Genomic DNA, 230,686 nt, shown 5'->3' with positions numbered 1-230,686 from the left:
TCGATAATGTTCAATACCATATGTTGGACAACCCCAGTAAATTGTAATCTAGTGCAATTACATAACAAGTCGTGACAAAAGACTACCTTAATTTGCAAAATTGACAGGATTTGCTAACAATTGAGGACATCCACGCAGCTAAATAGATAGATATCCATTTAGAACTGCAACCAATTATTTACAAGTTAGAAGAAGGATATAATATCAGATTGGTCCTTTACACAACTGACTTTGAAATGACAATACGTGACAATACCGCTTACCACCTGACTGTCGATCTCGCTCAGTCCATGCTTACTTTACCTTGTCAAAAGGAGTAAACACTTTATGAATAAATCAGAACACAGACATCAACTTATTCGGGCTCTAGTTAGCAAAACTAAAATACATACTCAAGCTGAGTTACAGTCTCTTCTTGCTGATAATAATATTCAAGTTACACAAGCTACTCTCTCACGAGATATTAAGAGTATGAATTTATCTAAAGTAAGAGAAGAAGATAATTCTTACTACGTACTTAATACTGGATCAACCTCAAAATGGGAAAAGCGCCTTGAAATCTTCATGGAAGATGGCCTTGTTTTAATGCGTCCAGTTCAACACCAAGTCCTATTAAAAACCCTACCTGGCTTGGCTCATTCATTTGGCTCTATTATTGATTCTCTAAATTTCCCTGATTCTATTGCAACACTTTGTGGAGATGATGTTTGCCTAATTATCTGTGAAGACGCTGACGCGGCTCAAAATTGTTTTAATGAACTTAAAAAATTCGCTCCACCTTTCTTCTTTGATGAATAATAATAAATACCCGTGTCTAGACTGACACGGGTATCTCTATCTTCTTAACTAAGATTGATTTTCTTGTTTTGTTCGAGCTAATCTAAGAGCACGATTAGGATTGAGACGATTAAACAATTCTTCTAATTTTTTTTCATTCCAAACATCTGCTGCTGAAACAAAATTACCATCAGCATCACGAAAAGATATCGGTTTATCTCCCATGTTATTCTCCTAATCAACAAATTCAAACTCAAACTTACCAATTCTAACTAGATCACCATCTTTAGCTCCCCGCGCACGAAGGGCTTCATCAACACCCATACCACGTAACTGACGAGCAAATTTCATCACGGATTCGTCACGATCAAAATTGGTCATGTTAAAGAGTTTAATGAGTTTTTCACCTGAAAGTACCCAAGTAGCATCATCATCACGGCTGATTTCAAAGGCCTTTTCTTCTTCATCAAATCCGTAATATACTTCTTCTTCCATATCAGACTCATCATAAAGAAGAAATTCTGGAGTTTTATCTAGCAATTCAGCTGTTGCATCTAGAAGTGTTGCCAAACCTTGCTTGGTCAAACCAGAAATAGGGAAAATAGCAGGTAATTCTTCAAATTCATCAAAGTTTTCAGAAAGTTTTTTCTTGAATGCTGCTAGATTTTCCTGACTTTCAGGCATATCCATTTTATTAGCTACAATGATTTGAGGACGTTCCATTAATCGAAGATTGTATGACTCTAATTCCTTATTAATAGCAAGATAATCTTCATAAGGATCACGCCCTTCGCTAGCTGACATATCAATAATATGAAGGATGACACGGGTACGCTCAATGTGACGGAGGAACTGAGTTCCCAAACCAACACCTTGACTAGCCCCTTCAATCAAACCTGGCAAGTCAGCTACTGCAAAGGATTCACCTGATTGGGTACGAACCATACCTAGATTTGGCACAATAGTCGTAAAGTGGTAGGCACCAATTTTTGGTTTAGCGGATGTGATAACACTTAAAAGGGTTGATTTCCCAACAGATGGGAAACCTACTAAACCGACATCTGCCAAGATTTTTAGTTCCAATTGTAACTCACGCTCCTGACCTGGTTCTCCATTTTCAGAGATTTCAGGTGCAGGATTTTTTGGTGTCGCAAAGCGGATATTTCCACGTCCACCACGACCACCGTGGGCTACAATAAACTCTTGCCCATGTTCAATCAAATCTGTCAAGACCTTGCCTGTCTCAGCATCACGAACAGTCGTACCTTGTGGCACTCGAACTCTAAGATCCTCGGCACCACGACCATGCATCCCTTTGGTCATTCCTTTTTCACCAGAATCAGCCTTGAAATGACGATTGTAGCGGAAATCCATCAAGGTACGTAATCCTTCGTCTACAACGAAGACCACATTGCCTCCACGACCACCATCACCACCCCAAGGACCGCCATTAGGGACATATTTTTCACGGCGAAAGGCAACCATACCATCGCCACCATTACCAGCCTTGACCTTAATCTTGGCTGTATCTAAAAACATACTCATTTTTTTCTTCTCACTTTAAAAAAGGGCTGGGAAAACCCAGTCACAAAAATTATTTATAAGTAATCCAACTTATAGATTACTCAAGGCACCAATTGCAGTTGCAAAGATCCCAAGTAAACTTGCAACCAACATAATAAACACAATCAATAACGTTAATTTTTCAAACATTGTTTTTTTACGGTTTCCATTATCACCAAAAGCCATTTCATACTCCTTATTAACATTCTATTTTCTATTATCTTAGCACGAATTATTCTAGTTTTCAATAGTCAGATGAGACTGGTGCAACAATCAATAAGATAATATAAGCCAATATACTGACACCATAAAATAGTGCTAGGACACCCCAAATTACTCGTACAATGGTTGGATCCATATCGAAATAATGTGCAACACCTGCACACACACCGCCGAGCATCTTATCACTACCACTTCGCATTAATTTTTTCATCTCAATTTCCTCCTATCAATCTACTTCTTTCCAGTAGTCTTTAATCTTTTTTAACTTTGTTTTAGAGGTCTTTAACATCCGTCTTGAACCTTTAACGGGTACTGCAACAACTTTCTGTGGCAAGTATAAAACTGTCTTAAAAATTCGCTTGCCGACTGTATCTTCTTTAGCCAATTCCTTTTGAAAATTATTCGATATGATAGCATCCAAGTAAAATTCATGAACCCGTTTTCCGAAGTTCTCCGCAGAAATCTCATATAACTTATCAGCCAATTTAAGTTGATTCATATCAGGTGTGACTAACAATGCTTCTAAAATTGCTCCTGCTAAATCACTATCTACATAATACAAGGTACCAAACATCTTATCATTGATCAAGTTATCTAAATAGGGATTGCCATGAGCAATAACAGGGGTACCACTTGCTATGCTTTCCAAAAATGTTAAACCTTGAGTCTCACTTGTAGATGCTGAAATAAAGAAATCTGCTGCCTTATAGTAAAGGGCTGTTTCACTAGGAGCAATCATACCTGTAAAAATCACAGAATCTTGAATTTCTAATTCTAAAGCCTGCTCTTTTAAACTATCAAGGTATGGACCATCACCAGCCACAACCAGTTTTACCTGGTTTTCTTCTTTTAAAACTTCTGCAAAGGATTTTAGAACTGCTTGAATATTTTTTTCATAAGAAATTCTAGAAAGGCTCAACAACATTTTTTCATTAGGATGAATGCCTAATGTCCTACGTAAGTCATTCAGATGTTCTTTCTTGATTTCAGGGCGTTCAAATTTTGCCAACTCGATGCCTGTAGGAATGACTCTTTTTTCAACATTGACCTTATAGTCAGACAGTAAATCACAAACAATCTCACTTGGACAAATCACGCCATCAACATCATGCAAAAATCCTCTGACCAAATACTTAACCATACTCGGACGAATCAATAAACCTTTGGCGATATAGTGAACATAGTCCTCATACTGAGTATGATAGGTATGAATTACAGGTATTTTTAGTTCTCTTGCAATCCAAATCCCTAATAAACCTAGAGAAAATTCTGTCTGTGTATGTATAATATCTAATTGGTATTGCCTAGCAATTTCAAGAGCCTTGCTAAAACCTCGATAAGCAAAACGTCTATCTTTAAATGCAAAGAAAGGGACACTCGGTATTCGAATAATTTGCCAATCTTCATATCGATTGACATCTTTATCAGTCGTAGTAAAAATAAAGACTGAGTGACCTTCCTTTTCTAATTCCATTTTCAAGGTTCGAATACTGGTTGCAACACCTGAAACTTGAGGAAAATAGGTATCTGTAAATAAACCAATTCGCATAGATTACCTCACTTCTTACTTTCTCCCTAAAGCTGCTTGTTTTTCATAAAAGTCCAACCATATTTGTAAAAGGTGCTCTTCTGAATACTCTCTAGAAATCTCCTTAGCCTTTTCCTTCAACTCTTTCAGAGTCTTAGGATTTTCTTGATATTCTAAAATAGCTTGTTTCATCTCTTCTTTATCTGCTGTAGCATGATAATTACCTTCAAGAATAACCTTGTAAAGATCCAAGTCACGCAACATAATAGGAGCATTACAACTGGCTGCTTCTAAAATAGTCATAGGAAATAACTCATTGTAACTAGGTAGTAAGAAAAGGTCAGCTAAGGCGTATAGCTCACGCATTCGTTCTGGCGACACAATACCTGGAAAGAGCAGATTCTTTGGTGGATTTTCCATAATTTTTTTATACTTTTCATAACCATCGGTCATACCACCAAAAGAAAAACCTCCGGCCCAAATAAAAGTTACCTGGGGTAATTCTTCGGCCAATTGAATAAAATCGTCAATCCCTTTACGTTTTTGGACTTGTCCCGCACCAACAACTACAAATTGATTCTCTTCAAGACCTAATTCCTCTCGAAGTTCTAGGACTTGATTTTCAGGTAACGGATGCCATTTTTCCTTGTTTACAAAGTTTGGAATGTAGGTAATTTTTTCTCGTGGAATCCCTGCACCTACTAAATCCTCAATAAACATAGGATTAACAACTACCAAGTGTTCCATACGATTGTAAAAAGAAAAAACGTAACGTTTCACAATTCCTTTTAAGAAAAAAGGAATTTTTAAACTTCCCTCCAGAGTGTCCGGTAAAAAATGAACATAGCCAATTTTTCTACCTGAACGTCTTTTTTGAAATGTAGATAAATAATAAGGTAAATCAATTGTATGAAAATGTGTCACATCAGCTTCAATAGGAAGATTTTCTGTAACAATCAATTCTTCTTTTGCATCACGTTGGAGAAGATGAACTAATTCACGGTATGCACCTGAAACACCTTGACCTGCTACTTTTTCACTTGAGCTCAACATATTGATACGTAATTTCTTTTTATTCATAGCTACTATTATATCATTTTCTTCAATGAAAATCAGCTAAAGTAAGAAAAGACGATTGAAAAATTCGGATATTTCCTCTTTTTCAATCGTCTCTTACTACTCAATCGTAGACTACTTAATACCCAAGGCGATACGCGCGTAACGACTCATTTTTTCAACTGTCCAAGCTGGATACCATACCAACTTGACCTCAGTATTAGTTACTTCTGGTACATCCGTCATAGCATCATAAATCTGATCTGTTAACAAATCTGCCAAGGGGCAACCCATTGTCGTTAAGGTCATATCGATTTCAGTATGACCAGTGTCGCCGTCAAAACGAATTTCATAGATCAATCCAAGATTTACAATATCAATCCCCAACTCAGGATCTATCACGTCTTCTAAAGCACTTAAAATTCGGGTCTTAATAGTTTCTATTTGTTCTTCAGTATAAGCCATATGTATCCTCACTCTTAATCTTCAATAAAATCACGAAGCGGTTTGCTGCGACTTGGTTGACGCAATTTTCTCAAAGCTTTAGCCTCAATCTGACGAATACGCTCACGAGTGACGTTAAAAACTTTACCAACATCTTCAAGGGTACGCATTTTACCATCATCTAGTCCAAAGCGCAAGCGCAAGACGTTTTCTTCACGGTCTGTAAGAGTATCCAAGACCTCATCCAACTGCTCACGCAAGACGATACGAGTTGTATAGTCCACTGGATTTTCAATCACTTCATCTTCGATAAAGTCCCCAAGATGGCTATCATCCTCTTCACCGATTGGAGTTTCAAGAGATACTGGTTCTTGGGCAATCTTCAAGATTTCACGAACCTTGTCAGGTGTCATATCCATGCGTTCAGCAATTTGTTCTGGAGTAGGATCTTGCCCCAATTCTTGAAGAAGATTACGTTGTTCACGAACCAATTTATTAATAGTTTCAACCATGTGAACAGGGATACGGATGGTACGGGCTTGATCAGCGATAGCACGTGTAATAGCCTGACGAATCCACCAAGTTGCGTAAGTTGAAAACTTGAACCCTTTAGAATAATCAAACTTATCAACTGCTTTCATCAAGCCCATATTTCCTTCTTGAATCAAATCAAGAAACTGCATGCCACGACCGACATAGCGTTTGGCAATAGAAACAACCAAACGGAGGTTGGCTTCAGCCAGACGTTGTTTAGCTTCTATATCTCCAGCCTCAACAGCAAGGGCCAATTCTTTTTCTTCTTCATTGGTCAAGAGAGGTACAACCCCAATTTCTTTCAAGTACATACGAACAGGGTCATTAACCTTAGCAGAAGTTGAGCCAATCAAATCCTCATCGCTGAGTTCTGGTTCTTCTTCAGTGCTAAGCACACGCGCACTTGGATTTCCCTCATTGTCTGTGATAGAAATCCCCGCATCCTGAATTCGTTGCAAGAGATCTTCAATCCCATCAGCGTCAAGTGTAAAAGGAATTACCAAACTTGAATTGATTTCATCATCTGTTGCTGTTCCAGTTTTTTTATGATTACGGATAAATTCTGCTACTTGTACGTCAAATGTCGTTACTTCTTTTTGTTTTGTTGCCATTATTACTCCATTCTTCTCTTTTGGGAAATTAAACGTTCCAATTCTTCTAAGGCTGTGTCAGTATCTCCTACATGGCTAGCTTCCTGCACCTTCTTTTTGATTCTCATGTTGTCCTTATTTAATAGAGCCCTATTACGAGTCAATTCAACTTCACTTAATTCCTGAGGTGACATCTCAGTTGGTAAATCCAATGCTAATACTTGGTACCAAGCTTTCTCTATCTCCTCTGTTTGTTCTGCTAAAACTTCTGAAGGAATACTTCCATACTGGCTAAGTATCTCATATAGCGACTGAAACTCAGGAGTTTCAAATGAAAAATCCTCTCTCAAACGATACTCATTCAAAATAAGAGGAGATTCCATCATTCGATAGAGTAGATGAGCCTCTGCTCTTATAAGGACAGATAGTTGCTTGGTAACCGGCACTATGATAGGCGTTGGTCTGTAAACCCCATCCATACGATTTTGTCGATCTATTAAACGATTCTCATTGACTATTTGTTCAATCTGTGAATAGTCAAAAGAAGGAAGACTATCCGCTAAAATATGAATATAACTATTCTGTGCTGTTATGGACTTCTCCTTAATAATCAAAGGAGCAATTTTTTCAATAAACTCAATCTGTGCCTGTAGATTTTCACTATTTTCAGGTTTATAATGGTGAATGTAAAATTCAATCGGACTAATACGAGTTTTTGTCAATAAATAGGCTAATTCTTCTGTACTATGTTTTTGCAAATATTCATCTGGATCAAGACTGTCAGGCATACTAACAATCTGTACAGGCATGTCACCTATTTCATCTAAAGCTTTCAATGTCGCAGCTTGCCCTGCCTTATCACCATCATAAACTAGTATTAACTTTTTAGTTAACCTTCTTAGATGATCAACATGTTCTCGACTCAGTGCGGTCCCCATTGATGCGACAGCATTTTCTATTCCTGAACGATAAGCGGCAATAACATCCATGAAACCTTCCATGAGATACATCTCACTTGCTTTACCTGAAGATTTTTTCGCCCTGTCCATATGATATAATTCGTAACTTTTATTAAAAATTGCTGTCGATCTACTATTTTTATACTTAGCAGTCTGTGAATCTGTTTTCTGCCAGATGCGACCAGAAAATGCAATGACTTTTCCTTGATCATTTGTTAAGGGAAACATAATCCGATTATGAAAGGTATCCAGGAATTGATTGGCATCCGAAAGGTAAAAAAGGCCCGAATCTAGAAAATCCTCTTCACGATACTGACCTGATAGGCGTTGGTAAAGGTAGTTTCGTTCCCTTGGTGCGAATCCAATCCGAAAATGGTTGATCACATCATCTGTTAGCCCGCGCTGATAAAGATAGTTTCTTGCCTCTTGACCCATGGTGGTTGTCATGAGTATGGCATGATAAAACTTAGCTGCATCCTCATGCATATCATACAAGTTCTGATGAGGAGATGACGATTTCTGATTACTATGAAGTGGTTTTTCAACCTCTATCCCGACTCGGTCCCCAAGAATTTGAACAGCTTCCATAAAGGAAACACCTTGGTATTCTTCTACAAACTTAAAAACATCTCCTGAACGACCACAGCCAAAACAGTGGTAAAACTGTTTGTCTTCTACCACATTAAAAGAAGGTGTTTTCTCACCATGAAAAGGACAGAGCCCCAAGTAGTTCCGTCCTGCCTTTTGTAAAGAAATCACATCTCCTATGACTTCCACAATGTTGGCATTGTTTTTGATTTCTTCAATGACTAGTTTGTCAACCATACACAATACCTCCATGTTATCATAGTTTACTTTATATAGTATACTTTATTTCAGAAAAAAAGTAAACCATTTCACTCATTTTCCCAACTTTATTCAAAGAGTTGATAATAATCAGAGATTTTCATTTTTGATTTTTCTAATTGATTTAAATCTTGAATGATTCTCCCTTCTTTCATGACGATTAATCGATTGCCATATTTAAGGGCATCTTCCATGTGATGGGTAATCATTAAGGCTGTTAACTGATCCTTCTTGACAAATTCATCTGTCAATTCCATCAAGGCCACACTGGTCTTTGGATCCAGGGCTGCAGTATGCTCGTCTAATAAGAGTAATTCAGGACGCTTCAAGGTTGCCATCAAGAGACTCAAAGCCTGTCTTTGTCCACCTGATAAGAACTCAATCGGTGTATTCAAGTGTTTCTCAAGACCGTTTCCCACTTTTTCAATAGTTGCCTGAAACTCATCCTTATAACTAGTCAAGCGTCGTGGTAACAATCCACGCTTTTCACCACGAAACTTGGCAATCAAAAGATTTTCAGCCACCGTCATACGAGGAGCTGTCCCCATCTTTGGATCTTGGAAGACACGAGACAGATACTTAGCGCGCTTCTCTGGTGAAAACTTGGTAACATCCTCACCTAAAATACGGATAGTTCCACTGGTTAGTGATAAAGTTCCTGCAATAGTATTAAAAAGAGTTGATTTTCCAGCACCATTTCCACCTAAAATCGTGATGAAATCCTGTTCAAAAATTTCTAAGGAAACATCATTTAAAATAATCTTTTCTTCATCAAAGCCATTTTTAACAACTTTGGTTGCATTTTTTAATTCTACAATTGCTGTCATTTGCTTAATTTGGCTCCTTTCAAGATTTGTTGCTTAAATGTTGGAATCATGAGGCAAACTGCTAAAATCACGGCGCTGTACAAACGAAGGTAACTTGTATTAAAGCCGAGTGCAATAACTCCCCATACTAAGAATTGATAGGCTATTGAACCCACGACAATAGCTATTAACCGTTCTGCTAGGGTTAAACTCTTAAAAATTACTTCACCAATGATCAAACTAGCTAAACCAACAACTATGACTCCAATTCCTCGAGAAACATCTGCATAACCCTCTTGTTGAGCGATTAAAGCCCCTGCAAGAGCGATGACACCATTAGACAATACTAGACCCAAAAGTTCCATACGACCGGTATGTATCCCGAAACTTCTTGCCATGTCTGGATTATCTCCAGTTGCAATATAAGCTTGCCCAAGTTTAGTATCTAAAAAGAAAAGTAGGAGTCCAATAACAATACTAACAAAAACAAGTCCGGTCACTAATTGATTCAAATCAGAATCAAATGGCAGTACATCTTGAATTTGTTTGGTGCCAAGTAAACCTAAATTCGCACGCCCCATAATCAAAAGCATAATCGAATGACAAGAAGTCATTACTAAGATACCTGACAACAAAGTCGGAATCTTGCCCTTTGTATAGAGAAGTCCGGCTGCCATTCCTGCCAAACAACCAGCTCCAACAGCAATAAGAGTCGCGAGAAAAGGATTAACTCCTTTTGTAATCAAGGTTACTGCTACTGCTCCACCAAGTGGGAAAGAGCCCTCTGTTGTCATATCTGGAAAGTTTAAGATTCTAAAGGTCATAAAGATTCCCAAGCCTAAAATAGCCCAGACAAAACCCTGAGAAACAATGGATACTATCATAATTTTTCACTCATTCCTTTCGTAAAAATGGGAGGAGATGTCCCCAACTCCTCCTTTTATCTTATTCAATCACTTGTCCTGCTTCTTTTAAGATAGATTCTGGAATAGTGATACCAAGTTCTTTGGCTAATTTTTTGTTAACAACAGACTTACCAGTTGAGAAAACATTAACTGGTGTATCAGCTGGTTTTGCCCCTTTCAAAACTTGGGCAATCATTTTACCTGTAGCCACTCCAAGATCACGTTGATCAACAACCACTGATGCCAAACCACCAGCTTCTACCATGGCTGTTGCACTTGGGTAAATTGGTTTTTTGGCTGTTTGATTGCTAGATACAACTGTTGGAAAAGCTGACGCAATAGTATTGTCAATTGGAACCCAGATAGCGTCTACTTTACTTGTCATAACATTAACAGTGGAAGCAATTTCGTTTGTTGAAGGTACTGCAAATGTTTCTACCTTAAAGCCTGTTTTCTCAGCGTATTCTTTAAATTCTTCTACCTGTGTTTTTGAGTTATCTTCACTACTTGAATAAAGAGCTCCAATTGTTTTAACATCAGGTGTTAGAGCTTTAATTAGTTCAACTTGCTGTTGAGCAGGATTATGGTCAGAAACACCTGTAATATTTCCACCAGGATTTTTCAAATCTTTAACCAAGTTAGCTCCGATTGGATCTGTAATGGCTGCCATAATAACAGGTAAATCTTTTGTTACACTAGCTAATCCTTGAGCCGCTGGAGTTGCAATACCTACTACAATATCGTTGCCATTTGAAACCAATTGCTTACTCATTGTAGCAACTTTACTTTGATCCCCTTCTGAGTTCATAAAATCAAGCTTCAATTGGTCATCTTTGTAACCTTCTTCTGCTAATCCCTCTTGAATCCCTTTATAAATCAAATCAAGAGACGGATGGCTTACAAACTGAAGCACACCAACCTTAGCAACTTTCTTTTCATTCTTAACATCTTGCTTCACTTCTTGTTTATTCACCGAAGAATAAATCAAGCTTCCCACTACTAAAGCTACCATAGCAGCAATCATTCCAATCAATCGTTTATTTTTCATTTTATTTCTCCTTTTTCAATCACTTATATACTAATTTAATTAAGTTAACAAGCGACGCCATCGTTTACATTCCATAATTGTCCTCCTAAAATAAAAAGTCCTCACACAAAAATACTTGTGTGAGGACGTCGATGCGCGGTACCACCTCAATTATAGGGAATATCCCTACCACTCTGTCTCGCAATTACGAGATGCACTGTAAGGTGTGCTCACCGAATTCTTATGATTTCAAATTCTATTTAGTATTCAGCCCAATTTTCATCATTTTTGTTTATCTGTTTTCACCAAGCACAGACTCTCTAAAAAACTCTTATGATTACTTTCTGAATGCTTACATTATATCATTTTTCAATTACTTGTCAATACTATTTTAAAAAAACTTTAAAAAAATCAAAAACTTCCCCTTACAAAAGAGGAAGTTTAAATACAATCAACCTGAGTTACGAAGTCCTGTCGCAATTCCATTGATAGTTGTATGAATTAATTTTTCTTGATCGCTTGATAATTCTCCTCGGCGTTGGCGTTTAATCAATTCTAACTGGATGTAGTTAAGAATATTAAAGTATGGCATACGATAATCTAGACTGGCTTTTAGGTATGAGTTTTCAGCTAGTAGCTCATCATGATTTTCAATGGCTAAAATAACCTCTTTCGTCACTTGCCATTCATCTAGTATCGTTTCATAAACCGCTTTTACTTCTTCATTTTCACATAACTTAGCATATTCAAAAGCAATATTCATATTTGATTTTGATAATACCATATCTACATTAGATAGAAGAGACTGGAAGAAAGGCCAATTTTGATACATATCTCTTAAAATTGTGATATTCTCAGGATTTTTATCGATAAATTCTTTAAAACTAGAACCAACTCCATACCAACCAGGGAACATCACGCGGCTTTGTGACCAAGAGAAGACCCAAGGAATGGCACGTAAACCACCAATTTCTGTAATAGTTTTTCGAGCAGCAGGACGAGAACCAATATTAAAGCTAGAGATGGCCTTGATAGGACTTGATTCGAAGAAATAATCATAAAAATGTTCATTCCCAAAAACTAAATCACGATAGATATCATAACTGCGGTCCACCACCTGATCCATAATAGCTTCATAACGATTTGAAGTATTTGTATCACTCTTCCACTGGGTAATCATACGATTAATGGCTGCAGAGACTAACATTTCAAGATTATAGTAGGCAGCATCTTTGTTTCCATATTTATTACCAATCACTTCTCCTTGCTCTGTGAGACGTATACGATCTTTTATAGATTTAAGCGGTTGAGATGTAATTGCTTCATAAGTTGGACCACCACCACGGCCAACAGTACCACCACGCCCATGGAAGAAGGTCACCTTGACACCAAATTCATCTCCAATAGCTGTTAATTGTTGTTGGGCTTTATACAGTGTCCAACAAGATGATAAATAGCCACCATCCTTGTTACTGTCAGAGTAACCGAGCATGATCTCTTGATAATTGTTTCGAGAAGCAATCCACTTCTTAGCAAGGGAAAGAGAAAGGTATTTTCTCATTGTTTCTTCCGAATGATCTAAGTCTTCAATGGTTTCAAAAAGTGGAACAATTTGTACTCTTGCTCTCTCTTTATCAACTAGACCAACTTCTTTAAGCATGATAGCAAGCTCTAGCATGTCGGAAACGCTAGTTGCATGGGAAATGATTGTCTGACGAATCACATCATCTCCTAATTTGTCTTTTAAGCTACGTGCCGCTTTAAAAATTGCTAACTCTTTCTCTAATAGTTCTGATTTTTCAACATTAGTCGCTGAAAGAATTCGAGGATCCTCCTCCAACTGTTTCAACAAAAGATTACATTTTTCTTCTTCAGTCAGTTCACTATAGTGAGAATGAATGCCTGCTGATTTTAATAGTTCTGAAACGCAGGCCTCATGAACACTTGAATCTTGTCGCATGTCGATGGAAGCTAAATAGAAACCAAAGATTTCTACTGCTTGAATTAACTCAACAAAATCTCCAGAAATAAGTGATTCCCCCTTGTTCTCCAAAAGTGAGTCACGAATCGTAATTAAATCTTTATAAAAATCACTTGCAGCATTATAGCGTGGCCCAACTTCTTTTTCTTCAATTAGATAGGTTTTTGTAGCCTGTATTTTTGATTGAATATCAAACAAGGCGCGTCTATAGGGCTCTTTTTCTCTGTAAATCGAATTGTCCATAGATTGGCGAGCCATTTCTCGTACTTGCTTGCTAACATTTACAATACTTGATGAAAGTGAAAATTCACGGTATAGTTGATAGACTTTTTCATCATAGTAATCCATGATGACTTCGCATTGTGTCATTGCAGATTGCTTTAAAGTTTCCGCTGTTACGAATGGATTACCATCACGGTCACCACCAATCCACATTCCCATGGTAATAGGTTTTGGATGTTTTAATTCTAATCCGTGTTTTTTTGCTAAGCGCTTGTATTCCGCTGTCAAATGAGGGACAGCCTTCAAGAAAGAACTGTTGTAATATTCCATCACGTTCGTGATTTCATTGGTTACTTTCAATTTTTTCTCACGAATCATATCCGTCTGCATGATGATTTCAATATAGCGACGAAGATCATTATGCCATTTTTCTTTATTAATTAAGCCTAACTTCACATCTCTATATTTTCGGAGTAGATTGTGGATGTGGTTCGTTAAATCCAACATACTCTTACGTTGTACTTGGGTAGGATGGGCTGTAAGAACGGGTACCACATTCAGGTGTTCTAATATTTCAACAGCATTTTCTTTTTCGGCAACCATTTTAATAGTTGCTGAGAGTTTGCCAAGATAATCTTGATCAATATTATTTTGGTGATTAATTTCATAAGCTAAATCAACATCTTCTGAAATATTAATCAGGAGTGGTAAAATGGAGAAATAACGTGAAATATAAGCCATTTCATCGTTTGTTAAACTAGTAACCAACTCATTTAAACCTTGATAATCTTCCTGCATTGACAATTCTTTCAACTGCATGATTTTTTCAAAAGTCTCTGGAGCAAGCATATTTTTAGTAATATCTTCTAACAACTCAGTTAAAATTAAAACTTCTTCTTTGACGACAACTTTATTACTATAGTTTTCTAATTTTTGAAGAGACATAAAGGATCCTTTCTTCACTATGTTCTACATATAATTATAGGACTTATTTTCTAATTCTCGATAAATTTTTGCACGTTTTTCACTAGCATCAATATTCAAGACAAAGGCAACGGCTACAGATAAGACCAAAAGACTATTCCCTCCTTGTGAAAGAAATGGGAAAGTAACTCCAGTCGAAGGAATAATACCCGAAATACCACCAATATTAACAAAGACCTGTACTAACATCATTCCTCCAACTCCAAGAGCAACCATGGAATTGAATGGGCTTTCTGCTTTAATTCCAACAAGAATAATCCGTAAAATGAGGAAAAATACAAGTGCTAAAATGAGACTGGCTCCTACAAATCCGAATTCTTCGATTACAATGGAGAATACAAAGTCGGTATGGGCTTCAGGTAAATACCCTCGTTTCTCTATTGAATTACCTAATCCTAAACCAAACCAGCCTCCATTTACCATGGCGTAATAGGAATTTGCAAGCTGATGCCCTGCATCTGCTAAGTCATTAAAGGGATTAAAGAAAGCACTGAAACGCTTAGCTACATAGCCGAATACAGGAATTCTAGAAAATTTATCCACACCAATAAAATAAATTGAATATAAAAATAAAGCTGAACTCCCCGCTAAAAAAGTAAGAAAAGTGAAAAACCAACGATAGGCAATTCCACTAACCGTATACATGATTAAGGCAACTAAAACTAAAATAGTAGCATTACCTAAGTCAGGGAAAATTCCTAGACTTCCAATTAAAATCAAAAGAACAAAACGCCAATCATTAAAAGCTCTAGGAAACAATTGGTTTTGAGTTAAAACTTGGAAATCATAAACCTCAATCGCATCTTGTTGCTTGGAAAAATAGTTGGCTAAATACCAAATAATAATAATTTTTAGGTATTCAGCAGGCTGAATCGTTAAGGGACCTACTGAAATCCACCCGTAGGCACCATTAACACGAATTCCAACCAAACGTGCTAAGATCAATAAAATCATCTCAATAAAGATAACCATCCTAATCAATCTATCATTTCTTAGGAATCCTAGTTTCAATTTATAAATAATGGCAATCAATATCAAACTGAGGACCCAAAAGATACCTTGATTTCGAACCAATTGTAGGGCGCTTTTACCTTCTTGAACCAAGGTAGCACTGGTCGTCGAATAAACAACAATCAATCCAAGAATAGATAACAATAAGTAAGGAATCAGGATGGAAAAGTTTAACAGATGCCTTTTGCTAATTTTCATATATCACACTCTAATCGGATAGAGACCTATCTGTCTCCAAATTCCGTTTATTTTCTAGTTTTGTCTGCTATTATACCATTTTTTCCGAAAGAAAAAAACTCTTATCCATCAGTTAGTTAATTTTAGTAATAAAAAAGAGCACTAGGCTCTTTTTTATTATTTTATTTTGAAGAACTACTTGAAGTTGAATCTCCACCACCAATATATTGAGTAAAGATATTTTGGAAAGCTTGATCCTTCACTTTGATATTAGCAGCTTGTAATTCTTTTCCGATAATACTCTGAACAAAAGTGGCATCATTTTGTTTTTGAGTCAAAATATAAGTTTTTAATTTTTCTTTGTAATCATCTATATTTGATGATTTTTCTGTTTTCTTAATTAATTTAACTATGTAGAATTGACTCGTATATGCTTGTGTTCCTGATGCTTTAATGACATCAGAGACACCATTTACTTCTAAAGCAAATGCTGCTTTTTTAACTTGCTCAGGGACTTCTGTTGACGCAGAGTCAAACGTGATTTCACCACCATTTGCTTTAGTCTTTTCATCATTTGAATTATCTTTAGCTAATTGAGCAAAGTCTGCATCACTAGCTTTGGCTTTTTCAAGAATTTCTTTGGCCTTGTCTTCATTGTCCAAACGAATGATTTGAGCCGTTACATCAGGTGTGTACTCATCAAAGGCTTTTTTATAAGCTTCATCTGTCAATTCAGCTTCTGCTGCTTTTTTAACTGCCAACTCAACCAATTTACTTGTTCGAATCTGAGCCTTACGTGTTTCAAGAGTCATTCCTGCTTGAGATAAAACACGTTGGTAATTTTCACCGTATTGTTTTTCTTCTTCAGCAATCACATCATTAACCGTTTTATCATCAATTTCTGAACCATATTGTGCTTCAAATACTTTTTGGATAGTCATGTTTAATAAGACTTGTTGTGCTGAAGGATTGCTCTTTACTTGTTCATAAAATTGATGTTCCGTGATGACATCCCCTTTCATGCTAATAAGGTCTGCACCTTCAGAACCTTGAGAACATGCAGCTAAGGTTGCTACTGATAATAATGTAATGGCTCCTGCCAATAGTTTTTTCTTCATGTTTACTCCTTTAAAGTAAGTGTTACTACTTCTATTTTACTATATTTTCTTAAATTTTTCTGAAAATCATTCACTCTCTGGTAATTGAACATCCTCTATATTTTTTCGTATCATCAGAATGCCATCACCAAGAGGTACCAATGTAGCTGTCAAACCTGGATTATCTAAAGTTGCATCAAATAGTCTTTGGAGACCTCGATAAATAGTTCGTTGACCTCGGCGGACTTCCATGATATCTTTTGCAACATCTCCTCCTTGAAAAATATCATCTAACAGCACGACACCACCAACATCTAAGTGTTTTAGGATTTCAGGTAAAAAGATAATATATTTGGACTTGGCTGAATCCATAAAGACAAAGTCATAGGTTTCTGTCAAGGTAGACAATACATCTACTGCATCCCCTTCTAGTAGTGTGATCTGCTTGCGACTGTCAAACTGAGCAAAATTTTCCTTAGCAAAACCAATCATCTCAGGATTACGATCAATAGTTGTAATCTTGGCATTTGGCGCATGCTCAGCCATTAAGAGAGCCGAAAATCCAATTGCTGTTCCAATCTCCAAAATATTTTTTGGTTGCATGGTTTCCATAAGAAAACGGAAATAAGCAACCGTTTCATGGGGAATAATAGGAATATTTTCCTTGCGAGCAAAGTCTTCCAATTCTTTCAAATAGCCTGTGACTTGCTTTTGGCGCTGGCGCATTAAGTCCACAATTTCTTCCTTGACAACAGGACGACGCATGTTATGGTTGGCATTCTTACTATATGATTCAACCATCTTATGCCAATCCCAATTTTTCTACAAGGGCTTCAAACTCATTTAAGCGACGTTCAAAGACAGCAAAGGCATCGTTTAGGTAATCTTCCTTCTCCATATCAACACCAGCTTTTCTCATGACATTAAGTGGATAGTCAGACTTACCTGCCTTGAGGTAGTCGATATAGCGGTCACGGTCTTCTTGACTACCATGGACGATTTTTTCAGCCAAGGCTGAAGCTGCTGCAAAGCCTGTTGAATATTGGTATACATAGTAGTTATAGTAGAAGTGTGGAATACGTGCCCATTCGTATTGGATTTCAGGATTGTCTTCCTTGCTCAATCCATAATATTCTTGGTTCAAGTCTGCGTAGAGTTTATTTAGGAAATCGCTTGTCAACACTTCACCATTTTGATCGGCTTGGTGAATAGCGTGTTCAAATTCAGCAAATTGAGTTTGGCGGAAAACTGTTCCACGGAAGCCATCTAGGAAGTTATTAAGAATAGCAAAGCGCGTTGCGTCATCTTCCACTTCTTCCAATAATTTCTCCGTCAAGATATTTTCATTGGTCGTTGAGGCAATCTCAGCCAAGAAGATAGAGTAATCTCCGTAAACATAAGGCTGAGTTTCACGAGTATAGCTTGAGTGCATACTGTGACCTGTTTCATGAACAAGGGTAAAGAGATTGTCCAGATTGTCCTGCCAGTTAAGGAGCATAAAGGCATTGGTGTCGTAAGAACCCCCAGAATAGGCCCCTGAACGCTTGCCTTGGTTTTCGTAAACATCAATCCAACGTTCGCTGAAGGCACGTTTAACACGGCTCAAGTAATCCTCACCCAAGACTGCCAAGGCATCTTCTGCCTTTTTCAAGGCTTCTTGGTAAGTAAAACTAAATTCAACAGATGAAAGCGGTGTGTAGACATCGTACATCTTGAGATCTGAAATCCCCAATATTTTTGATCTAAGCTCAAGGTAACGATGCAAGAGTGGCAAATGCTTGCGAACTGCTGCTACCAGATTGTCATAAACACTTTCTGGAACAAAATTTGCCGCTAGGGCTGCATGACGAGCACTTTTGTAGTTACGAACTTTAGCACGATAGTTTTGCACCTTAACATTGGTTTGCAAGGTTTTAGCATAGGTATGTTGGAATTGTTCATAAGTCGCATAAAGAGCTTGATAGGCACCACGACGCACCTCACGATTTTTAGACTCCATCAAACGTGTGTAGGTTCCGTGAGATAGCTGAACCTCTTTACCATCATCATCCAATACATAAGGAAAGACGATGTCTGCATTATCCAAAATCGCGAAGGTTTCACTTGCCGAACCAAAGATTTCTCCAGCTCCAGCCAATAATTCTTCTTCACGTTGTGAAAGCACATGCTCTTTCTCTTGTAAAAGCTTATCAAAATAGTGTTGATAAACCTGCAATTTTGGCTGAGCTTCTAAAAAGTCAGCATACTGCACTTCACTGATTTCCATAAATTCAGGCTCATAGAATGAAAAAGCTTGGTCTAGCTGACTGTAGAGTGTCATGGCCTTGGCATAGTACTCTTGGTACTTGGCTTCACGGGTGTCCTGATCATTCTTCATATGAGCATAAACGTAAAGCTTCTCCATTTGGCGTTCCATTTCAAGAGACAATTCAGTGATTTCTAGTAGACTATCCGCACTATCCAAGAGATGGCCTTCAAACTGGCTTACTTTCTCCAGTTGTTCTGTTAAGCCTTTTAAGGCTTCTTCCCAAGCCTGGTCAGTTGGGTAGATCGTTGATAGATCCCATGTATCTTTTTCATTTATTTCATGTCTTTGTAATACCATTAGATTCCTCCATTCTATCTATTTTACCACATTTTCTCTGAAATATTGGTGATAAAAAGCTGGTGGATAAAGGTTTTGAAAATCATTTTGCATCTTTGTTTGGTAATAGGTCTGAAAGTTCGTATAGTAGGAACTTAAATCTTGACTTATTTGACAAAAATCATTTGCTAGAATTGGTTTCACTTGAGGATACCAGTCTTTCAAACTAAAGGTTAAAAGATTTTCCCCCTTCTGATAAGCTTCAGCTTGCTGTTTCATCCAAAATGGATTTTGATAGTACAATTGTTGCTGTATATAGTGACAGATTTGTTTATCTTCAAAAACTCGAAAGTTGCTAATTTGTTGTCTCTTAAAGGGGACTCTAAAAATTTCTAAAAGGCTCCCCTTGTAAAAGGCAAATTCTTTAATTTTATAATAAAGTTTGCCACGTAAATCTTGATGAAGAAGATATTTAAGTCTTAAAACCTGCTTATCTTGATCCAACTCCCAAGCATAAAAGCCCATATTTTGACTAAAATAAAGAAAATGATACTGCAGAGGTGTCAAACGTTCCTTAAGCCAAAGTTTTTTTCCCAATAACCAAAGAACCTCAAATCCTTGACTTCGATATCCCTCACTTCTCTCTTTAAGTTTTTCTTGTGGCAAATAACTACACTGAACTTCTAGAGCTAGATTGTTATTTACAAATACATCTGCAATTTGTTTAATTTCATGAATTGGATATTCTAATTGGACTTTTGTCTCATTTTTTAACCATTGGTACAGAACTTCTTTGTTGTTTAGGTGCTCTGGACTTTCATTTTCAAAGACAAATAAGCAATCTTTTAAGGTTTCATGTGCAAAATGTGTTCGCACCCTTTTCCCTTGACGTAAAATGACTCTCCCCCCACATGCTGGACAAAAATAATCTTGCTTCTCACACTTTTCCTCTAGTACATTAACTATTTTTCCTTTAGTTTCTCTTGCTACAAACATATCTCACTCCTTTTCTATACTATTCGAAAAATGTTCTAATTAGACAAAAAACTCCCCATATAGTTTCTAGTGACATTTTCACTATCCACTGTAAAGGGAGTTTATAATTCATAAAATAATGCTTGAGTTTCTTTATTTCTTAAAGTGTTTCAAAAAGTTCTTGCATCTGAACATCATCCGGTACCAGTTTTAAGTAGGTATGGGCATTGACTTTTGCTTCTTCGAAGTAACCCAACTCACGTAGGAGATAAATATAGTGTTCCAGAAATTCGGGATTATCTTTCAGATCACTAGCCAAATCCCTGTAATGTTTGTAGGCAGTATCCAAATCCTCTAACTCCTTATAAGAACGAGCTATCATCCACTTGGTCAAAAGATTCTCTGGCTCCTCACTTTGTAAGTCTAGTATGTCTTCATACCTTTCCTGCTCTAGGTAAATTGTTGCTAAACGGAGTAGTATTTCCTCCGTATCTTCTGCATCTTCTTTAGCAGTTAAAAGATAGTTTTCCGCAGAACTGGAGTCGTGTAATTCATAAGAAAATTGTGAAGCAGCCAGCAAGAGTCGAGTTTCAAATGGATTTTTCTCTAAGCCCTGCTTAGAAATGCAAAGCGCTTCTTCTATCTGGTGTTCCTTGTGCAAAGCCTGACTGTATCCATACTCATAGCCTTCAAAGTCAGGTGAAATGGTATCAATCTGCTTAAAGTAAAGAACAGCCTTTTGATACTCTTCCTGATCAAAGTACAGACTAGCCAATTCATAGGCTGTATGATCATCGTATTCTAACTCTAAAGCTTTTTCAAGAAACTCGATCGCTACTTCAAATTTTCCTAACCGGGCATAGGCAAAGCCTATCCGTTGATAGGTAGAAATACCTGTTTGCTCGTAAATCAAACGATTATCTAACTGAGCATATCCTTGAATAGCTTCTTGGTAATTTTCTAACTCACTATCTAATTCAGCTAATCCAAAGATTAGGAGTGGATCATCTGAGTATTTCAAAGCCTCAAGCAATTTCTCACGCGCCACATCCGTCAAACCTTCCATCTGATAGAGGTCTGCTTTAAGAGCTAAAGATGAAACATAAAAGTCACTATCAGGCTTGATTTCTTCTAAGTAAGAAAATGCTTCCTCCACTTGACCATCTTCACTCGCGATAGCTGCCAGATTGAGATAAATCTCTGGGAACACGTCTACTATTTGCAAATAAACTTCCTTGGCTTGAGGATAAAAACCAATTCCTTCTAGATAGGTTGCTAATTCGTAGAGAACTTCACTAGAGTCTTGTTCTAAAGCATTGTAAAAATAGTGATCTGCTTTTTCTAAATCTTGTTCCTCTAAAGCCATTAACATCTTTTGACTATTGTTCACTCTTGTCTTCCTCACCTTCTAATTCGTACAAGCCACTGACTTTCTTATACCATGTAAAAATAGCTGAAATAACGACTTTGGCAGAAGCATAGACAGGAATTCCTAGTAAAACTCCCCAAATACCAAACATAGATCCAGAGGTTAACAAGACAAAAAGGACATTTATAGGATGGATATTTAACTGACTTCCCAAAATTAATGGAGAAACAAAACGCCCCTCAATAGTTTGCTCTACGATAAAGACAATGACTACCTTCAATAACATGACAGGTCCAGCAATCAAGCCCAAAACCAGAGCAGGAATCATGGCAAGGAAACTACCTAAATAAGGAACCAAATTCAAAATACCTGCGGAGACACCAAGTGTGACAGCATAGCGTAAGCCTATTATCTTAAAGAAGATAATAAACATAAAGGCTACTATAATGGCAACTGTAACTTGACCACGCACGTAATTAGATAACTGTTGGTTGACATCGGATAAAACTTGCCCAACTGATTCTTTTAATTTTGTAGGTATAAATTGGGTCAAATAGTTACGCAAGCCTTTCCCATCACGCAAGAGATAAAAGAGCATGAAAGGAACAATAATCAAGGCAACAATCACTTGAGACGCCCCGCTAATAAAGGCACTCACCCAGTTGACTGCCTGAGATGAAACCTTACTTGCCCAAACTGTAGCCTGACTTGAAAAGTTTGTCAAAACTTGCTCTAACTGAGGTCTGAAATCATCTGGTAAACGCTTGGTGACCAAATCATTAATCACTCTATCAGCATCTTCAAGGTAAAGTGGAACATTTCTTGCAAAAGTTAAAACCTGACGTTGTAGATTTGGAATTGCAACCGCCAAGCCCCAAATAATAAAAAGAGCAATGATTACAAAAACAATACTGATAGCAATAACTCGATTGATTTTATGTTTCTCCATCCAATCAACAATGGGATTCAGTAAATAATATAGTAGACCAGATAAAATAACTGGTAACATAACAACCCCTAAAAAATCTAAAACAGGTAGAAATATAAAGCTAATCTTACTTAAAATAAAAATATTAAGCCCTAATAATAAGGTTACTAAAAATACTGTGATTGCTTTATTATCCAAAAACCACTTAAAAAACCAAGATAGGCTAAAATGTTTCTCTTTTTGATCCATAAATACTTCCTTTCTTTTGTCCTTTCATTATATCATTTTCAAATAAAAATAACTCTTTTTTAAAGTGCTTACATAAAGTTTAAACAAAAATCTCCTCAAAAGAGGAGATTCCATTAGTCCTGAATATGACGATCTAAGTTCATTTGATAATCTGCATTTGATTTAGCTTTTTCGTCAGCAAATTTCTTACGGAACTCATCCATTTCTTTAGTAGTTACAATCTTATCTTGTAATTTTTGATACTTATAACTATTGTCACTTGTCTTATCACCAACCCAACCATAGGCACCTGTTCCAAGAACTTTCTTAGTAAGAATCATTTGAGCACCGTCTGAGTGTATAGGGATAATCAAGGAGCTATCTGACAACCAAGCTTGAGCTTTAGCATATTTTTCATAGCGTTTTTGTAGGTCTGTTTTTTCACTATTTGCATCATCTATTAAGGCTTTAAATTTATCTAAGCCAACCGCTTTAATTACTGGATTATCTGTACCTGGTGCAACCCCTAGTGAGCTAAGAAGCAGAGGTCCAGATGTTGGATCAAATGTATCAAGGTAAGTTGATGGATCATCATAATCTGGTGACCAACCATTGTTGACATTTATATCCCAGTCAGTATTTGCGTTAGATGTAGCTAAACCGGTCATATTTCCTAATTCATCATCAGAAACTTGTTGAATATCAATCACTAGATTATCAGCTCCCAAAGCTTCTTCAATTGATTGTTTATACGATTGAGCTTGTTTTACAAAACTAGTTTGAGTTGAGGAAACTGGCAAGTCAAGATGAATTGGGAACTGTACTCCATCAGCTTGAAGTGCTTTCTTGGCAGCTTCAAATTTAGCTTTAGCTTTATCTACATTGTGAAGTGTATCTTGAGCATCCTCAAGACTAACATCTTTCCAAACACTATCTAGTTTATCTAACTCTGTTTTAACTACTTGACCAAATGTTTGCTCACCAACTTGGACAAATGTAGGAGGAGTAAAACTTGAACGTAATTTACGAGGGGCTAATTCATCACCAAATACTTGAGCAAGAGCTGCCTTACGGTCTGCAGCAAAAGCCAAGGCTTGACGGAAATCTTTATTCAACAAGGCCTTCTTGGTAGATGATTTTTCTGCGTCTGTTTGTTTAGAAGTATGACTATAAGAAACACGGTCAATGTTAATTGACATAAAGTTGCTACCACCTCTTTGTAAACTATATACAACATTGTCCTTATATTTTTCTTTCAGACGTTCATAGTTTGCAGAGTTTTTAAAGAGCGGAGCTGCTGGATAGTGACCTTCATCAAAACCACGTCCTAAAGAGTCCGCATCCTGACCATCAAAGAAGGATAATTTGATATCATCGATAAAGACATTTTCTTTATCCCAATAGTTTTTATTTTTGGTCATCTCGATAGAAGATTTCGATGTAAGCCCTTTAAGAATGTAGCCACCATTATATAAAATACTTGTTACATCTGTGGCTTTACCAAAATCATCCCCTTTAGAGGCTAGAAAATCTTCACTGATTGGGGCAAGAACTCCCATGGTTGTTTTAGAATTCCAAAATGATTCTGGATGATTCAAAGTATAGACTACAGTATGATCATCAGTAGCTTTGATCCCTACTGTTGAGAAATCAGTGGTTTTTCCGTTTACATAGTCATCCAATCCTTTAATAGAGTCCTGTACGAGATACAAGGCTTGGGATTTCTTATCAGCAGCATGTTTCAATCCAGCTACAAAGTCCTTAGCCTTGACTTCACCATACTCTTCTCCTTCATTGGTATACCATTTAACACCTTCTCTGATTTTATAAGTATAGGTCATACCATCCTTAGAAACCGTCCAGTCTTCTGCTACAGATGGTACGAGATTGCCATACTCATCATTTTCAAGCAATCCATCAATCACATTACCTGTAATTTGTTTGGTACTCTTATCGTTAGACACTGTATAATCCAAAGAGTTTGGATCAGATGCAAAGACATAGTTATAAGTTACCGGTTTAGTGGTATCTTTACTTGCTGTTGAACAGGCTCCTAAAACAGCCGTTGATAAAACAACAATTCCTGCTGTTAACAATAAACGTTTTTTCATAGCCATACTCCTTTTAAATTTTATTAAATTTATTATATCACTTTACTATAGGAAATCAACGAAAATACCAAAAAATATGTTTAATATAGTGTTTTGCTTTATAGACTGTTCTGATTGATTTATAGGTTATCTTTTGTGGTATAATAGTTTTATCTTTATTTAGAGGTATAGACATGAAAGAAACAGTTTATTTTGGAACCTACACACGCCGCTTATCAAAAGGAATCTACAAGGCCGATTTTGATACTGAAACAGGACAACTATCCAACCTTGAACTCTTTGCACCTGAACCAAGCCCAACCTATCTTGCATTTGACCAAGATCGACATCTATATACAGTTGGTAGTCAAGATGGTAAAGGCGGAATTGCAGCCTATCAAACTGACGGAACCTTATTAAATCATGTCGTTGAAGAAGGGGCTCCTCACTGCTATGTTGCTGTTGATGAAAAGCGTTCTATGGTCTATGCAGCCAACTACCACAAGGGACAGGTTTTTGTCTATCAACGTTTAGATGACGGCAGTCTCCTTTTGAGTGATACAGATCAGCATATTGGTCATGGTCCCCATGAAAATCAAGCCTCTCCCCACGTTCACTTTACAGATTTGACACCAGATCACTACTTAGTGACTTGTGATTTAGGAACCGATCAGGTCATTACCTATGATGTTGACCAAAATGGAAAATTATCCAAACTCTATACCTATCATAGTGTTCCTGGAGCTGGTTCTCGTCATATTGTTTTCCATAACCACTATAAAATTGCTTATCTGATTTGTGAACTCAATAGTACTATCGAGGTTCTAATCTACGATGGTGTTGGCGAATTTGAGCGCATGCAAGTTATTTCAACTCTACCAGACGGTTATGAAGGTTTTAATGGTACTGCTGCTATTCGTCTCTCTAAAGACGGTAAATACCTCTACGCTTCTAACCGTGGACATGATTCCATTGCTGCTTATAGCGTCCTTGCTGACGGTAGCCTCGAACTTTTGGAAATAGTAGCAAGTCATGGAAAAACACCTCGAGATTTTGATTTAACACCTGATCAAGAATTTCTCATTGCAGTCCACCAAGATTCTGATAATGCTACAATATTTAAACGCAATCCTGAAACTGGACGTCTAGCAGAGCTTTCAAATGAGTTCCATGTTCCAGAAGCAGTTTGTATTAGCTTTGCCAATTAAGAAAAAATGAACTTGATTTCTCATCAAGTTCATTTTTCTTACAATTTATTTCCGACATTAATACGGTTAATGGCACGTTGCAAAGCAATTTTAGCACGACGTTCTTGATCAATCAAGTGTTTATCTTGTGCTTCTTCAATTTCTTGCTCTGCACGAAGTTTGGCACGTTCTGCACGGCTAACATCGATATCACGAGCACGTTCTGCAGAATCAGCAACGATTGTGATGGTATTATTGGCAATTTCAATAACGCCTCCGTTTACTGCAATCCAGTTCACGTGATCTTCATCATCAATACGTTTTACCTTTACTTCATCAACTGCTAAAACCGCAATCATATTTTCATGTCGTGGCAAGATCCCCATCTCACCATCCAGAGTTCGAACTGATACATAGCTGGCATGGTGATCATAGACGAGACCATCTGGTGTCACGATCTGGACAGTTAACTGAGCCATAGATCACCTCTTAAAATCCCATTTTTTCAGCTTTTGCAATCACATCTTCGATAGAACCTACACCACGGAAGGCATCTTCTGGTAACTGGTCATGTTTACCATCAAGGATTTCCTTAAAGCCACGAACAGTTTCAGCAACTGGAACATAAGAACCTGGCTGACCAGTAAATTGTTCCGCAACGTTGAAGTTTTGTGACAAGAAGAACTGGATACGACGTGCACGAGCAACCAAGGTCTTTTCTTCATCAGAAAGCTCATCCATACCAAGGATAGCAATGATATCTTGCAATTCATGGTAACGTTGAAGAACTCGTTTCACTTCCGCTGCAACGGCATAGTGTTCTTCTCCAACGATTTCAGGTGCCAAGGCACGTGAGCTTGAAGCAAGTGGGTCAACGGCTGGGTAGATACCCAATTGTACCAACTTACGTTCCAAGTTAGTTGTTGAATCCAAGTGAGCAAAGGCTGTTGCTGGCGCTGGGTCAGTATAGTCATCCGCTGGCACATAGATAGCCTGGATAGAGGTTACAGAACCCTTTTTAGTTGATGTAATACGCTCTTGCAATTGACCCATTTCCGTAGCAAGTGTTGGTTGGTAACCAACGGCTGATGGCATACGACCCAAAAGGGCAGATACTTCAGATCCAGCCTGAGTGAAACGGAAGATATTATCGATAAAGAGAAGCACGTCTTGGCCTTCCACATCACGGAAATATTCAGCAATTGTCAAACCAGTAAGGGCAACACGCATACGTGCTCCTGGTGGCTCATTCATCTGACCAAATACCATGGCTGTTTTCTCGATAACGCCTGATTCTTTCATTTCCCAGTAAAGGTCATTCCCCTCACGAGTACGTTCCCCAACACCAGTAAATACTGAGATACCACCATGTTCTTGGGCAATGTTGTGAATCAACTCTTGGATCAAAACGGTTTTACCAACTCCGGCACCACCGAAAAGTCCAACCTTACCACCTTTTAGGTAAGGGGCAAGAAGGTCGATAACCTTAATCCCTGTTTCAAGGATTTCAGAAGAGGTAGACAACTCATCAAAAGTTGGAGCTTTTTTATGAATTGGCTGACGCTCTGCATCTTCTGTAAAAGGAGCTTCCAAGTCAATGGTATCTCCCAAAACGTTGAAGACACGTCCCAAAGTTTCTTTACCTACTGGTACAGAGATTGGACGACCTGTGTCCAATACTTCCATTCCACGAGTCAACCCATCTGTTGATTCCATGGCGATAGTACGAACCATACCATCTCCCAACTCCAAGGCTACTTCAAGGACGATTTTTGTTTTTCTTTCGTCATTTTTGTAGACGACAAGTGCATTGTTAATCTCAGGAAGTTTTTCCCCTGCTGCAAACAAAACGTCTACAACAGGACCGATAACCTGAGCAATTTTACCTGAACTCATCTCCTTCTCCTATTCTATATAAGATACTGTCGGTTCCTAGCTCAACTAGGTCCTAAGTTCATTTCATACGAGCTGTACTAGTGCCTATTCTAAGGCACTAGCTCCTGCTACGATTTCTGTAATTTCTTGTGTAATCGCCGCCTGTCTGGCACGGTTATACTGAATTGTCAAATCATTAATGACTTTCTTAGCATTATCAGTCGCTGTTTGCATGGCTGTCATACCTGCAGCATTCTCAGCTGTCTTAGCATCGATAATAGCACCGTAAATCATACTTTCTGCAAACTGAGGCAACAACTGCTCCAAAATTTCTTCTCGGCTGGTTTCCAATTCAAAAGTCAAGCTATACTCTTCATCCGCTTCATTTGGATCCAAGTCAACAATCGGAAGCATTTGTTCCACACGCATTTGACTGGTTAGCGTATTGACATGATGGTTGTAGCAGACATAGAGTTCATCAAAAAGTTCATTTTGGTACATTTCAACCGTTTTTGAAATAATCTTACGAACTTCATCAAAGCTTGGTTGATCTGCCAAGCCACGTAATTCATAAAGTGGTTGAATACCACGAGCTTTAAAGAAGTCAGCTCCCATTCCACCGATACAGATCATTTCAAAGCCTTTACCGTCTGGATGGTATTCTTCCTTCAACTCCATAACGGCTTTCAGAATTGAAGAATTATAACCTCCAACCAAACCACGGTCTGAAGTAATCACGATATAGCCTGTCTTCTTCACTGGACGGCTAATCAACATCGGATTAGTTGAACCACCAGCTCCATTACCATGAAGGATATCAGTCAAAAGTTTGCGCACTTTCTGAGCGTATACTTGGAAGTTACGAGCAGCTTCCTCAGAACGACCTAGCTTAGCAGCTGATACCATTTGCATGGCATTGGTGATTTGACTCGTATTTTTTGTTGAGGCGATTTTTGTTTTAATATCATTTAGAGATACTGCCATCTGACACCTCTATTCTTATTGGAAGCTGGTTTGATTAAGAAACTCTGTAATCGCAGCATCCAAGACTGCTTCTTCTGGCAAGTCTTTTGTATCACGAATGGTTTCTAAAATCTCTGGATGTTGAGCGTCAAAGAAGGCATGGAACTCTTCCTCGAAACGAACAATATCATCTACTGGAACAGTATCCAAGAAACCATGTGTCAAAGCATAGAGAATGGTTACTTGTTTCTCAACAGGTAATGGCTTGTGAACAGGTTGTTTCAATACCTCAACCGTACGACGACCACGGTTCAATTTAGCCTGTGTTGCAGCATCTAAGTCAGAACCAAACTTAGTGAAGGCTTCCAACTCACGATAGGAAGCAAGGTCGATACGAAGAGTACCAGCTACCTTCTTCATGGCTTTGATTTGTGCAGAACCACCTACACGAGATACAGATGAACCCGCATCAATGGCTGGACGAATACCCGCATTGAAGAGACCATCACCAAGGAAGATTTGTCCGTCAGTGATAGAAATCACGTTGGTTGCGATATAGGCAGAGATATCTCCTGCTTGTGTCTCGATAAATGGCAAGGCTGTAATAGATCCACCACCAAGTTCATCAGAAACTTTGGCTGAGCGCTCAAGCAAGCGACTGTGGAGATAGAAAACATCCCCTGGAAAGGCTTCACGACCTGGAGGACGACGAAGCAAGAGAGACAGTTCACGATAAGCTACCGCTTGTTTTGAAAGATCATCATAAACAATCAAAACATGCTTTCCTTGGTACATAAACTCTTCTGCCATAGCAACCCCAGCATAAGGAGCTAGGAATAACAATGGAGAAGGTTGTGAAGCAGAAGCAGTCACAACGATAGTATAGTCCAAGGCACCGTACTGACGTAGTGTTTCTACTTGTGTACGAACTGTTGATTCTTTTTGTCCAATCGCTACGTAGATACAGATCATATCTTGACCTTTTTGGTTCAAGATTGTATCAATCGCAATGGTTGTTTTCCCTGTCTGACGGTCACCGATAATCAACTCACGTTGACCACGACCAATCGGTACAAGGGCGTCGATAGCTTTCAAACCAGTTTGCAATGGTTCTGATACAGACTTACGTTGCATAACACCAGGAGCTGGTGCTTCTACTGGACGAGTTTTATCAGTGTGGATTTCTCCAAGACCATCAACTGGACGACCAAGCGGATCCACAACACGACCAATCAGACTTTCACCTACTGGGACTTCCATGATTTTACCTGTACGGCGGATAGTATCCCCTTCACGGATATCTGTAAAGTCACCCAGGATGATAATACCAACGTCTGTTGACTCCAAGTTTTGAGCCATACCATAAGAGCCGTTTTCAAAGATCAACAACTCTCCACTCATGGCATTTTCAAGACCGTGAGCACGCGCGATACCGTCCCCGATATAGGTTACAACACCTGTTTCAGTCACATCAAAATTGGGTTTGAAATTTTCAATTTGTTGCTTAATTAAAGCGCTGATTTCTTGTGCGTTAATTGCCAAAAGAACACCACTTTCTATTTCAAATTTTCTTTAACAACTTTAAGTTGTTGTTTAATACTCACATCAATTGTCTTGTGATTGGCAAAAATGACAAAACCACCAATGAGACTTTCATCGATTTGTTCTTTTACACTCCTTACTTTCAGAGACATTTTTTTCTCAATCAAAGGGAGCAAACGACTCTTCTGTTCATCTGTTAGAGGATGAGCAGAAGTAATCGTCACTTCAAATCGATTTGTTTCTTTTTCAAGTCGGTTCAAGCAATCTACAAGCACATCATAAAAAAGATTTGCTCTGTGGTTATATGCCAGAACCTGGATCAAGTTTTGCAATAAAGGTGACACTGAGTCTTGGAAGAAAGCAATCGTTTTTTCCTTGTCAGACTCGTCTACTGCCACTTTTTTTAAAAAAGAAGGTAAACCTGTTTCTTCAGCAACTTGCTTGATTTGAGTCAAGTCTGAAAAAATACGGTCTTCTTCTCCTTTTTCAAGTACCAATTGGACAAAAGGCATGCTGTATTTTTCAATTACCTTTACTGTTTTCTTGTCCATTAAGCTTCTCCTAGCTGATCGATATACTGATCAATGAGTTCTTTATGGGCATGACCATCAAGGTTTTGTGAGATGATTTTACCAGCCAAGCTGATTGTCAAATCTGCTACCTCACCCTTAATGCTTTGTAAAGCTTCAGCTTTGTTTTGAGCAATTTCTTGGTTTGCTTTTTCTTTTAAGCGTCCTGCTTCTAGTTTAGCATCTGCTAAAATACTAGCCTTACTTTTCTCAGCTGTTTCTTTCGCATTCTCAATGATTGTCTTAGCTTCTTTACGGCTACCAGCCAATTCATCTTCGCGTTTTTGAGCCAATACTTCCGCTTTTTGACGTGCTTCTTCAGCTCTGTCAATATCTGAAGCAATTTTTTCAGCTCTTTCTTCGAAAATGCCTGTAATATTAGACCATGCAAATTTTTTAATCAAGACTAGCAAAAGGATAAAAGAGCCAGCGATTAAAATAAAATTACCAATTAATTCACCTACTGTTACGTGCATCAGTTACTCCTTTCTACTCTTCATCATTAATTTTATTTCCTAGGTACATAGAGGATAATAGTGTAAAGACATAGGCTTGTACACAAGAAATGAACACGGAAAATGCAGTCCAAACTAAGTTTGCCCCAAATGCTACTGGATACCAAAAAATAGCCTGATGTGAAAGTAAGATAAGCAAGCTTGTCATTACTTCACCTGCAAAGATATTCCCAAAAATCCGCAAAGCAAGAGAAAGGAAATTCGTGACTTCTTCAAGTAGATTCATCGGTGTCATAAATGCAGGAGTTACATAACCTTTTAGGTATTGTTTAATCCCACGACGACGAATCCCCTCAATGTGCGCCATCACAATAATACAGAAAGACAAGACAAGGTCAAATGAAAGATTTGCAGTTGGCGATGTCCAAAGGTTTGTCCCATCTGTTGTTTGAAGTTTAGCCATCAAACCAAGATTATTGGCGATGACCATAAAAAGAAATAAACATAAGTAAAAGAGTGAGTAATCTTTTATGTAGTGGGAACCAAGGTTAGGTTCTGTAAATCCAATTACAAAATCATAGAGATACTCTAGTACATTTTGTTTACCTTTGGGTTTTAATGTCATATTACGACTTGCCCAATAGATAAATGCAAAAATCAGAAACACAGACAGCAAAGTCAAGGCTGTCAAAGTTAAATCAAAGGTAACAGGACCAATATTGATGGTTGGATTGATACTTTCTTCCATCTAACATTCTCCCTTCTCCAATTTATATTTCGTTATTTAATAATAAATGAGAAGACAAGAGTTACGAAGAAAGTTCCTTCAATAAAGGCAACCCCTAAAAACATCAAGCTACGGAACTCAGCGATAATATCTGGTTGGCGAGCTACTGATTTCAACAAACCATTCATCAATAACCCTTCACCAAGAGATACGCCCATACAGGCAAGACATAGACCGAAAAATGTTAAATTCATGACGAATTCTCCTTTTAAATAAAATTTACTTAATTAGTTTAGTCCTAAAATTTCGATTTGTCAACTTTTTACTAGCTTTGTAAGCGTTTAATGAAAATAATTTACATTTTTACTATTTACTTGTTTATTATATGGAAGACTTTGGAAAATTTTTGCAATAAATTTCTCTCTTGTCTGTTACTTTCTGAAAAATAAATGAAAACCGAGAAATAAAATCACGGTTTTCGTATATCATATTTTTTAAAAAAAAAGAGACTTTGAATCATTTTTTCTAAAAGATCTTAGGCACGAACTGTAACACTTGTTCCATCTTCCTTGTAGAGGTTGATAAGTCCTTCTTTAAGAGCACGAACCATGTCGCCTGCTTGAACAGGTTGTGGGACTTTGATTGTCAAGAGTTCCATTGGATTTGGAGCACGGTCGATTTTATTGCCCTTGGCATCGTGTAAATCTTCGATATACGTTTCAAAATGACGGAAACCTGGACCGTAAAACTCAACTTGATCCCCTTCATTAATCACGTTCCGTTGGCGAATAGTTGCTGTTTGTGTCGCTTCATCATACGAAACCACTTCAGCGACAAACTTGTACTCAGGAATTTTACGACGAGCACCAAACAACTGTTCATTTTCAGATGGTGTACCGTAGTAGAATCCTGTTGCCAATTCACGTTGGGCAACCTTCCACATCTCATCAATCAAGTCTTGCTTAATTGCTTCGAATTTTTCTGGACTTTCTAAATAAGCATCCACAGCTGCCTTATAGCAGTTGGTCACTGTTGAAACATAGTGAATAGACTTCATACGTCCTTCGATCTTCAGACTGTCAACACCATTTTCAATCATATCTGGAATATGGTCAATCATAGACATATCAACGGCTGACATTGAAAATTCTTCAGGAATTTCACCTTTAAGGCTCTTACGTTCTTGACCAAATGGCATATCGTAAAGGTCGTATTTCCAACGGCATGATTGAGAACATCCACCACGGTTGGCATCACGCATACTCATATGATTTGAAAGAGTGCAACGACCAGAGTAAGAAATACACATAGCCCCATGTACAAAGGCTTCAATTTCCACATCTGTACGCTTACGAATTTCTGCCAACTCTTCCATCGAAACTTCACGCGCCAAAACGACACGAGTTAATCCCAATTCTTTCCAGAACTCAAGAGTTTCATAGTTAGTGGCACTAGCTTGGGTAGAGAGGTGAATTTCAAGACCTGGCGCTTCAGTCGCTGCAATCATAATCAAGGCTGGGTCAGATACGATAACTGCTGCAATCCCGATATCACGCAGCTTACGGAACCATTCACCAGCTCCAGCTTCATTTCCTTCGTGCATAACCATGTTGGCAGCCACATAGACCTTAGCACCATACTTGGCAGCAAACTGGACACCTTCTTCCATCTGTTCAAAAGTAAAGTTCCCTGCACGGCTACGAAGGCCATAGGCCTGACCACCGATAAAGACAGCATCTGCTCCATATTGAACAGCTACTTTTAACTTCTCTAAAGTACCTGCAGGTGATAAGACCTCAGGACGTTTTAATGTTTTTGTCATGTTTTCTCCTATTTGCAATATAAAAGTTTGACGTTTTTCCTTCTCATTTTATAGTAAATAAGCGATAAAATCAAGCCTAGACAGATTGTTTTGACAATTCTAATCTTTTAGATTATTAAATCAAAAAGATTGTCAAAGAGAAAAGCCCACAGATGTGAGCCCTTTTCTAATATAGGTTAGAAAAACTATTTCTCCACTTCTTTTTTCTTGTGTGCCAGAAATCCACTCAAAATTCCTAGAAGTCCTAAGACTTCAAGATTAGCATGATCTTCTGTACCTGTATTAGGCAATTCCTCTCTCTTACTTGCTACAGAAGTCGGAATTGGGGAAGTTTCTTTTGTCGATTGTGCAATTGGTGTCTTTGATTTTGGTACTTCTACCTTAGGTGCTTCAACTTTTGGTGCCTCAACCTTTGGTGTTTCTACTTTTGGTGTTTCTACTTTTGGCGTTTCAACCTTTGGTGCCTCAACCTTTGGTACCTCAACCTTTGGTACCTCAACCTTTGGTACTTCAACTTTTGGTACTTCAACCTTTGGTACTTCAACCTTTGGTACTTCAACTTTTTGTTTAGTACCTACTGTGATAACTTCTTCTACTGGTTGTTCTACAATTTTTTTAGGTTCGTTCGGTGTTACTGCACCTGTCTTAGGATCCAAGACATAAGTTGTCGTAGTAGTTGTTTTTCCGACTTTACCAGGTCTTGTTACTTCACGATAATCTTTGTCTTTTGTATTATCTTCAACATAACGTGTTGTATATGGAATGGTTGTTTCGACAACCTTAGGTTTAGTACCTACTTTAATAACCTTAGGTTGCATTTCAGTACGTTTCTCAGTCGGTTGTCCATCTATTACTTCTCCTGTTAATTCATTTACAATCTTAGGAGTTGAAGTTACAATTTTACCCACAGTTCCATTTTCAACTGTCTCATTGTCACCTACTTCCATCGTTGGGTCTTCAACATATGTAGTCTCAATCGGAATAGGTGTTTCTGTCTCTACAGGTGGTAGGTTGTTCTCATACTTTTGTTTATAAACATAAGTAATGACAGTTTCACCTTTCACAATCTCTGTAATATCTTGTTTGTCTTGTTCTTTAAAGGTATAACGCTTATTCTCAAAGTCAATATCTGTAGGATGAGTTAATGTAATTTGCTCCCCTACTGCTTTTACCTCACTTGTAACAGACGGTTTAACCTCAGCACCTTGTTCATTGACAAACTTTTGAGTAACCTTACCTTTGTTTTGGACTTCTGTATAAGTCACCAAATGATAGTCACGAGATACACCTTTCAAAGCCTTATCTAGATCTATTATCTCAATCTTAGGAATCTTATTGGTGAAGGTATTTTGACTTAAATAAGCAGATGTTTGTCCTCTTGGCATACGCGCATTTAGATAATTACTTGATGAAATCGTATTTTCACCTATAAGAGAATTTTCTCTCCTTAACTCGTATACTACCTGTCCTGTTGGGCTAATAGGTGACCTTAATTCGAAATCTCTAATTTTTTTCTCAGGTACATCTGATGGTTTAATTACAGATTCACCACCGAAAGCCTGTTCATTTATTATTGTAGAGAGTAATTTATCTAATGGAATTTCTTGGCCTTTAGCATCTTTATAAGTAAATGTCTTAGTGTACTTAACTAAGTCCGATTGACCTGCAACCCGTCTAGATAAGTTTTTAACGAAAATTTCTTGTAAAATTGCTTGACCACGAATAATTGCATAGACTTTCGTTTCCTCGGGTAGAGTGTAGTTCAAACGGAGACTTATATCAATGCTTGCAACACCATATTTAGATGTTAATACACTGGTTGGGTCTAAATTCACTGTGTAAGTAAAAGTTTCATCGTTTTTCGCTTCTACAATATATCCGCTATAACCAGCACTACTATCCTTAGCTCTAAGTTTCTCCAATCCCGGAAGATTAGCTGCTCCAGTTTTAACAGTTACGTGTGGGTCAGTCGTAGTTACATCACGACCTAAAGCATCTGCAACGCCATTTCTAGTTCTTACATCGACTGAGTCTGTGTTTAAATAACGAACTTCACCTTCAGAAGAAGTCAAATTACTGAGTGTCATTTCTTTATTGACATCATCGGACGCTAATCTTGAATTCACTTGACTTGAAATCTTATCTTTTACGTTGACATAATTTGCAATAAGGTGATTATTTTTAATCTCTTCAATTTTAGCTCTATCAGCATCAGCTTGTACTTTCTCTGCTTTTGCTGATTCTAAAGACTGAATTTCAGCGTCAACTTTTTCTTCAGCAGTTGTTCGTAACGGATTTACTTCAGAAGGAGTATTAGCTGTACCAACATTTTCAACTGGTGTTTCATTTACAGTGATACCTAGCGCCTTTACTTCTTCTACTTTTGCCTTCAACTCTTCTTCTTTTACAGCATGCGATGTACTTGTTTCAAACTCTTTTTGTGAACTTTCACCTGCCGGTTGAGTTGGTTGGACGCTTGTTGTTGGATTAGTAGGTTGCTCGTTAGCGCTTACAACACCATTTAAAAACAAACTCCCTAAAGCCATAGTTAGGATAATACCACTTAACAAACCTAACTTAGTTTTACGGAGATAACCATGACCTTTTTCTTGTTTTACTGCTTTATGCAATAGAAACACCTACTTTCATATTTATACTGTTAACATTATTACATAATTAACTAAAAAAGTAAAGGTATAAACTAAAGAAATCTCTACAATAAATTTAAAAAAATTTTAACCTACTGTTGTTGACTTTTATAAAACCTCAAGTTAGTTGTCTTAAATCTTTGTTCTGAATTTGAAAATTAGTTTAGTAATTAAATATATATATCAATCACAACAATTTTATACTATCTTATTCCTTTCGTAATGAATACATATAACATAAATTTATTGAAAAGAGAGTTAATGAGCAGGAAATCAAGTTTTTTTTAAAATATTTAAACAACAAATTAAACAGGCTCTAGGTTATACAACCTAAAAGAACATAGAAGTAGCTCGTATTTTAATGAGAAAGTCTGATTGAAAGGAACTCTATCGTCTATTTCAATAACAAATTTCAAAAAATTTAGCTATTAAAAAGAGAGAACTTAAATGTTCTCTCTAAAGATTAAATTTTTATTTGCTATAAGTGAGTCTAGAATGTAAGATTATTCCCACTCAACTGTTGCTGGTGGTTTACTTGTGATATCGTAGACGATGCGGTTAACGTGATCAACTTCGTTTACGATACGAACAGAGATTTTTTGGAGCACTTCCCAAGGGATTTTAGCAAAGTCAGCAGTCATCCCATCGATAGAGGTAATAGCACGGATAGCTATGGTGTAATCGTAAGTGCGGCCATCTCCCATAACACCAACTGAACGAACGCCTGTGTTCACTGTGAAGTATTGCCAGATATCACGGTCAAGACCTGCTTTAGCAATTTCTTCACGAAGAATAGCGTCTGACTCACGAACGGTTTCTAGTTTCTCTTCAGTGATTTCACCCATGACACGAATAGCAAGTCCTGGTCCTGGGAATGGTTGGCGCCATACGATATGGTCTGGCATACCAAGTTCTGTACCAAGAGCTCGAACTTCATCTTTATAAAGAGTGTTAAGTGGTTCGATCAATTCAAACTGCATGTCTTCTGGAAGACCCCCCACGTTGTGGTGTGACTTGATAGTTTGAGCTGTATCCGTACCAGACTCGATAACATCTGTATATAAAGTACCTTGAGCAAGGAATTTCACATCCTTGAGCTTGCTTGCTTCGTCATCGAATACATAGACAAACTCATTACCAATGATTTTACGTTTTTGCTCAGGGTCAGAAACACCTGCAAGTTTGTCAAGGAAACGTTTAGCAGCATCTGCTTTGACGATATTTAAACCAAACTTACCACCAAGCATTTCCATAACTTGATCAGCTTCTCCTTTACGAAGAAGACCGTGATCCACGAAGATACAGATCAATTGATCGCCAATTGCTTTTTGGAGAAGAACTCCAACGACAGATGAATCAACACCACCTGATAAACCAAGAAGGACACGTTTATCACCAACAGTTTCGCGGATTTTTTGGATCTGCATGTCGATAAAGTTATCCATTGTCCAGTCTCCTTTTGCCTTACAGATATTTAAGGCAAAGTTTCGAAGGATGTCATTACCATATACAGAATGGCGAACTTCCGGATGGAATTGGATACCGTAGATGTTTTTTTCTGGATTTTCAATAGCTGCATAGGGGCAGTCTGCTGATGTTCCTGTACGAACAAAATTAGCAGGAATTTCTGTTACAGCATCACCATGGCTCATTAAAACAGTTTGTTCATCTGGTGTTGATTCAAAAAGAGCAGATGGTGTATGAGTTAGAGTTGATTGACCGTATTCACGATTTCCAGCGTCCCCTGCTGGTACAACCTTTCCTCCTAGTTTGTGGGTCAATAGTTGCATACCATAACAGATACCTAAAATTGGAATCCCAAGTTCAAAAATTTCTGGATCAATATCAAATGATCCCTCTTCATAAACAGAGTTAGGCCCACCTGAAAGAATAATTCCTACTGGATTAATAGCACGAACTTCTGCAGCTGAAATTTTATGGCTTTTTAGTTCTGAAAAAACACCAATTTCACGAATTCGTCGTGAAATTAACTGGTTGTATTGGCTACCATAGTCCAGAACGATGATTTTTTCGACATCTTGCATATCAGTTGAAATATTGCTCATCTTTTTCCTCTCTCAAAAAAAATATCTTTTTTCAATATTTTATCACAAAGAAAGGTAAATTACCAACTAAACAAAGTAAAGTTTGACTTTTTATTATAAATTACGGTACAATAAAGAAAATATAGAAAAGAAGTGAAAAGCATGCTACCAGCTTATATGAAAATTCATGACCATATAAAAAAGGATATAGATGAGAAACGTTGGGCGATTGGGCAAAAACTTCCTAGTGAAAGGGATTTAGCTGAACAATTTATGGTTAGTCGTATGACCTTACGCCAAGCTATCTCTCTTTTGGTAGAAGAAGGTGTTTTAGAACGACGAGTAGGAAGTGGTACCTTTGTAGCGAGTACAAGGGTCCAAGAAAAAATGCGGGGAACAACAAGTTTTACTGAGATTGTCATCTCCCAAGGAAAAGTCCCCTCTAGTCAGTTAATATCTTATCGAAGAACCATTCCAAATGAACAGGAAGTTGCCAAACTTGGCATTTTACCAACCGAAAATATCATCCGAATGGAACGAGTTCGTTATGCCGATAAAGTACCTTTGGTTTACGAAGTTGCTTCCATTCCAGAAAAGTTTATCAAAAACTTTAAAAAAGAAGAAGTCACTAGTCATTTCTTCCAAACCTTGCAAGAACATGGTTATCGTATTGGTAAATCACAACAGACTATTTATGCTCGTCTAGCTAAAGAAAAAATTGCTCACTACTTACAAGTTGAAAAAGGACATGCTATTTTAGCCTTAACTCAGGTTTCTTATTTTGACGATGGGACAGCTTTTGAATATGTAAAAAGTCAATATGTGGGTGAACGCTTCGAATTTTATCTTGAAAATAACTAAGCCCACAAAAAAATCTCTTTATTTTAACAATAAAGAGATTTTTTTATTTTCCCATGATTAAGTCTTTTAAGGATATGATAGTCACGGCACATAAAATCATAGCCATCCCTACAAAATCAATAGGAAAAAATTGTTCTTTCATAATTAAAAAAGCAAAGAATACTGCTGAAATTGGTTCAATAGAAGCTAACAAGCTAGACTTAACAGGGCCTACAATACTTGCCCCTTTTAGAAAAGCCGTATAGGCAAAAACAGTTCCGATGAGAATAATACCAGCAAAAGCAAAAAGAAAATCTAAACTAGTTGGAATACTAGCTCTTAAAACACCTGTGAAAGGTATAGCTACTAAACCTGAAATAACCATTCCAATACCTATCACCAAGCTACTGCCCCATTTTTTAATTAATGTAATAGGTAAAATGATATAAAGTGCATAGGTAAGGGCTGAAAAAAGGCCCCAGAAAAGTCCTGCCGGGGTTACAGATAATTGGTCAAACTGACCATGAGTTGCAATCAGATAGGTACCACCTATCGCTAATAGAATAGAGATAATTTCTGCAAAAGTGGGAGCCACCTTATCCTTGATGCAGCTATAAACTAAGATTCCTACTGGACATACATACTGAAGAACTGTAGCTGTGCCTGCATTTGTTTCCTGAATAGCAGTAAGGTAGGCGAACTGGTTTAAAAAAAGACCAATTAAGGCAAAAATAAGAAGAGACAGGATACTTTCTTTGTCCTTTAAGAAGGCCTTCATCTTTTCCCTTGCCGATATATAGGATAGCATCATCAAGATACCTCCAGCGATTAAAAGGCGTAGATTTGTCAATACAAGAGCTGAAATTCCATGCACCATCAGGTATTGACCACTGGTTCCTGATAAGCCCCAAGCAATACCAGCAATGATTGTCAATAAAAATCCTTTAAAACTCCTTGACATCTATTCCTCCCTCTTCCTTTCGAATCAAGTCCATGACCTGATTACGATCTAAAATCCACTGGGCCCTCTCATCCTTTTCATAGGTACGATTGGATAGGAAGATGGCTGCTTCCTGTTTTTTACGATTCCACATCACAAAGGTTCCTGTATAACCTGTATGGTCCAGCCAATCTCCCTCTAAGTTCCAAGCAAGGGAGCGATCTTTATCTTCTAAAGGAGAAAAATTCTGACTTAAACCATCCGCAAAATCATCCTTTAAATAATGCTCTAAAAAGATTTTCAAATCTTTAACGGTAGAAAATAAACCTGCACTGCCAGCATGCTTCCCTAAAAGAGTGGCCTTAGGGTCATGAACCAAACCTGCTTTTACACCTCTAACCGTTGGAACAGCTTGAGAAACTGGACCGAATGTTGTTTCCCTCATTCCCCATAGATTCCAAACTTTTTCCCGTAAGAGAGTATCCAAATCCTCATCAAACATTTGCTCCAAGACAAATCCCAAAATCAAAAAATGAACATCTGAGTATAGAAAGGATGGCTTTTCCCGTCTATTAAGATGAAACATAGCTTTCTTTAATTCATCAGCTGTTAACTGATCACGATTAGGGATAAAAGGGTCTAGGTCTGTAGCGTGAGTCAGTAGTTGACGAATACTGATATCAGGATAGTCACTGTCAGGTAAAAAATCTGTCACAGGACGTTCCAAATCTAATTTTCCCTGATGACAGAGAAAGATGAGAAGCGTTCCTACTCCAACCACCTTGCTCACACTAGCTAGGTCATAGACAAGACCTGCCTTTGTTTTAAAACCATGCTCTGGATCACTCTGACCTAAGTATACTTCTCTCCACTGTTGATCCTTAAAATACGCAAAAGAGGCTCCGGGATAAATCCCTGCCTCAAGTTGTTCTTCTATTTTTTTTATTATCTTGGTCCACTTCATACTTCTTCAAACCACAATTCAACATTATTACTGTCTTTAGCAAGGAAAAATTTTTCTGACTTAGGTACAAAGTAATCTACAGAAGCAAAACGTTGTCGTAAACTATCAATATCAAAATTCTTGACTTGTAATTTCAGCATAGACAAATCCCAAGTAACGTTATTTTCAACAGCTAAATCTTGACCTTCCGTATGGATAAAACCGAGAGCTGAGGCAACTTCTGAGTCATGTAAGAAACTGCTACCACCTATTGGAAGATTTAATTCCATTGAAATTTCGAACTGGCTTAGGTACTTCTCTTCTAAGTTGGTTTTAAAAACAGGTTTTTCGTCGATAACTTCTAAACTATCTCTATTTTCTTCCCCATGAATCAAGATCAAATCATTCTCTGGTGATAATATCTCAAAAGCATAGCCATTTTGTCCTTTATATAAACGGAGAATCGAATCAGTTTTAGATAAGAGTCCTTCTATTTCAACAGGATTTTTTACTTTTACAACTAATCTAGATAGTTTTTTATTTCCTTCAACCTTACGAGTTCGCATACTTGGTGATTCTTCTAAAACTAGCTTTTCAAGACCTGTCTGATCTCCTAATGAAAGAAAGGCTGATTCTTCTAACAAGGGCTTCATTCCTAACGTTTCAGTGTAAAATGTTTCATTTAAGTTTCGATTATTGACTTTTAAAGTTGGAATAATCCCTACAATCTGATTTACATTCATAAATTCCTCCATCACTCTATTATTTTAATGGATTTTAGTTTTTTTTACAAGATATTATGCTCAAATTGAGGATTTTTTCATGATTTGAGTATAGAAAAAACCGGGTGTTCCCGGTTTTAAGTTCTTATAAGTAAAGGACTTTAAATACTGCTACTGCAGCAATTGCAGCTAGGATTGGAGCTACTACTGGTACCCAAGCATACCACCATTTTGAATCACCTTTGTGCTCACCAAGAACTGATGTTGGAAGGAAAGCGTGAAGGAGACGTGGTCCTAAGTCACGAGCTGGGTTTAATCCAGGTCCTGAAGGGCCACCAAGTGATGTTACCAAGGCCATAACAAGGAATCCAAGTGCCAAGTGAGCAATTCCAAGACCTGAAGCTGTATGAGGTGCTACTTGTGCTTTGATAGCCAATTCAGAAAAATCAACTGTTTGACCAGCTTGAGTTGCTGCTTGTTTCATAAATTGAAGAACTTCAGCACCAAAGAAGTTTTTAGTTAAACCAAGTGCGGCAAAGAAAAGAACAAATGATCCAACAAACTCGTTTACAAAACCATTAACAGTTGCGGCATAGCGAGATTCTTTTGTACCTTGATCCAAACTTGAGATAGTTGAGAAACTTCCCAAAATGTTGTTTGGATTTTCTGTTTGCAAGTAGTATGGGCGGTGTGTCGCTACTACTAACGCTTGACCAAAGATTGCTCCCAATACTTGAGCGATGATGTAAAATGGTACTTGTGCCCAAGGGAATAATCCACTTACAGCAAGTCCAAGAGTGAATGCTGGGTTGATGTGGTTACCAGATACATTACCAAACATCAAGGCAGGAATCATAACACCCATACCATAACCAACAGCGATAACAAGCCAGCCACTTTGGTGACCTTTTGTACCCTTAAGTTCAACGTTAGCAACTGCACCATTTCCAAGAATGATCAAAATAGCAGTTCCTAAAAATTCAGTGGCATATTTAATAGCCCATGTGAAATCCATTTGATAGATTCTCCTTAAAAATTTTTTAGACAATCTTTATTCTATCAATTTTTAGGGGTTTTAGCAACCAATTTTGAGAAAGAATGTCTGGAAAACGCTTTATTGGACTAGTTTTTGAGCAAAGAATAAAAGAATCCAAATCAGATTTATCCTCAATTTTATTATTGACGTTGTCCAAAATCGGCAATCATCTGCTCCATTTCTTGTCGACTTGGAGTTGTCAGCATATAAAGGTAATCTCCTTGAAGTTCCGCAAAGGCCGCTGGCATGATTTTTTTAACCTTGAACTGCTGACTGTATTTGGCAAGCAAATCCTCTTCTGAATAAACATAGTGGGCATTTGCACGGCGAGAAGTAGCCAAACAATACTGCGGTTCAAACTCTGACATTGGGAACTCTACTCCTGCTACAATAGCAGCATATCCACGATAAAGATCCAAGGAATGAGCAAAGTTATAAACATCAATAGTGAAACCACCTGCAGGGCGGTTATTGTACTCAATGGCGATGTAATCATCCCCCTCGCGGAAAAACTCAATATGGAAAAAGCGTTCTTTCATATCAAATTCCTTGACAATCGCTTCACCATACTTGCGAAGTTTGGGATCCATATCCTTGAGCACATAGTAGGAATTGTCCATCTTGTAAATCATGAGATCCAGCGGTGTATAGGCGTAGTCAAATGTCGTTGAAAAGACGATTTTTCCATCCTTGTCTACGAGCCCGTCAAAGGTACAGATTTCACTAGAAGTGACAAATTTTTCAAAGAAATAAATAGTTGAATGGTCCCACTCTTGCTTGAAGTGATTGATATCGTCTTCTGTTTCAAGCTTAAAGGTCGCGGCTGCTCCCACTCCATTGTCAGGTTTGGCAATCATTGGAAGGCCGATTTCATTCACAGCCTGATCCACATCTGCTTCCGTCTTGATAACAGCTCCAGGTACCACTGGGACACCTGCTTTTTTGAAGAGTTTCTTCATTTCAGACTTAAATTTCGTCTTTTTGAGATCCTCTGGTTTGGCACCAAAGACATTGAATTGTTCTCTGAGTGTTGCATCCAGCTCAAGCCAGTATTCATTGTGGGATTCAATACGGTCAATGGGACCATGTTTATAAAAGAGAAAAGCAACTGCACGTTTGACTTCATCTATATTTTCAAGATTATCTACACGGAAATACTCGGTCAGGCTATTGCGTAAAGGTTCATCCAATTGCTCGTAAGGTTCCTGACCAATTCCCAAGACGGTAATGCCTTTATTAGCTAGCTCAATAGTAAACTGTTGAAAGTTTTGCGGATAGTAGGGAGAAATAACAAGGTAATTCATAGGTAACTCCTTTTATAAATAGAGATTGCCGAGGAAATAAGGCATTTGTTTGCGCCACCATTCCCAGTCGTGGGCGACATCGTGTCCCCATTCAGCAAACCAGGCTGGAATTTGTTTCTGGTCAAAGGCTTCTTTAAGCTTGTAGAAGGATGGTAGACCGTCTTGTTCCCAGGCCCCAAGACCCGTACAAAGAACAATCTCTGCCTGACGGTAACGATCGATAAACCATCCGTCGTTCTGATTCCATATATAATCTACTGGCGAGTTTTGGTAAATGACATCATCATTGTAGTAATCGCCGACAAAGAAACGAGCGTCGTAAACACCACTAAGAGCTATCACCTTGGTAAAGACATCTGGATGCTGGAGGAAAAAGTTGACTGCATGGTAGGCTCCCATCGAGCAACCTGTCGTCATCATGCCATCAAACCAACCTGTCTTGTGCTTGATAAAAGGAATAGCCTCTTCAATCACATAGCGTTCGTAGACACGGTGCATTTCCGCCTGATCATGACCGTTTTTCCAAGTGGCCAACCAGCTCTCACTGTCAACACTAGTTAGGGTAAAAAACTGCACACGCCCTTCTTCGATGAAGGAAGAACAGGCATCAATCATGCCAAAATCATAGTATTCGTTGTGACTACCCCCAGATGATGCAAAAACCACAACTGGAATCCCAGCATGTCCATAACGATTAAGGTACATTTCACGGTTAAGATTGCCACTCCAGTGGCTAAGGTTTTCAATATGCATTGGCTTTCTCCTTTCTTACTTTACCATTTTTCTGCAAAAAATCGAAGACAAGCTGGAAGATTTTCTGACCAGGGTATCTCGCTATGAATAGCACCCGATTGCACCTTTAGCATTAAGTTATCCAAAGCAACTCCCCCTGAAATCAAATCATGGTAATAGCGAAGTGACGAGTCAATATAAGCTTGCTTGATATTGCCAGCCATCAAGGTCTTGTCCGTATCATCTGCTTCTTCCGTTCCTACATAGATAAAGATACGCTGGTCAGGCGACAGTTTCTGGCGCTCGATGTAGCGGTTAAAAGCTTCTTGATGGAGCCAGTTTGCAGATGAAAAGACACCAAGACAACCAATTTGGTCTTGGTATTCCAAACCGATGAACTGGGTAATATTGCCTCCTAGTGATGAACCAATCATAGCTGTATGTTGGCGGTCAGCTTTTGTACGGTAGGTCTCATCGATAAAAGGTTTGACCACCTCCATCACAAACTCAGCATACTCCACACCTTTACCTCCAAACTGCTGACCCGGAATAGGAGATTCTTGGAACTTCCAAGCTGCATACTCATTCATCCGCCCCATCCCATCATTGTCAATGGCAACGACAATCATGCGACTGATATCGGGATTGCGCTTAATAGCTGGGATAATCTTCCACGAGTGACCAATGAAAGATTCTTTACTATAAAAGACATTTTGCCCGTCATGAAAGTAAACAACAGGATAGGAACGATCCGTATCTTTCTCATAATCTTTAGGCAGAAGAACACGTACACGGCGTTCCTTACCTGTATAAGGAACCTTGAGTTTGTGTTCTTTCATTTTTAAATAAAAGTAGGATTGATTCATTGTCAGAAAACTCTCTATATTCAAAATTTTATCTAATTATAACATAAAAATAGAAAAAAAGTCAGTCTTTCCTCCATTTTTGGATTAAAAACCAACTTTTTCATTTATTTTTTCTAAATTCTTTTGGATTTTCTGATTAGAGCAGATTGTCAATCAAGTCATCTACTTCATCTTTTTCAACTTGAGGTGTAATTTCAGTAATCATGATTCCAGCTACCGCTCGCTCAACCAAGCCTTCAACATCCATCCGTTTTTCGTACTGCTCTGCATTTTTAATCTTAGGATTGGTCTTAGGACGGTCAGGTGCAAAAATGGTACAGCAGTCTTCAAAAGGCTGGATAGAAATATCAAAGGTATCGATCGCCTGAGCGATGTCAATGATTTCCAACTTGTCCATAGTAACCACGGGACGAATGATTGGAGTGCTGGTCACAGCGTTGATAGTCTGCATACTTTCCAAGGTCTGGCTAGCTACTTGACCAAGACTTTCCCCATTAATGATAACTAAACCATTTCGTACTTCACGAATACGATCGGTAATTCGCATCATAAAACGGCGTGTCAAGGTCATGAGGTAGGCTTCTGGTGCTTTAGCCTTGATTTCCTCTTGAATCTCTGTGAAAGGTACTTCGATAAATTGGATATTGCCCCCAAACTTGGTCAATTTACGGGTCAAATCTTGGGCTTTTTTAAGAGCACCAGGACTCGTGTAAGGTGGACTGGCAAAGTGAACTGCCTCAATATCTACCCCTCGTTTCAGAGCTAGATAACCTGCCACAGGTGAATCAATTCCTCCTGACAACATGAGCATGCCTTTACCAGAACTTCCCACAGGTAATCCTCCTGCTCCACGAAAAGTTTCATAGGAAAGATAGGCAGCCTCCTCACGAATCTCAACCTGAAGATTAATATCTGGATTTTTCATCTGAGCTTGCACGTTTGGAATAGCCTTAAAAACAGCACTACCAAGAGTTTGATTGAGTTCACGACTGTCAAGTTCAAAGTTGTGGTCACTTCGCTTACCAGTGATTTTAAAGGTCATACCTTCCTTGTAAACTTCTTTCATAATTTCTTGGACTGCTGATTTAAGAACTTCAACAGATTTTTCAACCTTATAAACAGGAGAAAAATTTTGAATCCCAAATACTTGTTTGAGCGATTCTGCTACTGCTGTGTAATCAGCTCCATTGAGGTAAGCGTGGGCACGGTCGCGATCTGCGGTTACCTTAACTTGGGGATAAATAGACAAAACGTCTGAAATATTATTACGAAGCTTATTGATGAAACGCATACGATTTTTGTGTTTGGTTGATAATTCTCCGTAGCGAATCATAATTTCTGAATACTGCATAAATGCTCCTATCTTACTTTTCTAGTTTGATTGTAAATTAATTTTAGCTTGGTCAAAAACTGCTCGACCTGACTCATATCATTTTCAAGGTCTAGGCTAAGACGCACAGCTGATTGGGCCTTATCTTTATCTACTCCCATGGCAATCAAGGTACCTGCAGGTTTCCCAGCCTTGGATGAACAAGCAGATGTTGTGGAGATAAAGATATCATAGTCTTCAAAGGCGTGAACGATGACTTCTCCTCGAACACCCTTGATTCCAAAAGTTAGGATATGAGGGGCAAAGTCTTCCATTTCTGAAAAAACAATAATGTCTGTGTAATCAAGCAAAGCCTGACGAATAATTTCCTTCATTTGTATAGTTTTATTTGTAAACAAGTCTAGCTTTTCCATAGATAAACGGAGAGCCTTGGCTGTCGCTGCAATCCCTGCCACATTTTCAGTTGTCGAACGATAGTCGCTCTCTTGACCACCGCCTGTTAAAAGAGGCGTGATCCTTTTGCCAGATTTGATATAAACAAAACCAACACCACGGACACCATGAAATTTATGACTCGAGAAGGTCGCGAAATCCACTCGGTCAGTCAAATATTTTTCAGTTGGAATCTTAGAGAGTGCTTGAACCGCATCAACGTGGAAGGAAATAGTTGGCTTATCTTCTAGGAGTTCTGAGATAGCTTTAATAGGTTGAATCGAGCCGATTTCATTGTTAACTGCCATGATAGAAACGAGGGTCGTATCAGGTCGTATCAAATCTGCTAACGCTTCAACATCTACAAATCCCTTCTCATCAACTGGAGCAAAATCTACTTCAAATCCTTGATTTTTTAACCATAGAGCAGATTCCTTTACCGCTGGGTGCTCAATATCTGATACGATGAGATGCTTGCCAAATTGGGCTTTTTCAAATGCTACACCCTTTACGACCCAGTTATCGCCTTCTGTTCCTCCAGAAGTGAAGTAAATCTCATCACTTTTCTTACCAATCAAATCTGCTATTTGCTTACGAGAAGCATCTAAGATTCTAGTCGCTTGATCTCCTAAGCGATGAAGGCTAGAAGGATTCCCTAAAATTTTAGAAGCAACCTGCATATAGGTCTCTAGCGCTTCAGGATAAGGCTTTGTCGTTGCAGAATTATCAAAGTAAATCATGTTATCTCACACTTTCTAAAATCACTCCTTCTATTGTATCATGAAACAGTTCAGGCGACAAGAAAGGCAGTTCAGGTTCATTTAAGTTTTTTTAAAAGATTTTCGATATAATAAAGCATAGTAAAGGAGTGAAATTATGTCTAACTATCGTAGAAAATCAAAACCAAAAAGCGAACAGATTAAAAAAGGATTTACTGTCTTTCAAAAAACTATTGCTACTATAGGGAGTATCCTCGGTCTTATTACTGCAAGTATTACCATCATGAATTTCATTGATAATAAAAATAACAGTAAAAAAGAAACTACTGAAACTACTATTATTAAAGAAGTTCAAAGAGATAATTCAGGAGCAAACAATATTCCTGCGCAAAACCAAAATAATCATCAGGAAACAACTCCAAATGAAAAAGTGCAAACTCCTGAAAGCAAAGAAGATGCAAAGACTGATAAAAAATCATCAACGACTGAAGTACCAGAAATTTCACCTTCACAAAATCAACCATCAGATACTGGTACTACAGTAAGTAACGGAGCTTCCTAAGCTAATTATTAAAAACATTCATTAAAACTTTGAAAACTAGGAGCAAAAGTTCCTAGTTTTTTAGTATCAAACTAAAAATACCAATGTATCATTTCTAGATACAATTTTTTCTCCAAGACTTTTTTATTCTTCACAATTCTTCCAAAATTGTCTGGAACAACTAAAACTTGCTTCTCTGTAACTAGGGAAATATTTTTAAGCATTAGGAGTTCTACATAGCATTTTACTTGGTAAGTAGATCGGCTAATAAATGCTTAAACTCATTTATGAATGACTAAAAACGCAACCCAACCACAATAGAAACTGCATGAGAAAAACCTGAAAAATTATTTTTTCAGGTTTTCTGTATTATAGACCTAACGAATTTAAAATTCTATCAGGGAAAATTTTCTGTATATAGAAAATTACTCTTTTTTTCTTTTAGCAACAAGCATAGTAGATAAGGCTAGACCAACACTTGCTAGGAAGATAGCTGTTTCAGATTGGTTTTCCCCAGTTTCTGGCAATCTCTTTTCTTCCTTAACATTTTGTACTGATGATTCAGATCCCTTAACATCTTGCATTGTTGGTTTTGCAGTCTCAAGATTTTTAACTCCTGATTCTAAGTTATTGCCTTCTTCCAATGAAGATAGCTTAAACTCAGGTTTTTCAACTATTGGTGCTGCTTGATCTCCTACAGTTGATAATGGACCTGTATAGGCTGGAAGCTCATGTTTTAATGCTAGAACAGCATTGACGCCTCCCTTGAATTCTGGTTTCTCTACTATCGGTGCCGCTTGATCACCAACTGTTCCAAATTTTTCCGTATATTCTGGAAGCTCGTGTTTCAAAGCCATCACTGCATTGACACCTCCAGTAAACTCAGATTTGTCAAGTGTTGGTGCTGCTTGATCTCCTACAGTTCCAAATGGTTGCGTATATTCTGAAAGCTCATGTACCAATGCTTCTACTGCATTGACTCCTCCAGTAAACTCAGGAACATCAAGAACTGGTGCTGGATCTTCACCTTTACTTGATTGAACAGGTTCTTCTGTTAATTCTTGATAGAAGCTAGCTAACTCATAAAACTCAGCCTTACCACCTTCCCAGACAAGTTTAACATCTAGAAGTGAACCACCATTTCGAATTGCAAATGTTTGGAGACTTGAAGAAATTGCGCCAAGATCTGTCCAACTTTCTTGTCCATCCTTAAGTGTTCTAACCTGAACACGTGCCCTAGCATCTTCTGGAAGACTTGAAACGAGACGAAGATGGTTAGCATTGGTTGGTTCAGACAAGTGATAAACCATTTCTCCCTTATCTTGTTCTGCTTTGTAGCTGGTCAACACTTTTCCATCAACGAGGTTTGTATAGAAGTTTCCACGGCTTTCGCCACCTTTTCCTTCTACTGTTGGATCATTGATTGGTTTGACAAATTCGCCATCATTAATGACTAATTCTGTAAATCCTACAAAACGAGCATCATAGTCAGCAGTGTAGAGGACACGGAGATAATTAGCCTTAACTGGAGTTGCAAGCTCACCTTCAATGTAACGGTTACCTGGCATCTTAGAGTCATGTGTCCAACCATCAGTAAGCGAATCATCTTGTTGGCTATTGGCTACACCATCACCAACTGTAACGACATCTGTCCACGTTTTACCGTCTTGACTGACTTGGATTTTACCATCACGAAGATAGTTTTGAGTTCCGTCTTGGATATAAGCTCGAATTTTCTTGATGGTGCGCTCGCTACCAAGTTTTAAGGTTACATGGCCATCTTTATGAGCATAGTCAGAAAACTCAACAAAATTGTTGTAAACACCGTCAAACAATTGATCCAGGTTATTTATCTTACGGACATCATTGCTTCCGTATGTTGGATGAATACCCATAGTTGTTGATTCTAATTTTGTTGGTTGGACTTCTTTGGTAGTTACTAGAAGAGAAGTAGATGGAACAGCTTGCTCTTGATCTGTTTTATTAACAAGACGAACGTAACGTACCAAATGTGTTGCTACAGATCTATCAGTCAATTGACTAGCTGGTGTCCATTCTTGAGCATTAGCAGAGTATTCCAAGCTAAGAGCTGGATTTGTTTGACCTTGAAGTTGAATACTGTTCACTTCATGAATACGGTCAAGTTTCATTCCCAAATAACTATTTGCAGGAAGTTTTGTACCAGAAGGAATCTGAAGATCATAACGTCCTAGGCTATCAAATACTGGAGTTTCTTTGAGAGCATCAACATTGGTGTCTGTTAATTCACTATTTCCAGAACGTGTCTCAACAGAGAAATCTGCAATGCGCCACCAGAGATCGATAGCTTTGGTATTACGTACTCGGACATAACGAGCGTTAATAGTTCTTGTGACTTCCTTAGTTTGCTCACCTGTTAAACTATCCAATTCTTGCCATGCTTTTCCATCAGTAGAGTACTCAAGTACACCTGAAGCTAATTTATCTCCTGAACCTTGGCGAAGACGAACTTTTGTCACTGGCTTAACTTCACCAAGATCAAGTTGTGCCCAAGCATCAACTGGTGTAGTATTGCTACCATCAGCATTTGCCATCATAGCTTCTGTATTATCTTTACCATCAGTAATTTGACTTGCTGATGTTCTCAGTTTATAAACTAGATTTGAGCTGAGGCTAATTGTAGCAGTTTGTTGTTTACGAGCGTTCTCTACTGGACGATTTACTGCAATCTCGCGAACTGCAAACCAAGTGTTATCACGATCTTCTGTTGCAATCATACGTACTGCTTTAGCTTTGATATTAAGATTTTCAAACTGAACAAGTGACTCATTACCAACATATGCTGGTTCTTTCAAACTTACCCAATTATCTTTTTCATCTTGATACTGAACTTCAGCCTTGCTAAATGTATCACTAGGATTTGATTGAGTTCCCATGGCGAAGGTCAAATTTTGAATAGCAACTGGCTTGTTGAACTTCATACCAATGTAATCACCTGTCTTGATACTATTTGGTGATTTAATGAGAGCATGTGTTGCTAGATCACCATCTGTTACTTCTGCTAAACCACCTTCGACACCCGTTCTATTAGTAATAAAACTACTAATGATTTGATCTGGATGCAATACTTTTTGAACTTCAGAAGCAAGAACTTCTTTCAAGGAAAGGATGAATGGACGGATATGTTGTACACCCAACTCAGCCTTTTCAAGATGGTCTACATAATGGAATGTATGAGTTTGAGACTGTTCGTATAATTTCAAACCTTTATAATAACTATCCCAGAGTTTAGCTGCATCATTTGACGACATCGCTTCTGTTCCTGTAAGGAAGGCGTCTAAAGCTTTCATTTGATCAATTGTATTATCCAACCAATAGTGAATTTGGTTAACCATTTTTGGATCACCAGAAGCTTTATAAACTTCAGCAGCTTCTTTTAACTTAGCAAATTCAGCACGTAAAGCTCCACGTTCTGCAGTCACATCCTGACCTGCTTTTAGCTTGGTTACAAAGTCTGTCAATTTAGGAGCCAATTCAACTGATTCTTCAAGTTTTACTACACGACCATCCATATTTTGGTTAATCATGTGCTTACCAAGTTCACGGAAAGCAGCCGAAGTTTTACTATCTTCAAAGTGCCCATTTTCTACAAAATTGAAGGCGACATCATTAACTTTCTTCGCTTCTTCTTCAGTCTTCCACTGTTTCCAAGCATATTGAGCTCCTGCAAAAAGGGCAATCTTAGATGGTTCTGACTGTTGCATTGGGTTCAACATAATACCAGAAAGGAGACTTGGATCCACATTCGGATGAAGGAATTTCTCACCACCACCGAGAATCAAGTGTTGTTTAGAGTTATCTGTAACAGGCCAGTTAACCCAAAGAGATACTGGACGATAAGTTTTACCACCTGCTGTCAGATTATTCTTAAGTGTTGATAGGAAGTTCTCAGAAACTTCACCCCAAATCTTACCACCAGTCAAAGTCATAGATGCGGAACTTGGAAGATTTTCATTGAGAGCTTTCAACTCTGCTTCACGACCATTACCCCAATACTGACCTGGTACAAAGATCATTTCTTTGCGAAGACCACTATAGGTTCCCTGCATTTCTGTTAACCAGTTGGTCATGTCATTCATCAGACGGTTGTAGCTATTGTAACCGCCTACTGGGCTTGGTGCATCATCTGCTAGAATACCAAACTCACGCACCCCAACTTTCATTAATTGAGTAAATTTAGCCTTAATGGTTGCAAGGTCTTGCTGGTACTGAGTCTCATTACCAAAACGAATGCGGTTATTCATGAATGGATGGATTGTCCAAACATAACGAGTTTTGTTTTGATTTCCAACACGAGCAAGGTCACGAATTTCAGCTAGTTTTTCTTCTGGATAAAGTTCACGCCATTTTTTGTTGTGATATGGATCATCTTTTGGTGCAAAGAAGTATTGAGTCAACTTCAAGTCACCACCATAGCGCATGAGTTCCGCACGGTCTGCATTAGACCATGGATTTCCATAGTATCCTTCGATGAAACCACGGTTTTTAATTTCAGCGTAATCCTCAACTGTCACATTGCGTAGGACTGGCGCTGGGCTTTCTTTAAGCATGTGTTTCAAAGTTGTCAAACCATAGAAAACTGCATCCGTATCTTTTCCGACGATAGAGATAGAGTTATTCTTGATAGATAATGCATAAGCATCAATCTTATTAAAAAGTTCTGATTTAACGTTGGACAATTGCTTTTCAGCTTGTGACTCTTGTCCATGTACTCCGAGATAGATATTAGTTGCACCAGCAACCGCTGATTTGCTTGTTGTATATGAAACTTGGTTGTCCTGCAAAACGCTCTTCAAACGATTACGTGTATAAACATCAAGTTGATCTCCCATTACAAGGTTGACTGTCTTACGAAGGGCTGTGACTCCTTCTTCATAAGTTACTTTTTGTGGAGTTGGGAAGACCTTATACTCTTTCTTAAGATAGTCGTCACTCTTACTTGCTGCAACAATGCTTTCTTCACTAGCTGGTTTACTTGCTGTGAACTGATCTGCTAATTCAACTGTTCCATCACCGATTTCTTCTACTCTTGGTTTTTCAGGACTAATCGGTGTCTCAGGTTTCGTTGATTCAGAAGTTTCTTGTCCTTCTTTGATAGGTTTCAACAAATGAACTTCCGCAGCACTTGCAAATCCACCTACACCTTCCAATACTTTCAAGTCAATCTTGTTTGTATGAACAGGGGCAAAGTTTACAGTTTTTTCTTGGGTATTATTTTCCCATTTACCTTCTGAAACCTTCACCATTTGACCATCTTTTTGAGCAAAGATTTCGTAACGAGTGACAATACCATTTCCACCATTCGGACGCGGTAAATAAGATAAACCATTAACTTTTTCCGCCTCTTTCAAAGTCATCGAAAGCGTGTATGGTGCAGCATCACCAGTCCATTTTGTATGCCAGAAAGTATTTGGATTATTATCAAAGGCTTTATCAACTGATCCTTCATCCGGTGTTCCAGGTAGCTCTTGACTACTTGCTGTAGCAGTAACTTTGTCATTTGAAATCAAACGTGGATTGACAAACGGTTTATCTGTTAACTCTGCACTGTGCAAGATTCCTTTAAAACCACCAATGCTTTCAAGCGGTAGTACCAAACTATTGTGGGCAAAGCGAGGGTGTTCAGGATTTGCGATACGTTCAATCTTTTCTCCATCCACATAAACTTCAGTTGATTGTGGCTTAGTCACAATAGAAATTTGATAACGGTTGTTCTTTTCAAGTTTCTTCTTAAATTGAATATGGAATTGTTCAAATTGATAAGCTAAGTAACCATCTTTATCAGCTAGATAGATACGATTGTTGCCACTTGATGAGAAGGTTTGTTCACCATCGCCAGTAACCGTCACATCAAACTTCAAGACATGACTTGGACCAACGTCACCAGCTAGTCCTTCAATACTACTGTCTTTATCAAATGCTAAACCTTGATCAGTTGCTTTTACTTTCTTACTTGCATAGTTTTTCACTGATTCAGGATTGATAGTAAATAAATCACTTTGATCAATTTCTTTTTCAGGATTTGACTGTGGTGCGTAAGGGCTGGTTGGCAAGGTACGTTCTTTAAAGGTTGCTGCAGCTCTGTCAGAACCCCAAGTACGTTCTGCAGTTGTTTGCATGCTCTTGAAGAAGCGTTTGAAGATATCATAGGATGTCAAACCTGTCTCATGAAGATCAATATTATCATTCCAAACTGCGTGACCACCACCAATTACACTTGGATTTGATGCTTCTAGAAGTGGACCATGACCTGTTCGGAAATCATTTGGTGTCCACCTATTGTATTGTGTTTCATAGTTAGCATAGTCACCATAAGCTGCTTGTCGATTATCACCATTAGGTACACTATAGGTTGGAATATCTGTTATGTTGATGATCTTAGCTCCCTGAGCAATAGCTTCTTTTGGTTGTTGCCAACCGACACTCCAAATATCAACTTCTACATCTTTCCAGTCAACTGCTGTTTTACCTCGTTTTGCACTGAGCGATCCCCAAATACGTGGTGTATAGCCTTTTCCTTTTATGTACTTGATCATATCATTGACATAACGGCGATAGCTCTCTCTACTACCATAATATTCGTCTGTACCAATATGAACGGTAGATACGCCATGAAGCGGTGCATCTGGTCCATCTAGGAGTTTGTCATAAATTGATTTGACAAAGGCTAAGGTTTCATCATACTTTTTATCTAAGTCAAGCATGGCAACACGCTCTACGTTATGTTTACCTCTGTAATCACTTAGACTACCTTGATACATAAGATCTGGACGCACTTTAACAAAGGACAAAGCATGACCTGGTGTATCGATTTCTGGCACTAGGTTGATATGCAAAGTCTTAGCAAGCTTAATGATATTTTGCATTTCTTCCTTGGTGTAGTGCTCATCTGATGTTAATTTTTGCCCATTTTTACCAACAACATCTGTCTCCACACGAAAACCTGTTTTGGCATGTTCTAGAACATATTTAAGCTCTTCTTCTGGCGTTAAATTCTTACCTTCCAAGTGTTCTTTTAAGAAGATATAGTTATCGTTGAGGTGCAACTGCAAGTCATTCATCTTGTAGTAAGCCATGTTTAACATCATATCTACAAGCGTGTCATACGGAATAAATTTACGACCTGTGTCTAACATGAACCCGCGATGGCTGAAACTTGGGAAATCACGAATTTCTCCATTTTGTAGATTATTTTCACCCATTTGAAGAAGGGTTCTTGTTGCATAAAAAGCACCTGTATTTGTAGCAGCTTCGATCGTAATGACACCATCTTGGATAGCTATGCCATAACCTTCCTTACCATACCCCTTGTTTTCAACCTTCTTAAATTCGATTCTTTTCTGAGCTTGTTTATCACCTGATGTAAGTTCTAAACCTCGACTAGCCAAATCTGATTGATAGAAAGTTGCTGCCTGATCAAAACCAGAATCTCCTGTCGCAAGGACAGTATCTGAAGTGATAGATGATTGTCCTTCTTTTCCATACCATTGTTGAACAGCTGGAGCTACTTTAGGTTTAACTCCTACTCCTTCATCCTGATGGACACCCTTGATTAGAACTTCAAACTCCTTAGTAAAAGTATGAGAATCTTGGACTTGCTCCACCATAACTTTCACTCGTTGATCAGTCAGAGGTTTATAGATATGATTTTGAAGATCGATAACACCTTGCTTATTGCTTCCGATGAGGCTAACTTTTCCTGGTAAAGTTGGAAGTACTAAAGATTGTCCATCCTTAGCGACTGTCAATTCCGTAACTTGGCGAATATCTGTCACTTTAGTTGGATCAGGGATATTTGAATAAGCCCGAATTTCTTGAATCCCAGCGTTTCTCCAACCCATCGTACCAGTTTGATAATCATTGATTTCTAACTTGAGATATTTAGCTTGGATACTATTTGCTAGGGTTGCTTTCTCATCTAAAACCGGTTCTCCAGTTTTTGTATAAGCTAATTTCCATTGTTTTTCACCCCCAGCATTCACATCATCTTGACCTGCATAGTAGAGACTCCAAGATTTGATATTCGGATCATTTTGACCTTTTCTCACTCGTCTATCCCAATCAATCTCTACGTGTCTAATAAGTGTAGTTTTAGGAAGAGTTAATTCGAAAGTTGGTTTGTTAATATTTGGATTTGTTGCCCAACGAGTATCAGGATCCCCATCTACTGCCTTGTCAGCAGTAAAAGGAGTTCCAGTTTCTGAGTCGTTTGCTTGGACAGTGACACCTTCTAAATGATTACGGTCTTCCCTATCTTCGATTTCCTTTTCTACAGGTGATGTAGTAGCCGGTTTGTTTTCTGATGTTGGTTTATCAGCAGGTTTTGTAGTTTCAGTCGGTTTTGGAGCTACAGGACTTGTTGCTGGTTTTTCTGTTGCTGGCGCTGTAGGTTTGGTTGTTTCTTCACCTCTATGATTTTCATCATGGCTTGTATCTGCTGCTGCCTCTGACTCAGCTTTCTTTAAAAGAGCTGTTAAATCGTCTGGCAACTTGTCTAAAGGCTGGGCTTGTGTGACAGTACCTTCTTTCTCAGGTGTTCCATTTGTTTCCGCGGCTTGTACTACATTTGCACCAAAGATACTAGCACCAATCATCACTGACGCTGCACCAATTGCAAATTTTCGAATACTATAGTGACAGCGTCTTTCAAAAAAATGTCTATCCATCTTTCTCCGTTTCCTTTCCTCCACTTATTTCATTGAAGTAAGCGGTCTCATTTCTTATTTAAAAACGGAGAGAACCTAGAGGTCCTCTCCAGCTAATGAATGTTTATCTGAATTCTTGTACTTTTTAGTCTAAAATTCTAAGATATTTAATTTTCTTTACGTTTTGTGGCAAGGACAGCAGCAGACAAAGCGAGGCTAACACTAGCAAGGAAGATAGCTTTTTCAGACTTGCTTTCGCCTGTTTCTGGTAATGCCTTTTGTTCTGTTCTTGATGGAGAAACTTTAGATTCTTCAAGCTTACCTTGGCTCATTTGACTGATTTGATAATCTTCTTTTCCAAGCATTGGAGTGGCTTGATTACTTACGTTAGCTGGGCTGCTAGTATAAGCTGGTTTTTGATTTACCAAAGCTTCAACTCCATTTACTCCACCTTTATATTCAGGTACTTCATTAACTGCTGCTTTAACAAAGTTTGCACCGCCCTTATATTCTGGTACTTCGTTTACTGCCGCTTCAACAAAGTTTGCTCCACCTTTGTACTCAGGACCTTCATTTACTGCTGCTTCAACAAAGTTTGCTCCACCCTTATATTCTGGTACTTCATATACTAAAGCTTCTACCGCATTTACTCCACCAGAAAATTCTGGTTGTACTTCTAGTGTAGGAGCTGCTTCATCACCTACTGTAGCAAGTGGTCCTGTGTACTCAGGAACCTCAAGAGTTGGTGTAGCTTCATCACCCTTACTGCTTGAAGGAGATTCAGGTTGAACTGCTTGATCTTTTAACTGGTTGAGATAATCAGCAAAGAATTCAACAAGTCTGTCTGTCAAGAGATGATTGTCAGTTGCGTATTTCATACTTGTAGCTACACTTGCAACCTCTTCTTGATTTTCTTTACTTGTCAATTTTTGTGCTTTTGCTAAAGCTGTTTCATAAGCTGACAAATCAAGAGGTGTTTCTGCAACCTGTGGACGACTAAAGATAAGTTCAGCAGCGGCTTGATATTTATCACCACCGTCTCCATAAGTCTTAGTACCTGTCAAAACAATTTTCTTAGCTTTGATTGTTTTACCAAAATTAATATCTTTTGGTTTGTTATCATCTGCCCAATCAGTTGCATTGAAAGTATGTTCTTTACCAGACTCATCTGTCACAACCAATTTCACATCTCGCAAGTTACCATTTGATCCTGATCCACGTGGCACATAACGGAATCCAGTGATTTCTGTCGCTTCTTTCAATACCATTGTTGCAGGTTTGCCGACATCTCCACCATTCCAAGACGTGTGCCATAGACTTGATAAGTTACCATCAAAGGCATTGGCCAAATCTTCTCCCGCTTGAGCTGGAGCATTCAAACTTTCAAAGTCTTCTGCTACCAAGGCTGTTTTCTTCTGAACCAAAGCGTTCTTAAGAGTTTCAATCTTCGCAATCTCAGCACGTGCCTCATCCACACTAATATCGTCATCTGCTTGACTGAGGTTATAGACAGCCTCTTTCAATGCATCCATAGACTCCTTAGTATAGTTGGTCATAGCAACAGTTGGTAAGTAGTTCTTCAAGGCATTATCAGTTAACATCTTACCTGTTAAGGTAATTTCCTCAATTTGAAGTTTATCCATGATGAAATCGTTATAACCGCGGAAGTTTGCATTTCCACCAGAGTCACCACGTGTATTGCTTGGATTACCAGTTGAGTAGATACCAACCCAAGTATCGCCTGTTTCTGCACCTGTTACGAGGAAGGTTACTTTCTTGGCCTTATTAGAATCTGTCCAAGTATTTGGTAATTCATGCATTTCTAAGTTGCTCATTTGATTACCACGGCGTCCAGATTGGAATTCACCCTTACCGACTACAAAGGCATAGGTATTATCAGATCCTGATTCATATTCAAATATCACTCGGTAAGTCTTACCAGCTTCGAAGCGGAAGTTTTGTGGAATTGTTTGGTAAACCAAGTTACGACGGCTAACGAGACCATTTGTCTTAAGTGACCAATCTCCCTCGATAACATCATCAACTTTCTTACCGTTCCATACACGCTGTGTATATGGATCATGTTTTTCAGATAAGTGGGTACGGTTGTCTTCAACACCTTCAATACCACCAATTACAAATGGAAAGATACCTTGTGCAACATTTTCAAAGTCTTGTTTAAAGGTTCCTTTTCCAGTATCGTGACTATTTCCGTACATGCTTGAATTATTTTCAAAAGTACGAATTTCATCAAAGTAAGTTGCTTCTGATCCTGCTTCACGGCTCAAAGTTAAGGTAACATTTGATACATCAGAACCTGTTGTGAAGAAGGCATACATATTTTGGAAGTAACTTGTATCATCTACAGTAGCATTGTCACGACGAGTATTATGGGCATAGGCTTTAACATAGTTAATAGCTAATGACTTATTGGTATAGCTAGTCACTTCTTTTTCACCAGTATTCACTGTGATACTTGCCTTAGCATTACTACGGTTATCAACCCCAACGTAAACTGCATACTTGGTATTTGGTTTCAATCCAGTTAATTTCTGAGTGAGGCTGACCGTGCTCTGATTGCCTTGAATCCGAAGCATTTCATTTGCGCCTTGAGATTTGACAATTTCTGCTTTAGAAGCATCACCTGAAATAGTCCAATGTTTCAAGCTTCCACTGTTAAATCCTTGGTCATAGATATGCATACCTTCACTCCATGACATTTCAGGATTTGTTTGTTTCGAACGATAAAGCACATACGGTTGATTTGCTAGAAGGTCTAGCGTAATTTTTCCATTTGTGGCTGATAATTCTTTTTCTTCTGTTTTACCTTGGTCTGTTAACTTGTAAAGGTAAACCTTACTGTTTGCCCAATCATTAGGAAGTGTCCAAGTTGTCGCACTAGCTTGCGTATTGAAGTAGTACATTTTTTCCTTATCAGCAGGAAGTTTCTTACCATTTGCATCCCAGTTCCAAGGTGTCAAGTAAGCTGAACCATCTTGGATGACACGTCCATTGAGAGTTACTGTACGTTCACGGTATTGTGGGCTATTGACATCATTTGATTTACGAGTCACAACTACCTTATTGTTATCAGTATCTACCAACTCCACTTTCATTTCTGGAGTCCATTTATAGGTGCTACCATTGTCAGACATTGTAACAGGTGTACCATTTTCCCATTTGCTGACAGTGAAGTGTTGGAAGTACTTGGTCATGACGTCATGTGCAAACAAGTTAGTGACATAACCATTGTAGTCACTTCGCCCTTGCCAACCTTCAAAGTCTTTCATGCTGTAACCACCTAGAAGTGGATAGTTGGCTGCTCCACCGTAACTTATGTAATCACCAACCCAAGAATCTTTTTGGTGGTTACGGATAAAGCGCGTGATAGCACTGTTAATACCTTTATTAGTGTAGCCACCGTAGGTCAAGTCAGCTGCCCAGTGTTGGAAGGTTGAATCATATTCACCGCCATGGCCCCATTCAATTGCAAAGCGCCATCCTTGCTTATTGATTTCTTTTGCAAGAACGTGGGTAGCCCAGGCTCCATTATCACCTGATTGGCCATTGCCCCAAACGTCCACATAGATAAAGTCAAGGCCTTCACCAAGTTTGTTCTTCAATTCTTCCCAGCGGGCCAAACGTCCATGTGCTAGGTCATATGCAGCATCAATATTAATACCTTGGTCTAGCCAGTTCCAACCATAGCTGTAACTTCCATCAGCATTCTTACGAAGAATATTTTCGTTAAAGTATTTAGACTCAGGATAAGTCTCTGAAGCATTAACGTGGATACCAAGATGAGCTCCATATTTCTTAGCCTTCTCAATCAAGGCTTTGAAATCTTCAACACCACCAATACGTTTACCAATATCAGCATAGTTCAAGTGACCAGAGTCATGACCTTCACTACCATAACCTTTAAGGAGAATACCTTGTCCAAGACCATCTGTATGAAGATTAATCTTCTTGATACCATCCAAAGTCATAAGGAATGGGTTTTGAGCTTGAGAACCAAAGTTCATAGCGATACGATAAGCAGTGATATCCTTAACTTTTTCCCAACCTTGAGGGTTGTTCATAATGCTACGATAAGCAATGGCACCATCTTGCCAGTCTACTTTCTTATCTGCATTCGCATCTTCGGTGATCACTACTTTAGCACTTGGGAGTTCTTTCGTGTATTCTGGGAAAACAATACCTTTATAAGCTTTTTCCCATTGCCACTCAGAACTATGAATTCCTACGTAGTTCTCATTACCAATCGTTTCTTTATAAGCTGTTAAGCGCGTCCAGTCATTAGATCCACCGCCATAGCTATTTTGTGAATTACTCCAAACACCTGCGGCTAGCTTATCTGTAGAAACAAAACCATACATATAACCTTTAGCCAAATCTTTCATTGGATTAGTTACTTCAATATGATCATCTCCACTTACGTGAGTGTTGTTTGACATAGTCGCACCATCAAACTTAGCTCCAGCTTGATCGCTTGAAACAGAGACCAGTGCATTACCTAGGAAGCTAATTGAAGAAAGCAATTTTCTTTCGTCATCAATCTTTTGACCTGGAACAACCTTGTTGTGATTTACAATCTTAGTTACATCAAAGTGCAATTGATTATCCACAACTTGCAGACGAACTGTCATATCTGCGTTAATGAGGTTTTCCGCATCACGAAGTTTCATGTCGTATTCAGCAGTTGTAGCATTTACTTTTTTATAGGTAACTTCAGGTGTCACTGCATGCTTATTGATGAGAACTTGATTGAGAGGTTGAACTTGTCCTGGTAGTTTATGACCATTTAAACTATATTCTTTAACCCGTGGAAAAGCTTGGTCAATTACTGCTTTTAGTACTTTTGACTCAATAGTATCGTACTTAACGTTACTGTCATCAACCACTTCGCCTTTTTCTTTTTCAACAGGTTCCTGATTCGTTTTAACGCCTTCTTGATTATCTGTTTTAACGTTTACAATAGTTCTCTCACTACCATTGTAAGTACCAGCTTTAATTAAGATTTTCTTTTCATTCTTGAGATTTTCATTTACAGCAGCTGGTAAGGTTACAGTGTCAAAAAGCTTCACATCATTATTTGTAGCATTAAGCTGACCGTCTGATTTCAAGCTAATATTCAAATGATTGACTGATCCATTCACTGGAGCAGCTACACGTCCACCTTGATACCATGTGCTATTTCCAGGTGTTTTATATTCCCAGAACCAACCACCTTGGTCATAACCTACAAAAACATTGTTTTCAGTATCCTTATATTTCATAAAGACACCAAAACGTGATTTGCCTGTTTCAGACTCTTCTTTAAATGTTAAATCAACCGTTGCATTACCATTAGCATCAACTGCCAAACCTTTCTTTTCAAACAATGCTGGTTTTTTAGCATTGTCATTTTGAGCAGTAGATTCTAGTCGATTATAGCGAACACCATTCTCTTCACGAATGCTAACTGTTCCCTGTTGATCCTTTGTTGCAACAGTTTGCCACTCAGGAGTAATTTCCTTCGATGTCTCTGGCTTAGCTGTCGCAGGTTTTTCTTCTTTCGGCTTATCTGCTTTTGGCTTTTCTTCAACTGGTTTTTCAGTTTCTTCTAAATTCGCAGGTTTTGAACTATTAATTCCATTGATATGGTCTTGTATCCATTTTAACTGGGCTGGAGAGAAAAGAATTCCACCACTACGTACACCTTCTACACCATTTTGATGTACTCCAATTAATTTTCCATCAGTATCAAAGATACCACCACCACTTGCTCCTGGTTTCCCTCCTTGATAACCAACACCTTGAACTCCTTCACCATAAGGTTCAGCAAAATCTACAGCAGCGTTAATAACTGGGGCTAACTTACCGGCAGGGTAGCCGAACATATTAACCTTATCCCCGACTTTTTTAACTATTGGCTTTTCAGTAACTTCAACTGGAGCATTCTCAAGTACTGTACGCAATCTTACAAGAGCCAAATCGTTTTTATAGCCTTTTAGATATCCATCACGATCCCAATGAATAACATCTTTCTTACTGAATTTCACATCTTCTAGGCCTTGATAGGATATGCTGAAAATATCCCCATCCCCTGCATCATTATCCACAACCTTACGGTTGTTTCCATCTGGAACATCCTTAATAAAATTATGGGATACAGTCAAAACAAGGTCCTTACCAACCACAATACCACTACCTTCTCCAGATGGAGTTTTAATTTTAACAGTAGCACCATAGTTCAATTCACCATTTTTGCTTTTAGCTACATCATCAGGGACCAGACTATCTGTATCTTTAGCCAATTGATCCTTGTTAACTTCTTTGCCATTATCAGTTGCATGATCTAATTTGCCAGCTCCATCTTTAGGTGATGCATTTGTGTTTTCTTTCTTTTCCTTTTCAAGAGCAAGTAACTCTTCCTCAGTTTTTGGACCATCCGTTGTTTCAGCAGAACCTGGATTTGTTGCTGCAGCGTCTTTATCGAACTCTCGTCCATTATCGCTCGCTTTTTTATCCAGATCAGCCAGCTCACTTGGCAAATTATCTGTTGAACCAACTGTTGGTGTGTCAGCCATTACTGGGGAAGTAGCAAAAAAACTAGCCCCAATCATGACAGAAGCAGCACCTAGTGCAAATTTGCGAATGCTATACTTGCAACGTTTTTCAAACAATCTTTTATCCATCTGTTGAATCGTTCCTTTCAGTTTATATAGTAAGCGTTTCCATTTTTCTTTAAAAAAATAACCTCCCTTTATTTTAAACACTTCCGAATAAACATATTATTTTTTATTTAAATTTAATATAACAAAAATGGTTTGAAAAATCAATAGTTTAATAGGTAAATTTAGTAAAAGTATAATCCCTTTAGTAGTTTTCCCTAAAATTACTTTCAATATCTATTTTAGATTAAAATACTATAGAAAAAAAAAGAATTACCACAGAGACATTAGGAAACAGCTCCTAAATGATCATGGGTAATTCAGTAAATTTCATTCTAGTTTTTCACTTTTATTCTTGTAATACTTTACGTGGTTTAGTGCCTTCAGCCGGACCTATAACCCCTGCCATTTCAAGTTCTTCCATGAGGCGAGTTGCACGGTTAAAACCAACTGATAAACGGCGTTGAATCATGGATGCACTAGCTTTCTGAGTTTCGATAACTAAAGCTTTGGCTTCTTCAAAAAGAGGATCTCCTCCAGGTTCACCATCAGAAAATTCTCCATCATTTTCTGAAACTTCTCCCGGATCAAAGCTATCATCATAGTCTGCATCAGCCTGTTCCTTGATAAAGTTGACGATGCGTTCAACATCATCATCTGAGATAAAGGAACCTTGGAGACGAACAGGATGATTTTCATCGATTGGTTTAAAGAGCATATCTCCACGTCCAAGGAGTTTCTCAGCTCCATTTTCATCCAAGATAGTACGCGAGTCTGTACCTGATGAAACGGCAAAAGCAACACGAGATGGGACATTAGCCTTAATCAATCCTGAAATAACGTCGACTGATGGGCGTTGGGTGGCAAGAATCATGTGAATTCCTGCGGCACGCGCCTTTTGCCCAAGACGGATAATGGCATCTTCCACTTCTTTGCTAGCCACCATCATAAGGTCAGCCAACTCATCCACAATCACGACAATGAGAGGTAGTGGAATCTGTTTATATTCAGATTGGGCATTGAATTCCTCCACTTTAGCATTGAAGCCTGCGATATTGCGAACACCGACCTTTGCAAAGAGTTCATAGCGATTTTCCATCTCATCCACTACCTTTTGCAAAGCCTTGCTGGCCTTACGTGGATTGGTCACAACTGGAATCAAGAGGTGGGGAATATCATTGTAGACAGACAATTCAACCATCTTTGGATCAACCATCATAAACTTGACTTGATCAGGCCGTGCCTTCATGAGAATACTTGCGATAATGCCGTTAACTGCGACCGACTTACCAGAACCAGTCGAGCCTGCAACGAGCAAATGAGGCATTTTCGAAAGGTCAAAAGCTCTAGCTGTTCCGTTAACTGCTTTTCCAAGAGGAATCTCTAAGAGATTTTCTGCTTTCGTTTGCGATTGTTCCCAGAGCTCACGGAAAGAGACAGTTGCAATCTCAGAGTTAGGCACCTCGATACCAACTAGGGATTTTCCTGGAATAGGTGCCTCAATACGGACATCTTTTGCTGCTAAAGCTAGAGCCAAGTCATCTGCTAAGTTAGAAATACGGTTAACTCTCACTCCCACTGCTGGCTTGATTTCATATTTGGTAACAGATGGTCCAATTTCGGCCCGTTCAACTGTCACCTTAATACCAAAGCTGGCAAAGGTTTCTTCGAGGATTTTAATATTTTCACGAACGATTTTCTTTTCTTTGGACTGGTCTTTTGGTTTATCAGGAGCAAAGAGTTGTAAACTTGGAAGTTTGTATTCGATTGCTTCCTTTGCAGAAAAATCAACCTGTAGGTCTTGATCCTCAAATTCTTCCTCCACATCTAGAATTTCAAATTCGGGTTGAGGAAGGATAATCTCTGGCTCAATCCATTCTTCATCAGGAATTGGTGGAACGTCCTCCATCGAAATGTCTGGTAAGATTTCACCAGTTTCTATATCAACTGGAGGCATAGTGATCAAGGCCTGTTCTGCCTCGATTTTTTCTCTTTCTAGTTTTGCTTCCTCTTCAGCTTTTATGCGTGCCTTTTCTTCTTGTAGGACAAAACGTTCTTGTTTTCGTCTTTCATGACCTTCCAACCATTTTGAAACCCCATTACTAATAAAGTCCGCAATGTCATAAATGGACCAAGGGCTCATGATAAGAGCTCCAGTTAAAATGAATAAAGCCCCAACAAAAAATGTTCCGATATTAGAGAAAAGAAATGCAATCGGAAGATAAAGTCCAACACCAAGCAAGCCACCTCCAGCAAAACTGCTAGTACGAAAACCAGTTAAATCAGTTACAATCTGAGCCATGGTTCCTTTGAAAATAGACTGCTCTATGCCGTACTTCCAAACCAGATAGGCTTCAAAAATCAGAAGCAAACCTGCAAATATAGTAAAAAATCCAGATAGGAGCCCTTCATGCCTTCTTATCCATTTAAATAAAAATAGATAGATCAAAAGAGCAAAAATTGCCAGATAGGCCAGACTTCCAACTAAAAGCCTAATGAGATTATAAAGGGTGATTCCAGCTGCCCCTAGCTTTAGGGCTGCAAAAATCAACAAGAAGGTGATTCCTAAGGAAATCAACATCCTCTGGATAGCCTGCTTTCTTTCCAGTTCTGCTTTAGACGGTCTCCGTCTCGTTTTTGTAGAATTCTTATTTGCCATTCTTCTATTATACCACATTTGACAGGTATTTCAGTATGTGAAAAAGATTGCCTCATATAGTGACAATCTTTCTTGTTTTATACTTTATTTTTCTGCTTGAGGTTTGCGTAGGTAACCGTAGACCACACCACTTACGATTGCTCCTACCAAGACAAAGACAAGGTATAAAAGCGCATTTGAAGTAAGGGCAATGACGAAGATTCCTCCGTGTGGAGCCATGAGTTTGATACCTGCAAGACCAACCAATCCACCTGCTACTGCTGAACCAAGGATGAAACTTGGAATCGCACGAGCTGGGTCTGCTGCACCAAATGGGATTGCTCCCTCAGTAATAAACGATAAGCCCATGATGATGTTTGTCAAACCAGAGTTGCGTTCTTCTTTGGTAAATTTATCTTTGAAAAGAAGAGTTGCCACAAAGATGGCAAGCGGTGGAACCATTCCTCCAGCCATTACTGCTGCCATAGCTACTGAACCACCTGTAGAGACAGTTGCTGCAAGTGTACCAGTACCAAAGACATAGGCAGCTTTGTTAACTGGACCACCCATATCCACAGCCATCATTCCTCCAAGAACGATTCCGAGAAGAACAGCTGAGCCTCCTCCAAGACCACCAAGGAAGTCATTCATAGCAGTGTTGATTGCTGCCATTGGAATGTTAACAGCTAGCATGACAAATCCTGTCAAGATTGTTCCAAGAAGTGGCAAAAGAAGGATTGATTTTGCACCTTCAAGTGAACGAGGAACTTTAACGTATTTCTTGATACCAAGAACCAAGGCACCTGCGATAAATCCACCAACAAGGGCACCTAGGAAACCAGATGATACACCTGCAAGAGTTGACGTTGCTTCACCACCTGCTGCGTAAGGGATTTTACCAAAGGCAAAACCTTCTTTAGCAATAGCACCAGCCACGAAACCTGCTACCAAACCTGGTTTTTCAGCGATAGAGTAGGCAACATATCCTGCAAAAACTGGAAGCATCAATCCAAAGGCTGCACCACCAATTTTCATGAACATAGAAGCAAGTTCGTGGTAAGAACCAAGATTACCAAGGTTTTCATTTGGAACACCTAAAGCACCGTCAATCAAGAAGGCAAGTGCAATCATGATCCCACCACCGATAACGAATGGTAACATTTGAGAGACACCACTCATCAAGTGTTTATAGAAGGCACCTCCAAGGCTTTGTTTTTCGTTAGACACCGTTGCAGCTTTTGCTCCATTTGCAGCACGATAGATTTCAGCATTGCCAGAAAGAGCCAAATTGATTAACTCTTCTGTCTTACGGATACCGTCAGCAACTGGACGATTAATCAATGGTTTGCCATCGAATCGATCCATTTCAACAGCCTTGTCTGCTGCGATGATAACAGCTTTAGCCTTACGGATGTCTTCAGCAGTTAGTTGGTTTCCAACGCCGCTAGCACCATTGGTTTCAACCTTAATTCCAACACCCATTTCAGCAGCCACTTTTTGAAGGGCTTCTTGGGCCATGTAAGTGTGGGCAATACCTGTTGTACAAGCTGTAACTGCTACGATAAAGTCACCAGAGTCATTGGCAGGTGCTTGAACAGACTCTTCAGTTTTTTCTGAAGCTTGGTCAAAGAGTCCAATGACTTGGTCAGCAGATGTTACTTGTCGAAGTTTGTCAGCAAAACCATCTTTCATCAAGTATTGAGATAATTCTGCCAATGCTGCCAAGTGAGTGTCATTGGCACCTTCTGGAGCCGCAATCATGAAGAAGAGGTCAGTTGCTTGTCCATCCAAACTTTCGTAATTAACACCCTTGTTTGACTTTGCAAAGAGAACTGTCGCTTCTTTGACAGCAGCATTTTTGCTGTGAGGCATTGCGATTCCATCACCCAAACCAGTAGAAGTCAAAGCTTCACGCGCCAAAATTCCTTCTTTAAATGTTTCAAAATCTGTTACATAACCGTGGTCTGTTAAACTTTTAATCATCTCTTCAATGACAGCTGTTTTTTCAGTCGCCTGCAAATCCAGCAACATAACATCTTTTCTTAATAGGTCTTGAATTTTCATCGTTTTTCTACCTCAACTTTTTCATATGTTTCTTTAATAAATTCCGCTGTTGCCAAGTCATCCGAGAAGGTGGTTGCCGTTCCGCAAGCCACTCCCCATTTGAAGGCTTCTACTGCATCTTTTGATTTGACAAATTCACCTGTGAATCCAGCAACCATAGAGTCACCAGCCCCAACTGAATTTTTAACTGTTCCCTTGATAGGTTTAGCAAAGTAAGCTCCCTCAGATGTGACAAGAAGAGCACCGTCACCAGCCATAGAGATAATCACGTTTTGAGCACCTTTAGCCAATAACTCTCGCGCGTATTTCTCGATTTGGTCCAAACTTTCGAGTTTAACCCCAAAAATCGCTCCAAGTTCGTGATTGTTTGGTTTGACCAAAAGTGGCTGGTAGTCCAAACTATCAATCAAGGTCTTTCCTTCAAAGTCACAAACCACTTGCGCACCAGTCTGGCGCGTCAAGGCAATTAGATCCTTGTAGATGACATTGCCTAGATTTTTAGCACTTGAACCAGCAAAGACAACCGTGTCTTCTGCAGTCAGACTCGATAAAATAGCTTTCAATTCTTCTAACTGAGCTAGCTCAACAGTTGGACCAGTCCCGTTGATTTCTGTTTCTTGGTCCGCTTTAATCTTGACATTGATACGAGTGTCTTCTGCTACTTGGACAAAACGTGTCTCGATTTCTTCCTCTACCAAAGTATCAGTGATAAATTTACCAGTAAAGCCACCGATAAATCCCGTAGCAGTATTTGGAATACCCAAGCGTTTCAAGACACGACTGACATTGATTCCTTTCCCACCAGCAAACTTATCATCACTGTCCATACGATTGACACTACCGACATGGACTTGATCCAAACGCACGATATAGTCAATGGATGGATTGAGTGTGACTGTATAAATCATACTTCTATTACCTCCGTTTTCTCCTTAATAGCCTGCAAGAGCTCATTCCCTTGACTTGTGACAATAATTGCTCGTTTGAGTGGTGCTACCTTGGCAAAGCAAGTTTGTCCAATTTTTGACGAATCCACCAAGACATAAGTCTGTTTGGCATTTTCTAAAATAGCACGCTTCACAGCCCCCTCTTCCATATCAGGAGTCGTATAATAGCCATCGTCCACACCATTCATCCCGATAAAGGCACGGTCAAAGTGCAATTGGTTAATCTGGTTAAGAGCAACGCCCCCGATGCTAGCATCTGTCGCCATCTTGACACTTCCTCCAACCATGACAGTTGGAATCTGCTTTTCAACCAACTGAGCAGCATGGTGAATCGAGTTGGTCACGACTGTAATATTCTTATTGACCAATTCATGAATCAAAAAAGCAGTTGTTGTTCCTGCATCGATAAAGATGACATCTTGTTCCTTGATGAGAGAGGCTGCTTTCTGAGCTAACAACTTCTTCTCTTGAAGGTTTTTGACAGATTTTTCTTGAATGGTTTCTTCTTCCTGCAAGGAGTGGGGTAATTCTGCTCCACCATGCACGCGACGAAGCTTGTTTTCAGACTCCAGCTCATCCAAGTCTCTTCGTACCGTTGATTCTGAGGTCTCTAGCAAACTAACTAATTTTTCTAGTGAAACTACATGATGTTGATTTAACTCCTCTAAAATCAGTTGCTTACGCTCTGTTTTTAACACCAAACCACCTCCTGATATCGTTTACACTATTCATTCTATCATACTATTTTTAAAAGTCAATCATTTTTTATCACTTTCTTTCAAAAACTATCATTTTTCTTATTTCCAGAATTTTTATTGCAAGATAAGAACCTTTATGGTAGACTATTTTAGTAAGTATTGGAAGATTACTCAAGAGGCTTAAGAGGCCGTGTTGGAAACGCGGTAGGCGTGTAACAGCGTGCGTGGGTTCGAATCCCATGTCTTCCGTAAATGATTCAAACTGCATCTTGGTGCAGTTTTTTTATACCTTTCTTTAGTAGTTCCTCTATCTATAAACTATCAAAAATGTCCTTATTGAGATAATAGAAAAACTAAGTCATTAAAAGATAAAATTTTTTATCTGAAAATAGATAACCTGTATCTAAAAATTAGGAATTTATCTAACTTTTAGATACAGGTCATTTTTTATTAAATTTTACTTACGTTTCTTCTTAGCTTTTTTCATTTTGTTTGCCATTCGTTTCATGGACTGTTTCATAGCAAATTCACCGATTTTACCTTTGATACCTCCACCAAACATCTGGCTCATATCTGGCATTCCTGCTCCTCCAAGAGCTGACAAGTCAGGCATACCACCTTGTCCCATCATTCCTTCAAGGGCAGACATATCCATGCCTCCCATATTTGGCATATTTTTAGGAAGGTTGTTTGGATTGATTCCCATCTGCTTCATCATCTTGTTCATATCTCCAGACATAACACCTTGCATGAGTTGTTTAGCCTGGTTAAAGTCCTTGATGAATTTATTGACTTCGACAAATGTATTTCCAGAACCTACAGCGATACGACGGCGACGGCTTGGATTTAACAAATCTGGATTTTCACGTTCTTCAGGTGTCATAGAAGATACAATGGCGCGTTTGCGAGCAATCTGGCGCTCATCTACCTTCATATTTTGAAGGGCTGGATTGTTAGCCATACCCGGAATCATCTTGAGCAAGTCTTCCATTGGTCCCATGTTTTGCACCTGATCTAACTGATCAATGAAATCATTGAAATCAAAGGTGTTTTCCCGCATCTTCTCAGCCATTTCAAGGGCTTTTTGTTGATCATATTCTTGAGAAGCTTTCTCAATCAATGTCAACATATCCCCCATGCCAAGAATACGGCTTGACATACGATCTGGGTGGAAAGTTTCAATGTCCGTAATCTTTTCACCCGTACCAGTGAACTTGATAGGTTTTCCAGTTATGTGACGAACAGACAGAGCTGCACCACCACGAGTATCGCCATCAATCTTAGTAAGGATAACCCCAGTCACCTCTAACTGAGCATTAAACTCACGCGCAACATTGGCCGCTTCCTGACCAATCATAGCATCAATTACAAGCAATATTTCATTTGGTTGAGCCAGCGCTTTGACATCTCGAAGCTCATTCATCAAAAGCTCATCAATCTGCAAACGCCCTGCCGTATCAATCAAGACATAATCATTGTGGTTTACTTGGGCTTGTTCCAAACCTTGACGGACAATCTCAACAGCTGGAACCTCTGTTCCAAGTGCGAAGACAGGCACATCAATTTGTTGTCCCAGTGTCTTCAGCTGATCAATGGCAGCTGGACGATAAATATCCGCCGCAATCATCAAAGGACGAGCATTTTCTTCTTTCTTGAGTTTGTTAGCCAATTTACCAGCAAAAGTTGTTTTACCAGCCCCCTGCAAACCAACCATCATAATGATTGTAGGAATCTTAGGTGACTTGATAATCTCTGCTGTATCAGATCCTAAAACAGCTGTCAATTCCTCGTCAACAATTTTGATAATCTGTTGCGCAGGATTAAGGGTATCAATGACCTCATGCCCGACCGCACGCTCACGAACTTTCTTGATAAAGTCCTTCACAACTGGTAAAGCAACGTCGGCTTCCAACAAGGCCAAGCGAATCTCTTTTGTTGCTTCTTGGACATCAGCCTCAGAGATTTTTCCTTTCTTACGTAGATTTTTAAAGACGTTCTGCAAACGTTCTGTTAAACTTTCAAATGCCATGTTTTACTCCTCTATTTAATCAATTCAGTGGAAATCGACCGAAATGCTGCAAACACTCAAATTCTTCAGGTGTGACTGCTTTCATGATTTCAGTTGGATATCCCCAACAGCTAAAGCCTATCTGCAAATCTCTAGAGAGATCGTCACGCGAGAGAATTCGTAATCTAATCGGGAAGGGTTCCTCAGCAGGTAATAGCTCACAAGTTATTCCTTTATAAATGACAAGACTACCTATGGTTACTCCCTATTATCAATACTTGTTAAAATTTCGACTTGCTCCTGCAGAAAGTTATCCTTGGGATAGCGCTCCAAAATCTGGTCAAAAATCTGACTGCGGACAATGTAGTCCGAGTACATGTGCAATTTCATCTCATAATCTTCCAGAATCTTTTCTGTCCGCTTGATATTATCATAGACTGCTTGTCGACTAACACCGAACTCTTCAGCAATTTCAGCAAGACTATAGTCATCTGCATAATAAAGTTCAATATAGTTCATTTGCTTGTCCGTCAAAAGTGCAGCATAAAATTCAAAAAGCGCATTCATGCGATTGGTTTTTTCAATTTCCATAACCTATATTATACCAAAAAAACTAATATACCGCTACAGCAGAGGGGCTTCTATTGTAGTTATAAAAAAAGAACCTTGCATAGCAAGATTCTTCTAGTGTCTGACTTAAATAATTGTTCTTCTGGGAACTAAATCGAATTAAGCTTCGATTTCTGTAACCATACCTGAACCAACAGTACGTCCACCCTCACGGATAGAGAATGTAGTACCTTGTTCTACGGCGATTGGGTGGATCAACTCAACGTCGATTGTCACGTTATCACCAGGCATTACCATTTCAGTACCTGCTGGAAGTTCAATTGAACCTGTAACGTCAGTAGTACGGAAGTAGAATTGTGGACGGTAGTTGTTGAAGAATGGAGTGTGACGTCCACCTTCTTCTTTAGAAAGGATGTAAACTTCACCTTTGAATTTAGTGTGTGGGTTGATTGAACCTGGTTTAGCGATAACTTGTCCACGTTCGATTTCGTCACGTTGAACACCACGAAGAAGGACACCTACGTTATCTCCAGCAAGACCTTCGTCAAGTTGTTTACGGAACATTTCAACACCAGTTACAACTGCTTTATGAGTTTCTTCTTTAAGACCAACGATTTCGATTTCGTCGTTGACTTTAACGATACCACGGTCGATACGTCCTGAAGCAACTGTACCACGTCCAGTGATTGAGAATACGTCTTCGACTGGAAGAAGCAATGGTTTGTCAGTATCACGCTCTGGTTCTGGGATGTACTCATCAACTGTGTTCATCAATTCCATAACGATGTCTTCGTATTTAGTGTCACCTTCAAGGGCTTTAAGAGCTGAACCTTGGATAACTGGAAGATCGTCACCTGGGAAGTCGTATTCTGACAAGAGGTCACGGATTTCCATTTCAACCAACTCAAGCAATTCTTCGTCGTCAACCAAGTCAACTTTGTTCATGAAGACGATAAGGTGTTTAACACCAACCTGACGTGAAAGAAGGATGTGCTCACGAGTTTGAGGCATTGGTCCGTCAGTTGAAGCTACTACAAGGATAGCTCCGTCCATTTGAGCAGCACCAGTGATCATGTTTTTAACGTAGTCCGCGTGTCCTGGAGCGTCGATGTGAGCATAGTGACGTTTTTCAGTTTCGTACTCAACGTGCGCAGTGTTGATAGTGATACCGCGTTCGCGTTCTTCTGGAGCAGCATCGATAGACGCATAGTCTTTAGGTTGGTTAACTGATGAAGGCAAGCGACGTGCCAAAACAGTTGTGATTGCTGCAGTTAGGGTAGTTTTACCGTGGTCAACGTGTCCGATAGTACCAATGTTAACGTGCGGTTTACTACGATCGTATTTTTCTTTTGCCATTTGAGTAAAAGCCTCCAATAAAATATATTTTATAGATAGACAGTAGGCAATACAGTCTAACTTTCCTTACTATTTTATCAAATTTCAGCTAAATTGCAAGTGTTTTACAAAGATTTTGCGAATTATTCTTATTCTACCAATCCTTCCAACAATTTCCATCCTATTCTAGGCTTCTAAAAAAATAAAAATCAGGTGACCCTGATTTTTACTTAGATAATTCTCTCTCTCGCTCTTGCATGATTTTATGATTTTCATACAAACGTGATAAAAACTTAGAAATTTCTTTTAAGATAGAATAGGTTGGTACTGCAACAATCATACCAATGACACCATAGATATTACTTGATAACAAAAGTAATACTAAAATCGTAATTGGATGGACCTTCATCACACCACCTACGATACGAGGGTAGAGAATATTTCCATCCACTTGTTGAATGATTAGCATGTAAACAACTGCAATTAGCATTCTATGAGGATCAGTAAAGACATTGGCAATAATCATCGGAATCAAGCCAATACTTGGTCCCACATAAGGGATTAAATTTGCTAAACCAGAAAAAATAGCAAATACCAATGCATATTTTAACCCTATAACACTGTAACCGATATAAGCTAAACATCCAATGATAAAAGCATCAATCGAAACACCACTAATATATCGAGCAATTGTAGCATTCAGATTTTTTAACAAACCAGCGATACGCAATCGATCATTCTTTAATATAGTTCTTTCTAGCATAGGTAAAAATTTATTGCCATCTAGTAAAAAATAAATCAAAAATACCGGAGTCATAATAATAATCAACACAGTACTAAAGAGAGCTGATATGATACTGCCTACACTATTGGTAACACTATTTAAAATATTTTGCAAAATGTCTACATAAGAAAGATTTAGCTGTTGAATACTTGCTTGAATATCCAAATTTTTGAAGGCTGGATAAGTAGACAAATCGATAATTAAATCTTGTATTCTACCGTAAATAGTTTGGCTTGTTGCAATCAAACTAGTCAACTGATTGATCAAAATCGGTAACAGATAAATAAAGCCAATAACTAGTCCAAAAATGAGTGCACACAAGGTCATTAAAATACCAATTAAACGATTAATTTTGAGATATTTTTCTAAAAAATTAACAATTGGATTGGTCAAATAATATAAAAAACCACCTAATAAAAAAGGAATCATAATCGTATTTGCAACAGTTACAAAAGGTGTGATAATTGCCCCCATCTCTCTCCATAGATAAAAGATGATTGTTAATAATAAAATCTCACTTGTCCAAAAAAATAATTTATTTTTACGAAACATGTGTTACCTCCATTTATCTATTTTACCACACTTTCAAAAAAGCTTCTTTCTTATATCATGAAAGTGGGAATATTTTTTTCTTTATGATAGAATATTCTTACTATGAAAAAATTTATTTTAACACTGTTAAGTCTTACATTTATCAGTTCCGCTTCTACTGTTCATGCTCAAGACTTAAATATTCCAGCTAAGCATATCATTGCCGTTGAAGCCAACACAGGTAAAATTCTTTATGAAAAAGATGCTACTCAACCTGTTGAGATTGCTTCAATTACAAAATTACTCACAGTTTATCTTGTTTATGAAGCCTTAGAAAATGGTAGTATCACTCTCTCAACCCCAGTTGATATTTCAGACTATCCCTATAAGTTGACTACTAATTCTGAAGCAAGTAATCTTCCAATGGAGGCCCGAAATTATACGGTAGCGGAATTGTTAGAAGCTACTTTAGTTTCGAGTGCTAACAGTGCAGCTATTGCCTTGGCTGAGAAAATTGCTGGTTCAGAAAAAAACTTTGTAGATAATATGAGAGCCAAACTTATGGAATGGGGTATAAAAGACGGGACTATTGTAAATACAACTGGTCTTAATAACCAAACATTAGGCGATAACATCTACCCAGGGTCAAACAAAGATGATGAGAACAAACTAAGTGCTTATGATGTTGCTATTGTTGCTCGTAATCTAATTCGAAAATATCCTCAAGTATTAGAAATTACTAAAAAACCTTCTTCTACTTTTGCTGGTATGACCATAACATCTACAAACTATATGTTAGAAGGAATGCCTGCTTATCGAGGTGGATTCGATGGACTAAAAACAGGTACAACTGAAAAATCAGGAGAATCTTTTGTCGGCACCACTGTTGAAAAGGGAATGAGAGTTATTACGGTCATTCTCAATGCAGAACATCAAGATGGCAATCCTTATACTCGCTTTACCGCTACTTCCACACTAATGGACTATATTTCCTCTAATTTTGCACTTCGCACAATCGTACAAAAAGGAGAGGCTTATAAAGATAGTAAGACTCCTGTACAAGATGGAAAAGAAAATGCTGTTGCTGCAGTTGCCCAAGAAGATATTTCTCTTGTTGAACGTTTAGGAACACAAGCTAAACCATCAATCCAATTCATTCCATCTACACAGACAATTGCTGCTCCCCTTGAAGCAGGTACAGTTGTTGGAAATCTAATCTATGAAGATAATGATTTAATCGGACAAGGGTATATCACTACCGAGCGTCCAAGTTTCGAAATGGTATCTGAAAAAAAAGTTGAAAAAGGTTTTTTCCTAAAAGTATGGTGGAATCAATTCATTCGCTTTATCAATGAAAAACTATAAAAAAATCGCGATTAAATCGCGATTTTTTTATATTCTAGTTGAGTTATATTGGAAACTTATCCAACAGAACCTTCCATCTCATAGCTAATCAAACGGTTCAGCTCAACAGCATATTCCATTGGAAGTTCTTTGGTGAATGGTTCAACAAATCCCATGACAATCATCTCTGTTGCTTCTTGCTCTGACAAACCACGACTCATAAGATAATACAATTGCTCTTCTGAAATCTTGGAAACCTTAGCTTCGTGCTCCAAAGCAACTTGAGAGTTGTGAATTTCATTAAACGGAATGGTATCTGATGCTGACAAGTCATCCATGATAATGGTATCACATTCGATGTGAGAGACAGATTTCTTAGAGTTTTTATTAAAGGTTACTTGTCCACGATAGTCAACCTTTCCTCCACCTTTAGCGATGGATTTAGACACGATAGACGAGCTTGTATGTGGAGCGTTGTGGATCATCTTAGCTCCAGTATCCTGGTGTTGCCCTGCATTTGCAAAAGCGATCGAAAGCATGGTACCACGCGCACCTTCTCCATCTAAGTAAACAGATGGATACTTCATAGTAGTCTTAGCGCCCAAGTTACCATCAATCCACTCAACAGTGGCATCCTTTTGAGCCTTCGCACGTTTTGTCACTAAGTTATAAACGTTATCAGACCAGTTCTGGATGGTTGTATAACGCATATAAGCTCCATCCAAGGCAAAGATTTCTACGATGGCCGCATGCAAGCTGTTACTTGAATAAGTTGGTGCTGTACATCCTTCAACGTAATGAACACTTGCTCCTTCATCAACGATAATCAAAGTACGTTCAAATTGCCCTGTATTTTCATTGTTTATACGGAAGTAGGTTTGAAGCGGAATATCAACTTTGACACCTTTTGGTACGTAGATAAAGGTTCCACCAGACCATACTGCTGAGTTAAGGGCAGCTAACTTGTTATCTGTTGGCGGTACCAACTTAGCAAAGTACTGTTTAAACAAGTCTGGGTATTCCTTGAGGGCAGAATCCGTATCTGTAAAGATAATCCCCAATTTCTGGAATTCTTCCTTCATGTTGTGGTAAACCACTTCTGATTCATACTGGGCAGAGGCACCTGCTAGATAAGCACGCTCAGCTTCCGGAATCCCAATTCTTTCAAAGGTTTCTTTGATTTTTTCAGGAACATCATCCCATGAACGAGCTGGTTTATCAGATGGTTTTTGGTAGTAGATCAGGTCATCAAAGTCAATCTCTGACAAATCTGCTCCCCAAGTTTGCATGGGCATTTTTTTGAAGGTTTCATAAGACTTCAAACGGAATTCTAGCATCCACTCAGGTTCTCCCTTTGCAGCTGATAGTTCACGAATGACATCTTCATTCAATCCTTTTCCTGTCGATAGGACAGGCTCTACATCATCATGGAAACCAAATTTATATTCACCAAGGTCAATTGGTTTTGGTTCTACTCTTTCTTCAGCCATAATATCCTTTCTTTCATTCTTCATTTCTACTGATTTATAAGACAAAAGAAACTTGTCTTAGTAATTTTTTTGATTTTCAATTGTTTTCTTTAGGGCGTTCCAAGCTAGGGTTGCACACTTTATTCGTTGCGGGAATTTTGCAACACCTGACAAGAAAGCTGCATCTCCAAGACTATCTTGTCTGTCATCTTTTTGCCCTTGAACCATTTCAGAAAAAATAGTCGCAAGTTCTAAAATTTCTTGTTTGGTTTTTCCTAAAACTGCATCTGTCATCATGCTAGCAGAGGCAGTTGAGATGGTACAACCTGAGTTTAGAAAAGCGATATCTTCCAAACGATTCTCTGCATCAAACTTGACAGAGAGATTGATAACATCTCCACAGGTCGGATTGTTGAGACTGATTTGCTCAGCATCTTCTAACTTCCCTTGGTGATGTGGATTTTTCGAATGGTCTGCTACCACTGCCATATAAAGACTATCTAGTTTAGAAAGTGCCATTGAAAAACTCCTTTGTCTTTTGTAAGGCATCGACTAGTTTGTCGCAATCTGCCTTGGTATTGTAGATATAAAAACTTGCACGAGCTGTTGCTGGAACATCCAAATACTGGAGCAAGGGTTGAGCGCAATGGTGACCTGCTCGAACAGCCACTCCTTCATAATCCAAAGCAGTCGCAAGGTCGTGCGGATGAAGATCACCTAGGTTAAAGGCAATGACACCTGAACGTTGAGCCAAGTCCTGCGAACCATAAATGGTCAATCCTTCAATCGCCTGCAGTTTTGGAAAGACATATGCGATCAATTCTTGTTCATGGGCTTCAATCGCATCCATACCAATCTTTTCAAGATAATCTACTGCCGCAGCAAGTCCAATTGCACCTGCCATATTGGGAGTTCCTGCCTCGAATTTCCAAGGTAATTCCTTCCAACTAGCAGATTGTTCATAAACGAAATCAATCATTTCGCCGCCAAATTCTACTGGTGACATTTGTTCCAGATACTTTTCTTTACCGTAAAGAACACCGATACCAGTTGGACCCGCCATCTTGTGACCTGAAAAAGCAAAGAAGTCCACATCCAAGTCCTGGACATCGATCTTCATATGAGGCGTAGATTGAGCACCATCCACCACCATGATGGCACCAACTTGGTGGGCCAATTGAGTAATTTCTTTGATTGGATTGACCACACCCAGGACATTTGAGGCGTGAGCAAGGGAGACAAACTTAACTTTATCAGTCAATTTAGCGCGCAAATCATCCATATCCAGAGCTCCATTCTTGAGATAGACATAGACAAGCTCTGCCCCAGTCTTACGGCAGGCTTCCTGCCATGGAATGATATTGGAATGGTGTTCCATGACGGAAATCAAGACCTGGTCTCCCTCAGTCAACACTTCCTCAGCGTAACGTGCTACCCAATTAAGACTGGTTGTCGTTCCTCTTGTAAAGAGAACTTCCTTTGTAGAGACTGCATTGATAAACTTACGAATGGTTTCACGAGCCGCCTCATAAGAAGCTGTCGCCCTTTCTGCCAAGGTATGAACGCCACGATGAACATTGGCATTGTCCTTCTCATAGTATCGGTTAATCGTCTCCAGAACTGCTAGTGGTTTTTGTGTCGTCGCAGCATTGTCCAAATAAACCAATGGTTCATCATTAACAATCTGGTCTAAAATTGGAAAATCCTTGCGAATCACTTCTACATCTAACATAGGCTACCCCTTAGCGTTTTGACAATTTTTCTTCTATAGTTGCAATCATTTCATCACGAACTTCCTTGACTGGAATCTCAACGATAACTGAGCCAAGGAAACCACGGACAACCAAGCGTTCTGCAGTTGCCTTATCTAAACCACGGCTCATGAGGTAGTACATGTCTTCTGGATCCACCTGACCGATAGAAGCTGCGTGACCTGCAGTAACGTCATTTTCATCAATTAAAAGAATTGGATTGGCATCTGAACGTGCTTGGTCTGAAAGCATAAGAACACGGCTCTCTTGTTGGGCATCTGCTCCCTTGGCACCCTTGATAATGTGGCCAATACCATTGAAGGTCAAGGTTGCTTTTTCAAGAATAACCCCATGTTGAAGGATATTTCCGATTGAGTTGCAACCATAGTTAGTTACTCGGGTATCAATCCCTTGTACCTGACGACCACTTGAAAGAGCTACAACCTTGAGATCTGCATGGCTACCATTTCCAATCAAGTCGCTATCAAAGTCAGCAACGACGTTTCCTTCGTTCATAACACCAATCGCCCAATCAATGCTTGCATCGTTGCCTAATTTACCACGACGGCTAATGTAAGCAGTGACGTTTTCACCTAGACGGTCGATAGCCGCAAACTTCACTTGCGCACCAGAACGTGCAATCACTTCCACTGTGATATTGGCAGTTGCTTTGGCACTTCCTTCACCGCGTGACTCTAAACGCTCCAGATAACTAATCTTAGAGTTTTTACCAGCGATAATCATAATATGCTTGTTAAACGGCACATCACTATCGCTGTCTTGATAGAAAATTCCTTCGATTGGTTCAGCAATTTCCACATTATCAGGAATATAGAGAACAGCACCACTATTGAAATAAGCTGTATGGTAGGCTGCCAACTTGTCATCGTCATACTTAACAGATGACATGAAGAATTCTTCGATCAGCTCTGGAATTTCTTCTAAAGCTGAATGGAAGTCTGTAAAGACCACACCTTGCTCAGCCAATGGTACTGGAATCTGTTCAAAGACAGTTTGTGTTCCAACTTGCACTAACTTCAAATGATTATCAACAGCTGTAAAATCTGGTACATTTGCTGTTGGCTCACTCTCTGTAATGGTTCCATCTCCCAAATTCCAACGATGAAATTTCACACGTTCAATAACTGGTAATTCCAAACTTTCAATCTTATCGAAAGCTTGTTGACGGAGGTCATATAGCCAGCTAGGTTCAGCATGCATTTTTGAAAAAAGTTTAATATTTTCTTTAGTCATTTACTTCTCCTAAAAGATACGAGGGAATTACAATTCTTCCTTGTAGTCGTAACCAAGCTCATCAGCAAGTTTTGCGTATCCTTCACGTTCCAAACGCGCAGCCAATTCTGGACCACCTGAAAGGACAACACGACCTTCCATCATGACGTGTACCACATCAGGTGTGATATAGTTGAGAAGGCGTTGGTAGTGAGTGATAATCATAGCTCCAAAGCCTTCCCCACGCATAGCATTAACACCTTTAGAAACAACTTTAAGGGCATCAATATCAAGACCAGAGTCAATCTCATCCAAAAGTGCAAAAGTTGGTTCCAACATCAAAAGTTGAAGAATCTCATTACGTTTTTTCTCACCACCAGAGAAACCTTCGTTGAGGTAACGCTCAGCCATCTCTTCTTTCATGTTGAGCAATTCCATTTTCTCATCTAATTTAGTGATAAACTCACGAACTGAAATCTTTTCATCGTCTTCTTTACCTGCATTCATGGCTGCTCGAAGAAACTCAGCGTTGGTAATTCCAGGAATTTCTGATGGATATTGCATAGCAAGGAAAAGTCCCATACGAGCACGCTCATCTACTTCTAACTCAAGAACGTTAACGCCGTCAAATAAGACTTCACCCTTTGTAACTTCATAGTTCGGGTTCCCCATGATGGCTGCAGAAAGAGTTGATTTACCAGTACCATTTGGTCCCATAATGGCTGCAATCTCTCCTGTTTTCAGAGTCAAATTGACCCCTTTTAAGATTTCTTTCCCTTCGATCTCAACGTGAAGATCTTTGATTTCTAATACTGACATGATATTTCCTTTCTTTTCCAAGGTCTTTATCATTTTCAAAAATGAACTTCCATTCTTAGAAAATATGATTAAAGTCCCATAAATATTCTTTACTAGTATAACAAAAAAAAGCCTAAAAGGCTTTGATTTTGTTTAGAAGCTATAGGCTAGTCTTTTTCTTTTAGATGTTGGTCAATGACATCAATAATCTTCCCCATCACGTAAGTCACTCGGAAATTTCTAAAAAGTAAAATTGCCCAAAAAGCTGCCAATACATAACGTCCAGACATCCATGATTCATTAAAGAAATAGGTCTCAGCAGCTGTAAAAAGTGCGATAATCATAAATTGTTTTCTATTCATAGAATTATTGTACCATGAAATCTTTCTTTAGTCTTCCTCTACCTTCACTTTATCAGCTAAAAATTCAAATCCTTGAGGGATTAGACTGTTTTCTGCTTCCTTTTCTGTCTGAGAAGATTTTGATTTTGCTGAAAATGCTGCTCGAACTTCTTTCCATTCCTCCATAGAAATAGCTAAAATTTCAGGTGAAAATCCAGCTGCTTGACTCAGAATATTTCCAAACATAGTATTGAGATTATCTCTCTTCATTGTTTGGCCGGCATTAAAGTTAGATTCAAAGGCTAAGATGGCATGATTTTCATTGGCCGCCACTGGTTGGGAGCCAACGAGAAGGGCCTTGTCTGGACCAGCTAAACTTTCAATCACTTCTTGCCAGGCATTCTGTAATCGTATCAGATTTTGTCTCGCTAAATCAGGATTTTCAACAGCTTCTTGTAAAATTATTTGAACCTTATTTCGATCTACTCTATAAACTGTCTTAGTTGCCGCAGGTCGACTAGGAACTGGACTAGGCTGTTGGCTACCTGCTCCAATATTGGCGAGTTCTTGTTTGAGGAGAGCAACTTCTTGTCTAAGAGCAACGATTTCATTCTCAACTGCAAGCGGAAGAACTTGATCAGACTTGATTTCCCCTAAACGAATGGTCATCATCTCAGCGTATATTTTTGGTTGCAGACTTTCTTTGATATCAGCTAAGGAGTTGGTTGCTAGAGCAATCATCTCAAATAGGCTATCCTGAGAAATTGATAAATTTTCTTCAAAAACTGCACTAAGATGAGTATTTTCTCCACCAGTTTGCACAATGAGTAAGTCACGCAAATATTGAAGTAGATCAGTCACAAACCGTGTCATACTCTTCCCATTATCAAACAACAGATTTAAACATTCTAAGGCTTTTGAAATATTCTGCTGGGCTAGCGCCGCTACATAGTCATCCAAAGCTCGTAAACTGATGGTTCCTGTAATTTCCTCAGATATAGCAGTTGTCAAGGAATTTCCCTGCGTTAAACTCAAGGCTTGATCCAAAATAGACAAGGCATCCCTCATACCACCTTCAGCTCGTCTTGCAATAATTTCTACTGCTTCTGGGTCAGAACTAATTTGTTCCTTCTCTAGAATATAGAGGATATGCTCCTTGATATCTTTGGTTTTGATGGACTTAAACTCAAAGCGCTGTACACGAGATAAAATAGTCGCTGGAATCTTGTGCAATTCAGTAGTAGCCAAAATAAAGACCACATTCTGTGTTGGCTCTTCTAACGTCTTTAGTAGTGCATTAAAAGCCCCTGTAGACAACATGTGTACCTCGTCAATAATATAGACTTTGTAACGTGCCAAACTGGGTGCGTAAGTCGATTTATCTCGAATCTCACGAATTTCGTCCACACCGTTATTTGAAGCTGCATCCATCTCGATAACATCTTCAAGACTACCATCTGTAACTGCTTGACAAATATAGCAGTTGTTACAGGGTTCCCCATTCACTTGATTGGGACAGTTCATAGCCTTTGCAAAAATTTTAGCAACACTCGTTTTTCCTGTCCCACGAGGACCTGAAAAGAGATAAGCATGACTAATCTTTTCTTGTTCTACAGCTTGTTTTAAGGTCTTCGCTACTACCTCTTGTCCCACCAATTGAGAAAACGTTTGACTCCTATATTTTCGATAAAGGGCTTGATACATCAGTTTTTCTCCTCAAACATACTAAAATCCCACTTTGTTTTTTCAAGCAGAATTGTGACAAATTCTTCTAAATACTTACGATCGATTTCATCATAATCATTCACACACGAGGAATCTAAATCCAAAACACCAAGTAAACAACCTTGTTTAAGCATTGGAACAACAATTTCACTTTTAGCTCGACTATCACAAGAAATATAGTTGGGATAAGTTGTTACATCTCCAACCACAACAGTTTCCCGAAAGTGAGCTGCCTCACCACAAACACCTTTTCCAATAGCAATACGAATGCAAGATACTCCGCCTTGAAATGGCCCCAAAATCAATTCTGACCCATCAAATAAATAAAATCCTGCAAAAACTGTATTTGGTAAGCGAGACTTCAAAAGAGCACTAGCATTGGAAAGATTAGCAAGAACATTCGTTTCTCCTTCTAACAAAGAAGAGAGTTCTTGGTTAATCACTTGATAACATGATTCTTTTTCTGATTCTAACATAAAACTATTATATCAAAAAAGAGGTAGAGAAAAAAGAAAAATCCCTTGTTTCGAGAACAAAGGATTTTATGATTTTCAATTTGATTAAAGTTCGATATCACCGAACAAGTCAGCCATTGAGAATCCTGTTTGTGTTTCTGGAAGTTCAAAATCACGTTTTTCTTGACGTTTTGGACGACGTGGACGTGGAGCACGTTTTTCTTCTTTTTGTCCTTCTTCTTGAGCTGGACGCTCTTCAAGAGCTTTAATAGAGAGTGATACACGCTCTGCATCTGCGTTAACTTCAAGAACCTTAACTTGAACTTCTTGACCAACTTTAAGAGCTTCTTTTGGATTTTCAATACGTTTGTGTGAAATTTGTGATACGTGAACAAGTCCATCGATACCTGGCAATACTTCAACAAAAGCACCGAAGTCAGTCAAACGTTTAACTGTTCCTTCTACTACATCACCTTTAGCCAATTTTTGCTCAACGCCATCCCATGGTCCAGGTGTTGTTGCTTTAAGAGAAAGTGATACGCGACCTTCTTCTTCGTTAAGGTCAAGAATCTTAACTTCAATTTCTTCACCAACAGTTACAACTGATTTAGGTGACACGTTACGTTCGTGTGACAATTCAGTCAAGTGAACCAAACCATCAACACCACCAAGGTCGATGAAGGCACCAAAGCTTGTGATACGTGCAACTTTACCAGTTACAACATCACCAACAGCCAATTTACCGAATACTTCAGCACGAGCAGCTGCTGTAGCTTCTTCTACAACTTCACGACGAGAAAGGATAAAGCGGTTTTCTTTAGCGTCAACTTCTTTGATCTTAGCATCAAATTCTTGACCTACGAAACGCTCAGTGTTACGTACGAAACGAGTATCCAACATTGAAGCTGGGATAAATCCACGAACACCTTCAAATTCTACAGAAAGTCCACCTTTAACAGCACGTGTTCCTTTAACAGTAACAACTTCTTCTTCACGACCTACAAGTTTGTCCCATGCTTTGCGAGCTTCAAGGCGTTTTTTAGATACAAGGTATGTAACTGTATCAGTATCTTTACCAACTACTTGACGAAGTACAAGAACATCCAATACTTCTCCTACTTTAACAAAGTCATTGATATCTGCATCGCGATCGTTTGTCAATTCGCGAAGAGTCAAGACACCTTCAACACCAGTTCCAGAGATTGCAACGTTAGCTTGAGTCGCATCAACTGTCAATACTTCAGCACTAACAACATCACCAGTCTCAACTTGGCTAACGCTATTTAGCAAATCTTCAAATTCGTTCATCTAAAAAATCCTCCAACAATCAAGCTTTTCTAAGCTTGACATACTTATAATTTTTTTCCTAAGCACCCGCAAGGACATGTTTATATCGTTCACGTCTTTCAATTATAAAAATAAAATACCCTAAGATATTTTCTTTTCATCTTGATTATTACCTAAGAACTGGGGTAGCTGGATTCGAACCAACGCATGAGGGAGTCAAAGTCCCTTGCCTTACCGCTTGGCTATACCCCAATGTGATATGGAGAGAGAGGGATTCGAACCCCCGAACCCGAAGGAGCGGATTTACAGTCCGCCGCGTTTAGCCTCTTCGCTATCTCTCCTAGAATCAACATGGATTATTATATCATGAAAATTTCAAAAAAACAAGACTTATTTTGCTAAATTATAATTTTCGATTAAAATTTCCACAGCTTTTTCAAGTTTTTTATAAAAACTATCGACATTTCCATTCTTAATGATAGCAAATTGACCATCTAATTCGGCAATTTCTCCAATAGATTTTTTTCCAATAGTTAAAATATAACCTTCATAGCTATCTTTTCCAACAGTTACTTTTGCATCTGCTAGCTGAATTTCAATTTTTTTATCTTTCTTACTCATTTCCTACCTCACTTCACTTGTTCTATTTTACAAGAAAATGAGAAAACTAGCAAGAAAAAACTCTATATCAGTAATCACTGGTATAGAGTTTTAAACTTATTTAACGTGTTTTTCTAGTTCTTTTTGGTATTTACCATTTGATTCCAATTTTTCTTTTTGCCATTTCTTAAGAGCTTCTTGATATTCTTTTGAAGTGACAATATCTTTTTGCAGTCTCATACCTTTAAAGATATATGGATCTCCCTTAATTCCGACTTGTGAATAAGGTTTAGAGAATGGGACAACATTACTTACTACTGGTGAACCACCAGATGATGCTGTAGGCATCAAGAGTGAACTATCAGTCAACCAAGCCTGTGCTTTAGCATATTTTTCATAACGTTCTTCGAGACTGATTGATTCTGAATCAGCTTCGTCTAGTAGTTTCTTATACTGGTCCAAACCAACTTTTGCGACTACTTCTTGGTCTTTTCCTTTAGTAATACCTAAGTGTTTCATTGCTGAACCAGTTTTAGGATGCATGATATTTAAGTAAGATGCAGGGTCTTGATAGCTTGGAGACCATCCCGTACTGTTTAAATCATAGTCTTTTTGAGAAGGAACGCGTGCTTGGGAAGTGATTGTTTCTTTTTCATTATCTGTCATTTGAAGTACATCAACCACAACATTTTCAGTACCTAGACTTGACTCAATAGATTGTTTCAACGAATTGCTTTGTTGAACAGCGATTGTATCTGTTTGTTCAACTGGAACATCCAAATGAATCGGGAAGGTTACACCTTTTGATTCCAAGTCTTTCTTAGCTTTTTCAAATGCGGCCTTAGCCTTCTCTGGATTGTAGATAGAATCTTTTCCATCAACTAATTCAACGCCCTTCCATTGGTTTCCATAATTTACCAATTCTTGTTGAGCAATTTGACCGAAGTTCTTACCTGCTGACTGAACAAAGTTGTCTGGAACAAGACTATTACGAATGATTTTATCTGCTCCATCCTCACCATTTAACTGTGCTGCATATGAATGACGATTAAAGGCAAAGTTAATCGCTTGACGGAAGTCCTTATTCAGCATAGCCTCTTTAGTAGATGACTTTTGTTCTTCACTTGTTTTAGCAGTTTTATTGTATGACTGGCGGTTTACGTTAAATGTAAAGTAATAACTTGTTGAATCTTGCGGACTGTAGGTAATTTTATCTGCATATTGTTCTAAAGTAGAGGCAAAATTGGAACTACTTGGGAAAAGACGGGCAGTTGTATAAGCGCCTGATGAAAAACTACGAATCAAAGATTCTTGATCTGATCCATCATAGTAGGTCAATTTAATTTTCTCAATTTTGACATTTTCTTTGTCCCAATAATTTGGATTTTTCTCATATTCAATCAAAGATTTTGAAGTCAAAGTCTTTAAGAAATAAGGCCCATTATAGAGAATACCTGCGGGGGTTACTGCCCCATAGTCTTTACCTGACGCCTTAAGAAACTCTTCATTTACAGGCAACATAGTAGAAGTCGTCACTTTTGAATTCCAGAAGCTTTCTGGTTTATTGAGAGTATACTCTACTGTGTAATCATCCACGGCCTTAACACCAACTGTTGAAAAATCATTGGTCTCTCCAGTCATGTATGCATCCAATCCCTTAATGGAATTTTGGATAAGAGAAACACCATCTGATTTTCCATCAGCTACGTGTTTTAAACCAGTTACAAAGTCATGGGCAGTCACTTCAGCGTATTCTTCTCCTTCAGAAGTATACCATTTGACACCTTTACGTAGTTTGTAGGTATAAGTCAAACCATCTTTTGATACTGACCAATCCTCAGCCAAGGAAGGAACTACATTTCCGTATTGGTCATTTTCCATCAATCCGTCAATAACATTCCCGATAATATCTGTAGTTGATGTGCGGGTAGCTATACTGTAGTCCAAGGATGCTGGGTCCACTGCATAGACATAAGAAAATGTTGTTGGGGCATCTGCCTCTTTATTAGCTTTCCCACAAGCTGTTAAGAGAACTGCTGTACTCAGGACAACTCCTGCTGTTAAGAGCCACTTTTTAGATTTCATAAAAATCTCCTTTAATAATTTAATCTACTTTTACAATCCAACCTTCTGGAGCCTCAATATCCCCAAACTGAATCCCTGTCAACTCATCATACAATTTACGGGTGATAGGTCCAACTTCTGTTTCGCTATAAAAGACATGGAAATCTTCACCGTGTTGGATTCCTCCGATAGGTGAGATAACTGCCGCTGTACCACAGGCACCTGCTTCTATAAAACGATCGAGATTATCAATTGGTACATCTCCTTCAACCGGAGTCAAACCCAAGCGATGTTCTGCCAAATAAAGTAACGAATACTTGGTAATCGATGGCAAGATAGATGGACTTAACGGTGTCACAAATTCATTGTCTGCTGTAATTCCAAAGAAGTTTGCAGAACCTACTTCTTCAATTTTGGTATGTGTAGCAGGATCTAGGTAAATAACATCAGAAAAGTTTCTCGATTTAGCTAATTTTCCTGGTAGGAGACTTGCAGCATAGTTTCCGCCTACCTTAGCTGCACCTGTACCATTTGGCGCTGCACGGTCGTATTCATCCTGAATCAAGAAATTGGTTGGGACTAAACCTCCCTTAAAGTAATTACCAACTGGCATAGCAAAGATAGTGAAAACATACTCTTCTGCTGGTTTTACTCCGATAATATCTCCTACTCCAATCAAAAGAGGACGAAGATAAAGGGTTCCACCTGTTCCGTATGGAGGTACATATTCTTCATTCGCACGAACAACTGCCTTACAAGCTTCTACAAACATTTCTGTCGGAACTTGTGGCATCAAAAGACGATCACAAGTACGTTGCAGGCGTTTAGCATTTTCATCAGGACGGAAAAGTTGAATACTGCTATCCTTAGTACGATAAGCTTTTAAACCTTCAAATGCTTGTTGACCATAGTGAAGACTTGGAGAAGACTCTGAAATATGCAAGGTTGCATCCTCTGTTAACTCTCCTTGATTCCATTGTCCATTTTTAAAATGAGCAATATAGCGATAAGGTAATTTCATATAGGAAAAACCAAGATTTTCCCAATCAATCGTTACTGTCATATTCCACTCCTTATTCTAAAAACCTATTTCTTTTATTCTACACTTTTTTTCTAAAATAGCAAGTATATTTTGTAATTTTCAGAAAATTTCTTCAATAAAAAAGAACCAGCTCTTAGAACTGGTCCTTATTGTTCGTTTTATTTATCTTCTTTAAAAATTTCCTTTAGATAGGCATCAAAAACTCCCTCATCTGAAATTGTATCAGAGATAAAGCTACCATTGCTGGTTCGTTCTGACAAATTCAAGTCCTGTAAACGACTCTCATAAGTAGTTCCTTTATTTGATTGGATAAGAAGAGTTTGGTCATTTTCTTCAACCTCAGTACTAAAGAGATCTCCGATAAATCCTTGCTCTGCAACTGCTCCTGCTAAGAAGACACGATGCGGTTTGTTTTTTAACTCACGCAAAACTTGTAGTCCTCGTTTGGCACGGCTAGTTACTGATATTTCCTCACAAGAGACACGTTTTAAACTTCCACGCTGAGTCAAGAGGTAGAAGGATGAGGTGTTACAGATAAAGGCAGCCTGAATCGCATCATCTGCTTTCAAGTTCATAGCCTTGACCCCCGCTGCCTTGGCACCTACAACCGGAACCTCTTCGATATTGAAACGAAGGGCATAACCATTTTGGCTAATCAAGAGAACATCATCTAGTTTAATCGGAGCCACTGTTACAATCTGGTCTGTCTCGTCTTTGAGCTTAGCATACTTGACAGACTTAGATTTATAGGTCCGCCATGGAGAGAACTCTTTTCGCTCTACACGCTTGATTTGACCGAAACGAGTCGCCGCAAAGTAGGTTGTCGCATCATCAAACTGATCCACGACTTCCACATAAAGGATTTCTTCGTTAGTTTCAAAGTTGGTAATGGTTTGGCTCAGATGCTCTCCGATATCCTTCCAGCGAATATCTGCCAATTCATGAATTGGTCGATAAATGACATTTCCAAGAGTCGTGAACATCAAAAGATGCTGGGTTGTCTTGGCAGATTGAACAAAGATCAAACGGTCATCATCACGTTTGCCAATTTCTTCCAGAGTGGAAGCTGCGAAGGAACGTGGACTGGTACGTTTGATGTAACCAGCCTTGGTCACGCTGACATAGGTATCTTCTTCAGCAATCAGACTAGCTGTGTCAATCTCGATTGCTTTCGCAGTATCTTCTAAGCTACTCAAACGAGAAGTCGCAAATTTCTTCTTGACCTCACGAAGTTCTTTCTTCATGAGATTGTACATAGTCCGTTCATCACCGATAATCGCCGCAAGCATGGCAATCTTTTCACGAAGTTCTGCTTCTTCTTCCTGCAAGACAACCACATCGGTATTGGTCAAACGATACAGTTGCAAGGTAACGATGGCCTCAGCTTGCTCTTCTGTAAAATCATAGCTGACCTTAAGATTTTCCTTGGCGTCAGCCTTATTCTCAGAAGCTCGGATAAGAGCAATGACTTCGTCCAAAATTGAAATCACACGAATCAAACCTTCGACGATATGGAGACGTTTCTCAGCCTTTTCCTTGTCAAAGCGTGAACGCGCCAAAATCACTTCGCGACGGTGGGCGATATAGCTAGACAAGATTGGGACAATACCGACCTGACGAGGGGTGAAATTGTCAATCGCCACCATGTTAAAGTTGTAGTTGATTTGTAGGTCGGTGTATTTGAAAAGATAGTTTAGAACCAGCTCCGTATTAGCGTCTTTTTTGAGCTCAATAGCGATTCGAAGACCATCACGGTCAGACTCATCGCGAACCTCAGCAATACCAGCCACCTTGTTATTAACACGAACATCATCGATTTTCTTGACTAGATTGGCCTTGTTGATTTCATAAGGAATCTCAGTGACAACGATTTGTTCCTTACCACCTTTAAGCTTTTCAATCTCAGTCTTGGAACGAATAACCACGCGCCCTTTCCCAGTTTCATAGGCCTTCCTAATTTCATCACGACCCTGGATGATGGCTCCTGTAGGGAAATCTGGGCCAGGCAAGAATTCCATTAGTTTGTCCACCTTTGCAGTTGGGTGGTCAATCATGTAGACAGTCGCATCGATAACCTCAGCCAAATTATGCGGTGGAATATCTGTCGCATAACCAGCTGAAATCCCAGTCGAACCATTGACCAAAAGGTTTGGAAAGGCCGCTGGCAAAACAGTCGGCTCTTTCTCCGTATCGTCAAAGTTCCAAGCAAAAGGAACTGTCTTTTTCTCGATATCTTGAAGAAGGTAGCCAGCAATTTCAGACAAACGCGCCTCAGTATAACGCATGGCCGCAGGCGGATCACCGTCCATAGAACCGTTATTACCGTGCATTTCAACTAGAATCTCACGATTTTTCCAGTCCTGTGACATACGAACCATAGCATCATAGATAGAACTGTCACCGTGTGGGTGGAAATTTCCCATGATGTTACCTACAGACTTGGCAGACTTACGGTAGGCCTTGTCAAAGGTATTGCCATCCTTATTCATAGAATAGAGGATACGGCGCTGAACCGGCTTCAAGCCATCACGAATATCTGGTAAGGCCCGGTCTTGAATAATGTACTTGGAGTAGCGACCAAAGCGCTCTCCCATAATGTCCTCAAGGGACATGTTTTGAATGTTACTCATATAGGATACAAAGCCCATAAAATACAAATGGAAAATAGAAAATTATTGTCTGGAGGCTAGCTCACAAGAAAATTTATCTTTTTCACACAGCATTCCGGGCGTGTTCAACTCCTTTCAAAGAATGTAGAGTAGTTTTTTATAGAGAAGGTGTTCAGTTACTATAAATAACCAAACGACCCTTTCTGTAGTTTAATCTTTTAAATTAGTCAGCGATTTAGAAGTCTTTCCTTAGCATACTGAATCATCTTCTCAGCCACGTCCTTCTTGTAGTCAAAGCCCATCTTGTGAGCAAGGGATTGAGCCTCTTGGTGGAAAAGTTGTATCGTAGCAAATAAAGACTGGGTGATTTTATCTAAACTTGAGAAATCAAGCAGATTTGAGAATTCTTTCTCTTTCTCTGCAGGTAAATACTGGAAAAGATACTTGTAGTTCTTGCCTACATCAATCGTCCCCTTATCTGCTGTGACCTGCCAAGCCAAGACCTTCAAGAGTTCTTGTTGACAATTCCCGTAGAGATGGTCAGTCGCATAAATGAGTTGCTTGCGATGAATACCCTTAACCACATAGGCTGATACCCACCAAAATTCATTGCAGACTTTTTCAAAATCTATCTGACTAGCTGGATCCGCCCAGTAACGTTGAGGACTTGGAGAATGAGGCATAAACAAGCCCATCTTATCTTCTAAAACTGTATAATTAGCTTCACTATCCACCCACTCTTGGATATGATCTTTGGGGCAGAGGGTCAAATCAATCCGATTGCCATCTTCAAAGAGCATGAGATAGAGACGACGATGGTCTAGTAGGACATGCTGCTCGATAATACGTTTGCCAAACTGATCCAACCAAGATAAATCTATAATCAGCTCGTCCAGATTCTCTACAACATAGACTACATCATAATCTTGAAACTCGTCTTTTGAAGCCTTTTGGTTTGTCCGTGAACCAGACATGGCCACAGCTTCTACTTGTAAGGTTTCGGAAATCTTTAAAATTACATCGAGCATTTCTGCTTCAGTTCTCATGTTGATATCCATTCATTAAAAAGTGACTTAAAACACTGTCGCTTCTTCCAGCGTAAACTTGACATTGTCTTCAATCCACTTACGGCGTGGTTCGACCTTGTCTCCCATGAGGACATTGACGCGACGTTCTGCTCGTGCTAGGTCTTCAATCGTAACACGGATGAGGGTACGGGTTTCTGGATTCATAGTTGTTTCCCAGAGCTGATCCGCATTCATCTCACCAAGACCTTTATAGCGTTGGAGGGTAGCACCTTTACCAAAGTGTTTACGGAGTTCTTCTAGCTCTCCGTCCGTCCAAGCATAGGCCACTTCTTCTTTCTTGCCTTTTCCTTTGGACATCTTGTAAAGAGGCGGAAGGGCGATATAGACATGACCTGCCTCAACTAACGGACGCATGTAGCGGTAGAAAAATGTCAAGAGCAAGGTCTGGATGTGAGCACCATCGGTATCCGCATCGGTCATGATAATGATCTTGTCATAGTTAGCATCTTCAATGGAGAAGTCGCCCCCCACACCAGCGCCGATGGTATAAATCATAGTGTTGATTTCCTCATTTTTGAGAATATCCGCCATCTTGGCTTTAGCTGTATTGATAACCTTACCTCGAAGAGGCAAGATAGCCTGGAACTTACGGTCACGACCTTGTTTAGCAGAACCACCGGCAGAGTCCCCCTCGACCAGGTAAAGTTCATTTTTCGCAGGATTTTTAGACTGAGCTGGCGTTAATTTACCAGAAAGCAAGCCCTTATCTTTTTTGTTTTTCTTGCCATTTCGGCTCTCATCACGCGCTTTACGAGCTGCTTCGCGAGCATCACGGGCCTTGATAGCCTTACGGATAAGGTTAGAAGCCAATTCTCCATTTTCCATAAGGAAGAAGGTCAACTTATCAGCCACAATTCCATCCACAACTGGGCGAGCTAGTGGGCTGCCTAGTTTGTCCTTGGTCTGCCCTTCAAACTGAAGATGTTCTTCCGGAACCAAGATAGAAAGAACAGCTGCTAAACCCTCACGATAGTCTGAACCTTCAAGGTTTTTATCTTTTTCCTTGAGAAGCCCCGTCTTACGCGCATAGTCATTCATAACCTTAGTAATGGCAGACTTGAGTCCTGTCTCGTGCGTTCCACCGTCCTTTGTGCGGACGTTATTGACAAAGGACAGAATGTTATCTGAGAATCCGTCATTATACTGGAGGGCTACTTCCACTTGAAAACCATTGTCTTCCCCTTCAAAATAAAGGACTGGTGTCAAGGTTTCCTTGTCTTCGTTGAGGTAGGATACAAAGTCTTGTACCCCGTTTTCATAGTGAAACTCAACAGCTTCATCTGTTCGCTTGTCCGTCAAAGACAAGGTCACATTTTTCAAGAGAAAGGCTGACTCATTGAGACGTTCTGAAATGGTATTGTACTTGAAGTCTGTCGTAGAAAAAATCGTCGCATCAGGCATAAAGGTAACCTTGGTACCTGTTTTAGACTTGGGTGCTGTAGCAATTTTCTTCAGAGTTGTGACAGGTTTTCCGCCATTTTCAAATCGTTGTTTATAAACCGTTCCATCACGGGTAATTTCTACTTCTAACCAGCTAGAAAGGGCATTAACAACAGAAGAACCCACCCCGTGAAGTCCACCTGATGTCTTGTAGCCTCCTTGACCAAATTTTCCTCCTGCATGAAGAATGGTAAAGATTACTTCAACCGTTGGAATCCCCATAGCGTGCATCCCCGTCGGCATCCCACGTCCGTGGTCTTGCACAGTCAAACTTCCATCTTTATTGATGGTCACATCAATACGATCACCAAATCCAGACAAGGCTTCATCGACTGCATTATCGACGATTTCCCAGACTAGGTGGTGAAGACCCGCACCATCGGTTGATCCGATATACATCCCTGGACGTTTTCGAACCGCATCCAACCCTTCTAGCACCTGAATGGCGTCATCATTATAATTATTAATATTGATTTCCTTTTTTGACACAAGGAACCTCCTATTCGTTCATCTTTACTATTCTACAAGTTTTCCAAGGATTTTGCAAAATTTTTCTTTCTCCGATGTGACAATTTCAGAAGAGATTCTCTGCCTTTCTTCTCCATTTCATGATATAATAGGAGTATGATTACAATAGTTTTATTAATCCTGGCCTATCTGCTGGGTTCGATTCCGTCTGGTCTCTGGATTGGACAAGTATTCTTTCAAATCAATCTGCGCGAGCATGGATCTGGAAATACTGGAACAACCAATACTTTCCGAATTTTAGGTAAGAAAGCTGGTATGACGACCTTTGTGATTGACTTTTTCAAAGGAACCCTAGCAACGCTTCTTCCAATTATTTTTCATCTGCAAGGAGTTTCGCCTCTCATCTTTGGACTTTTGGCTGTTATTGGCCATACCTTCCCTATCTTTGCAGGATTTAAGGGAGGCAAGGCTGTCGCAACCAGTGCTGGAGTGGTTTTCGGATTTGCACCTGCCTTCTGTCTCTACCTTGCAGTTGTTTTTTTTGGAACCCTCTATCTTGGTAGTATGATTTCACTATCTAGTGTCACAGCATCTATCGCGGCTGTCATCGGAGTTCTACTCTTTCCACTTTTTGGTTTTATCCTGAGCAACCATGACCCTCTATTCATCGCTATTATCCTAGCACTTGCTAGTTTGATTATTATTCGTCATAAGGACAACATCGCTCGTATCAAAAATAAAACTGAAAATTTGGTTCCTTGGGGTCTCAACCTGACTCATCAAAAACCTAAAAAATAAAACGCCAGTTTTGAACTGACGTTTTTTTGTATGCTTATTTTGATTTGATATAGTTAATACCATCTGCTTTTGGTGCAACTGCTTTTCCAAAGAAGGCTGCCAAGACAAGAATTGTCAAGACATAAGGTGCGATTTGAAGATAAACCGTAGGCACTCCTTGTAAGAACGGCAATTGAGCACCGATAACAGCCAAACTTTGTGAAAGTCCAAAGAAGAGACTAGATAGCATGGCTCCGATTGGATTCCATTTTCCGAAGATCATCGCAGCAAGAGCGATAAATCCAGGTCCAACAATAGTTGTTACTGAGAAGTTAACTGAGATGGATTGAGCATAAATCGCTCCGCCAATTCCACCTAGAACACCTGAAATGATAACCCCTAAATATCTCATCTTGTAGACATTGATTCCCAAAGTATCCGCTGCTTGAGGGTGCTCACCTACAGAGCGAAGACGAAGACCAAAACGAGTCTTAAAGAGAATAAACCAAGCAAGGAACGAGAAGGCAATCGCCAAGTAACCAAGAAGGCTAGTTGACTTGAAGAAGATATCACCGATTACTGGGATATTTGCCAAGACTGGGAAATCAAAGCGTCCAAAAGTTTGACTTAGGTTGTCGGTTTGTCCTTTGTTATAAAGGACTTTCACTAAGAACACAGCCAAGGCTGGCGCCATCAAGTTCAACACCGTACCGCTGACAACATGGTCTGCACGGAAATGAACCGTCGCTGCCGCGTGGATGATAGAGAAGAGACCACCAACCAATCCTGCTACAAGCAAGGATAGCCATGGAGTTGCTGCTCCAAATTGTTCTGCAAATTCAAGGTTAAAGACAACTCCAGAAAAGGCACCCATAACCATAATTCCTTCAAGACCGACGTTTACCACACCACCACGTTCAGAGAAAACACCACCAATACTTGTAAAGATGAGAGGCGCTGAGTAAATCAGCATAGAAGACACCAAGAGGGTGAGCAAGGTTGTAATAGACATCTTTACTTACCTCCTTTAACTTGTTTTTTCGGTTTGACAAAGCGTTCGATAAGGTAATGAACACTGACAAAGAAGATAATAGACGCTGTTACAATGCTGACAAGCTCAGACGGTACCTGCGCCGCATTCATACCTGGGGCTCCAACTTGGAGAACACCAAATAGGAAGGCTGCAAAGAGAATACCAATTGGTGAGTTGGCCGCAAGCAGACTAACCGCCATCCCGTTAAATCCGATAGCTAATGATGCCCCTTGAACGTAGACGTTCTGGAAGGTTCCAAGTCCTTCAACAGCTCCACCAAGACCTGCCAAAGCACCTGAAATAATCATTGAGAGGATAATCGTTCGCTTTGCAGAAATACCAGCGTATTCTGAAGCATGTGGATTGAGACCAACCGCACGGATTTCAAAACCAAGAGTTGTTTTCTTGAGCATGAACCAAATAACTGCAACCGCAATGATGGCAAAGAAAATACCAATATTCATCCGCGAATTCCCAGTCAACTCAGCCAACCAAGGGGTCTGGTAGGTTGCATTAGCCCCGACACGAATGGTCGAATCTGTACTTTGCATGAAATCTTTAGGGAAGGCATGGATAAAAGCATTTCCTACATACAAGACAATGTAGTTCATCATGATGGTTACAATAACCTCTGACGTCCCTAGATAGGCTCTAAGAATACCCGGAATCGCTCCGACAATCCCTCCTGCAATCAAGGCAATCACAATAGTTGCTAGAATCATCAAGGGACGTGGCATATCTGGATGCGACAAGGCAAACCAACCACTTAAAATCCAACCAGCCAAGGCCTGACCAGGAAGCCCGACGTTAAAGAAACCTGCACGACTGGCAACAGCAAATCCAAGACCAATCAAGACCAAAGGTCCCATTGCACGGAAGATTTCTCCAATCCCACGTAGACTACCAAAAGCTGTATAGAACAATTCTTCGTAGCCCCAGATGGCATCATAACCGAAGATCCACATGACAATGGCTCCGAGTAAAATTCCTAGGAATACAGAAATCAAGGGAACCGAAATTTGTTGTAATTTTTTAGACATCACTCTTCTCCTTTCCCAAGTTTCCACCAGCCATCAAGACACCTAGTTCTTGTTTATTGGTTGTTTCTGGTGATACAATACCTTGAATCTTACCATCATGGATAACAGCAATACGGTCTGAGACGTTTAAAATCTCATCCAATTCAAAGCTGACAACAAGGACAGCCTTACCATTATCACGCTCTTCAATCAAGCGTTTGTGGATATATTCAATAGCACCGACATCCAACCCACGAGTTGGCTGGCTGACGATAAGGAGATCAGGATCACGATCAATTTCACGAGCAATAATTGCTTTTTGTTGATTTCCTCCTGAGAGTGCAGCTGCTGGAACAAATTCACTGGCAGCACGAACATCAAACTCTTCCATTAGCTTTTTAGCATACGAAGTAATATTTGAATAGTTCAAAATTCCATTTTTACTATGCGGTTCTTTGTAGTAGGTTTGAAGGGCAATATTTTCAGAAATCATCATTTCTAAAATCAAACCATCACGATGACGGTCTTCTGGAACGTGCCCCACGCTTAGTTCTGTAATTTGTCGTGGATGTAGGCCAACAATTGAATTTCCTTTTAGATCGATACTTCCAGATTCAACCTTGCGAAGACCTGTGATAGCTTGAATCAGTTCAGACTGACCATTCCCATCAATCCCTGCAATACCAACAATCTCTCCAGCACGAACATCCAAGGACAGATTTTTAACAGCTGGGACACCGCGGTTTTCATTAACCACCAAGTCTTTAACAGACAAGACCACTTCTTTTGGTTGAGCATCTTGTTTCTCTGTTTTAAAGGAAACAGAACGTCCCACCATCATTTCTGCTAAATCAGCATTGGTAGCTCCTGCAATTTCGACGGTTTCAATTGATTTCCCACGACGGATAACTGTAACGCGGTCAGAAACTGCCCGAATTTCATCCAACTTGTGGGTGATCAAAATAATTGATTTTCCTTCTTTGACAAGATTTTTCATAATAGCCATCAACTCATCAATTTCTGATGGAGTCAAGACAGCCGTTGGTTCGTCAAAGATAAGGATATCAGCCCCCCGATAAAGGGTTTTTAAAATTTCTACACGTTGTTGGGCTCCAACTGAGATATCTGCCACCTTGGCAGAAGGGTCAACAGCTAAGCCATAACGTTCAGAAAGAGCCTTGATTTCTTTGCTAGCTCCAGCGATATCTAGCACACCATTTTTAGTTAATTCACTTCCTAAAATGATATTTTCAGCCACTGTGAAGGCTTCTACCAACATAAAGTGCTGGTGAACCATTCCAATTCCCAAGTTAGCCGCTTTAGATGGTGAGTCGAGGTTGACAACTTGACCATTGACCGCAATTTCACCACTGGTTGGTTCAAGAAGCCCTGCTAACATGTTCATTAGCGTGGACTTTCCAGCTCCATTTTCTCCTAAAAGTGCATGAATTTCACCTTTTCGTAGGTGCAGATTGATTTTGTCGTTGGCAACAAATTCACCAAACACCTTGGTAATATCACGCATCTCAATGACATTTTCGTGTGCCATGTGCTCTTCCTTTCAGAGTCTTATTTTATTTCAATAAAACTTGCTAGTTTGTCTAGTAGCAAGCTTTACTGAGACAAAATGACTTTGTCTCAACTCTTAAAAAAGCGGCCGAGGGCCGCTTCCTAAGAAATGACTTCCATCCATTATTTTGCAGGAACTTTTACGCTTCCATCAAGGATTTTAGCTTTTGCATCTTCAACAGCTTTTTTACCTTCTTCTGAAAGGTTTGTCACTGCCAAGTCAACCCCTTTATCTTTCAATGAGTAAACGATTACTTGACCGCCAGGGAACTCACCTTTTTCTGCTTTGTTAGAAATATCTTTTACAGTTGTGCCAACTTGTTTCAAAGTAGATACAAGAACAAAGTTTGATTCTTTACCATCTTTAGAAGTGTATTTACCTTCTACTTCTTGATCACGGTCAACACCGATAACCCAAACTTTTTCATTTTCAGGACGGCTTTCATTGAGTGATTTTGCTTCTGCAAAGACACCTGCACCTGTACCACCAGCTACTTGGTAAACAACGTCTGCACCAGCTGCGTATTGTGCCGCTGCAATTGTTTTACCTTTGGCATTATCATTAAATGAACCAGCATAGTCAACTTGTACTTTTATAGATGAATCTACCGAGGCAACACCTGCCTTGAAACCAGCTTCAAAACGAGAGATAACTTCAGACTCCATACCACCTACAAAACCAACTTGTTTTGTCTTAGTTGTTTTAGCTGCTGCAACACCTGCGAGATAAGCAGATTCATTGTCAGCGAAAGTTACGCTAGCAACATTCTTTTTATCTTTAATCACATCATCAATCAAGACATAGTTGATATCTGAGTGTTCTTTAGCTGCTTCTTCAACTGCATTATGAAGGGCAAAACCAACGCCAAAGATTAGGTTGTAACCTCCAGCCGCTTGTTGCAAGTTGTTAGCATAGTCTGCTTCACTTGTTGATTGGAAGTAAGTGTAGCCTTTATCTTTTGCAAGATTATGTTCTTTACCCCAGTCTTGCAAACCTTCCCAAGCTGATTGGTTGAATGATTTGTCATCAACACCACCAGTATCAGTGACGATTGCTGCTTTTGTCTTCACATCAGAAGATGAAGCTGCATTACGAGAAGAGCGGTTACCACATGCAGCAAGTCCAACTGCTGCCACTGCAACTAGACCAAGGCCTAGCCATTGTTTCTTGTTCATTACTGAACCTCCTAAATAAGATGTGCAACGATGTTGCAAGTATGGATTGGTTGGCCACAAGGACCGTGTCACTCAGAGAGCGACTCAGACTAGTTTAAGTCTGTAAAAGAGTATGGAAGTAATTCCCCGACCGTCATCTCGACCGTCGATTTATCTTTGGCAACTAGAGTCACTTTTAGATCTTTTTCAAAAAATTCAGCCATCACTTGGCGACAAGCACCACATGGCGAGATTGGTTTTTCAGTCTGTCCATAGACAATCAATTCTGAAAACTCTCTTTGGCCTTCGGAAACTGCTTTAAAAATCGCTGTACGCTCTCCACAGTTGGTCAAAGAATAGCTAGCATTCTCGATATTGACACCGGTATAAATACTAGCATCTTTTGCCACAAGAACAGCTCCGACAGGAAAGTGAGAATAGGGCACATAAGCTTTCTTGCTGGTTTCAATTGCTAGGTCAATCAACTCAGTAGTCGCCATCTGCCAATTCTCCTTTTAAAATGGTTACTCCAGCTGACGTTCCGATACGAGTAGCACCCGCTTCCACAAAGGCAAGAGCATCTGCATAAGAACGAGCTCCACCTGCAGCCTTGACACCCATTTCAGTTCCAACTGTTTCACGCATTAATGTAACATCTGCTATAGTTGCTCCACCAGTTGAAAAACCAGTAGATGTTTTGACGAAGTCAGCTCCAGCTTTTTGGGACAATTGGCAAGCCACTACTTTTTCTTGGTCTGTCAGAAGGCAAGCTTCAATAATGACTTTCACTAACTTGTCACAACTTGCTTCTACTACCGCACGAATATCCGACTCAACCAAGGTTAAATTACCTGATTTGAGAGCACCGACATTAATGACCATGTCAATCTCATCTGCACCATTTTGGATAGCTTCCTTGGTTTCAAAAGCTTTCACAGCTGAAGTTGTTGCTCCCAAAGGGAAACCTACCACAGTGCAGACCTTAACATCAGTGCCTTCAAGACCTTTTTTAGCATGTTCAACCCAGGTCGGATTGACGCAAACACTGGCAAAATCATAAGCTTTAGCCTCAGACAACAAACAATCAATTTGTTCTTCTGTTGCATCTTGTTTTAAAAGCGTATGATCAATATATTTATTTAATTTCATATTCGGATTCTCCTGCAGTTTATGAGATAATTTCGATAATTTCTCTTAAACTTTGCACGCTATCATTTATTTTAACATATTTTTGAAAATCTGTAACTAGCTGAGGAGAAATTTTTCCATTTGTGTATACTTTTGCAACAATTTCTCCCTTTTGAACGGAATCTCCAACTTTCTTTTCAAAAACAATTCCTGTTTCATAGTCCAAGGCATCAGACTTGACTGCACGGCCTGCTCCTAGTCTCATAGCATAAAGCCCAAATTCCATAGCTGGAAGAGCTGAAATGACCCCCGTTTCCTGAGCAGGGATTTCCACCACATGGGCTACATTTACAGGACGATAGATGTCTTCCAAGTTTCCACCTTGGGCTCGGACCATTTCCTCAAACTTAGCCAGTGCCTGTCCGCTTTCAAGATGTTTGCGAACTTCCTCCACTGTCTTCTCTACATTTGCCAAACCAAGCATAGTCTGAGCCAATTCACAGATAAAGTGGGTAATATCCTGACGGCCTTGACCTTTTAAAATCTCGAGCGCTTCAAGAATTTCAAGTCGATTGCCAATCGCACGGCCCAAAGGTTGGCTCATATCAGTGATAACAGCAACTGTCTTACGACCTACTGCTTTTCCTAAATCCACCATGGTTTGAGCCAGTTCACGTGCCTCATCGACAGTCTTCATAAAGGCACCTTCGCCAACTGTCACATCTAGCAAGATAGCATCTGCTCCAGCAGCAATTTTCTTACTCATAACTGAACTAGCAATCAAAGGAATAGTATCAACGGTTGCTGTCACATCACGTAGGGCATATAAAAGCTTGTCGGCTTTTACCAGCTGATCTGATTGCCCAATAACGGATACACCAATATCCTGCACTTGGCGAATGAAATCTTCCTGACTACGCTCGACTTGGTAGCCCTTGATAGACTCCAATTTATCAATCGTTCCACCAGTATGTCCAAGACCACGTCCACTCATCTTAGCTACAGGAACACCAAAGCTGGCCACTAGGGGAGCCAAAATCAAGGTCACCTTATCACCAACACCACCCGTAGAATGCTTGTCAACCTTAACCCCATCAATAGCCGATAAATCAAACTCTTGGCCCGTCTGAACCATTTTCATAGTTAGGTCAGAGATTTCTCGAGTCGTCATTCCCTTGAAATAAATAGCCATAGCAAGGGCTGACATTTGGTAATCTGGAACCGTTCCATCCACGTAGCCCTTGACTAGCCATTCGATTTCACTTGAAGTCAGTTCTTGACCGTCTCGTTTCTTTTGGATTAAATCAACTGCTCTCATTCGTTCACACTTCTAAGGATATAGTATCCCTTATCTTTTTTGACGATTTCACAATTGCCAAACACATCTTCCATCTTGGACTTGGCACTTGGAGCCCCTTGTTTTTTCTGGATAACGATAGTCAAATCCCCACCAGTTTCCAAGAAATCTTTGCTTTTCTCAATGATTTCATGAACCACTTGCTTGCCTGCACGGATCGGGGGATTGGAAATAACATGGTTAAATTTTCCCTCGACTTGCTCATAGATGTTGGACTGGAAAATCATCGCTTCTACTTTATTTCGTTCAGCATTTTGTCGCGCTAAATCCAAGGCACGATTATTAATATCGACCATGGTCGCCTGAGCTCCAAAAGCCTTAGCTAAGGACAAACCCAAAGGTCCGTACCCACAACCTACATCAAGGACAGTTTCTCCTTGGTTGACCTCTAGATACTTGAGCAAGAGTTGACTTCCGAAGTCAACCATTTTCTTGCTAAAAACACCCGCATCCGTCAAAAAGGTCATTTTTTCTCCCAACAATTCCACTCTCAACTCATGAATGTCGTGAGCAGCATCAGGATTTTCTGCATAATACATTTTACTCATGAAACTATTTTACCATAATTTTACGAATAATTAAATCGTTTTCAAGTAATTCGACAGGACTAGAGGGTTTGTCTCAAATCTTTCGGGGTATGAGACTTTTTCATATAGATTCAGGATGTTTTTAGATCCAAAATATGCTATACTAAAGTATCAAATACGAAAGAAAAACCTATGACCAACGAATTTTTACATTTTGAAAAAATCAGCCGCCAGACTTGGCAATCTTTGCATCGAAAAACAACACCTCCTTTGACTGAAGAGGAATTAGAGTCCATCAAGAGTTTTAATGACCAGATTAGTCTACAGGATGTTACCGATGTCTATCTTCCCCTAGCCCATCTCATTCATATTTACAAGCGCACAAAGGAAGACTTAGCTTTTTCAAAAGGAATTTTCCTCCAACGTGAAAGCAAACCTCAGCCTTTTATCATCGGTGTTTCAGGCAGTGTTGCTGTTGGGAAATCAACAACCAGTCGGCTACTTCAGATACTGCTATCACGTACACTAACTGATGCAAAAGTTGAATTAGTCACCACTGATGGCTTTCTCTATCCTAACCAAACCTTGATTGACCAAGGAATTTTAAATCGCAAGGGATTTCCAGAAAGTTATGATATGGAAGCTCTCCTTAACTTCTTAGACCGGATAAAAAATGGCCAAGATGTAGATATTCCTGTTTATTCTCATGAAGTCTACGATATCCTTCCTGAAGCAAAGCAAGTTGTTAAAGCTGCCGACTTTGTGATTGTCGAAGGGATTAATGTATTTCAAAATCCACAAAACGAGCGCCTTTATATCACGGACTTCTTTGATTTTTCTATCTATGTTGATGCTGCAGTGGATGACATCGAGAGTTGGTATCTTGACCGCTTCTTAAAATTACTTAGCCTAGCCCAAAACGACCCAGATAGCTACTACTATCGTTTTACTAAAATGCCGATTGGGGAAGTGGAATCCTTAGCCCATCAAGTCTGGTCTGACATCAATCTTATCAATCTACAAAATTATATTGAACCGACCAGAAATCGGGCTGAAGTCATTCTCCATAAAACCAAGAATCATGAAATCGATGAAATTTACTTAAAAAAATAATTTTCCCTTGTCAAAACGTAAGTTTTCAGATATAATAGTATAGTTAGTAAATATGGAGGTAAGAACATTGGCAAACATTAAATCAGCTATCAAACGCGCTGAATTGAACGTTAAACAAAACGAAAAGAATTCAGCTCAAAAATCAGCTATGCGTACTGCTATCAAAGCTTTCGAAGCAAACCCATCTGAAGAACTTTTCCGTGCTGCTAGCTCAGCTATCGATAAAGCAGAAACTAAAGGTTTGATTCACAAAAACAAAGCAAGCCGCGACAAAGCTCGTCTTTCAGCTAAACTTGCTAAATAAGAAACAGTCCATAGAGGCTGTTTTTTTGTCTCCAAATACAAAAAGGTAGAAAATGAAAATCGCAATTATCGGATATTCTGGTGCTGGTAAGTCAACGCTAGCTGAAAAGTTATCTCTCTACTACTCCATCCCAAAACTTCACATGGATACACTCCAATTTCAACCTGGTTGGCAAGACAGCGACCGCGAATGGATGTTGACCGAGATGAAAAGCTTTCTCACCAAGCATGAAGCTTGGGTCATTGATGGGAATTATTCTTGGTGCTATTACGAGGAAAGAATGAAAGATGCGGACCAAATTATCTTTCTCAATTTTTCACCTTGGAATTGTCTGTTACGAGCCTTTAAGCGTTATCTCAAATACCGTGGAAAAGTTAGAGAAAGCATGGCAGATGGCTGTAAAGAACAATTTAACTGGGAATTCATCAAATGGATCCTCTGGGAAGGGCGAACAAAAAATGCTAAGGATAGATACCAATACTTAAACAATACTTACCCAGAAAAGATGCATATTCTCCATTCTCAAGCAGAGATTGATTGTTTTTTGCAATCTTTAAAAAAGTAAACAATATAGTAGCATTTCATTAAAATCAGCATGCACTGATTGACTAAAAGGAAGTTTTTCATCCAGAAAGTCTTCCTTTTTTCCTTTTATTCAACAATTAAAAATAACTCTAGCAATTTATAAATCAACAATAAAATTCCCCTAAAAATGAAGAGAATCTTGTTCATAGTTTCTGAGTTCGTGATACAAAAAAACTGAAGGAAGTATAGTCCTACTTCTTTCAGTTTTTTATTGTCTCAATTTAGAAAAAACTTCTCCAATCTTACCTTCGATAACTAAATCAGCTTGGCTGTCTTGAGGAGTGCTGGACTTGTTGATAACGACAAGATTTGACCCTGAAAAATAATTGACTAGGCTAGCTGCAGGGTAAACAACTAAGGAAGTTCCACCGATGATCAACAAATCTGCTTGCTGAATGGCCTGAGCAGCCTGGCTAAAGACATCCATATCAAGTGATTCCTCATAGAGTGTTACATCAGGCTTGACCACCTTGCCACAGTCCAAACAATGAGGAACTGGACCCTTCAAAGCTAAAAAAGCATCCAAATCATAAAAACGATGGCAACCAAGACAGTAATTTCGGTCCGCACTTCCATGCAGTTTAAAAACCTTTTTAGAACCAGCCATTTCGTGAAGACTATCGATATTTTGTGTCACAATAGCCTCTAGCTTACCCATTTTTTCTAAAACCGCAAGATAGATATGGGCTGCATTGGGTTTTGCTTTTGGATAAATCAGATGTTTCTTGTAGAAATCAAAAAAATCTTCTGGATAGCGCTCAAACATGGTCCGTGAGACAAGCTGCTCTGCTGTAAAATGGCGGTTCAATTTAAGATTATAAACACCATTTGAACTACGAAAATCAGGGATGTTTGATTCGGTTGAGACGCCTGCTCCTCCGAAAAAGACAATTTTTTGACTTTTATCAACTAAGTCTTGTAATTGGTCTATTTTGTTCATCCTCTTCTCCTTGTATCTCATCTTCTAAAAAAGTTGAAAACCAATCGCTTCTAGGAGACTGATTTTCAACTTTATCTTTATTGTTCCTTAAATGTTTATGATTAAATCGTTTGAATCAAACTTAGAAATGACCCTATCTTAAATTGATACGACGATTAGTCAGCAATCAAAGTTTCCAATCCAACCTTCATCATATCGGTGAAGGTATTTTGGCGTTCTTCTGCAGTCGTATCTTCATCTGGATTGACCAAACTGTCAGAAATAGTCATGATAGCAAGAGCATCAACCTGATGTTGGGCAGCCAAGTAATACAGAGCTGCCGCTTCCATTTCTACAGCTTTAACTCCCCATTTACCGAGCTCGATATTCTTTTCAAAGTAGTTCGAGTAAAAGACATCTGATGACAACACATTTCCAACGTGGGTAGTCATTCCAAGTTCTTTTGAAATGTGATAAGCCTTGTCCAGCAAGTCAAAACTTGCAATTTGTGGAAAATCGTACTGTGGCCAGTCATTACGGATGATGTTTGAATTAGTAGCAGCTGCTTGAGCCAAAACCAATTCGCGGACATGGACATCTTCGTTTAAGGAACCAGCAGTGCCCACACGGATCAACTTTTTAACACCATAGTCGACAATTAACTCACGCGCATAAATAGAGATAGATGGCATCCCCATTCCAGTCCCCATGACAGAAACACGGTGACCCTTGTAGGTCCCTGTGTAACCGAACATGTTACGCACTTCATTAAAACAAACAGCGTCTTCTAGAAAATTCTCAGCAATAAACTTAGCACGAAGAGGATCCCCTGGAAGAAGAATTTTATCAGCAATTTCACCCTGCTGAGCAGCAATATGGATAGACATAATATAAGATACCAAACCCGTCAAAAAGCAAAGGGAAAATAGGAGTTGGGTGCAGTGAGCGATGCTCGCTAGACCAACTATCTTTTTCCCACTGCTTTTATGGTGGGTTCAATTCCTTTCTTTCTTAATTTTGATGATATTGAGAAGATTAGACCGGCTTCAATTCAAACCCGAATTCCCCTTCTCTTCTGAGTTTTTAGAAAAGTTTTCCGCTCGTGTTCAAATCAGAACACACGCTCTACCTTTCTTTTTTGTATATTTAGGATAGCGACAGAGAACAAAGTAAAAATAGGAAACTGACGAAGCATCTCAGATGCTAGACAGTTTATCTTTTTTACACAGTTCTCCGCCCGTATTCAGTTCAATGAATACAGTTAACCCATCCTTTCTTTTATTGTTATGAAAAGTTTTCCGCTCGTGTTCAAATCAAAACACACGCTCTACCTTTCTTTTTTATATTTCATTTTTAGAAAGATACCAAACCCGTCAAAAAGCGAAGGGAAAATAGGAGTTGGGCGAAGTGAGCGATGCTCGCTAGACCAACTATCTTTTTCCCACTGCTTTTAGGGTGGGGTCAATTCCTTTCTTTCATAATTTATATGATTATTTAAGTTCAGTCTAGAATCAATGGAAAATCAGACTCCCTTTTCTTTCCAGTAAACCGACTTTAAAAAATGGAAACAAAGTCTCAACTACTATTTTTACTTGTTTTAACATTTTGCCACAAAGCATCTAGAGTTTTAGCAAATCCATAAGCTACATACGCTGTTACTAGAAGATAGGGTAAGGATTCTTGATTCAGACCAGTAAAACCGACTACTAGACCTGTAGCTGATAAAGGAGCCCTGAGCGTTACTGTCAAAAAACAAACTGAACCTAAAAGTAAAAGGGTTGTAGGATTTTCGACTCCAAGAGTGAAACTCAATAGGGCAGCCCCCGCCATTCCCAAGGAGAAAGATGGTGTCAAAGTTCCCCCATAGGCTCCTGCCCAAAGGGTGATTAGAACGACAAAAGCTTTGAAAACAAATAAGAGAAGTACTGTTCTAGCATCACTTCCATTTAGCAAGTCCTGAGCCATCATGCGACCATTTCCAAGAAGGTGTGGATAATATAAAGCCAGACCTGCTACTAAAAGAAAACTTAGTGGCAAACTAAAAAGAATCCACTTGTTTTTGATTCGGTGTATAGTTGCCTGCTTCATCATGGTTCCAAAGAACCAAGCTAATGGGACCACGGTCAGAACCAAAAGAGGTAGCAATCTCATTTCCTGTAGTGACCATGTCAGAACTGGCATCTGGTAAAGAGCATGATTTGAAATAACAAAACCTGCAATGTTGGCAGATAGATAAGTTGTCAAACCAACTAAGACAAAACGTTTAACCGAAAATGCAAGTCCCAAAGTTTCAAAGACAAAAAAGATACTAGTGAGTGGAACTTGATAAACTGCAGCTAAACCTGCCCCCGCCCCACAAGCAATGAGAAAGAGGCGCTCCTCAATAGGAAGGCAAAAGATTTTTCCGATAGGTCTTGCAAATAAAGCTCCAATTTCACGAGGGGCTCCCTCTTTACCAATAGGGGCTCCTCCTCCTACTGCAATAATTTGCCAAAGTGAATGAAAAAGTTGTTTCCAAATATGAATTTTAGGGGGACTTCCGTCCTTTCCAATTTCAAGCTGTCCTTTGATAGAGAAAATCTTCACTTTTCTTTGCAAAAAGTACCAAACCACGGCTGAGCTAAGTCCTACGACAAGTAAACTGTATCCAATCCTTGAATCAGACACCCCATCTGTCAAGAAGGCCGTTTGATGCTCTGTCTGACCAAAGGCAAAGAATTCAACCAATTCCAGTAGATAGTTGAGAACAATACCTACCAAACCAGAAACTAGCCCTAGCATGATAGTTGCTAAGACTAATTTAAGGTCAGTAGGGAATCGCCGAAGTAAACTTCTCGATTCTTTGACCATAATTACAATTCAGCAAGAATGGCTTTTAGCAAGCCCTTGAAATCGCCTTTAACACGTTCAGTCACTTCTACAACTTCTTCGTGGTTGAGTTCTTCTTGGAAGCCTGCAGCATGATTAGTGATACATGAAATTCCTAGAACTTTTAAGCCAGAGTGGGCTGCAACAATAACTTCAGGAACAGTAGACATACCAACTGCATCTGCTCCCAGTGTCTTATAAGCACGAATCTCTGCTGGTGTTTCATAAGTTGGGCCAGTAACACCGATATAGACACCTTCATCAAGCTTGATACCGAGTTTTTTAGCCACTTGATGGGCAGTAGCACGGTATTCTGGTGTGTAAGCCTTAGACATATCTGGGAAACGAGGACCAAATTCATCCAAGTTTTCACCCATCAATGGGTTTTGACCTGTCATGTTGATATGGTCTGAGATAGTCATCAAAGTACCAGGCCCATATCCAATACCGCCAGCTGCATTGGTTACAATGACACCTTCACATCCAAGAACTTTCATGACACGAACTGGGAAAGTCACGACTTCAAGAGGATTTCCTTCATAGAAATGAAAACGACCTTGAAGAGCCAAGACCTTTCGACCTGCAAGTTCTCCATATACCAATTTACCAGCGTGACCGACTACTGTTGAACGGCCCCAGTTGGGAATATCTGCATAGTCTACTACAACTGGATTTTCGATTTCTTCTGCCAATTCTCCAAGCCCTGATCCAAGGATTAGACCGAACTTAGGTGCTTGGATTCCCTTGTCTTTCAGGAAGGCAGCTGTTTCATTGATTTTATCTAAAAATGGCATTGTGTGTCTCCTTTATTAGTTTTTTAGCATTTGACCGATTTTTTCAAAAGTTTTAGCATTACGAATGGTGATTTGGCGGTAGAAAGGCATCTTGAGTAAGTACTTATGATAGGCAGTTGCATAGTAGGATTCCTCAGAGAATTTCCCCCAGAAAATAGCAAGTTCTCCAAAATGAACGACTTCATCTTCCAGTTCCAAACCGTTCACTTTCTCGATCACTTGATCCACATCTAAGCCCTCAGTGTAAAAGAGAACGTCTTTTCGTGCCAAATCTTTGGTCCACCAATCTGGCAGATTCTTCAGCTCTTCTTCATAATCTTCCTGACTCAGTAATGAAAAACTCTGAATAAATGGATAATGGACTTCAAAGAATACCTCTAACTTTTCAACCAATCGGGCTTTGGGAGCTGTCGAAGTAAAGAAAATGTTGCCACTGTTGATGTAGGTCTCAACCTTTTCCAGTCCCAACTCTGTCAGTTCTTGACGAAGTTGCGCCATGACAACTTTATTTTTCCCACCTACATTAATGCCCCGAACAAGTAAAGCATATCGCGTCATCTTATACCAATTTATCTAAGAAACTTTCCCCAATCATGGCAGTTTCAACACCAAAGTTATCCGCAACTGTCGCTGAGATATCTGCAAAATGTCCTACTGGAATGACACCATTTCCTTTAAAGGCAGGGCTATAGGCCAACAATGGAATATATTCACGAGTGTGGTCTGTTCCTGCATAGGTTGGGTCATTTCCATGGTCCGCGGTAATCAAGAGAAGGTCATTCTCTCTCATAGCTGCGATAATTTCAGGTAAGCGTTCATCAAACTCATGCAAGCAATCACGGTAACCATGAGCATCACGACGGTGGCCATAAAGGGCATCAAAATCCACCAAGTTTGTGAATGAGAATCCTTTTTCAAACTCAGCAAGGCCCATGGTCTTCAATAGTGTATCCATTCCATGGCTATTTGACTTGTTGTGACCCATATCATGATTGATACCAACACCGTTAAAGATGTCGTTGATTTTACCAACAGCATAAGTATCGATGCCAGCTTCGTTCAATTTATCCAAAACAGTTGGTGCAAATGGGGAAACTGCCAAGTCACGACGGTTGGCTGTACGTGTGAAGTTTCCTGGTTCACCGACGTAAGGACGGGCAATGATACGACCAAGAAGGGCGGGACGCTCAAGAGTAATTGAGCGAGCATACTCACAGATACGGTACAATTCATCCAAAGGAATAATCTCCTCGTGGGCAGCAATTTGCAAAACAGGGTCAGCTGAAGTATAGATAATCAACTCTCCAGTTTCCATCTGACGTGGTCCAAAATCATCGATAACAGCTGTTCCTGAGTAAGGCTTATTAGCTTCACGAATGACCTTACGCCCTGAGAATTCTTCGATTTTTGTCAAAATTTCTTCTGGGAATCCGTTCCAGAAAGTATCGAAAGGCTCAGTAATATTGAGTCCCATGATTTCCCAGTGTCCAGTCATAGTATCCTTACCAAGAGATACTTCTTCTAATTTTGTTGCATATCCAGTTGGATTGCTTTCAGCTGGCACAGTCTTCAAAGGCGTTTCACGAGGAATATTTCCAAGACCGATTTTAGCCATGTTTGGCACATTCAAACCAACTGTTTTTGAAATGTGTCCAAGTGTATCAGAAGCTCCATCTGGAACCCCTGCATTGACAAAATTATTAGCATCTGGTGCAGCACCAATTCCCACAGAATCCAGTACCACCAAGTGAATACGATTAAATTTTGGCATAGTATGTCTCCTTATTACTTTGATTAGTTTGCTTTTGTTGAAGTTAAAATCTGAACCCCGTCTTCTCCAGCAACAATAACTTTATCCACCATTTGGTTGAATAAGCCATGCTCTACGACACCAACGACATGGTCCAATTCTTGTCCTAAGGCAATTGGATCTTCAATGACATCCAAGGCAAGGTCAATGATAAAGTTCTGCATATCAGTCACAAATCGTTGACCGTCTTTTTGACGGAAACTTGGTTTGTAGCCAGCTCGTTCAAAACGACGAAAAACCTGTTCGGCTCCATACTGGACTACTTCTACAGGCAATTTAAAAGCACCTAGTTTCTCTACTAATTTACTTTCATCAACTACCCAAATGTATTCTTTGGATGGTGTCGCGACCACCTTCTCCATTAGGAGGGCACCGCCACCACCTTTGATTCCATTAAACTGCCTATCCACTTCATCTGCCCCATCGACCGTCACATCGACAAGGTCCACTTGATCAATAGACTTAAGAGGAATATTGAGTCCTTCTGCCTGTTTACTAGTTACACTAGAAGTCGTCACAGCTGTAATCTGTAGACCTTCTTCCTCGATTCGACGACCTATTTCTTCCACGAAATAATAGGCAGTTGAGCCAGTACCAAGTCCAACTACCATACCGTCAGTAACAAACTCAGCAGCCTTAATTCCTGCCAATTTTTTCAGATTTTCCACTCAAACACCTCCATTTAAGAGCTAACTTTATTATAACATGTATCATTTTTTATTTCATGAATACACTAGAAAAAAACCGAACATTTTTATGTATACTTTCTAATTTTCTTTCACCCTGCTTGTATCCAAATCATAAAATCCTATATCTAGATTTAGATTTAGATTTAGAAAGCTCTTTAAAATCTAGAGTTGATTTTTTATCATAAAGATGGTTAAATAGTTAAATAAAGAATAGGAGAATAAGATGAACCCATTAGATTTGTTTAATCAAGTAAAAGAACTAATCGAAACCAAAGATTTCGAAGCTGCAAAAACATTTGTTGCAGAAAATCAAGAACAGCTTGGAGAATACTTCTCTCAAGCTCAACAGTTGATTTCTGGTTCTGAAGGTCTAGATGGCCTCGTTGGCAAGATTAAAGGATTTTTCTAAAAGATATAAAGGCGCCTGAAACCATCAGGTGCCTTTTTGAGATATTTTTTTCATCATTTTAGGAATCTCGTGACTAATTTCAGTCGGTAAGACGACATAATTTTCTTGAGATAGTTCTTGAGCTATAGCTGAATGAAGATGAGTTGCAACTACAACTCGTTCATAGAGACTGGCTTGCTGGAATTGGCCTGCAAATCCTGCAATCATCCCAGCCAGAGTATCTCCCATTCCCCCAGTAGCCTGATAAGGTCCTCCAACTTGAAGTTGATAATAATCCTTCTGACCAGCTTGCCAAACACGAGTAGAGGGACCCTTTTCAACCAAAATAGTTCCCTTGGGAAAATTATCTAAAACCTCAACTGTTGTCTGCGGATTTTGATAATCAAGAGCAATCCCAGACAATTTTTCCCACTCTTTTTGGTGGGGAGTTAGAATACATTGGCTAGGAGGAAATGCAAGCTTAGTATTAGCAAGGATAGTTAAAGCGCCACCATCCATCAGCAAAATCTGATTTTTACTTAGGCTTCTAAAGACTTGTTTGATCAGTTCTTCTCCAAAAGCATCATCTCGTAAACCCGGCCCTAGTAAAACCACCTCTGCTTTCTCTAGTTGCTCAGTCAGTAATTCTTTGTCATCCAGTGAAAAAGCCATGGCCTCCGGTAAGTGGCTGTGAAGGGCTGTGATGTTGTCTTTATCTGTACCAACTGTCAAAAGACCTGCACCACTCTTAACAGCAGCTAGCGCAGCCATAATGATAGCACCTCCATAAGGATAAGTTCCACCCAATAACAGTAAGCGTCCGTAATTTCCCTTATGACTTTGACGACATCGTTCAATAATGACTTTTTCTAGTAAAGATTGATTCATCACTTTCATCGTTTCTTCCTCTCAACTTCATTATACTACAAAAAGGTACACACCTTGCAATTTGGATTACTATTTTTCTGTCTAACTTTTGGGGCACAATTCACCTCTCTTGCTTACACCTATATAAAACTGGAGAAGACCATGATTGTCTTCTCCAGTTTTTAGATGCATCAACTTACTATAGTTGAAAAAGAAACCATTTTTTAATCATCGACTAATATCTACAAATAGGAAGTCATTAGACGTACAGACTAATCTTCTTTACGTTTTGCAGTTAATAGTGCTGCTGACAAGGCCAAGCTAACACCTGCCAGGAAGATGGCTGTCTCAGATTCTCTCTCACCTGTTTCTGGCAATCTCTTGTCTTCCTTGACAACTTGAACTGGTGCTTCTGAAGTCTGAGCTTTTTCTAACGAATTAAGCTTGAACTCTGGTTTTTCTACTGTAGGAGCTGGTTGATTACCTACTGTAGCTAGAACACCGCGGTACTCTGGAAGTTCATGTTTCAAAGCCATTACTGCATTAACGCCACCCTTAAATTCAGGTTTCTCAACGCTTGGTGCCGCTTGATCTCCTACAGTGGCAAGAATTCCTGTGTATTCTGATACTTCATTTAGTGCTGCTTCTACAAAATTAGCACCACCTTTGAATTCTGGAACTTCGTTAACTGCTGCTTCTACAAAGTTAGCACCGCCTTTGAATTCAGAAACTTCTTTAATAGGAGTTGGCTCCTCTCCTTTACTACTTGAAATGGATGTTTTTACTCCTACCTCAATAATACGGTCCTGAGCCTTTCTTTGTTCAAAATGAACAAGAGTTCTAGTAGTGCCTGATACTTGAATATAGTCAACTTTTTCTCCAGCTTGTCCTTCAGAAACTACACGATGTTGACCTTGAGCAAGTTCAGGGGTTTCACGAATAACTTCTTTAAACGGAAGTGGAGTCTTTTCAATTTCCAAGCTTGGAGCTTCTGCAGCTAAGTTCTTAACGCCTTCTGTCGGTGTTGTTTGGAAGGTAGACTTAAAGTGTAAACGATATTCTTTCACCAGACTTCCATCTTTGGAAACAAGACGAACAAGCGTTGGAAGATTTGTATTTCCATGATCCACTACCGTGACTACTCCATGTCCACTAGTTGTTGCAGTGACTTTTGGTTTAGTTCCCATTGTTGTTAGGGTGTACTCTGTCACATTTGGATCAAAGTTTTCCAATGATTTTCCATCGATCGAAATAGTCGCTGATGGTGTTTCGACTTCTGCTCCCTTGCCCGCAGAGTAGGCTGTAAATTCGACTACTGCTAGCCCGTTAGTAGTAGACTTACGAGTCATTCGAGCACGAATAGCTGTCGCTTGAACCGGTTCAAAGTTAAATTCGATTGGTTTTCCAGCTACTAATTCTCCAGAAGCTTTGTAAGGAATTGGTGCCCAATTTTCTGCCTTGTTGAATGGATGGTCAGCATTTTCTTCATAACGAGAAATCGTACTTGGTTCTGTAAAGGCAGGGCCAATATATCTTTCTAAAACCATTTTCTCTGGAGCATCTGTTCCACTGTCTTTAAAGAACTGCATGGCAACTTTTCCAATAGCTTGTGAGGTAATGTTACCGTTCTTCTTAAACAATATTCCCACAGAAGTTTCTTGATTTTTTGGTGTACGAGACCAGTTTGTCCAACGTCCATCCTCATTAAATTTTCCATCATTGATATAGAAAATTCTATCATGTGAAGCTGCTTGTGTATCGTTCGTTGTTGAAGCAAAGGCTTTAGAATCCGTTTCATTGTTGCTTGGATTTTCTGAGATGACTTGATTTCCTTTAGCTACAACTGTTACTTGCATGGTCGTTGTTAGATTTGTACCGATGACATGACCAGTTACTTGGAATCTTCCCTCATGCTCTGTTGCATGTTTAGGAATAGCATCCCATTTCACTGCCAGTTTATCTGTAGTCCAAGTATTTGAAGTTGGATAATAAACAGTGACTTCTGATGGAAGTTGAAGGGTATCTCCGAGCTTCAAAGTAGTTGCACCATTTTCAGCTGCTAAAGGTAGACTTGTATCTTTTTCATCATTACGGTAGATCCGATATTCTTTTAAAATAGTACCATCTTCAGCCTTCAAAATAAGACGTGTCGCACCTTTTGGACTTGTTGCCGGAACAAGAGTAACCAAACCATTATTGCTAGCTGTTGCAGTGATTTCTTTGCTAGATTGAGGAATATAATAATCTGTTTTCGATGGATTAAAGTGTTCAAGATCCTTGCCATCTACTTTGATAGAAATATCTGAACTTGTTTCACTTAAGACCTTGTTTCCAAGGACAGTTAGCTCTGTCAGACCAACTCCTGCAGTACCTTCAGCCTTTTTCATTCGAAGACGAACAGCATAGGTTTCTACCTTGTCAAAGGTAAAGTGATTTGTTTGAGTTGCAGATAGCTGACTTGGAGCATGTAAGTTTTCAACTGCTTTCCAATTGTCTGGATTATTAAATGGATGATTAGTATCACGCTGAGCATTGCTGACATCACTTGGTAAATCTGGAATTTCTTTACCTACATAATATTCAACTACATATTCTTTTGGAAGACCAATTGCTCCATCAGTATAGAAATCAACTGATAAATTGTTGACAAAACGTTTCGTCAAGTCTCCTGAATTACCAAACAAGATAGAAGCCCAGTCATTATCTGTATTTGTTCTCCAAGTAGTCCATCTATTTTTAGCATCTGTTTGCGTTCTTGACACAGTCAGATCGTTCAAGGTATTAGCTGAATCATCTCCTCCTGTATTGGAAACAATAGCAGCTGGCAATTGTGACCCTGTCCATTGTTTAGAGATATTATTTCCAGCAACAACTTGACTAGACACTCGAACATGAGCTTTAGTGGTCAGATTGCTACCCACTAAACGACCATTGATTTCATAGACTCCTTCTGTTTGACTAAAGTTTTCTGGAACCTGATCCCAAACTACATCTTTGTAGATAGTTGTTCCGTTAGAATGGTAAGCACGCACATTGGCTGGCAATTGAACCGTCTCACCCTTAGGAACTGTGAGACTGATTTCCTCTGCAACTTGCAATCCTTCAACCGTTACAGTCGCTTGAGCTTCAATATCTGTACCTTCTACGTGGCCTTTAATAGTAAAGCTATGATAGCGGCTTAGCTCTTTTTCATCTACCTTGTCCCAAGTTACAGCTACCTTACGAGGCAAGCCTTTATCAAATTCTGCTCCAACTTGTGTAGGTAGGTTAGGTTGCTGATGAATATCTGTAGAGACAGATACTGGATGAAGTTTTACTATCTTCTTGCTAACTTTATTTTCTTTAATTACTACTTCAGTAGTTATAGATTCCGTGCTCTCTGTCTGATTATCGATGCGTGGTGTCAATGTCACGCGTCCTTTGCTATAAAGAAGGAGGTTTTGTCCATTCACCTCAAGATGCCCACCATCAGAAGATTTAACTTCTAAGTGAATATCTGAAGCTGAAAATTCTGTTTGAGAACCATCTTCATATTGACCAATCACACGGTAAGTTAAGACTTGATCTTCTGTAGTTTCTTCTTTACCTTTTACATCTACTTCTAAGCGTTTCAAGGCAGGAGCTTCCTTCACAAATTGAATCAAGTAACTTTGTACCAAATCTCCCTTTTGATTACTTAAGAATACTGAAGCCTGATAATTATTTGCAGCCGAAGCTTGCTGTACGTTCACCTGATAGCCTGTAGCTTGAGCTCCAACACTCGGGATTGGAGCTGTATAAGGAAGTGACACCCGATAATAAGTCTTGCCAGGATCAAAGTTATCAAGAGTTTTATCCCCAACTGTAATTCCTGCAACATTACTCATTGTTTCCTTATTGCTTGCGATAAAGGTTGCCGTAACTTCATGACCATCATCTACTAATTTACCAGTAGCTTCCGTACGTCCACCTTCTTTTGTCAAGGCAGAAGGATCTTTCAAGGTCCATGAGACAACCTCTGTATCAATTAAGTTACCATCTGTCAAAACAGCTGTAACCGTTTTATCCAAATCTGCTGCAGCTGTACCAACTGGCACTGTAGCAACTTTTGGTAACCATTTATCTAAGGCAACCACTTTTACAAGTGCTTCAGCTTGGGTCTCCAAACCTTCTACTCGTCCAAATACTTTCTTCTCACCTGCGCTTGTAAGTAAGTCAGATGGCAATTCCCAAGTTACAGACTTCTCTTCAACACTACCATCACTATAAATAGCTGTTACTGTCTGAGGTAATACAGGATTTGTGCTAACATCAGTTGTCGCCTTTACAGGAGCATAGGATACAAAGTGACGGTTTTCTTTCTTACCAGAAACAGTTGCGACCGTTGCACTGTCAGAAGTTAAACCAGCAGAATCTGCATAAAGCGTAAATTTACCTTCTTTTTCAATCGATTTTACAATAACAACCCCTTTACCATTGAAAGCACGTCTTTGCCATGTTCCATCTTCTTGAGCTTTGTAGCGTTCACGACTGGCTTGTTCTCCATTATCGACCCCAACGATTTGTCCTTGACCATGAAGATTAAAATGAACAAGATTGTTAGCAGTCGGAACAACATTCCCCTCGCCATCCACAATCTCATAATGGATATAAGATAGATCTTTACCATCTGCTGTGATGACATGCTCTTCTTTCGTCAAGCGAACTTTTGCTGGTTCTCCTGCAGTTGTCACACTATCACGCGCAATTTCGTTGCCTTTTTCATCTCGAGCAATCGCAGTCAGTGTGCCTGGTTGGTATTTCACAAGCCACTCGAGATACAATTCACTTGGCTTAGCACCTTCATGATAAGACCGTCCATCTTCTGTCGTTTTCTTGGTATATTCCTTCTTACCAAGCGACTCTCCATTTAAGAACAATTCAACGCTGGCAGCATTTGAGAAGGTGCGAACCGGAACCTTTCCATCTACCAACATCTTACGTTCTTTGAGTGTCTCTTCAGTCCAGTTCCAATGTGGTAAAATGCGAACAGTTGGTTTTTCTTTGGCACTATACCATTCACTGCGATAAAGGTAGAAATCATTTTTAGGTAAACCAGCCGTATCGATGATACCAAAGTAAGAGCTCTTCACAGGTGTATTATCTTGGTTATGCCATGGAGTTGGTTCCCCAATATAATCAAAACCTGTCCAGATAAATTGTCCAGCATAGCCAGCACGATCACGGTCAAAAGTCCATGACTCAGTAGCTGTTCTTCCCCATCCTACACGATCATTACCATAGTCAGATTGTTCATAATGACGATTTGGACGGTTATCATGTCCAAGGATATGAGCAGGATTGTAATAAGAATCACGCGTTCTAGTAGCAGAAGATGTCTCAGAACCATAAATGAGCCAGTCTGGATGAGCACTACGAACCGCATCATAAAAACGTTCACCATAGTTCATACCGACAGCATCCATAATTTCTGCGAGTTTCAAGAAATCACCTGTCGCTGCACGACTAAATTTATTTTCACCCATGGTGACATAACGCTCAGTATCAATCGCCTTGATAATAGCCTTCAAACGTTTAGCAGTTTCGATAGAACGAGGACTACCATTTGCCTCTTCCACTTCGTTTCCAAGAGACCACATGACAATAGATGGATTATTTTTATCCCGTTCTACCATCGTTCTGAGATCAAAATCAGACCACTTCTCACCCTTTTTAGCCTCTGGGTGTGTTGCATCTTGATCAAAGAAACGTCCATAGTCGTATGTTTTCTTACCACCATACCAGGTATCAAAAGCTTCCTCTTGAACCAAAAGACCTAAACTTGCTGCAGCATCAAGTAACTGTGGACTTGCTGGATTGTGGGTAGTCCTTATAGAATTAACCCCCATATCTTTCAGAAGTTTTAATTTCCGATAAGTAGCCTTATAATTTTCTTCTGCCCCCAAAGCACCATTATCATGGTGAATACTTACACCATGGAATTTCATCCGCTCGCCATTTAGAGAGAATCCTTCCTTAGCAGTCCAATTGAAATAACGGTAACCAAATGTATCTTCTGTTACATCAACAAGTTTCCCTTCTTTGTATACCTTTGTTTTCAGTACATACAATTGAGGGTGATAACTTTTCGTAGTCCAAAGTGTTGGCTTATTAACTAGAATTGTTTGATTGAAATCTGCTGTTTCATTTTCTGACAAAACCTTAGTTGCAGAACGAGTCAATTCTGAAACAGGCTTCCCCTCTTTGGTAAAGATTTGTTGTTCCACAAATACTTTAGCAGATTGTTTATCTGCATTTTTAATTTTACTTTGTACTTGAGTTTCAACATTCCCTTCTTTTTGCTCAGCAAGTTTTGGAGTCGTGATATGATTACCATTTTCGGCAACATGCACTTTATCACGATAACTAAGGGTTACATCACGATAAATTCCACTTCCTGAATACCAACGACTACTTGGTTGTTTATTGGTCACTTGAACAGTGATTGAATTTTCACTACCATCCTTGTTTAAAAACTTAGTGATATCATAAGAAAAATGATTATATCCACTTGGATAATGGCCAACAAATTGACCGTTTACATAGACTCTAGAATCCATGTAAACACCATCAAAATTGATACGTACATCCTTGTTCTTATCAGCTTCATTAACTGTGAACGTTTTGCGATACCAAGCCGTTCCACCATTTAACTGACCACCTTCGTTTCGAGCAGGAGACTTATGGTCAAAATCAAAATAAATACTCCAATCATGCGGAAGATTCAATTTAGACCAATCATGTACATCCACATCTTTTTTTGAAAAATCACCTTGAGCATTTAATTTAAAGTACCAATCTTTATTAAAGTCTTGTTTTCGTTCCGATAAAAGTTGTTTCTCTTTATCAAGTTCTGCTTTGTTGGACTTATCAGAAATAGCTTTAGAATTGTCAGAAGAAGGTTTGATTTCTGTATCTGCTTTTACCTGATCGTTTCCAGAATCTTTTTGAGAATCTTCTTTCACTACTGTTCCAGCTGTTGGTGCAGATTCAATAGGCTTTGGATTTGTCTCTTCAGATTTCTGTTTGTTCTCAGCTTTGTTTCCTTCTTCTACTTTATTTGGAGTTTGCACTTTAGGACTAGCCAATTCATGACCATCTTTATTAGCTGGTATAGTTGGTTCTGCATCCTTAGTAACTTTATCTTCTGCCGGTTCAGCTTTTGGTTTTACAAACTCACGCCCACCGTTCTCATCAGCCTTTGCGATAGCAGCTGCCACATCATCGGGAAGCTTATCTAAAGGTTGAGCTTGATGAACAGTTGTTTCTTCTGATGGTGTATTGGATGAAGATGCTTCCTCAGCTTGTACAGCTGAAATACCAAATATACTAGCTCCAATCATGACAGAGGCCGCACCTATTGCAAATTTTCGAATACTGTAATGACACCGTTTGTAAAAAAGTCTTTTATCCATTAAAATCCTCATTTCTTTCTCCCGATATCTAGTAAGCGTTTACTTTTTATTAGAAACCTCCTTCCAAAAACACAAATAGATACCGAGCCTAACTTTATGTTATATATAGTAAATATATCAAAATAAAGACCAGAATGCAATTAATTATTGTAATTTAAACCTAATAAATGGCTGTTTAAGAAACTATTTCAAACAGACTCATCTAAAAAATGAACTATCAAAAATCCTTCATGCAATTATTTTCTTTCTACGAGAAAACTCTAAAAATATAAAGCTAAATCTTTAGTCTTATTCTGTATCAATTATCCTCTTAAAAGCAATAAAAAAGAGGTAAAAACCTCCTTTTAAATCATGATAAGTAAACAAGTTAAAAAAGTATTTCAAAGTCTAGCTATTCTTCTTAGGAATCATCTCCATCTATCAATACAGCTCATCTTAATGAACATAAGATTTAAAAAAACTTTTAATTTATACTAAGGATTAGATTTCTAAAATACTGTCATATAGTTTTGAGTCATTCAAAAACCATGAAATTCTCACCCTAAATTTTTGTAGATTAAGTACAAATCTTGTTTCCTCATCTCTTGTTCAATGTCCTAACTGCAGCTTGGTAGGTCTGCTCCATGAGCATGGTAATGGTCATAGGACCAACACCACCAGGAACTGGTGTGATATGGCTAGCAAGTGGTGCAACAGCATCATAATCGACATCCCCACAGAGCTTCCCTTTTTCGTCGCGGTTCATCCCAACGTCAATGACAACCGCACCTGGTTTGACAAAGTCAGCAGTCACAAACTTGGCACGGCCGATTGCTACAACAAGGATATCTGCTTTCGATGCTACTTTAGCAAGATTATGAGTACGTGAATGGGTCAAGGTCACTGTCGCATTCTTGGCCAACAGAAGCTGGGCCATGGGTTTCCCAACAATGTTTGAGCGACCAATAACAACCGCATTTTTACCTTCCAAGTCAATCCCATATTCATGAAACATTTCCATAATTCCTGCAGGTGTTGAAGGAATCATAACTGGATGCCCAGACCAGAGACGCCCCATGTTTAGCGGATGAAAACCATCTACATCCTTTTCTGGATCAATGGCTAACAAAACTACCTCTTCATCGATATGTTTGGGTAAAGGCAACTGAACCAAAATCCCATGCCACGCTGGATCTTGATTGTAGTTGGCAATCAGATCTAACAATTGGTTTTGTGTGATTGTTTCAGGAACTCGAACAACTTCACTACGAAATCCTGCCGCAAGGGCTGAGCGCTCCTTGTTGCGAACATAGACTTGGCTAGCAGGATTGTCCCCAACCAAAATCACTACCAAACCAGGGACTAGGCCTGTTTCTTCCTTTAGTTTTGCAGTCTTTTCAGCCAACTGCCCCTGCAATTTAGCAGCAAGAGTTTTCCCGTCAATTATCTGTGTCATATTATTTCTCTTTCCTTACAAATATCTTTAATTATACCAAAAAATAGAATGTAGCTCTAACACTTCTTGACTAGGTCATCCTATAGTTTCAAACTATAAGAAAAAGCCCTTTACGAGCTTTTTGTTTTTTCAACAGTTCAATTGAAGAAATGAAATTATTAAAATGTTTGTCGTTTAGCTTTACGCTCTGCACGTCCACGCGCTCGATTTTCTGCACGTTTGGTTTTACGACGTTTTTCATCCACTGCCCACTGAATTTTCTTCTTATAGCCTGGTTTCACTTTTTTCTTTTTCTTTTTGACCAGACCAATCATCTCAATGTCAAGTTTATCTTGCTTCTTCTCACGGTTAACACGACGATCACGGTCATAGGTATCTTGAAATTCCCCATCTTTGACCATCTTAGGAGTGAATTTTATTCCCAGCTTCTCCAACTCACGAATATCTGAGTCGTCACTTGGTTGATAAAGGGTAATTGCTGTACCAGGCAAGCCATTGCGCCCAGTTCGTCCAACACGGTGAACAAAGAAAGATAAATCTTGTGGAATGGCATCATTGATGACATGGCTAACACCTTCTATATCAATTCCACGCGCAGCCAAATCTGTTGCAACAATATACTCAAAATCAAGATTTTTCACCTGATTCATGATACGTTTGCGTTCACGAGGGGCAATATCCCCATGAATCTTAGCTACCTTTAGTCCTTGAGCCGTCAAGTAAGCATGCAACTCATCCGCCCGCGTCTTTGTATTGACAAAAATCATTGCCAAATATGGTTGCATCAACTGAGTCAACTGGTAAATGTGAGCATTCTTATCTCGTCCCTTGGTCGAAATCAACCAGTTATCAATGGTATCAGAAATAACCGTCTTTGTCTTGATTTTCTCCATGACAGGATTTGACAAATATTTTTTCAAAAATGGTTGCAATTTTTGGGGAATTGTTGCTGAGAAAACCATAAATTGCAAATCTTTTGGAAGGCTTCCGGCAATCTTATCGACCGTTTCTAAGAATCCCATATCCAAGGTCATATCTGCTTCATCGACCACAAAGGTCTTAGCCTTGTGAATAGCTAAATCTCCTGATTTAACCAAATCATAAATACGACCTGGAGTCCCGATGACAATATGGGGCTGATTGCTAGCTAGTTTATCTATCTGACGAGCCTTATCTGTACCACCCACATAATTCACAACCCGTACTTCTACTTCGGAATGACTTGCTATCTGACGAGCAGCTTGATAAATTTGAGTTGCCAACTCGCGACTTGGAGCCGTAATCACTGCCTGTACACTATCGCTAGATTCATCTAATTGCTGAAAAATTGGTAATAAGAAAGTATGGGTTTTCCCAGACCCTGTTTTTGATTCGCCGACTAAGTCTCGCCCAGCTAGAACAATGGGAATTAACTTCTCTTGAACCTCTGTAGGAGTAATGAATTTCAACTCCTCCAGAGCTTCATTAATATAATTTTTAAATTGAAATTTACTAAATGACATAATATCCTCGATTCTATCTATCCTTTCCATTATATCATATTTTGGATCATTACAGTAGTCCAACTTGAATAGCCTGTTTTAGTGATATCAGTTTAAAAAATTTACAACAACTGCGACATGCATTTCTATTTTAACTTGACCTCTTTTTTATAAAAAAAGCTATTTTACTATTAAATAAATCCGCCTGATAGAGAATTGCATCAGCTCATTTATGAACTCATTAAAGTCTTAATTTTATCTTCATATGAATCAAATAACAAAATCCAACATAGTGACTAAGAAATATTTTTATCCAATCTACAAAAAGAGAAGACATTTACATCTTCTCTTTCTGTAACTTTAGATTGCTTCTGTAACAAAACTACGGCTTTCCAATACTTTAAGCATGGCATTAGCTGTATCTAGGGCTGTGAAGAGGGGTACTCCGTGTTCAATGGCTGAACGACGGATTTGCTCTCCGTCTTCGTCAGCTGTACGTTTGGTACCAACTGTATTTATGATTGCTTGAATTCTTCCTTTACGAACAAAGCTTGGAATATCCTTATCGTCATCACCAATCTTACCAACAGGTTGGGCTTGCAATCCATGACTAGCAAAGAAGGCTGCTGTCCCTTCTGTCGCGAGGATTCCATAGCCAATATTTTGGAAACGACGAGCCAAGTCCAAGGCTTCTTCTTTGGCATCATCAGCAATGGTAAATACAACATTACCAAATGTTGGCAAGTGTAAGTAAGAAGCTTCAAAAGCTTTATAGAGAGCTTTTTCCAAAGTAGTATCAGAACCCATAACTTCACCTGTTGACTTCATTTCAGGACCAAGTAAGCTGTCTACCTTAGCTAGTTTGGTAAAGGAGAAGACAGGTGCCTTGATATGAACGCGGGTGCTTTCAGGGTAAAGTCCATCTTGGTAGCCAAGTTCTTCAAGTTTTTGACCAAGAATGAGCTTGGTTGCTACTTGAGCCATAGGGATATTGGTCACTTTAGAAAGGAATGGAACCGTACGGCTGGCACGTGGATTGACCTCGATAACATAGACTTTTTCATTCTTGATGACAAACTGGATGTTCATCATTCCAAGGCAGTTAAGACCGATTGCTAGGCGTTTAGTATAGTCTGCGATTGTTTCTTGCACCTTTTGCGACAAGGTTTGTGGTGGGTAAACAGCCATTGAGTCACCTGAGTGGACACCGGCACGTTCGATATGCTCCATGATACCAGGGATGAGAACGTTTTGTCCGTCTGAAATGGCATCGACTTCACACTCTTGTCCGACGATATAAGAGTCAACAAGAACAGGGTGGTCTGGACTTGCCTTAACCGCAGTACGCATATAAGAACGAAGGTCTTCTTCGTTTTCAACGATTTCCATGGCACGTCCACCAAGTACATAAGATGGGCGGACAAGAACTGGGAAGCCAATCTTGCGAGCTGCAAGAACTGCTTCTTCTTCATTGGTAGCCGTTTGTCCTGGTGGCTGTGGAATATCCAAATCTTTTAGAGCTTGCTCGAAGAGGTCACGGTCTTCCGCACGGTCTAGGTCAGCTACTTGCGTACCAAGAATAGTCACACCTGCTTTAGCCAATGGCTCAGCTAGGTTGATAGCTGTTTGACCACCGAACTGAACAATAACACCTTTTGGTTGCTCCAAGTCAATAACATTCATAACATCTTCGAATGTCAATGGCTCAAAGTAAAGCTTATCTGATACAGAGAAGTCTGTAGAAACGGTCTCTGGGTTTGAGTTCATGATGATGGCTTCGTAGCCAGCAGCCTGGATAGCCTTAACCGAGTGAACAGTTGCGTAATCAAACTCAACCCCTTGACCGATACGGATTGGACCCGAACCTAGGACTAGAACTGATTCCTTATCAGACTTGATAGACTCATTTTCCCAACCATAGGTTGAATAGAAATATGGTGTTTCAGAGTCAAATTCTGCCGCACAGGTATCAACCATCTTGTAAACTGGGACAATCTTGTTTTCCAAACGAAGTTGGCGAACTTGGTCTGCTGTCGTTTTCCATAATTCCGCAATCTTACGGTCTGAGAAACCATTGAGTTTGGCTGTTTTCAAAACTTCTAGATCTTGTGGATGGGCACCCAACTCCTGCTCAATTTCAAAGATATGCAAGAGTTTATCAAGGTAAAAGATATCAATTTTTGTAAGCTCAGCGATTTCCTCTGGTGTATAACCACGGCGAATTGCTTCTGACACATAGAAGAGACGGTCATCTTGGGCCTTGACAACCTTTTCAATCAAAGCATCATCTGAAACACTAGAAAGTTCTGGAATTTCATTATGATGCACACCAATTTCAAGTGAGCGACAAGCCTTAAGAAGAGATTCTTCGATATTACGACCGATAGCCATAACTTCTCCAGTCGCCTTCATCTGTGTTCCAAGACGGCGCTCGCCCTTTTCAAATTTGTCAAATGGGAAACGAGGAATCTTAGCAACAACATAGTCAAGGGCTGGTTCAAACATAGCGTAAGTTGAACCTGTAACGGGGTTAATTACCTCATCCAAGGTCAGACCAACTGCAATCTTAGCAGCCAATTTAGCAATTGGGTAACCTGTCGCTTTAGAGGCAAGGGCTGACGAACGCGATACACGAGGGTTTACTTCGATAACATAATACTTAAAGCTATGGGGGTCAAGCGCAAGCTGAACGTTACATCCTCCTTCAATCTTGAGGGCACGAATAATGCTCAAGCTCGCGTCACGAAGCATTTGGTTTTCATAGTCTGACATAGTTTGCGCTGGGGCAAATACGATGGAATCCCCTGTGTGAATCCCAACTGGGTCAAAGTTTTCCATGTTACATACGACAAGAGCATTGTCAGCTGAGTCACGCATCACTTCGTATTCGATTTCCTTGAAACCAGCAATAGAACGCTCAATCAAACATTGGGTAACAGGTGACAATTTCAAACCATTTTCAGCGATTTCACGCAATTCTTCCTCATTGGCACACATACCACCACCAGTACCACCTAGGGTAAAGGCTGGGCGGACAATGACTGGGTATCCAATAGTTGCAGCAAATGCTACTGCTTCTTCAACAGTGTTTACAATTTCAGATTCTGGAATGGGTTGTTCTAACTCTTCCATCAACTGTTTAAAGAGATCACGGTCCTCAGCTTGGTCAATAGCAGATAATTTTGTCCCTAGAAGTTCCACTCCTAGCTCATCCAAAATCCCATTCTTAGACAATTCCATAGCCATATTAAGACCAGTTTGTCCGCCAAGGGTTGGCAGCAAGGCGTCAGGACGCTCCTTACGGAGAATACGTGTCACAAACTCAAGTGTAATCGGTTCGATGTAAACCTTGTCTGCAATTTCTTTATCCGTCATGATAGTCGCAGGGTTTGAGTTCACCAAAACAACCTCATACCCTTCCTCTTTCAAAGACAAACAAGCTTGGGTCCCCGCGTAGTCAAACTCAGCAGCCTGACCAATAATAATCGGACCAGAACCAATCACCATAATTTTTTGAATATCAGTACGTTTAGGCATAGTTTATGATACAAAGCCCGTAAAGAACCCAGTGAAAATAGGAAACTCGGTGCAGACGCCTTCAGCGTCAAGACGATGTTTATCTTTTTCACACAGTTCTTAGGGCGTGTTCACTTCCGCGAACAATGTATCTTCTCCTTTCTATTCGTCGCCTCTCAGGGCGACATTAAATAAATTCTCCGACGATTTTTTAGCGAAACGATACTTTTCGGTAAAAAATCTAGTGCAGGGAGTTTTTAGTTCGCCTGATAGCGACTAAAAGAAACGACCTGCATTTCTATTTGGCAACTCTCAGGTTGCCATTAAATAAGATACAAAGGACGAATAGAAAGCGATTGAATTTTAGGAAACCAAGGAAGGATTGACAATCCAAATTGGTTTCTCTAAATTCCGAGCTTTCCGTCCGTGTTCAGTTACATAAATTCTCCGACAAGCTTTTACTCGTTCTTAATTTGATTGTTTAAAAGCTTCCATCATCTCGATAAACTCGTCAAATAAGTAGCTTGCGTCGTGTGGACCTGGAGCAGCATCTGGATGGTATTGCACAGAGAAGGCTGGTTGGTATTTGTGGCGAACACCTTCAACCGTCTTATCATTAATTTCTTCATGAGTTATAATCAAGTGTTCTGGCAAATCTTCTCGACTAACTGCATAACCATGGTTTTGACTGGTAAAGTCTACACGACCTGTTGCAATTTCACGTACTGCATGGTTAAATCCACGGTGTCCAAACTTCATTTTATAAGTCTTGGCACCATTAGCCATGGCAAAGAGTTGGTGACCCATACAAATCCCAAAAATTGGAATTTTTCCTTGAACACTACGAATCATATCGAGTGCAGCCGGAACATCTTCTGGGTTACCTGGACCGTTTGACAACATCACTCCGTCAGGATTGAGATGGAGAATTTCTTCAGCCGTTGTTGAATAAGGCACAACCGTCACGTTACAGTTACGCTTAGAAAGTTCACGCAAGATTGAATGCTTGAGACCAAAGTCCACTAACACCACGCTCAAACCAACTCCTGGAGCTGGATAGGATGTTTTAGTAGAAACCTGCTTAATATTGTCTGTCGGCAATACTGTTGCTTGGAGCTGGTCAGTCACATGGTCCATACTGTCCCCAACATGGGTCAAGGTTGCACGCATAGTACCATGCTTACGGATAATCTTGGTAAGAGCGCGCGTATCAATCCCTGAAATACCTGGAATTTTCTTGGCTTTCAAAAATTCATCCAGCGTCATTTGGTTGCGCCAGTTGCTTGCTCTACGTGCTTCTTCAAAAACCACAACTCCCTTACAAGTTGGAATAATGGATTCGTAGTCATCACGGTTAATTCCATAATTTCCCACCAAAGGATAAGTAAAGGTCAAGATTTGTCCATTATAAGACTGGTCCGTAATGGATTCTTGGTAGCCGGTCATCCCTGTATTAAAGACGATTTCGCCTGTTACATCAATATCTGCTCCGAAGGCCTTACCTTCAAAAACTGTGCCATCTTCTAGTACTAGAAGTCTTTTTGTCATATTTTCACCTCTCGTGGACGCTCACAGGCGTCTTTTAACGTCTTGTGTTCTAATTCTTTTTTCTACTTGCCAGAACCGATTCTAAGATTGCCATTCTGACAAAGACACCATTGGTCATTTGTTGGACAATCCGTGATTTAGGCGCTTCAACCAAGTGGTCTGCGATTTCTACATCACGATTAACTGGAGCTGGATGCATGAGGATTGCTCTTTCTTTCAAGCGATCATAACGTTCTTGATTCAAACCATGTTGAGCATGGTAGCTTTCTTTTGAAAAAACAGTTCCACTCTCATGGCGTTCATGCTGAACTCGCAGGAACATCATAACATCAACCTGATCAATGATTTCATCAATAGTTACAAACTGTCCATAGTCTGCAAACTCTTGACTTCTCCACTCCTCAGGTCCAGCGAAAAAGAGTTCAGCTCCCAAGCGTTTCAAAATCTGCATATTGGATTTGGCAACACGTGAGTGGTCCAAGTCACCTGCAATCGCAACCTTGAGACCCTCAAAGTGGCCAAATTCCTCATAAATGGTCATCAAATCAAGCAAGCTCTGGCTAGGGTGTTGGCCCGAACCATCTCCACCATTGATGATGGAAGTCGTAATCGTGGGACTAGCAATTAACTCTCTGTAGTAGTCAACTTCTGGGTGGCGAATCACACAGACATCCACTCCTAAAGCAGACAGAGTCAAAATGGTATCGTAAAGTGTCTCACCCTTATTAACCGAGCTCGTCTTCACATCAAAGTCAAGTCGTTCCAATCCCAGTTTAATCTCTGCCACTTCAAAGGACTTATGCGTCCGTGTAGAATCTTCAAAGAAAAGATTGGAAACAATCGGATGGTCTTCATAAGGAAGCTGAGCTCCGTTTTTAAACTCAATTCCTCGCTTGATCAATTTCATCACTTGATCGACAGTGAGATCTTCCATGGACACCACATGGTTCAATACTTGTTGATTTTCTGACATGGCTACTCCTTTAGCTTTCTAAGCTTCTTCAGTAATCAGAACTCTGTCTTGGCCATCAAGTTCTGCCATCTCTACGATGATTTCTTCAGAACGACTAGTTGGGATATTTTTTCCAACGTAATCTGGACGGATTGGCAATTCTCTATGTCCACGATCGACTAGAACTGCTAAACTCACGCGCGCAGGACGACCATGACCTACAATATTATCAATAGCAGCGCGGATAGTACGGCCTGTATAAAGCACATCATCCACCAAGATAACTTCTCGGTCTGTTACATCAACAGAAACCAAAGAAGTATCTTCCCCACTTTTAACATCATCACGGAAAGGTTTCGTATCCAATTCCACAACAGGAACTGAAAGATTTTCTAGCTGCTCCAAACGTTCTTGGATTCGGTGTGCGATAAAGACACCGCGAGTTTTAATACCAGCCAAGACGATTTTATTCAAATCTTTGTTGCGTTCGATAATCTCATAAGTAATACGCGTAATCGCTCGCTTGACGGTCAATTCGTCTACAACTTCTTTTGCCTTCATGACAAACCTCCAAAAAGAAAAGTCTCCTTAAACAAGGAGACTTGAAATGTATAGCTAAGCAAGCCCTACTGCAAACAGTATAGACTTCACCCTTCTACTTTATCACGCTCCTTGCCTGCCTCACGGGACAGGTTTAAAGGAATATTTAATTATCAAATACTATAGCATAAAGCGAGCCTAAAATCAAGCAAAAACTTTTGAACCCCCATCTTATAAATTGCTAAAATCATATAACTGTGGGTACTGGTCACACTCTGGATTTTTAGGATGGCAAATGGCTCTTCCAAAATAAATCATGGCCTGATGAGCTGCTAACCACTGCTCCGATGGCAAGATATCCATGACACGCTTTTCCACCTCAAGCGGTGTCGCTGATTTTTTGACGATATCGTGGTGTTTGCAAATACGCTCCACATGAGTATCCACTGCAAAGGCTGGAATCCCAAATCCTACACTCATGACAACATTAGCTGTCTTGCGACCAACACCTGCCAAACTCTCTAATTCCTCACGTGTTTGAGGAACTTGACCATCAAAGTCGTCTAGTAACTGTTGAGCACATTTTTTTAGGAATTTAGCCTTATTCCGATACAGTCCTAGACGAGAAATGTGTGAAGCAATCTCACCCTCTGTCGCAACAGACATGGCTTGTGGCGTTGGAAAGGCAGCAAAGAGACCTGGTGTGGCCTTATTTACCGCTGCATCCGTTGTCTGAGCTGACAACATGACCGCAACCAAGAGTTCAAAATGATTGGTAAAATCAAGACTGGGCTTGGCATCGGGAAAAAGAGCAATGATTTCTTCTAGCACCTTTCGTGCTCGTTTTTTTGACAAGACCATTATTCGTCTCCATCAAATAGTCCTTGTAAGCCAGCAAAAGGACTGTTTTCTTCTTTCTTAACTGCTTGTTGAGCTTGGTATTCTTCTTCTGTCATGATTTGCCAGTCATTTCCTGACACAAAACCTTTACCAGCTTCTTCTTCAGCCGTCAAAACCTTAATAGGAATGTTTAGTAGGATATTGTCTGACACGCTCTCAGCAAGGTCAAGTTCTCCATTTTTGATAGGCAAGACCAAATCATCGTCTAAAACTTCCTGATCTAGCTGGTTGGTTGCTCCTTCCATGAAAACTTCTGTGACTGGATAAGATTCAGCCAACTCAACTGGCTCCATACTGCGACTTGAAGCAAGAACAATGGTATAAGATAGTTGATAATCTAAGAAATACATACTGTCTTCGTACTGTACTTTCCCAACTGCAAGGATATCTTTTACATCTAAAATTTCTTGATTGCGTTCACGCAGGTCTGCGGCTAGGTCTAACGTTTGTTCAAAATGCAAGCCTTCAGACTGCTTACGAATTTCTTGAATATTTAATTTCATACTTCCTCCATAAAGATTTACTCACTTGATTATACCATGAAAATCCTACAAGCATACCTTCCAAACTTTGTAATTAAAATTCTTACTTTTTAACATATTTACTATGACATTTTTAGTTTTTAGTGCTATACTATAGGCAATAATATATCAGAGCAAGGAGGATGCTCACATGGAAGACAAAGAACTCATTACTAATGCTACCCAACTCCTATCCGAGTTAAATAAAAGTTTCCAAAGCTGCAAACAGGGTACGGCAGATGATATTCGACTACAAGAGATGCTAAATACTACTCTACAAGAGCTCAAAAAAGCGGAAAAGTTGAATAACAGTATCTTAATTGACCTTGAGAAATTTTACCAACGTACCAGTCTTCTGATAGGCCTCGGTAGCCTAAAACTCAACGATCAAGCACGCACTGCTTGGCGAAACTATGATAAATTCCATTACGAGCATGTCAAACACGTACTAATTCTTTATGGACCTGTTTTCGGATTTTAGAAATTAGAATTTCCAATTTTCTATTGACAAAATATCCTGAAAGGTATAGGATAGAGGTACTAATACTCGGAGGTAATGGAGACATGAACAACTAAGTCTATCAAATAAAGAACCTTTATTTAGTAGATCTTGTTTTTGTCTCTTTTTATGTGCTATTTTATACTAGATTTTCTAGTATCTTGTCCTCATTGAAAATCAAAAAACTAGAAAGCTAACCATCTGCTCCTCTTGGGTTGGATTAGGCAAGTCTAAGCTAGTTTGAAGAGATTTTCGACGTGGATAATGGCGTTTTTGACAGTGACTTTGGGCTCTACTAGGTAAAGTAGAGCTTTTTGTTATGCACTATGGACATTCTAGAAAGGGCGACAATATGATAAAAATCAATCATCTGACCATCACACAAAACAAAGATTTACGAGACCTTGTATCTGACTTAAGCATGACTATCCAAGACGGGGAAAAGGTTGCTATTATTGGTGAAGAAGGAAATGGAAAGTCAACTTTGCAGCGAGCTTTAATGGGGGAAGCATTGCCTGATTTCACTATCAGGGGCGACATCCAGTCTGACCATCAGTTACTGGCCTACATTCCTCAAAAACTCCCCGAGGAGCTGAAAAAGAAAACTCTTCACGACTACTTCTTTTTAGATACTGTTGATTTAGACTACAGCATCCTCTATCGTTTGGCTGAGGAATTGCATTTTGATAGCAATCGTTTCGCTAGTGACCAAGAGATTGGGAGCCTTTCGGGGGGCGAATCTTTGAAAATTCAGCTCATCCATGAGTTAGGCAAACCCTTTGAAATTCTATTTTTAGATGAACCTTCAAATGACTTGGATCTTGAGACTGTTAATTGGCTAAAAAATCAGATTCAAAAGATTCGGCAAACCGTTATTTTCATTTCCCATGATGAAGACTTTCTTTCTGAAACGGCTGATACTATTATCCACTTGCGACTGGTCAAGCACCGTAAAGAAGCGGAAACACTAGTAGAGCATTTAGACTATGATTGCTATAGTGAGCAGAGAAGGGCTAATTTTGCCAAACAAAGCAAGCAAGCTGCTAACGACCAAAGAGCCTACGATAAAACCATCGAAAAACATCGGCGAGTCAAGCAAAATGTAGAAACTGCACTTAGAACTACCAAAGACAGTACTGCCGGTCGCCTATTGGCTAAAAAGATGAAAAATGTTCTCTCTCAAGAAAAACGCTATGAAAGAGTAGCTCAGTCCATGACTAAAAAGCCACTTGAAGAAGAATACATTCAACTTTTTTTCTCAGATATACAGCCATTACCAGCTTCTAAAGTCTTAATCCAACTGGAAAAGGAAAGTTTGTCCATTGACGACCGTCTTTTGGCTCAAGAACTACAACTAACTGTCCGCGCCCAAGAAAAAATCGGTATCATAGGCCCAAATGGTGTTGGGAAATCAACTTTATTATCCAAGTTACAGCAACTACTAAGCGCCAAAAGAGAGATTTCTCTTGATTTTATGCCACAAGATTATCACAAAAAACTACAATTGGAGCTATCTCCAGTAGACTATCTAAGTAAAACTGGGGAAAAAGAGGAACTTCAGAAAATCCAATCTCACCTAGCTAGTCTCAATTTCAGTTATCCGGAAATGCAGCATCAAATTCGCTCCTTATCTGGCGGACAACAGGGTAAACTCCTGCTTTTGGATTTAGTCTTGCGCAAACCAAACTTTCTCCTGCTGGATGAACCCACACGAAACTTTTCTCCAACTTCTCAACCCCAAATTAGAAAACTCTTTGCCACTTATCCTGGCGGTCTCATCACTGTTTCGCATGACCGTCGTTTCTTAAAAGAGGTCTGTTCGACTATCTATCGCTTGACAGAACACGGTTTGGAGGTAGTTAATTTAGACGATTTATAAATTTTCAACATAGCAAAAATCCAGAGACAATCTCTGGATTCTTTTTACATATGTTTTAAACGTTCAATACGTTCTGAAATAGGTGGGTGGGTATAGAAGAGTTTTTGGAACCCTCCCCCTTTCTTAGGATCATTGATATAAAGTGCACTGCTGGCATCATCGACAGGACGACTCATCGGTTTACTATTATCCAACTTACGTAGAGCATTAATCATCCCTTGAGGATTGCGGGTCAACTCGACACTGGAAGCATCAGCTAGAAATTCCCTCTGACGAGAAATAGCTAGTTGCACCAAGGTTGCAGCGAGAGGTGCCAGCACAATAGCTAGTAGGGAAACCACTAGCATCATGATTTCAAGACCATTTCCATCTCTATCATCGTCACTTCGTCTGCGACTTGCTCCACCCCACCACATCATACGACCTGCCATACTAGAAAGCATGGTGATAGCACTAGCAAGGGCGACAGCAATAGTCGAAATACGGATATCGAAATTACGAATATGACTGACTTCATGTCCCATAACAGCTTCTAGTTCTTCACGATTCATGATAGCTAGGAGACCTGACGTCGCAGCAACCGCTGCGTTTTGAGGGTTAGAACCTGTCGCAAAGGCATTTAAGGCTGGATCATCAATGATGAAAACACGGGGCATAGGAATCTGAGCGACCATAGCCATATCTTCTACTACATGATAGAGGTCTGGTGCCGTTTGTTCATCGACCTCTCGCGCTCCATTCATGGACATGACAATCTCTGTCGATTGAAAAATCATGGACAAGGCATAGATAAAGCCGATAATCAGTGCGATAACCAAACCACCAAGCCCAGACCTCATAAAGAGGTAACCAACCGCATAGCCAACAAGAGCTAAGAGTAGGAAAAATACCAGCAACAAAATCCACGTTTTTCGTTTATTGCTTGCAATTTGATCAAACAACATCTTAGTCACCTAAACCGCTAAAATCAACTTTAGGAACTGCCTTTTCCTCTTCTGGTGTTTGAAGGAAATCTGCTGCTTTAAATCCAAACATTCCAGCGATAATATTGCTTGGGAAAGTTTCTAATTTTACATTGTAGTTGCTGACAACACTGTTGTAAAGTTGACGAGAGTAAGAAATTTTATTTTCTGTGTTTGTCAACTCCTCTTGCAACTTAACAAAGTTTGCACTGGCTTTTAAATCTGGATAGCTTTCTGCAACTGCAAAAATACCTGAAACCTGACGAGTAAGGGCATCACTAGCTTTCATAGCTTCTGCTGGTGAAGTCGTTGCCGCCACTTGGTTACGTAGTTCTGCCACCTTTTCAAGGGTAGAACCTTCATATTTGGCATAACCTTTTACAGTCTCAATCAAGTTTGGCAAGAGATCATTTCGACGTTTCAACTGAACATCAATCTGACTCCAAGCCTCCTTTGTTTGCATACGATTCTTAACTAACCCGTTATAGCTAACAATCACAAAAATAACAATAAGAGCTAAAACTCCAAGAATAATCCAAGTCATGATATAAGTCCTTTCTACTTTTAGATTAGTACCAGTATATCAAATTTTTTATGAATATGGTAAAATAAGATGATACTATAGAAGGAAATAATTATGAAACCAGAAACATTTTACGACTTACTAGCGGAGCAAAACATTTTACTCTCAGAGCAGCAAAAACATCAATTTGAACGATATTTTGAGCTCTTGGTTGAATGGAATGAAAAGATTAATCTTACAGCTATTACAGATAAAGAAGAAGTCTATCTGAAACACTTTTACGATTCTATTGCACCCATTCTGCAAGGCTTAATTTCAAATGAAACTATCAAACTTCTTGATATTGGAGCCGGGGCAGGATTTCCTAGTCTACCTATGAAAATCCTCTATCCTCAGCTAGATGTGACTATTATTGATTCTCTAAATAAGCGCATCAACTTCCTCCAACTGTTGGCTCAAGAACTAGATTTAGACGGTGTTCATTTCTACCACGGTCGTGCAGAAGATTTTGCCCAAGATAAAAACTTTCGTGCCCAGTTTGATTTGGTAACTGCCCGTGCTGTAGCTCGTATGCAGATTTTATCAGAATTAACCATTCCCTATCTTAAAGTCGGAGGTAAACTATTAGCACTAAAAGCCAGCAATGCTCCAGAGGAATTGTTAGAAGCCAAAAATGCCCTCAACCTCCTCTTCAGTAAGGTCGAAGACAATCTCAGCTACGCTCTACCTAATGGAGATCCGCGCTACATCACAGTGGTAGAAAAGAAAAAAGAAACACCAAATAAATATCCAAGAAAGGCTGGCATGCCCAACAAGCGTCCACTTTAAACTTTATGTGAAAAAATGATTTACAAAATCAGCCTCGCTCTTGTATTTCTAGGCTCGGGAAAAAATGATTTACAAAATCATTTTTTTCTGCTATACTATCACAAGCAAAGGTTTTTAATGTCATCCCGTGAGGTGACGAAGACGCAGAAATATTTAAAACTCTTTAAAGTCTAGATTTTAGAGAAGTCTTACTCTGAGGGCCTATTGCTGTAAAATAATGGGCTCTTTTTTGATGCCCAAAAGTGAGGTTTATATGAAACAAGAATCAACTGTTGATTTGTTACTAGACGTTGACCAACGTCCTTCGGCTGGAAAAGGAATTCTCCTTAGCTTCCAACACGTTTTCGCCATGTTTGGTGCGACCATCTTGGTACCCTTGATTTTGGGAATGCCTGTATCTGTTGCCCTTTTTGCTTCAGGTGTTGGAACACTCATCTATATGATTTCAACTGGTTTTAAAGTTCCCGTTTATCTAGGTTCTTCATTTGCCTTTATAACAGCTATGTCCCTAGCTATGAAGGAACTAGGAGGGGATGTATCAGCTGCACAAACAGGGGTTATCCTTACAGGTTTTATCTATGTCCTTGTGGCTGCTAGTGTTCGTTTTGCGGGTACAAAATGGATTGATAAACTCTTGCCACCAATCATCATCGGACCTATGATCATCGTTATCGGTCTTGGACTTGCTGGTTCAGCTGTTACCAATGCTGGTCTTGTAGCTGATGGAAACTGGAAAAATGCTCTTGTAGCAGTTGTTACTTTCTTGATTGCTGCCTTTATCAATACAAAGGGAAAAGGCTTCCTACGAATCATTCCATTCCTATTTGCCATTATCGGTGGTTACCTCTTCGCACTAACTCTTGGTTTGGTTGACTTTACACCAGTTCTTAAAGCTAACTGGTTCGAAATTCCTGGTTTCTACTTGCCATTTAGCACAGGTGGTGCCTTTAAAGAATACAATCTTTACTTTGGACCAGAAACCATCGCCATCTTGCCAATCGCTATCGTAACAATTTCTGAACATATCGGAGACCATACTGTTTTGGGTCAAATCTGTGGCCGTCAATTCTTGAAAGAACCAGGTCTTCACCGTACTCTTCTCGGTGATGGTATCGCAACTTCAGTTTCTGCCTTCCTTGGTGGACCAGCCAATACAACTTATGGAGAAAATACAGGAGTTATTGGTATGACTCGTATCGCTTCTGTCTCAGTTATCCGTAACGCTGCCTTCATCGCGATTGCCCTTAGCTTCCTTGGTAAATTTACTGCTTTGATTTCAACCATTCCAAATGCTGTACTTGGTGGTATGTCAATCCTTCTCTATGGTGTTATCGCAAGTAATGGTTTGAAAGTCTTGATCAAAGAACGTGTAGACTTCGGTCAAATGCGTAACCTCATTATCGCAAGTGCTATGTTGGTACTTGGTCTTGGAGGAGCTATCCTTAAACTTGGTCCAGTGACACTTTCAGGTACTGCTCTATCAGCCATGACAGGTATCATCTTGAACTTGATCTTGCCATACGAAAATAAAGATTAAAAAAATTTTCCGGTTTCCAATCCTAATTGATTCGAAGCTGGAAAATTTTATTTTTTAAAAAGTTTACTATCTTTTTTTGCTAATAAAACGAAATAAAGCAAGTAGCTATTATGAACTACTTGCTTTACTTTTAAACTAATTATCAGATACTGCTTTTATCTTTTTTATCTGAGGATTTATCTGTTGAGTTGTCTGTCGATTTATCACTAGATTTGCCTTTGTCCTTAGATTTTGAAACATTACTTCGGACAACAGTATCATAACCTTCCGTGTTATCAATTAACTCAGTCGCTAGAGTACGATAATCCTCTTGAGAGATAAGCCAGTTGCCATCCTTATCTTTGGTTAATTTGATTTCAGTATCAAAATCTCCAGTAGTAAATGGTGTGTACGCTAAGTTAGGGTCAACATCGTTATAGATAGTAAAATCATGCCTAAACAGATGTTCAAAAATCCAGTATGAAATCAATGTTTGGTAACGTTTAATATCAACATTTGATCCCGCAGTATTGTACTTACCTAAGTTGTCAATCCCTCCAATTAGAGTAGTCAAAACGTCTCTTGTTGAAGAAGCCAAACCTTTAGAATGCAACTTTTTAGATGTAAAAGTTATAGTAGCTGAACTGCCTGATTCGTCTAACTTAACATCCTTAATAGAGTAAGAACCAATCTCTTGGAACATTTTTCGTCTTACTTTTAAGAAACCAGTAATTGTTTCTTCTGGTGTTTCAATAGGGAAATCAGTATGCCACTGAACAGAATAGGTAGAGGCCGGTGTAAGACCATCTTCTTTTACCTTTTCACTAGTTTGAACCGCAAATACTGCCTCAGTCCATTTTTCATAGGTTTCACCGTAAATCTTTTTAAACTTAGCAATATCAGTAGTCAAAACTGCATCTAATAAAGTTTCAGCATCTTTTGTAACCTTTTCTTTGACTGATTCTTCTTTCTTATCAGTTTGTTCGGTTTTGTCAGAATTCGATCCTGACTGACTCGGAACTGAAGAACAAGCACCTAAGACAACTGCTGACAGCGCTAAAATACCAAGCAACTTAACTTTATTCATAATACACCTCTTTATAAAATTTACTCTTTGAGAAAGTCCCTAAGAGTGTTTCTTTAGAAAATCTCAAGATTATTCTAACGGAGAATGAGGGATTCGAACCCTCGCGCCAGTTACCCGACCTAACGATTTAGCAAACCGTCCTCTTCAGCCTCTTGAGTAATTCTCCAAAAATAAAAATACTAGAACGATTGGATTTATCAAACCTAACATCACGAAAAAACATCATTTTTTGTTTATTTAATTTCTAACCGCTTATCTTTTTATTTTAAAGTAAATACTCTATCAACTATAGATAAAGCATCTAATTCTATATTTAATTTTTTACAAATCGTAGTCAATTACACCCAATATTCAAATTCAAGAATCATTTAAAACTATGTTACATATCCTCTTTTTCTGGATAATTGTTCTCTTTAAAAATCAAACTTAACTTTACAATAAAGCCACAGTACACAATCATTATATCATGCGATGAGATTAAAATCGGTATATTTTTTGATAATTTTATGTCTAATTTTTGAATGTTAAGTTCATATTTTTAGTTTTTATAAAGAACTTAAAAATAAAAAACGTTGATTTAACAACGTTTTACCAAGGAATGCAAAAGAATGCAAAGGAATAATGGAGCCGGTGGGAGTCGAACCCACGTCCAAACACCTGCCAACATATTTGTCTACAACCATAGGTTATGTATTGTTTTAACAGCTCCTCGACACATAACTCAAGCCTAGGAACTGCGAGTCTATCAATCTCTTATCAAACCGCTAGACGAGACTTGATCGTATCTCGCTAATAATAAGACCTGTCATTGAACACGAGCAATCCAAATCGGGTCACGCCTGCTGGTTTTTAGGCAGCTAGAGCGTAAGAAGTGTTATTTTTTGCAGTTATATTTAACTGGCATTTTTACATCTGCCGATGAGTCGCAAAATATGCCTCATAATGCCTGTCGAATCCGTAACGACCCCTAAAGACAATATAACCATTATACCCTATCTAAAGGAAAAAAGCAAAACAAAGTCAAAATACTAAAAAGTTATCAACCCTATTGAGAATTGATAACTTTCTAATTCAGATTTTATATTGATTATTCAATAAACCTTTTACTTATATCTGCTTAAACACTTTTCATCCTCAAGCCACTTTTCTAGAACTTGATAAACTCCACCTTGGCTATTAGACGGTGCTAGAGCTGTTGCAACTGACTTAGCCTTGCCATCTGCATTTTCCATAGCATAAGCAATACCAGCCATCTCTAGCATTTCAACATCATTTTCACTATCGCCAAATGCCATGATTTGCTGGGCTTTCAAGTCCCAACGTTTGAGTAATTCTTCCAATCCCCATGCCTTGTGAATACCATCTTGTAGGATATCAATGCAACCAAAACCACTTGATACAGCTTTAACATATCCACCAAATAAATCATTGATTTCTGCTAATACAGCAACAGAGCGTTCTTCTCCAACTACCATACTCATTTTTAGTACACCACCAAAAAGTTCCGGCTTCAATTCCTCGACAAAATGCATACGTTGATAAAATTTATCAATCATTTCCGGAGTCATAAAGCTCTCTAAATCTGTAAATACAGTTCCTTCTTTAACAAAGCCGCCGTTCATTGATGTTACGACAAACTGGTCTTGACAAGCTCTGTCATTAAAATGAGTGATCGCTTTTTCAACTATTCTTTCATCCCACGTCTGCGCTTGAATTAACTGATTGGCTTCAAATATTCTTGCACCATTAGCAACCACTAGCACCACTCTATCAACTAGATGACCTAGTAATTCTCTCATGCGATATACTTCATTTCCTGTCGCAATGACAAAGCGGATACCTTTTTGATCTAACTGATCCAATATTTTTTCTAAACGCGGAAGGTCCATTTGTCCCTTAGCATCTAGTAAAGTCCCATCCATATCTGACGCAATTACTTTAATATCCATCTTAATTCCTCGTAGTTACAGTTACTACCACTTCAATCCTACATGTTGATTCATTTCTTTGTAAGCTATATCAATTCTTTCCTTTGTAGCAGCATCTAACAGGTCACGATGTTTACCACCCTCAATAAAGTCTTCCAAAATATAGGTCTGATAATGATAAAGTGGATACCCTTCTGGAGAAAATGTTCCTTTAGGTGTACGATTCACCCAAGTAGGGTGGGCTTGGGCAGTCTCAATGCTAGTCTTGCCAGCTTTTTTCTTAAGTGTTACATCCATTAGAACACCTCGCTCAGTCCACTTAGCATTTTCTACACCAGTCATCGTTTCAATCCGTTGGTTAGAAATAAAATTCCCCATAGAGTAGATAATGAGTTTTTTATCTCCATCTTTTTCAACCGTCTCTGATGGTTCTACTACGTGAGGATGTCCTCCAAAGATAATATCAGCTCCCCAGTCAATCATCTTATGATAAAGCGCCTTCTGTTCTTCAGTAGGTTCTATACGGTATTCTACACCCATCTGAGGCATAATAATTGTAATATCGGCCTCTTTTTCAGCACGTTCAATCTCAGCCTTCATCTTTTCTTCATTCAAGTCAGAAAGATAGCGATTATAATCTTCTTGAGACAAATTTTGCTCAATTCCATTAAAACCATAAGAGTACGCTAATAAAGCCACTTTAATACCATTGACTTCTTTGATGACAAGAGGAGCCTTATCACGTGCTTCATGTGTATATACACCAATTGGGGTTATCCCTGCCTTTTCAATGGCATCTGCAGTTGAAATAACCCCTTCAATTTGTGAGTCTAAAATATGATTATGAGCTAAATCAAGAACATGATATCCTGCATCTTTAATAGCATCCATCACTTGAGCAGGAGCGTTAAATAAAGGATAACCCGCTAAATAATGATCTTTATTAATGGTTCCTTCAAAATCACCTATAGCCAAATCTGCCTGTTTAAGCCATGGAGTAACGTACTCAAAATTCTCATGAAAATCATAGCTACCATCTTCCTTTTTAGCTGACATATAGATAATATCATGATAAAGTAAATCTCCATGAGCCATGATACGGGCACTTGTTTCTTCATCCTGCTTCTTAGCTTCTTGATTTTTCTTAGTTTCCTCTTGAGAGAAAGTATTGCTGTTATGAATAGCCAAAGGCATGCCATTAAAACTCTCAAAAAGTAACACTAAACCCATTGATAGAAAGACTGCCAATAAAAGAACAGCAACAAATCCTTTATTACTCCATCTACTGTAACGCCTGAAAAAATGCACAATTTTCCTTATAAAGCGCAAAACTGGTCCTACTTGATGTCTATCTTGTCTTCTCTGCATCTTCATTCTCCCTGCTTTCTAATGCAAGCCTTTTCTTTTTATTATATCACAGATAAGTAATTCTTTCACAATTGAATCGAACCTACTAGGCATTTTCTATAAAAACTCGATGCCGTAATGCTTTCAATCCTTATCATTTTGTGATATCATGTAGAAGTAATGAAAGGAGAGAAAATGTCTGCTATAGAACGTATTACAAAAGCTGCTCACTTAATTGATATGAACGATATTATCCGCGAGGGGAATCCTACTCTACGCGCGGTTGCTGAGGAAGTTACTTTCCCCCTATCTGATCAGGAAATCATCCTTGGCGAAAAGATGATGCAATTCCTTAAACATTCCCAAGATCCTGTCATGGCTGAAAAAATGGGGCTCCGCGGTGGTGTTGGACTGGCTGCTCCCCAGTTAGATATCTCAAAACGCATTATCGCTGTTTTGGTGCCTAATATCGTCGAAGAAGGTGAAACTCCTCAAGAAGCCTACGACTTGCAAGCAATTATGTACAATCCAAAAATTGTATCCCACTCAGTTCAAGATGCTGCTCTAGGTGAAGGGGAAGGGTGCTTGTCAGTAGATCGCAATGTGCCCGGCTATGTTGTTCGCCATGCCCGCGTTACTGTTGACTATTTTGACAAAGATGGGGAAAAACACCGTATCAAACTCAAAGGCTACAACTCCATCGTTGTTCAGCATGAAATTGACCACATCAATGGTGTTATGTTCTACGATCGTATCAATGAAAAAGACCCATTTGCAGTTAAAGATGGTTTACTGATTCTAGAATAAAGAAAATCCCGTTGCAAGACGGGGTTTTGTGTTATAATAGAGGCATGAAAACAAATGATATTGTCTATGGCGTCCACGCCGTTACCGAAGCCCTCCTTGCAAACACAGGAAACAAGCTTTACCTACAAGAAGATCTCCGAGGTAAGAATGTTGAGAAAGTCAAAGAACTGGCTACAGAAAAGAAGGTGTCCATTTCTTGGACTTCAAAAAAATCCCTCTCTGAGATGACTGAAGGTGCTGTCCACCAAGGTTTTGTTCTACGAGTGTCCGAATTTGCCTATAGCGAGCTGGACCAAATCCTTGCCAAAACATGCCAAGAAGAAAATCCACTTCTATTGATTCTAGATGGACTAACTGATCCCCACAATCTGGGCTCTATACTAAGAACAGCTGATGCGACTAATGTTTCAGGAGTTATCATTCCTAAACACCGAGCTGTAGGTGTGACTCCTGTCGTTGCTAAAACAGCCACAGGTGCTATTGAACACATTCCCATTGCAAGAGTGACCAACCTTAGTCAAACTTTGGATAAACTCAAGGATCAAGGTTTCTGGATTTTTGGAACGGATATGAACGGTACCCCATGTCACAAATGGAACACTCAAGGTAAACTGGCACTCATCATCGGAAATGAAGGAAAAGGAATCTCTAGTAACATCAAAAAACAAGTAGATGAGATGATTACCATTCCAATGAACGGCCATGTTCAGAGCCTCAATGCCAGTGTTGCTGCAGCTATTCTTATGTATGAAGTATTTCTAAATAGACTCTAAAAAAGTTTCCAATCAAATGATTGGAAACTTTTTTGATTAACTATGTTCAGTAATAAATTTGTAAGCTTCTTGTCCTGCAATAGCTCCATCACCAACAGCTGTTGTGACTTGACGTAAATCCTTTTGGCGAACATCACCCACTGCAAAGACTCCATCAACTGCTGTCTTCATATGATTATCTGTGACAACCCAGCCTGCTTGATCTTGAATATTTAATTCTTTAACAAAATCACCAACAGGGTCCAGACCAACATAGATAAAGACACCACCAAATGTCTGCTCGCTTACTTGACCTGTCTTCACATTTTCAAATACGACAGACTCTACTCTGTTTTCACCCTTAATTTCTTTGACAACAGAGTCCCAGATAAAGCTCACTTTCTCATTTGCAAAAGCACGGTCTTGTAAGACTTTTTGGGCACGGAGTTCATCACGACGATGTACAATAGTAACGGATTTGGCAAAACGAGTCAAGAAGAGTGCCTCTTCAACTGCTGAATCGCCTCCACCAACTACTAACAAATCTTGATCACGGAAGAAAGCTCCATCACACACTGCACAGTAGGAAACACCACGACTATTAAGTTCTTCTTCACCTGGAACTCCTAAAAGACGGTGTTTAGATCCAGTTGCTATGATGACTGTACGTGTTTCAAACTCTTGATCACCTGTAATGACTTTTTTAAAGTTCCCATGGTCCTCAACATTTTCTACATAACCATAAAGGTGCTCCACGCCAAGATTTTCAAGTGGTTCAAACATCTTTTCAGCTAACTCTGGTCCACTGATATTAGCATAACCAGGGTAGTTTTCGATATCCGATGTATTGTTCATCTGCCCACCTGGCAAACCACCTTCAATAAGAGCTACTTTCAGATTACTACGAGCAGCATACAAGGCTGCAGTCATTCCTGCAGGTCCAGCACCAATAATAATAGTATCGTACATTTCGATTCCTTCTTTCTTGTTGTAACTATTTTTATTCTAACTAATTTCTATTAATCAAGCAAGGATTATGCCTTGAAAACTAATAGCAAACTCATAACAGCGAAAGATAAGACTGGAATAACCAAAATGCCAATCATGATCATATCATAAAAATGAGCTTGACGAGCTTTAGGAGTTTTATCAACTCTAGAAAGCAGTCTTAGTCCTGTCCAAATCCCTAAAAATGCCCCTACTAGAAGCGCTGTTATGATTAAACTCTCGAAATATAAAGAAAACAATTGCAGTAGCATGATTTCTCTCGTTTCTATCTTTTTTAAATAGTAAACTCAGCTAGTCAAACTAACTGAGTTTTCCCTTATCTATTATATCAAATATAAGTTCGTTTGTAACTAGAGAAGAATTCTTTTGTCCGTTCTTCTTTAGGATCGTTGATGATTTGATCAGGCGTGCCTGATTCAATGATTTTTCCCTTATCTAAGAAGAGAATCTTATCAGCAACTTGGGCTACAAAGGACATATCGTGACTGACTAAAATCATAGTCTGTCCTGACTTAGCAGCATCTGCAATAGACTTCTCTACTTCACCAACCAATTCTGGGTCAAGAGCTGAAGTTGGTTCGTCTAAGAGCAAGACATCTGGTTTCATAGCAAGCGCACGCGCTAAGGCAACCCGTTGCTTCTGTCCACCTGATAAATGGCGAGGGTAATGGTTTTCACGATCAGAAAGCCCAACCTTAGTCAACTCTTCCTTGGCAATCTTAGTCGCTTCTTGATCAGACAATTTCTTGACAACAAGCAAGCCTTCTTTCACATTATCAAGTGCTGTGCGGCGTTCAAACAAATTAAACTGTTGGAAAACCATAGACAGCTTACGGCGTAGGGCAAGGATTTCTTCTTGAGTGATTTTAGAAAAATCGACTGAAAAATCATCAATCTGAATAGAGCCACTGTCAGGTGTTTCAAGATAATTGAGACTGCGAAGGAAGGTTGATTTCCCAGCTCCTGAAGAACCAATCAAGGCTACAACTTCCCCTTTTTGGATATCCAAGTTCAGATGATCCAAGACAGTCTGTCCTGAAAAGGATTTGCTTAAATTCGAAATCTTAATCATTAACGAAGGTCTCCTTTCACATCTGTTTGCACGGTATCAGGTGCAGAAATAGCCATTTTTCTCTCGATGAAACGACCGAGACTTTCAATTCCAATATTGACTACCCAATAAACCAGGGCTACAGAGATAAAGCGTTCAAAATAGCGGTAATCAGCTCCACCCAAAATCTGAGCTTGGGCAAAGACTTCCACAACACCCGCACTAAAGGCTAGGGAAGTTCCCTTGGTCAAGCCGATTAGGGAATTGATTAAAGTTGGAGTCGCCACAACGGCCGCATTTGGAATAATCACTCGTCGATAAACTTGTGCTCGGGTCATCCCCAGACTTCGTGCCGCCTCAATCTCACCAGGATTGACTGAGAGAATGGCTGCACGAATGGTTTCACTAGCATAGGCTGCCTCATTAAAGGCAAAGGCGACAATCGCAAAAACAGCCGCTGGAATCGCATTGATATTGAGACCAGTTCCCCATTGCTGATTGAGGGCTTTCAAAGCCAAAGGAATTCCGTAGTAGGTCAACATGAGTTGCACCAAAATCGGTGTCCCCTTTAAGAAACTAACAAAGAAGGCCTGCAAGGGATATAAAATTCTGACACGATTGATTTTCACAATGGCAAAAATCAGCGCCAAAACCAAACCAAAAAGGGCCCCACCAATGGTCAACATAATTGTTGTTGGAAGTTGTTGGATAATTCTTGGAATCCCATCAAAGACCGAACGCAGGCTAAAGAGCTTGCCATCCGGAATCAATTGCATCAAGTTTTGGTACCAATCTGATGCTAAAATCGTTGTAACATTCATAAAAACATCCTCTCCTGATAATGATTCATTCTACCATACTTCTGCCGTCAATGAAATTATTTGCTACGGTCAGATACAGACTTTGTCTACCTACTAGTTTATCATACTTTGAAACAGGGAGGTTATATATTTTATCTATCAAAGAGATAAGTAAAAACTATTTCAATCCCAATTCTTCATAAGGTTTTCGATAACCGATTTGCTTAACAGTTCCATTTTCTACTAAAATCGGCCGTTTTAACAACATTCCATCACTTGCTAGCAACTCGGCTGCTTCTTGGTTTGACAGACTTTCTACCTTATCTTTCAGCCCTAATTCACGGTATTTGATTCCACTGGTGTTGAAAAATTGCTTTAGCTCGAACCCTGAGGTTTCTAGCCAGTTTAAAATAACTTCTTGGCTAGGTGTTTCTTCAACGATGTGAACAGCTTTGTAGTCCACACCGAGTTGGTTTAATTCTTGTTTTGCTTTTTTACAAGTTGAACATTTTGGGTATTCGATAAATTCTAACATGTCTTTCACTTTCTATTTTATATCTTTAAAATCTGCGCCTTCATGCTCCAAGAGCCAAGCTTTCTTTTCCACTCCTGCAGCATAACCTGTCAGACGCTTGCCTGCGCCGAGCACACGATGACAAGGTACTAGGATAGACCAAGGATTGCGTCCCACTGCTCCACCAATTGCTTGAGCAGAAGCAACTTGCAGGTCTTGGGCTATTTGTCCATAGGTCACTGTCTGACCATAAGGAATTCTCTGTAAATAGGACCAAACTCGCTTTTCAAAATCCGTCCCGATTGGAGCCAAGGGCAAGTCGGATAAATCATGAGACTTGCCTTTAAAGTAAGCATCTAAGCAAGCAATAACTGGGTCTAAAATGGGATGACTAACAACTGCTTCTATCGTCTCATCTCCTATCCCCCTCTCAAAATGCTTCTGCTCCTGAACCCAAATTCCATACAAATACTGGTTATCAGCTACGAGAGAAAGGGAGCCAATCGGCGAAGAGTAGAGAATTTTTGCGTACTTCTTTTTCATTATTTCTTCAATTTTTGATAGGCCAGGCGTTCGCCATCAACAGGCACTTTACCAACCTGTTTAAAACCAAGTTTTTCAAAAATATGTTGCATGACCTTGTTTGCAACATGCGTATCTGAGCGAAAATCTAGATAATCAAATCCTTCAATCAAGCCCTCTAAGAAGGTTTGAGCAACTCCTTGTCCCTGCACATCTGCTGCCACAGCAATACGGTGAAAGACTAGGTACTCTGACTCCCCAGCTTGCCATTTTCCTTCATAAATGGCTTCATAGGCTGTCTCTGGACTCTTGGTCACAGCAGCATAGGCTAGTAGTTCTCCTTCTTCCAAGGCTACATAGGCTTGACCTGAGATAATATCCTCAATAATAATATCAGCATTTGGATAGCCATTTTGCCACTGGTCACTACCAGCATCTGCTAAACATTTCTTGGCTTCCTCCATCACCTGCATAATGGCATCTACTTCATTTGGAAAAGCTAAACGAATCTCCATCTTTTCTCCTCTTTTCTGACTAGTTTCTCCCATCATAGCATAATTTAAACCTTTTCACAAGCAGTTAAAACTTGACTTTTTGTTTTTGTTATTTTATAATCTAGTTATTAAAACTAGATAAAAAGGAGTTAAAAATGAAAACTACCTTTTCCTACCCAAAATGGGCAGAAATTCCAAACATTGACCTCTATCTGGACCAGGTTTTGCTCTATGTCAATCAGGTCTGCGCCCCTATTTCTCCTGATAAAGACAAGGGACTAACAGCATCTATGGTCAACAATTATGTGAAACATGGTTACCTGACAAAGCCTGACAAAAAAAAATACCAACGCCAACAGATTGCCCGTTTGATTGCTATCACAACCCTCAAGTCTGTCTTTTCTATTCAAGAAATAGCCCAGACACTTAATACTCTACAAAGTCAAGCAAGTTCAGACCAACTCTACGATGCTTTTGTAAACTACATGAACCACGGAATTGACCCAGCTAACCCCATTATCCAAACCAGCTGCCAAACCGTTAAACTCTATCATCAAACCCTAGCCTTAATCCATCATACTCAAGAGGAGGAAATCTAATGAATACAAGCCTAAAGCTCAGCAAACAACTCAGTTTTGGAGAGGAGATTGCTAATAGCGTGACCCATGCCGTAGGTGCAGTCATCATGCTCATCTTACTCCCCATTTCATCAACCTATAGTTATGAAGCACACGGATTTTTATCATCTATCGGTGTCTCCATTTTCGTTATCAGTCTCTTTCTCATGTTCCTATCATCCACCATTTATCACTCTATGGCCTATGGTTCAACCCACAAATATGTCTTGCGAATCATTGACCATTCGATGATTTATGTTGCTATTGCAGGCTCATACACGCCCGTCGTCTTGACTTTAATGAATAACTGGTTTGGCTATCTGATTATTGCCATCCAATGGGGAACAACCATCTTTGGTATTCTCTATAAAATCTTTGCTAAAAAAGTCAATGAGAAATTTAGCCTTGCTCTTTACCTGATTATGGGCTGGTTGGTTCTAGCTATCATTCCTGCCATTATCAGTCAAACAACGCCCATTTTCTGGAGTCTCATGGTAACTGGCGGACTTTGTTATACAGTTGGAGCTGGCTTTTACGCCAAGAAAAAACCTTATTTCCACATGATTTGGCATCTCTTTATCCTAGCAGCATCTGCCCTCCAATACATTGCCATTGTTTATTACATGTAAAAAAAAAGACAAGGTTTTTTATCCTTGCCTTTTAGTTTTAGTACTGCTTTGGTTTCAATGTCAATAAGTGTGTTCTTTTTGGTTCAGTAACTATTCCAATTTATCTATCTTGAAATAAATAAAATCCCTTTGTAATACTATAAAAAATAACTAACAAAGAAATAACTATAAGACTCGGTTGCCAGAAACCTGATATATCTACTAAACTACGGCCTAAAAATTGGCCAATAAGGCTAACTAAAATTAAAATAATTAAATTGAAAATTACTGACACTAATAAAATTAACACCGAATGTATTATTGCCTCGCCTATACGTATTTTAAAAAGTTGTAATCTTGATACTCCCAGTGTCTTTAACTGTTTAATGTCCTCAATATCTTTATTAGAAGATAAAATTGTAAGAGAAATAGAACTAGTAATAATCAGAATAATTGGAGCAGACAGATAAGCAATAAAGGAAGCTCTTGCTTCGTTTACTCCGTTTGCTGTATTCATGAATGAATACATATTTTGGGTGTAAAGAATAAACCCAGAAATGAGAGTTACTCCCATGCTCATTGAAGTTTGTATACTTTTCAAATAGCTAGGATTGGATAGTAGATTCCAAAAGCCTGTATTAATTACATAATTTTCAGTTGGAAATATCCTCATTAAAAATTTTATTAGAAACACTTGAATTGATGGAGATAGTGATTGAATAATAAGGATGTGAATAATTAATAAAAATAATATTATGCTTGACTGTGTTGAAATTATTTCTTTATTTCTGCTAAAACCTGCTGAAACAATCAAACCTATACATAGTAACCATAGGATTAAACGAACAGAGATGTTAACAAAACCAGTTACTGTAACTTTTCTTTTTTTCTTTTTTGGTTTTAATATTGATGATATTTTAAGTATACGACTTGAATAAAAGTAAGCCCCTATCCCGACAATTGTTGGTACTATAAAAACACTCAATAAAATTGATTGAATGTTGGCTGTAATAACTAAATCAGGTAACTCATCTCTTCCTAATAAATTTTGTAAAAATTTGTAGTAACTATCTGCCATGATAAATGAAAGTATTGTACCAATACTACTAACAATCACTGCCATTAAATAAAACTGTCCAGATACTAATAAAGATAGCTGAGTTCTGCTTGCGCCTAAGATAGCCCATAATTGGTAATCCTTTTTAAAGATATCTATTAACAGTCTTATATTATTTGAAATAAGGAAAAATAGAGTAGTCCCGCCAAAAATTATTAGCATTTGAAAAAGTTGTGAAGCGTTAATATTAGCAGTCTTTATTGAACTAGCAATACCAAATAAAGATGTTCCAACAATCAGGCTAGATACAAATAGTAATGGTATTGTTCCTAACCATTGTCTTTTTGAGTACTGAAATTGGTAAATGATTAATTTTAGCATAATAAATCCTCCTCAAATTAATCTTTACTACTTTCAAGTGCTTGGTAGAGCTCATCAGCTGAAGGTTTAATAATTTGTCGAGATATTTTTCCGTCTTTTAAAATGAGTGCTCTGTCAGTTTTTGAAGCCAACTCAATATCATGAGTGACCATAAGAACACATTTTCCTTGACTCGCTAAATTACGAAGTGTTTCAAATATAAGTTTTCTTGAGACGCTGTCCAGAGCTCCTGTTGGCTCATCAGCAAAAATAATTTTACTATCAGCTATTATTGCACGAGTAATAGCCACTTTTTGCTGTTCTCCACCTGATAAGGTAGCAACTAATGATGATAGTTCTGCTTTAAAATTCAAACTATCCAACATTTTTTTTACTTTATTGCTATCAACACTCTTTCCTGATAGTCTCAGAGAAAGTGTAACATTTTCTAGTACAGGTAGAGCAGGTACCAGATTATAGTTTTGAAAAATTATTGCAATATCTTGTCTTCTAAATTTAGCAAGCTTCCCTTCTTTTAAGGTATATGGATTTACACCATTGATAACAACTTCGCCACTTGTTGGTTCAGATAAACTTGATAAGCAACTTAGCAAAGTAGACTTTCCAGAACCACTGACACCAAGTATTGATACAAATTCCCCATAATTGACAGATAAGGAAATATCTTTCAAAATAGAGACAGTTTTGTCTTGCCCTAACAAAAATTCTTTTGAAAGGTTTGAGACTTTAACAGCTACATTATTAACCATAATAAATCCTCCTGATTCCAGTGTCATCTTTGATTTAATTATACAATATTGGAATTCTATTAATATCAAGTAAGTAACTTATGAAACGTATTTTTAATGGATAAAATTTCTATTTCCTCTGGATCTCGAATAAAGGTCTTTAGCGAACTAAGAATTTTTTCTATTACCATAATAGTATCATAAATGAAACTTGATTGAAAGCGTAAACATAGCTTTGTTAAGTGATACAACTATTCTATACAAAATTTAAACATAAAACTTAGGTATACTTAATAAATGAGAATTTAAGTTAGCTATAACAAAGATAGTAGCATATGTAAAACTCTAAGCAGGCAGAGCCTGCTTAGAGTTTTACAATCGAATTTCCCAAAGAGGAAGCAAGATGAAAGCCGTCATTGCTTGTGCTCATAAGATTCTCAGAATCGTTTACAAACTACTCTCCACCAAGCATACTTATCAAAAAGAAAAGGCGCTAGGACTGAGGAAACAGTTCTAACGCAAAAACTAAAAAAATTTCAATTACAGTATAGCGCAGGAAGTGATTTTTTGCGCTTTTTTACTATCTTTTTTCTTTACACATATTGATAAAGTACTGGTGCAAGCGCACATCATCAGTCAATTCCGGATGAAAAGAAGTTACCAGCATATTTTTTTCTTGGGCTGCAACGATTTGATTATCAACTCTTGCTAGAATTTCTACATCTTCTCCAACACTGCTGATAATTGGACCACGGATAAAGGTCATTGGAATCTGACCAACTCCCTTACATTCTGCTTCCGTATAGAAACTCCCTAGTTGGCGCCCATAGGCATTGCGCTCGACCACCATATCCATAGTTCCTAGATGACTCTCTTCCTGAGAAGTAATTTCCTTAGCCAGCAAAATCAAGCCAGCACAGGTTCCAAAGGCTGGTAAACCAGATAGAATGGCTTCTCGGATGGGAATCAACATGTTCTGGTCACGTAAGAGCTTGCCCATGGTTGTAGATTCCCCACCAGGTAATATCAAACCTGACAAGTCATTCTGATCTTGCTGAAAATCTTCTAAATTTCTGATTTCAACACTCTCGACATCTAATCGATCTAGCACTTTTGCATGTTCTGCAAAAGCACCTTGTAGAGCCAGGATTCCGATTTTCATCTATTTGCCTCGCTCTGCCATGAGGATTTGAATCTCATTCTCATTAATTCCAACCATAGCTTCCCCAAGGTCTTCAGAGATTTCAGCTAGAATTTTTGGATTGCGATAATTAGTAACAGCCTTGACAATAGCACTTGCCCGTTTTACTGGATCTCCTGATTTGAAAATACCAGAGCCAACAAAGACACCCTCAGCCCCTAGTTGCATCATGAGGGCTGCATCAGCTGGCGTTGCAACGCCTCCAGCTGCGAAGTTTACAACTGGTAATTTTCCATGCTCATGGACATATTGAACCAATTCTACAGGGACTTGCAAGTCCTTGGCAGCAACATACAGTTCGTCCTCACGTAGATTTTGAATGCGACGAATTTCCTGATTCATCATACGCATATGACGTACAGCTTGGACGATATCCCCCGTACCCGGTTCTCCTTTAGTACGAATCATAGAAGCACCTTCAGCTATACGACGCAAGGCTTCACCCAAGTCTTTAGCACCACAAACAAAAGGAACTTGAAATTCTTTCTTATCCACATGGAAACGGTCGTCAGCTGGAGATAAAACCTCACTCTCATCGATGTAGTCAATCTCAATAGCTTCAAGAATTTGAGCTTCCACAAAATGTCCAATTCTAACCTTGGCCATGACTGGAATACTAACCGCATCTTGGATTTCCTTAATCATCTTTGGATCGCTCATGCGAGAAACTCCACCAGCTGCACGAATATCAGCTGGAATCCGCTCCAAGGCCATAACAGCTGCCGCACCAGCAGCTTCAGCAATACGGGCTTGTTCAGGATTTTGAACATCCATGATAACGCCACCTTTAAGCATTTGTGCTAAATTTTTATTTAATTCATAACGATTTTCAGTCATTTCTTTATCCTCATCATTTGTATTGGTAGCTACCATTTCATTTTAAGTCAGATTAGAATGAATCACAAGATAAAAAAACAATAATTGTATGGGTACAAATTGACTAAAAAACTATCTGGTCTTCAGTGAAGGCCAGATAGTTCATTAAATATTATTTTTCAGCTGTAAGAGCAGCCATTGTGATATAGTTGTATGGTTTGTTGAAGTGTGGCAAGAAGAAGAGGTCTGTCAAGGCCAATTTTTCAATTGTTACATGTTCTTGGATAGCAAGCGAGAACATGTGGATTCCCATGCTAATTGCAATATCATGTGAAACCATTTGGGCACCAAGAATTTCACGACTATCTTTGTCAAAGACAATCTTAATCGCTACTTCATGGTTATCATGTTTCATGAATTCTGGTTTTTGTAGATCGTTAAAGCCTGTTTCAGTTGCATTGTAACCAGCAGCTTTTGCCTTTTCAAGAGTCAAACCAGTTGAAACCATGTGAAGTCCGTAAATTGAGATACCATTTGATCCTTGCACACCGATTCCTTCCAATTCATGGCCACAAGCATTGTAGGCACCAACGATACCAGTACGTACAGCGTTTGAAGCAAGCGCAATGTAGCTAGTTTCTTTACGAGCATTATCATAGACAGTTGCACAGTCACCAACTGCAAATACACCTGGAAGTGATGTTTCTTGTTTCTTGTCTACAAGGAAGGCACCGTTGCGGAAGAGTTCAATCTTACCATCAGCAAGGGCAGTGTTTGGACGGAAACCAACTGCAAGGATAACCATATCCACATCGAAAGTTTCTTTATCAGTAATCAAGCGTTCAACTTTACCGTCACCTTCGATTGCTTTAACAGTTTGACCTAGAGCCAAGCGGATATTGTGATCTTCCAAGTTCTTGGCCATCATTTGTGTGAAGTCTTTATCATAGTAGCCGTTCAAGACAGTATCAACGATATCAACAAGGACAACTTCTTTTCCAAGACGTTCAAAGGCTTCAGCAAGTTCAACACCGATGTAACCACCACCAACAACAGCAATACGGTCAAGATTTTGACTCTTATCAGCCAATTTGTGAATCACTTCTTCAGCATTTTGGTACAATTTCACGAATTGTACATTGTCAAGAGTTGCTTTAAATTCGCGGTTTCCTTTAACAATTTCAACACCTTCGATTGGTGGCAAGATTGGTGTAGAACCTGTAGCGAAAATCAATTTCTCGTATGATTCTTTGTGCTCTTTTCCTTCAACTTCTGCTGTAACTACTTTGTTATCATAGTCGATTGAAAGAACTGGTGAGTTCATGTATACTTTGGCACCTTTTGCTTCCAATTTTTCTTTATCAGAATAGAACAAGCCTTCAGGACCATCAATTTGTTCACCAATCCAAAGGGCCATTCCACATCCTAGGAAAGAGATGTTAGAGTTTTGGTCAAATACAACGATTTCGTTCTCATTGCCAAAATTATCCAACATAGTATTAATACATGCTGTACCAGCGTGGTTAGCACCAACTACAACGATTTTACTCATAGAAAAATTCCTACCTTCAATTTTAAATTTACTCTTCTAGTATAACATTTACTGTTAGCGTTTACAAGGGTTTTGCTAATTTTCCCGATTTTTTTGTAAAAAAATGTAAATAATCTGTATTTTATCAGCCTTTCTTACAATTACTCTTTATTTTCTGAGCATATTTCTTGACAACTTTACAAATTTTATTTGTGAAAACGCTGACTTTATGATATGCTAGTACTATGGAAAGAAAATGTAAGGGATTAAATTTAATATAAATTTACAATATTTCAACCTTCTTTTCATAAGAGAAAGGAGTTGGTAGCTTGCCTCTTAGTTCACATTCTGAAAGGCTAATGGGGACTACTATCACTATTTCATTAGTAGATGAGCGAGCCGATATCTTGCTCCAAAAATCCTTTGATTTGCTCAAAGAGTTAGAATACCGCTTCAATGCCAATAGCCCAGAATCTGAGTTGATGGAGATCAATTATCAAGCTGGAATAACTCCAGTCAAAGTTCATCCAGATCTGTTTGAGCTGATTTCAATCGGATTAGAGCATAGCCTAGCACCCTCTAGCCATCTCAATATCAGCATTGGTCCCTTGATTCAAACCTGGCGCATCGGTTTTTCAGATGCCAAAGTGGCCCAACCTCAAGAAATTGAATCTGTGCTACCTTTAATCAATCCTCATTTTATCGAGTTAGATTCTTCTACTTCTACTGTGTTTTTAAAACAGAAAGGAATGAAGATCGATCTTGGTTGTTTAGCCAAGGGTTATAGTGCGGATAAGGTTGCCCAATTTCTAAGAGAAGAGGGAGTGACTTCTGCCTTGATCAATCTTGGAGGAAACATCCTAACCATTGGAAAAAATCAGGCAAGAGGAAATCAAGCTTGGCAGATAGGGATTCAAGACCCAGCCAATCCGAGGGGAAATCACTTAATGACCATCCCTGTTGTCAATAAATCTGTCGTAACTTCAGGCATTTATGAACGTCACCTGACTGTCGATGGAAAAGATTACCATCATATTTTTGACAGCCAAACAGGATATCCTATTGAAACGGAACTTGCTAGTCTCACAATTATCTCTGATAAGTCAGTCGATGGTGAAATATGGACAACTCGACTCTTTGGAGAAAGACCTGCTTCCATCCTCTGGCAAGTCGAAAGTTTGGAGGGCATCGAAGCTATCCTCATCGATAAGGAAGGTCACCTAAGCTGTTCTTCAGGAATTCCAACTCTATAGAAATAGATGTTTCAATGGAGTTTTAAAATCGTATTATGTAAAAAGAGAAAGGAAATCTCATGTTAAAACTTATTGCTATTGTTGGAACAAATTCAAAACGTTCTACAAACCGCCAATTGCTTCAATACATGCAAAAACACTTTGCTGAAAAAGCTGAAATTGAACTTGTTGAAATTAAAGACATTCCTGTCTTCAATAAACCAGCCGACAAGCAAGTACCTGTTGAAATTTTAGAAATTGCTGCTAAAATTGAAGATGCAGATGGCGTTATTATCGGTACTCCTGAATATGACCACTCTATCCCAGCTGTTTTAATGAGCGCTCTTGCTTGGTTGTCTTATGGTATTTATCCACTCTTGAACAAACCAATCATGATTACAGGTGCTTCATATGGTACGCTTGGTTCATCACGTGCCCAATTACAACTTCGTCAAATCTTGAATGCTCCAGAAATTAAAGCAAGTGTCCTTCCAGATGAATTCTTGCTTTCACATTCTCTTCAAGCCTTCACCCCAAGTGGTGATCTTGTGGATCTTGATGTTATCAAAAAATTGGATGCCACTTTTGACGACTTCCGTATCTTTGTAAAAATCACAGAAAAATTGCGTAACGCACAAGAACTACTTCGCAAAGATGCTGAAGACTTTGACTGGGAAAATTTGTAAGATAGGAGACCAAAAAGAATGAAATTTGTTGGACTTGTAGGATCAAACTACGATCAATCATATAACCGTAAACTCTTGGAATTTATCCGTCGTCACTTCAAACTTAAATTCGAATTAGAAGTTCTTGAAATTGATGAAGTTCCAATGTTTAACCAAGACGAAAAATGGGATGAAAGTTTCCAATTACGTTATTTATATAATAAAATTACTCGTGCTGATGGTGTTATCATCGCTACTCCTGAGCACAACCATACAATCTCAGCTTCCCTAAAATCTGTTCTAGAATGGCTTTCATACGAAGTTCATCCATTTGAAAACAAGCCAGTCATGATTGTAGGTGCTTCTTACTACGACCAAGGTACTTCTCGTGCCCAGGTTCACCTTCGTAAGATTCTTGACGCTCCAGGTGTCAATGCCTATACTCTTCCAGGAAATGAATTCCTTCTCGGTAAAGCTAAAGAAGCTTTTGATGTTAATGGGAATATCACAAATGAAGGAACTATTAATTTCCTTGCAACATGTTTAGACAACTTTGTAAAATATGTGGGAGTCGTTTCAAAATTGAAAAAACCAAAACCAATCGCACCAGAAGATTTATATTGTACAAATCCAATCGCAACTACCATTCAAGGAGTTGACCCTGATGATCCTGAATGGGTAGAAAAAGCAGCTGAGCTCGTTGGAGCTGTTTCTGGAGATACTTACGTTAAATTAGACCACGGTATCTTAACAGTTAACCAAATTGATATGTTCTTGAAAGCAATGCCATTTGAGTTGACATATGCGGATGATAATAACCAATTCTTGTACTACAATAACGCCCACCAAGATCCAAACACTATGTATGGTAAACGTGTGCGAGTTCAAGCAGGTAGCCGACTAGGAACAGTACATGCTTCTCTACCACCTGCAAGAATGAAAAACGTTGAGTGGGTTGTAGGCGTATTACGTAATGGTGATCAAGAGTATGTTCGTACAATTGTTCCGGGACAACCAGAAGGTGTAATTAATACTCATAACTATAAAGCAATGTACTATCCAGATGGCTCATATGCTGGAATTAATGAAATTATCTTTAATTTCCAACCATGGCTTGATTGGTACTTAGAAACAACTGGTCAACGTCTAGTTGGTGGAAATGCTGCTTCTGCTGGTGGACATGGTCACGGCGATGCAGATGCTACATCTGGAGCTTCTGATGCAGGTGATGCTGGAGGCCACGGTGGTGGTGCAGACGCTACATCTGGTGCAAGTAACTAATCATTTTAGGAACCATCTTGGTTCCTTTTTTAGAGCCAAAAAGACTAGCAAACACAAACTGCTAGTCTTTTGATTATTATTTCATCTATCTTTGTTAAAAGAAAGAATATTTATTATGAATTTGGATCATCGAGACTACGGCCATGTAAACCTTTTTCACGTTGGACTTGGCGTAGTTTTTCTGGTGTAACATCGTTTCCTTCTTCATCCACAATTTTAATTCCTTCAATGTGATGGCGAACAGAACGACGATAACCTTCGATGTACTCCTCACGTAGTTTGGCTTGTTCTACTTTTTCTTCTGGGGTCAAGCCTTCTGTTTTTTTCTTTTTAGCAAGCTCGTTAATACGATCAAGTTTTTTAGGATCCATGTTTCTCTCCTTTATGATAAGATTTTATCCGTTTAACAGATTTTATTTGGTATTGATTTGGTTAAAACGTGCAAGTTTAGCTGCTTTTTGGGTTAAATGAGACAAGATAGCCAAACGATTTTGACGAACAGCCTGATCTTCTGCCATTACCATGGTATTCTCAAAGAAATTATCAATAAGTGGACTAAGCGCAAAGAGTTGCTTCAATTGCTGACTTGCAGAACCTGATAATACAAGTGTTTCTACTGCTTCTGCCAAAGCTTTTTCTTGGTCATTTTCAAAAAGTGCTGAATCAACTGTAGCAACTCCTTCTGCCTTCTCAGCCAAGTTAAAGGCACGAGAAAGTGATTCAACAGATGGTTTGAAGTCTTCTTCCTTGCTTGCTTCTACGAGAGCACTTGCTGCTTCCAACATATCCGCCACAACAAAGTTTGATCCTGCAAGAACGGCTTCCTTGATATCTTTTGGAGTAGAGCCCATCATCTTATCAACACGAGCCTTGATAAAGTCCATAACCTCTGTCTTATTTTCATAAGTCAAGCTGTCGAATTTCAAATCATAAAGGCTATCGATCAGCTCATCCATAGCAATGTGCCAACCAAAGGCATCCAAGATACGAACCACACCTTGAGTCGCGCGACGAAGGGCATAAGGGTCATTAGAACCTGATGGAATCAAGCCTACTGAGAAGAAACTCAAAATCGTATCCAATTTGTCTGCAATAGCAAGCACTGCACCTACCTTGCTCTCTGGAAGTTCTCCTTCGGCTGATGTAGGCATGTAGTGTTCACGAATAGCAGCTGCCACTGCTGAAGTTTCACCAGCAAGAAGAGCATATTTCTCACCCATAATTCCTTGGAGCTCGTCAAATTCACCAACCATACCTGTCAACAAGTCAAACTTGTAAATAGCAGCTGCACGAGCTAGGTCAACTGTTTCATCAGCTGATAAACCTGCTTTTTCTGCCAAAAGTACAGCAATCTGACCCGTACGAATCATGTGTTCACGAAGGGAACCAATCTTCTCGTGGAAAGTGACATTGTTTAATTTTTCAACAAGGTCAGAAATCACCAATTTTTGGTCTTCACGCCAGAAGAATTCACCGTCTTCTAAGCGAGCTACTAAGACTTTTTCATTTCCTTTAATGACATTTTCCAAATGCTCTGCGTTTCCGTTACGGACTGAAATAAAGTTTGGCAAGAGTTTGCCATCTTGATCACGGACAACAAAGTAACGTTGGTGTTCCTTCATCGAAGTGACTAAAACTTCTTCTGGAACGTCAAGGTATTTGGCATCAAAACTTCCCATAAAGGCAGTTGGGTATTCAACCAAGTTCAAGACTTCGTTCAGCAAATCCGCATCAATTTCAATACCTACACCATGTTTTGCCTCAATTTCCTTAATTTGGTCAACAATCATTTGCTCACGTTCACGTGGATCTGCGATTACAAACTGTGCACGAAGGTCTTCTTCATAGCTCAATGCTGACTGAATCTTAGTTTCTTGTCCCAAGAAACGATGACCACGGCTGACACGATCACCCTTGATATCAAGGAAATCCAAATCAAATTCTTGCTCGTCCAAAAGAACGGTTAAAGTGTGAACAGGACGAATATACTCAAAGCTATTACCAGCCCAGTGCATGCTGACAGGGAAAGTCAGTGACTTCAAGACATCCACAACACCAGGAATGATAGATTCAACTGGTTGACCAATTTCTTCCTTAGTGACATAGACATATTCTTCACCCTTGATTTCACGGAATTCGATATCTTCAACAGTCAAGCCTTTCCCACGGACAAATCCTTGAGCTGCTTTGGTGAAGTTTCCATCACTATCCAAGGCGATTTTCTTTGCTGGACCCTTGAAATCTTCTGTCAAATCAGCCTGTTTGTCTGATAAACCAGTTACACGAACAGCCAAACGACGTGGTGTTGAGAAGGTCTGAATAGCTTCAAAAGACAGACGGTTCTCCTTGAGGAAGGCTGCCATTTTTTCGCCTAGTTGTTTTTCACTTGGTGTGACAACATAGGCTGGTAATTCTTCAAGACCGAGTTCTACTAATAAGTTTTTTGTCATGTTTTTTCTCCGAAAAGTATCTTTTTATTTTCCAGTTTGCCTTATGTGATTGGCACGCAAGCAACCAACTTCGTTGTTTCATTGCTAAAATTGGAGCCCAAAGTCTCCAATTTTGCCTAGTATCCTTAGCTTCACTAAGGATACCTTAATCACTGCGGCAACTGGTTCAGGGCTCACACTGTTCGCCCATTTTCGTAATTTGTCACTCTCTTTATTCTGCGTCTTCTGCTAAGAGTTTAGCTCGTGTTTCTTCATCTAAAAGTGGGTAGCCTAGGCGTTTGCGCTCTGCCACAAAGGTTTTGGCTACGACACGGGCTAGGTTACGAATACGAGCGATATAGCCTGCGCGCTCTGTTACAGATACGGCACCACGCGCATCAAGCAGGTTAAAGGTATGTGAACATTTGAGAACATAGTCATAGGCAGGGTGCACTAATCCTTCTTCCAAAGCACGACCAGCCTCTTTTTCAAACTTATCAAAGTTTTCCAGCAACATTTCTTGATCTGAAATTTCAAATGAATATTTTGAGTGCTCGTACTCAGGCTGGATGAAGATTTCTCCGTATTTTACACCATCAGCCCACTCAATATCGTAAACAGAGTCAACCTCTTGGATGTAAGAAGCCAAACGTTCCAAACCATAAGTAACTTCCGCCGTCACAGGGCCAGTTGCCAAACCACCGACTTGTTGGAAATAAGTGAACTGAGTAATTTCCATCCCATCAAGCCAAACTTCCCAACCCAGACCTGCTGAACCAGTTGATGGATTTTCCCAGTTATCCTCAACAAAACGAATATCATGTTCCATAGGATTGATTCCCAATTTTTCCAAAGACTCAAGGTAAAGTTCTTGAATATTTGATGGAGAAGGCTTCATGACCACTTGGAATTGGTGGTGTTGGTAAAGACGGTTCGGGTTTTCCCCGTAACGACCGTCAGCAGGACGACGTGATGGTTCTACATAAGCCGCATTCCATGGCTCAGGACCGATAGCACGAAGGAAAGTGTAAGGACTCATTGTTCCCGCACCTTTTTCATTGTCATAAGCCTGCATAAGCATACAACCTTGGTCATTCCAAAATTGTTGCAAAGTAAGGATGATTTCCTGGAAAGTCAATTTTTTAGACATTATTTACTCCTTTTTATATAAATTACTTGCGACACGAGTCTGCCTCGTCGATCATACGAGGCAAGACGAGTTAGTACTGCGTCTAGCTCAGGCACTCTAGTGTTGAGCGTGGGGCAGCCCGACTGTAAGGAGGTCTCTGCCACTGACGCAGTGAAATGTCAATTTTTTAGACATTGTTTACTCCTTTAGTTTTTATATTTCTTTTTCAATTAATTTCTGCTGAACAAACCAATTTAACAAGGGAAGAGTTTTATCTGTATTTGCCCATAAATGATAAGAATCGAAAACCGCTTGTACACTACCTAGATTTTCTACCAACTTATCTATTGTCAAAAAACTACGCCAGTATTCGTAAAAAATACTTGCATAATTCTTATCATAAGTCGAAGAATCAAAATCATTCAATGAATGCCAACCATACTTCTTCTGAAAAAGTTCTACGAGAGATTGATTACAAATTTTTTCCGCTTGAAATTCCTCTTCTGTTAAGAAATACTTGCGACTAATATATTCAACCATCCCCTCTTCGAACCAGATATAAGAGTCGTAATCATCAAAATCATCTAAAAAATGCTCCGACCAATGAGCTAACTCATGTCCTACAATCTGTAAGAGAAAATTTTCAGATAAAGAATGATAGTGACTTTCTATTGCTTGAGTTTGCTGAGAACACTCGTAGTCCATCAACTGATACAAATACAACTCTTTCCAAACAGCTAAATCAGGCGTCATAACCATTCGTCTATTATTTGTATAGGCTGGAACAGCACTTTCCCTAATAATCTGTGTGGCAGCATTAAAACTTGACCAAATAACGGCTTGCGGTAAATCACAGACTGCAAGTTCATTTTTTAAAAAAGATTGATAATCTTTCAACTTTTCAGTATTTCTTACTACAAAATCTCGAAATGCAGCTAGTTGACTATCGTCTTTTACAAGATAAAAGTTTTCCACGTCTCTCCTTTCTTTCACATAATAGACTGAATAAGCGAAAGAACCGCGTCCGACAATCCTAGGTTGATTTAACCTAGGGGCGTCAGAAACGCGGTTCCACCCTAATTTATTACTTCATTGATTTTGAAAATACGACAGAAAGCGCCAGTTCTTTATTTTGCCCTACTTGGCTCCCACTATCCCAAGCTCGCTTCAAGAACGCCATAAGACTTTCTTTCCTGTTGACTATTATAGCAAAAAACAAACAGATGTACAATTCTTTTTATGATTTTCTAGAAATCCATGTCATCAACTCTTGGAGCACCCGACTGAACAGCTATCGTTTTTAGGGTTTCTCGCTCTTCCTGACTAAGTTCAATTCCAAAGCAATCAAGATTAGCCTGAATACCAGTTGCTGTGATAGATTTTGGAAGCGGTAAAAATCCTTCTGCCAAACTCCAAGCTAGTGCAATTTGAGCTACAGATTTTCCATGTCTAGCTGCAATTTCTTTTACCTCTTCCTTATCAAATAATTCTCCTTGTCCAAAAGGTCCCCAGGCTTCTAATAGAATATCTTTGCTCCTACAATAGTCTACCACTTCTTTCTGGTAGACTCCTGGTGCCAAACGAACTTGGTTAACCGCTGGGAGGATTTGTGCTGTCTCAAGCAAGGAAGCCAAATGATGGGGAAGAAAATTACTAACTCCGATAGCACGTATTTTACCTTCTTGATAGAGGTCTTCCATAGCTCTCCAAACTTCCGCATTTCGGATTTTCCATTGGTCATTTTCTCTGAGCGGTTTTGGGTTCGGCCAATGAATCAAATACAAATCCAAATATTCCAAACCAAGTTTCTCCAAAGATTCTTCAAAAGCCTGACGAGTCTGCTCATAGTTGTGATTTGTATTCCAGAGTTTACTGGTTACAAAAATTTCCTCCCTCGGAATGCCACTATCTTGAATAGCACGACCAACGCTTTCTTCGTTTTTATAGATAGCAGCCGTATCGATATGCCGATAGCCTGCCTTTAAAGCCTCTAAAACTGCTTGGTATGCAATCTCTCCATTTTCAGCTTTCCAAGTTCCAAATCCCAAAACTGGAATTGAAACTCCATTATTTAAGGTGTAGTATTTCATCATATTTCCTTTCTGGATAAAAAAATCCAAAGAAATTAGTTCTCAAAGAAAACAAATCTCTTTAGATTTAGTGTTTTACTGATCACGACTATAGAAAAGTTGGTGGGGTCTCAAACGTGTATCCAACAAATCTGGAATTGTTACGAAACTATATCCTTGTCCTTTCAGATAGTCAATAATCTTTGGTAAGGCATTGACAGTTTCACCATGAATATCATGCAGTAACACAATAGATCCGCTACGAACCTGTCTTTGTACCTCCGTCAAGATGGATGTTTCATTCTTACTCTTCCAATCCAGACTATCTACATCCCACATAATAAAACTCAAATCTAAACTATTTCGGATATCATTTGTGATCGCTCCATATGGAGGGCGCATAAGTTTAGAACTAGATCCTAAAACTTTTATTAAAGCATCCTCAGTGTCAGTAATTTGTTTTTTCGCCTCATCAAGAGAAAGTTTTGAGAGTACTGGATGGCTCCAACTATGATTTCCAATAACATGCCCATCCTTTTTCATTCGTTTTAATATCTCTTCATTTCCAGAAATATTTTTACCTAACACAAAGAAAGTAGCTTTAATTCCATTCTTAGAGAGTATGTCTAGAGCCTGATTTGTAGTTGAAGGATTTGGACCATCATCAAAGGTCAATGCAACTACTTTTTGATTTTTCTTCTCAAAATAAGCCTTATAAAGTTCTGCATCCTTGTCTTGCAGATACGAAGATTGTAAAACATTAAAGAAAGCGGACACAGGTAAAGGAATCTCGTCTATACTTTCAACTTTCTGATTTGGGAAAAGGATAATCTGGCTATCCTTATAATCAAAATTCCAGGTAGAAATTTCTTTATCTGAAAATTCTTTAACAAGCTGATCAATCTTTTCTTGATCCAATTTCTTGTCTATTAAGAATGCATTAATTTCTTTTAAGAAGACTTCCTTGGCTTTAATCGTATCTAAAAACAGTTGATCAATGGTAAAAGATTTTCCTTCTTCATTCAAATGGAACTTTGCAAGTGTAGTTTTTTCAGTTTCCTCAACTTTAAAAGACGCTAAATCGTATACTTGTTTGGTAACATTATGATCACTAATTCCTTTTAAAGCAGAATTCTGTTTCTCTGTATAATAAAAAACAAGGGTATCCTTATCTTCTAATTTTTCTTTGATATCTTGTGTCATAATTCCTTTGAGAGACGTAACCACTTGGCCACCATTTAGAGGATAATATGCAACTACTTCAGCTTTGCCCTTGCGAAAATGATCTTTTTGATTCCCTTGACTAAATTGAGCCTCTTTTTCTTGTTTTATACTTTCAATCTTTTGTTCAAAACTTTGTTTTGTGTACAATTTATAACCAATCATTGATCCTAGAATACAAATACTAACTGATAACAGACTCACCAAGGCTAGTAAGGCTATTCTTTTTTTACCGTGGTTTACACGTTTGATTCTACTTTTATTCATAAGACTATCTTATCAAATTTAAGCTATAATTTCAATGAAAAAAGGAGGGAAATCGTCCTCCTTTTGTGTTATTTAACAGCTTCTTTCAAAGCTTCTACTTTATCCAATCGCTCCCATGGGAGATCAATATCCGTACGTCCCATATGACCATAAGCCGCTGTTTGACGGTAAATTGGTCGTTTGAGATCTAGCATTTTGATAATCCCTGCAGGACGAAGGTCAAAGATTTGACGAGCTGCTTTTTCAAGTTTACTTTCAGCAACCGTTCCAGTACCAAAGGTATCGATACGGACAGATACTGGTTGTGCTACACCAATTGCATAAGCAAGTTGTACTTCTGCTTTCTTAGCAAGACCTGCTGCAACGATATTTTTAGCAATATAACGAGCTGCATAAGAGGCTGATCGGTCAACCTTAGTCGCATCCTTACCAGAAAAAGCCCCGCCACCATGACGTGAATAGCCTCCATATGTATCTACGATAATCTTACGACCTGTCAAACCAGAGTCTCCTTGAGGTCCACCAATAACGAAGCGACCAGTTGGATTGATAAAGAATTTGGTTTGCGCATCTAAGTAAGAAGCTGGTATCACTTCTTTGATAACCTTCTTAATGACATCATCGTGGATTTGTTCATTGCTGACTTCTGGATCGTGTTGAGTTGAAATAACAACAGTATCGACACGAACTGGACGGTCATTTTCATCATACTCAACAGTCACTTGAGATTTAGCATCTGGACGTAGATAGCTAATTTCCCCCGACTTACGAAGTTCTGCCAGACGACGAACCAATTTATGACTGAGTGAAATTGGTAATGGCATAAACTCCTCAGTCTCATCAACTGCAAATCCAAACATGAGACCTTGGTCTCCAGCACCAATCAAATCCAGTGGATCTTGATCTGCATTTCCACGAACTTCCAAGGCTTCATTGACACCTTGTGCAATATCTGGAGATTGCTCAACGAGTGATGGATGAACTCCTACCGTTTCAGCAGAAAATCCATACTCAGTATTGGTATACCCAATCTCAGCAATGGTATCACGAACCACACGATTGATATCTACATAAGCAGTTGTAGATATTTCCCCAAAAACATGGACGGAACCAGTATAAACAGCTGTCTCAGCTGCAACGTGAGCTTCTGGATCTTTTGCTAAAATAGCATCCAAAATCGCATCTGAAATTTGGTCTGCAATCTTGTCTGGATGCCCCTCAGATACAGATTCAGACGTGAATAATTTACGTTCTGACATAAAAATGTCCCCCCTTAAATATAGTGTTATAGAGTTACAAAGTACTGGTAGGAAAACAACTATTGATGAATGCCTACCATCTTATCGGGACTATATAACCACATCATTATACCATTTTTTGGACTATTTTGTACAATTTTACGCCATTCTACGTAAAAGAAAAGGATTGATTTCGACATACATCAAAATTCAATCCTTTAAACATGTTTACTTCATTTTTAAAATAAAAGATGGTAATGGATAGTTTTCTAAAAAAACTCTTATTTTACAAAACCTTACTCAAAAAGTCTTTGGTTCTTTGTTCATGGGTCTGTTCGAAAATTTGTTCTGGTGTTCCGTCTTCTACCACCACTCCATCTGCCATAAAGATGACTCGGTCTGCTACTTCACGAGCAAATCCCATTTCATGCGTAACAATCACCATGGTCATCCCAGATTTGGCAAGATCTTGCATAACACCTAGTACTTCACCTACCATCTCTGGATCTAAAGCTGATGTCGGTTCATCAAAGAGTAAGACATCTGGTTCCATAGCTAGGCCACGGGCGATAGCAATCCGTTGCTGTTGTCCACCTGACAAACTCTGAGGATAGGCCTTCGCCTTATCAGGTAAACCAACTTTTTCTAAAAGTTCTTGCGCTCTCTTTTCGGCAACTTGCTTACTTTCTCCCTTCGTTTTAATAGGTGACAAGGTAATATTTTCCACCACAGTCATATTTGGAAAGAGATTGAACTGTTGAAATACCATTCCCATCTTCTCACGCATGGCAAACAGGTCATTCTTCTTGTCCGTAATATCGACTCCCTCAAAGATAACCTTCCCCTGGCTTGCTTCTTCCAACAAATTCATAGAGCGAAGCAAGGTAGATTTCCCACTCCCTGAAGGACCGATGATAACGACAACTTCTCCTCTTTTAATCTCGAGGTTGATGCCCTTTAATACTTCATTCTTGCCAAAGCATTTATGGAGGTTTTCAATTTTTATCAAAGTTTCTGTCATTATTTTTTATCTCCTTGTCCTAGACGTTTTTCAAAAGCTTTCAAGGCCACTGTCAAAATTGAGGTCATCACCAAATAATAAAAGGCTGCAAATAAAAGTGGTGTTAAAGGTAGATAGGTTGTTGTAGAAACTGTCGTAGCTCCATTCCACAACTCCATAACACCAATAGCTGATAAAAGGGAACTATCCTTGATAATGGTGATAAATTCATTCCCCAATGCTGGCAAAATATTTTTGATAGCTTGTGGCAAAATCACATAGCGCATAGCATTTTTAGGACGAATACCTAGGGAGTAGGCCGCTTCTAATTGACCTTTTGGAACGGCATTGATACCCGCACGAACTGTTTCAGAAACATAAGCACCACTGTTCATAGAGATTATCAAAATCCCTGGAATCAGACGAGAAAGATCAACCCCCAAAATCCCAACTTGAATAGTCGGAGCATCGATATGCATAAGGGCAAAGGCAATCATAATCTGAACCATCATTGGTGTCCCACGGAAAATCCAAACGTACAAGTTTGCGAGCCATGCAAGCGGTTTAAAATTTGAACGTTGCCCAAAAGCCAAGACAACACCCAAAATAGTCCCCAAAAAGACAACACATATAGAAATGAGAACCGTCACAATAGCCCCATAGTTAAAATAAGGTAAATACTTAGGTAAAAAAGAAAAATTCATAGTCAAACTGCTTTCTAAAATAAAATACTGTATGATTATAACATAAGTTGCATTAAAATGCAAATACTTTGTCAAATTTATCTTAAAAATCTTTTAGAAGTTAGAAATAGTGAGAAATCTTAGTTTTTTCTAGTCAAGATGCCCTTATTTGTGGTAAAATAGTAACGATAAGAAATGAAGGAGAATCAAAATGGAATCACATTTGGTTAGGATCATCAACCGTCTAGAAGCAATGACAAAAGACGGTGGAAATTTAAAACGTAACTTTGAACGTGAAGGAGTTGTTGTTGCAGAAGTTGCATACAGCTATGATGAAGAAAACGGAGCACTCTTTACCCTTCGTGATGTAGAAGCACGTGAAACTTACACTTTTGATAGTATCGACTTGATTGCAATGGAGATTTACGAACTCCTTTACTAATTTTTACAAAAGTCAGAATCAACCCTATTATAATTTACCAAAATCCTTTTTGTCTCCACAAAAGGGATTTTTTAGACTTCTTTTACTTTTATGATACTATTAGCACTCTTTTATAAAAAGTGCCAACATCCAATCTTTTTACTTGCTTTACAACTCAATCCTGTTATAATGAATGTATAGAAATTTGACTATTTTTGACCTTTTTGCTAGGTTAAATTCAAAACGAAATGAGGTAGATGTATGCTTTGTCAAAACTGCAAAATCAATGACTCAACGATTCATCTTTACACCAATCATAATGGGTACCAAAAACAAATTGATTTGTGTCAAAATTGTTATAAAATTATTAAAACAGATCCAAATAATACACTATTCAAAGGTATGACCGATTTAAACAATAGAGATTTTGATCCATTTGGTGACTTTTTCAATGATTTAAATAATTTTAAACCTTCTTCGCACGATACTCCTCCTATCCCTCCTACTCAATCAGGTGGGGGCTATGGTGGCAACGGGGGCTATGGTTCACAAAGCCGTGGTCCAGCTCAAACTCCACCTCCAAGCCAAGAAAAAGGCCTTCTAGAGGAATTTGGTATCAATATTACTGAGATTGCCCGTCGTGGAGATATTGACCCTGTTATTGGTCGAGATGAAGAAATTATCCGGGTTATCGAAATTCTAAACCGTAGAACCAAAAACAATCCCGTTCTCATCGGAGAGCCTGGTGTCGGTAAAACAGCCGTAGTGGAAGGCCTAGCTCAAAAAATCGTCGATGGTGATGTTCCTCATAAACTTCAAGGTAAGCAAGTCATCCGTCTAGACGTAGTCAGCTTAGTTCAAGGAACTGGTATCCGTGGGCAATTTGAGGAACGCATGCAAAAACTCATGGAAGAGATTCGCCAGCGCAATGATATTATTCTCTTTATAGATGAAATCCATGAGATTGTCGGTGCAGGTTCTGCTGGAGATGGCAATATGGATGCAGGCAATATCCTAAAACCAGCTCTGTCTCGCGGGGAGTTACAATTGGTAGGAGCTACTACTCTCAACGAATACCGAATTATTGAAAAGGATGCTGCCCTTGAGCGTCGTATGCAACCCGTTAAGGTTGATGAACCAACGGTTGAAGAAACGATTATCATCCTAAAAGGTATCCAAAAGAAATACGAAGACTACCATCACGTTCATTATACGGATAGTGCCATTGAAGCGGCTGCTACTTTATCCAATCGTTATATACAGGATCGTTTCTTACCAGATAAGGCTATTGACCTTCTGGATGAAGCAGGATCTAAGATGAACTTGACTTTAAATTTTGTAGATCCAAAAATAATTGATCAACGCTTGATTGAAGCTGAAAATCTCAAGTCACAAGCTACACGTGATGAAGATTTTGAAAAAGCTGCCTATTTCCGAGATCAGATTGCAAAATATAAGGAAATGCAAAAAACAAAGGTGACAGACCAAGATACACCAATAATCAGCGAAAAAACGATTGAGCATATTATCGAGCAAAAAACAAATATCCCTGTTGGCGATCTTAAAGAAAAAGAACAGTCTCAACTCATCCACTTAGCAGAAGACCTAAAAGCCCATGTTATTGGACAGGACGAAGCTGTTGATAAAATCGCTAAAGCTATTCGCCGTAATCGTGTGGGACTAGGTACTCCTAATCGTCCAATCGGGAGTTTCCTCTTTGTTGGGCCAACCGGTGTCGGAAAAACAGAGCTTTCAAAACAACTTGCTATTGAACTCTTTGGCTCTGCTGATAGCATGATTCGCTTTGATATGAGTGAATATATGGAAAAACACAGCGTAGCCAAACTTGTAGGGGCCCCTCCAGGTTATGTCGGCTATGACGAAGCTGGGCAACTAACGGAAAAAGTTCGTCGAAATCCCTACTCACTCATTCTACTGGACGAGGTCGAAAAAGCTCATCCAGATGTCATGCATATGTTCCTTCAAGTATTAGACGATGGTCGTTTGACAGATGGACAAGGACGTACTGTTAGCTTCAAAGATGCCATCATTATCATGACCTCAAATGCTGGAACAGGAAAATCAGAAGCAAGCGTTGGTTTTGGAGCTGCTCGAGAAGGACGCACCAACTCTGTTCTTGGAGAACTAGGCAACTTCTTTAGCCCAGAGTTTATGAACCGTTTTGATGGTATCATTGAATTTAAAGCTCTGAGCAAGGATAACCTCCTTCAAATCGTTGAACTAATGCTAGCAGATGTGAACAAACGCCTTTCTAGCAATAACATCCACCTCGATGTGACAGACAAGGTCAAGGAAAAATTGGTAGACCTTGGTTACGATCCAAAAATGGGAGCGCGTCCACTACGCCGTACTATTCAAGACTATATTGAAGACGCTATCACTGACTACTATCTTGAAAATCCAAGTGAAAAAGATCTCAAAGCAGTTATGACAAGTAATGGTAAAATTCAAATCAAATCTGCAAAGAAAACTGAAACTAAAACTTCTGAAAGTGAGTAAAACATCCAGATAGAACAGAGATGCTAGTCGTCTCTGTTCTATTTTTTCTAAAATAATCACTAGCCACTTGACACCTTGCCTTTAGTCCATTATGATAATAGTAAAGATACTTGATAATGAGGAATATACTATGGCAAACCCAACCTTTGGTGAAAAAAAAGAAAATGTCAACTACATAGCTCGATATGGTGTATACGCTGTTATACCTGACAAAACTAAACAAAAAATTGTTCTCGTGCAAGCTCCAAACGGTGCTTGGTTTTTACCCGGTGGAGAGATCGAAACTGATGAAAATCATCAAGAAGCTCTGAAACGTGAGCTGATTGAGGAACTTGGCTTTACAGCTGAAATTGGTACTTACTTTGGTCAGGCTGATGAGTATTTTTATTCCCGTCACCGTGATACTTACTATTATAACCCCGCCTATCTCTATGAAGCCACTTCTTTTCAAGAAGTACAAAAGCCCCTAGAAGACTTTAATCATATTGCATGGTTCTCAATTGATCAAGCCATTGAAAATCTTAAGCGAGGAAGTCATAAATGGGCAATTGAATCTTGGAAAAAACTCTATAAGATTGACTAAAACAAGTCTTTTTCTTCAAAAAGTGCTATAATAGTATTAGAAAATTGGAGGAAACAATATGAAGCTTATCAATACGACTAATTCACATTCTCATCTTGTTAAGAGCCAGCTAGAAAGTACTGATGCAACACTAGTTGAGGTCTACTCTGCAGGAAATACAGATGTTATTTTTACCCAAGCCCCGCTTCACTATGAAATCCTCATCTCGAATAAACACCGTGCTATTCGCGAGCCTGAAATTGAAGCTATTCAAGAGTTTTTCTTAAAACGTAAAATTAGCAAAGAAACTATTGATGAGGCCAATATCAAAACACTCTATTCAGAAAAATTGATTGAGATATCGATTCCTACAAAATAAAATATTGGAGAGGTTGTAAAGCGTTCAAAAGGTTAGGACCCGATTTTAGTTCTATCTTGCTTTTAAAGCATCTCCGATTTTTTATACTGAAATGACAGCATAGTTTTAAACGAGTAGAATTTCTATCCATTTGTCACTGAAATTCTTATTCATCCAATATGTATACTTCAGTGAAAACCACATACTTGCTAAAGGAGACCATGTATGGAACAAATTATGTATAGAAAAGCAAGGATAGATGAATACAAAAAAATTGGGAAAATATTAGCCAAGTCCTTCATTGATTACCCATTTTTAACAATTATTAAAGATGATTTAAAAAAACCTGAATACTATCCTGAATTTTTAGAATTAATGGAAAGCCTTCTAACGAGACTTTATATCAAAGGTGAAACATGTTTAATAGCTGAACAAGAGGGTGAGATAGTGGCAGTTGCCCTGTTGCAACAACATGATTTTTCGATATTCTCCTATTTATTAAATGGTATCATAAAACTTTTTCAATACATTAGTCCACAAAAGCTTTTAAAATACCTTGATCTAGTAGAACGTTCTGAAAGACATTTAAAAAAATCTGAAAACTTCGATTGGTATTTGATGATGCTTGCTGTTAATTCATCCACTAAAGGCAGAGGAATCGGCAGTGCTTTTCTGAAGGAGTGTGTGGAACCTTATGTTAAATCAAAAGGATGTAAGCACTTGGGACTCATTACAAGTACGGAAAAAAATGTTTCTTTCTATGAAAAAAATGATTATGTATTACAAGATTTTATGGAATTAAAATATGGTACAAAATCAATTGGCAACTGGGCTTTTTTAAAGACAATCACTGCTAGCTAAGGAAAACAAATTTCAATATGATAAAAGCATCTTGATAAGATGCTTTTTCTGATGAATTTTATTCCAAATATTCCACTATCAGTTTACCATTTAAACATATCCACATTTATCAATCTCTTACTACTAAAAACTATTTTAAGCACAATAAAACCGCTAATCCTAAGACTAGCGGTTTAATCATGTTTTAAGCTACTAATGTAGTTGCTCTATTATTTAAGAGTAACTGAAGCTCCAGCTTCTTCCAATTTAGCTTTGATTTCTTCAGCTTCTGCAGTTGCAACGCCTTCTTTAACAAGTGCTGGTGCACCGTCAACAAGTTCTTTAGCTTCTTTAAGTCCAAGACCAGTGATTTCACGTACAACTTTGATAACGCCAACTTTTTTGTCGCCTGCAGATGTCAATTCAACGTCGAATGAATCTTTAGCAGCACCAGCGTCAGCAGCACCAGCTGCAGCAACAGCTACAGGAGCAGCTGCAGTTACACCAAATTCTTCTTCGATAGCTTTTACAAGGTCGTTCAATTCAAGGATTGAAGCTTCTTTAATTTCAGCAATAATGTTTTCAATGTTCAATGCCATTGTTATTTCCTCCAAATAAGTTTTAAATTTTATAATAGTTTTTTCGTAGCTAGGCTACGCTGCGTAGCTTAAGATTAAGCTGCGTCTTCTTTGCTTTCTGCAACCGCTTTGACTGCAAGAGCAACGTTGCGCACTGGCGCTTGAAGTACAGAAAGGAGCATAGAAAGAAGTCCTTCGCGGTTTGGAAGAGTTGCAAGAGCAAGAATCTCTTCTTTAGATGCGACAGCGCCTTCGATTGCACCACCTTTGATTTCAAGTGCTTCAGCGTTTTTAGAAAAGTCGTTCAAGATTTTCGCTGGTGCGATAACATCTTCATTAGAAAATGCAATTGCAGATGGTCCAACAAATACAGATGCAAGCTCTTCAAGACCAGCTTTTTCAGCTGCACGACGTAAGATTGAGTTTTTAATGACTTTATACTCAACTTCGCTTCCACGAAGCTCACGACGAAGAACTGTATCTTGCTCAACTGTCAAACCACGAGCGTCTACAACGACGATAGCTGCAGCAGCTTTCATTTTTTCAGCTACTACGTCAACTAGTTCCGCTTTTTTAGCAATAATTGCTTCACTCATTAGTGTGTTCACCTCCGTAATTATTTTGCTTGGGGAATTTTTCCAAAAGAAAAACGCGCCCAAACCTAGACACGAAAGTACAATACGCTTCTTTTTACATGATACGTTTTGTCCTCGGTAGGATATTTATGAGTCAAGCTCCCCTACTGTCTTAGGCAGTTTTTTCAAACCGTATATAAGTATACCATAGTCAAAAAAAGAATGCAAGATTTTTGCAAACTTTTTTTTTAAAATATTTCTCTTTAGACCTCTACTGTTAGGACTTCCCCATCTCTAACTACCTGTTCTCCAGCGATATAAACATCTGATACATCACTTGACTTCACTGCATAAACCAAGTGAGAGAGCATATTTTCCTGCGGTTGGAGATGAACTTTTCCTTGAGGTTGAATGACAAGAAAGTCCGCTTGCTTGCCAACTTCCAGACTTCCTATTTCCTTTTCCATTCTAAGAACCCTAGCACCTTCTATTGTCAGAGTCTTTAGTGATGTTTCGATAGAAAATTGGCTAGCATCACCACTTTTCATTTTTTGTAGCAATGCAGCAGTACGACCTTCTTCAAACATATCTAAGTTATTATTTGAGGCAACCGAGTCTGTCGCTATGCCTATTGGTACTCCAGCATTCTGCAACTGAATAATCGGTGCAATACCCGATGCTAGCTTAAGATTGCTGATTGGATTGTGGGCAATAGCCACCTGAGAAGTCGCCAATCGTTCTATTTCCCCCTTACTTAACTCAACTCCATGTGCAAAGACAGAAGGGTGGTCTAAGTAGCCAAGATCATCAAGAAAGGCGACTGGGCGTTTCCCATAGCGTTTGAGAATGATAGCTGACTCCTCCTTGGTCTCTGCTACATGAATATGAATTGGAATATTTAACTCTTTTGCCATATCTAAGCTAGCTTCAAGTAAAACTTTACTACAACTATAAGGAGAATGTGGAGCTACCATCACCTTAAAATTAGTATCATTGTATCCGAGGATTTCTTCTATGACAGCCCGTGTTCTTTCTATCGTTTCTTCACTTGTTTCTATCTCCGATGAAAATAAGGTCGGAGAGAAATAGCAACGCATTCTGGATGCCTTCACTGTCTGATAAATCTGCTTGATATCCACACCATTGGGATTGTACATATCATTAAAGGTTGTTGTTCCTGACTGGAGCATCTCTTTTAAAGCTTCTTTTACTGCCTTGGTAGTCGTTTCAGGAGTAAACTGGGCTTCTGCTGGCCAGATATAGTCATTGAGCCATTCATGGAGATTGCTATCATCACGAATTCCTCTCAAACCTGTCATAGCTGAATGAGTATGGCAATTGACCAAACCAGGCATAATCCATGCACCTTGATAGTCTATAATCTGCTCAGCTTGATTTAAAACCTCTTGCTTCTCTTGACCGACATAGACGATTTGAGAATCCTTAGTGGCTAAGATTCCATCTAGATAAACATGGAAATCTTGATCACAAGTCACGATATTTACATGCTGATAGACTTTCATGGTAACACTCCTTATTTATAGATAATATTGCATCATAATTTTTCTAGTTATTGTAACAAAAAAGTCACCCTAAGGCAACTTTTCTTATATTGCTATTTAGTGGATTATTCTTAGGAAAAGGCCGACGCCTGTTGCATTTGATAATATTTCCCTTTTTTGGCCATGAGATCATGATGATTACCTTGCTCAACTATGTCACCATCCACCAAGACAAGAATCATGTCTGCATCCTGAATGGTAGATAAACGGTGGGCAATAATAAAACTGGTTCGTCCCTTCATCAGTTTAGAAAATGCATCTTGAACCAGCATTTCTGTACGCGTATCAATGGAAGATGTTGCTTCATCCAAGATTAAAATCTTGGGAATCGTTAGGAATACTCTCGCAATAGTTAAGAGCTGAGCCTGACCGACAGAAAGGGATTCTCCTGCATTTTCTAGATTTGTATCATAGCCTTGCGGCAATTGTTGGATGAAAAAGTCGGCATTGGCTGCTTTGGCAGCCGCAATCACCTGTTCTCGACTGGCTTCAGGATTTCCAAAAGCAATATTGTCATAAATGGTCCCTTGCTTGAGCCAGGTTTCTTGAAGGACCATGCCAAACTTTTGTCTAAGTGAGGCTAATCTATAATCATAAATGGAGCGTCCATCTAGTAAGATATCTCCACTCTTAATAGAGTAGAAACGCATGAGGAGATTGATGATGGTGGATTTACCAGCACCTGTTGGCCCAACGATAGCGACCTTGCTTCCAGCTGGAATATCAATAGACAAATCCTTGATTAACGTTTTTTCAGGATGGTAACCAAAAGAAACATTCTTGAAAGAAATGGCTCCCGTGACTTCATCACTAGTTAATTCTTCCTTTCCAGTTTCAGCTATCTCAGAACTCTCCAAGACTGAATAAATACGCTCCGCACAAGCTAAGGCACTCTGTAACTCTGCTAAAACAGAAGAAATGTCGTTAAAGGGCTTAGTGTACTGTTGGACATAATTTAAAAAAGTTACCAGACGCCCAATTGTCAAAGTTGATCCTATCATGATCCGATAAGCTCCTACACCAGCCAATAAGGCATAGATAAGAGAATTGACAAAGCGAGTCGAAGGATTGACCGTTGAAGAATAAAAGATGGCTGACTGGGAATATCCTGCGTAGTTCCTATTTGCTTCATGTAACCTTTGAATAAATGCTTCCTGAGCATTGAAAGATTGAACAATGTTTTGCTGACTAAGAGATTCTTCAATCAACTGAGTCTGAATCCCCCTCGTCTCTGTTTGCTTCTGGAAGAGATGATAGGAACGTTTGGCAATAAAGCGTGAGATTACCATAGACAGTGGCGTCAACAGCAATACTAAGATCGTCATGAGGAGATGAATTTGGAGCATGGCTAGAATACTAACCAAAATCATCAAGACGCCAATGAAAAATTGGTTAAAAATCATGGTCAAACCAGCTGCCAACTGTTCGATGTCCGTGGTCACACGACTAACCATCTCCCCACTGCCTTGCCGATCCACAAAGGCAATCGGTAAACGATGGAGTTTATGGATGATTCTCTCTCGCAAGTCTTTGGTATAAGAAAAGATTAGACGATTATAGAGGAGAGGGTTGATCCACTGCACAAGGGTATTTCCTATGACCACTAAAATCATTTGGAGAAAAATCTGCCAAAAAACTGGTGAAGAGCCAACCACTAGGACTTGGTCAATGACCTGGCCAATCAAGATAGGTAGGTAGATCGATAAACCAACCTGGGCAATGGTTCCTAGAAAAGCTAGAAAAAGGAGGAAGGGATGACTTGCTATATCTTTAGCCAAACGTGTGAGTGTTTGATTTGCAGTTTGTCGTCTCATGCTAGTCCTCCTTTCCATGTTGGGATGCATTGATTTCACGATAGACTTGGCTGGATTTCATCAAGTCCTCGTGCTTGCCGATAGCTAGTAACTCCCCTTTTTCCAAGAGGAGAATCTGGTCAGCCATCTGTAAAGTCGATGTTCTTTGAGAAATCAGGATTAAGCTCGTATTTGGCAGATTTTCTCGGATAGCTTTCAAGAGCTTACACTCAGTAATAGTGTCCAGTGCCGAGGTCGCATCATCTAGGATGAGAAACGGAGCCTGGCGCAAGACTGCGCGAGCAATAGACAGCCTTTGTTTTTGTCCGCCTGAGAAATTTCGTCCTCCTGCCTCAACTAGAGCATCCAAGAGCCCTTCCTTTTCACTGACAAAATCCTTAGCTTGCGCAATTTCCAAGGCCTGCCAGAGTTCTTGGGCAGTTACTTCTTGATCTAAACCTAGAGTCAAGTTGGAACGAATGGTTCCCTTAAAGAGTTCGACTTTTTGGGGCACATAGGCAATCCAAAACCGCCATTGCTCAAGATTACGAGGACTACGTCCATCTCGATAAAGGTCAATGCTCCCCTTGTCTAGTGGATAAAGTCCAAGTAAGACTTGCACCAAGCTTGATTTACCTGAACCAGTTCCTCCAATGATACCAAGGATTTGGCCTTGAGTCATATCAAAGGAAATATCTTTCAGAGAAGGCTGGGCCGCATCAGGATAGGTAAAGGTCAATTCTTGGACTTGTAAAACCTGATTATTGCTAGCTTGCTTTTGTTCTATCTCTGAATGAATGCTTTCTGGAGATTCGGCAAAGACTTCCTCGATTCGCTTAGCTGAGATATAGGACTGATTGAGGGAATTTATCAACATAGCTAGCTTGACCAATTCCACCAAAATCTGTAGGAGATAATTGATAAGGGCAATGAGAGCACCTTGACTGAGCATACCTCCTTGTATGGAGATATAGCCTTTCCAAATAATGACTAAAAGGGTTCCATTGACAATCAAAAAGGTCAAAGGTGTCAGTAAACTAGACCAGAAACCCGTTTTTTCTTGAAGTCTAGTGTAAGCTTGATTAAGCTTCTCAACCCCCTCCATTTCTCCTTTTTCCTGGCCAAAGGCACGAATAACCCGCATACCTTGCAGTTGCTCACGAGTTTTTTGAACCAACTGGTCTGTGTTCTTTCTGAGAGAACTATAAAGAGGATTGACCAATCGAGACAGTCCTACAATGACAATGGTCAAAATGACAATCATGACCAAGAACCAGACAGTCAGCTCATCTGAAATTCGATAGGCCATAAAGATAGCCCCAAAAACAATAATGGGTGCTCGTAAAAAGAGACGCAAGAATTGATTGATACCAGTCTGAATCTGGTAGGTATCCGAAGTCAGACGAGTGACCAAACTAGAAGTTGTCAGACGGTCTCTACTAACCTTAGGTAAAGAAAGAATATGACGATAAAGGTCGTTTGTCAATTCCTTGGCAAATCCAACTGCAGCTTTAGCTGAGTAAAACTGGGCCATCAAGGCCACTAAAACACCAATTGTTGCAAAGACAAGGAGCTGGCCAATCTGCATCCAGAGATGACCTTGATCTCTTTGGGGCAAGGATTGGTCAACAATCCCTGCAATCACCATGGGAACCAAGAGCTCAAACAAAGCTTCTAACAGCTTGAACAAGGGTGCTAAAATTGATTCCTTAATGTAGGGTTTGAAATAAGATAATAAGTGTTTCATAAATCCCTTCTATTCGTATTCTAGAAATGAAGAAAGTGGGAAACACCCACCATCTCCTATTTATTTGTTCAAATAAGGTAAAAGGTTTCCGTAACCTTCCTTATCCATCTCGTCTTTAGCTACAAAGCGTAAGGAAGCAGAATTAATACAATAACGGAGGCCACCTAACTCGCGAGGTCCGTCAGTAAATACATGCCCTAAATGAGCATTGCCTACACGAGAACGAACCTCAATTCGCTCCATACCGTGGCTCAAATCTTGATAATAGTGAATCAATTCCTTAGAGATTGGTCTACTAAAACTTGGCCAACCACAACCCGATGCAAACTTATCTTTAGCAAAAAACATAGGCTCACCAGTTGTGATATCTACATAGATACCCTCTTCAAAGGTTTGATCATAAGCATTTGTAAAGGGAGCTTCTGTAGCAGACTCTTGAGTAACACGATAAGATTCTTCTGATAAATTTTCTCGTAAAAAGGCCTGACTAGGCTTCTCATAATGAGATGCATCAATCAAAGGCTTATCAGCATCTGTCACATCAATATGACAATAACCGGATGGATTTTTCTTGAGATAGTCTTGATGATAATCTTCAGCTGGGATATAATGACGCAGCTTTTCCACTTCCACTGCTATTTTGCGTCCCATAAGGAGATCTTGCTCTCGAACTACTGTATTGATAGTCGGTATATCTGATTCATCTTGGTAATAAATCCCTGTTCGATATTGACGACCACGGTCATTCCCTTGTTGATTAACTGATAGGGGATCAATCACACGGAAATAATAGAGCAAAATCTCTCGAAGAGACACCATAGTTTCATCATAAATCACTTGAACTGTCTCTGCATGATCGGTTTCTTTTAACAATCGATAATTGGTTGTCTCGACTTTCCCGTTAGCATAACCGACACTAGTTTCAAGGACACCAGAAATACGTGAAAAGTATTCTTCTAATCCCCAAAAACAACCACCTGCTAAATAGATTTCAGCCATCTTACCTTCTCCTTCATTTGATTTTTTCTGTCTACTAAACTATTTTTCAAAAAAAGGACAGGAAGCCTCCTAATCGAGTGTTTCCCCATCCTAGTCTCTATTATTTATTTTATTTCCACTCGCACGCCCTGTGTATCCACCTTCAAGTCATGAAGATTGCCTTTAAAAGCTTGCTTTTCAAGCTCAACCTTAATGATGGGCATCTTGTCATGAGAAGCCAGAACCATAACAGTTGGACCAGCTCCAGATAGATAGGTTGCGTAAGCTCCATTCTCTTTGGCTACTTGCTTAATCGTTGCAAATTCTCTGACCAGGTCTTGGCGGTACCGTTCATGGAAGAGGTCCCCTTCAATAGCTTTCCCTGCTGTCACCATATCTCCTGACAACAAGGCCGCTACAGCAACATTGGCAATCGAACTTGCTGTAACAGCTTCCTTGTAGGACAATTTCTTAGGTAGGACACCTCGACTATCTCGCGTTCGTAATTCATAGTTGGGAATGTAGGCAAGAAAATCACATTCGGGGAAGTCTGCTATAATAGCAGAAACCTGCCCCTCAACTGAACTTGCAACAACAAGATTTCCATAGATGGCAGGCGCCACATTGTCAGGATGTCCCTCAATCTTAGTTGCCAACTGCAGTTTTTCATGATCAGTTAAATCAAGATTTGCAAGTTGGTTAGCTAATTCAATCCCAGCTACAATGACAGAACTTGACGAACCCAAGCCACGTGCCAAAGGAATATCACTGGTCATTTTCAAGCGTCTTGGCTGCAATTCTGGGGCAATTTGAAGAGCAATCTTAAGCAAGAGATTACGCTCATCATGTGGAATCCATTTACCAATTTGGTGTTCAATCAACCATTCATCTCGTTCTTCACAGACTTCAATTTGAAGATACTTGGTTACAGCTACACCAACAGAATCAAAGCCTGGCCCGATATTTGCACTGGTTGCAGGTACAATAATCTTCATCCTAAACTCCTAACACTTTGAAGGTATTTAAGAGGTCAAATTCTGTAACCTTCTTCAATTCATTTGAAACATTTTCAAGCTGTTTCTTATTGATCTTATGTGTGATAATCACGACACGAGCCTTGTCGCCTTCGTTACCATCTTGAAGAATTTGTTTGAAGGAAATATCTTCTGTATTAAAGATTTCCGCAAGCTTCAATACTTGACCTTTTGAATCAGGTGCCAAGATAGAGAAGTAATAGTTAGCTTTCACATCTTCTGGATTTGCAAGAACCAAGTCACGGCTATACTCATTGAAGTCTTTACCAATGGTACCATCATTTAAACGACGAACAATACGAACAATATCAGCCACAACACTGGTTGCAGTTGGTTTTTGACCCGCACCTGGTCCATAGTACATAGACTCACCAATACCAATAGACTCTACAAAGACAGCGTTCATAACTCCATTGACACTTGCAAGTGGATGAGCTTTAGGTAGGAAGGTTGGTGTTACTTCTGCAGCAATACCTGAAGCAGTTTCTTCAATTGAACCAACCAACTTAACGACATAGCCAAGTTCTTGAGCAACAGCAACATCTTCTGGTGTGATGTTGCGGATTCCCTTGTGGGCTACATCATCAAAAGCAACTTTCATTCCAAAGGCAAATTGGCTCAAAATAACCATCTTATAAGCTGCATCAATTCCATCTACGTCATTTGTAGGATCACTTTCAGCAAAGCCTAGGCGTTGTGCTTCAGCCAAAGCATCCTCGTAAGACCAGCCTTCTTCAACCATCTTAGTCATCATGAAGTTAGATGTCCCATTAACCACTCCAAGCACGCGCGTGATTTTATCTGAGGCAAATGAGTTTGCTAAGGTACGAAGAATTGGAATCCCACCTGCTACTGCAGCTTCGTAGTAAAGAGCAACATTATGTGATTTGGCGATTTCTAACAATTCTGAACCATGAACAGCCAAAAGATCCTTGTTAGCAGTAACCACATGTTTACCAGCTTCTAGAGCACGTGTAATAAAAGTCTTAGCTGGTTCGATACGACCCATCAATTCTACTACAATTGTGATTTCTTGATCTGATAAAATATCCTCTACATTGGTCACAAAATGATAATCATGCCCTGCTGCAAGCAAGCGATTTTTTTCATCTTCATCCTTAACCAATACTTTAGCAACTTCAATCTCTGAATGTGCTGATTGAACAATTTTTTCTCCATTTTCCTTTAGGAGGAAAGGTACACCACTTGCCACGGTACCAAATCCTAGTAAAGCGATTTTAACTGTCATCTTTGTCTCCTCGAAATTTTCTAATATAGCCATTATAACAGAATTTTACGAAAATTCCTATTCAATAAAACTACTATTTATAGATAAAAAAGCGAGTCAAATGACTCGTCTTTCTTATGAACCAATTTTTTGCAAATCAAGTACTGCATGATGTTGAATCAAGACTTGACCATATTCTTGTAAAACTGAACGACTAATATCACTATCATCTGCAAATTCGCGCATACGAGCTAAAAGCCAGGCTGGATATGGACTTGGATGGTTTTCAATGTCCACTAAAATTGTTAGGAAATAATGGTCGTTCATCTTGTAGAGTTCCGATGTTTCCATGTCAAAAGTCACTGTTTTAGCAAAAGCTACCAAATCTGCTAATTTTGTAAAACGTAAAATATAGTAGATATAAGGTTCTTTCTTGCTATCAGACTCTTGGTCAGTCTGCTCTTCTTCCTCTTCCTTGGCTTCGACTTGTTCTAACGATTTAATCGCTTCAATATCGTCTTTTGTTTTATCTGCAATACTCTTTTCAAGAGTTTTTAGAAATTCATCTGGCGACATTTGGGCCAATTCTTCCATATCAGGTAGATCAGCCAAATCATCAAAATCTAGATTTTGGTCGATCTTTGACTTGGTCACAAAGACATCCACCTTATCAGGTTTTGGAGTGACACGGAAACTCAACATTCCTGTATCTAAGAAACTCTCAGGCATCTCTAATTCATCCAAGATAGCATAAAAGAATTCTTCTGTTTTTTCCTGAGGGACGAGAAAGTCAGCAATCTCCATTCCTCTATCCATCAAATCTTCTAAAGACATCGTGATTTTTAACGTTGTATCACTGATTTGTTTCATTTTCATTGCTAGTAACCTCATACTTTCAGTTCTATCTATTATACTAGATTTTTACGATTTTATCAAAAGAAGAACGTGAGAATGTGATATAATACTAAGGACGATTTTATAAACTAGAAAGAAAGAGCAATGAAAAATATAAAAGTAAATGCATTGGCTAGTTTACTGGTCAATATTCTCAATATCGTTTTTCCTCTGATAACCAATCCTTACCTAACGCGTATCCTCAGTAAATCCAACTACGGCTACTTCAATACTGCTAATACCTGGGCAAGTTTTGTCATACCACTAGCTGCCTTTGGAATCTACAACTACGGGATTCGGGCTATTAGTAAGGTCAAGGATGATAAAGAGAAAATTAATTATGTCTTCTCCAAGTTATTCTATATCTCGGTTATTACATCTGTCCTTACAACAGGTATCTACTTCTTCTTTATTTACATGGATACCAGTATCGAAAATTTAAAGGAACTATACTATATACTTGGAGTACAAGCACTCTTCCAATTCCTCTATATTGAGTGGATGAATGAGGCTTATGAAAACTATGCTTTTATCTTATACAAGACCTTGATTATTCGGATTGCCATGTTGATTGCAATCTTTACCTTTGTAAAAACTGCTGATGACATCGTACCGTACGCTATAGTTATAAGTGCAACCACTATTCTTAATTATCTACTAAGTTTCCTCTGGATTAAAAAAGAAGTTTCCTTTGTTAAGATTGGCCTCAAAGAGTTAATTCAATCTTCTAAACCACTCTTAACCATGCTTCTTTTAGCAAATGCAAATATGCTCTATACCTTACTGGATAGAATGTTTATCACCAAAGGGCCTGATGAAAACTACATCTCTTATTATACGATTGCTTCTAGCATTGTCATGCTAATTGCAAGTGTCTTGAGTGGGGCTATCAACGTCAGCATCCCACGTCTTGGCTACTATCTAGGTAAAAAGGACTATACATCTTATAACAATCTCCTAAACCAAGGAGCTGCTCTCTTTTTCTTCCTCATCATTCCAACCAGTATTGGAATCATGGTCTTGGGAAACTACGCTGCTGTTATCTACTCGTCTGAAAAATACCTTGAAGCAGGTATTGTGACTAGTGTCTTCGCCTTTCGTACAATTATCTGGGCTATTGAGTTAATTCTTGGTAAGCAAATCATCTTCATCAACGACCACGAAAATCGTTTAACAGCCTTTTACTTTATAGGTGGCGGCGCCAATATCCTACTCAACAGTCTCTTGTATTTCAATAATATTTTCGCCCCAGAGTACTATATTGCTACAACTATCCTTGCTGAAGCTATCGTAGTATTCCTAGAGATTCGCTTTATCAAGAAACATAACCTGATTGACTTAAAAGAAATCTTTACTACTTTAACACGCTACACTATTGTATCCCTTGGTTTTATACCAATTTACTTAGTCTTTAAATTCCTTTTCCAAATCAATTCTTATACAGTTAACCTCAATATGATACTCATGGTTCTCACAACTGTTGCGACTTGTAGTATATACTACATCTTGGCACTCTTTATAACTAAAGATAAAACACTTCACTATGCCTTAAATATGGCATTAAGTAGAGTTAGAAGAAATTAATCCTGATAAAAAATATTACTTTAAAGAAAATGGCCAAGCTTCTAAAACTGAGTGGATAAACCGTTATCATTTTGAATCAGATGGTTCACTTTGTAAAAACAAATGGGGGTATCTTCCACACTAATCATCTCGGAAGAGTTAGTATGAAAGACTATAGAAACTATCTAGTCATTCTACTTTTCATCTTTATTTCATTTCTTCTCTAATATTGAAGATCAAAAAAATATTCTAAAGAATAAAATTTAATCAAAAAACAGACGAACTGTACCAACTCTAGTTCGTCTGTTTTTACTATTTTCAAAATGATTATCTCAAAATAACTTTAGCAAAGTTAGCATTTCTTTGCTTATAAATTGGATTTTCTTTCCAGTTGTAATGGGCATTAGGGATTTCAAAATCCTCCCCATACAAGTGACTGATGTATTCTCTTGTATTTTCTGGAACTTTTACTTGAATCTCTTTAAAACTGCATTCCGTTAATGCTGTAAAGGGCAATTCATAGTGGTAGACTTCATATCTTGTAGGATTTCCTAAAGCATTTGTCATGTAGAAAATTGTGTCTGAGGAAATCGTATCCTCCTTTTTATCATAGACAATAAAATCTACATTGAGTCCCTTATAACTATAGGATAATTCTACAAGCTTATCATTGTAATAGAACTCTTTGGTTCTAACAAATCCTTGCTCAAAAAGAACTTTCTCATCCTTTAAAAAGGCTTCATAGTCTGGGATAATAATCCCAAAATCCATATCCAAATCATGAGGAATTAAGTCATTTTCTCTGTAGAAACCTAGTAGAGTTCCAAAGTCTAGCCAAATATCATAAGACTTCAAATCTGACTGATAGATAGCTTTTAGAATATCCTCGAAGTTTTCTTTCAGTAGATTACTTCGCTTTGAATCTAGATCAATATTGGCCTTCTTATTTAAACTTTTAATAATAGGTAGATTTTTAACCAGATCTTTCTTATCACCTAAGAGACTGGCCAAACTTCTTTTTAACCACTGTAACACGACTTATCCCTCCTTTATATAAGCTTGAAAGTCATCGTGTTTTACACGTTTTTCTAAAGGAGGAATTTCCATAAAGTCATCTCCGTAAATGGTGGACAGAATTTGCTGATAGGCCTCAGGAATTTTGTAAACTCTATCTTCAAAAGGACTATCAATCGTTGTATCCAAGAAAGACTTGTCAAACTTCGTAGAAACTCTCTTGTTCTCCATGAGGTAGTCAATGAAGTCTCCATCTTTTTCTTGCATAGATAGGATGTTCATCTTTTTGTTCCATGATTTTACTCGAGTCAAACGAAAAGCAAGAATAAGTACATATCTAACAATATTTTTTAATTTTAAATTTTTATTATGGATGCCATAAAGAGTATAGACTGATAAACGACGATAATTATCCAGTTTTACCATATTTTGATTCACATCAGCATAATAATCAAACGGGAAAACATCCACACAAATGCCTAAATCAATATCATTATCTATATAATTGTTATCGTAGACTGTTCGAGCATCATAAACTCGATAAAATGGGTAAGGATAACGAGCGTCATTTTCCCAAGAGGCAACTTTGTAAATAGGGTCATTATCTCGCAAAATAGCTTGATACAATTTGTCGTATTCATCACGTTTCAAAGAGATATCAATATCGTCATCCCAAGGAATATAGCCCTTGTGTCTCACTGCTCCCAGCAAGGTTCCATAAGCCAGTGAATAGTTAATATTCTCTTTTTGACAGAGATTGTGGATGTAATCCATGACACCTAGTTCAACTTTTTTGATCTCTGCTTCGTCTAGTTTTCTATAGCCCTCTCTTTTTTTAGAGAGCACTGAAAAATAGTATCCCGAAATGATAAACAAGATACAACCCAGTAGAGAAATTCCATAGAAGGTTGAACTCAAGAACAAGTTAGAAATTAGAATAACTACTGTCATTAAGATAATAGAGATCAATTCATGATTATGCTGACCATCTGTAATATGTCTCTTAAGCTTCTTAAGAATCGAAAGAATAAAGGAAACTATAAAAATTGCCATAGGTATAAAACCTGATATACCATCATAAAAAAGTAATTCTAAATATCCATTATGAGTAAGATAATGTTCTTTAATAATGTAAGCTGATGCATCATATTCTTTTCCTAATTCATACCAATTTCCTGCTGAATAACCAAAGAAAGGTCTCTTAGGAACAAAGGAAGCTGTAGATTGCCAAATTTTAAAACGATTATTGGAAATGTTTTCCTCACTCGTATCTGTCCGCTCAAGAGACAAAGCTTTATCTCCATTCTTTGAATTAGCAAGATTCTTTTTAATTTCGTCTGAATGAACTCTTAAGTATAAATCGCTACTATATTTTACACCATTATAAGCAACAAATACCAAAGATACTGATACTAAAACCGTGAGAATAGACTTACCTTTTTGGCTCCAGTTCGCTTTCATCAAAGCATATAAGAGTGCTACTACTACCAAACAGATATAAGTTGTTCTTGATCCAGATAGCACAATATAAGCAAAGTTAAAAACGATTGATAAAATAGCTAGGGTTTTAATAATCTTATTGTAGAGAGACAATCGCATCCACAAGTAAATAATAACCATCAAAGAAATAATAGAGAGATAGTTAGGGCTCGCCAAAATACCAAACAACCGAGATTCTACAAAGCCTTGTCGAATTAACAAACCCTTGTAATCATATACGCGGTAACCTTGCAACATAATGAATTGCCAAATGGATATGATTACACCAACAGTGTTTGAAACAGTTACAATTGAGAAAAATAAATCAAAAAGTGTGCGAGCTTTTTTCTCTGTAAATGAATGAAAGACTGGATAAATTGCAAAGAAATAGATGAAAAAGACAACTAGATTCTTTATATTTGTTGAAAAACCATACTTCACAACCAAGACAGCTGTCAGGATATTCATTATCAAAAAGAGAATCAAATACTCAATTTTTCTAACCTTTAGATAGACTTTTTTGAAAAAGAGATTATATCCCCCTAATAAAACACCTATAAGGGTCATGCCAAGAGTGACAAATTTATTGGCTGATATTTGTTGAAGTGGAACAATCAATCCTGCCATACAGTAAAAGGATATGACTGATAAAAACAGCATATTAATTTTAAAATAGTTTTTTTCAATAAATGAAATCATTGTTTCTCCTAACGATTAGTTTGTGCAAGCAAGATTTTCTTATACAATTTTCTATTTAGACACAAAGCTAAAAAGCTTATTTTTCTTGCTCTTGTAAAACGGCTATCCATAAGAATAGTTTTTTTATTTTTCTTTAGATAAGAAACCAATCGGTCTTCTAAAACCTTATCTTTAAAATCAGGATCCACCAATAGCCTATCCAATACATAGAAGTAAGCCCAATTTAAACGCATTATTGCCACATCATACAAATCAGGATAATTCTCACTTATAATTTCAGCATTCTGCTCGTAAGCCTCAATAACATTTAAAAATTTCAAGGAGAATTTCTGAGTTGTGATACTATTTTCACGGTGAACATAATAGTATTTCTTCTCATTTGTTGCGACAACCTTGCTACAATGATGAATTAAGTCCACCATGATAAAGGCATCTTCTGCGATTTTACCAACTTGAAATCGCAACTGTTCAAACAGGTCCTTTTTATAGAGTTTGTTCACAGCTGTAACAGAGAGGACTTTAGCCTCCATCACCATCTTAATAGCTTCTTTTGGCGTCAATTCCCAAGTCTTAATAGCTGCTACTTGCTTTTCAGGAATTTGGTGGTAAACATCATAATGTCCACACATAGACAGGTCGGCTTTAGAAGAAACCATTTGACGGTAAAGCGTTTCATACATATCTTCGTCAATATAGTCATCACTATCAACAAAAGCGATTAAGTCCGAACTCGCTTCATCAATCCCTCTATTTCGAGCATCGGACAAACCACCATTTTCTTTATGAATAACTCGAATTCGATGATCTCTTAGTGCCAGTCGGTCACATAGTTCTCCACTTTTATCAGTAGATCCATCATTGACAAGAAGAATTTCCAAGTTCCTGTATGTCTGTTTTAAAATAGACTCTACACATCGCTCCAAATAGGTTTCTACATTGTAGACCGGAACGATAACGCTTATTTTTTCTCCCATCATGCCCCATACTCTCCCTTATACTTTGTATAACTCTTATCCATATCTGCAATAACTGCATCGTGATGTGGTACTTGCTTATCTGCAGGTGGTGGAGTCATATAATCACCAAAAGCAGTACTGAGGTAAGCATCATATCCGACTGGAATAGGCATTTGTGTCTCTTCAAATGGTAAAAAGAGGTTTTCTTCAAATGCTGAGATTGGATATTTATTTCTCATATAACCCGGTCCTGAGCATAACTCAGTAATGCCATCACTCTCAGCTAAGTTATACTTGGTCATTTCTTTTTCAGCCTTTTTCCAAATGCGATAACGAAGAGGTTTTGGAGTCAAACCAAGTAAAATACTACTGCCCCATTTCATCACGAAACCATGTTTTTCTGGAACCGTTTGGGCACAAAAAAGCGAATAAATCAAGGCCCAACGAACTTGCTTTTTACGTTCAGCTGGATTTTTAGGATAATAGTCTAAGGGCAGGACATCTAAGGCTAAACCATGTGGCAAATCTAAATCCTGCTGGTAGGGTTTGATACAAGTAGTTTCTTTATCTCTAATCGTAATAAATAGATTCCGGTCTACAAAATCTTTGTTACTTTTAGATAAAAAATAGCGATTATCTGCATAACGAGGCCACAATTCTGCTAGCTTTTCATAATCACTACGGGGCATAAAAAAATCTAAATCATCATCCCAAGGAATAAAACCCTTATTGCGAAGAGCACCGATAGCTCCTCCTCCACAAAGATAACAAAGTAACTGATGTTCTCTACAAAATGAAACAAAATATTCAGCCATTTCAAGACTACGCGTCTGAATCGCTTTCAAATCACTCATGTTTCTCCTTCTCTCTCAAATAACAAGTTATATCGTTTTATTATATCATAAAAATGCTTTAAAAATCTATTGTAGATAAAGAAAATCAAAGCTTAATCCACTATTATTACTAGCTGATTACTCTTTGATTTTCACATTTTCTTTTATCTCATCCCCATCTGGGCTAGTTTTGTTTGATATTTGTTTTGATCAACTAAAAGCCCTTGACCACCGTAAACATCATAAGCATCAACCCAGTCGCCCAGTTCAGGAACTGTAAGCTTTTCAATACCATTTTGCAATCCTTGAAGAACTGGTAAACCATTTGTTAATAAGAAGGTATAAGGTGTATTAGTAGAAGTCATTGCAAACACTTTACCAAGTGCTTCAGATCCGGTAAAGAGTTTCGTTGGGTCTTTGATCTGTTCCAAAACAGCTGACATGACCTGCTGCTGACGTTTGGTACGACCGTAATCACCTTCGTCATCATCACGGAAGCGAGCATAGTTAAGCAAGGTTGAACCATTCATCTGCTGTTTTCCAACCTTAATAGTCTGAGTAGGAGACTCTGTCTCTGTAGCATGAAGGTCGTCACCTACAGTCGCTTCAGTAAGCGCTTGGCCATTTAAAGTTGAAAATTGAGCATTGATGGTTACCCCATCAGGAAAAAGCGTGTCAATTGCTGTTGCAAAAGCTTGGAAATCTACTAAAGCATAGTATTTGATATCTAGATCAAAATTATCTTTTAGAACTTTGCGGACCATTTCAGCCCCTTTTTGCCCTTCTTGTTCACCAAGTTCATAGGCTACATTTAGCTTATTATCTGTCTGTTTTTTTCCTGCTGTAACCTTACTATAGCCATCAATATAGACCAAATTGTCCCGCATGAAGCTAACCATCTTCATTTTTTTGTCAGAACCACCTACATTGATAACCATAATGGAGTCTGTACGTGTTTCAGCACTATTTTGACCAATACGTCCATCCGTCCCCATAATCAAAATATTTACCCCATCTTTGGTATCTTGACCGTTGAACACTTCTACTTGAGCTGCTTTAGCATTGGTTGTTTTCTCAGGATTGGTAGCATTTTGGTATCCTCTTAGAAACATGAAAATCATTCCCAAGGCTACACATGATAGAATAGCAAGGAAGCCTACAAAGAGACGACCCAAGCGTAGTTTTCTTTTTGGTTTTTTAACTTTTGGAACTGGATCTTTTTTAGAATGTTTTTTAGAGCGACTACGATTGCTATAAGTAGGAAGAGGAGAGTTAGGTAGACTTGGCTCCAAAGGTTTCAGAATTTCCTGTTTATTCTCGGAAATAATACCATTAGCATTATTTATCTTATTTTGTAGATATTCAAATTCTTTTTTTTCTTTTTCGTTTAAATAATAGATATTTTTAAAGAGATAATCATATCGTAATTGCTCATGGTGATTTAACGGATTTTCTTTACTCATCTTCTCTCCTTTCCTTTCTCAACTATAGTATAAATAGGGTAAGACCCTAAAATCTTGTAGCCGATACCAATTGCTTCTAATTCTTTTCGAGCAAAATGCACCAATTCTTTTTCAGTAAACTCGACATCTATGATAAAAAAGTACTCACCTAAAGCTGTTTTCAAGGGACGACTCTCAATCTTGGTTAGATTGATTCCTCTCCAGGAAAAAGTTGAAAGACCCTTGTAGAGTGCTCCTGGTAAATTATCTGGCAACGTTAGAGCCAAAGTCATTTTTTCTGTTTCTGTTTTTAAAGGGATTGGTGGTAGATTTGTCCCCAATACCCAAAAGCGGGTATAATTGGCTTCCATCTCCTGAATATCCTCAGCAATCACTTCTAAGCCATATTCCATAGCAGAACTTTTTGGTGCAATTGCCGCATAAGGTTGTTCAGGATGTTCTGAAATAAAGCGAGCTGCATAGGCAGTACTGGCAGTTATTTCAATTTTGACATTTGGATAAAAATCATCTATATATTTTTTCCCTTGAGCCAAAGCCTGAGGATGTGAAAATATTTTCTCAATTTTAGACTGACCTTGCACTACCATCAATTGTTGATGAATGGGTTGCACGATTTCTGCTACAGCCTGTATACTAGCCTGATGAAACAGATAATCCAAGGTTTCATGAACGCTGCCTTCAATGGAATTCTCCACTGGCACCACCGAATAATCTACCAAACCATTCTCATATGCCTTGATGACGTCTGTAATATTTGCAAAAGCAAGCAAATCCTCGTCTGGAAAAGCTGTTTTAACAACATGGTGAGAAAAAGATCCTTTGGGACCTAAATAGGCAATTTTCATCTTAATTCCTCTGCAATTTCCTCTGGGCTCAGTCTAGTAACATCGATAACTTTACTAGCAACTTCCTCATACCAGATTTCTCTTTCTTTAAAAATCCTTTGCAGTTCATCCTTAGATTTACTTAGGAAAAGAGGGCGCTGATTATTTTTATCGGCTGAGATTCGTTGATAGAGAGTTTCAAAATCTGTTTTCAGGTAGATGTTAGCAGGATTTTGCTTGAGCAAATCCCGATTTAGAGGAGAAATAACTACTCCACCACCTGTAGAGATGACTCGTTCAGTCTTCACTAACTTAGTCAAGAGGTCTGATTCTACTTGTCGAAAGGCTTCTTCTCCTTTTTCCTCAAAAAATCTAGTAATCGGCATACCTAAACTTTGCTCAAGTAGGGCATCCATATCTAGATAATTTGGATCTAAAGCTTTGGCTATGGTGGACTTGCCAGCCCCCATAAATCCCAATAATATCTTAGCCATGAATTAAACTCTCCAAATCGTCAAAAAAGCTTGGATAACTGGTGTTGATGGCTTCTGCTCGATTAAGGTCAACTTCACCATCTTTTACTAGAAGGGCTGCAATTGCAGTCATCATGCCGATACGATGATCTCCAAATGTATTGATTTTTGCACCATGGAAACTTGATTTTCCATTGATAATCATCCCATCTGCTGTCGGACTAATATCTGCCCCCATACTATTTAAGGCATCCGCAACGACCTGAATACGATCCGTTTCTTTGACCTTGAGTTCTTCGGCATCTTTAATCACGGTCACACCCTCTGCTTGAGTCGCAAGAAGGGCGATAATGGGCAATTCGTCAATTAAGCGTGGAATCAAGGCACCACCGATTTCTGTCCCTTTCAAATCAGACGTTTCAACGATTAAAGTAGCTGATTTTGCGATGGGGTCAATATCTGTTATTTCGAGTTTTCCACCCATGGTACGAATCACATCCAGAATTCCTGTACGAGTTTCATTAATCCCAACGTTCTTAAGTTCTACACGCGCATTTGGAACAATCAAACCTGCGACCAACCAAAAAGCTGCACTGGAAATATCTCCTGGCACCACAACCTTTTGTCCCGTCAGTTTTTGTGGACCTTGAACGGTAATCTTCTTACCTTCAACACTTAAATGACCACCAAACTGATGAAGCATATCTTCTGTATGGTTACGGGTGCATTCTTTTTCAACTATGATAGACTGACCATGTGCCTGAAGCGCTGCAAAAATCAAGGCTGACTTGACCTGGGCAGAGGCAATTGGCAATTCATAATGGATAGGAGTTAAGTTTTTACTGCCTTTCAAATGAAGTGGAGGGAGATTTCTTTCTGTCTGGCCTGAAATCTTAGCTCCCATTTTAGTTAAGGGCAGGGTTACACGATCCATAGGACGTTTGGAAAGACTATCATCTCCAAACATCTCTACTTCAAAATCAGCACCAGCAAGCACTCCAGATATTAAGCGAATAGAAGTTCCAGAATTTCCCATATCTAGTGGCTTTTTGGGAGCTTTTAAGCCATCCATCCCCACTCCTTGAATGGTAATGATCCCATCCTTGTCTTCAATCTCAACTCCAAGGTCACGAAAGACCTGCATGGTCGAAAGGACATCTTCACCACGTAAAATATCATAAACCTGAGTCTCACCCTCAGCCAAACTTCCAAAAATGATCGAGCGATGACTAATAGATTTATCTCCTGGGACTCGGATACTCCCTTGCAAGTGGCTAATGTTCGTTTTTAATCTCATACTGGTCCTCATACTAGCAATACTTTTACTTATTTTATCATAAAAAAGCCAGAAGTTCCTTAAAAATTCCTGACTTTATGATAGTTATTTTCTTATTTTAACAATTCTGAAACTGGTTCAAAGACAATTTTTTCAATGTCTGATAGATAAATAGAAAGTTGTTGTTGTTTGGTGAAGAATTCTGACAAGAGGTTATTCCCTTGAATTTGCTTTCCGAAGCTTTCCATTTTTTCTTGGAAGGAAGCATCAGGAATTTGCCCTGTTTGGACTAATTTTTGAATTTCTTCTTGAAAGGCAACATAGTCTGTAAAGATTTTGCTGGCCTCAGTATCTGCTTGGATAGCATCCTTGGCAGCCTTGACAGCCTTGTATTCTGGTAATTCGCGAAGACCGCGACTGAGTTCGTTTGCACTATCGTAAATATTTGACATATTTTTCTCCTTATTTGATAACGACTGTGTAGTCTGTATGTTGTGTAATAACTTGCTGGGCTCTTTCTAGGTCCTGAGCATTTTTAAATGAAATTTGTAGGATACCGTGAACGTCTTCACGGTTTTCTTCGTTGATATGAATATTGACCAAGGATGTTCCTCTAAGCAATTCCAAGATTCTTAAGATCACATCTTCTTCATCGGGAACGTCTACAAAGAGGTCGTAAGAACTATCCACACCGCCACGCTTATGGATTTCCATGGCTTGACGTTGCTCACGCGCTTGGTTGAAAAAGTTCCAAATGTGATCTTCATCCCCTTGACTAATGGCCTGACTAATTTCGTCCAAACGTTCCTTGAAATTTTCAATCCGATCAAGAATAGTTTCTCGATTGGACAAAAGAATGGAGGTCCACATCCCTGGCTCGCTCTCTGCTATCCGTGTCATGTCTCGAAAACCACCCGCAGCGAAGCGTCTTGCCATCTCATGTTCTTGAGCATAGACTGCTGTCTGCTCCATGAGACTTGAGGCCAAGATATGAGGAAAATGACTAATCTGAGAAGTTACTCGGTCATGCTCCTTGGCATCAATCTCGATAAAACGAGCATGAAGACCTGAAAGTAAATCCTTCATTTCATCAAGAGTGTCTAAAGTGGTAAGATTAGACGGTGTAAAGATATAATAGGCATTTTCAAAGAGATTGACATCCGCAGAAGCAGCCCCTGTCTTGTGACTACCAGCCATGGGATGGGCCCCGACAAAGCGAACAGACTTGCCAGCTAAATACTGCTCCGCCGCATCTACAATGGCTGACTTGGTCGAACCAGCATCTGAAATAATGACCCCTTCTTTCAAGTCCAAGTTGGCCAACTCCTTAATGAAAGCAATGGTTTGTTTGATTGGCAAGCTGAGAATAATGATATCTGCCAAAGGCGCAAAACTGGCAAAATCATCCGTCACACGGTCAACTATTCCTCGCTCCAAGGCAATCTGCCTCGAAGCTTGACTGCGATTATAACCTAAAATTTTATAATCTGGATGATCGCGTTTGATCCCGAGTGCCATAGAGGCACCAATCAGACCAAGGCCCGCGATATAGACTGTTTTTGCCATAGGAACTCCTTAATAGTTCTTTGCATACTCTCGATGTTTGGATACCGCTTCTTTTAATTCTTCTAGATTATCCGATGAGAATTTCTCTAAAATTTCCTGGGTCAGAACTGTTGCCACTACGGCTTCCATGACCACACCAGCGGCTGGAAGAGCTGTTGGATCACTTCTCTCCACCGTTGCCTTATAGGGTTCGTGGGTTTCAATATCCACACTCATGAGTGGTTTGTATAAAGTCGGAATGGGTTTCATAACACCACGAACAACGATAGGTTGCCCATTAGTCATACCACCTTCGAAACCACCCAGATTATTGGTACGGCGAGTATAGCCGTCTTTTTTAGACCAGAGAATTTCGTCCATAACTTGGCTACCTTTACGGTAACCTGCCTCAAAACCAAGACCAAACTCTACTCCTTTAAAGGCATTGATAGAAACAACGGCTTGAGCGAGTTTGGCGTCTAGTTTCCTATCCCACTGAACATAGGAACCAAGACCGACTGGAACACCTCCAACAACCGTCTCTACTACTCCACCGATGGTATCACCGTCACGTTTAATTTGGTCAATATAATCCTTGATTTCCTGTTCCCGTTCTTGGTTGACAATGGAAACTTCTGACTGGGCAGCTCTTTGTTTGATTTCAGCCACTGTTAGATTTTCAGGAACATCGATTTCCTTTCCACCAAAGACGACAACATGGTTAGCGATTTCAATATTCAGTTCAGCCAAGAGCCGTTTCGCCACTGCTCCGACCGCCACTCGCATGGTCGTCTCACGAGCAGAAGACCGTTCCAAGGAATTTCGTAAGTCATCAAAACGGTACTTGATACCACCAACCAAATCCGCATGACCTGGACGAGGATGAGTGATTTTACGTTTACTTTTAAGGCGGTCATCAATGTCCTCAGCAGACATGATGTCTAACCATTTTTGATGGTCTTTATTGATGACATCCATAGTAATTGGAGCCCCTGTCGTCTTCCCGTGGCGAACACCTGAGGTAAAGACAACCTGATCACTCTCGATTTTCATGCGACCACCTCGACCATAACCACCTTGACGTCGTTTGAGGTCTTCATTGATATCCTCGACTGTCAAAGGCAGACCTGCTGGGATACCTTCAATAATAGCGGTTAGACGCGGCCCATGCGATTCTCCTGCTGTCAAATATCTCATAGAATCTCCTTATTTCACCAAATAGTCTTTCATTTCTTCAAAGGAAACTGGATGAATAGCTGCTGAGCCGAGCTCCGGTACCAAAACAACTTTCAAGTTATTGCCTCGTGCCTTCTTATCGTGAGTTAGGGCTTGATAAAGCTTGTCAACATCCCAGCTTTCATAGTCAACAGGCAAACCGAACTTCTGGCACATGGTTATAATGGATTGGGTTATTCCAGCTGGCATGAGGCCTTTTTCCTCTGCAACCTTGGAAATTTGCACCATTCCAATAGCCACAGCCTCACCGTGCATGACCTTGCCATACCCAGCTGTTGCTTCAATGGCATGACCAATAGTGTGTCCAAAGTTGAGGTAAAGACGTACACCATTGTCTAACTCATCCTCAACCACCATCTTACGCTTAACCTGGCAAGAGCGCTCAATCAAGGTCTCTGCATATTCCAAAATGCCCGAAACAGAACCGTCCATCTCCGTCAAGAGATTCCAGAGTTCTACATCCTCAATCAAGCCATACTTGATAACTTCGCCCATGCCTTCAATCAATTCTCTTTTTCCTAAGGTTTCAAGGACTAGCGGATCAACCAGAACTCCATCTGGTTGAGCAAATGTCCCCACCATATTCTTAGCAAATGGAGTGTTAACACCTGTCTTTCCACCGATAGAAGAATCAACTTGAGCAGTCAAACTGGTCGGAATCTGAACAAAATGAATCCCCCGCATATAGGTAGAAGCTACGAAACCAGCCAGGTCCCCAACGACACCACCTCCGAGAGCCACAATTCCATCGCTACGAGTTAGACCCTGCTTGACTAAAAATTCATAAACTTTCTGCACAGTAGTCAGATTTTTTCGTTCTTCGCCTTCTAAAAAGTCAAATACAGCAACTTGAAAACCAGCATCTTCTAGACTGAGTTTGATCTTCTCAGCATAAAGAGAGGCTACATGGTTGTCTGTTACAATAACCACTTTTTGCGGTTGCCAGAGTTCTCGCAACCATTGGCCAGCCTGAGCCAGACAACCTTTCTCAATCTGAATATCATAAGGATGATGCGGAATATCGATTCTGATTTTCATAGGAGAGTCTCCTTTTCTTTATTGGTATTTTTCTGTTAAGGACTGCCAAATTTCTTCTGTTGGCATTTCCTTTCCTGTCCACAGTTGAAAGGCTTCTGCAGCTTGATAGAGCAACATTCCCAGACCATTGATCGCTGGATTGCCCTGACTTCTAGCCCATTTCAAAAATGGTGTCTCAAAAGGCTTGTAAATGATATCAGCTACTAAGAGAGTTTCTGGTAAGACTATGCTTACTGGAACTGGAGAGGATTGACCATCCATGCCCACACTTGTCGCATTGACAAGTAAATCCGACTCGGCAATCCTTGCTTGCAGTTCAGAAACATCTTCTAAAGCATACAAATCTACTTTAAAGCCTGTCTGCTCCTGCAACTTGTCTAGGTAAGTCCCTGTTTTTTCCATAGAAATTGAACGAACAAAGATTGAAATCTGACTGACGCCGTCCAAAATAGCTTGCGCCAAAATAGACTTGGCTGCTCCTCCTCCTCCCAGCAGGGTCATCTTTTTACCTGTAATTGTAAAAGAAGGCAAGCTCTTAAAAAATCCCTTGCCATCTGTATTATATCCAATTAAATTGCCATTCTCATTGACAACCGTATTAACTGCACCGATTAAGCGCGCCTCATCACTCAATTCATCCAAATAAGGAATCACCTGCTCCTTATAAGGCATGGACAGATTGATTCCAAACATCTGGTAGCGACGAATATTAGCCACTGTGACTTCCAATTCAGCCGCTTCAATCTCCCAAGCCACATAAGCACCGTTGGTAGTTGTCGCCTCAAAGGCGCTGTTGTGGATGAAGGGAGAAATAGAATGCTTAATAGGATTGGCAACAACTGCAACTAAACGTGTATAGCCATCAAGCTTCATCCAAAATCTCCCTGATTTTTTTCATGTTGGCTAGAGAAATCTGACCTGGGGCACTGGCCTCATCTAAACTAGCAAAAGACCAGCTAGAACCCGTCACATCCGCAGTGATACGAGAGACCTTACCCACCTTGCCCATAGAAATGGTCACATATTCCTGCTCAGGATTGAGGGTTTTAAAGCCTCGTGTATAGTTCATCAAGTCTAGCACATCCTGCTCCGTGTGAGCCATCACCGCTATCTTAACAAGTTTTGGATTTAAGCTCGTCAACTCTGATAAGATTTCCATCATATTTTCAGGTGTCTCTTGGAAATTGTGGTAACTCAAAATGAGATTTGGGAAGTCCAGCATTTCCTCAAAAACTTCCTTGTAGCTATAGTACTCAAAATCAATATAGTCTGGTTGATAGAGTTGCGCCACTTCCTTGATTAGATGGATATATTCTTCTGGAGAAAGGTCGATTTCTCCCCCTTCAGCGCGAGTTCGCAGCGTGAAAACCAATTCACGACCTGCAAATTTTTCAAAAATAGCTGGAGCCACCTGCAAAATCGCTTCTTTAGGCAGATAGTCGGAACGCCATTCAATGATGTCGGCATCCAGGTACCTCGTGGCATCCAGAGCCTGGGCTTCCTCTAAACTTCTTGGCATTACTGAAACGATTAATTTCATTTACTAACCTTCATACTAATCACCTTGAGGTAATTACTACTTTCATCTTTTTTATTATAGGCAAAATCTGCTGGAAGACCGTATTTGTTTAAAATCTGGTAACTTCTTCCTGCAAAGCCTTTATCAATTTGTTCTGTAAATTTCTGACGGGAAACATTGGCAGCATTGGTACTGGCAATGATCATGCCTCCCGGATTTAAAATCTCTAAACTTTGGGAAATCAATTTGTGATAATCCTTGGCTACAGAGAAGGTTTGTTTTTTATTACGGGCAAAACTAGGTGGATCTAGGACAATCACATCATAGGTCAAACCTTTTCGTTTGGCATACTTGAAATACTCAAAGACATCCATGACGATAAAACGGTGGTCATCTGTGCTGATTCCATTTGCCTGAAAATGCGCTTGAGACAATTCTCTCGAACGTTTGGCCAAATCAACAGAAGTGGTCTCACTAGCCCCTCCCATAGCTGCCGCTACAGAGAAGGCTGCCGTATAAGAAAACATATTGAGCAAGGATTTACCCATTGCTAAACCATCAACCAAGCTCCCACGAACCTCATGTTGGTCTAAGAAAATACCTGTCATCAAGCCGTCATTCATAAAGACTTGATAAGCAACGCCATTTTCAAGAACGGTAAAAAACTCTGGAGCTTCTTGCCCATAAAGGTGGGCAGACTCATAGTCCAAACCCTTAAAGCGAATCTTCTCATAAACCCCTAAAACCTCAGGAAAAACCTGTCTAAAAGCTTCTGAGATAACCTTGCGAATCTGATAAACATAAGAGTTATACCAAGAAAAGACAGCATAGTCACCATATAGGTCAATAGTAAATCCACCAAAGCCATCTCCCTCTTGATTAAATAAGCGAAAGGCTGTTGTGCATTCATCTTGATAGTAGGCACTTCTTTTTTCTTTAGCTTGTTTAAAAAGACTTTCAAAGAATGACTGCGTAAAGTCGACCTTCTCCTTGCTGATAAACCAACCGATTCCCTTGTTTTGTTGAGAGAGATAGGCGCTACCAAGATACTTCCCATCTTGATTCAAAACTTGGACTGCTTGATCCATCAGGTCGATATCTGCAAGATCACTTGCTTCCAAAAGAACTAGGCCCTTAGCAAGCTTTTTTTCAACTCTTCTGCTAACTCTTACTCTATTCATAGCTACTATTATATCAAATTTTTAGACAATTCACAAAACAGAAACTTTTCTTAGCTTTTTACAGATTTAAAATATTAGACATCATTCTAGAAGTATTACTTTCGGAAATACACTCCTTCATTTTCATTATCCTAAGAAAAAAATATGCTCTTTCAGATGAAAGAGCATGTTTTCAATAAAGCATTGCCTTGTGACAAAAGTTACATCCTATCTAGTTGTTCCACTATACGTCTAAAATAATAATGGTAGCTAAAAATGCTAAGGCCAAGCAGAAGTATAAAACTTACAAGTCCTAAACTAATTGCAAGAATAGGAGAGAGAGACTGAACCAAGAATAAGCTCCCAATTACAAGGGCCATTAGGATTGCACTATATATAAACAATAAAACTATTGCGACTATACCATTTGAACGATTCACCAAGTCCGTAATACTACTCCAATTGGTTGACAGATTTTTCACATCCTTAAAATAATGATGGCAAGAAAGGATGACACTAGCAAGGAACCATGCCAAAAGAAGGTAAATCATCGAAAGAATGGGCAATCCTAAATAAAGGGAAAGACCAAGTAAAGTCAAGATAGGTAAGAGGGACTGAACTGCAAATATAATCCAAAATTTCACTTTCACATAACGAGCAAAATCAAAAGGCAAACTCTTAAGAAAATCAAAATTTTCCCTCTCCAGAGATAACCCGATTGAAGATAGACTTGTGATATTGTTATTTAAAACTGCTATAAACACTCCCACAAAAAACAAGGGCAACCAGTATTCGGCAGTTATTTCTGGAACAAGCTGTGAGTCCCTAATCTTAAATATTAAGCCTATCATAAAGAAATAAGGCAGGAAAGTACTTGTAAAAAGCACTGTCACCAAGCTAGTCCCCTGTCCCAAGAGGGAGAGGTTGTAGCGTAACACCATACGGAAAAAACCTTTTTTAGTTATGGAAATGCTTTGTTTGCTACGACGCTCTTTTCTGATTTTTTCTTCACTGTTGGTCATAACAACTTGATAAAATTGAGGAACAACCTTCTTTTTTGTTAGATAAAGTAGCAAAACAGTTGCTGTTATCCAAGCAAGTAATCCAAAGATGGATTCAATAGAAAAAGGCTCTACTGCTATTTTATAAAAGATATGAAGAGGATAAAAGAGTGTTGGGACTTCTCTAACTGTCTCTATACTAGCTCCTGAATTTGAATAGAAAACCAGTATCATAGGGAATAATAGCCCTAGACCAATCATGACATTAGATAAAAGAGACTGGTGCTTTCTGAAAAATGCTGTCTGGGCCAAAAAATGGACTGCCAAGACCATCCCTAGACCAACTGAGACAAATAATAAAGCTAAGGACAGCAACATCAAAGGCAACCCCAACCAAAGAGAAGGAGCTAATCGAAGATAAAGAACCAGAAAATAAGCTAAGATAGGGACAAGTCCAACTAAAGACGGCAAAAGAACAGATATTCCTTTTGCAAGCATAATTTCTGATTCTTTAAAGGCATAAGGACTATAAGAAGCCAAGTCCTTACTCTCATAAAAAACATTGTAAAAGGCTGTTAAACTATTAGAAAAGACAATAACTAAAAAAATAGCAACCATATTACTAAATAGACTGGGAACCTCCTCAAAAGGATAACGAAAAACTAGATTCGAAAATAAGAGGAGTAGCAACAGACTAGATACAAGATAAGAACGCAATAATTTCCCTGACACATCAACTTTTTTATCAGGATTCTTAGCTTGCTTCTTTCGTAGGTTAGCCAGATTAGCTTCTTGAGATGAATAGAGGATATTGATATCAACTAATTTTTTAATGACCTTGAAACGCATCTGAAACCTCCTCTTTTCTACCAGCAAGGCTAAGGTAGATACTTTCCAAAGACTGGTCTGGATGGTCTTTTCTCAAGTCCTCTACACTACCACAATAAATCAGATGTCCCTTTTTCAAAATCGCAATCCGATCACACACTTGTTCAGCAACTTCAAGTACATGGGTTGAAAAAAGTACAGTCTTACCTTTTTGTGCATGCTCCTTCATCATTTGCTTCAAATCAAAGGCAGCCTGGGGATCCAAACCAGTCAAAGGTTCGTCCAAGACCCAAATATCAGGATCAGACAAGAGCGCCCCTATTACAAAGACTTTCTGACGCATTCCGTGAGAAAAGGTTTCAATAACCTGATAGCGATTTTCAGCAAAATCAAAAATAGTCAACAGCCTAGCTAAACTAGCCTCCAAGTCAGAGCTACTCATATCATAGGACGAAGCAACCAATTCCCAAAATTCATTAGCTGTTAATCGTAAAAATAAGTCAGGTGAATCTGCAACGTAGCCAATCTTTCGTTTAATAGCTAAGCGATTTTCCGATAAATCCAATCCATCTACCAAAATCCGCCCATCAGTGGGTGAAATAATACTGACTAGAGATTTTATGGTGGTCGATTTTCCAGCACCATTATGGCCAATCAAGCCCATAATCTCTCCATTTTCAATCTGCAAATTGAGATTGCTCAAGGCCTCTTTATCACCATACAACTTACTAACATTTTGAAATTCAATCATGGGATGACTCCTATATTTATGTTCTTTATATTGTTATATTAGCACTTTAGTACAGATTTATCAACACTTTTTATAAAAAAGTCGAAAATATTTTTTAGATTTGCGCAAACGTTTGCGTTACCTAATACTTTATGATAAAATAAATCATTATCGACAAGTAAGAGGAAAAATCATGCAAAATCAAACACTCATGCAATACTTTGAATGGTATCTGCCCCACGACGGTCAGCACTGGACGCGTCTAGCTGAAGATGCTCAACACCTAGCTGATCTCGGTATCAGCCATGTCTGGATGCCGCCTGCCTTTAAGGCTACTAATGAAAAAGATGTAGGCTATGGGGTCTATGACTTATTTGACCTAGGAGAGTTCAACCAAAAAGGGACAGTCCGTACCAAGTATGGTTTCAAAGAAGACTATCTTCAAGCCATTCAAACCCTAAAAGCACAGGGAATTCAACCTATGGCTGATGTGGTGCTCAATCACAAGGCTGCTGCTGATCACATGGAAGCCTTTCAAGTTATCGAAGTGGATCCTGTAGACCGTACAGTTGAACTTGGAGAACCCTTCATCATCAACGGCTGGACTAGCTTTACATTCGATGGTCGCCAAGATACCTATAATGATTTCCACTGGCACTGGTACCACTTCACCGGTACAGACTATGATGCCAAACGCCGCAAGTCTGGGATTTATCTGATTCAAGGAGACAACAAGGGTTGGGCAAATGAGGAATTGGTCGATAATGAAAACGGTAACTATGACTACCTCATGTATGCCGACCTAGACTTTAAACATCCTGAAGTCATCCAAAATATCTATGACTGGGCTGACTGGTTCATGGAAACGACTGGTGTAGCTGGTTTCCGCTTGGATGCCGTTAAACACATTGACTCTTTCTTCATGCGCAATTTTATCCGTGATATGAAGGAAAAATACGGTGAGGATTTCTATGTTTTTGGTGAATTTTGGAATCCCGATAAGGAAGCCAATCTAGACTACCTTGAAAAAACGGAAGAACGCTTTGACCTTGTCGATGTTCGTCTCCACCAGAATCTCTTTGAAGCCAGTCAAGCTGGCGCAAACTATGACCTTCGTGGCATTTTCACAGATAGCTTGGTTGAACTCAAACCTGACAAGGCTGTAACCTTTGTCGACAACCACGATACTCAACGTGGTCAGGCTCTTGAGTCTACCGTTGAAGAATGGTTCAAACCAGCAGCCTATGCCCTCATTCTCTTACGCCAAGACGGTCTTCCTTGTGTCTTTTACGGCGACTACTATGGGATTTCAGGGCAATATGCTCAACAAGATTTCAAAGAAGTCCTTGACCGTCTCCTAGCCATCCGAAAAGATTTGGCCTATGGAGAACAAAATGACTACTTGGATGATGCTAACTGTATCGGTTGGGTACGTTCAGGTACTGAAAATCAACCCCCAATCGCAGTCTTGATTTCCAATGACCAAGAAAACAGCAAATCAATGTTTGTCGGCCAAGAATGGGCTAACCAAACCTTTGTAGATTTACTTGAAAACCACCAAGGTCAAGTTACAATTGATGAGGAAGGTTATGGACAATTCCCAGTCTCAGCTGCTTCGGTAAGTGTCTGGGCAGCCAATACAATCTAATACTCTTCGAAAATCAAATTCAAACCGCGTCAACGTCGCCTTTCCGTACTCAAGTACAGCCTGCGGCTAGTTTCCTAGTTTGCTCTTTGATTTTCATTGAGTATAATAGTAAATAATAACCAAGCCAGATCCAATCAGATTTGGCTTTTTTGCATTCACAAAAAGACCTACCCAAATGGATAGATCTTTGTTTTCTTACAATTTACCTGCTACGGCATCCAACAATTCTTGGATCTTAGCTTGGTTGCTTCCTCCTGCCATGGCCATGTCTGGTTTACCACCACCACGTCCATCGACGATTGGTGCTAATTCTTTGACAAGGTTTCCAGCATGAAGGTCTTTTGTCTTGCTTGCTACAAGAACATTGACTTTGTCACCGATAGCAGCAACTAGGACAAGAAGATCAGAGTAGTCTTTTTGTTTCCAGTTATCCGCAAAAGTACGAAGGGCACCAGCATCAGATACAGATACTTGGCTAGCAATGTAACGGTGACCATTGACTTCCTTCACATCCTTGAAGATATCGCCTGCGGCTGCAGCTGCGGCTTTTTCTTTCAACTCAGCATTTTCTTTTTGGAGTTGACGAAGTTGTTCTTGAAGTCCTTCTACCTTGTGAGGTACTTCCTTGACTTGTGGTGCTTTCAAGGTTGCTGCAACTGCTTTAAGAGCATCTTCTTGTTCACGGTAGGCTTCAAAGGCTTCCTTACCAGTCACTGCCAAGATACGGCGAGTTCCTGATCCAATCCCTTCTTCTTTGACAATCTTGAAGAGGCCAATTTCAGAAGTGTTACCAACGTGGGTACCACCACAAAGCTCGATAGAGTAGTCACCGATAGTGACAACACGGACTTCCTTGCCGTATTTCTCACCGAAGAGGGCCATAGCTCCCATTTCTTTAGCAGTGTCAATATCTGTTTCAACTGTCTTCACTTCAAGAGCTTCCCAGATTTTCTCGTTAACTTGCTGCTCAATCGCACGCAATTCTTCAGAAGTCACTGCTTGGAAGTGGGTAAAGTCAAAGCGAAGGAATTCAACTTCGTTAAGAGATCCTGCTTGTGTTGCGTGGTTTCCAAGAATGTTGTGAAGAGCAGCGTGAAGCAAGTGAGTCGCAGTGTGGTTTTTCATAACACGGTGACGACGATTGCTATCAATTGCCAAGGTATATTCTTGATTCAAGGCAAGTGGTGCAAGGACTTCAACAGTATGAAGGGCTTGTCCATTTGGAGCTTTTTGAACATTTGTCACAGTAGCCACGACCTTACCTGACTCATCCAAGATTTGTCCGTGGTCAGCAACTTGTCCACCCATTTCAGCGTAGAATGGCGTTTCCGCAAAGATAAGAGAGGCAGTTCCTTCTGATACAGCTTCTACTTCTGCATTGTCAGCCACGATTGCCACCAATTTAGAAGACAATTGGCTAGCATTGTAGTTGAAAACACTTTCTACAGTGATGTTTTGAAGGGTTTCATTTTGCATACCCATTGAGCCACCCTTGACAGCTGACGCACGCGCACGTTCTTGCTGTTCTTTCATGGCTGCTTCAAAACCTTCACGGTCTACAGTCATACCAGCTTCTTCAGCGATTTCTTCAGTCAATTCAACTGGGAATCCATAAGTGTCATAAAGTTTGAAGACATCTGAACCAGCAATGACAGATTGGCCTTTTTCTTTCAAGTCTGCTACGATGCCTTGGGCAAAGTGTTGACCTGAGTGAAGGGTACGGGCAAATGATTCTTCTTCGCTCTTAACGATTTTTTCGATAAAGTCACGTTTTTCAAGCACTTCTGGGTAGTAGCTTTCCATGATTTTTCCAACAGTTGGAACCAGTTTGTAAAGGAAAGGCTCGTTGATACCCAATTTTTGACCATGCATAGAGGCACGACGAAGGAGACGACGAAGAACGTAACCACGACCTTCATTTCCTGGGAGAGCTCCATCACCGATGGCAAATGACAATGAACGGATGTGGTCAGCGATGACCTTGAAGCTCATGTTGTCACCATCTTGGTCGTAGACCTTACCAGACAATTTCTCCACTTCACGAATAATTGGCATGAAGAGGTCTGTTTCAAAGTTAGTCTTAGCACCTTGGATAACCGCCACCAAACGCTCCAAACCAGCGCCCGTATCAATGTTTTTGTGTGGCAATTCCTTGTACTCACTACGAGGAACAGCAGGGTCTGCGTTAAATTGTGACAAAACGATATTCCAGATTTCGATGTAACGGTCGTTTTCAATATCTTCTGCAAGCAGGCGAATGCCAATATTTTCTGGATCAAAAGCTTCTCCACGGTCAAAGAAGATTTCTGTATCTGGTCCAGAAGGTCCCGCACCGATTTCCCAGAAGTTATCTTCAATTGGAATCAAGTGACTTGGGTCCACTCCTACTTCAATCCAGCGGTTGTAAGAATCTTTATCATCTGGATAGTAGGTCATGTAAAGTTTTTCAGCTGGGAAGTCAAACCACTCAGGGCTTGTCAAAAGCTCATAAGCCCAAGTGATGGCTTCATCACGGAAGTAATCCCCGATAGAGAAGTTCCCCAGCATTTCAAACATGGTATGGTGACGTGCAGTTTTTCCTACGTTCTCGATATCGTTGGTACGGATAGCCTTTTGCGCATTGGTAATACGTGGATTTTCAGGGATGATTGTCCCGTCAAAGTATTTCTTAAGGGTTGCTACCCCAGAGTTGATCCACAAAAGTGTTGGATCATTTACAGGAACCAAACTCACTGATGGTTCTACAGAGTGACCTTTAGTAGCCCAGAAATCAAGCCACATTTGGCGTACTTGTGCACTAGATAGTTGTTTCATGATGTCTCCTTATTTACTTCTTTAATTTGATTGGCTTTCCATCATCTCCACATAGTCGATGGCAACACAGAGGGAAATGACTAGGTCTGCATAAGCGTCCTCAATGACGGTTACAGTATAGGTAGAGGTCAGATGGAAGAGTTCTTTTTTTATTTCTGCAATCAGCTGATCGCGATCATCCAGCAATTTGAAATCCAAATCCCAGATATTGCCCTCGATACGAAGACCTAGATTATCAAACTCATATTTATCTCGCCAGAAGGTCAACTTTTTACGAATGACAAAACTCGAGCCATCCCGTAGCTGAATCTCAAAACGAGGTAGTAAGGTCAAGATTTCTTTACTAATCTGACTAACCTGTTCCCCAGTCGCATCATAGATGGTAAAGGTTTTGGGAATCTTAAAGAAGGATCCTTCCACCTGATAGGCGATTTCTCCCATGTCATCCTTGATATCAAAGCGTTCGCCTCCAAGACGAAACTTTTGTTTGACAAGAAATGTTTTCATCAACACCTCCAAAAAATCAAAAGACAAGCTCATATCACGAAGGGCGAAAAACCGCGGTACCACCTTCATTCAATGAACTTGTCATTCTTTTATTCTTATGCAATTGTTAAATTGAGTAGCATGACTTCCTAGCTTAGATGGCTCGCAGCACCGCCATTTCTCTGGACTAAGACAACTGAAAATCAATTCTCAACTTAAGTATTATACCGTTTTTTTAAGCTTGCGTCAACTGGAAATGATTCCTATTTAAATAACCCATTACCTACATCTCAGATTACTTTTTCAGAATATATTTTTTCTTACTGCTATCACTCTTTTTATCCCAACTTTTATCCCAAAGTTTTGAATTGTTAAAGATAGCTACGAAAATATTTGCAAATATAAAGAACCCTATCACCAAATGTATGGAATCAGTTGTTAGGTATTGTCGATCCAAACCATCCTTTAAATGGAATAGTATAATTGTTTCGTCAACAATCAAAAAGGCTGGCCAATAAAATTTTTTGAAAAAAGTAGATATTTTCATTATTTGTTACCGCTTTCTGTAAGGTTAAACTTAGTATACTACTGGGAAAGAAAATAAGCAACTATCATAGAAAAAGATACCGTTACGAAAATTGCCTTTTATTTTTTAAAAAACGAACCAGCTTGACTGATTCGTTTCTTACGTTTAGCCTCCTACTTCCGATACATTTTAAACTGTAGGAAGAGGTCGCTATATTTGCCTGTCCATTTATGGTCAAATTTCTCATAAACTTCTAGGTGTTTCATGGTTTCAGCATCAGGATAGAAGGCCTTGTCTTCTTTTTTCTCCTCTGGGAGCATTTCCTTAGCTGGTAGGTTTGGTGTTGAATAACCGACATACTCAGCATTTTTAAGAGCATTTTCAGGTTTCAACATAAAATTGATAAAGGCATAGGCTGCATCTTGGTTTTTGACTGTTTTGGGAATGACCATATTGTCAAACCAAAGGTTGCTGGCCTCAGTTGGTACCACATAGCGTAGATTTTCATTTTTTTCTAGCATTTGGCTGGCTTCACCAGAGAAGGTCACGCCGATAGCAGCATTGTTCTGAATCATGTAGCCCTTCATCTCGTCCGCTACGATAGCCTTGATATTTGGAGTCAGCTTGTAGAGTTTATCCACTGTCTCTTCCAACTGCTGAGTATCCTTGGAGTTGAGGCTATAACCCAGAGAGTTGAGACCTAACCCCAATACCTCACGCGCTCCATCAAATAGCATGATTGAGTTTTTGTACTCAGGCTTCCAGAGATCATCCCAATGCTCAGGAGCTTCTTCTACCATAGTTTCATTGTAGACAATTCCTAAAGTTCCCCAGAAATAAGGGATGGAGAATTTATTTCCTTTGTCAAAAGACTGGTTGAGGAACTCTGGTCCTATATTTTCAAGACCCTCTATTTTGGAGTAGTCAAGCGGTACCAAGAGGTCTTCGTCCTTCATCTTGTTAATCATGTATTCACTTGGGATAGCTATATCGTAGGTCGTTCCACCCTGCTTAATCTTGGTGTACATGGCTTCATTGGAATCAAAAGTCTCGTACTGGACTTGGATTCCTGTCTCTTCTGTGAACTGAGTCAAGAGTTCAGGATCGATGTAGTCCCCCCAGTTATAAACTACCAGTTTTTGGCTATCGCGGCTATTTATTTTACTATCTAAATGCGTCGCAATTCCCCACAAGACGAGAATAATGGCTACAATTCCTGCTAAAAATGAATAGAGTTTTTTCATGCTTGCTCCTCCTTCTCACGTGAGATAAAGTAATAACCAACGACTAGGATAATACTAAAGAGAAAGACAAGGGCAGACAAAGCATTGATCTCCAGCGAAATCCCCTTGCGAGCACGAGAGTAAATCTCGACTGACAGGGTTGAAAAGCCATTTCCCGTTACAAAGAAGGTCACGGCAAAGTCATCTAGCGAATAGGTGAAGGCCATGAAGTAACCTGCAATGATAGACGGAGTCAGGTAAGGAAGCATAATTTCCTTGAACATCTGAAATTGACTGGCACCAAGGTCATAGGCCGCATGAATCATGTCACCGTTCATTTCCTTGAGACGAGGCAAGACCATCAAGACCACGATAGGAATGGAGAAGGCCACGTGACTAGATAGAACAGTCAAAAAGCCAAGTGAAAACTTGAGTTGGGTAAAGAGAATCAAGAAACTAGCACCAATCATAACATCAGGAGCAACCATGAGGATATTATTGAGTGAAAGAAAGGCTTCTTGGTATTTCTTACGAGACTGATAAATGTAAATAGCACCGAAAGTCCCGATAATGGTCGCAATCAAGGCTGACAGAAAGGCCAAGAAAAAGGTCTGGGTCACAATTAACATGAGGCGACCATCAGCAAACATGGTTTTAAAATGACTCAAACTAAAGCCTGTAAAGCTATTCATGTCGTTTCCTGCATTAAAGGCATAGCCAATCAGGTAAAAAATCGGCAGGTAGAGGACAAGAAAGACCAGTCCCATATAAAGGTTGGCAAATTTTTTCATCGTTCTCTCCTTTCCTTAGTCACCCACATGGTGATGAACATGGTCAGGATGAGAATCACACCGATGGTAGAACCCATACCGTAGTTGTCATTGGTCAGGAAGTTCTGCTCAATGGCAGTCCCCAAGGTGATAACGCGGTTCCCACCAATCAAACGTGTCAGCATGAAGAGACTCAAGCTGGGGATAAAGACAGACTGAACCCCACTTCTCACACCGTTCATCGATAGAGGGAAGATGATATGACGGAAGGTCTCCCACTTGGTCGCACCGAGGTCATAGCTGGCATTGATGAGATTGTTATCCATATCGTCCAAGACATTGAAAATTGGCAAAATCATAAAGGGAAGCTCGATGTAGCTTGCGACAAAGATAAAGGAGAAATCGGTAAAGAGTAATTGCTGTGAACCGATTCCGATGAATTCCAAGAATTGGTTAATAGAGCCATTTTGACCAAAAATTCCGATAAAGGCGTAGGCTTTAAGGAGCAAATTGATCCAGGTAGGCAGGATAATCAGCATAAGCCATAGTTGACGGTGTTTGAGACGAGTCAAAAAGAGGGCTGTTGGATAGCTGATAAGCAGGGTCACAAAGGTCACAATCCCTGCATAGAGTACAGAGTTGAAACTCATTTTGAGATAAGTCAAGTTTTGTGACGCAAAGTAAGATTTATAATTTTCTAAACTAAACTGGCCTTCAATGTTGAAAAAGGATTGACCGAAAATCAAGACCAAGGGTGCCAATACAAAGAGGGCAATCCAAAGCATGTAGGGCACTACAAAGAGTTTAGAGCTTGTTTTCTTCATCTCTTTCCTCCTCGATTGCATTGATCAAACCTGCTTCTTGCTCTTCGATTTCTACGTACTCCTCAATACGAGCATCGAACTCTTCTTCGGTTTCATTGAGGCGCATGATGTGGATGTCTTCTGGTTCAAAGTCCAGACCAATTTCCTCACCAACAATAGCCTTACGGGTTGAGTGAATCATCCATTCATTTCCAAGCTCGTCATAGGCGATAATTTCATAGTGAACTCCACGGAAGAGCTGGGTATCCACCTTAACTTGGAGCTTGCCTTCTTCAGGAAGGGTAATGCGCAAGTCCTCTGGACGAATGACAACCTCAACTGGTTCATTTGGCTTCATCCCACCATCGACCGCTTCAAAACGTTTGCCGTTAAACTCGACCAAGTAGTCCTCAATCATGGTACCTGGCAAGATATTGGACTCCCCGATAAAGGTAGCAACAAAGTGGTTGATTGGCTCGTCGTAGATATCTACTGGTGTTCCAGACTGGACAATCTCGCCATCATTCATAACAAAAATCCAGTCACTCATAGCCAGGGCTTCTTCCTGATCGTGAGTGACAAAAACAAAGGTAATGCCCAATCGTTGTTGCAGTTCACGCAGTTCATACTGCATGTCTGTTCTTAATTTCAAGTCTAGCGCCGATAAAGGCTCGTCTAACAAAACCACACGGGGTTGGTTGATGATGGCACGGGCAATAGCCACACGCTGACGTTGTCCTCCAGAGAGTTTACGGATGGAACGCTTCTCGTAACCTTCCAACTGAACCATTTTGAGAACTTCAGCAACACGTTGCTCGATTTCTTTCTTGTCAATTTTACGCAAGCGAAGTGGAAAGGCAACATTTTCAAACACATTCATATGTGGAAACAAGGCATAGGATTGGAAGACAGTATGGACATCTCGCTTATTGGTTGGGATGTCATTGATGCGGATACCATCCAGCAAAATATCTCCTGTCGTCGCATCCAGTAAACCTGCGATAATGTTCAGGATAGTTGATTTTCCAGAACCAGATGCACCTAAAAGTGTATAGAACTTCCCTTCTTCCAACTCAAAGTTGATATCTTTGAGAACCTTGGTGTTGCTGTCTTCAAAAACTTTAGAGACGTTTTTGAATTCAATAATTGGTTTTTTCAATTGTCATTTATTCCTTCTTTTTCATAGATTAACAGATCAGGGCTCTGTCAGGCCGCCACTACCTCTTGTAGGAGATTGAACTGCCTACATTCTTCTGCACTGACGATAGGCTTTCACCCCCTTTCCATGACATAGCAGCAGCTTTTCAAATATAGCTTCCTACTTGCTTTCTCCTAAAATACGGACTTCTCTCTCAAGAGTAACGCCAGAGTGTTCCTTGACTTTTTCAATCACAGACTCAATCAAGTCTTCGTAGTCTTTAGCTGTTCCGGATGCGACATTGATCATAAATCCTGCGTGCTTTTCAGACACTTCAACACCACCGATACGATAGCCTTTTAAGCCAGCTTCTGAAATTAATTGACCTGCAAAATGCCCTACTGGACGCTTAAAGACCGAACCACAAGATGGATATTCTAAAGGTTGCTTGAGTTCACGCAAATGAGTCAAACGCTCCATTTCTTGCTTAATAACCTGATGATTTCCAGGCGCTAGGGCAAACTTAGCAGACAAGACAACTGCACCAGAATCCTGAATAGCTGAATGGCGATACCCAAAAGCCAAATCTTTGGCAAACAGGGTCTCGATTTCTCCATCCTTGGTCAAGACCTTACAAGATTGCAAGATATGAGCAATTTCTCCACCGTAGGCACCCGCATTCATAAAGACAGCACCACCGATACTTCCCGGGATGCCACAAGCGAATTCAAAACCAGTCAAACTATGACGAAGGGCAATGCGTGTCGTTTCAATCAAGTTGGCCCCAGCTTCAGCCTCAATGGTATATCCATCAACCGAAACATGATTGAGCTTGTCACACAAGATGACAAACCCACGAATCCCACCATCACGAACGATAATGTTGCTAGCATTTCCCAACACCATCCAAGGGATATTTTCTTGATTGGCAAATTTTACAACCCGAGCCAACTCATAGCGATTTCGTGGAAAAACCAAGTAATCAGCTTCACCACCTACTTTTGTATAACTATAAGTATGCAAGGGTTCCTTAAAGCGGATATCAATTCCTTCTAAGATTTCAAGTATGTTTTCTCTTACTGACATGACACTCTTCCTTTTACAAAATTCATTCCATTATACCATTTTTAAGACCATTTGACGACCCTAAAAAAATCTCGGGATTATTTTAAACAAAAAAAGAGGCTTCCCCCTTTTTATGATTTTTTGCAAAATATATTCTTAGTTACATAGGCAACTAGGACAAGTTCAACTAGTAGAATAACTTCAACCAAGACTGGACTTGTAATCCATCCTACTTGAGCTAGAGATGGAACAAGGTCAAAGAAGGCATGCAGGCCATAGGCTGCTAATAGATAAACCCAGTTTTTCTGGCGCACACCTTGGTAAACCCAAACTGTCAAAAGTAATTGGAAGCCTAGCGCCAAGATTCGTTCAAAAGCAAGCAAATAAATTTGCCAGACAGATAGCGACTGGATAGTTTTCAACATATTTTCAGACAGCAATTGCATGACCTGTGGGTTCTGAGTTTGAACTGCCGAAAGAACGATGTAGAGATTGAGGAGGCTAGTAACACCTAAGAAAATCAATTCCAAACCACCATGACCCAGTACATAAGCAAGGGCATCTGCTTTTTCCAAGTTTCTCTTTTTCTCCAACCATTTAAAGAAGATGAGACGAGCAGTTTCCTCAAAGAAAGCCGCCATGGCTAGACCATAAACTATATAGATCAGGGGATGCTCTTGTAAAAGAGCGATACTTCCATCTTTTTGAGGATGAAGAACTAGAACATGAATTAATTTCTCCAAAATCTGTGAAGAGAGAAAGAAGGCAACAGCCCCCAAGCCCAAGACAGCTAGATTGATCTGGTATTTCTTTTTGGCATACCAAATGCTCCCAATTAGAAAAGCCAGCAACAGCACTATGCTAATAATGATATGAATGGTCATTTTCTTCTCCTATTCTGCCTTTTCAATATCTTTTCTCATCTCTTCAACATTGAACTTGGCAAACAAGTATTGACGGTCTTGGACTGGGAAACGTTGATCCAATTGGTCAACAGCTCCCACCTCGATAATACCTTCCTTGATGACAAAGTCCATGACATGTCCACCGAAAGTCAAATCATCTGATATGAAGTGCAGATGGTAGCCTGCCACACTGACCCCATGGAAAATCTCAGGCGTCCAGAAACCAACAATGGTCCCCGCCACATTGTCACGACTATATTCCGGTTGATGGGTTGCGACATCAGCAAACTTGGTATCTGGTGTCGACTTAGGAATCATACGCACATGCATATGCGAAAATTCCCCACGAATCTTGATAGAGCGGAAAAGATTTTCCCCGTCATAATAAGACTCGATTCGCTCTTCCAATTCCTTGTCTGTCATTTCAAACCGCTGGCGGAAAATGACCTCTGCCTGGTGCGGTACTACTGCTGCATAAGGAATAAGGGCATCTGGTGACACTTCCACAATCTCTGGCTGGTCTCCAGACCCTTTGGCCTGATAAGCCTTGCCATCAAGGACAATCAATTCCCCATCAATAGAATCCAAGGTTCCCAAACCAAGGTCACCATGCTCCAGCAATTCTCCTACTGTCATGGTACCACCATAAAGGCCTGCCATCAAGGCTCCAAGGGTATTGTATTGAAATAATTTCACTGGTTCCTGCACGTTCTTATCCATTCTCTTTCTTGTCTGTTATTCTATAAATCCTACTCCTAAGTATACCACATTTGCCCCTAGATGTGAACGAGAGAAACACTCTAGACATTGCCAAGAAGGAAAAAAAAGGGTACAATGTAACAAAATCAAGGGAGGTCTGGAATGAAGAAACAAAGCAAGTACCAAGAGGTCGTTTCCTATCTGAAAAACGGTATCGAGTCTGGACGATTTCCGACGGGTAGTCGCCTGCCTTCTATCCGTCAACTGAGCCTTGACTTTCACTGTAGCAAGGACACCATTCAGCGAGCCCTACTGGAATTACGGCACGAACAATACCTTTATGCCAAGCCTCAGAGTGGCTACTATGTATTAGAACAAGGGCAACACCAGGACCTAGAAATCGAAGTTACCGATGAACATGCCAGCGCCTATGACGATTTTCGACTCTGTGTCAATGAAACCTTAATTGGCCGAGAAAACTACCTTTTTAACTACTATGACAACCAAGAAGGATTAGAAGACCTAAGACAGTCCATTCACAAACTACTCTTTGACCAAGCTCTCTACTGCAAGGCAGATCAACTAGTATTAACTTCTGGAACCCAACAAGCCTTGTTTATTCTTTCTCAAATTTCCTTTCCTGGCCAATCTAAGGAAATCTTGGTGGAACAGCCGACCTATCATCGGATGAATCGACTCTTGATTGCTCAAGGATTGGACTATCAAACGATTGAACGAGGCATTGATGGGATTGACTTAAAAGAACTTGAAAATCACTTTAAGACAGGAAATATAAAGTTCTTTTACACTATCCCTCGTTTTCACTATCCTCTAGGACATTCCTATTCTGAGCAGGACAAACAAGTTATTCTTGACTTAGCTGCCAAGTACGGTGTCTATATCGTCGAGGACGACTATCTAGGTGATTTGGACTCCAAAAAAGGCCAGACCTTCCACTATCTGGATACAGAGGAGCGCGTCGTTTATATCAAATCCTTCTCAACCAGCCTCTTTCCAGCCCTGCGGATTACGGCACTCATTCTTCCAAATGCTATCAAAGAAGCCTTTGTGGCCTACAAAAATATCCTAGACTACGATAGCAACCTCATCATGCAAAAGGCCTTGTCACTCTATATAGACAGTCAACTATTTGAGAAAAATCGAATAGCCCGCTTGTCCAATCAAGAAGACTACCAGAAGCAAATCGAAGAAAAAATAGCTAAATATCCTTGCCCACTTCCTCATTTTCCACTTCACGACGGCTTATTGCTAGACCTAAGAAAGTATCCTAAAATCGCCAGAATCAAGCACAGCCAACTGGGCTTGGACTTCTTTGAAGAGGCCTATTTGGATGCCTGTCCTTATCAATTTGCCAAGGTGTCCTTAGAACATCTGGAAAATGTTTCAAACTATTTAAAAGCAGAATTGGAATAAGATCCAACTCTGCTTTTTTCTTATTGTTCAACTTCTGTTAGACTTGCTGCTTTTTCAAGATATTTTTGGTAGGTACCGTCATCCTTGAGTTTTTGGATAACCTTGTCCACCACTTCTTTCAAATCAGCACTATTTTTTCTAAGGGCAACTGCATTGGCTTCGCCGTCCTTCATCTTCAAGCTGACAGTTGCGACAGCTAGATCGGCATTTTTAGCAGCATAGCTAAGGGCAACAGGTTCATCCATGTGAACAGCATCTACTTTTCCAGCCTGCAATTCATTGACAGCTTCACCCATATTAGTTAGGGAAGTCAATTGAGCTTTTGGCAATTGTTCCTTGACCATTGATTCTGGAACAGTCCCTTTTTGGGCTGCAATATTAGCACTTTCTAGGCTAGTTAAATCCTTGTATTTTTCTACATCAACCTTACGAACCAAGAAACTAATCTTGTTTTCATAGTATGGGATTGAAAAATCAAAGACTTCTTTTCTCTCGTCAGTAGCGCTAATTCCCGCGACAGCTAGGTCAGCCTTACCAGTTTGAAGGCTGGTCAAGACATTGTCAAAACTCATGCTTGAAATTTCCAACTTAACACCAAGTTCATCAGCAATAGCCTGAGCCATGTCAATATCCGCACCGACTACCTGATTTTTCCCGTCAACCAAGGATTGGAATTCAAAGGGTGCATAGTCAGGACTAGTCGCCACAACTAATTTCCCCTTTTGCTTAATGGCCTCGACAGCTGACTGAGAACCATTAGAACCCGACTGGCAAGCCACTAAGAAGAAACTTGCTATAAAACTACATAAAACAAATATCCATTTTTTAAATTTCATAAATAAACAACCTCTCTGTTGATTTTGTATAATTATAACTCTGCTTAAGATACTTGTCAAGTATTTTTTGAATTTTTATCTCAAAAATATTTTTTTCATTCAATAAAAGGAGCTGTCATTTGATTTAAAGCTCCTTTTTATACAAAATTAATTTATTTTATAGTTCGACAATCTTACCTGTTTCAAAGTAAACAACCCATTCACAGATATTTTTAGCATAGTCTCCAATACGCTCCAAATAAGAGATAACTTGGAAGTAATCTCGACCTGTCACAATTGCTTCAGGATTTTTCTTGATTTCTTCTGTTGCTAACTCACGAATAGAATCAAAGTAATGGTTGATTTTCTCATCCATGGCCGCTACTTCATAGGCATGCTCTACAGAACCATTGAGATAGAGTTCTAGAGCTGCTTCGACGAAATTTTTTACATCACGGCCCATTTTTTTGATTTCTTCCTCAACTGCAGGGATACGCTCTTCCCCTTTCATACGGATAGTTGCCTCAGCGATAGATACCGCATGGTCTCCCATACGTTCTACATCTGATACAGCCTTGAGAACTGTTAAAACTGTGCGTAGATCTTGAGAAACAGGTTGTTGAAGGGCAATCATTTCAAATGATTTCTTCTCTAATTTTACTTCATATTCATTTACTTCTGCATCATCTTCGATCACTTCTTTCGCTAAATCACGGTCATGCGTAACAAAGGCACGCACGGTACGATTGATTTGGGATAGCACTTCTTGTCCCATGGCATAGAACTGATTGTGTAATTTCTCCAAATCTTCTTCAAATTGAGATCGTAACATCTTTTTCTCCTTATCCAAACTTTCCTGAAATATAATCTTCTGTTTCCTTATGTTGAGGGTTGAGGAAGATCTTCTTAGTATCGTTAAACTCTATCAAATCTCCATCCAAGAAAAATCCTGTCTTGTCAGAGATACGAGAAGCTTGTTGCATGGAACGTGTCACCAAGAGCATGGTGTATTTATCTTTTAAGCCATACAAGGTTTCCTCAATCTTACCAGCCGAAATAGGGTCCAAGGCTGAGGTTGGCTCATCCAAGAGAATGATTTTAGGACTGGTTGCCAAGACACGGGCAACACAGACACGTTGTTGTTGTCCACCTGAAAGCCCGATAGCTGAATCATGCAGGCGGTCCTTGACCTCATCCCAGATAGAAGCTCGCTGCAGGGCTTTTTCTACTGATTCATCCAGAACTTGCTTATCTTTAACTCCATTGATGCGAAGCCCGTAGACAACATTTTCGTAAATGGACATAGGGAAAGGGTTGGGTTGTTGGAAAACCATACCGATTTCCTTACGCAATTCAACTGTATCTGTACGTGGACTATAAATGTTGTGACCATTGTAAACGACCGAACCAGTTGTGGTCACCTCTGGATTCAAATCCCCCATACGGTTGATAGCCTTGAGAAGAGTTGACTTTCCTGAACCAGACGGACCGATAAGAGCTGTAATTTCCTTGGCTTGGAAAGATAGAGAAACACTATTTAAAGCCTTCTTTTGATTGTAGTAAACGGACAGGTCTGACACCTGTAAAATCGCTTCTGTCATACTGTTTCCTTTCTATCCAAAGTGTCCGGTTACGTAGTCATTAGTAGACTGCAACTTAGCATTTTGGAAAATATTAGAGGTCTTATCGTACTCGATCAAGTCACCCAAGTAGAAAAATCCTGTGTAATCACTCGCACGCGCAGCCTGCTGCATACTGTGGGTCACGATGATAATGGTAAAGTCTTTTTTCAATTCCAACATGGTTTCTTCCAGCTGAGCTGTCGCAATCGGATCCAAGGCTGACGCCGGTTCATCCATCAAGAGAATATCTGGTTTCACGGAAATAGCACGAGCGATGCAGAGTCTTTGTTGCTGACCACCTGATAGGGTCAAGGCTGACTTATGAAGGTCATCTTTGACCTGGTCCCAAAGGGCAGCTTGACGAAGAGAGGTTTCCACAATTTCATCCAAGACTTGCTTGTCCTTAACACCTGCCCGTTCATGAGCAAAAGAGATATTGCGATAAATAGACTTAGCAAAGGGATTTGGTCGTTGGAAGACCATCCCGATGTGCTTACGCATTTCATAAACGTTGATTTCAGGACGGTTGACATCGATTCCTTGGTATAGGATTTGACCTGTTACCTTAGCAATATCAATGGTATCATTCATCCGATTGAGACTGCGAAGATAAGTTGATTTCCCAGATCCTGAAGGGCCGATTAAGGCAGTAATTTTATTTTTTTCAAATTGCATATCGATGCCCTTGATGGATTCTTTTTTACCGTAGTAAACATGTAAATCCTTAGTAGAGAGGGCCACTTTCTCTTCAGGAAAGGTGATGATATGCTTTTCATCCCAATTATATTTTGACATGGCTTCTCCTTTAGGCAGCGGTTAATTTCTTATGTAGGTAACTTCCGAGTTTACGGGCTCCAAAGTTAAAAATGAGGATAAAGATGAGGAGCACGGCCGCAGAACCTGCTGATACAATAGTTCCATCAGGAATGGTTCCTTCGCTATTGACTTTCCAGATGTGGACAGCCAAGGTTTCTGCTTGACGGAAGATAGAGATTGGGCTAGTCACACTGAGAATATTCCAGTTAGACCAGTCAAGGGCTGGAGCAGATTGTCCTGCTGTATAAATCAAAGCAGCAGCCTCACCAAAGATACGACCAGATGCCAAGACAACCCCCGTCACAATACCTGGAAGGGCTTCTGGAATGACCACATGAACAACTGTCTCCCAACGAGAAATTCCAAGGGCCAGACCAGCCTCACGTTGCGTATGGTGAACGTGTTTCAAGCTGTCCTCAACATTACGAGTCATCTGAGGCAAGTTAAAGACTGTCAAGGCCAAGGCACCTGAAATAATTGAAAATCCATACTCAAACTGAACTACAAAGATCAAGTAACCAAAGAGACCTACAACCACTGATGGGAGTGAAGATAAGATTTCAATACAGGTTCTGACAAAATTGGTCACAGGACCTTTTTTAGCATATTCAGCTAGGAAAATCCCAGCTCCCATAGATAAAGGCACAGAGATAATCAAGGTAATAACTAAGAGGAAGAAGGAATTATAAAGCTGAATCCCAATTCCCCCACCTGCTTGGTAAGAAGATGATTTGCCAGTCAAGAAAGACCAAGAGATGTGGGGCAAACCACGAACCAAGATATAGAGAATCAAGGATGCCAAGATGGCAACAATAATTCCTGCAATCGAGTAGAGGACAGCTGTTGCAATTTTATCTAATTTCTTAGCGTGCATAGTTTTTCTTTCCTCTTTCTTTCGTAATCAATTTAATCACACTGTTGAAAGCCAAACTCATCAAAAGTAAGACTAAGGCCAGTGACCAAAGTACGTTATTATCAACTGTTCCCATAACGGTATTTCCGATACCCATGGTCAAAACAGAGGTCAAGGTCGCAGCTGGTGTTGTTAAGGAAGTTGGAACTACCGCTGAGTTTCCGACTACCATCTGAATAGCTAAAGCCTCACCAAAGGCACGGGCCATCCCAAAGACCACTGCTGTGAAAATACCTGAACGCGCAGCCTTCAAAGTCACGCGCCAGATGGTCTGCCAACGAGTGGCTCCCATAGCCAAACTAGCCTCACGATAGTGACGAGGCACCGCACGCAAGCTATCCGTTGTCATAAATGTTACCGTCGGTAAAATCATGACAAAGAGAACGAAAATCCCTGACAAAATCCCAAAACCAGTCCCACCAAAGATACTACGAACAAAGGGAACTACGACCTGCAAACCTATAAATCCATACACAACTGAAGGAATCCCAACCAGTAATTCAATGGCTGGTTGCAAGATTCTAGCACCTTTTGGTGAGACTTCGGTCATAAAGACTGCCGCACCAATGGCAAAAGGAGTTGCGATAAGGGCTGATAGGATTGTGACAATAAAGGAACCCAAAATCATTGGAAGGGCACCAAATTGTTTACCTGAAGGATTCCAAGTTTGGCCAAAAAGGAAATCAAAGATATTAACCCCATTTACAAAGAAGGTCGACAAACCTTTTTGGGCTACGAAAATCAAAATCATGGCCACAATGATAACAATCAAAGACAGACAGGCAAAGGTCAAGCCTTTTCCTAGTTTCTCTAGACGAGAGTTCTTTGAGGGAGAAAGTAACTTTTTAGCTAATTCTTCTTGATTCATTAGCGACTCCCTTCTAGTGCCGTCACCGTTCCTACAGCATCTTTTTCAACCTTCATTTCCTTGACCGAAATATAGCCCATTCCCTTAACGATTCCACTTTGCGCTTCATCTGAGAGGACAAAGTTGAGAAATTCTGCCACCAATTCGTCTGGCTGACCTAAGGTGTACATGTGTTCATAAGACCACAAAGGCCAGTTATTGCTTGTAACATTTTCTGCAATCGGCTCATAGCCATTCAACTTCATGCGTTTAACCGAGTCATCCACATAGGCAAAGGCTAGGTAAGAAATGGCTCCAGGTGTCTGGGAAACAATGTTTTTGACCATCCCATTTGAATCCTGTTCTTGACTCTGTACAGCAGATTGACCATTCATGATGACACTGTCAAAGGTTGCACGAGACCCTGAACTTGCCGCACGGTTGATAATGGAGATAGCTAGGTCTTTCCCACCGACTTCTTTCCAGTTGGTCACTTGACCTGTGAAGATACTACGGAGTTGTTCAGTTGTCAGATTTTCAACGTCAACTTCCTTATTGACAATCACTGCCAAGCCAGCTACTGCGACCTTATGGTCAACTAATGCAGAGGCATTAATCCCATCTTTTTCCTCGGCAAATACGTCTGAATTTCCTACATCAACGGCTCCAGATTGAACCTGAGACAGACCTGTACCAGATCCTCCACCTTGGACGTTGACTGTTTTTCCAACGTGCATAGAGCCAAATTCATCTGCTGCTGCTTCGACCAAGGGCTGAAGAGCCGTTGAGCCAACAGCTGTCATGGATTCTCCACGATCAATCCAGCTGGCACATCCCGCCAAAGAACCTGCGAGCAAGAAGGTCGCAAGAGATAAAGCGAGTTTTTTCCTTTTTTTCACTGTTTTTCTCCTTGAAAATAATGGTGAATGTTGTGAATTTTTTCAACTATTTATTTTTTCTTTTTTAAAGTTAGGAGCTAAATGCGCTGTCTAACCTAATATTGCAATACAATTGCTAGATTATTATTTAAAGTTTTTTCACTTAAAATGAAAGACTATTTGAAAAAATCCATAATTCAACTATAACATAGTCAAGCTACTTTGACTAGCATTTTCACTTGAAGCGTAGACCTTTTGGATAATAATTTTTCAAAACATTTCCAGTCACTTTTGCAAAGCCTAGACCATTGCCTTCCACTAAAACTTGATACCATCCATTTGGTAAAGTTTCAGCCAGTTGAATTATTTCTCCAGCTACATACTTAACAAAGTCATCCTGCTTGATTTCAACCGAAGTCTTAACTTGACTAGGTCTCAAAGCCAAACCAAGAGCAAAACTAGGCTCAAAGCGTTTCTTCTTAAAAGTACCCAGATGCAGTCCATTGCGAGCAATCTTGAGCTTCCCTAAATCTGGCAAGAGTTCTGGCAAGAGATAGAGTTGGTCACCAAAAGTCTGCAAAATCCCCCTTAGATTGATTTTTAAGTGTTTTTGGGAAAATTCCTGCCACAAGGCAACTTGTTCACGGCTGAGATTGCTCTTACTTGTCTTAAATTTAGGTGCTGGATTTTCTCCTTTAAATTGTAGATGAGCTACAAACTGACCCTCTCCCTTAAAATGATGAGGGTACATCCGAGCCGTTTCTGGCAAGTCAATACCAGCTACCATTCCATTGATATGTTCAACTGGCAACAAGTCAAAATCATACTCTTCCAGAAGCCAATTGACAATCTCTTCGTTTTCCTCGGGTGCCCAGGTACAGGTCGAATAAACCAGACGACCACCTTCTGCTAGCATGGTCACGGCATCCTCCAGAATTTCTCTTTGCAAGCTAGCACATTGACTCGGATAATCTAAGCTCCAATAGTCCATAGCATCTGGCTGCTTACGAAACATCCCTTCACCAGAGCAAGGGGCATCAAGGACAATGAGGTCAAAATAGCCCTTAAAAATCTTGGCCAAGCGGTCAGCAGATTCATTGGTCACTACGACATTTGTCGCACCAAAGCGCTCCATATTTTCTACTAAAATCTTAGCCCGTTTGCTTGAAATTTCATTGGAAACAAGGAGACCCTCCCCTGCTTGATAGGCTGCTAGTTGAGTTGACTTGCCACCTGGAGCAGCTGCCAAGTCCAAGACCTTCATCCCAGGACTGGGCTTAGCTACCTGAGCCACCATCTGAGCAGCGGGTTCTTGCGAATAGACCAAACCTGTAGCATGTTCAGGCGATTTCCCTGAAACCTTACCATAGTGGCCCCAAGGGGTTTGAGGAATGGCATCAGGAAAGGAAACTGGCGCTTCTTTTAAAGGATTGACCCGAAAGGCCGAAACCGCTTCCTCCTTAAAAGAGGCAAGAAAATCTCTTGCCTCATCTCCTAGTATCTCTTCATATTTTTCAACAAATCCTTCTGGAAATTGCATTTAAGTTCTTTTCCTTTCGTAAATATAGGACTGAATTTCCTCCTGCATCTCAAGAGGTAGCATCATAACAGCCTGTCTAGTTTTAAAATCTAAGGCTTGTCCTGAAAGGGTCACAACCTCATAGCCAAGACTTTCTCCCAAAATACTAGCAGCAGCATAATCCCATGGTTGCAAATAGGTCACATAGGTCAATAAGCGACCTGATAAAATCCTAGCAAAACTAATTGCCGCGCTTCCATAGACACGTACCCCAAGGGCTGCACGACCTAAATCAGCCACTCCCCATTCATTTTTCTCCAACATCCCAGCATTAACAGCAATTAGAAAATCTCTAAGTGGCTTTCTTTTAAATGCAGGTAAGGGTCTTTCATTAAGACAAACAGGAAAAGCACCACCACCATGATAACAGTCCCCTTTGGCTACATCATAAATAAGAGCAAACTGGCCCTCTCCACTTTCAAAATAGGCCAGCATAATGGCAAAATCTTCCTGCTGGGCCACAAAATTATTGGTCCCATCAATGGGGTCAATCACCCAAACCGCACCTTCTTTCACAGACGCTCGTAGACAACCTTCTTCTGCACAAATCTTATCCTCAGGATAACGAGATAAAATCTCACTAACTAAGTGGTCCTGAACTTCTTTATCCAGTCGAGTCACAAGGTCAGTGGGAGAAGACTTGGTTTCTATCTGTAAATCTTCCCCCATGTGGCCTAGAATATACTGGCCTGCTTGCTTGACAAGGCTTTTGGCAAATTCAAATTTACTTTCCAAGAGAAATCTTCCCTTCTCCTTTTTCCTTTGCAGCCTCTACTGCTCGGTAGAGCGAATAACCACTCACCGTTTCAAATTCTCGTCCCAAACGTTTCTCTTCACTCTTACTTGGAACGACATTTTTAAAGGCCTTATAAGAGTCTAATAACTTTCTAGCTTCTATTTTTTCTTCATAGGCAGCTTCAACATCATTAAAAAAAGAAAGCACTGAAGCAAGTTCTTCAGTGCTCCACGACAAATCTAGTGGGTAACTATACTGTTTATTCATCTAACTAATACCAGCTCTCAATCTTGCTTCTTTCAGTTCTTGCTTACGGTAACTACGAGGGAGAAAAGCACGAATCTCATCTTCATTAAAACCGATTTGCATGCGCTTCGCATCGATAATGATTGGACGACGCAAAAGGCTCGGATACTGCTCAATTAAATGAAGCAACTCTGATACTGAGATACTCTCTACATCAATATTCAATTTTTGAAAAATTTTTGAACGAGTTGAAATGATGTCATCAGTACCATTTTCGGTCAAGGAAAGAATATGTTGCAATTCTTTTCTTGTTAGAGGACTGGTCATAATATTGTGCTCCTCAAAGGGAACCTTATGCGTCTCTAACCAGGCCTTTGCCTTACGACATGATGTACAGCTCGGTGATAAAAATAGTGTAATCATGCTTTTCTCTTCTTATCTATACTTTGCTATTTCTATTATACACAAAAATAAAGCGCTTGACTAGAGATTTTTGGAAAAAAAGCCTCTTTTTTAAAGAAAAATAAACTGTTAACGAACGATTAACTCATTTTTCCTTATATTAATTCTGTAGAAATTGTAATCCAGGGCTGAAATACTTATTTTTAAATGTAAATTCTAAATATTCCACCATTATCCTTTTCGACTTCTCCAATATAAACAGCCAAAGAAGCTTTCATAAAGCCCGAAAAACAATAGAAAAGCATGAAGAAAAAATGTTTCTGGTAGAATTAAAATAACCGGATCCTTAGCTGGGTCAAAAAGCCAAGTATCATCTCCAACAAAGAGAATTTGATGAAAAAGGGTGAAAAATTGTTCAAAACCAATCAAAACTCCTACTAATCCGATCAATAAAGGCAAGAAAACTAAGAGCAAAATACTCTTCCTAAAGACAGAGAGGAAGCCCTTTTTAACAATCTTTTTGACAAAGTAATAGAAAATCGGAAGGGTGAGCAAAGTAAGGAACTGAACGAGATGAAAGAGATTCTTTACCACCTCAAAGTGGTGTAGCCCAGCAGCTGACGAACGAAAATCTGGCATCTCTAAGGTCTGACTAAAAGGATTGGTCAGATAATTCATCAAGATATGAAAGTTGTATTGAATGGTTTCTGGTTTTAGATAGACCCGACTCGTCAAACTTAACCATTTGATTTCCAACGGATAAAATATCCAAGCCAGATAAATGGTCAAAAGAATAGACAGGGAAAGGAGAAAGAGCATACTTCCCCAAAAGGTCAGTTTAGATTTCATCAAAATTCCACTCCGCTAGACTAGAAAGGACATGAGTTGGCGCAATTGGCAAATCTGCCACTTCTTCTGCCTTGGTAAAACCTGTCGTTACTAATAGAGTTGGAATCCCATTATCGATCCCTGCTCGAATATCTGTCAGATAGTTGTCCCCAACCATAATCAAATCTTTTCTATCAAAACCAAGATGCTCTACAGCCTTATCCATGATAATAGCATTTGGTTTTCCGATGTAAACTGCTTTCACTCGTGTAGCCGCCTCAATAAGGGTCACCAGAGAACCTGCACCAGGTAAAAGACCACGTTCTGTAGGAATATTGAGGTCAGGATTGGTTCCTATAAAGTGGGCACCTTTTTGGATAGCAAGGGTCGCTGTCGCAAATTTTTCATAATCCACCTGCCAGTCCAGGCCGACTACTACATAAGCAGGATTTTCGATATCCTCAACGTAGCCTGCTGCCTTAATGGCATCTTTGAGGCCTGATTCTCCGATGACGTAGACTGTCTTTTCAAGTCCCAAGTCATTCATATAGTCGATGGTGGCCAAAGTCGCTGTGTAGACAGTCGATAGGGGCGTATCGATATTAAAATTCTGAGCCAACATTTCTTGAACACTTTCTGGAGTACGAGTTGTATTGTTGGTCACAAAGAGATAGGGAATGTCACGCTTTTGCAATTCATGGACAAAATCTTCTCCTTCCGGAATTCGGTCTTTCCCCTTGTAAATGGTTCCGTCTAAATCAATTAAATAGCCTTTATAAGTCATCTTTTACTTCCTTTTTCATTTCTTGCCAAGCAATGATAGCCTGTGCATTTGTTGCCCCATCACTTGTAATCTCATGCTTACTTTCGAGTCCAGTCCGTTCAACAGACGATGTAATAACCCCACCTGGTCGAACTTCCTTGACATACTTGAGGTTGATTCTCTTGGGAATATATTGGGTCAAAAAATCAGCTCCCATAACCTCAAAAATCCAATCCAGGTATTTACTATTATTGACATGACCATTCATATCCAGATCATAAAATCGAACATGATAATCCTTGCTGAATGGTTCTTCCAAAGACTCATACTTTGGTCCGCGGATAAGCTTTTTATCAAAATCAGACTGGTAAGGAGCCACAATATCAGGTTCGACAGCATGGACTTTTCGACTATCTCGATCCATGAGAACAAAGCTCGCCAACATGCGAATGATTTCTTGACTTGCTTCATCATAGATAGTAAAACGGCGATAGCAAAAGAGTCGATTGTAGCTCAGTGCTTCCGTTTCGATGGTAATTTCTTCCGCAAAACGAGGCAAACGAACTACCTCAATATCATAGTCTGTGATAATCCAGACCAGATTATGCTCTTCCAAAATGGCTTTATCACTAACTCCCAGCTCAATCGACTGCATCCCTGAAACTTGCAGGGATAGCAAAATCAAGTCTGGAAGCTTGATATGACCGTTCATATCAGCCATATCAAAAGGAATTTTCATTTTCATTTGATAAGTTAAGCCCATCATTCTACTCCAAAATAAATCGTTCTGCTACGGTGTCTCCCAAAAAGAGACCTCTTTTTGTCATGCGAACTCGGTCACCCTCTATTTGCATGAGACCTTGTTGAACCAAATCTCTGACGATTTTTCCATAAAGTCCATCGAAAGATCGTCCAAATTTTTCCTCAAATCGCACCGTGGAGACTCCTGATTTCTTGCGGAGACCTAGAAACATTTCTTCTTCCATTTGCTCCTTTTGACTCAGGTGCTCTTCTGTGATGCGCGCATTGCCTTCCTCAACTGCACTGAGATAATGACGAATGGGACCATGGTTTTTATAGCGAATCCCATTGACATAACCAGATGCCCCAGCACCGATGCCATAGTATTCAGCATTATCCCAGTACATGAGATTGTGGCGACTTTCAAAACCGGGTTTGGAAAAATTGGAAATCTCATAATGCTCAAAACCAGCTCTCTCAAGCTCCGTGATGATGTACTCAAACATCTCCGCTTCCAGCTCCTCCTTAGGCAGAGGCAATTTCCCTCGTCGCATACGATTCATAAAGACCGTATGATTTTCCAAAATCAAGCTATAAAGACTCATATGGGGAATATCCAGTCCAATGGCCTTAGCCACATTTTCCTTAACCTGCTCCATGGTCTGACCAGGCAGTGCATAAATCAAATCAATGGAAATGTTGTCAAAACCAGCCAGTTTCAGACGGTCAATATTTTCATAAATATCCTTCTCCAAATGACTGCGCCCAATCTTTTTCAGCATCTTGTCGTCAAAGGTCTGCACGCCTAGCGAAACACGATTGACAGCCGAATTCTTCAAAACAGCTATCTTATCTGTATCCAAGTCTCCTGGATTGGCTTCAATCGTTAATTCTTCTAAAAGAGACAAATCCAAGCTTTTAGTTAAACCATCTAATAACACCTCCAGCTGTTTCGCTGAAAGGGCTGTCGGCGTTCCTCCTCCAATGTAGAGAGTTCGCAATTTTTGAATATCATAAGAACGAAACTCTTCCAGCAGATGCTCCAAATAGCTGTCGACTGGTTGATTCTTGATGAAGACCTTTGAAAAGTCACAATAATAACAAATCTGAGTACAAAACGGGATGTGCACATAGGCTGACGTTGGTTTTTTCTGCATAGTAACATTATTATACCACAAAAGCGAACAATACTTAGAATTCCGTTTAACAAAATCCTAGCATTGTTCGCTTTCTCTCTCTAAACATTCTTTTTATTTTATGACGAACTCGATTCCCAGAACCAATCTAGTTTTTCTTTACAATACAAAAGAATGATTGTTCATTTGACTAAATTTTTAGTCTTCTTTTTTCTTTCCAAGAGCAAGTCCGAGACCGCCTAGCATACCAAGAAGTCCTAGAGATGCAAGAGTCGCATTTGATTCTGTTCCTGTATTTGGCAATACATTTTGAGAATCATTTGACTTAGCTCCATTATCATTAGTAGTCTTAGTATCTACCTGATCTGCATTTGGAATTGGAGTTGTTAGTGTTACCTTAGCTGGAGTTTCTACTGGAACTTCCACAGCTGGTTTACCTGGTTCAATAATCTTACCTA

200 protein-coding genes, 4 tRNA genes, 1 other RNA gene, 1 pseudogene and 2 other annotated features are annotated in these 230,686 nt (G+C 39.4%); of the genes and pseudogenes, 32 read left to right on the top strand and 174 right to left on the bottom strand.

The features are described from left to right. Positions 1–146: 146 nt before the first annotated feature. Positions 147–320, top strand: a complete 174-nt coding sequence (locus tag HMPREF1117_RS12105; RefSeq protein ID WP_081480258.1) for a CocE/NonD family hydrolase C-terminal non-catalytic domain-containing protein — start codon at positions 147–149, stop codon at positions 318–320. Positions 321–327: 7 nt separating this feature from the next. Beyond that, positions 328–798 carry an arginine repressor gene (locus tag HMPREF1117_RS05640; RefSeq protein WP_001043023.1) on the top strand — a complete coding sequence of 157 codons (471 nt, stop codon included), beginning with the start codon at positions 328–330 and terminating at the stop codon, positions 796–798. A 48-nt stretch (positions 799–846) separates the two neighbouring features. On the opposite strand, the gene HMPREF1117_RS05635 is transcribed toward HMPREF1117_RS05640, so the two are convergent. The 21 genes from HMPREF1117_RS05635 to HMPREF1117_RS05535 all read right to left on the bottom strand — a co-directional run bounded on the left by HMPREF1117_RS05635 (position 847) and on the right by HMPREF1117_RS05535 (position 24,924). Then, on the bottom strand, positions 847–1,002 hold the full coding sequence (locus HMPREF1117_RS05635) for a hypothetical protein (RefSeq protein ID WP_007556696.1): 156 nt from the start codon (positions 1,000–1,002) through the stop codon (positions 847–849). A gap of 9 nt (positions 1,003–1,011) precedes the next feature. Continuing rightward, on the bottom strand, positions 1,012–2,322 hold the full coding sequence (obgE, locus tag HMPREF1117_RS05630) for a GTPase ObgE (protein ID WP_007556645.1): 1,311 nt from the start codon (positions 2,320–2,322) through the stop codon (positions 1,012–1,014). 69 nt (positions 2,323–2,391) lie between these two features. After that, entirely contained in the window at positions 2,392–2,526 is a 135-nt protein-coding gene (locus tag HMPREF1117_RS05625) for a DUF4044 domain-containing protein (protein WP_000863863.1), read from the bottom strand. A 58-nt stretch (positions 2,527–2,584) separates the two neighbouring features. Next, entirely contained in the window at positions 2,585–2,773 is a 189-nt protein-coding gene (locus tag HMPREF1117_RS05620) for a PspC domain-containing protein (protein ID WP_000735793.1), read from the bottom strand. Positions 2,774–2,788: 15 nt separating this feature from the next. Further along, positions 2,789–4,111: a glycosyltransferase family 4 protein gene (locus HMPREF1117_RS05615; protein WP_001219414.1), complete on the bottom strand. Its 1,323-nt coding sequence runs from the start codon at positions 4,109–4,111 to the stop codon at positions 2,789–2,791. 15 nt (positions 4,112–4,126) lie between these two features. Continuing rightward, complete coding sequence (locus HMPREF1117_RS05610) at positions 4,127–5,170, bottom strand: glycosyltransferase family 4 protein (RefSeq protein WP_007556697.1); 1,044 nt, start codon at positions 5,168–5,170, stop codon at positions 4,127–4,129. A gap of 111 nt (positions 5,171–5,281) precedes the next feature. After that, positions 5,282–5,611 carry a metal-sulfur cluster assembly factor gene (locus HMPREF1117_RS05605; protein ID WP_000331933.1) on the bottom strand — a complete coding sequence of 110 codons (330 nt, stop codon included), beginning with the start codon at positions 5,609–5,611 and terminating at the stop codon, positions 5,282–5,284. Between the two features lie 14 nt (positions 5,612–5,625). After that, a complete protein-coding gene (gene rpoD, locus HMPREF1117_RS05600; protein ID WP_000201895.1) occupies positions 5,626–6,735 on the bottom strand; it encodes an RNA polymerase sigma factor RpoD in 1,110 nt (369 codons plus the stop codon). A gap of 2 nt (positions 6,736–6,737) precedes the next feature. After that, positions 6,738–8,498, bottom strand: a complete 1,761-nt coding sequence (gene dnaG, locus HMPREF1117_RS05595; RefSeq protein ID WP_000227845.1) for a DNA primase — start codon at positions 8,496–8,498, stop codon at positions 6,738–6,740. A gap of 89 nt (positions 8,499–8,587) precedes the next feature. After that, complete coding sequence (locus tag HMPREF1117_RS05590; RefSeq protein ID WP_000125444.1) at positions 8,588–9,346, bottom strand: ABC transporter ATP-binding protein; 759 nt, start codon at positions 9,344–9,346, stop codon at positions 8,588–8,590. Beyond that, positions 9,343–10,209 (bottom strand): ABC transporter permease, encoded by an 867-nt coding sequence (locus HMPREF1117_RS05585; RefSeq protein WP_000637276.1) that lies wholly within the window; start codon positions 10,207–10,209, stop codon positions 9,343–9,345. The genes HMPREF1117_RS05590 and HMPREF1117_RS05585 overlap by 4 nt, the downstream gene beginning before the upstream one ends. Before the next feature lie 61 nt (positions 10,210–10,270). Then, positions 10,271–11,278: a tryptophan ABC transporter substrate-binding protein gene (gene trpX / locus HMPREF1117_RS05580; RefSeq protein ID WP_000792188.1), complete on the bottom strand. Its 1,008-nt coding sequence runs from the start codon at positions 11,276–11,278 to the stop codon at positions 10,271–10,273. Between the two features lie 118 nt (positions 11,279–11,396). Next, positions 11,397–11,615 (bottom strand) — a binding site (T-box leader). A gap of 93 nt (positions 11,616–11,708) precedes the next feature. Further along, positions 11,709–14,405 (bottom strand): phosphoenolpyruvate carboxylase, encoded by a 2,697-nt coding sequence (ppc, locus tag HMPREF1117_RS05575; protein ID WP_000058215.1) that lies wholly within the window; start codon positions 14,403–14,405, stop codon positions 11,709–11,711. 24 nt (positions 14,406–14,429) lie between these two features. After that, entirely contained in the window at positions 14,430–15,653 is a 1,224-nt protein-coding gene (ftsW, locus tag HMPREF1117_RS05570; RefSeq protein ID WP_000703340.1) for a cell division peptidoglycan polymerase FtsW, read from the bottom strand. Between the two features lie 161 nt (positions 15,654–15,814). After that, positions 15,815–16,750: a peptidylprolyl isomerase PrsA gene (gene prsA, locus HMPREF1117_RS05565; RefSeq protein ID WP_000727959.1), complete on the bottom strand. Its 936-nt coding sequence runs from the start codon at positions 16,748–16,750 to the stop codon at positions 15,815–15,817. 66 nt (positions 16,751–16,816) lie between these two features. After that, positions 16,817–17,530 carry an O-methyltransferase gene (locus HMPREF1117_RS05560; protein WP_029693136.1) on the bottom strand — a complete coding sequence of 238 codons (714 nt, stop codon included), beginning with the start codon at positions 17,528–17,530 and terminating at the stop codon, positions 16,817–16,819. A gap of 1 nt (position 17,531) precedes the next feature. Next, on the bottom strand, positions 17,532–19,334 hold the full coding sequence (gene pepF, locus HMPREF1117_RS05555) for an oligoendopeptidase F (protein ID WP_000244107.1): 1,803 nt from the start codon (positions 19,332–19,334) through the stop codon (positions 17,532–17,534). An 18-nt stretch (positions 19,335–19,352) separates the two neighbouring features. Then, positions 19,353–20,309, bottom strand: a complete 957-nt coding sequence (locus HMPREF1117_RS05550) for a competence protein CoiA (RefSeq protein WP_000495924.1) — start codon at positions 20,307–20,309, stop codon at positions 19,353–19,355. Positions 20,310–20,448: 139 nt separating this feature from the next. Beyond that, positions 20,449–21,678 carry a tetratricopeptide repeat protein gene (locus HMPREF1117_RS05545; protein WP_001065931.1) on the bottom strand — a complete coding sequence of 410 codons (1,230 nt, stop codon included), beginning with the start codon at positions 21,676–21,678 and terminating at the stop codon, positions 20,449–20,451. Then, positions 21,668–22,834: an AI-2E family transporter gene (locus HMPREF1117_RS05540; protein WP_000372148.1), complete on the bottom strand. Its 1,167-nt coding sequence runs from the start codon at positions 22,832–22,834 to the stop codon at positions 21,668–21,670. Before HMPREF1117_RS05540 ends, HMPREF1117_RS05545 begins: the two co-directional genes overlap by 11 nt. A 113-nt stretch (positions 22,835–22,947) precedes the next feature. Next, positions 22,948–24,924 carry a peptide ABC transporter substrate-binding protein gene (locus HMPREF1117_RS05535; RefSeq protein ID WP_000746695.1) on the bottom strand — a complete coding sequence of 659 codons (1,977 nt, stop codon included), beginning with the start codon at positions 24,922–24,924 and terminating at the stop codon, positions 22,948–22,950. Between the two features lie 173 nt (positions 24,925–25,097). Here HMPREF1117_RS05535 and HMPREF1117_RS05530 point away from each other — a divergent pair, with 173 nt between their 5' ends. Next, positions 25,098–26,111 (top strand): lactonase family protein, encoded by a 1,014-nt coding sequence (locus HMPREF1117_RS05530; RefSeq protein WP_000665605.1) that lies wholly within the window; start codon positions 25,098–25,100, stop codon positions 26,109–26,111. 38 nt (positions 26,112–26,149) lie between these two features. Here the strand turns inward: HMPREF1117_RS05530 and HMPREF1117_RS05525 are convergent, their stop codons facing one another. The 11 genes from HMPREF1117_RS05525 to guaA all read right to left on the bottom strand — a co-directional run bounded on the left by HMPREF1117_RS05525 (position 26,150) and on the right by guaA (position 38,757). Continuing rightward, positions 26,150–26,569 (bottom strand): F0F1 ATP synthase subunit epsilon, encoded by a 420-nt coding sequence (locus HMPREF1117_RS05525; protein ID WP_000068044.1) that lies wholly within the window; start codon positions 26,567–26,569, stop codon positions 26,150–26,152. A gap of 10 nt (positions 26,570–26,579) precedes the next feature. Beyond that, positions 26,580–27,986, bottom strand: a complete 1,407-nt coding sequence (gene atpD, locus HMPREF1117_RS05520) for a F0F1 ATP synthase subunit beta (RefSeq protein WP_000094358.1) — start codon at positions 27,984–27,986, stop codon at positions 26,580–26,582. An 84-nt stretch (positions 27,987–28,070) separates the two neighbouring features. After that, a complete protein-coding gene (locus HMPREF1117_RS05515) occupies positions 28,071–28,949 on the bottom strand; it encodes a F0F1 ATP synthase subunit gamma (protein WP_000301217.1) in 879 nt (292 codons plus the stop codon). 15 nt (positions 28,950–28,964) lie between these two features. Beyond that, complete coding sequence (atpA, locus tag HMPREF1117_RS05510) at positions 28,965–30,470, bottom strand: F0F1 ATP synthase subunit alpha (RefSeq protein WP_000996629.1); 1,506 nt, start codon at positions 30,468–30,470, stop codon at positions 28,965–28,967. Between the two features lie 14 nt (positions 30,471–30,484). Beyond that, positions 30,485–31,021 carry a F0F1 ATP synthase subunit delta gene (locus tag HMPREF1117_RS05505; RefSeq protein WP_000359034.1) on the bottom strand — a complete coding sequence of 179 codons (537 nt, stop codon included), beginning with the start codon at positions 31,019–31,021 and terminating at the stop codon, positions 30,485–30,487. Next, the gene (gene atpF / locus HMPREF1117_RS05500) at positions 31,021–31,515 is read right to left on the bottom strand and encodes a F0F1 ATP synthase subunit B (protein ID WP_000558548.1); all 495 of its coding nucleotides are present in this window, start codon (positions 31,513–31,515) and stop codon (positions 31,021–31,023) included. The genes HMPREF1117_RS05505 and atpF overlap by 1 nt, the downstream gene beginning before the upstream one ends. A gap of 13 nt (positions 31,516–31,528) precedes the next feature. Then, a complete protein-coding gene (gene atpB, locus HMPREF1117_RS05495; protein WP_000392861.1) occupies positions 31,529–32,242 on the bottom strand; it encodes a F0F1 ATP synthase subunit A in 714 nt (237 codons plus the stop codon). Positions 32,243–32,274: 32 nt separating this feature from the next. Then, entirely contained in the window at positions 32,275–32,475 is a 201-nt protein-coding gene (locus tag HMPREF1117_RS05490; protein ID WP_001054557.1) for a F0F1 ATP synthase subunit C, read from the bottom strand. A gap of 281 nt (positions 32,476–32,756) precedes the next feature. Next, positions 32,757–34,043 carry a peptidase U32 family protein gene (locus tag HMPREF1117_RS05485; RefSeq protein WP_000169094.1) on the bottom strand — a complete coding sequence of 429 codons (1,287 nt, stop codon included), beginning with the start codon at positions 34,041–34,043 and terminating at the stop codon, positions 32,757–32,759. Between the two features lie 185 nt (positions 34,044–34,228). Next, on the bottom strand, positions 34,229–36,682 hold the full coding sequence (locus HMPREF1117_RS05480; protein ID WP_029693135.1) for a G5 domain-containing protein: 2,454 nt from the start codon (positions 36,680–36,682) through the stop codon (positions 34,229–34,231). A 512-nt stretch (positions 36,683–37,194) separates the two neighbouring features. Next, entirely contained in the window at positions 37,195–38,757 is a 1,563-nt protein-coding gene (guaA, locus tag HMPREF1117_RS05475) for a glutamine-hydrolyzing GMP synthase (protein ID WP_000065735.1), read from the bottom strand. Between the two features lie 141 nt (positions 38,758–38,898). Here guaA and HMPREF1117_RS05470 point away from each other — a divergent pair, with 141 nt between their 5' ends. Next, positions 38,899–39,597, top strand: coding sequence for a GntR family transcriptional regulator (locus HMPREF1117_RS05470; protein WP_000936167.1), 699 nt, complete (start codon positions 38,899–38,901; stop codon positions 39,595–39,597). Between the two features lie 43 nt (positions 39,598–39,640). Here HMPREF1117_RS05470 and HMPREF1117_RS05465 read toward each other — a convergent pair whose 3' ends face one another. From HMPREF1117_RS05465 to HMPREF1117_RS05425, 9 genes are all read right to left on the bottom strand, one after another. Further along, a complete protein-coding gene (locus tag HMPREF1117_RS05465; protein WP_000091366.1) occupies positions 39,641–40,537 on the bottom strand; it encodes a DMT family transporter in 897 nt (298 codons plus the stop codon). Then, complete coding sequence (locus HMPREF1117_RS05460) at positions 40,521–41,480, bottom strand: serine hydrolase domain-containing protein (protein WP_000872234.1); 960 nt, start codon at positions 41,478–41,480, stop codon at positions 40,521–40,523. Before HMPREF1117_RS05460 ends, HMPREF1117_RS05465 begins: the two co-directional genes overlap by 17 nt. Continuing rightward, a complete protein-coding gene (locus tag HMPREF1117_RS05455; RefSeq protein ID WP_001102209.1) occupies positions 41,477–42,202 on the bottom strand; it encodes a CppA N-terminal domain-containing protein in 726 nt (241 codons plus the stop codon). The genes HMPREF1117_RS05460 and HMPREF1117_RS05455 overlap by 4 nt, the downstream gene beginning before the upstream one ends. A gap of 124 nt (positions 42,203–42,326) precedes the next feature. Beyond that, on the bottom strand, positions 42,327–43,196 hold the full coding sequence (gene gla / locus HMPREF1117_RS05450) for an aquaglyceroporin Gla (protein WP_000348102.1): 870 nt from the start codon (positions 43,194–43,196) through the stop codon (positions 42,327–42,329). A gap of 161 nt (positions 43,197–43,357) precedes the next feature. Then, on the bottom strand, positions 43,358–44,521 hold the full coding sequence (locus HMPREF1117_RS05445; protein ID WP_001108615.1) for an ATP-grasp domain-containing protein: 1,164 nt from the start codon (positions 44,519–44,521) through the stop codon (positions 43,358–43,360). A gap of 12 nt (positions 44,522–44,533) precedes the next feature. Beyond that, entirely contained in the window at positions 44,534–45,274 is a 741-nt protein-coding gene (locus tag HMPREF1117_RS05440) for an esterase family protein (protein WP_000546819.1), read from the bottom strand. Between the two features lie 20 nt (positions 45,275–45,294). Then, a complete protein-coding gene (locus HMPREF1117_RS05435; protein WP_001076717.1) occupies positions 45,295–46,119 on the bottom strand; it encodes an alpha/beta hydrolase in 825 nt (274 codons plus the stop codon). Between the two features lie 136 nt (positions 46,120–46,255). Beyond that, complete coding sequence (gene thiI, locus HMPREF1117_RS05430; RefSeq protein ID WP_001200099.1) at positions 46,256–47,470, bottom strand: tRNA uracil 4-sulfurtransferase ThiI; 1,215 nt, start codon at positions 47,468–47,470, stop codon at positions 46,256–46,258. Positions 47,471–47,478: 8 nt separating this feature from the next. Continuing rightward, positions 47,479–48,621: a cysteine desulfurase family protein gene (locus HMPREF1117_RS05425; RefSeq protein WP_000638904.1), complete on the bottom strand. Its 1,143-nt coding sequence runs from the start codon at positions 48,619–48,621 to the stop codon at positions 47,479–47,481. Positions 48,622–48,757: 136 nt separating this feature from the next. Between HMPREF1117_RS05425 and HMPREF1117_RS05420 the strand changes: the two genes are divergently transcribed. After that, the gene (locus HMPREF1117_RS05420) at positions 48,758–49,162 is read left to right on the top strand and encodes a DUF6556 family protein (RefSeq protein ID WP_000073904.1); all 405 of its coding nucleotides are present in this window, start codon (positions 48,758–48,760) and stop codon (positions 49,160–49,162) included. A gap of 404 nt (positions 49,163–49,566) precedes the next feature. Here HMPREF1117_RS05420 and HMPREF1117_RS05415 read toward each other — a convergent pair whose 3' ends face one another. The 6 genes from HMPREF1117_RS05415 to HMPREF1117_RS05390 all read right to left on the bottom strand — a co-directional run bounded on the left by HMPREF1117_RS05415 (position 49,567) and on the right by HMPREF1117_RS05390 (position 70,828). Then, positions 49,567–57,846, bottom strand: a complete 8,280-nt coding sequence (locus HMPREF1117_RS05415; protein ID WP_000373815.1) for an SIALI-17 repeat-containing surface protein — start codon at positions 57,844–57,846, stop codon at positions 49,567–49,569. A 146-nt stretch (positions 57,847–57,992) separates the two neighbouring features. Then, the gene (locus HMPREF1117_RS05410) at positions 57,993–64,505 is read right to left on the bottom strand and encodes a SpGH101 family endo-alpha-N-acetylgalactosaminidase (RefSeq protein WP_000361340.1); all 6,513 of its coding nucleotides are present in this window, start codon (positions 64,503–64,505) and stop codon (positions 57,993–57,995) included. Positions 64,506–64,830: 325 nt separating this feature from the next. Further along, complete coding sequence (locus HMPREF1117_RS05405; RefSeq protein ID WP_331270675.1) at positions 64,831–67,089, bottom strand: DNA translocase FtsK; 2,259 nt, start codon at positions 67,087–67,089, stop codon at positions 64,831–64,833. Positions 67,090–67,224: 135 nt separating this feature from the next. Further along, complete coding sequence (locus tag HMPREF1117_RS05400; RefSeq protein ID WP_000701460.1) at positions 67,225–69,183, bottom strand: fructose-specific PTS transporter subunit EIIC; 1,959 nt, start codon at positions 69,181–69,183, stop codon at positions 67,225–67,227. Further along, positions 69,180–70,091, bottom strand: a complete 912-nt coding sequence (pfkB, locus tag HMPREF1117_RS05395; RefSeq protein ID WP_000640774.1) for a 1-phosphofructokinase — start codon at positions 70,089–70,091, stop codon at positions 69,180–69,182. The genes HMPREF1117_RS05400 and pfkB overlap by 4 nt, the downstream gene beginning before the upstream one ends. Next, positions 70,088–70,828, bottom strand: coding sequence for a DeoR/GlpR family DNA-binding transcription regulator (locus tag HMPREF1117_RS05390; protein WP_000920671.1), 741 nt, complete (start codon positions 70,826–70,828; stop codon positions 70,088–70,090). Before HMPREF1117_RS05390 ends, pfkB begins: the two co-directional genes overlap by 4 nt. A gap of 161 nt (positions 70,829–70,989) precedes the next feature. Here HMPREF1117_RS05390 and HMPREF1117_RS05385 point away from each other — a divergent pair. Beyond that, a tRNA-Ser gene (locus tag HMPREF1117_RS05385) sits at positions 70,990–71,077 on the top strand. Positions 71,078–71,285: 208 nt separating this feature from the next. Here the strand turns inward: HMPREF1117_RS05385 and ffh are convergent. The 5 genes from ffh to HMPREF1117_RS05365 form a co-directional block, all read right to left on the bottom strand. Continuing rightward, positions 71,286–72,857, bottom strand: coding sequence for a signal recognition particle protein (gene ffh, locus HMPREF1117_RS05380; RefSeq protein ID WP_000863614.1), 1,572 nt, complete (start codon positions 72,855–72,857; stop codon positions 71,286–71,288). A gap of 19 nt (positions 72,858–72,876) precedes the next feature. After that, positions 72,877–73,092 carry a 2-oxoglutarate:acceptor oxidoreductase gene (locus HMPREF1117_RS12080; protein ID WP_081480256.1) on the bottom strand — a complete coding sequence of 72 codons (216 nt, stop codon included), beginning with the start codon at positions 73,090–73,092 and terminating at the stop codon, positions 72,877–72,879. Positions 73,093–73,094: 2 nt separating this feature from the next. After that, a complete protein-coding gene (locus tag HMPREF1117_RS05375; protein WP_000402072.1) occupies positions 73,095–73,427 on the bottom strand; it encodes a putative DNA-binding protein in 333 nt (110 codons plus the stop codon). A gap of 138 nt (positions 73,428–73,565) precedes the next feature. Next, positions 73,566–74,762, bottom strand: coding sequence for an elongation factor Tu (tuf, locus tag HMPREF1117_RS05370; RefSeq protein WP_001040727.1), 1,197 nt, complete (start codon positions 74,760–74,762; stop codon positions 73,566–73,568). 205 nt (positions 74,763–74,967) lie between these two features. Then, positions 74,968–76,077: an AI-2E family transporter gene (locus tag HMPREF1117_RS05365; protein WP_000488883.1), complete on the bottom strand. Its 1,110-nt coding sequence runs from the start codon at positions 76,075–76,077 to the stop codon at positions 74,968–74,970. A gap of 102 nt (positions 76,078–76,179) precedes the next feature. Here HMPREF1117_RS05365 and pbp3 point away from each other — a divergent pair, with 102 nt between their 5' ends. Continuing rightward, the gene (pbp3, locus tag HMPREF1117_RS05360; protein WP_000713533.1) at positions 76,180–77,421 is read left to right on the top strand and encodes a D-alanyl-D-alanine carboxypeptidase PBP3; all 1,242 of its coding nucleotides are present in this window, start codon (positions 76,180–76,182) and stop codon (positions 77,419–77,421) included. Positions 77,422–77,477: 56 nt separating this feature from the next. Here the strand turns inward: pbp3 and sufB are convergent, their stop codons facing one another. The 17 genes from sufB to parE form a co-directional block, all read right to left on the bottom strand. After that, on the bottom strand, positions 77,478–78,890 hold the full coding sequence (gene sufB, locus HMPREF1117_RS05355; RefSeq protein WP_000797049.1) for a Fe-S cluster assembly protein SufB: 1,413 nt from the start codon (positions 78,888–78,890) through the stop codon (positions 77,478–77,480). A gap of 57 nt (positions 78,891–78,947) precedes the next feature. Then, positions 78,948–79,388 (bottom strand): Fe-S cluster assembly sulfur transfer protein SufU, encoded by a 441-nt coding sequence (gene sufU, locus HMPREF1117_RS05350; protein ID WP_001218487.1) that lies wholly within the window; start codon positions 79,386–79,388, stop codon positions 78,948–78,950. Then, positions 79,375–80,601: a cysteine desulfurase gene (locus tag HMPREF1117_RS05345; RefSeq protein ID WP_000887744.1), complete on the bottom strand. Its 1,227-nt coding sequence runs from the start codon at positions 80,599–80,601 to the stop codon at positions 79,375–79,377. The genes sufU and HMPREF1117_RS05345 overlap by 14 nt, the downstream gene beginning before the upstream one ends. Positions 80,602–80,611: 10 nt before the next feature. Beyond that, entirely contained in the window at positions 80,612–81,874 is a 1,263-nt protein-coding gene (sufD, locus tag HMPREF1117_RS05340) for a Fe-S cluster assembly protein SufD (protein ID WP_000159667.1), read from the bottom strand. 27 nt (positions 81,875–81,901) lie between these two features. Beyond that, entirely contained in the window at positions 81,902–82,672 is a 771-nt protein-coding gene (gene sufC / locus HMPREF1117_RS05335) for a Fe-S cluster assembly ATPase SufC (RefSeq protein ID WP_000114499.1), read from the bottom strand. Between the two features lie 146 nt (positions 82,673–82,818). After that, positions 82,819–83,013, bottom strand: a complete 195-nt coding sequence (locus HMPREF1117_RS05330; RefSeq protein WP_001080480.1) for a DUF3272 family protein — start codon at positions 83,011–83,013, stop codon at positions 82,819–82,821. A 27-nt stretch (positions 83,014–83,040) separates the two neighbouring features. Then, positions 83,041–84,696, bottom strand: a complete 1,656-nt coding sequence (gene dnaX / locus HMPREF1117_RS05325) for a DNA polymerase III subunit gamma/tau (protein WP_000283851.1) — start codon at positions 84,694–84,696, stop codon at positions 83,041–83,043. Beyond that, on the bottom strand, positions 84,696–85,193 hold the full coding sequence (locus HMPREF1117_RS05320) for a GAF domain-containing protein (RefSeq protein WP_000893974.1): 498 nt from the start codon (positions 85,191–85,193) through the stop codon (positions 84,696–84,698). The genes dnaX and HMPREF1117_RS05320 overlap by 1 nt, the downstream gene beginning before the upstream one ends. 84 nt (positions 85,194–85,277) lie before the next feature. After that, on the bottom strand, positions 85,278–86,480 hold the full coding sequence (gene rpsA, locus HMPREF1117_RS05315) for a 30S ribosomal protein S1 (RefSeq protein ID WP_001001636.1): 1,203 nt from the start codon (positions 86,478–86,480) through the stop codon (positions 85,278–85,280). Positions 86,481–86,639: 159 nt separating this feature from the next. Next, positions 86,640–86,711, bottom strand: a tRNA-Gln gene (locus HMPREF1117_RS05310). Between the two features lie 8 nt (positions 86,712–86,719). After that, positions 86,720–86,800 (bottom strand) — tRNA-Tyr (locus HMPREF1117_RS05305). A gap of 49 nt (positions 86,801–86,849) precedes the next feature. After that, complete coding sequence (locus HMPREF1117_RS05300; protein ID WP_000037101.1) at positions 86,850–87,080, bottom strand: DUF2969 domain-containing protein; 231 nt, start codon at positions 87,078–87,080, stop codon at positions 86,850–86,852. A 96-nt stretch (positions 87,081–87,176) separates the two neighbouring features. Further along, positions 87,177–89,144 (bottom strand): peptide ABC transporter substrate-binding protein, encoded by a 1,968-nt coding sequence (locus HMPREF1117_RS11550; protein ID WP_000837402.1) that lies wholly within the window; start codon positions 89,142–89,144, stop codon positions 87,177–87,179. Between the two features lie 19 nt (positions 89,145–89,163). Next, positions 89,164–90,186: a branched-chain amino acid aminotransferase gene (locus HMPREF1117_RS05290; RefSeq protein WP_000219009.1), complete on the bottom strand. Its 1,023-nt coding sequence runs from the start codon at positions 90,184–90,186 to the stop codon at positions 89,164–89,166. Between the two features lie 137 nt (positions 90,187–90,323). Then, positions 90,324–92,795 (bottom strand): DNA topoisomerase IV subunit A, encoded by a 2,472-nt coding sequence (gene parC, locus HMPREF1117_RS05285; RefSeq protein WP_081480255.1) that lies wholly within the window; start codon positions 92,793–92,795, stop codon positions 90,324–90,326. Positions 92,796–93,001: 206 nt separating this feature from the next. Next, complete coding sequence (locus HMPREF1117_RS05280; RefSeq protein ID WP_001258416.1) at positions 93,002–93,820, bottom strand: aminoglycoside 6-adenylyltransferase; 819 nt, start codon at positions 93,818–93,820, stop codon at positions 93,002–93,004. A 27-nt stretch (positions 93,821–93,847) separates the two neighbouring features. After that, a complete protein-coding gene (gene parE, locus HMPREF1117_RS05275; protein WP_000037292.1) occupies positions 93,848–95,791 on the bottom strand; it encodes a DNA topoisomerase IV subunit B in 1,944 nt (647 codons plus the stop codon). A gap of 135 nt (positions 95,792–95,926) precedes the next feature. On the opposite strand from parE, the gene plsY reads away from it, so the two are divergent. Continuing rightward, positions 95,927–96,568: a glycerol-3-phosphate 1-O-acyltransferase PlsY gene (gene plsY / locus HMPREF1117_RS05270; protein ID WP_000628806.1), complete on the top strand. Its 642-nt coding sequence runs from the start codon at positions 95,927–95,929 to the stop codon at positions 96,566–96,568. A gap of 34 nt (positions 96,569–96,602) precedes the next feature. Here plsY and HMPREF1117_RS05265 read toward each other — a convergent pair whose 3' ends face one another. The 8 genes from HMPREF1117_RS05265 to HMPREF1117_RS05230 all read right to left on the bottom strand — a co-directional run bounded on the left by HMPREF1117_RS05265 (position 96,603) and on the right by HMPREF1117_RS05230 (position 104,356). Then, positions 96,603–97,559 carry an ABC transporter permease gene (locus HMPREF1117_RS05265; RefSeq protein WP_000029125.1) on the bottom strand — a complete coding sequence of 319 codons (957 nt, stop codon included), beginning with the start codon at positions 97,557–97,559 and terminating at the stop codon, positions 96,603–96,605. Between the two features lie 2 nt (positions 97,560–97,561). After that, a complete protein-coding gene (locus HMPREF1117_RS05260; protein ID WP_000038656.1) occupies positions 97,562–98,620 on the bottom strand; it encodes an ABC transporter permease in 1,059 nt (352 codons plus the stop codon). After that, positions 98,613–100,148 (bottom strand): ABC transporter ATP-binding protein, encoded by a 1,536-nt coding sequence (locus HMPREF1117_RS05255; protein WP_000929817.1) that lies wholly within the window; start codon positions 100,146–100,148, stop codon positions 98,613–98,615. Before HMPREF1117_RS05255 ends, HMPREF1117_RS05260 begins: the two co-directional genes overlap by 8 nt. A 143-nt stretch (positions 100,149–100,291) precedes the next feature. Then, positions 100,292–101,344, bottom strand: coding sequence for a BMP family lipoprotein (locus HMPREF1117_RS05250; protein ID WP_001036134.1), 1,053 nt, complete (start codon positions 101,342–101,344; stop codon positions 100,292–100,294). An 89-nt stretch (positions 101,345–101,433) separates the two neighbouring features. After that, entirely contained in the window at positions 101,434–101,823 is a 390-nt protein-coding gene (locus HMPREF1117_RS05245; protein ID WP_000246079.1) for a cytidine deaminase, read from the bottom strand. Beyond that, positions 101,810–102,472 carry a deoxyribose-phosphate aldolase gene (gene deoC / locus HMPREF1117_RS05240; protein WP_000773707.1) on the bottom strand — a complete coding sequence of 221 codons (663 nt, stop codon included), beginning with the start codon at positions 102,470–102,472 and terminating at the stop codon, positions 101,810–101,812. Before deoC ends, HMPREF1117_RS05245 begins: the two co-directional genes overlap by 14 nt. A 19-nt stretch (positions 102,473–102,491) precedes the next feature. Beyond that, on the bottom strand, positions 102,492–103,769 hold the full coding sequence (locus HMPREF1117_RS05235) for a pyrimidine-nucleoside phosphorylase (protein ID WP_001202982.1): 1,278 nt from the start codon (positions 103,767–103,769) through the stop codon (positions 102,492–102,494). Next, a complete protein-coding gene (locus tag HMPREF1117_RS05230) occupies positions 103,766–104,356 on the bottom strand; it encodes a class I SAM-dependent methyltransferase (protein WP_081480254.1) in 591 nt (196 codons plus the stop codon). Before HMPREF1117_RS05230 ends, HMPREF1117_RS05235 begins: the two co-directional genes overlap by 4 nt. A gap of 171 nt (positions 104,357–104,527) precedes the next feature. Here HMPREF1117_RS05230 and coaA point away from each other — a divergent pair, with 171 nt between their 5' ends. The 3 genes from coaA (at position 104,528) to HMPREF1117_RS05215 (ending at position 106,317) form a co-directional block, all read left to right on the top strand. Further along, positions 104,528–105,448: a type I pantothenate kinase gene (coaA, locus tag HMPREF1117_RS05225; RefSeq protein WP_000180506.1), complete on the top strand. Its 921-nt coding sequence runs from the start codon at positions 104,528–104,530 to the stop codon at positions 105,446–105,448. Between the two features lie 67 nt (positions 105,449–105,515). Next, positions 105,516–105,752, top strand: a complete 237-nt coding sequence (gene rpsT / locus HMPREF1117_RS05220) for a 30S ribosomal protein S20 (RefSeq protein WP_001274000.1) — start codon at positions 105,516–105,518, stop codon at positions 105,750–105,752. 52 nt (positions 105,753–105,804) lie between these two features. Continuing rightward, on the top strand, positions 105,805–106,317 hold the full coding sequence (locus HMPREF1117_RS05215) for a DNA topology modulation protein (protein WP_000684200.1): 513 nt from the start codon (positions 105,805–105,807) through the stop codon (positions 106,315–106,317). Between the two features lie 228 nt (positions 106,318–106,545). Here HMPREF1117_RS05215 and HMPREF1117_RS05210 read toward each other — a convergent pair whose 3' ends face one another. From HMPREF1117_RS05210 to rpiA, 7 genes and pseudogenes are all read right to left on the bottom strand, one after another. Continuing rightward, the gene (locus tag HMPREF1117_RS05210) at positions 106,546–107,277 is read right to left on the bottom strand and encodes an NAD-dependent protein deacylase (RefSeq protein ID WP_001033092.1); all 732 of its coding nucleotides are present in this window, start codon (positions 107,275–107,277) and stop codon (positions 106,546–106,548) included. A 155-nt stretch (positions 107,278–107,432) separates the two neighbouring features. Beyond that, positions 107,433–108,143, bottom strand: a complete 711-nt coding sequence (gene deoD / locus HMPREF1117_RS05205; RefSeq protein ID WP_000022095.1) for a purine-nucleoside phosphorylase — start codon at positions 108,141–108,143, stop codon at positions 107,433–107,435. 688 nt (positions 108,144–108,831) lie between these two features. Beyond that, positions 108,832–110,106, bottom strand: coding sequence for a chloride channel protein (locus tag HMPREF1117_RS05200; protein ID WP_007556620.1), 1,275 nt, complete (start codon positions 110,104–110,106; stop codon positions 108,832–108,834). A gap of 2 nt (positions 110,107–110,108) precedes the next feature. After that, a complete protein-coding gene (locus HMPREF1117_RS05195; RefSeq protein WP_001116153.1) occupies positions 110,109–110,918 on the bottom strand; it encodes a purine-nucleoside phosphorylase in 810 nt (269 codons plus the stop codon). Continuing rightward, positions 110,906–111,476: pseudogene (locus HMPREF1117_RS05190) on the bottom strand (DUF1697 domain-containing protein). Before HMPREF1117_RS05190 ends, HMPREF1117_RS05195 begins: the two are co-directional and overlap by 13 nt. A gap of 1 nt (position 111,477) precedes the next feature. Continuing rightward, positions 111,478–112,689, bottom strand: coding sequence for a phosphopentomutase (locus HMPREF1117_RS05185; RefSeq protein ID WP_001123851.1), 1,212 nt, complete (start codon positions 112,687–112,689; stop codon positions 111,478–111,480). A gap of 23 nt (positions 112,690–112,712) precedes the next feature. Continuing rightward, on the bottom strand, positions 112,713–113,396 hold the full coding sequence (gene rpiA, locus HMPREF1117_RS05180) for a ribose-5-phosphate isomerase RpiA (RefSeq protein WP_000429256.1): 684 nt from the start codon (positions 113,394–113,396) through the stop codon (positions 112,713–112,715). 244 nt (positions 113,397–113,640) lie between these two features. Between rpiA and HMPREF1117_RS05175 the strand changes: the two genes are divergently transcribed. Next, positions 113,641–113,826, top strand: a complete 186-nt coding sequence (locus HMPREF1117_RS05175; protein WP_001068558.1) for a hypothetical protein — start codon at positions 113,641–113,643, stop codon at positions 113,824–113,826. A 24-nt stretch (positions 113,827–113,850) separates the two neighbouring features. Here HMPREF1117_RS05175 and HMPREF1117_RS05170 read toward each other — a convergent pair whose 3' ends face one another. From HMPREF1117_RS05170 to HMPREF1117_RS05125, 10 genes are all read right to left on the bottom strand, one after another. Next, complete coding sequence (locus HMPREF1117_RS05170) at positions 113,851–114,702, bottom strand: NAD(P)H-hydrate dehydratase (protein ID WP_000867084.1); 852 nt, start codon at positions 114,700–114,702, stop codon at positions 113,851–113,853. Positions 114,703–114,944: 242 nt separating this feature from the next. Continuing rightward, positions 114,945–122,105, bottom strand: coding sequence for an SIALI-17 repeat-containing surface protein (locus HMPREF1117_RS05165; protein WP_000361342.1), 7,161 nt, complete (start codon positions 122,103–122,105; stop codon positions 114,945–114,947). A 577-nt stretch (positions 122,106–122,682) separates the two neighbouring features. Continuing rightward, a complete protein-coding gene (locus HMPREF1117_RS05160) occupies positions 122,683–123,540 on the bottom strand; it encodes a bifunctional methylenetetrahydrofolate dehydrogenase/methenyltetrahydrofolate cyclohydrolase (protein WP_000192113.1) in 858 nt (285 codons plus the stop codon). A gap of 158 nt (positions 123,541–123,698) precedes the next feature. Continuing rightward, positions 123,699–125,042: a DEAD/DEAH box helicase gene (locus tag HMPREF1117_RS05155; protein WP_000010443.1), complete on the bottom strand. Its 1,344-nt coding sequence runs from the start codon at positions 125,040–125,042 to the stop codon at positions 123,699–123,701. Positions 125,043–125,381: 339 nt separating this feature from the next. Further along, positions 125,382–128,558, bottom strand: coding sequence for a carbamoyl-phosphate synthase large subunit (carB, locus tag HMPREF1117_RS05150; RefSeq protein ID WP_001126418.1), 3,177 nt, complete (start codon positions 128,556–128,558; stop codon positions 125,382–125,384). Positions 128,559–129,005: 447 nt separating this feature from the next. Continuing rightward, positions 129,006–130,085: a carbamoyl phosphate synthase small subunit gene (locus tag HMPREF1117_RS05145; RefSeq protein WP_000166841.1), complete on the bottom strand. Its 1,080-nt coding sequence runs from the start codon at positions 130,083–130,085 to the stop codon at positions 129,006–129,008. Positions 130,086–130,134: 49 nt separating this feature from the next. Further along, the gene (locus HMPREF1117_RS05140) at positions 130,135–131,058 is read right to left on the bottom strand and encodes an aspartate carbamoyltransferase catalytic subunit (RefSeq protein ID WP_001293863.1); all 924 of its coding nucleotides are present in this window, start codon (positions 131,056–131,058) and stop codon (positions 130,135–130,137) included. Positions 131,059–131,076: 18 nt separating this feature from the next. After that, on the bottom strand, positions 131,077–131,598 hold the full coding sequence (pyrR, locus tag HMPREF1117_RS05135) for a bifunctional pyr operon transcriptional regulator/uracil phosphoribosyltransferase PyrR (RefSeq protein WP_000644747.1): 522 nt from the start codon (positions 131,596–131,598) through the stop codon (positions 131,077–131,079). A 210-nt stretch (positions 131,599–131,808) separates the two neighbouring features. Further along, entirely contained in the window at positions 131,809–132,438 is a 630-nt protein-coding gene (gene nth, locus HMPREF1117_RS05130; protein WP_000244441.1) for an endonuclease III, read from the bottom strand. Further along, positions 132,438–132,980, bottom strand: coding sequence for a YceD family protein (locus HMPREF1117_RS05125; protein ID WP_000773215.1), 543 nt, complete (start codon positions 132,978–132,980; stop codon positions 132,438–132,440). The genes nth and HMPREF1117_RS05125 overlap by 1 nt, the downstream gene beginning before the upstream one ends. A 169-nt stretch (positions 132,981–133,149) precedes the next feature. Here HMPREF1117_RS05125 and HMPREF1117_RS0102035 point away from each other — a divergent pair, with 169 nt between their 5' ends. Beyond that, a complete protein-coding gene (locus HMPREF1117_RS0102035) occupies positions 133,150–133,479 on the top strand; it encodes a hypothetical protein (RefSeq protein ID WP_000389567.1) in 330 nt (109 codons plus the stop codon). A 337-nt stretch (positions 133,480–133,816) separates the two neighbouring features. After that, positions 133,817–135,376 (top strand): ATP-binding cassette domain-containing protein, encoded by a 1,560-nt coding sequence (locus HMPREF1117_RS05120; RefSeq protein ID WP_029693132.1) that lies wholly within the window; start codon positions 133,817–133,819, stop codon positions 135,374–135,376. A 44-nt stretch (positions 135,377–135,420) separates the two neighbouring features. On the opposite strand, the gene htpX is transcribed toward HMPREF1117_RS05120, so the two are convergent. Together htpX and HMPREF1117_RS05110 are read right to left on the bottom strand one after the other, a co-directional pair. Beyond that, entirely contained in the window at positions 135,421–136,320 is a 900-nt protein-coding gene (gene htpX, locus HMPREF1117_RS05115) for a zinc metalloprotease HtpX (RefSeq protein ID WP_000895746.1), read from the bottom strand. A gap of 1 nt (position 136,321) precedes the next feature. Further along, a complete protein-coding gene (locus HMPREF1117_RS05110; protein ID WP_000219835.1) occupies positions 136,322–136,882 on the bottom strand; it encodes a LemA family protein in 561 nt (186 codons plus the stop codon). A 93-nt stretch (positions 136,883–136,975) separates the two neighbouring features. Here HMPREF1117_RS05110 and rsmG point away from each other — a divergent pair, with 93 nt between their 5' ends. Both rsmG and HMPREF1117_RS05100 read left to right on the top strand, forming a co-directional pair. Then, positions 136,976–137,689, top strand: a complete 714-nt coding sequence (gene rsmG / locus HMPREF1117_RS05105; protein ID WP_000801924.1) for a 16S rRNA (guanine(527)-N(7))-methyltransferase RsmG — start codon at positions 136,976–136,978, stop codon at positions 137,687–137,689. A gap of 253 nt (positions 137,690–137,942) precedes the next feature. Next, the gene (locus HMPREF1117_RS05100; RefSeq protein WP_000808285.1) at positions 137,943–139,226 is read left to right on the top strand and encodes a uracil-xanthine permease family protein; all 1,284 of its coding nucleotides are present in this window, start codon (positions 137,943–137,945) and stop codon (positions 139,224–139,226) included. A gap of 142 nt (positions 139,227–139,368) precedes the next feature. Here HMPREF1117_RS05100 and HMPREF1117_RS05095 read toward each other — a convergent pair whose 3' ends face one another. The 5 genes from HMPREF1117_RS05095 to HMPREF1117_RS11540 all read right to left on the bottom strand — a co-directional run bounded on the left by HMPREF1117_RS05095 (position 139,369) and on the right by HMPREF1117_RS11540 (position 143,588). Then, complete coding sequence (locus tag HMPREF1117_RS05095) at positions 139,369–140,292, bottom strand: hypothetical protein (RefSeq protein ID WP_001045283.1); 924 nt, start codon at positions 140,290–140,292, stop codon at positions 139,369–139,371. 78 nt (positions 140,293–140,370) lie between these two features. Continuing rightward, positions 140,371–140,458: transfer RNA gene (locus tag HMPREF1117_RS05090), tRNA-Ser, on the bottom strand. A 453-nt stretch (positions 140,459–140,911) separates the two neighbouring features. Further along, positions 140,912–141,260, bottom strand: a transfer-messenger RNA (tmRNA) gene (gene ssrA / locus HMPREF1117_RS11545). Between the two features lie 135 nt (positions 141,261–141,395). After that, the gene (locus HMPREF1117_RS05085; RefSeq protein ID WP_000352000.1) at positions 141,396–142,241 is read right to left on the bottom strand and encodes an HAD family hydrolase; all 846 of its coding nucleotides are present in this window, start codon (positions 142,239–142,241) and stop codon (positions 141,396–141,398) included. Positions 142,242–142,265: 24 nt separating this feature from the next. Further along, positions 142,266–143,588, bottom strand: coding sequence for a CapA family protein (locus HMPREF1117_RS11540; RefSeq protein WP_001189735.1), 1,323 nt, complete (start codon positions 143,586–143,588; stop codon positions 142,266–142,268). A 174-nt stretch (positions 143,589–143,762) separates the two neighbouring features. Here HMPREF1117_RS11540 and def point away from each other — a divergent pair, with 174 nt between their 5' ends. Further along, a complete protein-coding gene (gene def, locus HMPREF1117_RS05065; RefSeq protein WP_001272957.1) occupies positions 143,763–144,374 on the top strand; it encodes a peptide deformylase in 612 nt (203 codons plus the stop codon). 44 nt (positions 144,375–144,418) lie between these two features. Beyond that, positions 144,419–145,147, top strand: a complete 729-nt coding sequence (gene rlmB, locus HMPREF1117_RS05060) for a 23S rRNA (guanosine(2251)-2'-O)-methyltransferase RlmB (protein WP_000855746.1) — start codon at positions 144,419–144,421, stop codon at positions 145,145–145,147. A gap of 36 nt (positions 145,148–145,183) precedes the next feature. Here rlmB and trxB read toward each other — a convergent pair whose 3' ends face one another. The 7 genes from trxB to HMPREF1117_RS05025 form a co-directional block, all read right to left on the bottom strand. After that, a complete protein-coding gene (gene trxB, locus HMPREF1117_RS05055; RefSeq protein ID WP_000272333.1) occupies positions 145,184–146,095 on the bottom strand; it encodes a thioredoxin-disulfide reductase in 912 nt (303 codons plus the stop codon). Between the two features lie 65 nt (positions 146,096–146,160). After that, a complete protein-coding gene (locus HMPREF1117_RS05050) occupies positions 146,161–146,385 on the bottom strand; it encodes a DUF4059 family protein (protein WP_000926597.1) in 225 nt (74 codons plus the stop codon). Positions 146,386–146,462: 77 nt separating this feature from the next. Further along, positions 146,463–147,206, bottom strand: coding sequence for an amino acid ABC transporter ATP-binding protein (locus HMPREF1117_RS05045; protein WP_000590981.1), 744 nt, complete (start codon positions 147,204–147,206; stop codon positions 146,463–146,465). Beyond that, positions 147,206–148,006 (bottom strand): amino acid ABC transporter permease, encoded by an 801-nt coding sequence (locus tag HMPREF1117_RS05040; RefSeq protein ID WP_001103444.1) that lies wholly within the window; start codon positions 148,004–148,006, stop codon positions 147,206–147,208. The genes HMPREF1117_RS05045 and HMPREF1117_RS05040 overlap by 1 nt, the downstream gene beginning before the upstream one ends. A 157-nt stretch (positions 148,007–148,163) precedes the next feature. Next, entirely contained in the window at positions 148,164–148,520 is a 357-nt protein-coding gene (locus HMPREF1117_RS05035) for an arsenate reductase family protein (RefSeq protein WP_000889088.1), read from the bottom strand. Between the two features lie 12 nt (positions 148,521–148,532). After that, positions 148,533–149,042 (bottom strand): methylated-DNA--[protein]-cysteine S-methyltransferase, encoded by a 510-nt coding sequence (locus HMPREF1117_RS05030; protein ID WP_000731182.1) that lies wholly within the window; start codon positions 149,040–149,042, stop codon positions 148,533–148,535. Next, on the bottom strand, positions 149,042–149,536 hold the full coding sequence (locus tag HMPREF1117_RS05025) for a GNAT family N-acetyltransferase (protein WP_000405852.1): 495 nt from the start codon (positions 149,534–149,536) through the stop codon (positions 149,042–149,044). The genes HMPREF1117_RS05030 and HMPREF1117_RS05025 overlap by 1 nt, the downstream gene beginning before the upstream one ends. Positions 149,537–149,670: 134 nt before the next feature. Between HMPREF1117_RS05025 and HMPREF1117_RS05020 the strand changes: the two genes are divergently transcribed. Both HMPREF1117_RS05020 and trhA read left to right on the top strand, forming a co-directional pair. Then, entirely contained in the window at positions 149,671–150,114 is a 444-nt protein-coding gene (locus HMPREF1117_RS05020) for a DUF1836 domain-containing protein (RefSeq protein WP_000858719.1), read from the top strand. After that, positions 150,114–150,761 (top strand): PAQR family membrane homeostasis protein TrhA, encoded by a 648-nt coding sequence (gene trhA / locus HMPREF1117_RS05015; protein ID WP_001097996.1) that lies wholly within the window; start codon positions 150,114–150,116, stop codon positions 150,759–150,761. The genes HMPREF1117_RS05020 and trhA overlap by 1 nt, the downstream gene beginning before the upstream one ends. A 100-nt stretch (positions 150,762–150,861) precedes the next feature. Here trhA and HMPREF1117_RS05010 read toward each other — a convergent pair whose 3' ends face one another. The 5 genes from HMPREF1117_RS05010 to nox all read right to left on the bottom strand — a co-directional run bounded on the left by HMPREF1117_RS05010 (position 150,862) and on the right by nox (position 156,475). Continuing rightward, on the bottom strand, positions 150,862–152,178 hold the full coding sequence (locus HMPREF1117_RS05010; RefSeq protein ID WP_000915990.1) for a hypothetical protein: 1,317 nt from the start codon (positions 152,176–152,178) through the stop codon (positions 150,862–150,864). A gap of 17 nt (positions 152,179–152,195) precedes the next feature. Next, positions 152,196–152,927 (bottom strand): ABC transporter ATP-binding protein, encoded by a 732-nt coding sequence (locus tag HMPREF1117_RS05005; protein WP_000247938.1) that lies wholly within the window; start codon positions 152,925–152,927, stop codon positions 152,196–152,198. 559 nt (positions 152,928–153,486) lie between these two features. Continuing rightward, entirely contained in the window at positions 153,487–154,068 is a 582-nt protein-coding gene (pdxT, locus tag HMPREF1117_RS05000) for a pyridoxal 5'-phosphate synthase glutaminase subunit PdxT (protein ID WP_000689950.1), read from the bottom strand. Beyond that, a complete protein-coding gene (pdxS, locus tag HMPREF1117_RS04995; RefSeq protein ID WP_025171577.1) occupies positions 154,069–154,944 on the bottom strand; it encodes a pyridoxal 5'-phosphate synthase lyase subunit PdxS in 876 nt (291 codons plus the stop codon). It abuts the gene before it with no gap. Between the two features lie 151 nt (positions 154,945–155,095). Next, positions 155,096–156,475, bottom strand: a complete 1,380-nt coding sequence (nox, locus tag HMPREF1117_RS04990) for a H2O-forming NADH oxidase (protein ID WP_000036796.1) — start codon at positions 156,473–156,475, stop codon at positions 155,096–155,098. A gap of 308 nt (positions 156,476–156,783) precedes the next feature. Between nox and HMPREF1117_RS04985 the strand changes: the two genes are divergently transcribed. The 3 genes from HMPREF1117_RS04985 to HMPREF1117_RS04975 are packed head-to-tail and all read left to right on the top strand — an operon-like array spanning position 156,784 to position 159,632. After that, entirely contained in the window at positions 156,784–157,707 is a 924-nt protein-coding gene (locus HMPREF1117_RS04985) for an FAD:protein FMN transferase (protein ID WP_001131395.1), read from the top strand. Positions 157,708–157,766: 59 nt separating this feature from the next. After that, on the top strand, positions 157,767–158,372 hold the full coding sequence (locus HMPREF1117_RS04980; protein ID WP_000915953.1) for an NADPH-dependent FMN reductase: 606 nt from the start codon (positions 157,767–157,769) through the stop codon (positions 158,370–158,372). A gap of 18 nt (positions 158,373–158,390) precedes the next feature. Beyond that, the gene (locus tag HMPREF1117_RS04975) at positions 158,391–159,632 is read left to right on the top strand and encodes an NAD(P)H-dependent oxidoreductase (RefSeq protein WP_000673659.1); all 1,242 of its coding nucleotides are present in this window, start codon (positions 158,391–158,393) and stop codon (positions 159,630–159,632) included. Between the two features lie 113 nt (positions 159,633–159,745). Here HMPREF1117_RS04975 and HMPREF1117_RS04970 read toward each other — a convergent pair whose 3' ends face one another. The 9 genes from HMPREF1117_RS04970 to HMPREF1117_RS04930 all read right to left on the bottom strand — a co-directional run bounded on the left by HMPREF1117_RS04970 (position 159,746) and on the right by HMPREF1117_RS04930 (position 169,689). After that, a complete protein-coding gene (locus HMPREF1117_RS04970) occupies positions 159,746–160,003 on the bottom strand; it encodes a DUF896 family protein (RefSeq protein WP_000371303.1) in 258 nt (85 codons plus the stop codon). 42 nt (positions 160,004–160,045) lie between these two features. Further along, positions 160,046–162,082, bottom strand: a complete 2,037-nt coding sequence (gene glyS / locus HMPREF1117_RS04965; RefSeq protein ID WP_000164750.1) for a glycine--tRNA ligase subunit beta — start codon at positions 162,080–162,082, stop codon at positions 160,046–160,048. 211 nt (positions 162,083–162,293) lie between these two features. Next, positions 162,294–163,211 carry a glycine--tRNA ligase subunit alpha gene (gene glyQ, locus HMPREF1117_RS04960; RefSeq protein WP_000038751.1) on the bottom strand — a complete coding sequence of 306 codons (918 nt, stop codon included), beginning with the start codon at positions 163,209–163,211 and terminating at the stop codon, positions 162,294–162,296. Between the two features lie 192 nt (positions 163,212–163,403). Next, complete coding sequence (locus HMPREF1117_RS04955) at positions 163,404–164,165, bottom strand: hypothetical protein (RefSeq protein WP_000427250.1); 762 nt, start codon at positions 164,163–164,165, stop codon at positions 163,404–163,406. Positions 164,166–164,437: 272 nt separating this feature from the next. After that, a complete protein-coding gene (locus tag HMPREF1117_RS04950; RefSeq protein WP_000878684.1) occupies positions 164,438–165,280 on the bottom strand; it encodes an aldo/keto reductase in 843 nt (280 codons plus the stop codon). Positions 165,281–165,355: 75 nt separating this feature from the next. Then, on the bottom strand, positions 165,356–166,747 hold the full coding sequence (gene pgdA, locus HMPREF1117_RS04945; protein ID WP_001043554.1) for a peptidoglycan-N-acetylglucosamine deacetylase PgdA: 1,392 nt from the start codon (positions 166,745–166,747) through the stop codon (positions 165,356–165,358). A gap of 68 nt (positions 166,748–166,815) precedes the next feature. Next, positions 166,816–168,006 carry a methionine adenosyltransferase gene (gene metK, locus HMPREF1117_RS04940; RefSeq protein WP_000003947.1) on the bottom strand — a complete coding sequence of 397 codons (1,191 nt, stop codon included), beginning with the start codon at positions 168,004–168,006 and terminating at the stop codon, positions 166,816–166,818. 265 nt (positions 168,007–168,271) lie between these two features. Beyond that, a complete protein-coding gene (locus HMPREF1117_RS04935; protein ID WP_000140933.1) occupies positions 168,272–169,006 on the bottom strand; it encodes an amino acid ABC transporter ATP-binding protein in 735 nt (244 codons plus the stop codon). After that, on the bottom strand, positions 169,006–169,689 hold the full coding sequence (locus HMPREF1117_RS04930; protein ID WP_001011617.1) for an amino acid ABC transporter permease: 684 nt from the start codon (positions 169,687–169,689) through the stop codon (positions 169,006–169,008). Before HMPREF1117_RS04930 ends, HMPREF1117_RS04935 begins: the two co-directional genes overlap by 1 nt. 190 nt (positions 169,690–169,879) lie before the next feature. Here HMPREF1117_RS04930 and HMPREF1117_RS04925 point away from each other — a divergent pair, with 190 nt between their 5' ends. The 5 genes from HMPREF1117_RS04925 to HMPREF1117_RS04905 all read left to right on the top strand — a co-directional run bounded on the left by HMPREF1117_RS04925 (position 169,880) and on the right by HMPREF1117_RS04905 (position 174,390). After that, positions 169,880–170,110: a DUF1797 family protein gene (locus HMPREF1117_RS04925; protein WP_000443578.1), complete on the top strand. Its 231-nt coding sequence runs from the start codon at positions 169,880–169,882 to the stop codon at positions 170,108–170,110. A gap of 240 nt (positions 170,111–170,350) precedes the next feature. Next, positions 170,351–172,609 carry an ATP-dependent Clp protease ATP-binding subunit gene (locus tag HMPREF1117_RS04920; RefSeq protein WP_000882473.1) on the top strand — a complete coding sequence of 753 codons (2,259 nt, stop codon included), beginning with the start codon at positions 170,351–170,353 and terminating at the stop codon, positions 172,607–172,609. Positions 172,610–172,739: 130 nt separating this feature from the next. Continuing rightward, entirely contained in the window at positions 172,740–173,192 is a 453-nt protein-coding gene (locus HMPREF1117_RS04915; RefSeq protein ID WP_000013086.1) for an NUDIX hydrolase, read from the top strand. 58 nt (positions 173,193–173,250) lie between these two features. Further along, positions 173,251–173,550, top strand: coding sequence for a DUF1827 family protein (locus HMPREF1117_RS04910; RefSeq protein ID WP_000767181.1), 300 nt, complete (start codon positions 173,251–173,253; stop codon positions 173,548–173,550). A gap of 204 nt (positions 173,551–173,754) precedes the next feature. Then, entirely contained in the window at positions 173,755–174,390 is a 636-nt protein-coding gene (locus HMPREF1117_RS04905; RefSeq protein WP_000435122.1) for a GNAT family N-acetyltransferase, read from the top strand. Positions 174,391–174,599: 209 nt separating this feature from the next. Here HMPREF1117_RS04905 and rplL read toward each other — a convergent pair whose 3' ends face one another. The 9 genes from rplL to mecA form a co-directional block, all read right to left on the bottom strand. Next, complete coding sequence (gene rplL / locus HMPREF1117_RS04900; protein WP_001196965.1) at positions 174,600–174,968, bottom strand: 50S ribosomal protein L7/L12; 369 nt, start codon at positions 174,966–174,968, stop codon at positions 174,600–174,602. 74 nt (positions 174,969–175,042) lie between these two features. Then, entirely contained in the window at positions 175,043–175,543 is a 501-nt protein-coding gene (rplJ, locus tag HMPREF1117_RS04895) for a 50S ribosomal protein L10 (RefSeq protein ID WP_001287265.1), read from the bottom strand. 38 nt (positions 175,544–175,581) lie between these two features. Next, positions 175,582–175,717, bottom strand: a sequence feature (ribosomal protein L10 leader region). A gap of 68 nt (positions 175,718–175,785) precedes the next feature. Beyond that, positions 175,786–177,045: a TRZ/ATZ family protein gene (locus HMPREF1117_RS04890; RefSeq protein WP_000870423.1), complete on the bottom strand. Its 1,260-nt coding sequence runs from the start codon at positions 177,043–177,045 to the stop codon at positions 175,786–175,788. A gap of 110 nt (positions 177,046–177,155) precedes the next feature. Continuing rightward, entirely contained in the window at positions 177,156–178,898 is a 1,743-nt protein-coding gene (locus HMPREF1117_RS04885; RefSeq protein ID WP_001254292.1) for an ABC transporter ATP-binding protein, read from the bottom strand. A gap of 1 nt (position 178,899) precedes the next feature. Further along, positions 178,900–180,624, bottom strand: coding sequence for an ABC transporter ATP-binding protein (locus HMPREF1117_RS04880; RefSeq protein ID WP_000681672.1), 1,725 nt, complete (start codon positions 180,622–180,624; stop codon positions 178,900–178,902). Between the two features lie 60 nt (positions 180,625–180,684). Beyond that, positions 180,685–181,623 (bottom strand): peptide-methionine (R)-S-oxide reductase MsrB, encoded by a 939-nt coding sequence (gene msrB, locus HMPREF1117_RS04875; RefSeq protein WP_000818199.1) that lies wholly within the window; start codon positions 181,621–181,623, stop codon positions 180,685–180,687. 104 nt (positions 181,624–181,727) lie between these two features. After that, positions 181,728–182,597, bottom strand: a complete 870-nt coding sequence (thrB, locus tag HMPREF1117_RS04870; protein ID WP_000692422.1) for a homoserine kinase — start codon at positions 182,595–182,597, stop codon at positions 181,728–181,730. A gap of 1 nt (position 182,598) precedes the next feature. After that, entirely contained in the window at positions 182,599–183,885 is a 1,287-nt protein-coding gene (locus HMPREF1117_RS04865; protein ID WP_000216357.1) for a homoserine dehydrogenase, read from the bottom strand. Between the two features lie 114 nt (positions 183,886–183,999). Further along, the gene (mecA, locus tag HMPREF1117_RS04860) at positions 184,000–184,740 is read right to left on the bottom strand and encodes an adaptor protein MecA (RefSeq protein ID WP_000782690.1); all 741 of its coding nucleotides are present in this window, start codon (positions 184,738–184,740) and stop codon (positions 184,000–184,002) included. A 123-nt stretch (positions 184,741–184,863) separates the two neighbouring features. Here mecA and HMPREF1117_RS04855 point away from each other — a divergent pair, with 123 nt between their 5' ends. Continuing rightward, on the top strand, positions 184,864–186,342 hold the full coding sequence (locus tag HMPREF1117_RS04855; RefSeq protein WP_000789694.1) for an oligosaccharide flippase family protein: 1,479 nt from the start codon (positions 184,864–184,866) through the stop codon (positions 186,340–186,342). After that, positions 186,338–186,466: a hypothetical protein gene (locus HMPREF1117_RS12100; RefSeq protein ID WP_155811818.1), complete on the top strand. Its 129-nt coding sequence runs from the start codon at positions 186,338–186,340 to the stop codon at positions 186,464–186,466. Before HMPREF1117_RS04855 ends, HMPREF1117_RS12100 begins: the two co-directional genes overlap by 5 nt. Positions 186,467–186,648: 182 nt before the next feature. Here HMPREF1117_RS12100 and HMPREF1117_RS04850 read toward each other — a convergent pair whose 3' ends face one another. The 17 genes from HMPREF1117_RS04850 to HMPREF1117_RS04770 form a co-directional block, all read right to left on the bottom strand. After that, entirely contained in the window at positions 186,649–187,356 is a 708-nt protein-coding gene (locus HMPREF1117_RS04850; RefSeq protein ID WP_000942447.1) for a LicD family protein, read from the bottom strand. A 3-nt stretch (positions 187,357–187,359) separates the two neighbouring features. Next, positions 187,360–189,513 (bottom strand): LicD family protein, encoded by a 2,154-nt coding sequence (locus HMPREF1117_RS04845; protein ID WP_000622811.1) that lies wholly within the window; start codon positions 189,511–189,513, stop codon positions 187,360–187,362. Between the two features lie 8 nt (positions 189,514–189,521). Further along, on the bottom strand, positions 189,522–190,490 hold the full coding sequence (locus HMPREF1117_RS04840; protein WP_000971802.1) for a glycosyltransferase family 2 protein: 969 nt from the start codon (positions 190,488–190,490) through the stop codon (positions 189,522–189,524). Continuing rightward, on the bottom strand, positions 190,487–191,323 hold the full coding sequence (locus HMPREF1117_RS04835) for a LicD family protein (RefSeq protein WP_001281454.1): 837 nt from the start codon (positions 191,321–191,323) through the stop codon (positions 190,487–190,489). The genes HMPREF1117_RS04840 and HMPREF1117_RS04835 overlap by 4 nt, the downstream gene beginning before the upstream one ends. A 143-nt stretch (positions 191,324–191,466) precedes the next feature. Next, positions 191,467–192,765: an LCP family protein gene (locus tag HMPREF1117_RS04830; RefSeq protein ID WP_000032315.1), complete on the bottom strand. Its 1,299-nt coding sequence runs from the start codon at positions 192,763–192,765 to the stop codon at positions 191,467–191,469. Then, positions 192,762–193,610 (bottom strand): prephenate dehydratase, encoded by an 849-nt coding sequence (gene pheA, locus HMPREF1117_RS04825; RefSeq protein ID WP_000686387.1) that lies wholly within the window; start codon positions 193,608–193,610, stop codon positions 192,762–192,764. Before pheA ends, HMPREF1117_RS04830 begins: the two co-directional genes overlap by 4 nt. Continuing rightward, positions 193,607–194,083 (bottom strand): shikimate kinase, encoded by a 477-nt coding sequence (locus tag HMPREF1117_RS04820; protein WP_001062773.1) that lies wholly within the window; start codon positions 194,081–194,083, stop codon positions 193,607–193,609. Before HMPREF1117_RS04820 ends, pheA begins: the two co-directional genes overlap by 4 nt. Further along, positions 194,076–195,359: a 3-phosphoshikimate 1-carboxyvinyltransferase gene (aroA, locus tag HMPREF1117_RS04815; protein ID WP_001237536.1), complete on the bottom strand. Its 1,284-nt coding sequence runs from the start codon at positions 195,357–195,359 to the stop codon at positions 194,076–194,078. The genes HMPREF1117_RS04820 and aroA overlap by 8 nt, the downstream gene beginning before the upstream one ends. Before the next feature lie 92 nt (positions 195,360–195,451). Then, on the bottom strand, positions 195,452–195,790 hold the full coding sequence (locus tag HMPREF1117_RS04810) for a YlbF/YmcA family competence regulator (RefSeq protein ID WP_000065977.1): 339 nt from the start codon (positions 195,788–195,790) through the stop codon (positions 195,452–195,454). A gap of 10 nt (positions 195,791–195,800) precedes the next feature. Next, positions 195,801–196,904 (bottom strand): prephenate dehydrogenase, encoded by a 1,104-nt coding sequence (locus HMPREF1117_RS04805; RefSeq protein WP_001140862.1) that lies wholly within the window; start codon positions 196,902–196,904, stop codon positions 195,801–195,803. Positions 196,905–196,913: 9 nt separating this feature from the next. Then, a complete protein-coding gene (gene aroC, locus HMPREF1117_RS04800; protein WP_001269891.1) occupies positions 196,914–198,080 on the bottom strand; it encodes a chorismate synthase in 1,167 nt (388 codons plus the stop codon). A gap of 9 nt (positions 198,081–198,089) precedes the next feature. Beyond that, the gene (gene aroB / locus HMPREF1117_RS04795) at positions 198,090–199,157 is read right to left on the bottom strand and encodes a 3-dehydroquinate synthase (RefSeq protein WP_000702128.1); all 1,068 of its coding nucleotides are present in this window, start codon (positions 199,155–199,157) and stop codon (positions 198,090–198,092) included. Positions 199,158–199,175: 18 nt separating this feature from the next. After that, positions 199,176–200,030, bottom strand: coding sequence for a shikimate dehydrogenase (locus tag HMPREF1117_RS04790; protein WP_000762516.1), 855 nt, complete (start codon positions 200,028–200,030; stop codon positions 199,176–199,178). Continuing rightward, positions 200,020–200,697: a type I 3-dehydroquinate dehydratase gene (gene aroD, locus HMPREF1117_RS04785; RefSeq protein WP_000767768.1), complete on the bottom strand. Its 678-nt coding sequence runs from the start codon at positions 200,695–200,697 to the stop codon at positions 200,020–200,022. The genes HMPREF1117_RS04790 and aroD overlap by 11 nt, the downstream gene beginning before the upstream one ends. Further along, positions 200,694–201,857, bottom strand: coding sequence for a class I SAM-dependent rRNA methyltransferase (locus HMPREF1117_RS04780; RefSeq protein ID WP_001082728.1), 1,164 nt, complete (start codon positions 201,855–201,857; stop codon positions 200,694–200,696). Before HMPREF1117_RS04780 ends, aroD begins: the two co-directional genes overlap by 4 nt. Before the next feature lie 200 nt (positions 201,858–202,057). Further along, complete coding sequence (locus tag HMPREF1117_RS04775) at positions 202,058–203,686, bottom strand: hypothetical protein (RefSeq protein WP_001211402.1); 1,629 nt, start codon at positions 203,684–203,686, stop codon at positions 202,058–202,060. Next, entirely contained in the window at positions 203,667–204,416 is a 750-nt protein-coding gene (locus HMPREF1117_RS04770; RefSeq protein WP_000569215.1) for an ABC transporter ATP-binding protein, read from the bottom strand. The genes HMPREF1117_RS04775 and HMPREF1117_RS04770 overlap by 20 nt, the downstream gene beginning before the upstream one ends. Positions 204,417–204,588: 172 nt before the next feature. Between HMPREF1117_RS04770 and HMPREF1117_RS04765 the strand changes: the two genes are divergently transcribed. Beyond that, the gene (locus tag HMPREF1117_RS04765) at positions 204,589–206,043 is read left to right on the top strand and encodes an alpha-amylase (protein ID WP_001181050.1); all 1,455 of its coding nucleotides are present in this window, start codon (positions 204,589–204,591) and stop codon (positions 206,041–206,043) included. 195 nt (positions 206,044–206,238) lie between these two features. Here the strand turns inward: HMPREF1117_RS04765 and alaS are convergent, their stop codons facing one another. From alaS to budA, 10 genes are all read right to left on the bottom strand, one after another. Next, positions 206,239–208,857, bottom strand: coding sequence for an alanine--tRNA ligase (gene alaS / locus HMPREF1117_RS04760; RefSeq protein WP_000811736.1), 2,619 nt, complete (start codon positions 208,855–208,857; stop codon positions 206,239–206,241). A gap of 21 nt (positions 208,858–208,878) precedes the next feature. Then, positions 208,879–209,364, bottom strand: coding sequence for an LURP-one-related/scramblase family protein (locus HMPREF1117_RS04755; RefSeq protein ID WP_025171574.1), 486 nt, complete (start codon positions 209,362–209,364; stop codon positions 208,879–208,881). Between the two features lie 274 nt (positions 209,365–209,638). Further along, the gene (locus HMPREF1117_RS11970; RefSeq protein ID WP_000704102.1) at positions 209,639–209,890 is read right to left on the bottom strand and encodes a hypothetical protein; all 252 of its coding nucleotides are present in this window, start codon (positions 209,888–209,890) and stop codon (positions 209,639–209,641) included. A 152-nt stretch (positions 209,891–210,042) separates the two neighbouring features. Further along, the gene (locus tag HMPREF1117_RS04745) at positions 210,043–211,113 is read right to left on the bottom strand and encodes an ABC transporter substrate-binding protein (RefSeq protein WP_000737966.1); all 1,071 of its coding nucleotides are present in this window, start codon (positions 211,111–211,113) and stop codon (positions 210,043–210,045) included. Continuing rightward, positions 211,110–211,883, bottom strand: a complete 774-nt coding sequence (locus HMPREF1117_RS04740; protein WP_000712744.1) for an ABC transporter permease — start codon at positions 211,881–211,883, stop codon at positions 211,110–211,112. Before HMPREF1117_RS04740 ends, HMPREF1117_RS04745 begins: the two co-directional genes overlap by 4 nt. Continuing rightward, positions 211,880–212,686 (bottom strand): ABC transporter permease, encoded by an 807-nt coding sequence (locus HMPREF1117_RS04735; RefSeq protein ID WP_000753800.1) that lies wholly within the window; start codon positions 212,684–212,686, stop codon positions 211,880–211,882. Before HMPREF1117_RS04735 ends, HMPREF1117_RS04740 begins: the two co-directional genes overlap by 4 nt. Next, positions 212,667–213,824, bottom strand: a complete 1,158-nt coding sequence (locus tag HMPREF1117_RS04730) for an ABC transporter ATP-binding protein (RefSeq protein ID WP_000742893.1) — start codon at positions 213,822–213,824, stop codon at positions 212,667–212,669. Before HMPREF1117_RS04730 ends, HMPREF1117_RS04735 begins: the two co-directional genes overlap by 20 nt. A 159-nt stretch (positions 213,825–213,983) precedes the next feature. After that, positions 213,984–214,889, bottom strand: a complete 906-nt coding sequence (murB, locus tag HMPREF1117_RS04725) for a UDP-N-acetylmuramate dehydrogenase (protein ID WP_000116192.1) — start codon at positions 214,887–214,889, stop codon at positions 213,984–213,986. Between the two features lie 110 nt (positions 214,890–214,999). After that, positions 215,000–215,752: a YhfC family intramembrane metalloprotease gene (locus tag HMPREF1117_RS04720; protein WP_000152209.1), complete on the bottom strand. Its 753-nt coding sequence runs from the start codon at positions 215,750–215,752 to the stop codon at positions 215,000–215,002. Positions 215,753–215,761: 9 nt separating this feature from the next. Beyond that, on the bottom strand, positions 215,762–216,493 hold the full coding sequence (gene budA, locus HMPREF1117_RS04715; protein WP_000360296.1) for an acetolactate decarboxylase: 732 nt from the start codon (positions 216,491–216,493) through the stop codon (positions 215,762–215,764). Between the two features lie 141 nt (positions 216,494–216,634). On the opposite strand from budA, the gene HMPREF1117_RS04710 reads away from it, so the two are divergent. Continuing rightward, positions 216,635–217,906: an aminotransferase-like domain-containing protein gene (locus tag HMPREF1117_RS04710; RefSeq protein ID WP_000744849.1), complete on the top strand. Its 1,272-nt coding sequence runs from the start codon at positions 216,635–216,637 to the stop codon at positions 217,904–217,906. 20 nt (positions 217,907–217,926) lie between these two features. Here the strand turns inward: HMPREF1117_RS04710 and HMPREF1117_RS04705 are convergent, their stop codons facing one another. The 16 genes from HMPREF1117_RS04705 to HMPREF1117_RS04630 form a co-directional block, all read right to left on the bottom strand. Beyond that, positions 217,927–218,742 (bottom strand): ABC transporter substrate-binding protein, encoded by an 816-nt coding sequence (locus HMPREF1117_RS04705; protein WP_000669525.1) that lies wholly within the window; start codon positions 218,740–218,742, stop codon positions 217,927–217,929. A gap of 157 nt (positions 218,743–218,899) precedes the next feature. After that, the gene (phoU, locus tag HMPREF1117_RS04700; protein ID WP_000946467.1) at positions 218,900–219,553 is read right to left on the bottom strand and encodes a phosphate signaling complex protein PhoU; all 654 of its coding nucleotides are present in this window, start codon (positions 219,551–219,553) and stop codon (positions 218,900–218,902) included. A gap of 10 nt (positions 219,554–219,563) precedes the next feature. After that, the gene (gene pstB / locus HMPREF1117_RS04695) at positions 219,564–220,322 is read right to left on the bottom strand and encodes a phosphate ABC transporter ATP-binding protein PstB (protein ID WP_000133480.1); all 759 of its coding nucleotides are present in this window, start codon (positions 220,320–220,322) and stop codon (positions 219,564–219,566) included. Positions 220,323–220,334: 12 nt separating this feature from the next. Continuing rightward, positions 220,335–221,138, bottom strand: a complete 804-nt coding sequence (pstB, locus tag HMPREF1117_RS04690; RefSeq protein WP_000049844.1) for a phosphate ABC transporter ATP-binding protein PstB — start codon at positions 221,136–221,138, stop codon at positions 220,335–220,337. 10 nt (positions 221,139–221,148) lie between these two features. After that, positions 221,149–222,033: a phosphate ABC transporter permease PstA gene (pstA, locus tag HMPREF1117_RS04685; RefSeq protein WP_000543046.1), complete on the bottom strand. Its 885-nt coding sequence runs from the start codon at positions 222,031–222,033 to the stop codon at positions 221,149–221,151. Then, positions 222,023–222,940, bottom strand: a complete 918-nt coding sequence (pstC, locus tag HMPREF1117_RS04680) for a phosphate ABC transporter permease subunit PstC (protein ID WP_001070902.1) — start codon at positions 222,938–222,940, stop codon at positions 222,023–222,025. Before pstC ends, pstA begins: the two co-directional genes overlap by 11 nt. Beyond that, positions 222,940–223,818, bottom strand: coding sequence for a phosphate ABC transporter substrate-binding protein PstS (locus HMPREF1117_RS04675; protein ID WP_000746331.1), 879 nt, complete (start codon positions 223,816–223,818; stop codon positions 222,940–222,942). The genes pstC and HMPREF1117_RS04675 overlap by 1 nt, the downstream gene beginning before the upstream one ends. Before the next feature lie 214 nt (positions 223,819–224,032). Beyond that, the gene (locus HMPREF1117_RS04670) at positions 224,033–225,337 is read right to left on the bottom strand and encodes an RsmF rRNA methyltransferase first C-terminal domain-containing protein (RefSeq protein ID WP_001160259.1); all 1,305 of its coding nucleotides are present in this window, start codon (positions 225,335–225,337) and stop codon (positions 224,033–224,035) included. Continuing rightward, on the bottom strand, positions 225,338–226,111 hold the full coding sequence (locus tag HMPREF1117_RS04665; RefSeq protein WP_000444056.1) for an inositol monophosphatase family protein: 774 nt from the start codon (positions 226,109–226,111) through the stop codon (positions 225,338–225,340). Then, positions 226,101–226,379 (bottom strand): UPF0223 family protein, encoded by a 279-nt coding sequence (locus tag HMPREF1117_RS04660; protein WP_001041970.1) that lies wholly within the window; start codon positions 226,377–226,379, stop codon positions 226,101–226,103. Before HMPREF1117_RS04660 ends, HMPREF1117_RS04665 begins: the two co-directional genes overlap by 11 nt. Further along, positions 226,380–226,781: a Spx/MgsR family RNA polymerase-binding regulatory protein gene (locus tag HMPREF1117_RS04655; protein WP_007556665.1), complete on the bottom strand. Its 402-nt coding sequence runs from the start codon at positions 226,779–226,781 to the stop codon at positions 226,380–226,382. A gap of 210 nt (positions 226,782–226,991) precedes the next feature. Then, a complete protein-coding gene (locus tag HMPREF1117_RS04650; RefSeq protein ID WP_000837588.1) occupies positions 226,992–227,609 on the bottom strand; it encodes a TIGR01906 family membrane protein in 618 nt (205 codons plus the stop codon). Beyond that, on the bottom strand, positions 227,599–228,372 hold the full coding sequence (locus HMPREF1117_RS04645) for a TIGR01457 family HAD-type hydrolase (RefSeq protein WP_000221325.1): 774 nt from the start codon (positions 228,370–228,372) through the stop codon (positions 227,599–227,601). Before HMPREF1117_RS04645 ends, HMPREF1117_RS04650 begins: the two co-directional genes overlap by 11 nt. Beyond that, the gene (locus tag HMPREF1117_RS04640; RefSeq protein ID WP_000524762.1) at positions 228,362–229,114 is read right to left on the bottom strand and encodes an acyl-[acyl-carrier-protein] thioesterase; all 753 of its coding nucleotides are present in this window, start codon (positions 229,112–229,114) and stop codon (positions 228,362–228,364) included. Before HMPREF1117_RS04640 ends, HMPREF1117_RS04645 begins: the two co-directional genes overlap by 11 nt. A 4-nt stretch (positions 229,115–229,118) precedes the next feature. Further along, complete coding sequence (gene hemW / locus HMPREF1117_RS04635; RefSeq protein ID WP_001170080.1) at positions 229,119–230,249, bottom strand: radical SAM family heme chaperone HemW; 1,131 nt, start codon at positions 230,247–230,249, stop codon at positions 229,119–229,121. 177 nt (positions 230,250–230,426) lie between these two features. After that, positions 230,427–230,686 (bottom strand): LPXTG cell wall anchor domain-containing protein (locus HMPREF1117_RS04630; RefSeq protein WP_000452559.1); only part of this gene is annotated, 260 nt, incomplete at its 5' end.

It is taken from the genome of Streptococcus sp. SK643, assembly GCF_000259505.1.
GTDB lineage: Bacteria > Bacillota > Bacilli > Lactobacillales > Streptococcaceae > Streptococcus.
The sequence above is the reverse complement of the archived record's forward strand: the minus strand, read 5'-3'. Positions and strand labels throughout refer to the sequence as shown.

Excerpts from the sequence above, each read along its gene's own strand:
- HMPREF1117_RS05640 (WP_001043023.1), top strand. The coding sequence starts at position 328 with ATGAATAAATCAGAACACAGACATCAACTTATTCGGGCTCTAGTTAGC.
- HMPREF1117_RS05635 (WP_007556696.1), bottom strand. The coding sequence starts at position 1,002 with ATGGGAGATAAACCGATATCTTTTCGTGATGCTGATGGTAATTTTGTT.
- obgE (WP_007556645.1), bottom strand. The coding sequence starts at position 2,322 with ATGAGTATGTTTTTAGATACAGCCAAGATTAAGGTCAAGGCTGGTAAT.
- HMPREF1117_RS05625 (WP_000863863.1), bottom strand. The coding sequence starts at position 2,526 with ATGGCTTTTGGTGATAATGGAAACCGTAAAAAAACAATGTTTGAAAAA.
- HMPREF1117_RS05620 (WP_000735793.1), bottom strand. The coding sequence starts at position 2,773 with ATGAAAAAATTAATGCGAAGTGGTAGTGATAAGATGCTCGGCGGTGTG.
- HMPREF1117_RS05615 (WP_001219414.1), bottom strand. The coding sequence starts at position 4,111 with ATGCGAATTGGTTTATTTACAGATACCTATTTTCCTCAAGTTTCAGGT.
- HMPREF1117_RS05610 (WP_007556697.1), bottom strand. The coding sequence starts at position 5,170 with ATGAATAAAAAGAAATTACGTATCAATATGTTGAGCTCAAGTGAAAAA.
- HMPREF1117_RS05605 (WP_000331933.1), bottom strand. The coding sequence starts at position 5,611 with ATGGCTTATACTGAAGAACAAATAGAAACTATTAAGACCCGAATTTTA.
- rpoD (WP_000201895.1), bottom strand. The coding sequence starts at position 6,735 with ATGGCAACAAAACAAAAAGAAGTAACGACATTTGACGTACAAGTAGCA.
- dnaG (WP_000227845.1), bottom strand. The coding sequence starts at position 8,498 with ATGGTTGACAAACTAGTCATTGAAGAAATCAAAAACAATGCCAACATT.
- HMPREF1117_RS05590 (WP_000125444.1), bottom strand. The coding sequence starts at position 9,346 with ATGACAGCAATTGTAGAATTAAAAAATGCAACCAAAGTTGTTAAAAAT.
- HMPREF1117_RS05585 (WP_000637276.1), bottom strand. The coding sequence starts at position 10,209 with ATGATAGTATCCATTGTTTCTCAGGGTTTTGTCTGGGCTATTTTAGGC.
- trpX (WP_000792188.1), bottom strand. The coding sequence starts at position 11,278 with ATGAAAAATAAACGATTGATTGGAATGATTGCTGCTATGGTAGCTTTA.
- ppc (WP_000058215.1), bottom strand. The coding sequence starts at position 14,405 with ATGTCTCTTCAAAAATTAGAAAACTATAGTAATAAAGTTGTCGTCAAA.
- ftsW (WP_000703340.1), bottom strand. The coding sequence starts at position 15,653 with ATGAAAATTAGCAAAAGGCATCTGTTAAACTTTTCCATCCTGATTCCT.
- prsA (WP_000727959.1), bottom strand. The coding sequence starts at position 16,750 with ATGAAGAAAAAACTATTGGCAGGAGCCATTACATTATTATCAGTAGCA.
- HMPREF1117_RS05560 (WP_029693136.1), bottom strand. The coding sequence starts at position 17,530 with ATGGTTGAATCATATAGTAAGAATGCCAACCATAACATGCGTCGTCCT.
- pepF (WP_000244107.1), bottom strand. The coding sequence starts at position 19,334 with ATGGTATTACAAAGACATGAAATAAATGAAAAAGATACATGGGATCTA.
- HMPREF1117_RS05550 (WP_000495924.1), bottom strand. The coding sequence starts at position 20,309 with ATGTTTGTAGCAAGAGAAACTAAAGGAAAAATAGTTAATGTACTAGAG.
- HMPREF1117_RS05540 (WP_000372148.1), bottom strand. The coding sequence starts at position 22,834 with ATGGATCAAAAAGAGAAACATTTTAGCCTATCTTGGTTTTTTAAGTGG.
- HMPREF1117_RS05535 (WP_000746695.1), bottom strand. The coding sequence starts at position 24,924 with ATGAAAAAACGTTTATTGTTAACAGCAGGAATTGTTGTTTTATCAACG.
- HMPREF1117_RS05530 (WP_000665605.1), top strand. The coding sequence starts at position 25,098 with ATGAAAGAAACAGTTTATTTTGGAACCTACACACGCCGCTTATCAAAA.
- HMPREF1117_RS05525 (WP_000068044.1), bottom strand. The coding sequence starts at position 26,569 with ATGGCTCAGTTAACTGTCCAGATCGTGACACCAGATGGTCTCGTCTAT.
- atpD (WP_000094358.1), bottom strand. The coding sequence starts at position 27,986 with ATGAGTTCAGGTAAAATTGCTCAGGTTATCGGTCCTGTTGTAGACGTT.
- HMPREF1117_RS05515 (WP_000301217.1), bottom strand. The coding sequence starts at position 28,949 with ATGGCAGTATCTCTAAATGATATTAAAACAAAAATCGCCTCAACAAAA.
- HMPREF1117_RS05505 (WP_000359034.1), bottom strand. The coding sequence starts at position 31,021 with ATGGACAAGAAAACAGTAAAGGTAATTGAAAAATACAGCATGCCTTTT.
- atpF (WP_000558548.1), bottom strand. The coding sequence starts at position 31,515 with ATGCACGTAACAGTAGGTGAATTAATTGGTAATTTTATTTTAATCGCT.
- atpB (WP_000392861.1), bottom strand. The coding sequence starts at position 32,242 with ATGGAAGAAAGTATCAATCCAACCATCAATATTGGTCCTGTTACCTTT.
- HMPREF1117_RS05490 (WP_001054557.1), bottom strand. The coding sequence starts at position 32,475 with ATGAATTTAACATTTTTCGGTCTATGTCTTGCCTGTATGGGCGTATCT.
- HMPREF1117_RS05485 (WP_000169094.1), bottom strand. The coding sequence starts at position 34,043 with ATGACAAAAACATTAAAACGTCCTGAGGTCTTATCACCTGCAGGTACT.
- guaA (WP_000065735.1), bottom strand. The coding sequence starts at position 38,757 with ATGAGCAATATTTCAACTGATATGCAAGATGTCGAAAAAATCATCGTT.
- HMPREF1117_RS05470 (WP_000936167.1), top strand. The coding sequence starts at position 38,899 with ATGCTACCAGCTTATATGAAAATTCATGACCATATAAAAAAGGATATA.
- HMPREF1117_RS05465 (WP_000091366.1), bottom strand. The coding sequence starts at position 40,537 with ATGTCAAGGAGTTTTAAAGGATTTTTATTGACAATCATTGCTGGTATT.
- HMPREF1117_RS05460 (WP_000872234.1), bottom strand. The coding sequence starts at position 41,480 with ATGAAGTGGACCAAGATAATAAAAAAAATAGAAGAACAACTTGAGGCA.
- HMPREF1117_RS05455 (WP_001102209.1), bottom strand. The coding sequence starts at position 42,202 with ATGAATGTAAATCAGATTGTAGGGATTATTCCAACTTTAAAAGTCAAT.
- gla (WP_000348102.1), bottom strand. The coding sequence starts at position 43,196 with ATGGATTTCACATGGGCTATTAAATATGCCACTGAATTTTTAGGAACT.
- HMPREF1117_RS05445 (WP_001108615.1), bottom strand. The coding sequence starts at position 44,521 with ATGAATTACCTTGTTATTTCTCCCTACTATCCGCAAAACTTTCAACAG.
- HMPREF1117_RS05440 (WP_000546819.1), bottom strand. The coding sequence starts at position 45,274 with ATGCATATTGAAAACCTTAGCCACTGGAGTGGCAATCTTAACCGTGAA.
- HMPREF1117_RS05435 (WP_001076717.1), bottom strand. The coding sequence starts at position 46,119 with ATGAATCAATCCTACTTTTATTTAAAAATGAAAGAACACAAACTCAAG.
- thiI (WP_001200099.1), bottom strand. The coding sequence starts at position 47,470 with ATGCAGTATTCAGAAATTATGATTCGCTACGGAGAATTATCAACCAAA.
- HMPREF1117_RS05425 (WP_000638904.1), bottom strand. The coding sequence starts at position 48,621 with ATGATTTACTTTGATAATTCTGCAACGACAAAGCCTTATCCTGAAGCG.
- HMPREF1117_RS05420 (WP_000073904.1), top strand. The coding sequence starts at position 48,758 with ATGTCTAACTATCGTAGAAAATCAAAACCAAAAAGCGAACAGATTAAA.
- HMPREF1117_RS05415 (WP_000373815.1), bottom strand. The coding sequence starts at position 57,846 with ATGGATAGACATTTTTTTGAAAGACGCTGTCACTATAGTATTCGAAAA.
- HMPREF1117_RS05410 (WP_000361340.1), bottom strand. The coding sequence starts at position 64,505 with ATGGATAAAAGATTGTTTGAAAAACGTTGCAAGTATAGCATTCGCAAA.
- HMPREF1117_RS05400 (WP_000701460.1), bottom strand. The coding sequence starts at position 69,183 with ATGAAAATTCAAGACCTATTAAGAAAAGATGTTATGTTGCTGGATTTG.
- pfkB (WP_000640774.1), bottom strand. The coding sequence starts at position 70,091 with ATGATTTATACAGTCACACTCAATCCATCCATTGACTATATCGTGCGT.
- ffh (WP_000863614.1), bottom strand. The coding sequence starts at position 72,857 with ATGGCATTTGAAAGTTTAACAGAACGTTTGCAGAACGTCTTTAAAAAT.
- HMPREF1117_RS05375 (WP_000402072.1), bottom strand. The coding sequence starts at position 73,427 with ATGGAAATTGAAAAAACCAATCGCATGAATGCGCTTTTTGAATTTTAT.
- tuf (WP_001040727.1), bottom strand. The coding sequence starts at position 74,762 with ATGGCAAAAGAAAAATACGATCGTAGTAAACCGCACGTTAACATTGGT.
- HMPREF1117_RS05365 (WP_000488883.1), bottom strand. The coding sequence starts at position 76,077 with ATGTTTCGTAAAAATAAATTATTTTTTTGGACAAGTGAGATTTTATTA.
- pbp3 (WP_000713533.1), top strand. The coding sequence starts at position 76,180 with ATGAAAAAATTTATTTTAACACTGTTAAGTCTTACATTTATCAGTTCC.
- sufB (WP_000797049.1), bottom strand. The coding sequence starts at position 78,890 with ATGGCTGAAGAAAGAGTAGAACCAAAACCAATTGACCTTGGTGAATAT.
- sufU (WP_001218487.1), bottom strand. The coding sequence starts at position 79,388 with ATGGCACTTTCTAAACTAGATAGTCTTTATATGGCAGTGGTAGCAGAC.
- HMPREF1117_RS05345 (WP_000887744.1), bottom strand. The coding sequence starts at position 80,601 with ATGTTAGATGTAGAAGTGATTCGCAAGGATTTTCCAATTTTAGACCAG.
- sufD (WP_000159667.1), bottom strand. The coding sequence starts at position 81,874 with ATGACTAAAGAAAATATTAAACTTTTTTCAAAAATGCATGCTGAACCT.
- sufC (WP_000114499.1), bottom strand. The coding sequence starts at position 82,672 with ATGTCAGTATTAGAAATCAAAGATCTTCACGTTGAGATCGAAGGGAAA.
- HMPREF1117_RS05330 (WP_001080480.1), bottom strand. The coding sequence starts at position 83,013 with ATGAATAGAAAACAATTTATGATTATCGCACTTTTTACAGCTGCTGAG.
- dnaX (WP_000283851.1), bottom strand. The coding sequence starts at position 84,696 with ATGTATCAAGCCCTTTATCGAAAATATAGGAGTCAAACGTTTTCTCAA.
- HMPREF1117_RS05320 (WP_000893974.1), bottom strand. The coding sequence starts at position 85,193 with ATGTTAGAATCAGAAAAAGAATCATGTTATCAAGTGATTAACCAAGAA.
- rpsA (WP_001001636.1), bottom strand. The coding sequence starts at position 86,480 with ATGAACGAATTTGAAGATTTGCTAAATAGCGTTAGCCAAGTTGAGACT.
- HMPREF1117_RS05300 (WP_000037101.1), bottom strand. The coding sequence starts at position 87,080 with ATGAGTAAGAAAGATAAAAAAATTGAAATTCAGCTAGCAGATGCAAAA.
- HMPREF1117_RS11550 (WP_000837402.1), bottom strand. The coding sequence starts at position 89,144 with ATGAAATCTAAAAAGTGGCTCTTAACAGCAGGAGTTGTCCTGAGTACA.
- HMPREF1117_RS05290 (WP_000219009.1), bottom strand. The coding sequence starts at position 90,186 with ATGACAGTAACGATTGATTGGGAAAATCTTGGTTTTTCCTATATGAAA.
- parC (WP_081480255.1), bottom strand. The coding sequence starts at position 92,795 with ATGAGTAACATTCAAAACATGTCCCTTGAGGACATTATGGGAGAGCGC.
- HMPREF1117_RS05280 (WP_001258416.1), bottom strand. The coding sequence starts at position 93,820 with ATGAGAACTGAAGCAGAAATGCTCGATGTAATTTTAAAGATTTCCGAA.
- plsY (WP_000628806.1), top strand. The coding sequence starts at position 95,927 with ATGATTACAATAGTTTTATTAATCCTGGCCTATCTGCTGGGTTCGATT.
- HMPREF1117_RS05265 (WP_000029125.1), bottom strand. The coding sequence starts at position 97,559 with ATGTCTATTACAACCTTGCTCACCCTCTTGGTGTCTTCTATGCTGATT.
- HMPREF1117_RS05260 (WP_000038656.1), bottom strand. The coding sequence starts at position 98,620 with ATGTCTAAAAAATTACAACAAATTTCGGTTCCCTTGATTTCTGTATTC.
- HMPREF1117_RS05255 (WP_000929817.1), bottom strand. The coding sequence starts at position 100,148 with ATGGCACACGAAAATGTCATTGAGATGCGTGATATTACCAAGGTGTTT.
- HMPREF1117_RS05250 (WP_001036134.1), bottom strand. The coding sequence starts at position 101,344 with ATGAACAAGAAACAATGGCTAGGCCTTGGTCTAGTTGCAGTGGCAGCA.
- HMPREF1117_RS05245 (WP_000246079.1), bottom strand. The coding sequence starts at position 101,823 with ATGGCGACTACTGAGTTGATTGACCTAGCAATTGAAACCAGCAAGAAA.
- deoC (WP_000773707.1), bottom strand. The coding sequence starts at position 102,472 with ATGAAATTAAATAAATATATTGATCATACGCTTTTAAAACAAGATGCA.
- HMPREF1117_RS05235 (WP_001202982.1), bottom strand. The coding sequence starts at position 103,769 with ATGAGAGCAGTTGATTTAATCCAAAAGAAACGAGACGGTCAAGAACTG.
- HMPREF1117_RS05230 (WP_081480254.1), bottom strand. The coding sequence starts at position 104,356 with ATGAGTAAAATGTATTATGCAGAAAATCCTGATGCTGCTCACGACATT.
- coaA (WP_000180506.1), top strand. The coding sequence starts at position 104,528 with ATGACCAACGAATTTTTACATTTTGAAAAAATCAGCCGCCAGACTTGG.
- HMPREF1117_RS05215 (WP_000684200.1), top strand. The coding sequence starts at position 105,805 with ATGAAAATCGCAATTATCGGATATTCTGGTGCTGGTAAGTCAACGCTA.
- HMPREF1117_RS05210 (WP_001033092.1), bottom strand. The coding sequence starts at position 107,277 with ATGAACAAAATAGACCAATTACAAGACTTAGTTGATAAAAGTCAAAAA.
- deoD (WP_000022095.1), bottom strand. The coding sequence starts at position 108,143 with ATGTCTATCCATATTGCTGCTCAGCAGGGTGAAATTGCTGATAAAATT.
- HMPREF1117_RS05200 (WP_007556620.1), bottom strand. The coding sequence starts at position 110,106 with ATGGTCAAAGAATCGAGAAGTTTACTTCGGCGATTCCCTACTGACCTT.
- HMPREF1117_RS05195 (WP_001116153.1), bottom strand. The coding sequence starts at position 110,918 with ATGCCATTTTTAGATAAAATCAATGAAACAGCTGCCTTCCTGAAAGAC.
- HMPREF1117_RS05185 (WP_001123851.1), bottom strand. The coding sequence starts at position 112,689 with ATGCCAAAATTTAATCGTATTCACTTGGTGGTACTGGATTCTGTGGGA.
- HMPREF1117_RS05175 (WP_001068558.1), top strand. The coding sequence starts at position 113,641 with ATGAACCCATTAGATTTGTTTAATCAAGTAAAAGAACTAATCGAAACC.
- HMPREF1117_RS05170 (WP_000867084.1), bottom strand. The coding sequence starts at position 114,702 with ATGAAAGTGATGAATCAATCTTTACTAGAAAAAGTCATTATTGAACGA.
- HMPREF1117_RS05165 (WP_000361342.1), bottom strand. The coding sequence starts at position 122,105 with ATGGATAAAAGACTTTTTTACAAACGGTGTCATTACAGTATTCGAAAA.
- HMPREF1117_RS05160 (WP_000192113.1), bottom strand. The coding sequence starts at position 123,540 with ATGACACAGATAATTGACGGGAAAACTCTTGCTGCTAAATTGCAGGGG.
- HMPREF1117_RS05155 (WP_000010443.1), bottom strand. The coding sequence starts at position 125,042 with ATGTCATTTAGTAAATTTCAATTTAAAAATTATATTAATGAAGCTCTG.
- carB (WP_001126418.1), bottom strand. The coding sequence starts at position 128,558 with ATGCCTAAACGTACTGATATTCAAAAAATTATGGTGATTGGTTCTGGT.
- HMPREF1117_RS05145 (WP_000166841.1), bottom strand. The coding sequence starts at position 130,085 with ATGACAAAAAGACTTCTAGTACTAGAAGATGGCACAGTTTTTGAAGGT.
- HMPREF1117_RS05140 (WP_001293863.1), bottom strand. The coding sequence starts at position 131,058 with ATGTCAGAAAATCAACAAGTATTGAACCATGTGGTGTCCATGGAAGAT.
- pyrR (WP_000644747.1), bottom strand. The coding sequence starts at position 131,598 with ATGAAGGCAAAAGAAGTTGTAGACGAATTGACCGTCAAGCGAGCGATT.
- nth (WP_000244441.1), bottom strand. The coding sequence starts at position 132,438 with ATGGTCTTGTCAAAAAAACGAGCACGAAAGGTGCTAGAAGAAATCATT.
- HMPREF1117_RS05125 (WP_000773215.1), bottom strand. The coding sequence starts at position 132,980 with ATGAAATTAAATATTCAAGAAATTCGTAAGCAGTCTGAAGGCTTGCAT.
- HMPREF1117_RS0102035 (WP_000389567.1), top strand. The coding sequence starts at position 133,150 with ATGGAAGACAAAGAACTCATTACTAATGCTACCCAACTCCTATCCGAG.
- HMPREF1117_RS05120 (WP_029693132.1), top strand. The coding sequence starts at position 133,817 with ATGCACTATGGACATTCTAGAAAGGGCGACAATATGATAAAAATCAAT.
- htpX (WP_000895746.1), bottom strand. The coding sequence starts at position 136,320 with ATGTTGTTTGATCAAATTGCAAGCAATAAACGAAAAACGTGGATTTTG.
- HMPREF1117_RS05110 (WP_000219835.1), bottom strand. The coding sequence starts at position 136,882 with ATGACTTGGATTATTCTTGGAGTTTTAGCTCTTATTGTTATTTTTGTG.
- rsmG (WP_000801924.1), top strand. The coding sequence starts at position 136,976 with ATGAAACCAGAAACATTTTACGACTTACTAGCGGAGCAAAACATTTTA.
- HMPREF1117_RS05100 (WP_000808285.1), top strand. The coding sequence starts at position 137,943 with ATGAAACAAGAATCAACTGTTGATTTGTTACTAGACGTTGACCAACGT.
- HMPREF1117_RS05095 (WP_001045283.1), bottom strand. The coding sequence starts at position 140,292 with ATGAATAAAGTTAAGTTGCTTGGTATTTTAGCGCTGTCAGCAGTTGTC.
- HMPREF1117_RS05085 (WP_000352000.1), bottom strand. The coding sequence starts at position 142,241 with ATGGATATTAAAGTAATTGCGTCAGATATGGATGGGACTTTACTAGAT.
- HMPREF1117_RS11540 (WP_001189735.1), bottom strand. The coding sequence starts at position 143,588 with ATGCAGAGAAGACAAGATAGACATCAAGTAGGACCAGTTTTGCGCTTT.
- def (WP_001272957.1), top strand. The coding sequence starts at position 143,763 with ATGTCTGCTATAGAACGTATTACAAAAGCTGCTCACTTAATTGATATG.
- rlmB (WP_000855746.1), top strand. The coding sequence starts at position 144,419 with ATGAAAACAAATGATATTGTCTATGGCGTCCACGCCGTTACCGAAGCC.
- trxB (WP_000272333.1), bottom strand. The coding sequence starts at position 146,095 with ATGTACGATACTATTATTATTGGTGCTGGACCTGCAGGAATGACTGCA.
- HMPREF1117_RS05050 (WP_000926597.1), bottom strand. The coding sequence starts at position 146,385 with ATGCTACTGCAATTGTTTTCTTTATATTTCGAGAGTTTAATCATAACA.
- HMPREF1117_RS05045 (WP_000590981.1), bottom strand. The coding sequence starts at position 147,206 with ATGATTAAGATTTCGAATTTAAGCAAATCCTTTTCAGGACAGACTGTC.
- HMPREF1117_RS05040 (WP_001103444.1), bottom strand. The coding sequence starts at position 148,006 with ATGAATGTTACAACGATTTTAGCATCAGATTGGTACCAAAACTTGATG.
- HMPREF1117_RS05035 (WP_000889088.1), bottom strand. The coding sequence starts at position 148,520 with ATGTTAGAATTTATCGAATACCCAAAATGTTCAACTTGTAAAAAAGCA.
- HMPREF1117_RS05030 (WP_000731182.1), bottom strand. The coding sequence starts at position 149,042 with ATGAAAAAGAAGTACGCAAAAATTCTCTACTCTTCGCCGATTGGCTCC.
- HMPREF1117_RS05025 (WP_000405852.1), bottom strand. The coding sequence starts at position 149,536 with ATGGAGATTCGTTTAGCTTTTCCAAATGAAGTAGATGCCATTATGCAG.
- HMPREF1117_RS05020 (WP_000858719.1), top strand. The coding sequence starts at position 149,671 with ATGAAAACTACCTTTTCCTACCCAAAATGGGCAGAAATTCCAAACATT.
- trhA (WP_001097996.1), top strand. The coding sequence starts at position 150,114 with ATGAATACAAGCCTAAAGCTCAGCAAACAACTCAGTTTTGGAGAGGAG.
- HMPREF1117_RS05010 (WP_000915990.1), bottom strand. The coding sequence starts at position 152,178 with ATGCTAAAATTAATCATTTACCAATTTCAGTACTCAAAAAGACAATGG.
- HMPREF1117_RS05005 (WP_000247938.1), bottom strand. The coding sequence starts at position 152,927 with ATGGTTAATAATGTAGCTGTTAAAGTCTCAAACCTTTCAAAAGAATTT.
- pdxT (WP_000689950.1), bottom strand. The coding sequence starts at position 154,068 with ATGAAAATCGGAATCCTGGCTCTACAAGGTGCTTTTGCAGAACATGCA.
- pdxS (WP_025171577.1), bottom strand. The coding sequence starts at position 154,944 with ATGACTGAAAATCGTTATGAATTAAATAAAAATTTAGCACAAATGCTT.
- nox (WP_000036796.1), bottom strand. The coding sequence starts at position 156,475 with ATGAGTAAAATCGTTGTAGTTGGTGCTAACCACGCTGGTACAGCATGT.
- HMPREF1117_RS04980 (WP_000915953.1), top strand. The coding sequence starts at position 157,767 with ATGTTAAAACTTATTGCTATTGTTGGAACAAATTCAAAACGTTCTACA.
- HMPREF1117_RS04975 (WP_000673659.1), top strand. The coding sequence starts at position 158,391 with ATGAAATTTGTTGGACTTGTAGGATCAAACTACGATCAATCATATAAC.
- HMPREF1117_RS04970 (WP_000371303.1), bottom strand. The coding sequence starts at position 160,003 with ATGGATCCTAAAAAACTTGATCGTATTAACGAGCTTGCTAAAAAGAAA.
- glyS (WP_000164750.1), bottom strand. The coding sequence starts at position 162,082 with ATGACAAAAAACTTATTAGTAGAACTCGGTCTTGAAGAATTACCAGCC.
- glyQ (WP_000038751.1), bottom strand. The coding sequence starts at position 163,211 with ATGTCTAAAAAATTGACTTTCCAGGAAATCATCCTTACTTTGCAACAA.
- HMPREF1117_RS04950 (WP_000878684.1), bottom strand. The coding sequence starts at position 165,280 with ATGAAATACTACACCTTAAATAATGGAGTTTCAATTCCAGTTTTGGGA.
- pgdA (WP_001043554.1), bottom strand. The coding sequence starts at position 166,747 with ATGAATAAAAGTAGAATCAAACGTGTAAACCACGGTAAAAAAAGAATA.
- metK (WP_000003947.1), bottom strand. The coding sequence starts at position 168,006 with ATGTCAGAACGTAAATTATTCACGTCTGAATCTGTATCTGAGGGGCAT.
- HMPREF1117_RS04935 (WP_000140933.1), bottom strand. The coding sequence starts at position 169,006 with ATGACAGAAACTTTGATAAAAATTGAAAACCTCCATAAATGCTTTGGC.
- HMPREF1117_RS04930 (WP_001011617.1), bottom strand. The coding sequence starts at position 169,689 with ATGAATTTTTCTTTTTTACCTAAGTATTTACCTTATTTTAACTATGGG.
- HMPREF1117_RS04925 (WP_000443578.1), top strand. The coding sequence starts at position 169,880 with ATGGAATCACATTTGGTTAGGATCATCAACCGTCTAGAAGCAATGACA.
- HMPREF1117_RS04920 (WP_000882473.1), top strand. The coding sequence starts at position 170,351 with ATGCTTTGTCAAAACTGCAAAATCAATGACTCAACGATTCATCTTTAC.
- HMPREF1117_RS04915 (WP_000013086.1), top strand. The coding sequence starts at position 172,740 with ATGGCAAACCCAACCTTTGGTGAAAAAAAAGAAAATGTCAACTACATA.
- HMPREF1117_RS04910 (WP_000767181.1), top strand. The coding sequence starts at position 173,251 with ATGAAGCTTATCAATACGACTAATTCACATTCTCATCTTGTTAAGAGC.
- HMPREF1117_RS04905 (WP_000435122.1), top strand. The coding sequence starts at position 173,755 with ATGGAACAAATTATGTATAGAAAAGCAAGGATAGATGAATACAAAAAA.
- rplL (WP_001196965.1), bottom strand. The coding sequence starts at position 174,968 with ATGGCATTGAACATTGAAAACATTATTGCTGAAATTAAAGAAGCTTCA.
- rplJ (WP_001287265.1), bottom strand. The coding sequence starts at position 175,543 with ATGAGTGAAGCAATTATTGCTAAAAAAGCGGAACTAGTTGACGTAGTA.
- HMPREF1117_RS04890 (WP_000870423.1), bottom strand. The coding sequence starts at position 177,045 with ATGAAAGTCTATCAGCATGTAAATATCGTGACTTGTGATCAAGATTTC.
- HMPREF1117_RS04885 (WP_001254292.1), bottom strand. The coding sequence starts at position 178,898 with ATGAGACGACAAACTGCAAATCAAACACTCACACGTTTGGCTAAAGAT.
- HMPREF1117_RS04880 (WP_000681672.1), bottom strand. The coding sequence starts at position 180,624 with ATGAAACACTTATTATCTTATTTCAAACCCTACATTAAGGAATCAATT.
- msrB (WP_000818199.1), bottom strand. The coding sequence starts at position 181,623 with ATGGCTGAAATCTATTTAGCAGGTGGTTGTTTTTGGGGATTAGAAGAA.
- thrB (WP_000692422.1), bottom strand. The coding sequence starts at position 182,597 with ATGAAGATTATTGTACCTGCAACCAGTGCAAATATCGGGCCAGGCTTT.
- HMPREF1117_RS04865 (WP_000216357.1), bottom strand. The coding sequence starts at position 183,885 with ATGACAGTTAAAATCGCTTTACTAGGATTTGGTACCGTGGCAAGTGGT.
- mecA (WP_000782690.1), bottom strand. The coding sequence starts at position 184,740 with ATGAAAATGAAACAAATCAGTGATACAACGTTAAAAATCACGATGTCT.
- HMPREF1117_RS04855 (WP_000789694.1), top strand. The coding sequence starts at position 184,864 with ATGAAAAATATAAAAGTAAATGCATTGGCTAGTTTACTGGTCAATATT.
- HMPREF1117_RS04845 (WP_000622811.1), bottom strand. The coding sequence starts at position 189,513 with ATGATTTCATTTATTGAAAAAAACTATTTTAAAATTAATATGCTGTTT.
- HMPREF1117_RS04840 (WP_000971802.1), bottom strand. The coding sequence starts at position 190,490 with ATGATGGGAGAAAAAATAAGCGTTATCGTTCCGGTCTACAATGTAGAA.
- HMPREF1117_RS04835 (WP_001281454.1), bottom strand. The coding sequence starts at position 191,323 with ATGAGTGATTTGAAAGCGATTCAGACGCGTAGTCTTGAAATGGCTGAA.
- HMPREF1117_RS04830 (WP_000032315.1), bottom strand. The coding sequence starts at position 192,765 with ATGAGTAAAGAAAATCCGTTAAATCACCATGAGCAATTACGATATGAT.
- pheA (WP_000686387.1), bottom strand. The coding sequence starts at position 193,610 with ATGAAAATTGCCTATTTAGGTCCCAAAGGATCTTTTTCTCACCATGTT.
- HMPREF1117_RS04820 (WP_001062773.1), bottom strand. The coding sequence starts at position 194,083 with ATGGCTAAGATATTATTGGGATTTATGGGGGCTGGCAAGTCCACCATA.
- aroA (WP_001237536.1), bottom strand. The coding sequence starts at position 195,359 with ATGAGATTAAAAACGAACATTAGCCACTTGCAAGGGAGTATCCGAGTC.
- HMPREF1117_RS04810 (WP_000065977.1), bottom strand. The coding sequence starts at position 195,790 with ATGTCAAATATTTACGATAGTGCAAACGAACTCAGTCGCGGTCTTCGC.
- HMPREF1117_RS04805 (WP_001140862.1), bottom strand. The coding sequence starts at position 196,904 with ATGGCAAAAACAGTCTATATCGCGGGCCTTGGTCTGATTGGTGCCTCT.
- aroC (WP_001269891.1), bottom strand. The coding sequence starts at position 198,080 with ATGAGATATTTGACAGCAGGAGAATCGCATGGGCCGCGTCTAACCGCT.
- aroB (WP_000702128.1), bottom strand. The coding sequence starts at position 199,157 with ATGAAAATCAGAATCGATATTCCGCATCATCCTTATGATATTCAGATT.
- HMPREF1117_RS04790 (WP_000762516.1), bottom strand. The coding sequence starts at position 200,030 with ATGAAGCTTGATGGCTATACACGTTTAGTTGCAGTTGTTGCCAATCCT.
- aroD (WP_000767768.1), bottom strand. The coding sequence starts at position 200,697 with ATGAAATTAATCGTTTCAGTAATGCCAAGAAGTTTAGAGGAAGCCCAG.
- HMPREF1117_RS04780 (WP_001082728.1), bottom strand. The coding sequence starts at position 201,857 with ATGAATAGAGTAAGAGTTAGCAGAAGAGTTGAAAAAAAGCTTGCTAAG.
- HMPREF1117_RS04775 (WP_001211402.1), bottom strand. The coding sequence starts at position 203,686 with ATGCGTTTCAAGGTCATTAAAAAATTAGTTGATATCAATATCCTCTAT.
- HMPREF1117_RS04770 (WP_000569215.1), bottom strand. The coding sequence starts at position 204,416 with ATGATTGAATTTCAAAATGTTAGTAAGTTGTATGGTGATAAAGAGGCC.
- HMPREF1117_RS04765 (WP_001181050.1), top strand. The coding sequence starts at position 204,589 with ATGCAAAATCAAACACTCATGCAATACTTTGAATGGTATCTGCCCCAC.
- alaS (WP_000811736.1), bottom strand. The coding sequence starts at position 208,857 with ATGAAACAACTATCTAGTGCACAAGTACGCCAAATGTGGCTTGATTTC.
- HMPREF1117_RS04755 (WP_025171574.1), bottom strand. The coding sequence starts at position 209,364 with ATGAAAACATTTCTTGTCAAACAAAAGTTTCGTCTTGGAGGCGAACGC.
- HMPREF1117_RS11970 (WP_000704102.1), bottom strand. The coding sequence starts at position 209,890 with ATGAAAATATCTACTTTTTTCAAAAAATTTTATTGGCCAGCCTTTTTG.
- HMPREF1117_RS04745 (WP_000737966.1), bottom strand. The coding sequence starts at position 211,113 with ATGAAAAAACTCTATTCATTTTTAGCAGGAATTGTAGCCATTATTCTC.
- HMPREF1117_RS04740 (WP_000712744.1), bottom strand. The coding sequence starts at position 211,883 with ATGAAAAAATTTGCCAACCTTTATATGGGACTGGTCTTTCTTGTCCTC.
- HMPREF1117_RS04735 (WP_000753800.1), bottom strand. The coding sequence starts at position 212,686 with ATGAAGAAAACAAGCTCTAAACTCTTTGTAGTGCCCTACATGCTTTGG.
- murB (WP_000116192.1), bottom strand. The coding sequence starts at position 214,889 with ATGTCAGTAAGAGAAAACATACTTGAAATCTTAGAAGGAATTGATATC.
- HMPREF1117_RS04720 (WP_000152209.1), bottom strand. The coding sequence starts at position 215,752 with ATGACCATTCATATCATTATTAGCATAGTGCTGTTGCTGGCTTTTCTA.
- budA (WP_000360296.1), bottom strand. The coding sequence starts at position 216,493 with ATGGATAAGAACGTGCAGGAACCAGTGAAATTATTTCAATACAATACC.
- HMPREF1117_RS04710 (WP_000744849.1), top strand. The coding sequence starts at position 216,635 with ATGAAGAAACAAAGCAAGTACCAAGAGGTCGTTTCCTATCTGAAAAAC.
- HMPREF1117_RS04705 (WP_000669525.1), bottom strand. The coding sequence starts at position 218,742 with ATGAAATTTAAAAAATGGATATTTGTTTTATGTAGTTTTATAGCAAGT.
- phoU (WP_000946467.1), bottom strand. The coding sequence starts at position 219,553 with ATGTTACGATCTCAATTTGAAGAAGATTTGGAGAAATTACACAATCAG.
- pstB (WP_000133480.1), bottom strand. The coding sequence starts at position 220,322 with ATGACAGAAGCGATTTTACAGGTGTCAGACCTGTCCGTTTACTACAAT.
- pstB (WP_000049844.1), bottom strand. The coding sequence starts at position 221,138 with ATGTCAAAATATAATTGGGATGAAAAGCATATCATCACCTTTCCTGAA.
- pstA (WP_000543046.1), bottom strand. The coding sequence starts at position 222,033 with ATGCACGCTAAGAAATTAGATAAAATTGCAACAGCTGTCCTCTACTCG.
- pstC (WP_001070902.1), bottom strand. The coding sequence starts at position 222,940 with ATGAATCAAGAAGAATTAGCTAAAAAGTTACTTTCTCCCTCAAAGAAC.
- HMPREF1117_RS04670 (WP_001160259.1), bottom strand. The coding sequence starts at position 225,337 with ATGCAATTTCCAGAAGGATTTGTTGAAAAATATGAAGAGATACTAGGA.
- HMPREF1117_RS04660 (WP_001041970.1), bottom strand. The coding sequence starts at position 226,379 with ATGAATAAACAGTATAGTTACCCACTAGATTTGTCGTGGAGCACTGAA.
- HMPREF1117_RS04655 (WP_007556665.1), bottom strand. The coding sequence starts at position 226,781 with ATGATTACACTATTTTTATCACCGAGCTGTACATCATGTCGTAAGGCA.
- HMPREF1117_RS04650 (WP_000837588.1), bottom strand. The coding sequence starts at position 227,609 with ATGAAATCTAAACTGACCTTTTGGGGAAGTATGCTCTTTCTCCTTTCC.
- HMPREF1117_RS04645 (WP_000221325.1), bottom strand. The coding sequence starts at position 228,372 with ATGACTTATAAAGGCTATTTAATTGATTTAGACGGAACCATTTACAAG.
- HMPREF1117_RS04640 (WP_000524762.1), bottom strand. The coding sequence starts at position 229,114 with ATGGGCTTAACTTATCAAATGAAAATGAAAATTCCTTTTGATATGGCT.
- hemW (WP_001170080.1), bottom strand. The coding sequence starts at position 230,249 with ATGCAGAAAAAACCAACGTCAGCCTATGTGCACATCCCGTTTTGTACT.